The 227,034-nt window shown below is 59.3% G+C and carries 205 protein-coding genes and 1 tRNA gene (1 of these 206 running past the window's edge); 101 read left to right on the forward strand and 105 right to left on the reverse strand.

The genetic code is table 11. The annotated features are described in order from the left end of the window. On the reverse strand, nt 1-295 hold the 5' portion of the coding sequence (locus K0V07_RS05750; RefSeq protein ID WP_220623585.1) for a response regulator. Its footprint begins 71 nt before the window's first position; only the first 295 of its 366 coding nucleotides appear in the window; the start codon lies at nt 293-295; the stop codon falls past the left edge of the window. Nucleotide 296: 1 nt separating this feature from the next. After that, nucleotides 297-2,009 carry a SpoIIE family protein phosphatase gene (locus K0V07_RS05755; RefSeq protein ID WP_220623586.1) on the reverse strand — a complete coding sequence of 571 codons (1,713 nt, stop codon included), beginning with the start codon at nt 2,007-2,009 and terminating at the stop codon, nt 297-299. Nucleotides 2,010-2,136: 127 nt separating this feature from the next. Between K0V07_RS05755 and K0V07_RS05760 the strand changes: the two genes are divergently transcribed. From K0V07_RS05760 to K0V07_RS05770, 3 genes are all read left to right on the forward strand, one after another. Continuing rightward, a complete protein-coding gene (locus K0V07_RS05760; RefSeq protein ID WP_220623587.1) occupies nt 2,137-2,454 on the forward strand; it encodes an STAS domain-containing protein in 318 nt (105 codons plus the stop codon). An 87-nt stretch (nt 2,455-2,541) separates the two neighbouring features. Beyond that, on the forward strand, nt 2,542-3,873 hold the full coding sequence (gene mtaB / locus K0V07_RS05765; protein ID WP_220623588.1) for a tRNA (N(6)-L-threonylcarbamoyladenosine(37)-C(2))-methylthiotransferase MtaB: 1,332 nt from the start codon (nt 2,542-2,544) through the stop codon (nt 3,871-3,873). Between the two features lie 69 nt (nt 3,874-3,942). Beyond that, nucleotides 3,943-5,856 carry a hypothetical protein gene (locus K0V07_RS05770; protein ID WP_220623589.1) on the forward strand — a complete coding sequence of 638 codons (1,914 nt, stop codon included), beginning with the start codon at nt 3,943-3,945 and terminating at the stop codon, nt 5,854-5,856. Nucleotides 5,857-5,872: 16 nt separating this feature from the next. On the opposite strand, the gene pyk is transcribed toward K0V07_RS05770, so the two are convergent. Both pyk and K0V07_RS05780 read right to left on the reverse strand, forming a co-directional pair. Beyond that, nucleotides 5,873-7,306, reverse strand: coding sequence for a pyruvate kinase (gene pyk / locus K0V07_RS05775; RefSeq protein WP_220623590.1), 1,434 nt, complete (start codon nt 7,304-7,306; stop codon nt 5,873-5,875). Between the two features lie 86 nt (nt 7,307-7,392). Further along, complete coding sequence (locus tag K0V07_RS05780; RefSeq protein ID WP_220623591.1) at nt 7,393-8,202, reverse strand: MBL fold metallo-hydrolase; 810 nt, start codon at nt 8,200-8,202, stop codon at nt 7,393-7,395. 245 nt (nt 8,203-8,447) lie between these two features. On the opposite strand from K0V07_RS05780, the gene gdhA reads away from it, so the two are divergent. Further along, nucleotides 8,448-9,785 (forward strand): NADP-specific glutamate dehydrogenase, encoded by a 1,338-nt coding sequence (gdhA, locus tag K0V07_RS05785; RefSeq protein ID WP_220623592.1) that lies wholly within the window; start codon nt 8,448-8,450, stop codon nt 9,783-9,785. A 48-nt stretch (nt 9,786-9,833) separates the two neighbouring features. Here gdhA and K0V07_RS05790 read toward each other — a convergent pair whose 3' ends face one another. The 3 genes from K0V07_RS05790 to K0V07_RS05800 all read right to left on the reverse strand — a co-directional run bounded on the left by K0V07_RS05790 (nt 9,834) and on the right by K0V07_RS05800 (nt 12,734). Continuing rightward, nucleotides 9,834-10,595, reverse strand: a complete 762-nt coding sequence (locus K0V07_RS05790) for an SDR family oxidoreductase (protein ID WP_220623593.1) — start codon at nt 10,593-10,595, stop codon at nt 9,834-9,836. Between the two features lie 126 nt (nt 10,596-10,721). Continuing rightward, nucleotides 10,722-12,485 carry a hypothetical protein gene (locus K0V07_RS05795; RefSeq protein ID WP_220623594.1) on the reverse strand — a complete coding sequence of 588 codons (1,764 nt, stop codon included), beginning with the start codon at nt 12,483-12,485 and terminating at the stop codon, nt 10,722-10,724. Between the two features lie 99 nt (nt 12,486-12,584). Then, nucleotides 12,585-12,734, reverse strand: a complete 150-nt coding sequence (locus K0V07_RS05800; protein WP_220623595.1) for a hypothetical protein — start codon at nt 12,732-12,734, stop codon at nt 12,585-12,587. 13 nt (nt 12,735-12,747) lie between these two features. Between K0V07_RS05800 and K0V07_RS05805 the strand changes: the two genes are divergently transcribed. Then, nucleotides 12,748-13,392, forward strand: a complete 645-nt coding sequence (locus K0V07_RS05805; RefSeq protein WP_220623596.1) for a LysE family transporter — start codon at nt 12,748-12,750, stop codon at nt 13,390-13,392. A 118-nt stretch (nt 13,393-13,510) separates the two neighbouring features. Here K0V07_RS05805 and K0V07_RS05810 read toward each other — a convergent pair whose 3' ends face one another. Next, nucleotides 13,511-14,752, reverse strand: coding sequence for an LL-diaminopimelate aminotransferase (locus K0V07_RS05810; protein WP_220623597.1), 1,242 nt, complete (start codon nt 14,750-14,752; stop codon nt 13,511-13,513). A 115-nt stretch (nt 14,753-14,867) separates the two neighbouring features. On the opposite strand from K0V07_RS05810, the gene panC reads away from it, so the two are divergent. The 7 genes from panC (at nt 14,868) to K0V07_RS05845 (ending at nt 22,014) form a co-directional block, all read left to right on the forward strand. Continuing rightward, on the forward strand, nt 14,868-15,710 hold the full coding sequence (gene panC / locus K0V07_RS05815) for a pantoate--beta-alanine ligase (RefSeq protein ID WP_220623598.1): 843 nt from the start codon (nt 14,868-14,870) through the stop codon (nt 15,708-15,710). Between the two features lie 40 nt (nt 15,711-15,750). Beyond that, the gene (locus K0V07_RS05820) at nt 15,751-16,119 is read left to right on the forward strand and encodes a hypothetical protein (RefSeq protein WP_220623599.1); all 369 of its coding nucleotides are present in this window, start codon (nt 15,751-15,753) and stop codon (nt 16,117-16,119) included. A gap of 55 nt (nt 16,120-16,174) precedes the next feature. Further along, complete coding sequence (gene nadB, locus K0V07_RS05825) at nt 16,175-17,764, forward strand: L-aspartate oxidase (protein WP_220623600.1); 1,590 nt, start codon at nt 16,175-16,177, stop codon at nt 17,762-17,764. 258 nt (nt 17,765-18,022) lie between these two features. Next, the gene (locus K0V07_RS05830) at nt 18,023-19,183 is read left to right on the forward strand and encodes a mechanosensitive ion channel family protein (protein ID WP_220623601.1); all 1,161 of its coding nucleotides are present in this window, start codon (nt 18,023-18,025) and stop codon (nt 19,181-19,183) included. A gap of 120 nt (nt 19,184-19,303) precedes the next feature. Then, nucleotides 19,304-20,278, forward strand: a complete 975-nt coding sequence (locus K0V07_RS05835) for a 2-dehydropantoate 2-reductase (RefSeq protein ID WP_220623602.1) — start codon at nt 19,304-19,306, stop codon at nt 20,276-20,278. Nucleotides 20,279-20,290: 12 nt separating this feature from the next. Beyond that, complete coding sequence (gene trpA, locus K0V07_RS05840; protein ID WP_255568163.1) at nt 20,291-21,088, forward strand: tryptophan synthase subunit alpha; 798 nt, start codon at nt 20,291-20,293, stop codon at nt 21,086-21,088. 86 nt (nt 21,089-21,174) lie between these two features. Next, nucleotides 21,175-22,014: an aminotransferase class IV gene (locus K0V07_RS05845; RefSeq protein WP_220623603.1), complete on the forward strand. Its 840-nt coding sequence runs from the start codon at nt 21,175-21,177 to the stop codon at nt 22,012-22,014. On the opposite strand, the gene K0V07_RS05850 is transcribed toward K0V07_RS05845, so the two are convergent. From K0V07_RS05850 to aat, 5 genes are all read right to left on the reverse strand, one after another. Beyond that, entirely contained in the window at nt 22,015-22,539 is a 525-nt protein-coding gene (locus tag K0V07_RS05850; protein ID WP_220623604.1) for a hypothetical protein, read from the reverse strand. It abuts the gene before it with no gap. A gap of 74 nt (nt 22,540-22,613) precedes the next feature. Further along, on the reverse strand, nt 22,614-24,248 hold the full coding sequence (locus K0V07_RS05855) for a peptidyl-prolyl cis-trans isomerase (protein ID WP_220623605.1): 1,635 nt from the start codon (nt 24,246-24,248) through the stop codon (nt 22,614-22,616). Between the two features lie 282 nt (nt 24,249-24,530). Further along, on the reverse strand, nt 24,531-26,054 hold the full coding sequence (locus K0V07_RS05860) for a YihY/virulence factor BrkB family protein (protein WP_220623606.1): 1,524 nt from the start codon (nt 26,052-26,054) through the stop codon (nt 24,531-24,533). A gap of 30 nt (nt 26,055-26,084) precedes the next feature. Continuing rightward, complete coding sequence (locus K0V07_RS05865; RefSeq protein WP_220623607.1) at nt 26,085-26,852, reverse strand: DUF4339 domain-containing protein; 768 nt, start codon at nt 26,850-26,852, stop codon at nt 26,085-26,087. 106 nt (nt 26,853-26,958) lie between these two features. Further along, nucleotides 26,959-27,624 carry a leucyl/phenylalanyl-tRNA--protein transferase gene (gene aat, locus K0V07_RS05870; RefSeq protein WP_220623608.1) on the reverse strand — a complete coding sequence of 222 codons (666 nt, stop codon included), beginning with the start codon at nt 27,622-27,624 and terminating at the stop codon, nt 26,959-26,961. A gap of 32 nt (nt 27,625-27,656) precedes the next feature. Between aat and K0V07_RS05875 the strand changes: the two genes are divergently transcribed. Then, a complete protein-coding gene (locus tag K0V07_RS05875) occupies nt 27,657-28,034 on the forward strand; it encodes a tetratricopeptide repeat protein (RefSeq protein WP_220623609.1) in 378 nt (125 codons plus the stop codon). A gap of 74 nt (nt 28,035-28,108) precedes the next feature. After that, on the forward strand, nt 28,109-29,074 hold the full coding sequence (locus K0V07_RS05880) for an acetyl-CoA carboxylase carboxyltransferase subunit alpha (protein WP_220623610.1): 966 nt from the start codon (nt 28,109-28,111) through the stop codon (nt 29,072-29,074). Nucleotides 29,075-29,441: 367 nt separating this feature from the next. Here K0V07_RS05880 and K0V07_RS05885 read toward each other — a convergent pair whose 3' ends face one another. Further along, complete coding sequence (locus K0V07_RS05885) at nt 29,442-30,437, reverse strand: IPT/TIG domain-containing protein (RefSeq protein WP_220623611.1); 996 nt, start codon at nt 30,435-30,437, stop codon at nt 29,442-29,444. A gap of 29 nt (nt 30,438-30,466) precedes the next feature. On the opposite strand from K0V07_RS05885, the gene hemW reads away from it, so the two are divergent. Further along, on the forward strand, nt 30,467-31,630 hold the full coding sequence (gene hemW / locus K0V07_RS05890; protein WP_255568164.1) for a radical SAM family heme chaperone HemW: 1,164 nt from the start codon (nt 30,467-30,469) through the stop codon (nt 31,628-31,630). Between the two features lie 220 nt (nt 31,631-31,850). Here hemW and K0V07_RS05895 read toward each other — a convergent pair whose 3' ends face one another. The 3 genes from K0V07_RS05895 to K0V07_RS05905 all read right to left on the reverse strand — a co-directional run bounded on the left by K0V07_RS05895 (nt 31,851) and on the right by K0V07_RS05905 (nt 34,122). Next, nucleotides 31,851-32,498 carry a response regulator transcription factor gene (locus K0V07_RS05895; RefSeq protein WP_220623612.1) on the reverse strand — a complete coding sequence of 216 codons (648 nt, stop codon included), beginning with the start codon at nt 32,496-32,498 and terminating at the stop codon, nt 31,851-31,853. Between the two features lie 189 nt (nt 32,499-32,687). Further along, complete coding sequence (gene tal, locus K0V07_RS05900) at nt 32,688-33,659, reverse strand: transaldolase (protein WP_220623613.1); 972 nt, start codon at nt 33,657-33,659, stop codon at nt 32,688-32,690. 61 nt (nt 33,660-33,720) lie between these two features. Next, entirely contained in the window at nt 33,721-34,122 is a 402-nt protein-coding gene (locus K0V07_RS05905; protein ID WP_345778161.1) for a DUF423 domain-containing protein, read from the reverse strand. 208 nt (nt 34,123-34,330) lie between these two features. Between K0V07_RS05905 and K0V07_RS05910 the strand changes: the two genes are divergently transcribed. From K0V07_RS05910 to argF, 8 genes are all read left to right on the forward strand, one after another. After that, nucleotides 34,331-35,158 (forward strand): TorF family putative porin, encoded by an 828-nt coding sequence (locus tag K0V07_RS05910; protein ID WP_220623615.1) that lies wholly within the window; start codon nt 34,331-34,333, stop codon nt 35,156-35,158. Nucleotides 35,159-35,552: 394 nt separating this feature from the next. Continuing rightward, on the forward strand, nt 35,553-35,978 hold the full coding sequence (rplM, locus tag K0V07_RS05915; protein ID WP_220623616.1) for a 50S ribosomal protein L13: 426 nt from the start codon (nt 35,553-35,555) through the stop codon (nt 35,976-35,978). A 5-nt stretch (nt 35,979-35,983) separates the two neighbouring features. Next, on the forward strand, nt 35,984-36,388 hold the full coding sequence (gene rpsI, locus K0V07_RS05920; RefSeq protein WP_220623617.1) for a 30S ribosomal protein S9: 405 nt from the start codon (nt 35,984-35,986) through the stop codon (nt 36,386-36,388). Nucleotides 36,389-36,500: 112 nt separating this feature from the next. Beyond that, complete coding sequence (gene argC, locus K0V07_RS05925; RefSeq protein ID WP_220623618.1) at nt 36,501-37,529, forward strand: N-acetyl-gamma-glutamyl-phosphate reductase; 1,029 nt, start codon at nt 36,501-36,503, stop codon at nt 37,527-37,529. Nucleotides 37,530-37,541: 12 nt separating this feature from the next. Beyond that, nucleotides 37,542-38,771 (forward strand): bifunctional glutamate N-acetyltransferase/amino-acid acetyltransferase ArgJ, encoded by a 1,230-nt coding sequence (argJ, locus tag K0V07_RS05930; RefSeq protein WP_220623619.1) that lies wholly within the window; start codon nt 37,542-37,544, stop codon nt 38,769-38,771. After that, entirely contained in the window at nt 38,771-39,667 is an 897-nt protein-coding gene (argB, locus tag K0V07_RS05935; protein WP_220623620.1) for an acetylglutamate kinase, read from the forward strand. Before argJ ends, argB begins: the two co-directional genes overlap by 1 nt. Nucleotides 39,668-39,684: 17 nt before the next feature. After that, nucleotides 39,685-40,902, forward strand: a complete 1,218-nt coding sequence (locus K0V07_RS05940) for an aspartate aminotransferase family protein (protein ID WP_220623621.1) — start codon at nt 39,685-39,687, stop codon at nt 40,900-40,902. Between the two features lie 22 nt (nt 40,903-40,924). Beyond that, on the forward strand, nt 40,925-41,869 hold the full coding sequence (argF, locus tag K0V07_RS05945) for an ornithine carbamoyltransferase (protein WP_220623622.1): 945 nt from the start codon (nt 40,925-40,927) through the stop codon (nt 41,867-41,869). Nucleotides 41,870-42,108: 239 nt separating this feature from the next. On the opposite strand, the gene K0V07_RS05950 is transcribed toward argF, so the two are convergent. From K0V07_RS05950 to K0V07_RS05965, 4 genes are all read right to left on the reverse strand, one after another. Continuing rightward, nucleotides 42,109-42,702, reverse strand: a complete 594-nt coding sequence (locus K0V07_RS05950; protein ID WP_220623623.1) for a histidine phosphatase family protein — start codon at nt 42,700-42,702, stop codon at nt 42,109-42,111. 123 nt (nt 42,703-42,825) lie between these two features. Then, nucleotides 42,826-43,419, reverse strand: a complete 594-nt coding sequence (locus K0V07_RS05955; RefSeq protein ID WP_220623624.1) for a PEP-CTERM sorting domain-containing protein — start codon at nt 43,417-43,419, stop codon at nt 42,826-42,828. A gap of 219 nt (nt 43,420-43,638) precedes the next feature. Beyond that, nucleotides 43,639-44,628, reverse strand: a complete 990-nt coding sequence (locus K0V07_RS05960; protein WP_220623625.1) for a calcium/sodium antiporter — start codon at nt 44,626-44,628, stop codon at nt 43,639-43,641. Nucleotides 44,629-44,732: 104 nt separating this feature from the next. Continuing rightward, entirely contained in the window at nt 44,733-45,200 is a 468-nt protein-coding gene (locus K0V07_RS05965; RefSeq protein WP_220623626.1) for a S24/S26 family peptidase, read from the reverse strand. Between the two features lie 172 nt (nt 45,201-45,372). On the opposite strand from K0V07_RS05965, the gene K0V07_RS05970 reads away from it, so the two are divergent. Continuing rightward, nucleotides 45,373-45,855 (forward strand): S24/S26 family peptidase, encoded by a 483-nt coding sequence (locus K0V07_RS05970; RefSeq protein ID WP_220623627.1) that lies wholly within the window; start codon nt 45,373-45,375, stop codon nt 45,853-45,855. Between the two features lie 109 nt (nt 45,856-45,964). Here the strand turns inward: K0V07_RS05970 and K0V07_RS05975 are convergent, their stop codons facing one another. The 4 genes from K0V07_RS05975 to K0V07_RS05990 form a co-directional block, all read right to left on the reverse strand. Further along, nucleotides 45,965-46,639: a hypothetical protein gene (locus K0V07_RS05975; RefSeq protein WP_220623628.1), complete on the reverse strand. Its 675-nt coding sequence runs from the start codon at nt 46,637-46,639 to the stop codon at nt 45,965-45,967. Nucleotides 46,640-46,797: 158 nt separating this feature from the next. Then, nucleotides 46,798-47,949 carry a carboxynorspermidine decarboxylase gene (nspC, locus tag K0V07_RS05980; protein WP_220623629.1) on the reverse strand — a complete coding sequence of 384 codons (1,152 nt, stop codon included), beginning with the start codon at nt 47,947-47,949 and terminating at the stop codon, nt 46,798-46,800. 27 nt (nt 47,950-47,976) lie between these two features. Continuing rightward, nucleotides 47,977-49,188: a saccharopine dehydrogenase family protein gene (locus K0V07_RS05985; protein ID WP_220623630.1), complete on the reverse strand. Its 1,212-nt coding sequence runs from the start codon at nt 49,186-49,188 to the stop codon at nt 47,977-47,979. Nucleotides 49,189-49,404: 216 nt separating this feature from the next. Further along, entirely contained in the window at nt 49,405-50,673 is a 1,269-nt protein-coding gene (locus tag K0V07_RS05990; RefSeq protein ID WP_220623631.1) for a cysteine desulfurase, read from the reverse strand. 112 nt (nt 50,674-50,785) lie between these two features. Here K0V07_RS05990 and sufU point away from each other — a divergent pair, with 112 nt between their 5' ends. Beyond that, nucleotides 50,786-51,217: a Fe-S cluster assembly sulfur transfer protein SufU gene (gene sufU, locus K0V07_RS05995; RefSeq protein ID WP_220623632.1), complete on the forward strand. Its 432-nt coding sequence runs from the start codon at nt 50,786-50,788 to the stop codon at nt 51,215-51,217. Nucleotides 51,218-51,280: 63 nt separating this feature from the next. On the opposite strand, the gene K0V07_RS06000 is transcribed toward sufU, so the two are convergent. From K0V07_RS06000 to K0V07_RS06010, 3 genes are all read right to left on the reverse strand, one after another. Then, entirely contained in the window at nt 51,281-51,688 is a 408-nt protein-coding gene (locus tag K0V07_RS06000) for a hypothetical protein (RefSeq protein ID WP_220623633.1), read from the reverse strand. Between the two features lie 31 nt (nt 51,689-51,719). Further along, a complete protein-coding gene (gene hisF, locus K0V07_RS06005) occupies nt 51,720-52,514 on the reverse strand; it encodes an imidazole glycerol phosphate synthase subunit HisF (protein ID WP_255568165.1) in 795 nt (264 codons plus the stop codon). A 79-nt stretch (nt 52,515-52,593) separates the two neighbouring features. Continuing rightward, complete coding sequence (locus K0V07_RS06010; RefSeq protein ID WP_220623634.1) at nt 52,594-53,373, reverse strand: MBL fold metallo-hydrolase; 780 nt, start codon at nt 53,371-53,373, stop codon at nt 52,594-52,596. A gap of 164 nt (nt 53,374-53,537) precedes the next feature. Here K0V07_RS06010 and K0V07_RS06015 point away from each other — a divergent pair, with 164 nt between their 5' ends. Beyond that, complete coding sequence (locus K0V07_RS06015; protein WP_220623635.1) at nt 53,538-54,242, forward strand: SDR family oxidoreductase; 705 nt, start codon at nt 53,538-53,540, stop codon at nt 54,240-54,242. A 168-nt stretch (nt 54,243-54,410) separates the two neighbouring features. On the opposite strand, the gene K0V07_RS06020 is transcribed toward K0V07_RS06015, so the two are convergent. From K0V07_RS06020 to aspS, 3 genes are all read right to left on the reverse strand, one after another. Continuing rightward, nucleotides 54,411-54,749: a P-II family nitrogen regulator gene (locus K0V07_RS06020; protein ID WP_185677094.1), complete on the reverse strand. Its 339-nt coding sequence runs from the start codon at nt 54,747-54,749 to the stop codon at nt 54,411-54,413. A 64-nt stretch (nt 54,750-54,813) separates the two neighbouring features. Further along, a complete protein-coding gene (amt, locus tag K0V07_RS06025) occupies nt 54,814-56,064 on the reverse strand; it encodes an ammonium transporter (protein ID WP_345778172.1) in 1,251 nt (416 codons plus the stop codon). A 555-nt stretch (nt 56,065-56,619) separates the two neighbouring features. After that, on the reverse strand, nt 56,620-58,416 hold the full coding sequence (gene aspS / locus K0V07_RS06030; RefSeq protein WP_220623637.1) for an aspartate--tRNA ligase: 1,797 nt from the start codon (nt 58,414-58,416) through the stop codon (nt 56,620-56,622). Between the two features lie 272 nt (nt 58,417-58,688). On the opposite strand from aspS, the gene K0V07_RS06035 reads away from it, so the two are divergent. Next, on the forward strand, nt 58,689-59,438 hold the full coding sequence (locus tag K0V07_RS06035; RefSeq protein WP_220623638.1) for a PEP-CTERM sorting domain-containing protein: 750 nt from the start codon (nt 58,689-58,691) through the stop codon (nt 59,436-59,438). A 3-nt stretch (nt 59,439-59,441) separates the two neighbouring features. Here the strand turns inward: K0V07_RS06035 and K0V07_RS06040 are convergent, their stop codons facing one another. Further along, nucleotides 59,442-59,897 carry an SRPBCC family protein gene (locus tag K0V07_RS06040; RefSeq protein ID WP_220623639.1) on the reverse strand — a complete coding sequence of 152 codons (456 nt, stop codon included), beginning with the start codon at nt 59,895-59,897 and terminating at the stop codon, nt 59,442-59,444. Nucleotides 59,898-60,009: 112 nt separating this feature from the next. Between K0V07_RS06040 and K0V07_RS06045 the strand changes: the two genes are divergently transcribed. Then, on the forward strand, nt 60,010-60,705 hold the full coding sequence (locus tag K0V07_RS06045) for a metal-dependent hydrolase (RefSeq protein ID WP_220623640.1): 696 nt from the start codon (nt 60,010-60,012) through the stop codon (nt 60,703-60,705). A gap of 135 nt (nt 60,706-60,840) precedes the next feature. Here the strand turns inward: K0V07_RS06045 and K0V07_RS06050 are convergent, their stop codons facing one another. The 3 genes from K0V07_RS06050 to K0V07_RS06060 form a co-directional block, all read right to left on the reverse strand. Beyond that, a complete protein-coding gene (locus K0V07_RS06050) occupies nt 60,841-61,395 on the reverse strand; it encodes a hypothetical protein (protein WP_220623641.1) in 555 nt (184 codons plus the stop codon). 160 nt (nt 61,396-61,555) lie between these two features. Further along, nucleotides 61,556-63,772 carry a hypothetical protein gene (locus tag K0V07_RS06055; RefSeq protein ID WP_220623642.1) on the reverse strand — a complete coding sequence of 739 codons (2,217 nt, stop codon included), beginning with the start codon at nt 63,770-63,772 and terminating at the stop codon, nt 61,556-61,558. Between the two features lie 18 nt (nt 63,773-63,790). Then, nucleotides 63,791-65,578 carry a hypothetical protein gene (locus tag K0V07_RS06060; RefSeq protein WP_220623643.1) on the reverse strand — a complete coding sequence of 596 codons (1,788 nt, stop codon included), beginning with the start codon at nt 65,576-65,578 and terminating at the stop codon, nt 63,791-63,793. A gap of 258 nt (nt 65,579-65,836) precedes the next feature. Here K0V07_RS06060 and K0V07_RS06065 point away from each other — a divergent pair, with 258 nt between their 5' ends. Next, on the forward strand, nt 65,837-66,001 hold the full coding sequence (locus K0V07_RS06065; RefSeq protein ID WP_220623644.1) for a hypothetical protein: 165 nt from the start codon (nt 65,837-65,839) through the stop codon (nt 65,999-66,001). A gap of 63 nt (nt 66,002-66,064) precedes the next feature. On the opposite strand, the gene K0V07_RS06070 is transcribed toward K0V07_RS06065, so the two are convergent. The 3 genes from K0V07_RS06070 to gltS form a co-directional block, all read right to left on the reverse strand. Then, the gene (locus K0V07_RS06070) at nt 66,065-67,129 is read right to left on the reverse strand and encodes a hypothetical protein (protein WP_220623645.1); all 1,065 of its coding nucleotides are present in this window, start codon (nt 67,127-67,129) and stop codon (nt 66,065-66,067) included. Nucleotides 67,130-67,371: 242 nt separating this feature from the next. Beyond that, a complete protein-coding gene (locus K0V07_RS06075; protein WP_255568166.1) occupies nt 67,372-68,601 on the reverse strand; it encodes a pyrophosphate--fructose-6-phosphate 1-phosphotransferase in 1,230 nt (409 codons plus the stop codon). Between the two features lie 131 nt (nt 68,602-68,732). Next, a complete protein-coding gene (gltS, locus tag K0V07_RS06080) occupies nt 68,733-69,953 on the reverse strand; it encodes a sodium/glutamate symporter (RefSeq protein ID WP_220623647.1) in 1,221 nt (406 codons plus the stop codon). Between the two features lie 168 nt (nt 69,954-70,121). On the opposite strand from gltS, the gene K0V07_RS06085 reads away from it, so the two are divergent. Next, entirely contained in the window at nt 70,122-71,363 is a 1,242-nt protein-coding gene (locus tag K0V07_RS06085) for an argininosuccinate synthase (protein ID WP_220623648.1), read from the forward strand. Nucleotides 71,364-71,710: 347 nt separating this feature from the next. Here the strand turns inward: K0V07_RS06085 and K0V07_RS06090 are convergent, their stop codons facing one another. The 7 genes from K0V07_RS06090 to rho form a co-directional block, all read right to left on the reverse strand. Continuing rightward, nucleotides 71,711-72,631 (reverse strand): hypothetical protein, encoded by a 921-nt coding sequence (locus tag K0V07_RS06090; protein ID WP_220623649.1) that lies wholly within the window; start codon nt 72,629-72,631, stop codon nt 71,711-71,713. A 22-nt stretch (nt 72,632-72,653) separates the two neighbouring features. After that, a complete protein-coding gene (rsmI, locus tag K0V07_RS06095; protein WP_220623650.1) occupies nt 72,654-73,379 on the reverse strand; it encodes a 16S rRNA (cytidine(1402)-2'-O)-methyltransferase in 726 nt (241 codons plus the stop codon). 112 nt (nt 73,380-73,491) lie between these two features. Beyond that, nucleotides 73,492-73,662: a hypothetical protein gene (locus tag K0V07_RS06100; protein ID WP_220623651.1), complete on the reverse strand. Its 171-nt coding sequence runs from the start codon at nt 73,660-73,662 to the stop codon at nt 73,492-73,494. Nucleotides 73,663-73,667: 5 nt separating this feature from the next. Beyond that, nucleotides 73,668-74,597 carry a hypothetical protein gene (locus K0V07_RS06105; protein ID WP_220623652.1) on the reverse strand — a complete coding sequence of 310 codons (930 nt, stop codon included), beginning with the start codon at nt 74,595-74,597 and terminating at the stop codon, nt 73,668-73,670. 30 nt (nt 74,598-74,627) lie between these two features. Continuing rightward, nucleotides 74,628-76,205: a glucose-6-phosphate isomerase gene (locus K0V07_RS06110; protein ID WP_220623653.1), complete on the reverse strand. Its 1,578-nt coding sequence runs from the start codon at nt 76,203-76,205 to the stop codon at nt 74,628-74,630. Between the two features lie 481 nt (nt 76,206-76,686). Continuing rightward, complete coding sequence (locus K0V07_RS06115; protein ID WP_220623654.1) at nt 76,687-76,926, reverse strand: hypothetical protein; 240 nt, start codon at nt 76,924-76,926, stop codon at nt 76,687-76,689. A gap of 180 nt (nt 76,927-77,106) precedes the next feature. Beyond that, nucleotides 77,107-78,237 (reverse strand): transcription termination factor Rho, encoded by a 1,131-nt coding sequence (rho, locus tag K0V07_RS06120; RefSeq protein WP_220623655.1) that lies wholly within the window; start codon nt 78,235-78,237, stop codon nt 77,107-77,109. 342 nt (nt 78,238-78,579) lie between these two features. On the opposite strand from rho, the gene K0V07_RS06125 reads away from it, so the two are divergent. The 6 genes from K0V07_RS06125 to K0V07_RS06150 all read left to right on the forward strand — a co-directional run bounded on the left by K0V07_RS06125 (nt 78,580) and on the right by K0V07_RS06150 (nt 83,282). After that, nucleotides 78,580-79,212: a prepilin-type N-terminal cleavage/methylation domain-containing protein gene (locus tag K0V07_RS06125; RefSeq protein ID WP_220623656.1), complete on the forward strand. Its 633-nt coding sequence runs from the start codon at nt 78,580-78,582 to the stop codon at nt 79,210-79,212. A 19-nt stretch (nt 79,213-79,231) separates the two neighbouring features. After that, nucleotides 79,232-79,780, forward strand: coding sequence for a type II secretion system protein (locus K0V07_RS06130; protein ID WP_220623657.1), 549 nt, complete (start codon nt 79,232-79,234; stop codon nt 79,778-79,780). 3 nt (nt 79,781-79,783) lie between these two features. Next, a complete protein-coding gene (locus K0V07_RS06135) occupies nt 79,784-80,503 on the forward strand; it encodes a prepilin-type N-terminal cleavage/methylation domain-containing protein (protein ID WP_220623658.1) in 720 nt (239 codons plus the stop codon). A gap of 50 nt (nt 80,504-80,553) precedes the next feature. Then, nucleotides 80,554-81,177: a prepilin-type N-terminal cleavage/methylation domain-containing protein gene (locus K0V07_RS06140; protein ID WP_220623659.1), complete on the forward strand. Its 624-nt coding sequence runs from the start codon at nt 80,554-80,556 to the stop codon at nt 81,175-81,177. Between the two features lie 9 nt (nt 81,178-81,186). Next, nucleotides 81,187-82,155 carry a prepilin-type N-terminal cleavage/methylation domain-containing protein gene (locus K0V07_RS06145; RefSeq protein WP_220623660.1) on the forward strand — a complete coding sequence of 323 codons (969 nt, stop codon included), beginning with the start codon at nt 81,187-81,189 and terminating at the stop codon, nt 82,153-82,155. Between the two features lie 242 nt (nt 82,156-82,397). Beyond that, complete coding sequence (locus tag K0V07_RS06150; RefSeq protein WP_220623661.1) at nt 82,398-83,282, forward strand: 1,4-dihydroxy-2-naphthoate polyprenyltransferase; 885 nt, start codon at nt 82,398-82,400, stop codon at nt 83,280-83,282. A 235-nt stretch (nt 83,283-83,517) separates the two neighbouring features. On the opposite strand, the gene K0V07_RS06155 is transcribed toward K0V07_RS06150, so the two are convergent. After that, entirely contained in the window at nt 83,518-84,399 is an 882-nt protein-coding gene (locus K0V07_RS06155) for a glucose 1-dehydrogenase (RefSeq protein ID WP_220623662.1), read from the reverse strand. A gap of 71 nt (nt 84,400-84,470) precedes the next feature. Between K0V07_RS06155 and K0V07_RS06160 the strand changes: the two genes are divergently transcribed. Continuing rightward, entirely contained in the window at nt 84,471-85,079 is a 609-nt protein-coding gene (locus tag K0V07_RS06160; RefSeq protein WP_220623663.1) for a sigma-70 family RNA polymerase sigma factor, read from the forward strand. A gap of 55 nt (nt 85,080-85,134) precedes the next feature. Here K0V07_RS06160 and K0V07_RS06165 read toward each other — a convergent pair whose 3' ends face one another. The 3 genes from K0V07_RS06165 to K0V07_RS06175 form a co-directional block, all read right to left on the reverse strand. Further along, nucleotides 85,135-85,491, reverse strand: a complete 357-nt coding sequence (locus K0V07_RS06165; protein ID WP_220623664.1) for a DUF3147 family protein — start codon at nt 85,489-85,491, stop codon at nt 85,135-85,137. A 125-nt stretch (nt 85,492-85,616) separates the two neighbouring features. Continuing rightward, the gene (locus K0V07_RS06170) at nt 85,617-86,699 is read right to left on the reverse strand and encodes a hypothetical protein (RefSeq protein ID WP_220623665.1); all 1,083 of its coding nucleotides are present in this window, start codon (nt 86,697-86,699) and stop codon (nt 85,617-85,619) included. Between the two features lie 145 nt (nt 86,700-86,844). Beyond that, nucleotides 86,845-87,156 carry a hypothetical protein gene (locus K0V07_RS06175; RefSeq protein ID WP_220623666.1) on the reverse strand — a complete coding sequence of 104 codons (312 nt, stop codon included), beginning with the start codon at nt 87,154-87,156 and terminating at the stop codon, nt 86,845-86,847. Between the two features lie 78 nt (nt 87,157-87,234). Here K0V07_RS06175 and prmC point away from each other — a divergent pair, with 78 nt between their 5' ends. Continuing rightward, nucleotides 87,235-88,101 carry a peptide chain release factor N(5)-glutamine methyltransferase gene (gene prmC / locus K0V07_RS06180; protein WP_220623667.1) on the forward strand — a complete coding sequence of 289 codons (867 nt, stop codon included), beginning with the start codon at nt 87,235-87,237 and terminating at the stop codon, nt 88,099-88,101. A gap of 319 nt (nt 88,102-88,420) precedes the next feature. Here the strand turns inward: prmC and K0V07_RS06185 are convergent, their stop codons facing one another. The 6 genes from K0V07_RS06185 to K0V07_RS06210 form a co-directional block, all read right to left on the reverse strand. Then, the gene (locus K0V07_RS06185) at nt 88,421-90,121 is read right to left on the reverse strand and encodes a SulP family inorganic anion transporter (protein WP_220623668.1); all 1,701 of its coding nucleotides are present in this window, start codon (nt 90,119-90,121) and stop codon (nt 88,421-88,423) included. Nucleotides 90,122-90,409: 288 nt separating this feature from the next. Further along, nucleotides 90,410-90,718, reverse strand: coding sequence for an STAS domain-containing protein (locus K0V07_RS06190; protein WP_220623669.1), 309 nt, complete (start codon nt 90,716-90,718; stop codon nt 90,410-90,412). A gap of 60 nt (nt 90,719-90,778) precedes the next feature. Continuing rightward, a complete protein-coding gene (locus K0V07_RS06195; protein WP_220623670.1) occupies nt 90,779-91,426 on the reverse strand; it encodes a lysophospholipid acyltransferase family protein in 648 nt (215 codons plus the stop codon). Beyond that, on the reverse strand, nt 91,423-92,106 hold the full coding sequence (locus K0V07_RS06200) for a (d)CMP kinase (protein ID WP_220623671.1): 684 nt from the start codon (nt 92,104-92,106) through the stop codon (nt 91,423-91,425). Before K0V07_RS06200 ends, K0V07_RS06195 begins: the two co-directional genes overlap by 4 nt. Further along, complete coding sequence (gene aroA, locus K0V07_RS06205; protein ID WP_220623672.1) at nt 92,103-93,440, reverse strand: 3-phosphoshikimate 1-carboxyvinyltransferase; 1,338 nt, start codon at nt 93,438-93,440, stop codon at nt 92,103-92,105. Before aroA ends, K0V07_RS06200 begins: the two co-directional genes overlap by 4 nt. Before the next feature lie 700 nt (nt 93,441-94,140). Beyond that, nucleotides 94,141-94,992, reverse strand: a complete 852-nt coding sequence (locus K0V07_RS06210; RefSeq protein ID WP_220623673.1) for a prephenate dehydrogenase/arogenate dehydrogenase family protein — start codon at nt 94,990-94,992, stop codon at nt 94,141-94,143. 133 nt (nt 94,993-95,125) lie between these two features. Here K0V07_RS06210 and K0V07_RS06215 point away from each other — a divergent pair, with 133 nt between their 5' ends. The 5 genes from K0V07_RS06215 (at nt 95,126) to K0V07_RS06235 (ending at nt 102,175) form a co-directional block, all read left to right on the forward strand. Continuing rightward, the gene (locus K0V07_RS06215) at nt 95,126-96,919 is read left to right on the forward strand and encodes an SUMF1/EgtB/PvdO family nonheme iron enzyme (RefSeq protein WP_220623674.1); all 1,794 of its coding nucleotides are present in this window, start codon (nt 95,126-95,128) and stop codon (nt 96,917-96,919) included. A gap of 152 nt (nt 96,920-97,071) precedes the next feature. Continuing rightward, the gene (locus K0V07_RS06220; RefSeq protein ID WP_220623675.1) at nt 97,072-98,073 is read left to right on the forward strand and encodes a twitching motility protein PilT; all 1,002 of its coding nucleotides are present in this window, start codon (nt 97,072-97,074) and stop codon (nt 98,071-98,073) included. Between the two features lie 140 nt (nt 98,074-98,213). Beyond that, entirely contained in the window at nt 98,214-98,561 is a 348-nt protein-coding gene (locus K0V07_RS06225) for a prepilin-type N-terminal cleavage/methylation domain-containing protein (protein WP_220623676.1), read from the forward strand. Nucleotides 98,562-98,624: 63 nt separating this feature from the next. After that, on the forward strand, nt 98,625-100,436 hold the full coding sequence (locus K0V07_RS06230) for a glycosyltransferase family 39 protein (RefSeq protein WP_220623677.1): 1,812 nt from the start codon (nt 98,625-98,627) through the stop codon (nt 100,434-100,436). Beyond that, the gene (locus K0V07_RS06235; RefSeq protein WP_220623678.1) at nt 100,433-102,175 is read left to right on the forward strand and encodes a glycosyltransferase family 39 protein; all 1,743 of its coding nucleotides are present in this window, start codon (nt 100,433-100,435) and stop codon (nt 102,173-102,175) included. The genes K0V07_RS06230 and K0V07_RS06235 overlap by 4 nt, the downstream gene beginning before the upstream one ends. Nucleotides 102,176-102,193: 18 nt before the next feature. On the opposite strand, the gene K0V07_RS06240 is transcribed toward K0V07_RS06235, so the two are convergent. Beyond that, the gene (locus tag K0V07_RS06240) at nt 102,194-103,189 is read right to left on the reverse strand and encodes a glycosyltransferase family 2 protein (protein ID WP_220623679.1); all 996 of its coding nucleotides are present in this window, start codon (nt 103,187-103,189) and stop codon (nt 102,194-102,196) included. 75 nt (nt 103,190-103,264) lie between these two features. Continuing rightward, complete coding sequence (locus K0V07_RS06245; protein ID WP_220623680.1) at nt 103,265-105,157, reverse strand: glycosyltransferase family 39 protein; 1,893 nt, start codon at nt 105,155-105,157, stop codon at nt 103,265-103,267. Between the two features lie 37 nt (nt 105,158-105,194). On the opposite strand from K0V07_RS06245, the gene K0V07_RS06250 reads away from it, so the two are divergent. After that, nucleotides 105,195-105,908, forward strand: coding sequence for a VTT domain-containing protein (locus K0V07_RS06250; RefSeq protein ID WP_220623681.1), 714 nt, complete (start codon nt 105,195-105,197; stop codon nt 105,906-105,908). Then, nucleotides 105,877-107,226: an exodeoxyribonuclease VII large subunit gene (gene xseA / locus K0V07_RS06255; protein ID WP_220623682.1), complete on the forward strand. Its 1,350-nt coding sequence runs from the start codon at nt 105,877-105,879 to the stop codon at nt 107,224-107,226. Before K0V07_RS06250 ends, xseA begins: the two co-directional genes overlap by 32 nt. Before the next feature lie 25 nt (nt 107,227-107,251). Here the strand turns inward: xseA and K0V07_RS06260 are convergent, their stop codons facing one another. The 6 genes from K0V07_RS06260 to K0V07_RS06285 form a co-directional block, all read right to left on the reverse strand. Next, on the reverse strand, nt 107,252-107,557 hold the full coding sequence (locus K0V07_RS06260; protein WP_220623683.1) for a hypothetical protein: 306 nt from the start codon (nt 107,555-107,557) through the stop codon (nt 107,252-107,254). Between the two features lie 32 nt (nt 107,558-107,589). After that, nucleotides 107,590-107,793, reverse strand: coding sequence for a hypothetical protein (locus K0V07_RS06265; protein WP_220623684.1), 204 nt, complete (start codon nt 107,791-107,793; stop codon nt 107,590-107,592). A gap of 62 nt (nt 107,794-107,855) precedes the next feature. Next, a complete protein-coding gene (locus K0V07_RS06270; RefSeq protein WP_220623685.1) occupies nt 107,856-108,233 on the reverse strand; it encodes a phage holin family protein in 378 nt (125 codons plus the stop codon). A gap of 18 nt (nt 108,234-108,251) precedes the next feature. Then, nucleotides 108,252-108,581, reverse strand: a complete 330-nt coding sequence (locus K0V07_RS06275; protein ID WP_220623686.1) for a hypothetical protein — start codon at nt 108,579-108,581, stop codon at nt 108,252-108,254. A gap of 300 nt (nt 108,582-108,881) precedes the next feature. Then, a complete protein-coding gene (locus K0V07_RS06280; RefSeq protein WP_220623687.1) occupies nt 108,882-109,964 on the reverse strand; it encodes a Gfo/Idh/MocA family oxidoreductase in 1,083 nt (360 codons plus the stop codon). Nucleotides 109,965-110,006: 42 nt separating this feature from the next. Beyond that, a complete protein-coding gene (locus K0V07_RS06285) occupies nt 110,007-111,011 on the reverse strand; it encodes a sugar phosphate isomerase/epimerase (protein WP_220623688.1) in 1,005 nt (334 codons plus the stop codon). A 312-nt stretch (nt 111,012-111,323) separates the two neighbouring features. Between K0V07_RS06285 and K0V07_RS06290 the strand changes: the two genes are divergently transcribed. From K0V07_RS06290 to K0V07_RS06325, 8 genes are all read left to right on the forward strand, one after another. Beyond that, a complete protein-coding gene (locus K0V07_RS06290; RefSeq protein WP_220623689.1) occupies nt 111,324-113,009 on the forward strand; it encodes a hypothetical protein in 1,686 nt (561 codons plus the stop codon). Between the two features lie 181 nt (nt 113,010-113,190). Then, on the forward strand, nt 113,191-115,479 hold the full coding sequence (locus tag K0V07_RS06295; protein ID WP_220623690.1) for an AMP-binding protein: 2,289 nt from the start codon (nt 113,191-113,193) through the stop codon (nt 115,477-115,479). Between the two features lie 167 nt (nt 115,480-115,646). Then, nucleotides 115,647-116,333: a hypothetical protein gene (locus K0V07_RS06300; protein ID WP_220623691.1), complete on the forward strand. Its 687-nt coding sequence runs from the start codon at nt 115,647-115,649 to the stop codon at nt 116,331-116,333. A 221-nt stretch (nt 116,334-116,554) separates the two neighbouring features. Continuing rightward, nucleotides 116,555-117,856, forward strand: coding sequence for a tetraacyldisaccharide 4'-kinase (gene lpxK, locus K0V07_RS06305; RefSeq protein ID WP_220623692.1), 1,302 nt, complete (start codon nt 116,555-116,557; stop codon nt 117,854-117,856). A gap of 109 nt (nt 117,857-117,965) precedes the next feature. Then, nucleotides 117,966-119,186: a nucleoside monophosphate kinase gene (locus tag K0V07_RS06310; RefSeq protein WP_220623693.1), complete on the forward strand. Its 1,221-nt coding sequence runs from the start codon at nt 117,966-117,968 to the stop codon at nt 119,184-119,186. Nucleotides 119,187-119,567: 381 nt separating this feature from the next. Continuing rightward, nucleotides 119,568-120,683, forward strand: a complete 1,116-nt coding sequence (locus tag K0V07_RS06315; RefSeq protein WP_220623694.1) for an aminopeptidase — start codon at nt 119,568-119,570, stop codon at nt 120,681-120,683. Between the two features lie 72 nt (nt 120,684-120,755). Next, entirely contained in the window at nt 120,756-121,775 is a 1,020-nt protein-coding gene (locus K0V07_RS06320) for an adenosine deaminase family protein (protein WP_220623695.1), read from the forward strand. After that, nucleotides 121,768-122,694, forward strand: coding sequence for an RluA family pseudouridine synthase (locus K0V07_RS06325; RefSeq protein ID WP_220623696.1), 927 nt, complete (start codon nt 121,768-121,770; stop codon nt 122,692-122,694). The genes K0V07_RS06320 and K0V07_RS06325 overlap by 8 nt, the downstream gene beginning before the upstream one ends. A 121-nt stretch (nt 122,695-122,815) precedes the next feature. On the opposite strand, the gene moeB is transcribed toward K0V07_RS06325, so the two are convergent. Genes moeB through K0V07_RS06345 form a run of 4 tightly spaced genes read right to left on the reverse strand, consistent with a single transcriptional unit; the run spans nt 122,816 to nt 126,798 of the window. Continuing rightward, nucleotides 122,816-123,970: a molybdopterin-synthase adenylyltransferase MoeB gene (gene moeB, locus K0V07_RS06330; RefSeq protein WP_220623697.1), complete on the reverse strand. Its 1,155-nt coding sequence runs from the start codon at nt 123,968-123,970 to the stop codon at nt 122,816-122,818. Nucleotides 123,971-123,974: 4 nt separating this feature from the next. Further along, complete coding sequence (locus tag K0V07_RS06335) at nt 123,975-124,733, reverse strand: hypothetical protein (RefSeq protein ID WP_220623698.1); 759 nt, start codon at nt 124,731-124,733, stop codon at nt 123,975-123,977. 8 nt (nt 124,734-124,741) lie between these two features. Next, nucleotides 124,742-125,458 (reverse strand): hypothetical protein, encoded by a 717-nt coding sequence (locus K0V07_RS06340; protein ID WP_220623699.1) that lies wholly within the window; start codon nt 125,456-125,458, stop codon nt 124,742-124,744. Between the two features lie 17 nt (nt 125,459-125,475). After that, nucleotides 125,476-126,798, reverse strand: a complete 1,323-nt coding sequence (locus tag K0V07_RS06345; RefSeq protein WP_220623700.1) for a C39 family peptidase — start codon at nt 126,796-126,798, stop codon at nt 125,476-125,478. Between the two features lie 78 nt (nt 126,799-126,876). On the opposite strand from K0V07_RS06345, the gene K0V07_RS06350 reads away from it, so the two are divergent. From K0V07_RS06350 to truA, 4 genes are all read left to right on the forward strand, one after another. Next, nucleotides 126,877-127,965 carry a mannose-1-phosphate guanylyltransferase gene (locus K0V07_RS06350; RefSeq protein ID WP_220623701.1) on the forward strand — a complete coding sequence of 363 codons (1,089 nt, stop codon included), beginning with the start codon at nt 126,877-126,879 and terminating at the stop codon, nt 127,963-127,965. 78 nt (nt 127,966-128,043) lie between these two features. Further along, complete coding sequence (locus K0V07_RS06355) at nt 128,044-128,589, forward strand: hypothetical protein (RefSeq protein ID WP_220623702.1); 546 nt, start codon at nt 128,044-128,046, stop codon at nt 128,587-128,589. A gap of 89 nt (nt 128,590-128,678) precedes the next feature. Further along, on the forward strand, nt 128,679-129,155 hold the full coding sequence (gene ruvX, locus K0V07_RS06360) for a Holliday junction resolvase RuvX (protein ID WP_220623703.1): 477 nt from the start codon (nt 128,679-128,681) through the stop codon (nt 129,153-129,155). Beyond that, nucleotides 129,152-129,916, forward strand: coding sequence for a tRNA pseudouridine(38-40) synthase TruA (truA, locus tag K0V07_RS06365; RefSeq protein ID WP_220623704.1), 765 nt, complete (start codon nt 129,152-129,154; stop codon nt 129,914-129,916). The genes ruvX and truA overlap by 4 nt, the downstream gene beginning before the upstream one ends. A 226-nt stretch (nt 129,917-130,142) precedes the next feature. On the opposite strand, the gene K0V07_RS06370 is transcribed toward truA, so the two are convergent. After that, a complete protein-coding gene (locus tag K0V07_RS06370; protein ID WP_220623705.1) occupies nt 130,143-131,273 on the reverse strand; it encodes a transporter substrate-binding domain-containing protein in 1,131 nt (376 codons plus the stop codon). Nucleotides 131,274-131,400: 127 nt separating this feature from the next. Between K0V07_RS06370 and K0V07_RS06375 the strand changes: the two genes are divergently transcribed. From K0V07_RS06375 to K0V07_RS06385, 3 genes are all read left to right on the forward strand, one after another. Next, nucleotides 131,401-132,153 (forward strand): ComF family protein, encoded by a 753-nt coding sequence (locus K0V07_RS06375; RefSeq protein WP_220623706.1) that lies wholly within the window; start codon nt 131,401-131,403, stop codon nt 132,151-132,153. Between the two features lie 86 nt (nt 132,154-132,239). After that, nucleotides 132,240-133,091 (forward strand): acetyl-CoA carboxylase, carboxyltransferase subunit beta, encoded by an 852-nt coding sequence (accD, locus tag K0V07_RS06380; RefSeq protein WP_220623707.1) that lies wholly within the window; start codon nt 132,240-132,242, stop codon nt 133,089-133,091. Between the two features lie 41 nt (nt 133,092-133,132). Continuing rightward, entirely contained in the window at nt 133,133-134,416 is a 1,284-nt protein-coding gene (locus K0V07_RS06385; RefSeq protein ID WP_220623708.1) for a folylpolyglutamate synthase/dihydrofolate synthase family protein, read from the forward strand. 1,567 nt (nt 134,417-135,983) lie between these two features. Here K0V07_RS06385 and K0V07_RS06390 read toward each other — a convergent pair. The 5 genes from K0V07_RS06390 to K0V07_RS06410 form a co-directional block, all read right to left on the reverse strand. Then, the gene (locus K0V07_RS06390; RefSeq protein ID WP_220623709.1) at nt 135,984-136,703 is read right to left on the reverse strand and encodes an FKBP-type peptidyl-prolyl cis-trans isomerase; all 720 of its coding nucleotides are present in this window, start codon (nt 136,701-136,703) and stop codon (nt 135,984-135,986) included. Between the two features lie 38 nt (nt 136,704-136,741). Further along, nucleotides 136,742-137,221, reverse strand: coding sequence for a hypothetical protein (locus K0V07_RS06395; protein ID WP_220623710.1), 480 nt, complete (start codon nt 137,219-137,221; stop codon nt 136,742-136,744). Nucleotides 137,222-137,609: 388 nt separating this feature from the next. Continuing rightward, nucleotides 137,610-138,365 (reverse strand): DUF3106 domain-containing protein, encoded by a 756-nt coding sequence (locus K0V07_RS06400; RefSeq protein ID WP_220623711.1) that lies wholly within the window; start codon nt 138,363-138,365, stop codon nt 137,610-137,612. Between the two features lie 11 nt (nt 138,366-138,376). Next, nucleotides 138,377-138,961, reverse strand: coding sequence for a hypothetical protein (locus K0V07_RS06405; protein WP_220623712.1), 585 nt, complete (start codon nt 138,959-138,961; stop codon nt 138,377-138,379). Then, complete coding sequence (locus tag K0V07_RS06410; RefSeq protein WP_220623713.1) at nt 138,958-139,545, reverse strand: RNA polymerase sigma factor; 588 nt, start codon at nt 139,543-139,545, stop codon at nt 138,958-138,960. Before K0V07_RS06410 ends, K0V07_RS06405 begins: the two co-directional genes overlap by 4 nt. A 500-nt stretch (nt 139,546-140,045) precedes the next feature. Between K0V07_RS06410 and K0V07_RS06415 the strand changes: the two genes are divergently transcribed. Continuing rightward, nucleotides 140,046-141,137, forward strand: coding sequence for a ribonucleotide-diphosphate reductase subunit beta (locus K0V07_RS06415; protein ID WP_220623714.1), 1,092 nt, complete (start codon nt 140,046-140,048; stop codon nt 141,135-141,137). A gap of 267 nt (nt 141,138-141,404) precedes the next feature. On the opposite strand, the gene K0V07_RS06420 is transcribed toward K0V07_RS06415, so the two are convergent. Beyond that, nucleotides 141,405-142,088 carry a PEP-CTERM sorting domain-containing protein gene (locus K0V07_RS06420; RefSeq protein WP_220623715.1) on the reverse strand — a complete coding sequence of 228 codons (684 nt, stop codon included), beginning with the start codon at nt 142,086-142,088 and terminating at the stop codon, nt 141,405-141,407. A gap of 413 nt (nt 142,089-142,501) precedes the next feature. Here K0V07_RS06420 and K0V07_RS06425 point away from each other — a divergent pair, with 413 nt between their 5' ends. Further along, nucleotides 142,502-145,765, forward strand: coding sequence for a ribonucleoside-diphosphate reductase subunit alpha (locus K0V07_RS06425; RefSeq protein ID WP_220623716.1), 3,264 nt, complete (start codon nt 142,502-142,504; stop codon nt 145,763-145,765). A 249-nt stretch (nt 145,766-146,014) separates the two neighbouring features. Here K0V07_RS06425 and K0V07_RS06430 read toward each other — a convergent pair whose 3' ends face one another. Continuing rightward, nucleotides 146,015-146,464: a hypothetical protein gene (locus K0V07_RS06430; protein ID WP_220623717.1), complete on the reverse strand. Its 450-nt coding sequence runs from the start codon at nt 146,462-146,464 to the stop codon at nt 146,015-146,017. 129 nt (nt 146,465-146,593) lie between these two features. On the opposite strand from K0V07_RS06430, the gene K0V07_RS06435 reads away from it, so the two are divergent. Together K0V07_RS06435 and K0V07_RS06440 are read left to right on the forward strand one after the other, a co-directional pair. Then, a complete protein-coding gene (locus tag K0V07_RS06435; RefSeq protein WP_220623718.1) occupies nt 146,594-147,070 on the forward strand; it encodes a redoxin domain-containing protein in 477 nt (158 codons plus the stop codon). A gap of 63 nt (nt 147,071-147,133) precedes the next feature. Next, nucleotides 147,134-148,117: a 5'-methylthioadenosine/S-adenosylhomocysteine nucleosidase gene (locus tag K0V07_RS06440; RefSeq protein WP_220623719.1), complete on the forward strand. Its 984-nt coding sequence runs from the start codon at nt 147,134-147,136 to the stop codon at nt 148,115-148,117. Between the two features lie 38 nt (nt 148,118-148,155). Here K0V07_RS06440 and metH read toward each other — a convergent pair whose 3' ends face one another. Both metH and K0V07_RS06450 read right to left on the reverse strand, forming a co-directional pair. Beyond that, on the reverse strand, nt 148,156-150,810 hold the full coding sequence (metH, locus tag K0V07_RS06445) for a methionine synthase (RefSeq protein WP_345778173.1): 2,655 nt from the start codon (nt 150,808-150,810) through the stop codon (nt 148,156-148,158). Nucleotides 150,811-150,966: 156 nt separating this feature from the next. Beyond that, the gene (locus K0V07_RS06450) at nt 150,967-152,052 is read right to left on the reverse strand and encodes a homocysteine S-methyltransferase family protein (RefSeq protein ID WP_220623721.1); all 1,086 of its coding nucleotides are present in this window, start codon (nt 152,050-152,052) and stop codon (nt 150,967-150,969) included. A gap of 119 nt (nt 152,053-152,171) precedes the next feature. On the opposite strand from K0V07_RS06450, the gene K0V07_RS06455 reads away from it, so the two are divergent. Together K0V07_RS06455 and rsmG are read left to right on the forward strand one after the other, a co-directional pair. After that, nucleotides 152,172-153,848 (forward strand): hypothetical protein, encoded by a 1,677-nt coding sequence (locus tag K0V07_RS06455; RefSeq protein ID WP_220623722.1) that lies wholly within the window; start codon nt 152,172-152,174, stop codon nt 153,846-153,848. Nucleotides 153,849-153,859: 11 nt separating this feature from the next. Further along, nucleotides 153,860-154,531 carry a 16S rRNA (guanine(527)-N(7))-methyltransferase RsmG gene (rsmG, locus tag K0V07_RS06460; protein ID WP_255568167.1) on the forward strand — a complete coding sequence of 224 codons (672 nt, stop codon included), beginning with the start codon at nt 153,860-153,862 and terminating at the stop codon, nt 154,529-154,531. A 74-nt stretch (nt 154,532-154,605) separates the two neighbouring features. Here rsmG and K0V07_RS06465 read toward each other — a convergent pair whose 3' ends face one another. Beyond that, the gene (locus K0V07_RS06465; RefSeq protein ID WP_220623723.1) at nt 154,606-155,766 is read right to left on the reverse strand and encodes a type II secretion system F family protein; all 1,161 of its coding nucleotides are present in this window, start codon (nt 155,764-155,766) and stop codon (nt 154,606-154,608) included. 123 nt (nt 155,767-155,889) lie between these two features. Here K0V07_RS06465 and K0V07_RS06470 point away from each other — a divergent pair. Both K0V07_RS06470 and K0V07_RS06475 read left to right on the forward strand, forming a co-directional pair. Further along, nucleotides 155,890-155,963: transfer RNA gene (locus K0V07_RS06470), tRNA-Gly, on the forward strand. Nucleotides 155,964-156,611: 648 nt separating this feature from the next. Continuing rightward, nucleotides 156,612-159,125, forward strand: coding sequence for a DNA polymerase (locus K0V07_RS06475; RefSeq protein ID WP_220623724.1), 2,514 nt, complete (start codon nt 156,612-156,614; stop codon nt 159,123-159,125). Between the two features lie 146 nt (nt 159,126-159,271). On the opposite strand, the gene K0V07_RS06480 is transcribed toward K0V07_RS06475, so the two are convergent. Next, nucleotides 159,272-160,306, reverse strand: a complete 1,035-nt coding sequence (locus K0V07_RS06480) for a hypothetical protein (protein ID WP_220623725.1) — start codon at nt 160,304-160,306, stop codon at nt 159,272-159,274. Between the two features lie 13 nt (nt 160,307-160,319). Then, complete coding sequence (locus K0V07_RS06485; protein WP_220623726.1) at nt 160,320-160,643, reverse strand: hypothetical protein; 324 nt, start codon at nt 160,641-160,643, stop codon at nt 160,320-160,322. Nucleotides 160,644-160,743: 100 nt separating this feature from the next. On the opposite strand from K0V07_RS06485, the gene K0V07_RS06490 reads away from it, so the two are divergent. The 7 genes from K0V07_RS06490 to K0V07_RS06520 all read left to right on the forward strand — a co-directional run bounded on the left by K0V07_RS06490 (nt 160,744) and on the right by K0V07_RS06520 (nt 173,013). Beyond that, nucleotides 160,744-160,974: a helix-turn-helix transcriptional regulator gene (locus K0V07_RS06490; protein ID WP_220623727.1), complete on the forward strand. Its 231-nt coding sequence runs from the start codon at nt 160,744-160,746 to the stop codon at nt 160,972-160,974. A gap of 379 nt (nt 160,975-161,353) precedes the next feature. Next, complete coding sequence (locus tag K0V07_RS16655; RefSeq protein WP_345778174.1) at nt 161,354-161,545, forward strand: helix-turn-helix transcriptional regulator; 192 nt, start codon at nt 161,354-161,356, stop codon at nt 161,543-161,545. A gap of 13 nt (nt 161,546-161,558) precedes the next feature. After that, nucleotides 161,559-164,651 (forward strand): DEAD/DEAH box helicase family protein, encoded by a 3,093-nt coding sequence (locus K0V07_RS06500; RefSeq protein WP_220623729.1) that lies wholly within the window; start codon nt 161,559-161,561, stop codon nt 164,649-164,651. Next, entirely contained in the window at nt 164,644-166,200 is a 1,557-nt protein-coding gene (locus K0V07_RS06505; protein WP_220623730.1) for an ATP-binding protein, read from the forward strand. The genes K0V07_RS06500 and K0V07_RS06505 overlap by 8 nt, the downstream gene beginning before the upstream one ends. 154 nt (nt 166,201-166,354) lie before the next feature. Continuing rightward, on the forward strand, nt 166,355-169,141 hold the full coding sequence (locus K0V07_RS06510) for a site-specific DNA-methyltransferase (RefSeq protein WP_220623731.1): 2,787 nt from the start codon (nt 166,355-166,357) through the stop codon (nt 169,139-169,141). A gap of 14 nt (nt 169,142-169,155) precedes the next feature. Next, nucleotides 169,156-170,928, forward strand: a complete 1,773-nt coding sequence (locus tag K0V07_RS06515; protein ID WP_220623732.1) for an AAA family ATPase — start codon at nt 169,156-169,158, stop codon at nt 170,926-170,928. Continuing rightward, nucleotides 170,929-173,013, forward strand: a complete 2,085-nt coding sequence (locus K0V07_RS06520) for a 3'-5' exonuclease (RefSeq protein ID WP_220623733.1) — start codon at nt 170,929-170,931, stop codon at nt 173,011-173,013. A 299-nt stretch (nt 173,014-173,312) separates the two neighbouring features. Here K0V07_RS06520 and K0V07_RS06525 read toward each other — a convergent pair whose 3' ends face one another. The 6 genes from K0V07_RS06525 to K0V07_RS06550 form a co-directional block, all read right to left on the reverse strand. After that, entirely contained in the window at nt 173,313-174,083 is a 771-nt protein-coding gene (locus tag K0V07_RS06525) for a DUF932 domain-containing protein (protein WP_220623734.1), read from the reverse strand. Nucleotides 174,084-174,344: 261 nt separating this feature from the next. Further along, complete coding sequence (locus K0V07_RS06530) at nt 174,345-174,581, reverse strand: hypothetical protein (protein ID WP_220622020.1); 237 nt, start codon at nt 174,579-174,581, stop codon at nt 174,345-174,347. Next, on the reverse strand, nt 174,565-174,837 hold the full coding sequence (locus K0V07_RS06535) for a hypothetical protein (protein WP_220623735.1): 273 nt from the start codon (nt 174,835-174,837) through the stop codon (nt 174,565-174,567). The genes K0V07_RS06530 and K0V07_RS06535 overlap by 17 nt, the downstream gene beginning before the upstream one ends. Continuing rightward, nucleotides 174,834-175,655: a PD-(D/E)XK nuclease family protein gene (locus tag K0V07_RS06540; protein WP_220623736.1), complete on the reverse strand. Its 822-nt coding sequence runs from the start codon at nt 175,653-175,655 to the stop codon at nt 174,834-174,836. The genes K0V07_RS06535 and K0V07_RS06540 overlap by 4 nt, the downstream gene beginning before the upstream one ends. Then, complete coding sequence (locus tag K0V07_RS06545) at nt 175,652-176,128, reverse strand: hypothetical protein (RefSeq protein ID WP_220623352.1); 477 nt, start codon at nt 176,126-176,128, stop codon at nt 175,652-175,654. The genes K0V07_RS06540 and K0V07_RS06545 overlap by 4 nt, the downstream gene beginning before the upstream one ends. 142 nt (nt 176,129-176,270) lie before the next feature. Continuing rightward, the gene (locus K0V07_RS06550) at nt 176,271-177,440 is read right to left on the reverse strand and encodes a hypothetical protein (protein ID WP_220623737.1); all 1,170 of its coding nucleotides are present in this window, start codon (nt 177,438-177,440) and stop codon (nt 176,271-176,273) included. 472 nt (nt 177,441-177,912) lie between these two features. On the opposite strand from K0V07_RS06550, the gene K0V07_RS06555 reads away from it, so the two are divergent. From K0V07_RS06555 to K0V07_RS06600, 10 genes are all read left to right on the forward strand, one after another. Then, nucleotides 177,913-178,500 (forward strand): hypothetical protein, encoded by a 588-nt coding sequence (locus tag K0V07_RS06555; RefSeq protein WP_220623738.1) that lies wholly within the window; start codon nt 177,913-177,915, stop codon nt 178,498-178,500. Between the two features lie 309 nt (nt 178,501-178,809). Next, nucleotides 178,810-179,277 (forward strand): hypothetical protein, encoded by a 468-nt coding sequence (locus tag K0V07_RS06560; RefSeq protein ID WP_220623739.1) that lies wholly within the window; start codon nt 178,810-178,812, stop codon nt 179,275-179,277. A 363-nt stretch (nt 179,278-179,640) separates the two neighbouring features. Further along, nucleotides 179,641-180,063 carry a hypothetical protein gene (locus K0V07_RS06565; RefSeq protein ID WP_220623740.1) on the forward strand — a complete coding sequence of 141 codons (423 nt, stop codon included), beginning with the start codon at nt 179,641-179,643 and terminating at the stop codon, nt 180,061-180,063. 232 nt (nt 180,064-180,295) lie between these two features. Continuing rightward, nucleotides 180,296-180,643, forward strand: a complete 348-nt coding sequence (locus K0V07_RS06570) for a DUF1573 domain-containing protein (protein ID WP_255568185.1) — start codon at nt 180,296-180,298, stop codon at nt 180,641-180,643. A gap of 224 nt (nt 180,644-180,867) precedes the next feature. Continuing rightward, a complete protein-coding gene (locus tag K0V07_RS06575; RefSeq protein WP_220623742.1) occupies nt 180,868-181,602 on the forward strand; it encodes a PEP-CTERM sorting domain-containing protein in 735 nt (244 codons plus the stop codon). Between the two features lie 122 nt (nt 181,603-181,724). Continuing rightward, the gene (locus K0V07_RS06580) at nt 181,725-183,041 is read left to right on the forward strand and encodes a sulfatase (RefSeq protein ID WP_220623743.1); all 1,317 of its coding nucleotides are present in this window, start codon (nt 181,725-181,727) and stop codon (nt 183,039-183,041) included. A 119-nt stretch (nt 183,042-183,160) separates the two neighbouring features. Continuing rightward, nucleotides 183,161-184,138, forward strand: a complete 978-nt coding sequence (locus tag K0V07_RS06585; RefSeq protein ID WP_220623744.1) for a GDP-mannose 4,6-dehydratase — start codon at nt 183,161-183,163, stop codon at nt 184,136-184,138. A gap of 29 nt (nt 184,139-184,167) precedes the next feature. Beyond that, nucleotides 184,168-185,163 (forward strand): GDP-mannose 4,6-dehydratase, encoded by a 996-nt coding sequence (gene gmd, locus K0V07_RS06590; RefSeq protein WP_220623745.1) that lies wholly within the window; start codon nt 184,168-184,170, stop codon nt 185,161-185,163. Nucleotides 185,164-185,199: 36 nt separating this feature from the next. Further along, complete coding sequence (locus tag K0V07_RS06595) at nt 185,200-185,904, forward strand: hypothetical protein (protein WP_220623746.1); 705 nt, start codon at nt 185,200-185,202, stop codon at nt 185,902-185,904. Next, nucleotides 185,886-186,674, forward strand: a complete 789-nt coding sequence (locus K0V07_RS06600; protein ID WP_220623747.1) for an RsmE family RNA methyltransferase — start codon at nt 185,886-185,888, stop codon at nt 186,672-186,674. Before K0V07_RS06595 ends, K0V07_RS06600 begins: the two co-directional genes overlap by 19 nt. Nucleotides 186,675-186,980: 306 nt before the next feature. On the opposite strand, the gene K0V07_RS06605 is transcribed toward K0V07_RS06600, so the two are convergent. Then, nucleotides 186,981-187,544: an RsmD family RNA methyltransferase gene (locus K0V07_RS06605; protein ID WP_220623748.1), complete on the reverse strand. Its 564-nt coding sequence runs from the start codon at nt 187,542-187,544 to the stop codon at nt 186,981-186,983. A 34-nt stretch (nt 187,545-187,578) separates the two neighbouring features. Further along, on the reverse strand, nt 187,579-188,880 hold the full coding sequence (locus K0V07_RS06610) for a tetratricopeptide repeat protein (RefSeq protein WP_220623749.1): 1,302 nt from the start codon (nt 188,878-188,880) through the stop codon (nt 187,579-187,581). Nucleotides 188,881-189,117: 237 nt separating this feature from the next. Between K0V07_RS06610 and K0V07_RS06615 the strand changes: the two genes are divergently transcribed. The 5 genes from K0V07_RS06615 (at nt 189,118) to K0V07_RS06635 (ending at nt 194,283) form a co-directional block, all read left to right on the forward strand. Then, nucleotides 189,118-190,530, forward strand: a complete 1,413-nt coding sequence (locus K0V07_RS06615) for a hypothetical protein (RefSeq protein ID WP_220623750.1) — start codon at nt 189,118-189,120, stop codon at nt 190,528-190,530. Nucleotides 190,531-190,686: 156 nt separating this feature from the next. Beyond that, complete coding sequence (locus K0V07_RS06620) at nt 190,687-191,442, forward strand: ABC transporter permease (protein ID WP_220623751.1); 756 nt, start codon at nt 190,687-190,689, stop codon at nt 191,440-191,442. A 1-nt stretch (nt 191,443) separates the two neighbouring features. Further along, nucleotides 191,444-192,259 (forward strand): ATP-binding cassette domain-containing protein, encoded by an 816-nt coding sequence (locus K0V07_RS06625; RefSeq protein WP_220623752.1) that lies wholly within the window; start codon nt 191,444-191,446, stop codon nt 192,257-192,259. A gap of 62 nt (nt 192,260-192,321) precedes the next feature. Continuing rightward, nucleotides 192,322-193,299, forward strand: coding sequence for an MlaD family protein (locus tag K0V07_RS06630; protein ID WP_220623753.1), 978 nt, complete (start codon nt 192,322-192,324; stop codon nt 193,297-193,299). A 246-nt stretch (nt 193,300-193,545) separates the two neighbouring features. Further along, nucleotides 193,546-194,283, forward strand: a complete 738-nt coding sequence (locus K0V07_RS06635; RefSeq protein WP_220623754.1) for a 16S rRNA (uracil(1498)-N(3))-methyltransferase — start codon at nt 193,546-193,548, stop codon at nt 194,281-194,283. Between the two features lie 102 nt (nt 194,284-194,385). On the opposite strand, the gene K0V07_RS06640 is transcribed toward K0V07_RS06635, so the two are convergent. The 3 genes from K0V07_RS06640 to K0V07_RS06650 form a co-directional block, all read right to left on the reverse strand. Continuing rightward, a complete protein-coding gene (locus K0V07_RS06640) occupies nt 194,386-195,921 on the reverse strand; it encodes a sialate O-acetylesterase (RefSeq protein ID WP_220623755.1) in 1,536 nt (511 codons plus the stop codon). Nucleotides 195,922-196,099: 178 nt separating this feature from the next. Then, nucleotides 196,100-196,714 (reverse strand): nitroreductase family protein, encoded by a 615-nt coding sequence (locus K0V07_RS06645; protein WP_220623756.1) that lies wholly within the window; start codon nt 196,712-196,714, stop codon nt 196,100-196,102. 61 nt (nt 196,715-196,775) lie between these two features. Continuing rightward, on the reverse strand, nt 196,776-197,753 hold the full coding sequence (locus K0V07_RS06650; RefSeq protein WP_220623757.1) for an HAD family hydrolase: 978 nt from the start codon (nt 197,751-197,753) through the stop codon (nt 196,776-196,778). A gap of 177 nt (nt 197,754-197,930) precedes the next feature. Here K0V07_RS06650 and K0V07_RS06655 point away from each other — a divergent pair, with 177 nt between their 5' ends. Further along, nucleotides 197,931-198,617: a hypothetical protein gene (locus K0V07_RS06655; RefSeq protein WP_220623758.1), complete on the forward strand. Its 687-nt coding sequence runs from the start codon at nt 197,931-197,933 to the stop codon at nt 198,615-198,617. 18 nt (nt 198,618-198,635) lie between these two features. On the opposite strand, the gene ppk1 is transcribed toward K0V07_RS06655, so the two are convergent. The 4 genes from ppk1 to K0V07_RS06675 all read right to left on the reverse strand — a co-directional run bounded on the left by ppk1 (nt 198,636) and on the right by K0V07_RS06675 (nt 202,864). Next, nucleotides 198,636-200,825 (reverse strand): polyphosphate kinase 1, encoded by a 2,190-nt coding sequence (ppk1, locus tag K0V07_RS06660; RefSeq protein WP_220623759.1) that lies wholly within the window; start codon nt 200,823-200,825, stop codon nt 198,636-198,638. Between the two features lie 3 nt (nt 200,826-200,828). Further along, the gene (locus tag K0V07_RS06665) at nt 200,829-201,200 is read right to left on the reverse strand and encodes a YkvA family protein (protein ID WP_220623760.1); all 372 of its coding nucleotides are present in this window, start codon (nt 201,198-201,200) and stop codon (nt 200,829-200,831) included. Next, nucleotides 201,197-201,415 (reverse strand): hypothetical protein, encoded by a 219-nt coding sequence (locus K0V07_RS06670; protein ID WP_220623761.1) that lies wholly within the window; start codon nt 201,413-201,415, stop codon nt 201,197-201,199. The genes K0V07_RS06665 and K0V07_RS06670 overlap by 4 nt, the downstream gene beginning before the upstream one ends. An 81-nt stretch (nt 201,416-201,496) precedes the next feature. After that, nucleotides 201,497-202,864, reverse strand: a complete 1,368-nt coding sequence (locus K0V07_RS06675; RefSeq protein WP_220623762.1) for an NAD-dependent succinate-semialdehyde dehydrogenase — start codon at nt 202,862-202,864, stop codon at nt 201,497-201,499. A 126-nt stretch (nt 202,865-202,990) separates the two neighbouring features. On the opposite strand from K0V07_RS06675, the gene K0V07_RS06680 reads away from it, so the two are divergent. Beyond that, nucleotides 202,991-203,974 (forward strand): glycosyltransferase family 4 protein, encoded by a 984-nt coding sequence (locus K0V07_RS06680; RefSeq protein WP_220623763.1) that lies wholly within the window; start codon nt 202,991-202,993, stop codon nt 203,972-203,974. Between the two features lie 9 nt (nt 203,975-203,983). On the opposite strand, the gene K0V07_RS06685 is transcribed toward K0V07_RS06680, so the two are convergent. After that, a complete protein-coding gene (locus tag K0V07_RS06685; RefSeq protein ID WP_220623764.1) occupies nt 203,984-204,469 on the reverse strand; it encodes a hypothetical protein in 486 nt (161 codons plus the stop codon). 125 nt (nt 204,470-204,594) lie between these two features. Continuing rightward, nucleotides 204,595-206,472, reverse strand: a complete 1,878-nt coding sequence (gene htpG / locus K0V07_RS06690; protein WP_220623765.1) for a molecular chaperone HtpG — start codon at nt 206,470-206,472, stop codon at nt 204,595-204,597. Between the two features lie 149 nt (nt 206,473-206,621). On the opposite strand from htpG, the gene K0V07_RS06695 reads away from it, so the two are divergent. Beyond that, nucleotides 206,622-208,814: an ammonia-forming cytochrome c nitrite reductase subunit c552 gene (locus tag K0V07_RS06695; RefSeq protein ID WP_220623766.1), complete on the forward strand. Its 2,193-nt coding sequence runs from the start codon at nt 206,622-206,624 to the stop codon at nt 208,812-208,814. 258 nt (nt 208,815-209,072) lie between these two features. On the opposite strand, the gene carA is transcribed toward K0V07_RS06695, so the two are convergent. The 3 genes from carA to K0V07_RS06710 all read right to left on the reverse strand — a co-directional run bounded on the left by carA (nt 209,073) and on the right by K0V07_RS06710 (nt 211,368). Continuing rightward, nucleotides 209,073-210,230: a glutamine-hydrolyzing carbamoyl-phosphate synthase small subunit gene (gene carA, locus K0V07_RS06700; RefSeq protein ID WP_220623767.1), complete on the reverse strand. Its 1,158-nt coding sequence runs from the start codon at nt 210,228-210,230 to the stop codon at nt 209,073-209,075. 106 nt (nt 210,231-210,336) lie between these two features. Continuing rightward, a complete protein-coding gene (locus K0V07_RS06705; RefSeq protein ID WP_220623768.1) occupies nt 210,337-210,801 on the reverse strand; it encodes a response regulator in 465 nt (154 codons plus the stop codon). 234 nt (nt 210,802-211,035) lie between these two features. Then, nucleotides 211,036-211,368, reverse strand: coding sequence for a metalloregulator ArsR/SmtB family transcription factor (locus tag K0V07_RS06710; protein WP_220623769.1), 333 nt, complete (start codon nt 211,366-211,368; stop codon nt 211,036-211,038). A 132-nt stretch (nt 211,369-211,500) separates the two neighbouring features. On the opposite strand from K0V07_RS06710, the gene K0V07_RS06715 reads away from it, so the two are divergent. The 3 genes from K0V07_RS06715 (at nt 211,501) to K0V07_RS06725 (ending at nt 215,097) form a co-directional block, all read left to right on the forward strand. Then, a complete protein-coding gene (locus tag K0V07_RS06715; protein WP_220623770.1) occupies nt 211,501-212,691 on the forward strand; it encodes a KamA family radical SAM protein in 1,191 nt (396 codons plus the stop codon). Nucleotides 212,692-212,940: 249 nt separating this feature from the next. Beyond that, nucleotides 212,941-214,140, forward strand: coding sequence for an adenosyl-hopene transferase HpnH (gene hpnH, locus K0V07_RS06720; protein WP_220623771.1), 1,200 nt, complete (start codon nt 212,941-212,943; stop codon nt 214,138-214,140). A 162-nt stretch (nt 214,141-214,302) separates the two neighbouring features. Continuing rightward, nucleotides 214,303-215,097, forward strand: a complete 795-nt coding sequence (locus K0V07_RS06725; protein ID WP_220623772.1) for a hypothetical protein — start codon at nt 214,303-214,305, stop codon at nt 215,095-215,097. Nucleotides 215,098-215,376: 279 nt separating this feature from the next. Here K0V07_RS06725 and K0V07_RS06730 read toward each other — a convergent pair whose 3' ends face one another. The 3 genes from K0V07_RS06730 to hpnC all read right to left on the reverse strand — a co-directional run bounded on the left by K0V07_RS06730 (nt 215,377) and on the right by hpnC (nt 219,923). Beyond that, the gene (locus K0V07_RS06730) at nt 215,377-216,015 is read right to left on the reverse strand and encodes a hypothetical protein (protein WP_220623773.1); all 639 of its coding nucleotides are present in this window, start codon (nt 216,013-216,015) and stop codon (nt 215,377-215,379) included. A gap of 536 nt (nt 216,016-216,551) precedes the next feature. Next, on the reverse strand, nt 216,552-218,738 hold the full coding sequence (gene hpnE / locus K0V07_RS06735) for a hydroxysqualene dehydroxylase HpnE (protein ID WP_220623774.1): 2,187 nt from the start codon (nt 218,736-218,738) through the stop codon (nt 216,552-216,554). A 309-nt stretch (nt 218,739-219,047) separates the two neighbouring features. Beyond that, entirely contained in the window at nt 219,048-219,923 is an 876-nt protein-coding gene (gene hpnC, locus K0V07_RS06740) for a squalene synthase HpnC (RefSeq protein WP_220623775.1), read from the reverse strand. 225 nt (nt 219,924-220,148) lie between these two features. Between hpnC and K0V07_RS06745 the strand changes: the two genes are divergently transcribed. From K0V07_RS06745 to K0V07_RS06765, 5 genes are all read left to right on the forward strand, one after another. Beyond that, nucleotides 220,149-221,648 carry a PEP-CTERM sorting domain-containing protein gene (locus tag K0V07_RS06745; protein ID WP_220623776.1) on the forward strand — a complete coding sequence of 500 codons (1,500 nt, stop codon included), beginning with the start codon at nt 220,149-220,151 and terminating at the stop codon, nt 221,646-221,648. Nucleotides 221,649-221,801: 153 nt separating this feature from the next. Next, a complete protein-coding gene (locus K0V07_RS06750; protein ID WP_220623777.1) occupies nt 221,802-223,043 on the forward strand; it encodes an HlyD family efflux transporter periplasmic adaptor subunit in 1,242 nt (413 codons plus the stop codon). 14 nt (nt 223,044-223,057) lie between these two features. Further along, a complete protein-coding gene (gene devC / locus K0V07_RS06755) occupies nt 223,058-224,227 on the forward strand; it encodes an ABC transporter permease DevC (protein WP_220623778.1) in 1,170 nt (389 codons plus the stop codon). A gap of 4 nt (nt 224,228-224,231) precedes the next feature. Next, nucleotides 224,232-224,915 (forward strand): ATP-binding cassette domain-containing protein, encoded by a 684-nt coding sequence (locus tag K0V07_RS06760; RefSeq protein ID WP_220623779.1) that lies wholly within the window; start codon nt 224,232-224,234, stop codon nt 224,913-224,915. 224 nt (nt 224,916-225,139) lie between these two features. Further along, complete coding sequence (locus tag K0V07_RS06765; protein ID WP_220623780.1) at nt 225,140-225,517, forward strand: DUF1425 domain-containing protein; 378 nt, start codon at nt 225,140-225,142, stop codon at nt 225,515-225,517. 146 nt (nt 225,518-225,663) lie between these two features. On the opposite strand, the gene K0V07_RS06770 is transcribed toward K0V07_RS06765, so the two are convergent. Together K0V07_RS06770 and K0V07_RS06775 are read right to left on the reverse strand one after the other, a co-directional pair. Further along, the gene (locus tag K0V07_RS06770) at nt 225,664-226,335 is read right to left on the reverse strand and encodes a hypothetical protein (protein ID WP_220623781.1); all 672 of its coding nucleotides are present in this window, start codon (nt 226,333-226,335) and stop codon (nt 225,664-225,666) included. Nucleotides 226,336-226,362: 27 nt separating this feature from the next. Further along, a complete protein-coding gene (locus K0V07_RS06775; protein ID WP_220623782.1) occupies nt 226,363-227,028 on the reverse strand; it encodes a hypothetical protein in 666 nt (221 codons plus the stop codon). Nucleotides 227,029-227,034 lie beyond the last annotated feature (6 nt).

The raw sequence follows: 227,034 nt of genomic DNA on the forward strand, positions 1-227,034 counted from the left end.
TGGCCCCAGCCTTGAGCAGTTCATGGCGTGTGCTGCCCTTGCCTTGTCCTGTCACGACGATGATGGGGATGCCATCCAGAGTGTCGTCGTCCTTGAAGTCCTTGATCAGCTCCAGACCGGACCGGCCGGGAAGCATCAGGTCGAAAATCGCAAGGGCCGGGCTCACCTCATGAGCCTTGGCAGATACAGACAGCCCCTCGCGGCAGATTTCCACCCGGTAGCCCCCGCGCTTGAGATTAAACTCAAGCAACTTGACCATAACGGGGTCATCGTCGGCTATCAGGATTGTCTTCATATCAAGTAAGGGGATTTTCAGGGGGGGAATATTCCCAGATGAGTAGGGTCTGGTCGTCTCTTGTTGCTTCTATATCGGGACATTCCCGCTGCATTTTAGCCTGAAGTTTATCCCAAAACTCAAAAGGAGAGGATTTTGCCTCCTCGCGGACGAATTCGAGGAAGGCATCCCAACCCCAAACGTCCTCTTGCGTTTCCCATTCATACAGGCCATCCGTGATCATCATGAGCCTGTCACCGGCACTGATCTCAAAAGTGTCGCACTGGTAAAGAGCGTCAGAAAAAAGTCCGAAAGGTGGGCCAGATGGGTGGCATTCGCGCATATTTCCGGCCTTATCCTCCAGAAGCACCGGGCAGTGCCCGGCGTTAACGAGCTCGATCCGGTCCAGAGAGGCCGGGATGCGGGCGATCGCGCAGGTGGCAAACAGCGTCATGTCCCCGACCTGCTGGCACAGGATGCGGTTGAGCGTCTGGGCCAACCCGAGCAGGGTGTAGTCCATGTGCAGGATGATGTTGAAGGCCGTGCGGAACATCGCGGCCAGAAACGCGGCCGAAACGCCCTTACCCATCACATCGACCACGGCCAGGTAGGTGTCTCCGTTCTGGCTGCGCTGGACCTCCAGATAGTCACCGGCCACATCACGCGCAGAGCGGCGGGTGGCGAAGATCTGCCACTGGGGCGGGCACTCAATCGTCGGCAGGGGGAGGAGAGTTTTCTGGATTTCTGCGGCGATTTCCAGCTCCTGGAAGGCCCGTTGCTCCCGCGAGCGCACGATCGTGTTATCCGCATTGGCCAGTGCGATGCCGAAGAGGTCGGAAAAAGTCCGCACGTTGTTCATTTCACCCGCGTTGAAATAGGGCAACTGCTCACGCACGACGCAGAAGACCCCGTAGAGTTTTCCTCCCGCTTGAATCGGGCAGCAGATGCCACAGGCATAGGCGGAAAGGATCGGGTCGTCCTCGACCTCATCGGGTTCTTCCCACACCAGCTCGTCGCGGGATTCGACGACCTCGGCCAGTCTCCCCTCTAGCCGACTCCACATGTGGGCAAAGGGCTGGGCGGATATTTCCTCGTGGAGCGCGTCTTGCAGAGAGTCGCTGTAGTAGAGAGTCATGCGGGCGTCTCCGACGACTTTTTTCAGGTCGTCGATGGCCTGTGAAATAAAGTGGCTGACGCTCTCGGCGCGGACGAGCCCGTCCCCCAGACGGTAAAAGGCAGCCAGGCTCTCATAGCAGACCGACAGCTCGTTGAGCGCCTGCTCCAGCACGGTGTCGATCTCGTCGCCCTGGATTTCCTCGTGGTTTTTGAAGATGCGCAGGCAGTAGCCATGCGAGCTTTTCCAGTGCTCCAGGCGGTCGGCGAAATTCTCGATCAGGAAGACGCCGCGCCCATGCGCCTGAAAGGGGTCCTCGGGCAGTTCGGGGTTACGGATAACTTTTTCCGGTGGACCCGAGCCGGGGTCTTTGATTTCGAGGAGCACCTCGCGTCCATGGCTCATCCACTTGACCTCGACGTTGAGCTGCGAATCGCTCTTGCAGCCATGCACGATGGCATTGACGACCGCCTCGCTCAGTATGAGTTGCCAGAAGGCCAGGGACTTGTCGTCCACGCCTAGATCACGCAGGAAAAGCCCGAAGTCTTCCCGGAGGGTCTCGACGAGCTCGACCCGGGCGCTGAGTACGCGAAAATCACCTTTTACCGGTTCGTCGGCCATTGTGAGAAAGTGGGGACGTGGGGTTCAGCTTGCATATTTGTCGGCACCCTAGACCGATTCGGGCTGTAAAGCCAATCCGAAACGGCCTTGACACTGGGACACATGGAAGCTCTGCTCATGGTTACAAATGGCTGATTATTCGTTCAAACTGACAGAGGGCGGCACGCAGCTGCTCATCACCATCGGCGCGAGCAAGTTCGACGCCTCCTGCGTCAGTGAATTCAAGCAGCAGCTGAACGATACCTGGCAGGATACGATCATCAATGTAGATATCGACTTTGCCCAAGTGGACTTTATAGACAGTTCCGGTATTGGTGCTCTGCTGGGCGTGCAGAAAAAGCTGCGCGGTGATGGCCAGCCCATCCGCGTGCTCAATGCCAAGCCCAATGTCGTCAGCGTGATCGAGCTGCTCCGGCTGCATCGCGTTTTCTCCATCACCGAGTAGGACCTGCACCGTGTCGGCAAGTCGTGCCGGACGTGTTGTTTTTCGTTTCACATCTGCGGTGCGGTGGTTCACGCTTTGCGCTCTGTCATGAATCCTTCCTCCAGTCAGAGCCCCCGGCCGCGTGCCAGCCTGCACACCCTGGGTTGTCGTCTCAACCAGAGTGAGACGCATGCGCTGCGTGAGAAACTGACTGAGGCCGGGTACGAGATCGTGCCCTTTGGGCAGGAGGCCGAGCTCGGCATCATCAACACCTGTACCGTGACCGCGCAGGCGGACTCGAAGTGCCGGCAGACGATCCGAAACTTCGTCAAGCGCAACCCGGAAGCCTACACGGCGGTGGTTGGCTGCTACTCGCAGATGGGTGCAAAAGAGGTAGCCGACATCTCCGGCGTGGACCTGATCGTGGGAAACCAGGACAAGCTCGGCGTACTCGATTACATCGGCGACCGCACGAAGAACGAGCTGCCCGTCATCGTCCGTGAAAAAATCGACAAGCGAGACTTCACGATGAATTTCGCCGGGGAGCGGCCCTTTAATCAGCGGGCCAATCTCAAAGTGCAGGACGGCTGTGACTTTGTCTGCTCGTTCTGCATTATTCCCTTTGCCCGTGGGCGGGCGCGCAGCCGTGATTTGGCAGACCTTTTACGCGAGGTGGACAGCCAGGTCTCCCGTGGGGTACGCGAGCTCGTGCTCACGGGGGTTAACATCGGCACCTATGCCAACAGCGGACTCGATGTCCTCGGCTTGGTGGATGCCCTTGATCAGGTGGACGGCCTGGACCGCATCCGCATCAGCAGTATCGAGCCGACGACTGTGCCCTGGCAGCTTTTTGAGCGGATGGCCGACCCGGATCATACGCTACTGCCCTACCTGCACCTGCCACTGCAGAGTGGATCGGACCGTATCTTGAAGGAGATGCGTCGCCGCTATGATCGGACCGAGTGGGCGGACTTTGTGCAACGTGCCGCCGAGGCCGTACCGGATATCTTTGTGGGTACCGATGTGATGGTGGGATTTCCCGGTGAGACGGAGGAAGATTTTCAGGATACCTGCCAGCTGTTGCTCGATAACCCGGTGGCATGGGCCCACGTCTTTACCTACTCTGAGCGCGACGGCACGCTGGCCGCCCGGCGCGATGACCATGTCCCGATGACAGAGCGCCACCGGCGCTCCGCCCGCTTGCGGGCGCTGGCTGAGCGGCTCCGCCACCGTTGGCACAGTGAGCATCTGGGGCGCGAGATGCGCGTGCTCTTTGAAGATCCGCGCGAGGGCATCGCCCCCGGCCTGACGGATAACTACGTGCGAGTCGTTGTCCCGATGGATAACCCTCTCTCCGTGCGTAACCGTCTCGGCCGTGTTCGCCTCCAGCGAGTGAGCGCGGACTTCGTCGAAGGCGAACTGGTAGAAGTCCTCGGCTGATCTGGATCGCATTTTTATTTTTGGCAGAGGGGTCTTGCGCGGGTTGTATCAGAACGTCATGATCCGGGTATGAAAGTTGCCCTCTCTTCACTGTTCTGTCTTTTCACCCTCATCATGCTGTCGGCCTGTGCTCCCAAGGAGCCTGCGCAGGAAGACACCGCATCCGCCGACTCTTTCCCGCTCGTTCCCGAGGAAAATCGGGCCCCGAGCTTCGAGGCTGTAGCCCGTGATCTCGATCTGGGAGGTGACTCGTTTACATTTCGTGACCTTGGGGACACGTTTAAGAAGCTGGGAACCACGATCAACAAGATGGCAGCCAGCTTAGGGGCTCAGGACCCGAATAACATGCAGGTGGCGATGGCCTCCATGCTGCCGTACGAGCAGATCATAGAGGTGCTGGGGATTTCCGATTTATCGGCCATCGGGTCGAGCTCCTATCGGGATGGCTCGATGTTCCGCAACAAGAGCGTGATCTATCTGCCGAACGGTCCGCAGGGGATCTTCGCGCTCATGGGGAAGCAGCCGCACAGCTTTGACACAATTGCGATGGCCCCGGCCGGGACGGATGTTTTTATCACGCAGGATGTGCAGGGCAGCGTGATCGCCGAGGTCATCCGCTCCGGGACAAAGGCTATCTCCCCCGCTAACGGTGAGCAGATGGCCGCAGGAATTCTAGGGCGTCCGCTGGAGCCAGGAGTATCCCTCACTGTTGGCGAGGCCCTCGAAAAGGCCGACACGGTGCTGACCGCCGTGCTGCGCTTCGGCGAGATGAAGGACAGCTCCGTGCCGATGTTTGAGCAGACTATACCCCTTCCTCAGACGCAGTATCTGCTCCACCTGAAGGGGATGGGCTGGCTGGTGACCGAGGGGGTTATCCCTGTCGAGATGGATGTCAGTGAGGGCCGCATCACCCGTACGGAAAAAGACGGGCTCGTCATCTACGAGGAAAAGAACCAGTCCGATGATGGATTTCCGGTGAGCGCTCCCACTCTGGTGCTTGATTCGGCCACGGGCGACCTGATGGTTACGAATGACACAAGCTTTCTGGAGGAATGCCGCTCGGGTGAGGGTAAGCTCGCTGCCAGCCCGGCCTATCAGGCTGCGGTCAAGGACCTGCCCGCGCAGGGTAACGGTATGACCTACATTTCCCAAAAAGGCTTCGAGACTTTTATCGAGATGCGCGACAGTATCTTTTCCCAGTTCCCACAGGTCGGGGGTGCCTTTGCGATCTACGAGATGTACATCCCGCTGCTGGGGCTTGAGAAGGTTGATGCGGATGCGGCCTGCGTCACCGTGGTGCGCTCCGATTCGATTTTCAATGACAGTCGCTGGCCCACCAACAGCTCTGGCCTGAGCAGCAACACCTCGGGGCTTGCCATTACGGGCATAATGGCCGCGATGGCCATCCCGGCTTTTAATAAAGTCCGGGCAGAGAGCCGCCAGAAAGCAATTACGAACAACCTGCGCCAGATTGCCTCTGGCGGGCAGCGGTACATCCTGGAGTCGGGTGAGTCCGAGGTCGGCTACGACAAGTTGGTCGGAGAATACTTTCCCCCGATTCAACCGGTGGCGGGTGAAAGCTACAATGACCTGGTCGTTACGGCGGACGGGAACACTCTGCAAGTCATCACTGAAACAGGCCAAGTCGTGGAGTATAGTTATATGAGCCCCGAGGTGCGCTCTTCCCAGGCGGCTCCTCTCCCCCAGTCGACACCCGAAGCATCCAGCTCGGTCACGCATATCCGCGAGATGAGCCGTGGAAAAACCATCATGAACAACCTGCGCCAGATTGCCTCTGGCGGGCAGCAGTACATCCTGGAGTCGGGTGAGTCCGAGGTCGGCTACGACAAGTTGGCAGGCCGATACTTTGCCCCGATTATGCCCGTGGCGGGTGAAAGCTATGAAGACCTCGTCGTGAGCGAAAATGGAGGTACGCTCGAAGTCACGACATCATCCGGTCAGACCGTTAGCTACGAATACTAAGTGCGTAGCCGGACGGCTACTCGACCTGGCGCAGCTGGATGCTGTCGATGATGTGTTCTCCGACGAGGAGGTTTGTCACCACGACCATCCAGTCGCCGGGGCTGGCCCACTCGATGCGCCCGGAGTAGAGCTTGGCAAAGGCGGCCTTGATCGTCTCCTCGGAATCCTCGTGGAAATCGATGCGGAACGGCTCGACGCCCCACATCATGAGCATCTGCTTGAAGATCAACTCCTCATCTGTGAAAGCGAAGATCGGCACGCGGGTCGGCCGCAGGGCCGATAGGATGCCGGGTAGGTAGCCACTGCGGGTGAAGACGACGATCCCGGCCTTGTTCAGGTCCTGGGCGAGGTGGACAGCGGCCCGGAGCATCTTTGCCTTGGGCTTGTTGAGCGGGATGTTTTCGTAGTCCTTTGCGTCGCGGTTGCGCTCGACCTGGCGGGCGATGCGGTTCATGACCCGAGCGCATTCGATCGGGTACTTGCCGGTCGTGGTCTCGCCCGAGAGCATGACGCAGTCGGCTTTTTCAAAAACAGCATTGGCGATGTCCGTCACCTCGGCGCGCGTTGGGATCGGCTGCTCGATCATACTCTCCAGCATGTGAGTGGCGATGATGACGGGCTTCTTCTTTTGGATACAGGCTTTGACGGCGCGGCGCTGGATCAGCGGCAGCTCCTCATAGGGGCACTCGATGCCGAGGTCTCCGCGCGCGACCATGAGCGCATCGGAGGCGGTGATGATCTCGTCCAGATTGGAAATCGCGGACTGGTCCTCGATCTTGGCGATGATGCGCGCCTCTGAGTTGTTGGCCTTGAGGTGGCGGCGCATGATGTCGAGGTCGTTGGCCTCGCGGACGAAGGACAGCGCGAAAAATTCGATGTTGTGTTTAACGCCGACGGCGATGTCAGCCTTGTCCTTATCGGTCAGGGCGGGCAGGTTCACCTTCACGCCCGGCAGGTTAATGTGGCGGCGGTTGCCCATCGGGCCGGGGATGATGACCTTGCAGCGGACGCGGTCTTCCAGGATTTCCAGGATCTCCATGCGTACCAGGCCGCTGTCCACGAGCAGGGTGTCACCTACGCGCACATCCTGATGCAGGCGCGGGTAGTTCACGGTGACGCCGCGGATGCCACTCTCCAGTGCGGAGCGGTCACCGGTCACGAGAAAATCAAACGTCTCGCCGGCTTCCAGTTCAATCGGCTCGGGGAGGTCTCCGGTCCGGATTTCCGGTCCCTTGACGTCCATCATGATGGCGACATGCCGATCGACTTCGGAGCACACCTTGCGCACGCGCGTGATGACCTTCTCGGTCCACTCGTGGTTGGCGTGGGCCATGTTGAGGCGGCAGACGTCTACGCCGCCGGTCACGATCATCTCGCGCAGGGTGTCTTCTTCCTCGGTGGCGGGCCCGAGTGTGAAAATAATCTTGGTGTGTCTGTAGTCGAAATACATGCGTAAAAATAGGTCAGAAGTGCAGCCAATCGGCTTCAGTGGAAAAAACTGAATACGAGTTGATCAAAAAAACGGCGGTAAATGCGTTAGAGTGTAGCCAAATCGTAAGCAGGTCCAATGCCGTTTACCGGATCGATTACGCTCAGGCCAAAGCTGCGACCACGCTCCCGGAGGACCGAGAAATGCCGCTCGACCAGCCCCACGTCGTTACAGTCGCGGCTCAGGTGCGCGAGGCAGACGTGTTTCCAGCGCGGGGACTCGACCTCGCTGAGGAGGTCCAGGGCCGCGTCATTCGAGAGGTGGCCGTGACGGCCACGGATGCGTTGCTTGAGAGACCAGGGGCGGCGCTCATCTTTTTCGAGCATCTCGGTGTCGTGGTTGGCCTCCAGCACGAGCAGGTCCGCGTGGCGGATTTTTTCGCTCACGTTGGCCGGGATGTAGCCCAGGTCGGTTGCCCAGGCGACACTGCGCCGGGGCGAAAAGAGTGTGTCCTCGCCGCCCTCGAAGAGGTAGCCCACCGGGTCATAGGCATCGTGGGGGACGCTGAAAGCCGTCACCTCCAGATCGCAGAATGAGAAGCTGCGCCCGGTCTCGAAGACCTGCCAGTTGGGGCGGAAGGTCAGGCGCGATTGGACGGCCTGCATGGTCTCGCGGTTGGCAAAGACCTTGATGTGCGGATGGCGGCGCAGGCCCTTGATGCCGGCGGCGTGGTCGCTGTGCTCGTGCGTGAGGAAGATCGCGTCAACCTGAGCGAGGCTTTCGCCGCATTGCTCCAGCATCTGGCCGAGCTTGCGGGCGCTAAATCCTGCGTCGATGAGGATCTTGCAGCCTGCCGCAGTGAGCAGTGCGGCATTACCCGAACTGCTGCTGCCAAGTATGCGGAATTGCAGGCACATCGATGGAGAATATACACAGCACTGGCGGCTCTTACTGGCAAGGAAATTGGCCGCTGCTGGCTAAATTAATGTGTACGTACGTACATCATCTTGCGAGTATCGCATACACCTTTGTTGGAGCCTTTTACATCCGGCAATGTCTCATTGCTTAAATGCTTTTCGATTTGTTATAAGTCCGGCGGTGTTTATGCCGCTTAATAAGTTATACGCTTTCCCGTTCTCACTCTCCAACCCCTTAGACTCTCATGCATTCAGCCATTAAACGCACCCTCGAAGTCGTCGAACGTCGCAACCACAGCGAGCCGGTCTTTCTCCAGGCCGTGCACGAGGTGCTCGAAACCCTCGGCCCCGTGGTCGAGGAGCACCCCGAGATCGCGGACCTGAACCTGCTGGAGCGCCTCTGCGAGCCGGAGCGCCAGATCATCTTCCGTGTAGTCTGGAAGGACGACGCCGGTAACGTGCAGGTCAACCGCGGCTTTCGCACGGAGTTCAACAGCGTGCTCGGTCCCTACAAGGGCGGCCTGCGCTTTCACCCCACCGTCAACATGGGCGTGATCAAGTTCCTCGGCTTTGAGCAGATCTTTAAAAACTCCCTCACCGGCCTGAACATCGGCGGCGGTAAGGGTGGGGCCGACTTTGACCCCAAGGGCAAGAGCGACGACGAGGTCATGCGCTTCTGCCAGGCCTTCATGAGCGAGCTGTTCCGGCACATCGGCCATCGCCGTGACGTGCCCGCCGGGGACATCGGCGTGGGCGCTCGCGAGATCGGCTACCTTTTCGGCCAGTATAAGAAACTGACCAACAGCTACGAGCTGGGTGTGATCACCGGTAAGGGCGTCTCCTGGGGCGGCTCGCAGGGGCGCACCGAGGCGACGGGCTTCGGGGCGGTGTACTTTGCCGAGGAAATTATGCAGGCCGCCGGGGACTCGCTCGAAGGCAAGTCCTGCGTCATCTCCGGCTCGGGTAACGTCGCCCTCTACGCCCTGCGCAAGCTGAACGATCTCGGCGCCACCGTCGTGGCCTGCTCGGACTCCTCCGGAGCTATCTTCGATCCGAAGGGGATCGACTTCAGTGCGCTGCGCCTGATCAAGGAGGTCGAGCGTGAGCGAATCGAGAAGTACTGCGAGATTCACCCCAGCGCGTCATTCCGGCCCAAGGCCAAAGTCTGGGACATCCCCTGCGATGCGGCTTTCCCGTGCGCGACCCAGAACGAGCTGGAGGTCGACGACGCCCGCAAGCTTGTGCAGAACGGGTGCAAGCTCGTCTGCGAGGGCGCGAATATGCCCTGCACGCCCGAAGCGATTAAAGTTTTTCATCAGGCGAAAATCCCCTTCGGCCCCGGTAAGGCCGCCAATGCTGGCGGTGTCGCCGTTTCCGCTCTGGAGATGCAGCAAAACGCCGGACTGGAGCACTGGCCCTTTGACCGGGTGGACGAGGAACTGCGCAGAATCATGCGCGGCATCCACACCTCCTGCCTGCACTACGCCGACAAATATCAGGCTTCGGGCAACTACGTCGCCGGGGCCAATATCGGTGGCTTCCTGCGTGTGGCCGAGGCCATGATGTGCCACGGGCTGATTTAAGAGGCCGGGGCTTGCTCAGCCCCATAAATGCCAACGAGTGCAACCCGCTTAAGGATAGTCCTGGCGGGTGGGGCGGACGGTGAGGTCGCTGATGTGGATGTGCGGGGGCAGGGCGACGACGTGCTCGATGGCGGCGGCGATATCATCCCCGACCAGCAGCGGACCAAAGTTTTTATGGAAGTGGTTGACCGTCTCGTCGTTGTATCCGGCGGCGTCCTGGAAGCCACTCACCACGATGCCCGGAGCCACCAGCGTGACGCGCACGCCCTTGCCGCAGATTTCGCGGCGCAGCCCCTCGGCCAGTGAGTGGACGGCCCACTTGGTCGAGCCATAGACGGCACTGAAGGGCGAAATCTGTTTCCCCACGACCGAGCCGATGACGACGAGGTCGGCAGCCGACTTTGGGTAATCGGTCTCCTGCTTTTTCACCATGCGCAGGGCGGCCTCCTGCATGAGCGCGAGGGCTCCGGCCACATTGAGCTTGAGGATCGTCTCGTACTTCTCGAGGTCGGCTTGCGTGACAGAGCCACCCAGGCCGGTCCCGGCGTTGGCCACGACAATATCGGCCTCAGCCCCGAACGTTTCCACGGCGGCAGTAAAGAGCGAGTCGACGACGGGCTTCTCGGCGGCGCTACCGGCGACACCCTTGAAGAGCGGGCCGAGTTCCTTTTCGAGGGCGGCGAGCTTGTCGGCGCTGCGGGCGTTACCGATGACGCCGTAGCCTTGGGAGACGAAGCGGCGAACGGTGGCTTCACCGATCCCGGAGCTGGCTCCAGTCACGATGGCGATGCGGGAAGGGGAGTCTGACATGGAAGACATGGTATCTACAGACAGGCAGGCCCGCAAGCCGTTCCGGGGTTGATTTACCGGATTGAGACAAAAAATAAACCGGCTCCTTTCGGAACCGGTTTATAGTAAAGTTACTTGTCCTGGTGCTTAGGCGTCGGCGAAAGCGATGTCGGGCTCGAATTCGACCACGAGGCGGTACTTCATGCCGGGTCGCATGATGAGCGGATGGTCGCGCACGAGGTGCTGGAGGTAGTGGATGTTGCCCCAGTAAGTGCGGTAGTCCGGATCGTCGCTGACCACTTCGGTCTCGCCCCAGACAGCCTGGAAATCGTCCTTTACCACGACCGGGCGCAGACCGCCCTCGCCGATGGTGTAGGTCAGGCCGCTGTGGTAGCGGGTGTGCGGAGCGCCGATGGCGATGACGTAGCGCATGCTGTCGAGCTGGACCTGATTCTTCACGGTGAAGATGAACTCGCTGGTCATCTTACCGCCGAGGAAGGTCCAGTTGACCTTGCACGAGCCCAGGCCATTGACGGTCTTTTCCTCCGTGGTGATCAGCTCGGGCTGGTCGTAGCGGAAGAAGAAAGAGTTACGCAGCCCCAGGCCGGTGGTGCAGTTCTTGCCGTAGAAGGCCGGGATAATCTTCTTATCTCCGAAGGTCAGCTCGGGCAGGAGCACGGGGATCTGCTTGGCGACGGGCCAGTCGATCACGCCGGGGCAGTGCGGGAAGGAGAGCGAGGAGCTCGAAATACCCGCTTCGGAACCGGCGCTGACGAGCGGGATCTGCACGTGCAGGCCGCTTTCGGGGTCGAAGTAGTTGAAGAGGCCGTTTTCCTTGCGGTGGCTCTTGTCAAAGATCATGAAGCGGCCAGAGCGCTTGGCCGGGTTGGCCTTGGCGTCCATGCTGCCGCCAATGCTCTTGGCGAGGCGGGCCCACTGGCACAGGTAGCGCGCGGCGTCAAAGTTGGCCATGCGGGTGGTGTGCGTGTCAGCGGTCGTGCGCTCTTCGTCGCGGATGACGAGGAAGCCATGCTCGTGGTCCAGATACGTCGTGAAGAAGAACTGGAACAGGCGGCGCAGGATGTCGAAATACTTGGGCTTTTCGTCACTGGAGATCCAGCCGTCGCGCATGGCCTGCAGGATCAGGCTGATGCAGTGCATCTGGCCGTAGGCACCGATGCCGCGGCCGTAGGCCCAGCCGAGGCCGTCCTGGCGGACGATGTCGGGGAGCATCTTGATGTACTTGCCGGCATGCGTGCGCAGGCTGGGCAGCTTGCGGTCGCGCAGGTGGATGTTGGCGTGCAGCTGGAGAGCCTGACGGATAAAGACAAAGCTCAGGACGCCGTAAATGTCGAAGCAGCCGCCGAAGCCGTCGGGCTTGTCGTCGCAGTAGCCTGCGCTGCTGTTTTCCTTGATGCGCTCGACGAAGCGGTCGATCAGCTTACCGGTCTCGTCCTTTTTGGAGAGGCCCATGCTGAAGCGGGTGACGGCCTTGGCGATGTTGAACGCCTGAAGGTGGTTGTCGTAGTCGGTGCGCTGGAGCAGGCGATGGTCGAGGGTCTCGCGGGTCGGCTCAAGCAGGCGCTCCCAGACGGCGTTGCGCTCCTTGGACGGACCAAAGGCGAGCAGGCCGAGGGCTGAGTAGGCCAGGCCGTTCTCGGCTTCCTCCTCAATGAAGGCCTGAGCCGTAATGGTGCGGGCTACCAGGTCGACAAGGTCATGATCCCCAAAGCGGGTCTGCTGGGTCGCACGGTGGAATTCCCCAATTGCAAGGGCAGCGTGGCCAGGCTCGTCGAAGCGGCCCATCTCACCCTCCACAGGGGTGATGGAACCATCAGCGTTAATGGCGTTTAGATTCTGACCCAGAATTGACTGGGCCATGTCGAGGCATTGGTCGGCGAAATTCTCCATCGCGTGGTCTTACTGCAGCATAGCATCCTAGGCCGAGGCGGCTTAAACAGGACGCGGAAACCCGTCTTTGTGGATTTTTGTATGGGTGCTGTCAACAGGTTATTGGCGCATCTGCAGAAAAGATGTCGTTTCTTGCGCGCGAATAGGGGTGATGTGCTCCATCCGAACCATGATTGCCGCGCAGTCGCTGGTGGGGATGCTTTCCCGCTTGCCCTGCGGGGTGCGGGCGTGGCAGAACTGCAGGACCATCCCCGTTATTTAAGTGGAGACACTGCTTTTCAAAGGCTTCGTGCTGGGTTTTATTTTTTCCGTCATCATGGTGCCGGGAGCCTTCTGGTGCGTGCAGGTGACGCGGCAGCATGGTCTCAGGTCGGGACTGGCGGTCGTCTGGGGCATTACGCTTGGGCAGGCGGTGTGGATCGCCGTGGCCATCGCGTTGATGGGGGTGCTTTCCCTGCTGCCTTTAAGGATGCAGCTGGACTGGGTTTTTCGCACGGCTGCGGCTGCGTTGATGCTCTACATGAGCCTGATGCTCCTGCGTGCCCGTAAGGCCGAGAGCCTGGCCTGCCCGAGCTTGCCGGGCGGGAGACGGCGGATCTTTCGCGGTACGCTGGCGGTTTCGCTAGGCATGCCGATGCGTTTTTTCGGCTATATGGCCTTCTGTGTGGCGGCAAACCTCGGCGTCCACCCCGGCGGAGTCACGGGGAGCGTATTTGTGGTCGTGGGGGCGATTATCGGCACGCTGCTGTGGTGGCTCTATCTGGTCGGCCTGGCGGTGCTCTTTGGCAAGCGTGTCCCTGAGCGCATCACCCTGCGCTCCCTGAACAAGCTCAGCCGCCTCGGCTCCATCGTCCTCATCCTGGTCTGCGTCCTGACCGTCCTGCCCCTGCTGGCGCGGGGTGGGTGAGCGTACGGGCTATTGAGAAGCCTTAATAACAATAAAGGGCTCATGCTGTGCATGAACCCTTTATCGAAAGTGCAGCCTGAAAGTCTGGGCCAGACGGCCCGGTCGCGGCGTGCTCCGGCTAGAAGCTGAAGTTGACGCTGCCGAGGCGTTGCTTGATCTCGCCGATGACGCGCTGCTCGTCGTCCTTGCCCTTGGACTCGAAGGTGACCGAGAAGCGGACGAAGGCTCCGGCGTCGTCCCACGGGACGGTGCTGATGAGCAGCTCCTTGATCATGAACTGCGAGAAATCCTCGGCGCTCTTGAACGCGATCTTCTTGCCGTCCTTTTCCGCGGAGGTCGGGATGGCGGTATAGAGGAAGAACGAGCCCTTGGGCTTCTTGGCGTCAAAGCCGGAGGCGCGCAGGGCGTCCACCAGCAGGTCCATGCGGCGGGAGTACTTGGCGCTGATCTCCTCGGTGATCGAGGGATTGTCCAGGCCGACGGCGGCCGCCTTCTGGATGGCGAGGAACTGGCCCGAGTCGCAGTTATCCTTCACATCGGAGAAGGCCTTGACCACGAGCGGGTTCCCGCAGACCCAGCCGATGCGCCAGCCGGTCATGTTGTAGCTCTTGGAGAGGGAGTGCAGCTCCACGGCCACGTCCTTACCGCCGGGCACCTGGAGGATGGACAGCGGCTTGCCCTCGAAAATCAGGGAGGCGTAGGCGGCGTCCTGCACGATGACGATGTTGTTCTCCTTGGCGAAGGCGATGACCTTCTCGAAGAACTCGCGCGTGGCGGAGGCGCCGGTCGGGTTGTTCGGGTAGTTGATGACCATGACCTTGGCGCAGGCCTTGACGTGCTCGGGGATGGCGTCGAGGTCGGGCAGGAAGTCATTGTCGGCGGTCAGCGGGCAGTTGTAGACATCGCCGCCGACGTACTTGGCGTGGGTGCCAAAGATCGGGTAGCCCGGCACGGTCATGATGACCATGTCGCCGGGATTGATGAAGCACAGGGGCAGGATGCGCAGGGCTGCCTTCGAGCCGATGGAGTGGATGACCTCGGTCTGCGGGTCGAGCTCGACGCCGTAGACAGCCTTCATGTAGCGGGCGACGGCGTTGCGGAAGTCCGGGCCGCCGTTATCGGCGTAGCCGCGGTTTTCGGGCTTGGCGGCTTCCTTGCACAGGGCGTCGAGCACCTGCGGGTAGGCCATCTCGTCAGGTTCGCCCACGCCCATGTCGATCAGCTCGACACCGGGGTTGGCGGCACGCGCCGCGGTCTTGGCACGCTTGATCTTTTCAAACTTGTAGATAGCGGTGGACTTGCCGTAGTCGGCCCCACCGATGCGCTCGGCGAAAAGTTGCTGGATATAGGGATCGTTCATGGTCAAGGGACCAGCAAACCAATCGCGGGCAAAAAGGAAAATGTTTTTTTCCCTTTCCTGTTTATTAAATCTGCGTGATGATGGCGTTTTGAACCTCTTGAGGTAGAGTGCCGTTATGCAGGTCATTGAATCTCCGCAGGAAATGCAATCTTGGGCCATCCGCATGCGCGGAAAGGGTAAACTCCTGGCTCTGGTGCCGACGATGGGCGCCCTCCACGAGGGGCACCTCTCACTGATCGACATCGCCCGCCAGAAGGCGGACCTGACCGTGGTCTCGATCTTCGTCAACCCGACCCAGTTCGGCCCCAATGAGGACTACGGCAAGTATCCGCGCCAGCTGGAGGCCGACATCAAGGCCTGCGAAGAGCACGGGGCGGACGTCGTATTTGCGCCGCGCGCCGAGTCGATCTACCCCTCGGACTTCTCCACCTACGTGAACGAGGAGCACGTCAGCAAGCACCTGTGCGGGCAGACCCGACCGGGGCACTTCCGCGGCGTCACCACCGTGGTGACGATTCTTTTCAACCTCTGCCGCCCGGATGTCGCCGTCTTCGGGCAAAAGGATGCCCAGCAGTGTGCCATCCTGAAAAAGATGGCCCGCGACCTGTTTATGCCGGTCGAGATCGTGGCTGCTCCCATCGTGCGCGAGGAGAGCGGGCTGGCCCGCAGCTCTCGCAACCGCTACCTGGAGCCCTCCCGCCTGGCCGAGGCTGCCAAGATCCAGCAGGCCCTGCGCACCGGTCAGCAGCTGGTCAAGGGCGGCTCCACCAGCGTGGATCGCGTGAAGGCCGAGGTCACCCACCTGCTGGCGCAGAGCCGCATGCTGCGCATCATCTACATCGAGATCGTGGACCGCGAGACGATGCACCCGGTGCGCGAAGTCGTCCCCGGCAAGTGCCTGCTCGCCGTCGCCGTCTGGCTGGAGGAAACCCGCCTCATCGACAATATCGAGCTGTGATTTTTATATGCCTAAGCGAACCTCCACCTCTAGCTGTATTATGAAATGTATAGTAAAATTAATATTAAGTTTAAGTGTTGCGTTTGTCATTCTAGGTTGCTCATCCGTTGATGATGCAGGCGCATCTTCTAATGCGAAAACAGGGTTCTATACCGGCAACTCTCACGCTAATGATTTGCTGAAAAAAGACACCTTGGCTTTGATCTCAACCTACGTTCAAGCAAATGGTTGTAATGACATCAGTCATGTAGATGTTAAATCGTTGCACTACGAGCCAATGAATGGCCAAAAAGGGCACGTCTGGGCTAAAGAAGGATGGATGATTACAGGTTGCGGCAAACCCTATCCATTCGTTGTTACTTATACTGAAGATGGAGAAGGTGGGAGCTTTATTCAAATTGCTCAATAGCACCAGCTTGTTAGCCTGTTTCTCTCTGTGTTCTCTGTGGTTATTCTTTAAATAAGTGAAAACGTACGACGTCATTGTGGTCGGCAGCGGAATTGCCGGCCTGAGTTTCGCCCTGAAGGTGGCGGCGGCGGGTAAGCGCGTCGCCATCATCACCAAAAAGAACCGCGCGGAGTCGAGTACCAACCACGCGCAGGGGGGCATTGCCAGCGTCACCTCGCAGACGGATGACTTCGAGCTGCACGTGGGGGACACCCTGACCGCCGGGGACGGCCTGTGCCGCGAGGATGTGGTGCGCGAGGTCGTCAGCGCCGGCCCGGCTCGCATCGAGGAGTTGAAGCGCATTGGCGTCGAGTTTACCAATCTGGAGGACGGGCGCATTTCCCTGCATAAGGAGGGGGGGCACTCCAAGCGCCGCATCCTGCACGTCAAGGATCTGACCGGGGCCGCCATCGAGGCCGCGCTTCTGCACGCTGTGGCTGAGCACAAAAATATCGATGTGCTGGAGCACCATTTCGCGATCGACCTGATCACCCGCGGCAAGCTTCAGATGCCGGGCCCGGACGCCGTGCTCGGGCTTTACGTGCTCAACGTCCAGACCGGCACCGTACACACCTTTAGCGCGCCGGTCGTGCTGCTGGCCACCGGCGGAGTGGGGCAGGTTTACCAATACACGACGAACCCGGACATCGCGACCGGGGACGGTATTGCCATCGCCTACCGAGCGGGTGTCGAGGTCCGCAACATGGAGTTTATCCAGTTCCACCCGACCGCGTTGTTTGCCCGTAGTAAGGACCGCTTTTTGATTTCCGAAGCCGTGCGCGGCGAAGGCGCGATCTTGCGCAACTCTGCCGGAGAGGCCTTTATGCCGCGCTACGACAAGCGCGCCGACCTGGCCCCGCGCGACATCGTGGCCCGCGCCATCGACTCCGAGATGAAACGCTCCGGGGACGAACACGTCTGGCTCGACATTACCCATCAGGACGAGGCTTCGATCCGCGACCGCTTCCCCTCCATCTACGAGGGCTGCATGAAGGTCGGGATCAACATGGCCAAGGAAATGATCCCCGTCGTCCCGGCCTGCCACTATCTGTGCGGGGGTGTGACTACCGCCCTCGACGGCACCACCGGGCTCGACGGCCTGCTGGCCTGCGGTGAGGTGGCCTGCACCGGCCTGCACGGGGCGAATCGCCTCGCCAGCAACTCCCTGCTGGAGGCCTGCGTGCTCGCGCACAACGGTGCGCAGAGCGCCTTAACGTATTTGGAGACGCACGCCCCGGAGACCTCCGAGATGCCGCACTGGCGGGACGGGGATGTGCGCGACCCGGACGAGCGCGTGGTCCTGCACCACAACTGGGACGAGCTCAAACGCACCATGTGGGACTACGTGGCCATCGTGCGCACGGACAAGCGCCTGCAGCGCGCCCGCACCCGCATCCAGAATCTCCAGCGCGAGATCACCGAGTACTATTGGAACTTTAAGGTCGAGCCCGAGCTGCTTGAGCTGCGCAACCTGATCCAGGTGGCCGAGCTGATCATCGACTGCGCCCTGCAGCGCCGCGAGAGCCGCGGCCTGCACTACACCCTCGACCACACTGGTAAAGTCGAGGTCGCCCAGGACAGCGTCATGCAGCGCTTCCGGGGGTGAGGCTCCGAAGTTAACAGAGCCGAAGAGGTTTTTCACCGCAAAGAACGCTAAGCACGCAAAGAAAGAGGGGAGGGCTGGAAGCCTGAATATCTATGAAATTCCATTTCCCCTCATCTGTGCTATCCGTGTAATCAGTGGTTAAAAATCTTCTTTCTTTGCGTCCTTAGTGCCCTTTGCGGTTACGTATCATTTTCCTGTCTTTACCCCTCTTTACGCTGAGCGGTTGCGTCGTTAGGATTTTTGTCTATGGTGGGGCGCATGGACTGGATGTACGATGAATGGCAGGGGAACCCGGTGTGGCATTATCTGCTGGCGCTGGGGATTGTAGTGGTAGCGATGCTGCTGGGGTTAATCTTACGGTCGGTTTTCCGCCGCTGGTCGGATCATCAGCATAAAAGCGGGCACGCGATTGTGGCCTCGGGTCTGAAGGCCGTGGCCGAGTCGATGATCTTCCTGTGCTTTGCGATTGCCCAGAATATCGCGCTGGACCTGGTCGTTTTCTCGCACGGGTTGGAAAAATTTCAGGAGGTCAGCAGCGACCTGATCACGCTGCTGGCTTTTGCCCGGCTGGCCTGGCAGTTGATCCGTGTGCCGGAGGCCTGGCTGGGTGTTCTGGCACGCCGCGACGGCACCTCGCTCAACTCCATGATCTCGCCCATGGTGCGCAACTGCCTGCGCACGCTGGTTATCCTGCTGACCCTCCTGCAGGGCGTGCAGATCATCAGCAATCAGGACTTTACCACCATCCTCGCCGGTCTCGGTGTGGGGGCGGCGGCGCTGGCCCTGGCTTCTCAGCAGAGCGTGTCCAACTTTTTCGGGGCCATCGTGCTGTTCGTGAATCGGCCCTTCGACATGGGCGACCGCATCGTCTACAGCGGCTCCGACGGGACCGTGGAGGAGATCGGCATCATGTGCACCAAGCAGCGCACGCTGGAGGGGCATCTCGTGACAATCCCCAACGGCAAGCTCTCCGGCGACATGATCCGCAACATCAGCAAGCGTCCGAACCTGCGCCAGATCCACAACTTTACCATCACCTACGATACGCCGCCGGCGAAGATCCGCCGTGCGGTGGAGATCGTGCAGGAGCTGCTCAAAGATCACGAGGGGATGGACGAATCGCTGCCGCCAAAGGTGTACTTCAACGCCATGAACGCGGACAGCCTGAACATTTTCTGCATCTTCTGGTACCACCCGGTGGACTGGTGGGCGTTTAACGACTTTAACCAGAAGCTGCTGCTGTCCGTATTTGAGCAGTACGGAGAAGAGGGGATCGACTTCGCCTTCCCGAGCCAGACCGTTTACCTGGCCGGGGACGAACGCCGCCCGCTCAACTTCGGCGACCTCAACGTCAAGCTCCCGCCCGAGATCCGGGAGCAGATCGAGCGCGACGAGTCGGACGCCGCCAGCCAGTCCTGACGCTGCGTGGCGCCCGCCGAATGGAATTCAGAGGGAACACGCGCCCGGGTTTGGGACTCTCAGGAAGGATACCTTTTGCATTGCCCCCGGGGTTCCGGCGGCACGAAATAGTCTTTTCCCATGTTCAAGGACAAACCCAGAGTCGCGATTGTCGGGGCGGGGGCGATCGGTGCCTATTATGGCTGCCATCTGGCCCGCGTCGGCTGCGATGTACACTTCCTGCTGCGCAGTGACTACGAGGCTGTCATGCAGCGCGGATACATTATCCGCAAGGAGCAGGAGGAGTTTACCGTGCACCCGGTCCAGGGGTACACAGACCCGCGGAAGATCGGCCCGTGCGACCTCGTTATCGTTGCCCTCAAGTCTACCGCCAACCGGCATCTGAAAAAGCTGGTGGCGCCGCTGGTGGATGAGCACACGCTGGTGCTCACCCTGCAAAACGGCATGGGTAACACCGAAAAACTGGCGGAGTTTGTGCCCGCTGTGCAGATCCTCGCCGGGCTATGCTTCGTGTGCCTGAATCGCGTGGAGCCAGGCGTGATCGAGAACTACATGGCCGGGCGGATTTTTATCGGCGAGTTTATGGGCAGCTATCGCCAGCGTACGGTTGATCTGGTGGAGCTGTTTGAGCGGGCAGGGATCGACTGCTTTTTCTCGCGCTCGCTGGATGAGTCGCTCTGGCGCAAGCTCGTCTGGAACATCCCCTTTAACGGCCTCGCTATCGCTGCCGGTGGCGTGACTACGGACGAGATCATGGCCAGCGAGCATCTGACGCTGCTTGCCCGCGAGCTGATGAAAGAGGTGCAGGCCGCCGCTCGTGCCCATGGCCACGAGATCGAAGACGCATTCCTGGACTCGCAGATAGAGGAGACCCGAAAGATGGACGCCTACAAGCCCTCCAGCATGCTCGACTTTGTCGCCGGGCGGGAAGTCGAGGTGGAGGCGATCTTTGGTGAGCCGCTGCGTCGCGGCCAGTCGAAGAATGTTGTCATGCCGCGCCTGGAGACCTTGTATTACCTGTTGAAGGGGCTGTGTCCGGAGCCGGAGAGAAACGGCTCCCGTGCCAAAAATTCCAAGCCCCGTAAAAAAGCCTGACCTTTTCCTATCATGTCTGACCGCATTGCCGCCGCCTTTGCCCGTGCCAAATCCGAGGAGCGCACGCTCTTCGTCTCCTATCTGTGCGCGGGTGACCCTGACCCGGACACCTCCTTTGAGGCCTGCCGCACGCTGATTGACAGTGGCGTCGGCCTGCTTGAGCTTGGCGTGCCTTTTTCCGATCCGCTGGCCGACGGCAAGACTAACCAGCACGCCGCCGAGCGCGCCCTGGCCGCTGGCATGACGCAGGAGAAGGTCTTTAACCTCGTGCGCCGCATCCGTGAGATCAGTGACGTGCCGGTCGTCTTTTATACGTACTACAACCTCGTCTATGCCTACGGTGAGGACAAGTACGTGCAGCTGGCGAAAGAGGCTGGCGTGGATGGCATGCTCGTGCTCGACCTGCCCCCCGAGGAGGCTGGCAGCTGGATGCAGATATGCGAGGCCGCCGAGATGAAGACCGTCTTCATCATCGCGCCGACGACCCCGCCCGCGCGCGTGGAAAAAATCGCCAACGCCGCCACCGGATTCCTTTACTATGTGTCCCAGCTAGGCGTGACCGGCGTGCGTGATAGCCTCGCCTCCGACATGGGCGAGAAGGTGCAGGAGATTCGTCGCCACACCGACTTACCGGTCGTGGTCGGCTTTGGCATCTCCAAGCCGGAGCACGTCAAGGCCGTGGGCGAAGTCGCCGACGGGGCCGTGGTCGGCAGTGCGCTCGTCAACTGTCTCGCCGCCAACGCAGACAACCCCTCCGCCGCCCTCAAGGCTCTGGGTGAGACCGCCCGCGAGCTCGTCGCGGGTTGCTAGGGTGCGTTTGTTTTTTTGAGGCTCTGCCCTCAACGCCTGCACTTGCGATGCTGCGCATCGTCTAAAGCTCTTATTTGTTTGGGACCATGACCGTCTACTACTACAAGGACCGGTTTATCGAGTCGGGGCAGCAACTGCTGCCGATAGAGGAACGCGCCTATAACTTTGGCGACGGCATCTACGAGGTCGTGCGCTTCGAGCGGGGTGTGCCGGTCGGTCTGAGCGAACACCTGGAGCGCCTCGAAACGAGCGCCGCTGCCGTTCGCCTGCGCCTGCCCTATTCGCTGGAGGAGATTCGCGCGATCGTCGCCGAGGCCGCTGGGCGGGTGAAGTCCGAGGCGGTCGATGTTTATTTTCAGATCAGCCGGGGTGAGGCCCCGCGCGTGCACGCCTTTCCTGATGCCGAGCCGGTGCTCGCGCTTTTTGCGCGTCCGGGAAAGGTCCACACCGACGAATCTCGCCGGGTCGGCGTGTCGGTCATCACTGTACCGGACGAACGCTGGGCCAACTGCTATATCAAGTCGCTCAATCTGCTCCCGAACATCCTCGCCAAGCAGGCGGCGGTCGAGGCCGGTGCCTATGAAGCGGTTTTCGTGCGCGATGGCTTTGTCACCGAGGCCTCGGCCAGTAATGTCTTCGGGCTGCACGAGGGGGTGTTTTATACGGCCCCTGCCGAGCGCGGTATTCTGAACGGCATTACGCGCCGCTTCATCATCGCCGCGATCAGGGATCTGGGCTATGCCCTGAAAGAAGAGCGGATGAGCGCCGCATTTTTTGAGCAAGAGGTGGAGGCCGCGTTCATTTCCAGCACGACCATGGATATCATGCCGCTGTGCGCGATCAATAGCCGTAAGCTCCAGCCGCTGGAGGATACTTCACTGATCTGGCCAGTGCTCGGGCGCATGCGTGAGCTCAGCCGGGGGTAGTTATTCTATGGTTCCCGCAGAGCTGTTGGCTTCTGCACTTTTAATTTTGTCCATCAGGTCAGGATACTCTTCAGCGGCTTTTAGGATCGCTTCCCGTATCGCAGGAACAGAATTGTAAGGCTCCGGAATATTGGCTGCGTAGCCGGGAGCAGAAATCCTGGCGTAGTAAGTGGCCAGAAGTTCGACACAGGATGCTCGGGCCTGCGCTGTGTCATTTTCTGCAAGTGGTTTCAGCAGTACGAGGCAAACCAACGCACCTGCAGAAGCGTCATTTTCAAACTGCTTGATAACCGCTTCGTTGAGCTGCTGAATCTTTAGTTTATGGTCAGCGATTCCCTGTGGGCTAATATCCAGCTCTAATTTTTGCGCGAGAATGCGAAATTCTTCTATGTCTTTGTCTGACCAACCGAGTATTTCTCCTATGCGCGCCTCAGTGCTTGCTGCCTGCCAACTCATCCCAGCCCGAAAACTGATCGCTGCAAAAACGATAGCCGCGATAAGGTAGGCGGTCTTTTTGAGCAGCATTATTCGAGTGAGTGTCGTTGCGTTAGGAGGCTTGAAGATTCGTTGGGGTTATTTCTTCAGGCACCGCTGCCGCCTTAGAACTCCTCGGGGGTGGCCATCTTGTCACCGACCGCGACGAGATCACGGATGATGCTCTGGGCAGTGGCGCCTGCGAAGTAGTAGCCGATGGTGTCGGTGGCTTCCTTGAGGGCGTCAGGGTCGCTGGTCACGTCCGGGGTTTCCTTCTTTTTGACGTAGATGAAAACGCTCTCGGGGCCCACGCGCAGCATGGGAGATACCTGGCCCTGATCCATGTCCATGAAGGAGTAGAAGTAGTACTGGGGCAGGTCCTTAGGCGGGGACATGAGCGTGAAGTCTTCGTAGCTCTTGACCTCGAAGCCGTTCTTGCGGGCCACGGCGGTGAAGGAGTCGCCCTTGTCCACGGTCTGCTGAAGTTCGTTGTGGATCTTCTCGCCGAACGCGGTAAAGGCTTCGCTGGTCTTGGCGGTTTTGTAGTCGGCCACGACAGATTCGCGGACGTCCTCAAGCTTGGGCATCTTGGCCGGGATCAGCTCGCCGCGGAAGACGACATAGGCACCCTCGGGGCCGGGGATGGCGTCGCTGTAGAGGCGGCGGTCATTGAGGGACGCACCGGCCTGGACGGCTTTGAGGGGGAGGGGGAAGTCCTTGGGGAGCTCCTGGCCACCAAAGGCCGGAGTGGCCTTCACGATGTAGCCGCCATTTTTAACGAAATCGAGCAGAGCCTGCTCGCCAGAGGCGATCTTCTTGGCGGTGTAGGCTTTGTAAATATCAACAGTGAGCTGGCTGGCCGCTTCGGTGGCCATATTGACGGCCTGGGGCTGGCTCCAGGCTTTAGCCACGGCGTCGCTCACATCTTCGAAGGGCTTGGCAGCTCCATCTTCGGTTTTCTCCCACTGGGAGATGTTGCGGATATAGTAGGCCTCGAGCTGCTCTTCGGTCGGTTCGGGGACCTTGGCGGCATATTCACTGGCCGGGAAGAAAACGTAGTTCAGGGTCATCTGGGCGGGGAGCTTGTAGCGCTCACCGGCCTGCTCAAAGTAGGTCTGGAGTTCGTCGTCTTTGACATCAACGACGGTCTGGAAGCCCTCGGAGGACATGACGGCGGTTTCGACGGACCAGGAGGTGCGGGCCTGAGCCTCTTGCTGCTCCGCGAGGTAGGAAAGGACATAGCCGGGGCCGGAGACGGCTTCGGCGGCGCGCTGGATGCGCCAGTCCTGAGCGATGATGTCAGCCACGACCTGCTCGCTGTAGCGGGAGGAGTTGGAGACGTTATCCAGGAAGGTGGTGTAAACGTTGTTGCTGAACTGGCCGGTCTGCGGATCGGTGAAGGCCGGGAGGCTCTGGATGTACTGGGCCACCTGTTTGTCGCCGGGGGAGGGGATCTCCAAGGTGTTGGCTACGTAGAGCATGACGGCACGCTGCTTCATGGCATCTTCGAGGTTGACGCTCTGCGGGTTGCGGCCGGATAGGATGTAGCTCATCTCGACGCCACGGGCGAGGTCCTGATTGACTTGATCGGAGGAGAGGTTGAATCCCAGGAAGTCGCGGGGGTATTCGGAGCGGTTCGGGCTGCCGATACCGGGCACGGCCCCTACCGTAAAGACGAAGGCGACAATGATAACGATGAGCAGTGCGCCAAAGAACCATTTGTGGTGGCGCTGAATGATGGTCTGAATCCAGGAGATCATGGTGGGTGCTAAAAAGTAAAGTGATCGAAACGCGCCAGCGTGGCTGGCCGCTGCCCCCGTGTCAACGGCGAAGCGCCGGATGCAACCCGCACTCCGGCTGGAGCGGCATTGAGGCCTCCGCTTAGGCGGAGTCATGGCCGGGTTGCACCCGGGGGACTGGGGCCTTGACCTGGAGCGTCGGTCTGGGCAACGGCGGTTGACGCCCATTCACGCGAACTCCGCCTGCGCAGTAAAAACTCTCGGGGTAGGCACGCAGCGCCGTAGGGGCAGAGCCCCTCAGTGCTAGCGGGTGCCACCCGCGGCGAAAAGCTCTTTGAGGCTTTTGCTGCCGGACTCGGTGGAGGAGTAGTCCAGGAGCTTTTCCTCGTAAGCATTGAGCACGGAGTCGGAGTACTTGATCAGGTCCACGCCTTCATTGTTACCGCGGGTTTCCAGCCGGTTCTTAAAGTCGCCCAGAGTGATGCGCTCCAGCGGGCGGGCTGGCTGGTAGCGGGAGGATTCTTCGCGGGAGCCGGTCTCGTTTTCAACCGGGCTGAGGTAGCCGATGTCTACCAGTTGGGTCAGACACTCGTTGAGGATGTTACCGGGCACGCGGATTTTGTCCGCCAGTTCATCGGCGCTGTAGGCTTTTTGGCACTCGTCGAAGCGACGGGAGACCAGCAGCAGTGCGACGAGCGAAAGCGTTTCCCGGGTGCGCAGGCTGACGTTTTCCCACGCGCGCTGATTGGTCAGGTTATTGACGTTCTGGATGGCAAAGGAGAGCTGTCCGCCCAGCAGCAGAATGACCCAGAACAACCATAGCCCGAACAGGAAAATCGGCAGAAAGCTCACAACCCCCAGCAGGCTGCCCTGCCGGATGACGAAGCCCACGTAGACAAAGCTCAGCCATTTGCTGGCATTGAGCAGGAGGGTGACGACCAATGCCCCGAGGAAAGCGGGCTTCCAGCGCACGTGGGTATTCGGGATAAAGCGGTTAAAGATGGCTACGAGGGCGACGACGCTGATGAAGGTCCACAGGGGCGCGAGCCACAGAAACGAGTCCTTGAAAAGGTAGCCGAGCGGGATGTGGTCGAACTGCTGGGCGATGCGCCCGTACACACCGAGGCTGACCGAGGTAAAGCCCAGGACTGTGCCGAGGCTGATTAACGTCCAGTAAAAGACGATCCGCTGGACGATGCTGCGGGCCTGCCTCACCCCCCATATCTGGTTAAAGGTTTTCTCGATCGTGGAGAGCAGTTGGACGCTGAGCCAGATCAGCACAAGCGAGCCGACCAAACCGAGTGAGCCCGAGCGCGCATTGCGCACCACGCCCTTGAGGAACTCCACCACGCGGGGGTCTACGGATACTTTTTCCGAGTCTCCGTCCTCCTGCTTGAGCGCGATTTCCTTTCCGTCGGCCTCGGGTTCATAGGCATCGAGCTCCAGACGTGCTGCCTGTTCGGCCGGGGGAGCTACGAAATAAATGAGCTTGGTCAGATTATCGACAATGACATCTTCGGCGTCGTCGCCTTTGAGGACAAAGCCCGAGACCATGATGACGATGGCCAACAGGGGGCCGATTGCGATCAGTGTATAGTAGCTGAGTGCGCCTGCCTGACTGGGGATGAGGTTCCGCAAGACACCTTCCCAGGTGATGGAGAGGACCCGCAGCACGGCAAAGCCCGAGCCACGGAGGCTCTTGTCGTCGACTTTCTCGGCCTGCCAGATCTCGTTCCCGATCAGGTGCGGGACGGAGACGATCCAGTCTTTCGCCTTAGTGAAAGCCTGGGCGAGGCGTGAGGGCTTCTGAGGCTTGTCGTTCGACATCGGCAGGGCCTTTAAGGGCGTTAGCGCGGTTTAGAAGAAATTCATGATGGCCAGGGCGCCAAAGCTGGCGATCCCCAACGCTGCGAAGGCGACCATCGCGTACAGGTTCAGAGTGGCGGTACACACGTAGATCGAAAAAGATCCCAGCGCGACGGCGAGGCTCTGGGGAAGCTCGCCCCAAGACCAGAAAATATAGGTGAAAAATCCAAGCCCCAGCATGGCACGCACGCGCAGGAGCGGGAACACATCCGTGGCCGACAGGATGCAGCAGATGAAGAAAAATACATCCACCAGCCCTAGGATGAGCATCGGATACTCAAGCAGCAGGGCCCAGTCGCGTTCGCTGTATATGAGCTGGACCGTATCCCAGTACGGATAAATGTCGGTAAAAACACAGAGTAACATCATCACGGCCAGAGCGGGCAGTGAGAGCGAGGCGGCTATGTTCATGCGCTTTTGCCGGGCTCGGAGATAGCGTGTCTCCTTGGAGGTACCCTCGGCGGCGGCGAGCATATCATCGACGGTGACGGGGGGCGGCTCCTTGGCCGCAGAGGCAGGAGGGGGAGCGGACTGCGATGAGGTGTCGGTCCTGCGCAGTTGGATACGCTTTGCCTCCTTGTTCAGGATGGGGTGGAAGGCTTCGTTCTCGGACAGGGGGAACCAGTCGTCTTGCCCCTCGTCGTAGTAGAGGGTTTGCGGGCTGGCGCGCCCGGCCTCAATCAGGTCTCCGAGACGCTCGAGGGTAAAGGGCCCCCGGGCTTCTTCAGAATCAACTTCCCTGATGTAATATTCCGCCATGCAGAGTTAGTGTTAAACCACGCATCTTATTGCTGGGCAAGATCAAAGCCATGCGGGGACTCCCTATGCGCCCTCCGGGTTTTTCCTGAGATAGGGCGGTGTCGGGCTACCATTTGCCCATCCTTGTCGGGGCAGAGACGGCGTTGCCCAGTGTCCGCAGAAATAGCTCCCGGGGCCAGCAGGTCGCCCCAAAGCTGGCCAGGTAGCGCGTGGGCTGCTGGCAGTCGATGAGTTGAAACTCCCACTGCCGTAAACGCTCGACCAGCCCGACAAAGGCGACCTTGGAGGCATTGGGGACGCGGTGAAACATGCTCTCCCCAAAGAACGCGGCCCCGAGGCTGACTCCGTAGAGGCCGCCAGCCAGCTTCCCCTCGTGCCAGCACTCTACGCTGTGAGCGTAGCCGGCCGCATGCAGCTCATGGTAGGCTTTGATCATCTCGTCCACGATCCAGGTCCCGTCCTGACCGGGGCGGTTGGCATGAGCACAGCCGCGGATGACTTGCCCGAAGGCCTGGTCGAATGTGACCTCCCAGCAGTCTTTCTTCAGTTCCTTCTTCAGGGAGTGGGAGACCTTCAGCTCACGTGGCAGCAGCACAAAGCGCGGGTCAGGGCTCCACCACAGAATCGGCTCACCGGCATTGTACCACGGGAAAATGCCCCGGCTGTAGGCTTCGATGAGGCGCAGCACGGAGAGGTCCCCCCCGACGGCCAGGGGCGCGTCGGCGGGGGCATGTCGAGGATCGGGAAAAGCGTTTGTAAAACGCGGCTGCATGCGTCAATATACACTATTTCCAAGTTAAAGGTATGCCGCAACAACAGAACGAACCCTCCCGTGACCCGATCTCTCTCGTCGAAGAAGCCACCTTTGATTTTACACTGGGAGACAATGACGAAGCCCTGCGCAAGCTGCGCCGGGCTGTCGATGAAGCACCCGAATGCTTCGAGGCCTGGCACGCACTGACAGAGGTCCACGCCTCGCTGGAAGACTACGATCAGGCACTGGAGGCAGCCACTCGCGCCTTCGAGCTCAAGCCCGAGGACATCCACATCAACACCAGCCTCTCCCGCATCTGGATGCACAAGGGGGATAAAAAAATGGCCGAGCATTTCGCCGCCAAAGCCCGCACCCTGGGCTGGAAGGACGAGCTGAACTCGGACGGCGAAGACCCCGGATTGGCTTGATTTTTGTGTTTTAAAAACGCCCATTTCCTTTTCAGAATCATCCTTAAGCGTAAAGAAGCGCTCCTTTCTGCCTTATGAGTAAAGCCACTTTCACCCTGGACTTTGAAAAACCGATCCAGCTCCTCCGCGATCAGCTGGAGGAACTGCGTAAAAGCTCGACGGAGAGCCAGATGGACGTCTCGGCAGAGATCCGCGCCATTGAGGATAAAATCACCGAGACCAAGAAGCGCATCCATGCAGAGCTGACGCCCTGGCAGAAGGTCCAGCTCGCCCGCCATCCGCAGCGGCCCTACTCGCTGGACTACATCGGCCTGCTGTTTGAGGACTTTCAGGAGCTGCATGGGGACCGGCAGTTCCGCGACGACCGCGCGATCGTAGGTGGCACCGCCACCTTTGAGGGGCGCCCGGTAATGGTCATCGGCCAGCAAAAGGGCCGCACGACCAAGGAGAATCTCGCCCGTAACTTTGGCTGCCCGAATCCCGAAGGCTACCGCAAGGCCCTCCGCCTGATGAAGATGGCCGAAAAGTTTGGCATGCCCGTGTTCTGCCTGATCGACACCCCCGGAGCCTATCCGGGTGTCGGCGCTGAGGAGCGGCATGTGGCCGAAGCTATCGCCGTAAACATCCGCGAAATGAGCAACCTGCGGGTGCCGATCATCGCCACCGTTATCGGTGAGGGTGGCTCTGGCGGCGCGCTCGGTATCGCTGTGGCGGACCGCGTACTTATCCTCCAGAACGCCTACTACTCTGTTATTTCGCCCGAAGGCTGTGCGGCTATCCTCTGGAAGGACCGCTCCCACTCGGCCCGTGCGGCCGAAGCACTCAAGATCACGGCGGATAAGCTCCTGGAGCTCGGCATCGTGGACGAGATCGTCGAAGAACCGCTCGGCGGTGCTCATACGGATCCGGCATCTGCCGGCGAGAGCCTGCGTGCTGTGTTGGCCCGCCAGCTTGAGGAGGTCAGCGGTCTGTCGATGGACAAGATGCTCGACGGCCGCTACGGCAAGTTCCGCAAGATGGGCGTCTTCCAGGAAGCCTAAAGCCAGACTCCACCAGGACAAAGTCCTGGACCTGTGATGCTTACGCATCACTGATGCCTCCGCCAACGCGGAGGCATGGCCGGGTTACACCCGGTGGTACTCCTTCTGAAGGAGCATGGGCAACGGTAGTTGATGCCGATGCACACGAACTCCTCTTACCCAGCTGATGGCGCACGGGGCAGCGAACGCAGTGAGCGATGGGGCGGAGCCCCATGATTGTCCAGTGCGGTCACGCACGGGCGGAGTCCCATGAGTGTCGAGCGCGGTCACGCACCTCCCCAAATGCCAGCAGGTGTAACCTGTGGGGTAGGCACGCAGTGCCGTAGGGGCGAAGCCCCTCAATCGGATCAAACGTCGAGCGTTTGTGTTATTCGATCTCGATGACTTCCTGCTGCTCGTCAACAATGACGGGGCCATCGGCACCGGCAGGCTCGATGATGTCCACCGAGGTGCTTTCGATCACTGCGCCGAGCACGTTGACCGGGATCTTTGCCTCGGAGAAGCCAGGAGCGGAAATGTAGAGCATACCGGAGCCGGGCATACCGCCCTCGATCGGGATGCTGACGGTCTTGGCCCCGGCGGGGATTGCGACCTCAGGCATGATCACGCTCTCGGGCACATCGGTGGTGACTTCGATCGGCAGGCCACCCTGCGGGGCAGCGAAGCCGATACCGACGACGATGACGGCCTTCTGGCCGGTGGAGAGGGAGAGATTGTTGCGGCTGACAGTCAGCAGGGCCGGGTCGACCTGGAAGTTACCGACCGGCATCAGGCCGGTGCCACTGGCGAGCTCGACGCGGTAGGAGTCACCGGCGGGCAGCGGCGGAACGATAAAGCTCAGGGCGGTGGGGGAGTAGTAGGTCGTGTCTGCTTCGAAGCCGCCGATCACGATTTTGTCGAACTTGCTGAAGCCGCGGCCAACGACCGGGATGCTGGAGCCGACCGGACCACGGTAGGCCTCAAGCGTGATGACGTAGCGATTGGTCAGGGCGAGGGTGTAGACCTTGCCGCTTTGGACCTGCTTGTCCTTGATGTCGCCCTTGAAGTCCGTCTGGTAGTCCAGGATAAAATAGTAGCGGGCCGCATTGCGGTTCTCCGGCATGGGGTAGTTGTACTTGTAAATACCCTGGCCAACCTCGCTGCCGGTCATGGGACGGGCTTCGCCGTCGATGACCACGTAGGGCTTGAAGCTCTTTTTGATCAGCGAGTTGTCCATGTTTTCGACGGACATGCTAATCTCGTAAATACCCGACGGGTTTTGCGGGACCGGATTGCTGGTCAGGTTCGTGATGGTCGGGCCACACCCGACGAGGAACGCCGCAAGTGAGAGCAGCGGGAGGAAAAGAAACTTTGCCTTGCTCATGGAGAAGCGCTTAGCCAATAGAGCTTTTTGTGAGCCTGCAAGCAAAACCCTCGGGTCCTTTAACGCCCCTCGGCCTCTACGTCCACGTGCCTTTTTGCGCGCGGGCCTGTGATTTTTGTGCCTTTTATCAAGAGGCGCCTCGGCGTGGAGATATCGACCGCTACCTCGAAGGCGTGGCCAGTGAAGCCGCTGCCATGCTAACCGGACGCCCGGTCGAAACGATTTTCTGGGGCGGAGGTACGCCCGGCCTTCTCCCGGCGGAGGATCTGCGGCGGCTGGGGGAGACGCTGCTCAAGCAACTGCCGGGGCCGCCCAGGGAGTGGTCGGTTGAGATGGCCCCCTCCGCCGTCAAGCCCGACAAGGCCGCAGCCCTGCGCGAGATCGGTGTCAACCGCATCTCCATGGGCGTGCAGAGTTTTGACGACGCCCTGCTGGACAAGCTCGGACGCCAACACCGCGCTAACCAGATATACCGGGCCTGGGAAACGCTGCGCGAGGCGGGCTTTGACAATATCAACCTCGACCTGATGTTTGCGCTGCCGGGCCAGAGCCGCGAGCAGTGGCTGGCGGACCTGAACGAGGCGATCCGGCTCGCCCCAGAGCACATCTCGACCTATTGCCTGACCTTTGAGGAGGACACCGCACTGTGGGTCAAGCTCTCCGAGGGCAAACTCCGGCGCGATGTGCCTCAAGAGGCCGAGCTTTACCAGCTTAGCTGGGAAACACTGGAGGCCGCCGGCTACGCCCAGTACGAGGTGTCGAACTTCGCCCGCCCCGGCCACGCCTGTATCCATAATTTAAATACGTGGAAAATGACCGAGTGGGTCGGCCTGGGCCCGTCTGCAGCCTCGCAGCTCGGCGGGCGACGCTTCGCGAATGTCGCCAACCTCGACCAGTGGCTGGCCGGCATCGAAAAGGGCCTCCCTGCGCGTGTAGATGAGGTAGACTTAACGCCCTCCATTCTGGCTACCGATACGCTGATCTTTGGGCTGCGCATGAACGCCGGGGTAGACCTCGCCAAGCTCGAAGCCGACTGGCCGGATATTGACCTGTCAGCCGTTCGCCCCTGGGCACAGACGCTCGTGGCCGAGGGGCTAGCTCTGCTGGAAGGGAACTCTCTCCGCCTCACCCCCGAGGGCCGCCTGCTGGCTGACCGTGTCGGCGCGGATGCCCTGGAGTTGCTGGAGGAGTAAGAAGGACGCTGGGGGCTTCACGCCCCCAGACCCCGCGGCAGGCAAAGCCTGCACTTTCGGTTCAGTGCCCGAGCTTCGCTCAAGCACTGAACCGCTATTGAAGTCTCTCCTGACGCGACCCGCCCAAAGGGCTGCATGTGCCTTCAGTAAACGCCAACGTAATGCGCGGCATCGAAAGTGCAGGATACATGCTGGTCCAGTGGGACCAGCTGAGCCCTGACTACTCAAAGGTGGTGCTGCTGATGAGGCCGTTTTCGATGGCGTAGCGGGTGAGGCCGACAGCGTCGTGGATGTCGAGCTTGCGCATGATGTTGTTGCGGTGGGTCTCGGCAGTCTTGACGCTGATGTGCAGCTTGTCGGCGATCTCCTTGTTGGAGTTGCTCTCGGCGATCAGCTGCAGGATCTCCTTTTCGCGGCCGCTGAGCCCTGCCATGGAGTCGGCCTGGTCAGGGTTGAGCATGATGTGCTTGAGCATGCTGGAGACATTCGGGCTGTAGAAGGTCTGGCCGTTGGCGACCATATCGATGGCTTTTTCCAGCACTTCGAGCCCCTCTGACTTCTGCACGAGCCCATCGGCACCGGCCTCGATCATTTCTTTAACGATGCGGCGGTTGGGGAACGCTGAAAAGCCCAGTACGAGGATGTCCGGGTTGTCGCGCTTGAGGCGGCGCAGGATCTCGACGCCGTTGAGGCCGGGCAGGAAAACGTCGAGAATCACCAGCTCGGGTTGCAGGCGTTCATACGCCTTCCAGCCCTCCTGCCCGTCACCACAGGCTTCTGTGAGCTCAAGGGCGGGGTAATCTTGGAGGAGGCGGCAGATGAACTCTCGGAGGACGACCTGATCCTCGATGACCAAAACTTTCTTCATAGCTACAGGAGAATAGGGGGCAAGAGACCCGATTTTGAGCTTATGATGATCTGCTCAATTGTAAACTGCGAATTCATGATTTGTTCAGGGGTGGCTCTTGCGCTTGGCAGCACTCAAGGGCTTTGGCGCAAAAAAGCCCGCAGCTTTTAGGGCTGCGGGCTAGTGTAAAAAAGCGCTGTTTGCCTGAGCTTACAGGCTCTTGGCGATAATGGCTTCGAGCTTGTTGATGTCGGCGGCGAAGAGGCGGATGCCGTCGGCCAGCTTTTCGGTGGCCATGGCGTCTTCGTTCAGCATCCAGCGGAAGGTCTTCTCGTCCATGTCGATCTTTTCGACGTCGGCCTTGGCGGAGGCCTCGGGGCTGAGCTTGCGCTCGACCGGTGCGTCAGACTCGGAGAGGTCCTTCAGGAGATTCGGGCTGATGGTGAGCAGGTCGCAGCCGGCCAGCTCGGTGATTTCGTCCGTATTGCGGAAGCTGGCACCCATGACTTCGGTCTTGTAGCCGAACTTCTTGTAGTAGGTGTAAATGGCCTGGACGGACTTCACGCCGGGATCGTTCTCGCCGGTGTAGGTTTCGCCGGTTTTGGCCTTGTACCAGTCCATGATGCGGCCGACAAAGGGCGAGATGAGCTGGGCCTTTGCCTCGGCGCAGGCGATGGCCTGAGCCATGGAGAAGAGCAGGGTCATGTTACAGTGGATGCCGTCGGCCTTCACGATTTCGGCGGCCTTGATGCCCTCCCAGGTCGAGGCGATCTTGATCAGGATACGGTCACGGGAGATACCCTTGCCTTCGTAGAGCTTGATGATTTCGCGGGCCTTGGCGACGGTGGCGTCGGTATCAAAGGACAGACGGGCATCAACCTCGGTGGAGACGCGGCCGGGGACGATCTGCAGAATCTCGCAGCCAAAGAGCACCAGCAGGTGGTCAACGATCGTCTTTACCTCGGCGTCGCCGCTGAGGCCGAGCTCTTTAACCTCGGCGATAGCCTTTTTCAGCAGCGGTGCGTATTCGTCCATCTGGACGGCCTTGAAAATCAGGGACGGGTTGGTCGTGGCGTCCTGCGGCTTGTAAGCCTTCATGGAGGAAAAGTCGCCGGTATCGGCTACGACCTTCGTGAATTGCTTTAGCTGCTCGAGTTGGCTGGTAGCAGTCTTGGATTCCATAGATTAGGGTGTTGGTGATTAATTTGAGAGGTTGGTAAAGGCGTTGATGCTTTCTCAGTTACTATTTCGTGTTTGCCGGTTTTTTCAAATCTATAAACGCGGAAGCTCCCAAGGCGATCCAGCCCCCCAGCAGGCAAAGCCCGCCCAGAGGAGTGACCGGGCCCAGCCATTTCCAGCCCACCGTGGTGAGCAGGTAAAGGGAGCCGCTGAAAAGCAGCACGCCCGTGACCCACAGCCGGGCCGTCCAGCGGGCGGCTCCGCAGCACGAGCGCCCGGCGCGCAGCCAGCTGGCCAGCGCTAACAAGGAGACCGCGTGGACGAGCTGATATTTGACGGCAGTGTGCCAGTTGGCGGTCATCCCGCGCTCAGCGAGGAGGTCCTTGAGAGCATGGGCTCCAAAGGCTCCCAGGGCGACACCGGTAAAGCCTAAAAAGGCAGCCCAGAATAGCATTTTTAACAGCATTTTTTCATGCCGAGAGGGAGATGTGACTTCTGTAGGGGATTGCATGGCTTGTTAAGTCGTTTTTAGTAAGGTGTTTGTGGCTGATTATGGGGTGCTTTTCAGACTGATTTAAATGTAAAAAAACTGCTTGATTATTTGAACGAAATTTAGCGAGAATGGCCCCTGAGCTAATTTACTGCTCAAAAATAACCTAAACAAACTCAATACAATGAAGAAACTGATTGCAACTCTGGCGATCGTTGGGGCGATGGGTACGTCCGGTCTGTTTGCGCAGACGGGTGATTCCATCGAAGACCTTTCGATCACGAGCTCCTTCGCATATGAATCCCAGTACGTCTTCCGTGGCGTGAAGCTGGAATATGATTCCTTCCAGCCGAGCCTCGAATTCGGCTTCCCGGTTGTTGGCGGCGATCTGTACGCCGGTATCTGGACCAACCTCCCGATCACCAACAAGGGCCCGATGGGTAACGACAACGAAATCGACATCTATGCCGGTTACGCTTACCCGATCACCGACATGGTCACCCTCGACGCTGGTTTCATCTACTACTGGTACGCAAACGCTCCGGCCAACAACTCGACTGCTATGTCCTACGTTGAGCCCTACGTTGGTGCTTCGTTTGACGTTCTGCTCAGCCCGGCGATCTATGTGTACTACTCGATCGACCAGCTGTCCAAGAATGCTAACGGCCAGATGGACTCCGGTATCCTGACCATCGAAGCTTCGATCGGTTACAGCTTCGACCTGAGCGAGTACGTCTCCGTTGAAGGTTTCTCCTTCGACGTTGGTGCTTACCTCGGTATGGGCATCCCGAATGACAGCTCCGCCACGAATGGTACCTCCAGCTTCCTCTATGCTGGTGTGACCGGCGACCTCGTTTACGCCTTCAGCGAAAACGTCAGCGCCTCCATTGGTGTCCGCTACTCCAACTACTCGCAGTCCGGTACCGCCTACACTGGCACCACCGGTTATGCTCCGACCATTGGCAACCAGAACAACATCTGGATGGGTGCCTCCGTCGGCTTCGCTTACTAAGCGTAGTTTGAGCTCATAAAGCTTTCGAGCCCGCGGCTAGCGCCGCGGGCTTTTTTGTGCCTGGAGATCGAGATGGGGGAGTGGTTGCTTTGTCCTTATATCGGTATCTTCTATATAGAAGGGCGCGCGAGGTTATACCGCTGGAGGTTTGATCCCCGCTTTCGCTCGGTATTTGTTGGGATAGGTGCGCTTCGGGGCTTGCCATCGGTGGGCGAAGTGTTCTTGATGGGCCGCTTTCAGGATTCGCTCCTTCCCGAGTGAGTCTGCGCACCGGCCGACGGATACGGGTTTCCATGAGGATGGAGACTCTTGATTCGTCATCTATTTTTCAAAAAGCGCAGGAAAGTCATTGACAGGGGAGGGTGCTCGTCTATTTTTCCACGCTTTTCCCAACATGAAGACAACTCTTGCCAAACCCGATATCGACAGGAAGTGGTACGTGGTCGACGCCTCCGGGCAGACCCTGGGCCGTCTGGCGGTTAAAATCGCCAACCTCCTGCGCGGCCGGCACAAGCCGATCTACACTCCGCACATGGACGCGGGGGACTATGTCGTCGTGATTAATGCCGACAAGGTGAAGCTGACCGGTAAGAAAGAAGAGCAGAAGCTGTATATGTTCCACACGGGCTGGTTCGGTAACGAGTACTATCGTAGCGCCGCCGCCATGCGTGAGAAGAAGCCTGCCTTCATCATCGAGCACGCCGTCAAGGGCATGCTCCCCCGCAACAAGCTCGCCAACGCCATGATCAAGAAGCTGAAGGTCTATGCCGGTGAAGAACACCCGCACGAAGCCCAGCAGCCCATCACCTTTGAAGGTTAAGACCCATGAGTACCGCAACTGAAAGCGAAACCTTTACCGCCGTCGGTCGGCGTAAGACCTCTGTAGCCCGCATCCGCCTCCGTCGCGGCGAAGGTAAGCTGGTCGTCAACGGCCGTCCGCTCGAAGCCTATTTCCCGACTGAAATGCTGGCCAAGCGCGCCACCCGTCCGCTGGACGTGGCTGAACTGTCAGGTGAGATGGACTGCACATTCCTCGTCGAAGGCGGCGGTTGTGTCAGCCAGGCCGGGGCCGTTTCCCACGCCCTCGCCCGCGCCCTGCAAAAGTACAATCCGGAGCTGCGTCCGGCCCTCAAGAAGGTGGGCCTGATCACCCGTGACCCCCGCATGAAGGAACGCAAGAAGTCCGGTCAGCCGGGCGCCCGTAAGCGATTCCAGTTCTCCAAGCGGTAAGCGTACCGACTCGGCTTTCCTGCCCTCCGTGTGCGCTTGCCCGGAGGGCTTTTTGTTTCTCAGGCCAGAGATTAGCCTCGTTTATTTTCAACACTCTCAGCATTAATAAATTATGAAAACCGCGATCATTGGTGCATCCGGATATTCAGGCGAAGAACTCGTGCGGCTGCTTGCGCGGCATCCGCAGGTGGAGCTTGCACTGGTTTCCTCGCGCTCGCTCGTCGGTAAGCCCCTGGTCGAGGTCATGCCGAAGTTTCGGGGCCTGGTTCCGGCGGATCTGGTTTTCTCTGATTCGGACCCGGTGGCCCTTGCCGCGCGGGACGATATTGATGTTTTCTTCCTCGCCCTGCCGCACGGGGTAGCTGCTGAGTTTGCGGTGCCGCTGGTTAAGGCCGGGCACAAGGTGATCGACCTCTCCGCAGACTTCCGGCTCGGCTCGACCGCGCTCTACGAGGAGTTCTACGGGCAAAAGCACCCGGCTCCCGAGCTGCTGGAGCAGGCCGCCTATGTCATCCCCGAGGTCGCGCAGCCTGGCTGGGAAAAGGCCCCGCTCATCGCTAATCCCGGCTGCTACCCGACGAGCATTATCACTCCGCTCACGCCGCTGCTGCGGGAGGGGATCGTCTCGACGAAGGGCATCGTGGTCAACGCCATGAGTGGCGTCAGTGGCGGTGGCAAGAAGGTCGCGGAGATGTACCTTTACTGTGAGCGCAACGAAAGCGCCAAGGCCTACGGGCTTCCCAAGCACCGGCACCTTTCCGAGATCGAGGAGCAGCTCGGTGCCGCAGCCGGTGAGCCGGTCGTGATCCAGTTTAACCCGCACCTGGCACCGATGGCACGGGGCATCGCCACGACGATCACCGTCCCGGCTGCCAAGCCCGACCTCGCCGCGCTCTATGCCGCTTGGGAAAAGGCCTTTGCCGGTCGGCCCTTCATCGGCATCCTGCCCAGTGGCACCTGCCCGGACACGCTGCATGTGAGCGGTACGAACCGGGTCGATATGTCCGCCGTGTACGACGAGCGGACCGGAAATTTTGTTATCACCAGCGCCGAGGACAATGTGGTCAAAGGCGCCAGCGGCCAGGCGGTTCAAAACATGAACCTCTGGCTCGGCTTCAAGGAAACGGACGGACTTCTCTAAACCCTGACTACCATGAGCTTCGCAGTGACGTTGACGGATGATTCACCGGGCTTGGCCGATGTGCCAGGCTTTAAACTGGCGGGCGTCCACTGCGACGTGCGTGAGACGGGTGCTCAGCGGCGCGACCTCGCCGTGGTTTTTTCTGAGCAGCCCGCGGTGGCTGCCGGTGTCTTTACCACTAATGACGTGAAGGCCGCCCCGGTGAAGCACTGCCAGGCTGCGCTGGCCGCGCGGGAAGACTTTCACGCCATCGTGGCGAACAGCGGTAACGCTAACGCCTGCACCGGTGTGCAGGGCTGGAACGACTGTGAGGCCATGGCTGCCAAGGCCGCCGAGCTGCTGAAAATTTCTCCGGACCAGATCTTTGTCTGCTCCACGGGGCGGATTGGCCGGGCGCTGCCGATGGGTAAGATCTCTGCCGGGATCGCCGATGCGGTGTCCAAGCTCACGGCGGATTCGGCTCACTCCCTCGATGCCGCCTGGGCTATTCTGACCTCTGACACTAAGCCGAAGACTGTGACCGCTCGCTTCGAAGTCGACGGCCAGACCGTGACCGTTTCCGGTATGGCCAAGGGCGCTGGCATGATCGAGCCAAACATGGCTACGATGCTCGCCTTTGTCGCCACCGATGCGCAGATCTCTAAGGCCGCGCTACAGGATGCCTTGGCGGGCGCCGTGCGGACGAGTTTTAACTCCATCACGGTGGACGGCGACATGAGCACGAATGACACGGTGCTCGTACTGGCCAACGGTCAGAGCGGTGTGGCTGTAGATGCGGCTGACTCCGAGGCTGGTGTGGCTTTCCGCGACGCGCTGGGCCAGGTCTGCCGGTCACTGGCCGCAAAGATCGTCGGCGACGGCGAGCGGATCACCAAGGTCGTCACCCTCCACGTCAACGGTGCTCCCACCGAGGCTGCCGCCGAGAAGGTGGCACGGGCTATTGGTAACTCCTTGCTGGTCAAGACGTCGTGGTTCGGGAACGACCCCAACTGGGGGCGGGTGCTCGATGCCGCCGGGTATGCCCGGATCGGCCTCGTTGAGGAGAAGCTCGACATGTTCTACGACGAGATCCCGGTCATTGATCAGGGGACTCCGCTGCATGACAACCTGCCGCAGTGGAAAGAAGCCGTCTCGAAGAAACACTTTACCATCACTTTAAACCTGAATCTCGGGTCTGCGGCCTACCATCTGCTGAGTGCCGATCTGTCCGAGGGCTACGTGCAGTTTAACAAGAGCGAATAATGCCGAACGCGACCGACCATATCGACATCACGACCAAGGCCCAGGTGCTGCTGGAGGCCCTGCCGTACATCCTTCGCTTCCGGGGCTCGACCTTTGTCGTCAAGTACGGCGGCAGCTTCATGGACGACCCGGACCCGGCGGTGCGCATTCGCGTGGCCACGGATATTGTTTTTCTCGCGGCGGTGGGCATTCACGTCGTCGTCGTGCACGGTGGCGGCAAGGCGATCTCGCGGGGCATGGAGGAGGCTGGGCTGGAGCCGGTCTTCCGGAACGGCCTGCGCGTGACCGACGAGAAGACGATCGAGATCGTCGAAAAGACGCTCAATCAGGTCGTCAACCTCGACATCTGCGAGCTGATCCAGGCCCGGGGCGGCAAGCCGCTGGGCATGCACGGTAACAACGTGCTGGTCTGTGAAAAGCTCCTCTCCAAGGACCCCGAGGGGCAGCCAGTAGACCTGGGCTTCGTCGGGCAGATCCAGTACGTGAAGGCCAAGCTGATCAAAAAAGCCATCTCGGACGGCTACACTCCGATTATTTCGCCCATAGCGGTGGACGAGCTGGACCACCCTTACAACACCAATGCCGATGTGGCTGCCGCTGCGGTTGCCTCTGCCCTGCGGGCGCGGCGTCTGGTCTATCTTTCCGATGTCCCTGGCTTACTCCGTGACCCCAGCGACCCCTCCACGCTGATTTCCTCGCTCCATATCGACGAGGTCGAGGCCCTGACCAAGGACGGGACCATCTCGCGGGGCATGCTGCCCAAGGTCAACAGCGCGGTCGGTGCCCTGCACAACGGCGTGCACCGGGTGCACTTCGTCGATGGACGCCAGCCGCACAGCATCCTGCTGGAAATCTTTACCGATAAGGGTATCGGTACCGAAATCGTTAATCAGTAATCAAGAACCCTCCGACTATGAACGCAACCTCCCCGGACACCACCGCCGAGCTCTACACCTCGTATGTACTCGGTAACTATGGCACGCCCGCCTGCACGCTGACGCGCGGCGAAGGCGCCTACGTGTGGGACTCCGAGGGCCGTCGCCTGCTGGATTTCGGCTCGGGGATTGCGGTCACGGCTATCGGCCACAGCCATCCGCACTGGGTGGAGGCTGTGCAGAAGCAGGCCGCGACGCTGGTTCACGTGAGTAACCTGTACCGGCATCCGGGGCAGGGGCGGCTCGCTGAGCGGCTCTGCGGCTATGCCGGGCCGGGTAAGGTCCTCTTTTGTAACAGCGGAGCCGAGGCCAACGAGGCCCAGCTCAAGCTCGCCCGGCTCCACGGACGGGCCAAGTGCGGCGAAGAAGGCAAGCGCTACAAGGTGCTGGTCGCCGCTAAGGCCTTCCACGGGCGGACATTCGGGGCCATGGCAGCCACGCCGCAGGAAAAGATCCAGGGTGGGTTCCGGCCCATGCTGGACGGTTTCGCCGTCGGCACCTACAACGATTTGGCCAGCTTTGAGGCGCTGGTGGATGACTCCACCGCCGCCATTCTCGTCGAGTCCATCCAGGGCGAGGGCGGTGTCAACGCCGCCACTCCGGAGTTCCTTCAGGGGCTGCGGGCGCTCTGCGATAAGCACGGCCTGCTCATGCTCATGGACGAGGTCCAGTGCGGAGTGGGACGGACGGGCCGCTTCTTCGGCTTCGAAGAGGCCGGTATCGTGCCGGATGCTATCGCCATGGCCAAGGGCCTGGGCGGGGGTATCCCCATCGGCGCTGTCTGGATGCGCGACGAGCACGCACCGCTTTTCCACCCCGGTTCACACGGGACGACCTACGGGGGAAATCCCCTTGTCTGCGCTGGCGCCAATGCCGTGCTCGATGTGATCGAGTCGGACGGGCTGCTCGCCCAGGTCTCCGAATTTTCCCAAATCTGGATCGCCAAGCTCAAGGCGCTGGAGCAGCAGTTCCCCGCATTGGTGCAGGAAGTCCGGGGCCGGGGCTATCTCGTGGGCGTCGTGCTCAAGGTGAACCACCTTCCGATCATCGAATCTCTGCGGGAGAAGGGCATGCTCGCCATCCCGACCGCCGGGCAGGTGATCCGGCTTCTGCCGCCTTTGACCGCCACCATGGACGATCTCGACCGCTCCGTCGCTCTACTGACGGAGGCTTTATCTGACTATAACCCAGCTTAGTTTTCCACCAGCCATCCCGCACATGAAACACTTTCTGAAAGTGACCGATTTTTCGGCCGACGAGGCCGAAGTGATTTTCCAGAACGCCGCCGAGTTTAAGCGCCTGGGCCGTAACACGCCTGCCTTGCTCCAGCGCCAGTCCTGGGGGATGCTCTTCTATAAGAACAGCACGCGTACGCGTGTGTCCTTTGAGGTCGGGCTGAACGAGCTGGGTGCGCACGCCGTGATGCTCAGCGCCGGTAATACCCAGCTGAGCCGTGGCGAGACGGTGGCCGACACCGCGCGGGTGCTTTCACGCTACCTGTCCGGTATGATCATCCGCTGCTACGATCACAGCCTGGTCGAGGAGTTCGCAGCTGCCGGCACCATTCCTGTCGTCAACGCCCTCACGGACCTGACGCACCCCTGCCAGCTCTACGCGGATCTGTTTACGCTGGCCGAGCGCTGGACCCCCGGTGATGGCCAGGCTGACATTGAGTCGCTCAAGGGCCGCAAGGTCGCCTTCCTCGGGGATACCGCCTGCAACATGGCCAACTCGTGGATTCTCTCTGCTGCCCAGTTTGGGATGGAGATCACGCTGGCCGGACCTACGGAGTTTGCTCCCGGCAACCAAGTGCGCGAGCTGCTCAAGAAGGCTGATCTGCCCGAGACTTTCAAGTTTACCACGGACGCCCGCGAAGCTGCCCAGGGCGCTGATGTGGTCTACACCGATGTGTGGGTGAGCATGGGTAACGAGGCCGAGGAAGCCGCACGCCTCGCCCAGATGAAGCCCTTCTCCGTCACCTCAGCGGTGATGGCCGAGGCCGCCAAGGACGCGTACTTCATGCACTGTCTGCCCGCCCACGTCGGGCAGGAGGTCACGCAGGAAGTCCTCGACAGCCCCGCCTCCATCGTCTTCGACGAGGCAGAAAACCGCCTCCACATCCAGAAGGCCATTCTCGCCAGCCTGTCCGGTGAACCCCGCTAGACGGGTTGCACCCGCTGGCATTGACTTGGGGGCTGCGCTCGCCCAAACCGCGCGGCAGGCGAAGCCTGCACTTTCGGTCCAGTGTCCGAGCTTCGCTCAAACACTGGACCGCTATTGAGTTTTCCCCTGATGTGGGCCACCCAGTTTAGATGCTCTGCTCAGCGATTACTGGGGCGTCGCTTTTCTATTCGTAGGCTTGTTGCTGGGGTAGGCGCGCAGTGCCGTAGGGGCGGAGCCCCTCATTGCTGCTCTAGCCGGAGAGCGTTCCAGGTGAGGATGGCGCGGTTTTCGTGTTCGTAGCCGAGTCGGTTGAGGGAGCCGGTGTTAAGCACGAAGTGCGCGCCCTGCTCCGGGGCGAGCTTAAGCCAGCGGGCAGCGAATACCCGCAGGTAGTGCCCGTGGGCAAAAAGAGCGACATCGCCGGGTGTTTCCAGGATGCGGTTAATGGCACGGTCGCAGCGGGCGGCGACGTCACCGGGCGTTTCTCCGCCGGGTACGGGATGGCTGAAGATGCCCCATCCGGGCACCTGCTTGCGGATCTCCTCGGTGGTCATGCCTTCGTACTGGCCGTAGTTCCACTCCGTCAGATCGGGGTCGATTTCCATCACCTCGTCCAGTCCGGCGAGTTGGCAGGTTTCGCGGGCTCGCTTGAGCGGACTGCACAGCACGAGTGAAAATTTCCACTGCGCGACGATAGGGCGCAGGGCGACAGCGTCCTGGCGGCCCTTATCGGTCAGGTCTATGTCGGAGATAGAGGTATGCTTACCGTTCAGGCTCCACTCGGTCTGACCATGCCGGAACACCAGCACCTGTTTGCGCGTATCCTCAGGCATGGGCCGGAGATTGAGGGCAGGGCGGCGGCGGGTCAATGCCTGGGATGCGGTCTGGACAAGAAAATCTCAGCGCTGGCTCCGCGCGATGCCCCCGGCGTGCCGGGAGTGGGTCGCGCCGTGGGCCTAGGCCTTGGACTTCCGGCGCCAGGCGACGAGGCCGAGGCAAAGCACCCCGATCAGAGCGGCGTAGGTCGCGGGCTCGGGCACGATGGTGAGTTCTAGGTAGTCGGCGTTTTCTCCGCTGCCCCAGGTCCAGGTGTAGATGCCGGAGGTGAGGCCGAGGTTGCTGAGGGTGGCGTCCTCATACGTTGATGTGGCGCTCAGGGCCACGCCGGAGACGTAGTCCTCGGGCACGTAGAGAGTAGATGTTACCAGCGCGAAGCCAAATGTGTCCCCCGTGCCGGAGTTGACGCTGATGAAGGAGTTGCCATCCCCGAAGCTACTGGGCCCGCTGAAGATGCCATCATACACATCAATAGTGGTATACGCGGCGGGCCCGACATAGATGACGGATGTGGAGGCCTTCAGGGATGGCCAGAGGTTCGATTTCGGGATGTACGATTTGTACGACAGGTCGGCCAGGTTAAAGCTGCCGCTGCCGGTGACCACGACATTACCGTCGACCTCATTGATGACAAGTTTGACTTCCGCGCGAGTCGTATTGGCCCAAAAAGCCAAGCTGAGAATTGCCAGGAGGAATATGCGATAGGTTTTCATGCTGAACGTCTCGTCTATGTGTTGCGTATAGGTAACAAGGTTAAGAATAGGAAATAGCGCATCATTATGGGCCATAAAGGCAATGCGAATGAGGTGTTTATATTATCCGGCTGGGCCTGTTTCTGGATGATATAAGTTTGTTGGATTGTCAGAATAAGCCGACATATCCGTGCGCGGTCCGGCGATGGGACCGCTTTTCGTGTCCTCGGTGGGACAACGCTATTGCGCCATCGCTGAGAGCGTCAGGATGAGCGCATACAGCAGGATGAAGTACCCGCCCTCGCGTCGGCTCACCGTGCGGTTGGTGAAGAACGCCATCCACAGCAGGATCGTTACGATGATCATCGCGGGGTACTCCAGCAGGAAGAGGTGCCCCTCGATTTTAATCGGAAAGATCGTGGAAACGCCACCGCCGACCAGCAGCATGTTAAAGATATTCGATCCCACGATATTGCCTGCGATAATGTCACTCTGTCCACGGATGGCAGCGGCGACAGAGGCGGCAAGCTCGGGCAGACTGGTACCGATGGCGACGATCGTCAGGCCGATGAGGGCATTACTGATCTCCATGCGCTCGGCCAGCACCACGGCACTGCCGATGAGCAGCTCCGCGCCCAGCCACAGGGCGATCCCTCCGAGAGTGATCAGGCCTGCACAGCCCCAGAAGGACTTGACCGGCTCACCCGTTTCCTCCGCGTACTCCTCCTGGATGTTTTTCTGGGCACGGCGTGCCTGCAGGACGAGAAAGATCAGGTACGCTGCCGCACCGGCCAGCAGTATTCCACCCTCAAGACGGCCGAGGTGACCGTCGATGAGGTAACCGCTCAGGCACAGCAGTGTGAAAATCAGGGTGGCGACAAACAGGATGGGGACCTCCTGCCGGATGAGGCGCCACTGGATCTTGACCGGGTTGATAATCGCGGCCACGCCCAGAATGAGCCCGATGTTGCCCAGATTGCTGCCGATGATGTTACCGAGGGCGAGGTCGGAGTTTCCCTGACCGGTCGCCATCAGGGCGGTGATCAGCTCCGGCATGGAGGTGGCGATGGATACGATAGTCAGCCCGACCACCACGGGGTTGATATTCCACAGGAGTGCCAGTGAGGCCGCGCCGCGCGCCAGCCAGTCTCCCCCGAAACACAGACCGGCAAGACCGATCAGCAGCAGCAGGATGAGTAAAAGAGTAGAATAATCAGCGTAGGCAATCACAGGGCTATATTAGCGGTAAATCAGCCAGACAGGTCATGATGGCGGCCGATGAAAGGCAAGCGGAATTAGGTTTTTCCCGTATTGAGTGCGTTCAATCGAGCCATTTACCCGCGCCCGCCCACGCTGACGGCGGCGTCCCAGCTATGGAAGGTCGCGTACACGACGCCCTTGAGGTTACTCTCGGTGACCCGCTCGGGGTCGACATCGGGGTTATTGATGCCCTCGACCTCCCACGTGCGCCCGATCTTGCGTGAAAGCGCGTGGCAGATCAGCCGCCCGTCCCGTGCCTCATACAGCACGACCATCCCGGCTCGGAGGTCGTCGAAAGCGATCGGATCAAACACCACCACGGTATTGTCTCCGTATAGTGGGGCCATGGAGATGCCCTCGCCCTGGGCGGCCATGCGGCCATTGGCCAGGCGCTCGACCTTATAGGCGGCAGCGCGGGCACTGCTGGGGCTCACCGTCGAGCTCGGAGGCTGAGAGCCGGAATCCGTTACGCAACCAGCTAAAAACAGTGCTAAACCCGCATGAATACTGAGCCGGAGAGTCATGGCGACAAGATTAGTCATACGCCGTATTTTGGCAAGCCCACTCCTTAATACAGTAAACACCTGAGTGCCCCTACAGTACCCACCGGATCACCTCTACAGCGGGAATACTGTATGATTACCGTGAACCTGCGGTAAAGGATCAGCCCTAGGCCGAATGCCTGAAATCGCAGATAAATGAGATACTTCAGGCATGAAAACGAAAACACCTGTAACAACCTCGTTTTTCTTCGCCCTGATCGTTCTCTTCTCGGCTCTCACCGCCCGTGCTGAAGTTGAACTCGCCTCTGACGTCCGCGCCTCGGACGCCTACAATGACGCCCTGAGCGTCGCGGCCATGAATGCCAACTGGACGGCGATCCCCGCAGACGGGACCTCGATGCTCCCCTACTACGACAGCAAGAGCATCCTGATGATCGACCGCGCTTCCTTTAACCAGCTCCGCGCCGGGATGATGGTCGTCTACCGCGACAACGACGGTGACCTGGTCGGCCACCAGCTGATCCGCAAGACCGAAAATGGCTGGGTAGCTCGTGGGATCAACAACCGCGGCGAAGACCCTGAGCTGGTCACGGCTGCCAACTACCGCGGTGTGGTCTTCGGAGTTTTCCACTCCAACGGCGTGGACGCCGAAAAGCTCGCCGGTAAGGAACGCGTCATCGGCAAGAGCTTCTAAAACAATTTTCTAGGTATAGTACTTGGGTTTAAATCGCGGCTCCCGTTTGGGGCCGTGATTTTTTTGTGCCCATACCTGCGTGTCGGCGGAGTGCCCCCGACCTCACGGCTTAATCCGTGGATACCGTGCGCGTGGTCTGGCTGCTGGGGCGGTAGTTCGGGGACCAAACCCGATAGCCGGGGATCGTGATGGTGCCGCCCTCCTGCATGATCGTCTCCTCCAGTTGGATCTGGCGCTGGATCGAGTCCTGGCGCTGCTGTTTCAGAAGCTCGGTCTGTGCGGTCAGCTGCTCCAGCTCCAGCTTGCGACGTTCGATGTCTTTCAGGACGGCTTTCTGCTCCTCCGTCAGGCTGGAGCCAAGAGCGGCCTGCCGGGCGGCAATCTCGGCCTGCTGCTTGCGGGTGGCCTCCAGTTGATCCTGAAGCTTCTGCATCTTCGCGGCCAGTTCGGCAGCCTGCTTTTCTGCGGCCTCACGAGCGAGGGCTTCTTTATGCAGTTGATCGTTCAGGGCCTGAAAACGTGCCTGGCGCTCGGCGATTTCCTTTTCGGTTTTAGCCTCAGCCATGCGGGCAGCCTCTTCGGCGGCCTTGGCGCGTGACTCGGCGGCGATGCGTGCTTCTGCCTGGGCTTGGGCCTTACGGGCAGCCGCGGCCTCCAGCTCGGCCTGTTGCGTGGCCAGCTCGGAGACCTCTTCGGTGGCGGAGCGGTTGACGTTGAGCAGGACCAGTACGCCGACAAGGGCGGCCACGAGGGCAAGTGAGAGGATGACAATGGCTTGCTTCATGATTATCGCCTGGGTTGAAGGGTGCGTCTAAAGAAAGTGAAAACAATACAGCAGGGCGAAGCTTGGACGACTTCGCGAGAAGGGGGAGAGCAGACAGTATAAACACTAGCAGACTCCATGGGGCTGCGCCAAGAGTGTTTTAGCCTGCCGCCGAAGGCTTAGGACAGGCGGTTTCGGTAGTCTGAATAGCCGAACTTTTTTACGACTTCGATCTTGTCTGCGGCCGGGTCCCAGGTGCAGATCGAGGGCAGGGGGACGCCGTTGAAGGTCGTGGTCTTCACCATCGTGTAGTGCGACATGTCGAGGAAGACCAACCGCTGCCCGATGCGAAGTGGCTCTTTAAAGGAATAGCTGCCGGCGACATCGCCTGCGAGGCAGCTGGGGCCGCCGAGCCGGTAGGTGTGTGCGTGCTCATCGGGTAGCCCGCCGCCGACGATGTCCGCCCTGTAGGGCATTTCCAATACGTCGGGCATGTGGCAGGTGACGGAGGTGTCGAGGATGGCGACGGGTCCGGCATTGTCCACGATGTCGATCACCGTAGCGACGAGTACACCCGTACCGATGGCGATGGCCTCGCCGGGCTCCAGGTAGACCTGCACGCCGTATTTGTCATGGAAATCCGATACAAGCCTGCAGAGCAGGTCCACGTCGTAGTCGGCGCGGGTGATGTGGTGCCCGCCACCGAAGTTGACCCACTTCATCTGCGGGATGAGATGGCCGAATTTTTTCTCGAAGTGCGGCAGCGTGCGCTCCAGGACATCGGCGCCCTGCTCGCACATGGTGTGAAAGTGCAAGCCCTCCAGCCCTGACAGGTCTTCGCCCTCAAGCGAGGCGGCGGTGATCCCCAGGCGCGAGCCGGCGGCGCAGGGATTGTAAATCTCCACCTCGACCTCGGCGTACTCGGGGTTCACGCGCAGTCCGCAACTGGGCGGGTTTTTCGCGGCCTCGACGATGGGGCGCATCTGCCGCCACTGAGCGAGCGAGTTGAAGGAAAGCGAGTGCGTGAAACGCACGAGGTTGCGCATCTCGTCCTCTTTAAAGGCGGGGGAGTAGGCGTGGATTTCGCCCCCGAAAAACTCCTCGCCCAGCAGCGCTTCGTGCAGGCCGCTCGCAGTGACACCGGCCAGGTGTGGACGGATTACATCAAAGGTCGAAAAGGCAGCGTAGCCCTTGAGCGCGAGCAGGATCTTGCAGCCGGTGCGGCGCTGGACCTCGCCCAGCAGTTCACAGTTTTTCTCCAGCGCGCGCAGGTCCACCACGTAGCTGGGGGAGGGGGCGCGGGCCGGATCGAAGTGCGTGAAGTGCTGCATGAAAGCGCAGTTGGCTGAGTCAGAAAATTACTTGATTGCGCCAGCAGGGTCGAGCTCCTCGACGCCCCAGGTGATGCCGAGCTTAGGCATCAGCTCCAGGAACGGATCGGGGTCGCATTGCTCCATGTTGTAGACGCCGTCCTTGTGCCACTTACCGGTGGCGACCATGGCCGCGCCAGTCACGGCGGGGACGCCGGTGGAGTAGCTGATGGCCTGGCTGCGTGTGTCCTTGTAGGTGTCGACGTGGTCGAGGATACTACGCACGAAGTAGCGCTTTACCTGGCCGTCCTTGACGCCGGTGATGTCGCAGCCGATGCAGATCTTACCGGTGTAGCGCTCGGCGAGGCTGGCCGGGTCGGGCAGTACGGAGCGCAGGAAAGCGACCGGCGAGATGGCCTTACCTTCGAACATCACGGGCTCGTGCGCGGTCATGCCGACGTTTTGCAGCACGTTCAGGTGGTTGAGATAATTCTCCGAAAAGCCCATCCAGAAACGGATGCGCTTCAGGCCCTTGAGGTTGAGCGCGAGCGACTCCAGCTCCTCATGGTAGAGCAGGTAAAGCGGTTGCGATCCGATCCCGGCTGGGAAGGTGTAGTCGCACTTCACGGACATCGGGGAGACGGCCTTGAACTCGCCCTCTTCCCAGTAGCGGCCCTCCTGCGTGATCTCGCGGATGTTGATCTCGGGGTTAAAGTTCGTGGCAAAGGGCAGGCCGTGGTTACCGGCGTTGACGTCCACGATGTCCACGGTGTGGATCTCGTCAAAGAGGTGCTTTTGGGCGTAAGCGCAGAAGACATTTGTCACGCCGGGGTCGAAGCCCGAGCCGAGCAGAGCCATCAGGCCGGCCTCCTTGAAGCGCTCCTTGTAGGCCCACTGCCACTTGTACTCGAACTTAGGCGTATCGAGCGGCTCGTAGTTGGCGGTGTCGATGTAGTCGACGCCAGCGGCGAGGCAGGCGTCCATCAGGTTCAGGTCCTGATAGGGGAGGGCGACGTTGATCAGCAGGTCCGGCTTTTCCGATTCGAGCAGACGGGTGACTTGCGGTACGTTGTCGGCATCGAGTGCGCAGGTGCGGATGGTCTTGCCACGCATGCGCTGGATCTCCTCGGCGATGAGGTCGCACTTCTCCACCGTGCGCGAGGCCAGCAGAATATCCGTAAAGATGTTTTCAGCCTGGGCGCACTTGTGTGCGACCACTTTCCCGACACCACCGGCTCCGACAATAACGACTTTGCTCATGGCCAAAAGGAGTGCCCACGACCCGCCGTCGTTGCAAGCGCATTATTGCGGGGTGTGACCGCACACGACGCTGAGGTGCTCTGTCGCTGCGGCCCAGCGTGCCTACCACAAGGATTGCGCAAGCGATGCCAGACGAAGCTCGTTTGAATTGGCGTTAATCACCGTTGCCCATGGCTCCACCTTCGTGGAGCCATCAGTGCCAGCGGAGGTACTCCGCTAGCCGAGGAAGAGGCGGCGGATTTTATTCAGGCTGGTAATGAGTGCGTCGATTTCCTCGCGAGTATTATAAAAGGCGAAGGAGGCGCGGGTGGTGCCGGTCAGCCCGAAGCGCTCCCACAGCGGCATGGTGCAGTGGTGCCCGGTACGCACGGCGATGCCGTCCATATCGAGCATCGTGCCGATGTCGTTGGGGTGGAGCCCGTCGATCATAAAGGAAATGAGTGAGACCTTTTCGGCTGCGCGACCGTAAATGGTCAGCCCCTCTATCTGCTGAAGCTGGGCGGTGGCATAGGCGAGCAGGTCCTGCTCCTGGGCGGCGATGGCCTCATGGCCAATGCTGTCCAGGTAGTCAAAGGCGGCGGCCAGGCCGATGGCACCGGCGATGTTCGGAGTGCCTGCCTCGAAGCGCTCCGGCAGCCCGCGAAAGGTCGTCCCGGAGAAGCTCACCACGTCGATCATGTCACCACCGCCCTGATAGGGGGGCATGGCGCCGAGCAGGGCGGCCTTACCGTAGAGGACGCCGATCCCGGTGGGGCCGAAAATCTTGTGCCCGCTGCACACGAACCAGTCGCAGTCCAGATCGCGCACGTCGATCTTCATGTGGGCGCTGGACTGTGCCCCGTCCAGCAGGACTGGCACGCCCTTGGCGTGGGCTTTGGCGATCATGGCCTTGGCCGGATTGACCGTGCCGAGCGAGTTGGAGGCGTGGCAAAAGGCGGCCAGCTTCGTGCGCGGGCTGATGAGCTTTTCCCACTCTTCGACGAGTAGCTCGCCCTCATCTGAAATCGGGGCGACCACGAGCTTGATGCCGAGGCGCGTTTCGAGCATCTGCCACGGGACGATGTTGGCGTGGTGCTCCATCACGGTGAGCAGCACCTCGTCACCCGCCTGGAGGTTGGCCCCGCCCCACGAGCTGGCCACGAGGTTAATCGCCTCGGTGGCCCCGCGGGTGAAGATACATTCGCGGGCCTCGGCGGCATTGAGATAGCGGGCCACGGTCTCGCGGGCGGCTTCGTAGGCACCAGTGGCCTCCTGGCTGAGCACGTGCACACCGCGGTGGATGTTGGCGTGCTCGTGGGCGTAGTAGTGCTCCAGGCGGTTGATGACGGCGCGCGGTTTTTGCGAGGAAGCACCGTTGTCGAGATAGATCAAGGGCTTGCCGTTGACCTCACGTCCGAGAATGGGAAAGTCCTGACGCCACGCTGCGATCGTTTCCGGAGAAGGCCGATCTGCGAGCAGGGTTTCTGTCTGCTTATTTGGAATCATTCTTAGTTGAGAACCTAAATCAAAAACAGCATCCCGCAAGCCAAATGCCGGAATTAATCGCACCGGAGTCCGCGATTGATTCACGGCTGCGGGCGTGATTGAGTTTAAGCTTATGCCGCTGACTCCGGAGCTTTATCAGGAAATCCTGCTCGACCACAGCAAGCACCCGCGTGGGCAGGGGCTGCTGGCTGCGCCTGCCTACCGGGCCGAGGCTGAGAACCCGGAGGCCGGGGACAAGGTGCGGCTGACTCTGGAAACAGGTGCGGACGGTACCATCACTGCTGTGGGCTGGGAAGCGGCTGGAAGCGCCGTGCTGCGGGCCTCGTGCTCCCTCATGGGGGAGCGTATCCGTGGGCTGACGGTCCCCGAGGCACAGGCCTTGGCGGAGCGCTTTCGGAGCTTCCTGACCGGAGCTGAGCCGGACGAGGCGGAGACGGACTACTGGGAAGATGTGGCCGCGCTGGGAGGCATTCGCCACCTGCCGCCCCGCGTCAAGTGCGCCATGCTCCCGTGGCGGGCCCTGCTCGCCGTCGAGGGTGAGTGATGGCATTTTCTCCTGAAAATGCCTGGGTGACCCGTAGGATTACAGGTGCAGGACTCTGTCCTGCTACTTCGTGAAGAGCCTTGCGATGGAGGGCTTATTGAGCACGTACAGGGCCCAGGCGCTGGCTCCGATCCCCATCACGGTGACAAACCAGAAGTAGACCTGAAAGCCGACGGTCTGGCCGGGAGGATAGGGCTGGCTCCACCTGAGCAGGGCGAAGATCAGCGGCATCGCCGTAAAGACCAGGACGAAGACCGAGATGGTCAGAGTAAACAGGCGCCAGTAGGGCTTCAGTCGCAGGAGCCCGTAACCGGCCAGCAGCATCAGGATGAGGAAGTCGACATTGTGGCCACCCTGCATGGTTAGCGAAATGACGGTACGCACAAGCGCCAGCGCGCCCAGTGCGATCAGGATTCCGGCCAGGATGGTGAGCTCCTTGGGCAGATCAGAGGCGATTTTAGGGAATTTCATAGCTCAGAAACTAACGGGACTGGGCACGGGCTCAAGCCTCAAGCGGCAGTCGTACCGGAAGCCCGGCCGAGGCGATCTTTTCTTTAGCCTGCAGAATCGAGTACGTGCCAAAGTGGAAGATCGAGGCTGCGAGCACAGCACTGGCTTTGCCCTGCTGCAGCACATCAACGAGGTGGTCGAGGCTGCCCGCACCACCCGAGGCGATGACGGGGACTTCTACTGCCTCGCTCACGGCGCGCGTCAGCTCGATGTCGTAGCCGGCCTTGGTACCGTCCGCGTCCATGCTGGTGAGCAGGATTTCGCCAGCGCCGAGGCGCACGACTTCGCGCGCCCACTCGATGGCATCCCATTCCGTCTCGCGGCGTCCACCGTGAGTGAACACTTTCCATTTGCCGGGTGCTACATTCTTTGCGTCTACGGCGACGACGATGCACTGGTTACCGAAAATGTCCGAGGCCTCGCGGATGAGCTGCGGGTTTTGCACGGCAGCGGTGTTGAGGGAGACCTTGTCCGCTCCGGCATTCAGCATGGCGCGGATGTCGTCCACGGTGCGCAGGCCACCGCCCACGGTCACGGGCATGAAGCACTCCGAGGCGGTGCGCTCGACTACCTCGCGCATGATCGCGCGCTCGTCGCTGGAGGCGGTGATGTCCAGAAAGACCAGCTCGTCCGCGCCCTGAGCCTCATAGGCTTTGGCCTGCTCGACGGGGTCGCCCGCGTCGATCAGGTTAACGAAATTCACGCCCTTGACCACGCGCCCGGCGTGGACATCGAGGCACGGAATGATGCGGACGCTCACCTGCCCGCTGTTTGCCTTAGCATTCACGCCGCAAAGATTCGGCCCGTGCGCGTTCAGGCGCAAGCCGTAACTGACGCGCCGGGTGTCTTCGCGGGGCGAATCACGCTCAGAGCGTGAGCTTGAGCCCGTCGTAGGCCAGGTGGACGGTCTCGGGGAGCTTGGCCTCCCAGGTGGCGTGATCGACCTGGAAAGTCAGGTGCGTGAGCCAGCTCTGGGGGGCACCGATTTTGAGGGCGGCCTCGGTGGCCTCGTCGATGGTCATGTGGCTAGGGTGCTCGGTGGGGCGGAGCCCGTCCAGCACGACCGCTGCCGCGCCCTCGGCGAGTTCGTAGCCGCGCGGAGTGATCTCCTTGCAGTCGTTGTAGTAGACAAATTTGCTGCCGGTGGACTTTTCCACGAAGACCAGGCCCAGTGATTCAAAACCGCCGTGCGGGAGCAGGGTGGAGTAAATATCGCCGCCGGGGGTCTCCAGCTTTTCGGGCATGGGGATGGGGCGAAAGGCCGCGTAGCCCTTGCGGACGGGTTTGTCGCCGATGGCATAGGGGAACACCTGGCGCAGGCGGGTCAGGCCCTCCTCGGAGCTGTACACCTCCAGCGCGCTGAAGTTGCGCAGGTCGCAGAAGCGCCGCAGGTCGTCCATGCCCATGATGTGGTCGGCGTGCCCGTGGGTCAGGATAAAGGTATCGATCTGGCGTAGGTCATGGCGCAGGCACTGCAGCCGGAACTCCGGTCCGGCGTCGATCTGGACGTGCCAGCCGTCCATCACGATGTGCATGGCGCAGCGGGTGCGCCAGTTTTTCGTATTCGTCAGGTCGCAGCCCTCATTCTCGTGCGCGATCATGGGAACCCCCTGCGAGGTGCCCGTCCCTAAAAAAGTCACTTCCATATATCTAAGACTATCGAATACCTCCCCGGTGCCCAATAAAAGCAAAAAGCGTTCCGTGACGGACTCTTTACGCGCAGCGTGAGTTTGTCTCTTATTGGGGCTGTGGCTGTGTAAAAAACGGCTCAGCACTGGCCAGACGACGGAAAATAAGGCATCGTAGGGGCATGAGCACCGAATCTCCGCGCAAGATCGTCCTGACAGGTATTACCCGTGGCCTGGGCCGTGCCCTGGTGGAAAAGTTTACGCGTCTCGGCCATACGGTCATCGGCTGCGGGCGACGGTTTGAGGCGGTGGAGGAGGTGCGACGCGCGCTCGATCCTTATCCCTACCTGTCCGTGGTGGATGTGCTCGACACCGAGTCTGTGCAGGCCTGGGCGCTCGATGTGCAGGACCGTTTCGGGGCACCGGATCTATTGATCAACAACGCCGCAGTGGCGCATCCGGGAAAGGCCTTCTGGGAGCTGTCGCAGGAGGATTACGATTCCGTTATCGATACGAATGTGAAAGGCCCGGCCAATGTCATGCGGGCCTTCCTGCCGGGGATGATCGCCCGCGGGAGCGGGATCGTGGTCAATATTAGCTCCGGGGTGGGGCGCTTTGCGGTGAAGAATTTCTCCGCCTATGTCGCCTCCAAGCATGCCGTCGAGGGGCTGAGCAAAGCCGTGGCGCTGGATTTGCCCAAGGGGCTGGCCTGCGTGCCGCTTTCTCCCGGCGTGGTGGATACCGATATGCTCAAAGCCCACTGGGGAGAGGAGCGCTCGGGGCAGGAGATTGATCCCGCCTCGTGGGCGGAAATCGCTGCGCCCTTTATTCTCGGCCTCACGCCAGCCGACAATGGCAAATCTTTGAACACCTCCGAGGAGAGGTAAAATTTTATACACTGGGCGATAGCGTTACCTGGGCGGAGACTGTGCGCAGTATGGGCCTGTATCGGCCCTATGTCTCTCGCTGCGATGGATTTATCGCTGGTGGCATAAAAAAACCGGGGTCCTTGCGGACCCCGGCCTGTGAAATGACTCGCTAGAGAGGGAGGTGCCTTAGATGGCTCCGTCGCCCTTTTCGTCAGTGCGGATGCGGATCACTTCGTCCAGCGGGAGGACGAAGATCTTGCCGTCGCCGATCTTACCCGTCTTGGCGGCCTTGGAGACAGCCTCAACGGTCTTGGCTACGACGTCGTCCGACACGGCGATGTCCACCATGACCTTCGGGAGAAAGTCGACGGTGTATTCGCTGCCGCGGTAGATTTCGGTATGGCCTTTCTGGCGTCCGAAACCTTTGACCTCGGTGACGGTCATGCCTTCGATGCCGATTTCGGAGAGAGCTTCTTTAACTTCCTCCAGCTTGAAGGGCTTGATAATCGCTTTAATGAGCTTCATGGCAATTTTCCTTTTCTGTTAGCATTCAGATAGGTTACGTGGAATCAAGGTAAATTCCACCCGATTAACCCTTCGTGGCGGGAGCGAAGTCCGGATAGGATTCCTGACCGTGCTCGCCGATGTCGAGGCCTTCGCTCTCTTCTTCTTCGCTCACGCGGACGCCCATGATGGCCTTGACGATGCCGAAGATGATGAAGGAGCAAATGAATGCAAAGGCGGAAATGGCCACCGTACCGATGAGCTGCGACATGAAGAAGCCGCCGCCCCAGATACCAACGGCGATCGTGCCGAAGTTACCGCAGATGCCGTGGACGGAGATAGCACCAACCGGGTCGTCGATCTTGATCTTGTCGAAGAACAGAACGGCGATCACGACGATGACACCAGCGATGACGCCGACGAGAACGGCAGACCACGGCGGGATCGTGTCAGCACCAGCGGTGATACCGACGAGACCGGCGAGGATACCGTTGAGGCCCATGGAGAGGTCCGGCTTCTTGAGCAGGATCCAGGAGGTGAACATGGCACCGAGGCCACCAGCACAACCGGCGAGCGTGGTCGTCACGAAGACGAAGGACACGAGCTGCGGGTCAGCGCTGAGCACGGAACCACCGTTAAACCCGAACCAGCCGAAGAACAGCATGAACACACCGATGGCAGCCAGCGGCATGGAGTGGCCGAGGATCGGCTTGACCTTACCGTTGACGTACTTGCCCTTACGAGCGCCCAGCAGGATAACAGCAGCCAAGGCAGCGTAACCACCGAAGGCGTGCACCAGCGAGGAACCGGCGAAGTCCATGAATTCCTTTTCACCGCCGCTGAAGTTGTTCAGCCAGCCGCCGCCCCATTCCCAGGAGCCCGTGATCGGGTAGATGAAGCACACCAGGATCGTGGCGTAGACCATGAAGCTGGAGAGCTTGATGCGCTCGGCCACGGCACCGGAGACGATGGTCGCAGCGGTAGCGGCGAACATGGCCTGGAAGATGAAGTCGGCCCAGTAGGTGTAGTCAGCGTAGGCGCTGGTCATGTTGCCGAAGATGTCTTCATCGGCGAACATGCTCGGGATCGGGCTGCCAGCGGCGAAGAAGCCGTTGAAGTCGCCCGGGTACATCGCGTTGAAGCCCCACAGAGCATACACGATGACGCCCATGCAGACGATGAACACGTTCTTGAACAGAATGTTCACCGTGTTCTTGCTCTGGGTCAGACCGGTCTCCACGCAGGAGAAGCCGAGGTGCATGATGAAGACCAGCGCGGCGGAAATGAGGATCCACAGGTTGCTGACCGTGAAGTAGGCTGAAGCGGGGGTGCTCATGAAACCTTCGTAGGTTTCAAGGGCGGCGCCCTCGGTCAGTTTATCGACTTCCTGTGCCATGGAGGTGGAGCTGGCGATAAAGGCCAGGCCGAGTCCAAGCAGCAGAAACTTCCAGAATCTGAGTTTAGTTATCATGATATTGTTTAGGGTTTGTTTGAAATCAGAGCGTTTCTGGTTTCACGTTTGAGTTTAGGCGTAGGCGATATAGCAGCGTGCGTGCCAACACGCGCTCTCCACGGGGTAACGCCTAAAAAATGATCCCGATGTGCACCAATTTTACACAGCTTACTTTTTGTGCAAATGCGGTAAGTTGCTCGCTTTAAGCTCTTTTCGCATTCTGTCTTTTTCGCTCTGAGCGCCGGATAAAATTACGTTAAAAACGAAATCGGCGTCGAAAACAGGGCCTGAAACACTCCCTGCGAGAGGGGCCGGATATCGGTGTAATCGGGCACAAAAAAGCCCCGCTACAGCTTTTGCCGTGCGGGGCTTTGGATAAAAATGAAGAGTCCTTTAGCTCTACTGTCGCCTGAGGCTTAATCTTTGTAGGGCCGGAGCTTACTCGGGCAGGTCAACCGAAGCGACATGCACATCGCGGAGCTGCTTGGGCTGGACCGGACCGGGGACGGAGGCCATCAGGTCCTGCCCCTTCTGGGTCTTCGGGAAGGCGATGACGTCGCGGATGCTCTTGGTCTTGCCGAGGATCGCGCACATGCGGTCGAGGCCCAGGGCGATCCCGCCGTGCGGAGGGGCGCCGAAGTTGAAGGCCTTGAGCATGTACCCGAAGCGGCTTTCGACGATTTCCTCGCTCATGCCGAGCACGTCGCGCAGGACCTTGTTCTGAAGCTCGGGCTGGTGGATACGGATCGAGCCGCCGCCGAGTTCGGAGCCGTTGAGGACTACGTCGTAGGCCTGCGAGCGGATGTTCTTCGGGTCAGTATCGAGCTTTTCGATGTCTTCCGGAACGGGTGCGGTAAAGGGGTGGTGCGAGGCCACGTAGCGACCGGCTTCCTCATCAAAGAGCATGAGCGGGAAGTCCACGACCCAGAGGAAGTTGTACTGGTCGGAGGAAATCTCCATCTTGCCGCGCTTGACGAGCAGCTGGGCGGCCTCCAGGCGGATACGCCCGAGAATGGCGCAGGCCTGCTCCCAGCCGGTGGCTGCGAAGAAGATCAAGTCGCCGTCTTCGATGTTGAGGCGCTCGCGCAGGGCTTTGAGCTCTTCCTCAGAGATAAACTTGAGGATCGGGGAGCGCCAGTTGGCCGGGTCATCGCCGCGCACGACGATGTAGGCCAGGCCCTTGGCACCGAGGGTCTTGGCAATGTCTTCGAGGTTCTTTACCTCGCCCTGGGTGATGTCACCGAGGCCCTTGGCGTTAAAGGCCTTGAGGCAGCCGCCCTTGTCGATGGCACCCTTGAAGACCTTGAAGGAGGAGTTGGAAAACTCTTCGGTAAAGTCCTGGATTTCGAGCTCGAAGCGCGTGTCCGGCTTGTCGGAGCCGTAGCGGTTCATGGCGTCCGGGTAGGGCAGGCGCGGGAAAGGTGTGGGGATGTCGACATTGAGCACGTCCTTCCAGACCTTTTTGAGCATACCCTCGATCAGCCCGTACATGTCGTCGCGCTCGATGAAGGACATCTCCATGTCGATCTGGGTGAACTCCGGCTGGCGGTCAGCGCGCAGGTCCTCGTCGCGGAAGCAGCGGGCGATGCTGTAGTAGCGCTCGACACCGGCCACCATGAGCATCTGCTTGTACTGCTGGGGGGACTGGCTGAGGGCGTAGAAGTCACCGGGGTTGAGGCGGCTGGGCACGAGAAACTCGCGCGCGCCCTCGGGGGTGCTCTTGAAAAGGATGGGCACCTCGATGTCGAGGAAGCCGTTTTCGTCGAGATAGTCGCGAACGCTCTTGGAGGCCTTGCTGCGCAGCTTGAGCAGGTTGAGCATCTTCTGGCGGCGCAAGTCCAGGTAGCGGTAGGTCAGGCGCAGGTCTTCGTTAACCTTCTCGGCCTTCTCTTCCTCCAGCGGGAAGGGCAGCGTATCGCAGGCGTTGTGCACGAGCAGCGAGTCGGCGTAGACCTCGATCTCGCCGGTGGCCATCTTGGCGTTGACGGTCTCGGCGGAGCGGGCGCGGACCTTACCGGTGATCTGGATCACGGACTCGTCCTTGAGGTGCCCGGCGCGCTCGTGGATCTCCGGGAAGTCCGGGTCGAACACGACCTGGGTCATGCCCTCGCGGTCGCGCAGGTCCACGAAAAGGACGCCGCCGTGGTCGCGGACGGATTCAACCCAGCCGATCAAGGTCACGGCTGAGTCCACATCGGGCTTGGAAAGCTGGCTGCAGGTGTGCGTACGTTTCATGGCAGAAAAGCCACAGAGTCACGCAAAACCTGTCCCGTGAGGCAAGCGCGGAATTACGGAGGTGAAGGCAGGTGCCGGCCATGCGATCTTATCGGGCTTGAGTGAAGGCTCCCGGTATCCGGTTGTCGGAGTGCTCTGTTGGGGATATTCGAGAAAAGAGCTCGAAGGGTGTAACGTTATTTTGAAGAGCTTAATGGGGGCTGTTATCTATTGATAATACAGTTAGTTTTTGTAAGAATGGATTCTTACCCTAAACCCCAGCCAACGAGATTATGAACATCTTTACTGCGCTCGCAAGAGCCCTGTCATCTGCGCCGAAGCCCCTTCTGGCCCTGTGTGCCCTCGGCTCCCTCCTTGCTGTGCCCGCTGCTGACGCGGCGATCTCCATTACCTTCACCTATGATTCCACTGCCGGGACGATCGTGATCGCCTCTGCGGGCTCGGCCCCGACCTCGACTACGGGGGGCGGCTCCGTCCTGGGCGATACGAGCGACGTTTTTTCAGGAGGGCTCTGGATCGATATTACGGGAGTCGTTATTGCCTCCAAAGAGGACAATATTCAGGCGGACGGCCCATGGCATACCGGTTCGGCGCTCTATCTCTACTCGGAATCCACGCAGAGTGAGTTGTCGATCGATCTGTATTTATACCTGAGCTCGTGGGAGGACGCGGGGCTGGCTGTGGCGACCTCGACGGGCACAGACCTGATTTTGTCCTATGGCAGGACCGGGGATGCCGCTGATTTCCTGGTGAGGCACGACTCTGGCAGCGACAGCCTGACGCCTTGGGGTGACGGCACGATGACGCTGACGGAGACGACCGAGGGCGCGTTGGCTTCGCTCTGGGCTAACTTGTCAACGGTGGTCGGCGATGGGCTATATTACGCCACGGCCTCAGATGCCGAACACCTTATCGACGTCACCCTCGTGGACTCTAATGTCCCCGAGCCGAGCACCTATGCAGCGATCCTCGGCGGTGCCTGCCTCCTGGTGATCGGTCTCAAGCGGGTGCGCCGTCGGTAGGCGTTACGCCTCCGGCAGCAGCTTCGGGATCATTTCGTTGCGATAGCGGAAGATGGTCTCGACCTGGCGCTTGATGAACGGGTAGGCGAGGTCGCCCAAGGGGGTGAGGGGCAGCACATAGGTGACGTCGTCGAGGATGCGGGTGCGGCCGCTGTCGATCTCCTCGAAGCGGTGGCGATGGACCCAGCTGCGGTATGGGCCTTTGAGCTGCTCATCGACAAACTCATGTGGCGGGTCCCAGACCGGGATGTGGGTGCGCCAGCGCATGGGCAGGCCGGAGATCTTTATGCGGTAGTCGATCAGCGTGCCGACCTTCATCTTGATCGGCAGCGGCGTGAGTATCTCGAACCCGAGACTCGGCGGGGTGATGCGCTGGAGGTTCTCAGCCTTGGAGAAAAAGTCGAACACCTCCCCGATAGGCAGGGGCAGCTCCAGCTCGGCATGCAGATGGTGACGCATGCGAAGAATTATAGCCGCGCCGGCCCTTAAAATAAAGCGCTGCGGGCGGATTGTTGGTCTGAGGTGAAATTCATCCTTTTCGTGTGAGGGACGGCTTCTTACAATCGGACTTATGAAACTGACCTACTTTGGACATTCCGCCTGTTTGCTTGAAACCGAAGAGCACAAGCTGCTGTTCGACCCCTTCCTCTCCGACAACCCCCTCTGCCCCGTCAAGCCCGAGGACATCAAGTGCGACTACATCCTGCTGACGCACGGGCACGCTGACCACTACGGCGACACCGAGACGATTTCCAAGGCCAACGATGCGCCCGTCATCGCCACCTATGAGCTGGCCTCCTACTGCGGGCACAAGGGCCTGCGCACCGTTGCGATGAACCTCGGAGGTCCGTCGGCATTTCCCTTTGGCCATGTCAAGCTGACCACGGCGCACCACAGCTCCAGCTATCCGGGGCCGGACGGCCTGCCCATCTACATGGGGGAGCCGGCAGGCATCCTCGTCATGTCGCAGGGGCAGACCTTTTACCATGCTGGCGACACGGCGCTGACCATGGATATGAAGCTGACCGGCGAGCAGCACGATATCGACCTGGCAATGGTGCCCATCGGTGGGCATTTCACCATGGGGCCCTTCGAGGCGGTCAAGGCCGTGTCATTCTTAAAGGCCAAGCGTGTCGTGCCCTGCCACTACAATACCTTCCCGCCGATTGAGATCGATCCGATGTCGTTCGTCTCGAAGCTCTCGGGAGCCGAGGACATCGTCTGCGAAGGCCATGTGCTGGCCCCCGGCGAGTCGATGAGCTTCTAGGGGCGAGCGGCACATTTAACGTGTCCTGCGGGCGGAAACCGTTGGCACGCTACAGCATTGCATAAAAAAGCAGCGCGCTTGGACAAGCGCGCTGCTTTTTTATCCGTAAACTGCTAAGGTAAAGATCCTCAATGTCTATCGTCGCCCGCGTCCGCGGATGATTGCATATCCGATGGCAACCAAGCCGAGGCCAAAGGCGTAGGTTGAGGTCTCGGGGACCTGGACGGCTTCAAAGCTGACGGTATTGTTTCCACTCTGTGAGGTGTAGGTGTCGGTTTGGCCAAGGCTCAGTCCGAGGTCGGCCAGAGTGGTTTCTTCAAAAGTCAGGCTGCCATTAATATCGTCGCCGCTCACATAGCCCGAGGGGGCGTAGAGACGTTCGCTATCGAAGGCGAGGAAGTCGCCATCCTGGCTGTCGGCTGTCGCTTCGCCCCAGGCGAAAGTCACGCCTTCGAAATCATCGCCCGAAAGCATAAACCAACCATCAATGGCGTAAAACGCCGTCGGACTTATATCAATTTCTGAATATGAGGAGAAGTTATTGAAGGAGGCCACCCAGGAGCCTGAGTAGTAGGCAGTCGTTGTATTTGTGTTGGGATCGTAGCTGAAACTGATGTTGATGGCCCCGAAAGACGGTATAGCGCTGAGGGCGAGGATGGCGAGAGTAGCGAGTAGATTTGTTTTCATCATGTCCTTAATACTAGTGGGATGTTACTTCACCAGTATTAGCATTAAGGCTGGATGATTTGTCAAATATTTGTTAATTTATAAAATTAGAACGACTTATTGGGGTGTCCTCACGAATAGCCGGTAGGATTGTCTTGTGCTGGTTTGGGATGCTTGGAGCAGGCTAATTGCTCGATGAGTCTTCTGGCTGAGCCTCCACGGTGAAGGTTGTCTGGGCGACTCCGCGGTTGGCAGACTCGTCGAGCACCTCGACCACGATGCTGTGGGGGCCGGGCTTGGGGCTGTCGAGCTTGATGCGGAAGATTTCCTCCTGCGCGTCAAAGATCCCGTCCTCGGGCTGGAGGGTGACAGGTGCCCCGCCGTCGAGCACGTAGCTGGCGGCGGCGATGACGCTGCTCTTGTCCGTGGCGGTAAAGACGAGCACGGTGTTGTCGTCGTTGTGCTTCTGGGTTTCCAGGGTGACGACGGGCGCGGTGTTATCCACCAGAAAGGGCTGGCTGATCTTGGTGCCGGTGCGTGCCTCGTCGGGCGGGTTGTCGAGCTGATCGGAGGCGGTGACTTTTAGCCGGTAGTAGCCATCGTCCAAGCCGCGGGTATTGAAGGAGAAGACATTCACATCAAGGTCATCGGTCAGGGTGATCCACTCGCTGTCGCTGTCAGGCTTGATGGCGACGGCGTAGACGAGCTCGTCGCCGTTGGGGTCATAGGCGCGCCAGCCTGCCGAGAAAAACCCGCTCTCGCCTAGGGGGCGAATCTGCTGGATGGGCGGCGGCTCCTGCTCCAGCCCGGCCGGGTCGTTGCTGCCTGTCAGTTGGGCGACACTGATCGGGGAGGGCTTCGGAGGGATAGAGATGATGGTCAGGCCGCCGGGCAGGACGTTGATCCGGCTGACCAGGGGTGCTGAGTTGGGGGTGGTGTAAAAGAGTCGCACGCCGCGCAGGAGGGCCTCGGGCTGGTCAAAGGCGGCTTTGTACTGCAGGTAGCGTCCGGGAGGGCTGGCCACGGTGTGGTCCTTCAGGCCGGTCCAGGCACTCCAGGTCGCGTCGGGTTGGGGGGAGTTACCGGTGCGGGTCTCCCAGTTGATGCCGGGGACCTCCTGAGTGGCGCTGCCAAAGAGTCGCAGCGTCCCCCAGCGGGCAATGATCTCCGCATCGACCGGCTCGGAGGTAAAGCTCCCGCTCGCGGCAGGACGGCCCGAAAGTTTGTAGACGGCGCCGGGGTTACTGGTGAGGACGTAGACGGCTCCTTCCTCGCCGGGGACGGACACAAGATCAGTCACCTCACCTCCGCTCTCGGCACACTGCAGCAGACTCCACTGGGTGAGATCATTAACGCTGAAAAGGCTGCCATCCTCGCTGGCACCGATCAGAAAGCTGCCATCCGGGCGCGGCAGAAAGGTGCAGATGTTCATGTTGACCGGAGACCACAGCGGCTCGGCAAAGCCATCCGTACCGAGCGCGAAAAGGAGGCTCGGTGCCTTGGAGGCGGTGGGTTCATCGGGTTCGTCCTTGTCGCCGGGGCCGCCACGATTGCGGGTGCCCGTGCTGCGCTCAAGTCGCTCCAGGATGTCGGGCAGGTTCTGCGCGGAGCCGTTCTTGTCTTTCTTCGGTTCGTTACCGGAGACGTGCAGCGTGGAGAAGTATACGGTGCCGTCCTCGGCGGTGCTCACGCCTGAGATTTCATCCGTACCGGCATTGTAGATGACGGTTCCCGTGCCGTCGGGGGCGATACGGTAGAGATAGGCGCGGGGAGCCGTTCCGGCGAGCAGGTTACCCTCGGGGTCAAAGGTCAGGGTCGTGACGTGGGCGCGGTCGGTTTCGAACCACTTCACCGCCTCATCGCCGGGCTTGAAGTCGGGCTTGAGCTTGTAAATGGTCCCGGCGGCTCCGGTGGCGACGTAGAGATTGCCGTCCTTGTCAAAGATCATGTCCCAGATGTACTCGTCGGCGGGGTCGAAGTAGATCTCGGGCCGCTGGCCGGGCGGGATGCGGTATACGCGGCCTTGCGGTGAGGTGCCGACGTAGAGGTTGCCCTCGTCGTCGAGCACCAGTGCGCGGGTGAGGATTTCCTCCGGCGAGAAAACGGTCTCGATCTCGCCGGTGGGGGTCATCTTGTAGACGGTGCCCTCCTTGCCAGTGCCGAGGTAAAGATTCCCCTGCTTGTCAGCGACAGCCCGCCAGATGACCGGGTCGTCGAGGACGGTGAGCTGCTCCAGGGTGGGGGCTAGGCCGATCTCGCCCAGATTGGAGAGGGAGACGTCCTTGGGCTCGCCGCTGGCGAAGGCCGTGTAGTCTGCCTGGAGGACAGAAAAGGTCTGGACGGCGCTCAGGGACGCGGCTGCTCCCAGAGAGGCGAGGGTGGTCAGGAGAAGTTTTTTCATCGGTGCGGTCGAAAGGGGTTACTGGATGCGGGCGGGCAAGGTGTATTCACCGTTGAATACACCGGGGACTTCGAGGGAGGTCTCCCAGAGGGTAACGCTGTCGGTGTCAGTGACGGGAGTGGGGCTGCGGTCGGAGTCCAGCAGCGCCCGTACGGAGGCGGGCAGCTCTCCCAGACGCTGGCCGTTGACGTTCAGCCCTTTGGCTTTGCGGAGGACTTTGACGTAGAGTCGGTGGTTGCTGCGCTCGGCCCGTATGGCGTTCACGATACCCGCCAGCGAGTCGGCGGTGTTGAGCAGGCCACCATGATCCAGACTGTCCGCAGCCTCGGCATCGCCGACAAAGACGGTCAGCTCCTCGCCGGAGGTGCCCGCCGGGATCGGCACGCTGAAGTGATGCCGCGTCCGCTCCTCCAGATAGTTGTTGAGCGTGACGGCCAGCTCCAGCGACTCCCCGGGCTGTAGCTGCCCGCTGAGGATCTGGATCGAGTAAAGGGAGCTGTAGATCCACTCGTCCACGATCTTGATCTCCACCGAGATGGACTTCACCTCGGCCATCCCGAAGGGATTGTTCAGGAGCAGGTCGTAGTCGTTTAAAAACTGAAAGGCGGTGCGTACCGCTCCGGAGGGGCCTGTGGCGACGCGGTCAAAGACCAGCGGCTCAAACCCGGCCACATCCATGGTCACCTCAACGTAGAAGGTCTGCTCGGCGGATGCTTCCATCGTGTTGTTGAGCGTCTCAAGCAGCGCGATGGCACTGATCAGCGGCGACCACTGGCGGCTCTGGTAGAGCTGGCTGGAGAAGGATTTGTCGGCAGTGCCGGGACCGCTGATGTGGATGGATACATCCGTCATGGGCGGTGGGCTGCCTACCTCACCAGCGATTGCCGTGAGGCGGTCCTGATAAATCCTGCCGACGACGGGGCCGACATTGGCGAGCTTGAAGGAGCTGGGCAGGCTCTGGATGACGGTGATGATCTCGGCCGGGGCCATGGGCATGTTATCGTCGCCGCTCGCGAAGAAGGGGTGCCCGAAGGCCAGGACCTGGTCGCCCTCGCGCCAGGTAACCGTGCCTACTCCTGCGAACTGAAAGTCTCCCGTCATGAGCACACCCGCTACGGGGCTGGCGGTCTGAATGTCATCGGCTACCAGGTCGGAGGTTGTCCCGATGGGGGCCTGCATCGGGGTGACTCCACGCTTGGCGAACTCCCCGCCAAAGGCTTTCAGGGTTGTTTCGCTCACGCCGGAGATCATCAGCGGGCTGGGCAGGGGCTTGAGCTTGCTGTCCAGCGGCAGGCCGCTCATCTGATCGTGGCCGCTCTGGGGCTGCCAATGCGGGTTTTGCTGCTCATAGGCGGGGTATCCGGCCTGGCGGGCCTTGTCGGGGCGGCGCTCGGCCTCCTTCTCAAAGGTTTCCATCATGTCGGCGATGGGGGTGATGCCGATGATGGTCTGCTGCTTGGGCCAGGTGTAGCCGTAGGCGTAGGCGCCGACGAGCTTGCCGTCGATAAAGCAGGGGCTGCCACTCATCCCGGCGACCGGGCCGCTCACGATCTGGCTCTCATCCAGCGCGCGCGCGATGATGATGTCCCGCTGTGGGCCGCTGAAGTTCCGGGCCGTGCCCAGCACCTCAAAGCGAAAGGTCTCGATCTGCGAGCCGGAGATCACCGTGTTCCACTCGCCCTGCATGCCGGGCCGGATCTCGGACACGGGCAGGGTGGGGGTGGACAGAGGCGGCGGGGCTGCCGTCAGGCTGAGAGAGGAGAGGAGGCCCGAAAGGGCCAGGATAGGGAGAAGAAAGCGTTTCATGGCGTCTCGCACACGCGACACGCTGACGATGTCCATTGTTCCAGATGAGGCAATCTTGAAAAATCTGACGCCGGGAATTTGCATTTTAGTCTCTTGCAAAACCAACCAAATTTTGCATAGTCTCTATTTCGGTATGGGGTAACATCTTCACATGGGAGATGTGCTGAAGTATGTAGATTTATAAGTCTATACTACGGGCCAATGATGAGGGTATTCTGTAAATTTTTAGTTCTGTTGTCTTTTTCAGCCTCGCGCGGCATGGCTAGCGCGTCGGGGGAATCCACTGCGGTCGCTTCTGGCACCGGGTACGGTGGCATCATTTTCATGGTAGCTGGCTTCGCACTCGCTGTCTTCGTGGTGGTCTCCTTGCTCCGCCGCTACCGCCGCCGCAGCAAGCCCCAAGGGCTCTCCCATATGCTGTAAGACCGTTGTGTAACGGGATGCCTTATCGGATTTCCAGATCTCTGCGGAGGTTTTAGGAGAAGTTTATTTGGAATCTAGTGCGCCAGGTGTGCTCAGGGCCTGCGTGATCTCAGCGGCCTTGTCCTCCAGGTGTATGAGCCGATCCAGGCGCTGTCTGTAAATGGCCAGGGTGTCGTCATCATCAAAGAGGAGTGTCTCTGACTCAACATCGTATGCCCATTTCCCCCAGTTGTCTTCGAGCAGCTTTAGGAATTTGTCTGTGCTGGCTGCGTACTCGGTGTGGGTCCGGTAAAGCTGAATGATGAGGCGGTATCTGTTTTCTCCCATTTCCTGCATCGTGCTTTGCTGAATGCTTTGGATTTGGCTGGCGCTTAGGCCTCCCAGAGATAGTCGCTGCTCCAGATAGGAGGGGATATCTGTGTAGAATGTGGCAACCTCCCGCGCAGCCTGTTCATACGCTGGAATGAGTGAACGAGCCTCGGCGATTTGCTCAGAGGACTCATACTTTTTCGCATCAAAATATACCCCTTCAGTGAATCGTTCGTTGGCTGTGATAAATTCGTTCAGCTTAGCCTGCAGGTCGCGAAGAAACTTTCCCATCACTTTATAGGTGGTAGCTTCAGTTTCGCTCTTCGTCTCGGTACCGTATTGCTCTATATCCGAGGTGATCTCGTCCATGTTCGCCAGAATCTCTCTGGGATTGTTTTCCCCATTGCGGACAGCTTCCATTGTTGAGTCTCTGAAGCTTTGCGCTTTCTGGTAGATGGCGTCTGCCTTTTGTATCTGCTGACTGCGTGTCCAGTTGCCAAAGATAATGAGACTGTTACCGGCAATGAAGAGACCGCTGAGCAGGCACACGGCTAGATTACCCGCTCCAGCCCGTTTCTTGGATAGTCGCCATGCCAGCCAGCCCGGCATATAGATGAAAATAAATGCTCCAATTATTGCCCCTACTGTTTCTGCTGCTCCGAGTGGGGCATCCGTGTTCATTTTAGCAGCACCGGCTATTATTATGCTGATGGCCAGCAGCACGATCGACACCGGGTGGAGCTTGAAGCTCTTGGTGCGGGCCGGTTCGGGCTTATGCCGGGGTTCATTTATAGGGGGCAGCGGAGGCGGGAGATCCATGGGAGGTAACAGTTGAAGACGGTGTGAGCGGATGAACGGTGAGCCGAAAGGCCCTTCAGTCCGCAGATTGGATACAGCTTGGTGGGCAGCACGTGTCTCGGCAAGCCGTGATTATCTATCGCAGCTTTGATTGAGCTGTGTAGAACAGCTGCTGCCCGCGGGGGTGAGTAATGCTTATCGACAAAAAAAGCCCCCGCCGGTGAGGCGGAGGCTTTTTGTTAAAGGAAAACCGGAGGTCGGGCTTAGTGGCCGACTTCGAGCTTCTTGCCCTTGCTCTGGCCGATGGCGCTGAGCAGGTCGTCGAACCACGGCTGGTCGATGTCGAAGGGCTTGCCACCGGCAATACGCTCGAACTCGATGGCGCGCAGGACAAAGCCCTGGTCCTCGTCGTGCCCGATGACGCCGCTGTGCCCCTCGAAGGCGCACTGCACGGCCAGATCGGTGCAGGACTTGATCAGGCGCAGGTCGTCGGCGTTGGCCGGGGCGGCGCGGGAGAAGTAGCCGCTCTTCTGGACCATGGTCTTGTCGGCTTCGATCTTCTTGGCGAACTCCTTGGCGAAGTACTGGCCGGGGTTGATCGTGTCGAGCTTGACGTGGCCGAAGGGGTCACGCTGGACTTCCTGACCGGCAGCTTCCATCGCCTTGATGATGCTGTCCAGGCCGGCGCCTTCGCTGAGGAAAATGTTCACGCAGTCGACCTCGTCCATGACCTTCTTGAGGCGGGCGGCTTCGGCGTCGATGTCGATCTCCATTTCGGGAACGAACACGGCATGCACGTCGAGGTTGCTCTTGGCCAGGCCGATTTCCGGGAGGAAGCCACGGTCACCCAGGACGCTCTCGCGGTAGTACTTGGCGGTGGCGGCGGTGAGCCAGCCGCAGTTGCGGCCCATGACCTCGTGCACGATGAGCATGCGCGGGTTGGAGTTGTGCTCGGCCACGATGTTGCGGAAGTACTTGGCGCCCTCTTCGGCGGCGGTCCATGCACCGAGGCTTTGCTTGATCGGGAAGACGTCGTTGTCGATCGTCTTGGGCAGGCCGATGACGCGCAGCTCGTAGTTGTTTTCGGCCAGGAACTTGGCCAGGTCGGCAGCGGCGGTGTTCGTATCGTCACCCCCGATGGTGTGGAGGACGTCCACGCCGTCCTTGACGAGCTGGTCGGCGGCGACCTTCTGCGGGTCTTCGCCGTCCTTGACCAGGCCGCGCTTCACGCAGTCCTTGACGTTGGTCAGCTTCACGCGGCTGTTGCCGATCGGGCTGCCACCGTGGCGGTGCAGGATGGCGGCGTTTGCGCGGATCTCCGGCGTCACCGTGATGTAGTCGCCCAGCAGCAGGCCCTTGTAGCCGCTGCGGTAGCAGATGATTTCAACATCCGGAGCGATCTCGGTGTAGCGTTCGATCAGGCCGCCCACGGCGGACGACAGGCAAGGGGCGAGGCCCCCGGCGGTAAGGATTCCAACTTTCTTCGGCGTCATAGCGCGGGTCATTGTCCCGATTTCCGCCCGCTTGGAAACAGTAAAATGCGCTAATACGCGAAAACACGCTTATCAGATGGGCTTCGGAGGAAATGTCCGCAAACCACTGGTTGGCGCATCCGTGGTCTCGCTCAGCCGTACCAGTGCAAGAACAGCTTGATGACGGCGGCGTTGGTGATGTCGAGGATGAAGGCACTGACTAACGGCACGATGATAAACGCCTTGTGGGCGGCTCCGTAGCGTGCAGTCACGGCCTGCATGTTGGCGATGGCGATAGGGGTGGCCCCGAGACTGATCCCGCCGAACCCGGCTGAGACGACAGCTGCTTCGTAATCTCGACCCATCAGCGGGAAAACCACCGCCACTGCGATGATGATGGCCAGGATAAACTGCGCGAGCAGGATCAGCAGTACCGGGCCAGCCAGATCGACCATGGTCCATAGCCGCAGGCTCATCAGCGACATGACCAGGAAGCTGCCAAGCGAAATATCCGAGATGAGCCCAAGCGCTTCGCTCTCGCCGGGCCATTTGACGTTCATACGCATCCGGCGACAGAGCGGAGGGACGGTATTCGTCGCGATGATGGCGAGGGCCAGGCACGAGACAAAGGTTGGGAGCATGATGCCAAAGCTCTCCAGTATCTCGTCCAGCCCCGAGCCCAGCACGATGCAGATATTCATGATGAACCAGCAGCCGAGCAGGTCGAAGTAGTCGAGTTTGCGCTCCTCCTGCCGATCCTCGTACATGACGCCGAAGTCCAGGTGTCGGTCCTCGTTGGGCTTGAGCTTAAACACCCGGATAAGTCCGCGTGCGATGGGGCCGCCCATGAGGCTGGCGAGTACCAGTCCCGCTGTTGCGCTGGCGATGCCGATCTCCATGGCGTTGGTGATGCCGTACTGCTCGGTAAATGTCTGGGCCCAGGCGATGGTGGTGCCGTGGCCACCCACGAGCGAGACACTGCCGCAGAGAAGCCCTGCCGCATCGTTCATACCTGCGGTATCCGCGATACTGACGCTCACGTAATTCTGGACAAAGATGTAGGCGACGCAGATGACGGTCAGGATGGCGAGCCGTACCCCTCCTGCCCGCAGCTTGGATAGACTGGCATTGAGCCCGATGCCGGTGAAAAAGTACAGGATGAGCCCGTCTCGCGCATCCAGATCGAAATGAAACTCCAGGCCTGAAACCAGATAAATGCCCAGGCCGATGATGGCAGCTATCAGGCCGCCAGTGACGGGCTCGGGGATGTTGAACTCGCGCAGCAGGCGGAAGCGCCGGTTAACGGCCTTACCGATAAGTAAAAAGAGCACGCCGAGCGTGAAGGTGGTATATGCGTCAAATTCCGTGTCCATGCGATGAGCGTTGAGCCGCAGGTGCTTCGTTAAGCAGGCGCCGCACCAAGAGGTGGGTGGAGATGGGATCTGTCAAGGTGTTTACGGTCAGCGTGAAAGACTCCTCACTGATATCTGCTTCCGTCCAGCATTGACTTGCCCTGAAAAATCTAGTGTTTGTGGGGGCTTATGAAGATTGTCCTGGCATACTCAGGCGGGCTCGATACGTCCGTCCTGGTCAAGTGGTTGAAAGAAGAATACTCGGCCGAGATCGTGACCTTTGCCGCCGACGTCGGCCAGCAGGAAGAGCTGGACGGCCTCGAAGAAAAGGCCAAGGCCACCGGCGCGGTCGCCCACTACACGCTCGATCTGGTCGAGGAGTTCGCCAGTGATTTCATCTACCCGATGATGCGCGCCAACGCCATCTACGAGGGCCAGTACTACCTGGGCACCTCCATCGCGCGCCCGCTCATCAGCAAGCATCACATCGAGATCGCCCGCCAGGAAGGCGCCACGCACGTGGCCCACGGTGCGACCGGTAAGGGTAACGACCAGTGCCGTTTCGAGCTCGGCTATGCCGCGCTTGCTCCGGATCTGGAAATCATTTCGCCGTGGCGCATGGACAAGTTCCGCAAGGCCTTCCCGGGCCGTAAGGAAATGATCGACTGGTGCCGCGAACAGGGCGTCAACGTCGAGGCCAGCGCTTCCAAGCCGTACTCGATGGACCGCAACCTCCTGCACATTTCCTACGAGGCCGGTATCCTCGAAGACCCGTGGTTCGACCCGACCACACCGGAGAACAAGGCCATGTTCAAGCTGACGACCTCCCCCGAGGACGCGCCCGATCAGGCCGAGTACGTCGAGCTGGACTTTGAAAAGGGCGACTGCGTGGCCGTCAACGGCGAAGCTCTCTCGCCCGCGGGCGTCATGCTCAAGCTCAACGCCCTCGCCGGTAAGCACGGCATCGGCCGCATCGATATCGTCGAAAACCGTTTCGTGGGCATGAAGAGCCGCGGCGTCTATGAGACCCCCGGTGGCACCATCCTGCTGCACGGCCACAAGCAGGTCGAGTCCCTCACCATGGACCGCGATCTCGAGCACCTGCGCGACGGCCTCATCCCGAAGTACGCCGAGCTCGTCTACAATGGCTTTTGGTACGCTCCCGAGCGTGAAGCGCTCCAGGCCTTCATCGACGAGTCCCAGAAGAGCGTCACCGGCACCGTCCGCCTCAAGCTTTACAAGGGCAACATCATCACCGTCGGCCGTAAGTCCCCGGTCTCGCTCTACGACGAAAACATCGCCTCGATGGAAGGCGTCAAGAGCGACTACAACCCGGACGACGCCAGCGGGTTCATCCACCTGCAAGGTCTGCGCCTGCGCGCCCGCGCCAAGGCTCAGGGTGGTCCCCGCCTCGGCGACCTGCGCAAATAGGCGGAGTGCCTCCGCTGGCATTGATGGGGCTCTGCCCCATCGCTCACTGCGTTCGCTGCCCCCCGGGGAAAACCACAAAGAATGCTGGTCCAGCCCGGACCTTTCGATAAAGGCCGAGTGCTACGCACTCGGCCTTTATCGTCTTTGAGGTTCACCCTGACGCGTGCCACGCCCAATGAGCAGCACACATCTTCAGCCCAAAATGGAGCAACCTAGTTTTGATGTTTATATCTCAGCGATTACTTAAACCAGCCGCGCTGGTTTAAGTAATCGCTGACACGATGCGTAGCATCGAAAGTGCAGCCTGCTGCTGCTGCGGGTCTGGGCTGCACAAGCCCAGGAAAAACTCAGCCTTCGCATGCGGCGGCAGCGATGCCGTAGCGCAGGTTGTGCAGGGAGTGCACGAAGTGTCGGGCTCCGGCGATTTCGGCCACGGTGAGGAGGATGATGCAGGCCACGGGCATGATGTCGGCGCGGGCAGCGGGGAGCTGCGGGATGCGCTGGCGTTCTTCCAGCGTGGCGGCGGAGAGCTCCTCGGAGAGGTAGCGCAGGAAATTAACCGTGATCACGGACGGAACTTCGGCGTAGCTGCATCCCAACCAACCGGCACGCACGGCACGGGCCACGTTGACGGCTCCGCCGGTGGCAGCGAGAAAGGGCTGGCTCTGGATCGCTCCGAAGCCCGACTCGGCGATTTTTGTCCGCACGTAGTCGGCGATGCGTGCAGCGGTACGCTCGGGCAGGGGCTCGGTGGGGTCTTTGACAAAGCGTTCCATCAGGCGAACCGCGCCGAGCTGGAGGCTGGTTTTGTCGGTGATCGAGCCGCCCTCCAGCCGGATAAACTCCAGGCTGCCTCCGCCGAGGTCGCAGAGGGTAAAGGCCGGGTACTCTTTCAGCGCGGGGTCGGTGGTGATGGCTCGGCCGATGTAGGCGGCCTCTTCCTCGCCGGAGAGGACACGCAGGCGATGCCCGGTGGCGTCCTCGATACGCTGGATGAAGTCCTGGCGGTTGACGGCGTCGCGCACGGCACTGGTGGCGACGATGGCAAAGTTTTCCGGGGCGAAGCGGTCGGCCTCGGCGATGAGTTTGACCACAGCGGCAGTGGCGGCCTTCATCGAGGCTTGGCTGAGCACGGGCTCGTCGCGGTCGATACCCGCCCCTATGCGGGTCTCCAGCGTGGTCTGGTAGAGCGCGGCCAGCGTGGAGCCGGTCTCAGCCACGAGCAGCTTGATGGAATTGCTTCCGATATCGATGACGCCGATTCTCATGCAGGGTAGGGTGCGAAGTTGGTTAAAGCTCGTAGCTGGCGGGTGCGATCAGGACGGTGAATTCTCCTTTGAGATTATTACCGGTGAGCTGGGCGGCAACGCTTTCTGCGCTGCCGATGAGGAAGGTTTCGTGGAGCTTTGTGACCTCGCGGGCGAGGCACACCACACGCTCAGGCCCGAGCACCTCGACCATCTCGACGGCAAACTTGCCGATGCGGTGGGAGGATTCGTACAGCGCCAGAGTATAGGCGAAGTCCTTGTGCTCCTCCAGGAAGCGGCGGCGGGCTGCGCTCTTGGGCGCGAGGAAGCCGACGTAGAGAAAGCCATTCGTCGGAAGGCCGGAGGCGCACAGGGCGGCGATGACCGCGCTCGGGCCGGGGATCGGTACGACCTTCAGGCCCCGGCGGCGGCACTCGCGCACGACCCGGAATCCGGGATCGGAAATGGCCGGGGTGCCCGCATCGGAGACGAGGGCGACAGATTGTCCGGAGGCGATCTTGTCCGCCAGTTCGCTGGCCCGGTCCTTCTCGTTATGCTCGTGGCAGGAAAGGGTGGGGCGGGTGCTCTCGATACGCTTGAGGAGCTGGCCGGTCTTACGGGTATCTTCGCAGGCGATCCAGTCGCAGCTGCATAGCAGGTCGGTGGCCCGTTGGCTCAGGTCGGAGAGGTTGCCAATGGGGGTGCCGACCACGTACAACGCCGCCTCAGGGCTTGCGGATGGCGTTTCCTCGGAAGTGGACTTGCTCATTGTTGGTGTGAGAAAGGGATCAGTTCTGGCTGCTACGGCGCGCGGTAGACGAAAACGCTCAGGGCCGATAGGCACTGAGCGCTGTGAAGTGAAGCATGTAAGGTATTGTTGCTTAGTAGCGTTCCTTGCCGGGCAGGGAATCGCCGTAACCGGCCGGGCCACCTTCCCAGGAGGCCGGGCGGCCCCAGGGGATGTTAGACTCATCCGGGTCGGCGCTTTCGCAGCCGCTAATGGCGAGTGCTGCCAGCACGAGGGCACTTAGGCACAACAATTTCTTCCACATGGTACTTACTGGATAATGGAGACCTTATCGCCTTCCTTGTAGGCCCGGGCACTGTTGTCGCCGGGGACAATGTTGGCGATGATGTAGGTCGGTTCAACGCGGGTTGCTTTTAAACGGACGGGCTTTTCAAAGCCTTTGACGACGCCGAACTCCATCTGGCGCTCAAGTCCACCCTGCTGCGGGCGGCTGATGATGACGATGCCCGTCTTGTGGTCCACCTTGAGGATCTGGGCTTCGCTGATGGCACCTGTCGCGACCGGAGTGGCAGCCTTGGGGGCGCTCGTGGTCGCAGCCGCAGTAGTGGCTGTGGCCGGAGCGCTGGTCGTGTTATCAACGGTCGTTGCGGCCGGGGCGATGTTGGTCGGCGTGTAAGTGGAGCTGCCGTAGGTCGGATCGACACGAGCCGTCGTTGTCGGGGCTGCGGTCGGAGCGGTCTTGGCCTGCTGCTGAGCCTGAGCGAGCTGGGCGGTCAGCGTCTGGACCTGAGCTTCGAGGCTATCAATCTTGGACTGATACTCGGCCGTGGTAGTGCTGCTCGCAGCGGCGGCGGGGACGCCAGTGCGCTGATCGATCAACTCACGCTTGAGGCTCTCGTTCTTGCTCTTGAGGGAGGTGATCTCCTGCTGGGCAGACTTGAGGTCGTTCTGCAGGCCGGTGATGTCACGGCTGGCCTTGGCATACTGGGAGCGGGCCTTGGCCTCGCGGTCCTTGAACGCACCCAGATCGGAGTCGAGGCTGCGGACTTGGCCCTGCAGGCCGGACAGCTGGTCTTGAGCTTCGCTGGCCTGCTGCTGGGCGGTCTGTACCTGTTGGTCCTTTTGGGCAAGCTTTTCGTTGGCTTCATTGACCTTGCCCTGGGTGAGAACCCAGCCGGCAACGGCGGCGCAGGCGCCGAGGATGGCAATGACGCGGAGTAGGATAGAAACCATTTTCATAGAGCGGGTAACTGAACTGATTACGTAGGGCTAAGCGCAGGAATATTGATTGTCGTAGAAAGCTTGGCCAGCACTTTTTTGAACGCCCTTGGCGGGGTTGGCGGCCAGGTTTTCAAGAATTTTGTATATCAGTTCCGCCTGCTCTTCGCGCGATAGTTTTTGAGCGAGGGCCTCAGCGGTGAAGCTTTCGCCCTTGGCGGAACGGAGGGTGTCGAGGATGGCCTGGCGAAGATCGAGGGTGCCGGCGGCAGCCTTTTTACCGGCTTCGACGCCGGGCTGATGGTAGGCGTTGATGTTCACCAGCGAGCCGTAGTAGCCGACTGCGCGCTCGTACAGGGCGATCAGCATGCCGACGGTAAACGGAGTGACTTCCTCCACGGTGATGGTGATGGAGTTGCGGCCATTCTCGTAAAGGGCGTCGCGGGTACCGAGCAGGAAGCCCTGCAGGAAGTCTCCGGCGGTGTGCTCACCCTCGACCAGGATGGAGTCGCCGTCGCGGGACTTGAGCACTTCGATAAAGGTGGCGTAAAAATTCGGGACACCGTCGCGCAGCTGCTGCACGTAGGCGTGCTGATCGGTCGAGCCCTTGTTACCGTAAACGGCTATCCCCTGGTGGACGACGTTACCGTCGAGGTCCTTTTCCTTACCCAGAGACTCCATGACGAGCTGCTGGAGGTACTTGGCAAAGAGGGAGAGGCGCTCCTTGTAGGGCAGGATAACCATGTCCTTGGCGCCCTTGCCACCGGTCAGGTGGTACCACATGAGGGCGAGGAGGGCGGCGGGGTTCTTGCGCGGATCAGTGTTGCGGGTGGCTTCGTCCATCGCTGCGGCGCCGTCCAGCATGCCGTCGATGTCATAGCCGGAAAGGGCTGCCGGGACGAGACCCACGGCGGCAAGCTCACTGGTGCGGCCGCCGACCCAGTCCCACATCGGGAAGCGTTCGATCCAGCCTTCGGAGACAGCGACCTTGTCCATCTTGCTGTCCACGCCGGTGATGGCCACCGCGTGCTTGGAGAAGTCCAGGCCAGCGGCCTTCCAGGCGGCTTCAGCCTCGACCATGCCGTTACGGGTCTCGGGGGTACCGCCGGACTTGGTGGTGACGACGGCCAGCGTCTCACCGAGCTTGCCTTCGAGCTGCTTGAGGACGACGTCGAAGCCGTCCGGGTCGGTGTTATCAAAGAAATAGACCTTTACCGGGTCGGAGGCGGGGTTACCGAGGGCCTGGGCGACAAATTGCGGGCCCAGAGCGGAGCCACCGATGCCGATGCAGAGGATGTTTTTGAAGGGGCCGCTTTGTCCGGCAATTTCACCTGAGAGCACCTTGGCGGCAAAGTCCTTGATCTTGGCGCGGGTGGCGGTGATTTCGTCGCCGATGGCTTTGTCCGGGGCGATCGCGGCGTTGCGGAGCCAGTAGTGGCCGACCATGCGGTTTTCGTCCGGGTTGGCGATGGCGCCGCCTTCGAGGGCCGCCATGTCTTCGATCGCCTTGGCGATCTTGGGCTGCATCTCTGCGAAATAGGTATCCGGGAAATCGACGCGACTGATGTCCAGCAGCAGATCGAGGGAGGGGACGTGCAGGCAGTATTCTTTGAAGCGGCTCCAGCTCATGGCAATAATTGTCTAAAGGGTTAATCCAAAACGACGTGGCGTTACGATTGAGCCACGCAGCTTAGCGACAATTACCGCTACGTCCATACGAAAGGCGCGCAGGGCTGATTTTTTCGGGGTAAACCGAGGGTGTCAGCCGGTGTCCGTATGGGGCTTGAGACCCCATTCAGGGTCTGCTGGCTGTCAAGTCCTGATCAGGCAAGTGTCTTGCCTGCAAAAGGACGGGAGGGAACAGGCGCTTTTACCGGCCTTCCAGGATGGCCGTAGCAATACTCCGCAAGGCACGCAGATCCGGATAATTCGGATCTTCCAATAGTCTGCGACCCTGCAGAACCTTTTCCCGGCGAGACCGTCCGGAGGGGGCTTGATACTGCCCGGTACGCGGCGGAATGGGGAGGCTTACGTCGGAATATTCGTGTTGCGGCACCATGTGTTAGTTCTCCTTATCGGCGAGGCTCTTAGCCTCTTAAGAGAAAAACGCTTACAATGCTTTTTCCTTGGGGATATCTGTCTCCTGCAGGCAGGAGCCGTGTATGGTTTCGATATGTTTACTCAGGATTTCCGCGTGTGTGATGATCTCTTTCAGGCTTTTCCTGGCCGGAGAGTCTTCCGGTAGTCCGATTAGCGCCATATCGGCGTTTCCCCGGATCAGGAATATCTCTCCGTTAATGTCATGGAACAGCTTGCGTAGATCGCTGTGTTCGCGAGAACCCGTTTTCATGTTTGTCCCTACTTTATCGCCCTGAGTGGCGATTGATTAATGCCGCAATGAGCGTTTTTATATAAAAACGCTTATCGAATAAGGAAATGTTATTCTGCGCGCAGAGACAAGGCCACGCTACATTCTGCCGGACGCAGGGCTCAACCTGTTCGCCAGCTATAAGCCTGCGCAGAGCGATAATCAGCCCTCCAGCAGGCGCAACAGCTCGGCGTTGTCCTTGGTCTTGCTCATGCGCTCGATCAGGGTTTCGCAGCCATCCTCGATCTTCATCGGGGCGAGTGCGCGGCGGAAGAAGCCGACCTTGTCGAGGGTTTTGGCGTCGAGCAGGAGTTCTTCCTTACGGGTGCCGGAGGAGTTGATGTTAATGGCGGGCCACAGGCGCAGCTCGGCGCACTTGCGGTCGAGGACCATTTCCATGTTACCGGTGCCCTTGAACTCCTCAAAAATCAGATCGTCCATCTTGCTGCCCGTCTGGATCAGCGCGGAGGCGATAATCGTAAGGCTGCCGGCCTCCTCGGTGTTACGGGCGGAAGAGAACAGCTGGCGCGGTTTTTCCAGTGCGCGCACATCGAGGCCACCGGTCATGGTCCGGCCGGAGGCTTTGCGGGCATTGTGGGCGCGGGAAAGGCGGGTGATGGAGTCCAGCAGCAGGACGACATCCTTGCCGACTTCCATCTGGCGCTTGGCGCGGTCGATGGCGATGTCGGCGATACGGATGTGGCTGTCCAGCTCCTCGTCATTGGAGGAGGCGAAAATCTCGGCGGTGGGCAGCTCGCGGCGGAAGTCGGTGACCTCCTCGGGGCGTTCGTCCACCAGCAGGATCATGACGGCGCACTCGGGGTGGTTCTCGATCACCCCTTCGGCGATGTCCTTGAGCAGGGTGGTCTTACCGGTGCGGGGCGGGGCCACGATGAGGCCGCGCTGGCCTTTACCGATGGGGCAGAACAGGTCAATCACGCGGGTGGTGAGGCGCTCGTCCTTGCTTTCCAGCTTCAGGTGCTGATTGGGGGCGATCGTCGTGAGCTGGGAAAACTCGTAGCACTTGCGGCGATCCTCGACGCTGAGCCCGTCGATGGACTCGATGTAGCGCACTTTTGGGTTCGGGAAACGGTTGTCGTGGAGGGCGTTAGCGCATATCCACTGGCCGCGTTTGAGCTTGAAACGGCGGACCAGCTCACGCGGGATAAAGGGGTCGGAATGGCGTTGGCGGCCATTTTTCGTGGGGTCCAGCAGCTGCCCCGTCTTGTTGTTGGACGGCTCGAAGATGCCTTCTACAGTGATCTGTTGCTCGGGCGAGTGGTTTTCGCTCATAAATAATAAGGTTCGCGCAGCGCAACCGCAGGCCGGTGCTTGCGCAAAGAAGAAGAGAGGGGTGTCTGCCGCAACCAGGCGACGACGGGCCGGAATGGCCTCCGGGCGGGTAGTACACGTTTGCCCCGGATGGCGTAAGGCTCTCAGGGCGGTGTCAGGGAATCAAGCCCAAATTTTCAACCCCGTTCGGCTCAGTGTTTCATGGGGCCTCGCACAGGCCGGTATCTTTTTGGCAGGGCAGGGGGATGCAAATCGGAGCCGGACGGGGTATACTATATATTAGCCACATGGGATAGCCATTGACAGACCCCGTGTGCTAGCCAGACTTTTATTCCTTACCCTATGAAGCATACCCCTATGCAGACGCCCAAGAGGCGGCCCGCTTTCACCCTGATCGAACTGCTTGTCGTTATGGGCGTGATTCTGGTTTTGGCCGGGATCGTCGTCGGCGTCCAGCGTGGTGTCTACCACCAACAGGCCCAGGCCCGCGCAAAGGCGGACCTGCACACCATCGCGAACGCCATGGAGACCTTTAAGCTCAAGTATGGCGACTACCCTTGGATACGCGATGACGAGGGAGATCTTTTCAAGGTCCTGACCGGGCAGCTCGTGCTGCGTCGCGGGGGCGCAAATCAAACCGGTGATTATGGCATGTACGCCCCGGTCGGAGATGTTGAGCCGCTGCTGGATGAGACCTTGATTGATACGGCAGAGAATGCTGCCGGAGAAACGTATTTCGTCGATCCATGGGGGACCGAATACCGCTATTACTATAAGACCGAGGCGAGGCCAACCAATCCCTGGGCATCTGCCGGTTTCATCCTGATCTCCCTGGGGCCGGGCGGCACAACCAGCCCTGAGCCTAATATATATAATGGCTTTGAGAGTGGCTCTTTACCAGGGCCTTCCGTCTACTATGCTGACCCGGAAGATGACGAATTTGACGACGTTGTGTACGGGCTCGACCCGCTTTAATGCTGACTCACTTTTCTCTATGAAACACACACACCCCGCTTCCCGCCGCGCCTTTACCCTGATCGAACTGCTGACCGTGATCGCGGTCATCGGTATCCTGGCGTCCATCCTGATCCCAACTGTCGGTGCGGCCCGCACCGCCGCCAACAAGGCCAAGACGCGAACTCAATTCGCTGGCTACATTAATGCCCTTCAGCAGTTCAAAAGCACGTATGGCTACTGGCCGACTGTTTTTAATGCCAATGGCAATGACGATGAGATCGGTATCAATGACAGCACAGACGATTTTGTGGCAGCTCTTTCCGGGCGCGATGAGGATGGTAACCGGACGGTCGCTGGCGGAAACCGCCGGGCGGCGCCTTTCTATTCCTTTGCGGATGACGAGTATGACGACAGCGGCAACCTGGTAGACGCTTTTGGTAATGAGCTGATCCGGATCCGGGTCGACGGAGATGGTGACGGCCAGATTACCGTGCCTGACGAGAACGATCCGATCAAGGCGAAGGTAGTCATCTGGAGTGAGGCAAATGAGACCGAGAATCTTCCGGCTGTTTATTCTTGGGACTAAGCGATGAGGAAATTTCATGCATCAGCACGCCGCCGTGGCTTTACCCTGGTAGAGCTACTGGCTGTTATTGGTATCATTGGCATCATGGCGGCGATCATTGGGACCGCCTTCGGGGGTGGTAACGCCAGTGTCAGCCTGGGGAGCAGCCAGCGTATCGCTGCCGGTGTCTTCCAGTCCGCCCGAAACCTCTCGGTGCTCAAGCATACCAAAACCAAGATTCTGATCCACAAAGACCCTTCAGATCCCGGCAAATACCTGCGCTACATGATGGTGATCTATGAGTACACGGATGAGGATGCGGGGGCAACCCACTGGGTGGCCGCAAATGCCGGCACCTATCTGCCGCCCGGTGCCTATTATCTACCGGCCGATTTGGATGCGTTGGGAAATATCGACGTAGATGGTGCGATGATCTTGAGTGACGCTGTTACTGACAACAATTTCACCGATAACGTTTGCCCGAATGAAGATGCGTTGACTGCGGACATTGGGTTCGCGGCTTACGCCTACAGCTATGATAGCCGTGGTCTTCTGGAAGGGGATGATGCGGGTGATGCTGTTGTTTTCGGTGCAGGTAGCCTCTCTGCCCCGCCCGCCGGCACGACCGGTATACCTACTCTGCTCTTTGATAACCCCTACGCGGTTACAGGCTTTTTCCTGAGGCGAACCGGTGGTGTCAGCCTGGCCAACTCAGATGAGCTTGCACATGTATTGGGGCCTTAACGCTAATAGTTAGAATGAGAATTAATCGGCGACATTTTGGCTGGCTACAGATGGTAAGTCCGGCGTCAGTTTCTGAAGGCCGCTCCCGTCTGCGCGGTAGCGAGCGCTCCTCAAAGGGCTTTTCCCTGATCGAGGTTGTCTTGGCTATTGGCGTGCTCTCGCTCGCTGTGGTCGCGATGCTCGGGCTGCTGGCCCCCACGATGAACTCTGTCAAGGAGGTCGTGGACAACAACAAGACCACCGCTATGATTGGAGCGGTCAATGCTCAGGTCAACGATCGCATCGCGTACGAAGATGTCGAGGCGCTGGCAACTACTCCTGACCTCTATTTCTATGCCTGGGAGCGGCAGGCTGCAAATGGCAACGTCGAGATTGTCATGCTTGACCCTGATGACGCTTTTGCAAACTCACCCAACGGTACTTGGGTCACACAGGGACCCGACATCGAAGCCATTGGTGCCGACATTATTCTTGGGCCGCTCTTTGTCGTGAGAATCAGTCAACTCGACTTGGATGGATACACCTACAATCAGGCCACCTTCGACGATAATGCCTATATCCCTTTCCTGGTCCGCATTTATCCGGTAGATGCCACTAGCTATCCCATCAGCGAATTTGCTGTCATGGACGATAAGATGCCGATGGCATCCTTCCCCTCAGCTATCCTCAGGTAATATTTTTCTATGATCATGCACACCCCGTACGCGGGCTCATCGTCCGCCAACCCTGAAGTCGAAAAGTACGATGCCGTTTGCTCACGGCACCGGGGGTTCACGCTGGTGGAGATCATGGCCGCGACAGGCATCATGCTCGCCCTGATCATGCTGGTCATGACGCTCACAGGCCGAGTGCTGAACGCATGGAGCTTTTCTTCGGGCCGTCTTGAGCAGAACTACGAGGCGCGCATCGCCATGAGCTTTTTGGCGGAGGATTTAGAGTCGGCCGTATTCCGCAATAACGGTGATGCCTGGCTGGAGGTGGTGTACTCGAATGTCGGTCAGGCTACGTACACCGCTCAAAATCAGACCGAGTTGTATTTTTTCAGTCAGGTCACGGACCGTCCATCGGACGAGCTGGGAGGTGTCTCTGCGGTTGCCTATCTGACCGAGTTTCAGAATCCCTTTACCGAGGAAGTTTCCACGGACCCGGGCAATCCGCCCCCGCCGGTCTTCGGACTGTACCGCTGTGTGATCGATGCGCCCACGACTTTTAACAATGTCATTGGGACTGTCGGTACCGATCTGGCGAATAACACGTTCGGAACGGGTCTGAACGCCACGGATAGTGAGTACTATCTGAGTGCCAATGTCGTCGATTTTCAGGTCATCTTTTACGCGGTCTTTGATTCTGACCAGACGAATGATGGCGGTGACGTGATTGCCACGGCGGGTGATGTTGTCCCGATCACGACGGACTACTCAATCAATTCCAGCCCCCAGGATTTCTACGTCGCGGACGGACAAATCCATGTCGGAGGTGCGCCTCAAAGCGGACATCTCGTCTACGCTGATGTCAAGCTGACCGTCCTCGGTGCAGAAGGGGGTAAAATCGTGGGGACAGGCTCGACCGATGGGCTTGCCTGGGATGATTTCAAAGATACCTACGGCGAAACCTTTACGCGCCGTATCTACATCATGAGCAAGACGCTCTGAGGGTAGCGCTGATCAGACAAGCATTTGGGTGGGTCAGGCCGTGTAGGCTCCGTCTTGGATGGCTTTGTTTTTCAACCCAAGAGGCACCTGTCTTCACGTTCTCCAGCAGGGAGATGTTGCTGCGCGAGAACACTTGAGTTTTAGCGCAGGCGAGCGTAAGTATTGATCTTTGGACAGAGATGGCGGCCTGCTGCATAGGGTAGTTGTGCCGCTTTCGCCCTTGAACTGAACCCGCTCCTATCTTGAAAACCACCAACTGGAAAGTCTGGCTTCTGGCCGCGCGTCCCAAGACGCTGCCTGCTGCGATTGTGCCCGTTCTGCTTGGTACAGCAGTGGCCGTACACGAGGGTGGATTCCATTTGATCCCGGCTGCTATTTGCCTGGTTTTCGCGTTGCTGATCCAGATTGGCTCTAACTACGCCAACGACTACTTTGATTTTCAGAAAGGCGCGGATACGGATAAGCGGGTGGGACCGGTCAGGGCTGTAGCCTCCGGGTTGGTCAGCCCGCAGCAGATGTGGCGGGCTACGTTGATCGTTCTGGGGCTCGCCTTCGTCGTCGGCCTGTCGCTTGTCTTTTACGGGGGATGGTGGCTGGTTGCCGTCGGTGTGCTCAGTGTGCTGTGCGCGCTCGCTTATACCGGTGGGCCGTACCCGCTGGGTTATAACGGTCTGGCAGACATCTTTGTCTTCGTTTTCTTCGGCCTGGTGGCGGTTATGTTCACCGCCTATGTGCAGACTGGGGTATTTACATGGGCCGGCTTCTGGGCCGGGTGCGGTTGTGGCTTGCTCTCCATGAACCTGCTGGTCGTCAACAATGCTCGCGATATCGAGACGGACCGTGAAGCCGGGAAGCGTACGCTCCCCGTGCGCTTCGGCTATCGCTATGCGGTGATCCAGTACTGCCTCAGTGCGCTTCTGGCCTTTGCGGTGCCGGACATGCTCATGCGCCTCGGGTACGGCGGCTGGGTTTACCTGACGTTACTTTTGTTGCCAGTGGCAGTGATCCTGTGCCTGCGCCTGACACGTGCCCATCGCCCCCGTGATTTTCATCTGCTCCTCATGTACACGGGGCAGCTTCTGCTCGCCTACGGTGTGCTGCTCTCGCTTGGCATCGTCCTGAGCTGATGGGGGTAACTGTTTTTTTCTTGGCTTATGCAGCCCAGACCCGCAGCAGGCGGAGCCTGCACTTTCGATGCGTCGCATCGTGTCAGCGAACGGCAGGGCGCGGTCCTGCACCTGTGATGCTCACGCATCACTCAATGCCACCGCCAACGCGCCGGCATCGGCATCGGCAACTATCGCCGACTCAAACGAACTCCGCTCGCGCAATACACGGGGTAAAGCCCCATCAATACTACGCTCAACCGCCGGTTTCGAAGCCGGGATAAAGCGTCATGCCGCCGTCCACGTAGAGATTCGTACCGGTGACGTAGTCGCTCTCGTCGCTGGCCAGCCAGACGGCGGCGCGGCCGATGTCCTCGGGCTCGCCGATACGCTTGTACGGTACGAGCTTCATGAGGGAGTCGTAGGCTTCGCGGGTGGACCACGCCTCGTGGTTGATCGGTGTGCGAATGGCGCCGGGGCAAATGGCGTTGGCGCGGATGCGGAAGGGGGCGACCTCCTGGGCGATGCTTTTCATCATCATGGAGATACCACCCTTGGAGGAGGCGTAGTTGACGTGTCCGGCCCACGGGATGACGTCGTGCACGCTGCTCATGCAGATGATCTTACCGGCCGAGCAGGAAACCTCCGGCACGACACCGCGGCGCTTAAATTCCTTAATAGCTTCGCGGCAGCAGAGGAACTGGCCGCGCAAATTGATGCCCATGAGCTTGTCCCAGTGCTCGACGGTCATTTCGTCGATCGGGTGGTCGATCTGCACCCCGGCGTTGGGGACGACAATGTCGATGGTGCCAAATGCGTCGATGGCCTTCTTGAACATCGCCTGGACCTGGTCTTCCTGGCTGACGTCGGCTTGAGCGATGATGGCCTTGGAGCCGCACTCGGCAGCCTTGTCGGCGACTTGCTGGGCCACCTCAGGGCGGGTGACGTAGTTGATGCATACGTCGGCCCCGGCCTTGGCCAGAGCGATGGCAACGGCTTCGCCGATTCCGGAGTTAGCCCCGGTGACGAGCGCCTTCTGCCCGGCCAGCTTGCGGTCGATCGGGCAAGCCGGCAGATGAGGGTGGGGGAGGTTATTTTGCTCGTAGTACTCCTTCATGCCGCTTTGAATATCAGGCAAATGGGCGGAGGTTAATCCTAACCTGTGCTGTAACGTAATTATCACCCATCCTGTTTCAGGTACCCGATTCCATGTCTGCGGATAATAGTCCATCCCCCGAGCCCGACCCGAGTGTATGGGTCGATGAATACGGTGATGCCTTGTTTCGCTTCGCGCTGTTTCGGGTGAATAATCAGGCCTTGGCTGAAGATCTGGTGCAGGACACCTTTCTGGCAGCGATGAAGGCCAAGAAAAACTTTTCCGGGCGCTCCTCGGTCAAGACCTGGCTGACCGGCATCCTGAAAAACAAGATCATCGACTACTACCGTAAGAAGAACCGCACCCAGTCGATGAGCGAGCTGGCGGGCTTTTTCGAGAAGGAGGAAGGCGAGCTCTTCAGCGAGGATGGGGCCTGGAATCTCGCCAGCGGGAACGCGCCGGGTGACTGGACACCGGAGGCCGTGGAGAAGCTGGACCGGGCCGAGTTCATGCAGCACTTTCACGCCTGCGCCTCCAAGCTGCCCGACAAGATCCGTCAGGTCTTTATCATGCGCGAGATCGACGGTACGCCCAGCCCCGAGATTTGCGAGCAGATGGACATCACCCCGCAGAATCTGTGGACCATCCTCCACCGTGCCCGCATGGCCCTGCGCAAGTGCCTGGAAAAGAATTTCCTGGAAGGACGCAGTCCTTCACCTTAGATGCTGCGCATCTGGATGGCATTTCTTAGGGAAATGCCATGGCGGTGTGACCTGATTATGGAAACAAGCTCAGGCCGAACTTCTGCGCAAGCAGCGCGCTGAGCCAGAAGCAGACGAAGGTCAGGGCGGCGCAGGCAACGAGCGAGAGCCAGAAGTTGACCCCGTGCATGAGCAGCGCGGGCAGTAGTAAAAACATGGGCAGGCTCGGCAGGACGAACCAGAAGGTATAGCGCGCGTATTCGGCGATCTTGGGAGTATCCTTTGTCTCCAGGTATAGCCAGATCATGACCATGATGCTGACCAGCGGTAGCGCGCCGATGAGTGCCCCGATCCGGTCCGTGCGCTTGGCGATCTCGGAGACCGCGACGATGACGGCTGCGGTCACGGCGTATTTGACGATGAGCATCAGCATAGCGAAAGCGTATTGTCGATAGACTTAGCCAGCGCGCCCGTTCTGGGCAAACCCGAATCACGCTGCCGCCCGAAGGGGGCGGAGCCTTATCTTTGCTTTTTGTGCGGGTGTAACTCGCCGACCGCCTATTGGTTTTTGCAGCAGGTTTCGTCGTCCTTGCAGTCGGGGCAGCGGTCCAGGCTGCCTCCGCAGCCACCGCCTCCACAACCGCCCCCGCCGCAGCAGCCTTCGGCGTCGCCCTTGTCGGCGGCATCGCCTTCGCAGCCATTGCAGGAGCCGCAGGACTCGCGGATGACGTGTTCGCGCTCAAAGGTTTCCACCTTCACGCTTTTCAGGTCAAAGTCGTACTCCTGCGCGGCCACGATGTGCACCGTGTCCGTGCCAAAGTCGATCTGCATCGGTACGGTGCGCATGGCTGTCATTTCGATCAGGCTGGCTGCCTCCAGCGGCTCGATCCGCAGCTCGGGCTCGCCGGGCTTAACCACGCGGATGCCGGTGTGGATGGTTTTGACGGAGGAGAGCAGGCCATCGGGGCTGAACTGCACCGAGTTTTGGTCGGCGTTCATCCCGACCATTTCCGGGTCAAAGGCTTTTACCAGGCCGATGGGCGTGGCCAGCTCGACGGGGCTGGCGGGCTCCACGGAGCGGACCTGCCCGTCCTCGTAGAGCGAGAAGCCGGTGCGCACGCGCATCGCGCCTACCGGGGTCTCCAGCAGGATACGCTGACCCGGCCAGAGAGTGAGGGAGCGCAGGCTGCCGCCGGGGTAGAACCCGACACTGATCACCTTTGCGCTAAACTTGCCGACGGGCAGGTCAAAGTCCTGCACCTCGGCCATTTCGGCCTCCATCTGCTCAGTCCAGAAGCCGTCGACTTGCCCGTTGAGGGGAAAGAGGCGGTTGAGCGAGCCGTCTTCGTAAAAGGTGATGTACTCGGCCTCAAGCGGACCGATGGGGGTCTGTACGACCGATGAGCTGTCGAGCGAAACGCTCTTGAGCTGGCCACCCGGATAAAAGGCCAGGGAGCCGCGTTGTTTTTTCTGGCGCTCGCCATACTCCGCCATCTTGTACTGCGGGATGACTTCGCCGACCGGCGTCTGCACGCGGTTTTCGGCGTTGAGCATGCACGACTTGAGGGAGCCGTCTTTGTAGGTGAGAGTGCTCGTGATGCCTTCGAGCTTTCCGTAAGCGGTATCCAGCGTGTGTGTCATGCCTGCAATCGACGCATAAATCACACCGTTTTTTGCGCCCGCGAAATTTTTATAGACGCTATTAAGCGAATTTATTGTGACGCCCCCGTCACCTTATGTGACTCTTCGTCTCTCCAGCCTGCGGTAAGCCGCCTGGAGTGGGGAGCTATTCCTCGCGCATGCGGGCCTTGATGCGGGCGCGGGATTCTTCACACAGCCCGGTCTCGGGCAGGGCATCTTCGCAGCAATCGGGGTGCTGGTGGACCTCGGAGCAGACGGCGTCGATTTGCTGGCGGTAGCGGTCGGTGTAGCAGCAGCAGCGGCACAGCAGCTTCAGCTTGATCTTTTCCAGCAGGGTTAGCGGGCGCTCGCGCGATTCAGAAATCAGCCGGGTGGCGTCGCGGCAGCTTAGCCCGAACTTGATGAAGAACTTGAAGAAGGGGCTGGGTTTGTGGTTCTCTTGATTTGCGCGCGGCATGGTCTTTCTGAAAAAAGGTGCAGCTTTCTATGTCGTCAGGAGCAGGTTATCCTTACAAACTTGTTCCGGATTCATAATATGCAACCGCTGCTCGACATACTTCAGAAAACGACCGCGTTTTTCCAGCAAAAAGGCGTGCCGCAGGCGCGACTCGATGCCGAGTTGATCATCGCCCACGCGCTGGGCTGCCGCCGACTGGACCTGTATCTGCAATTTGACCGCCTCTTGACGGAATCGGAGCTGGCCGCCATGCGCCCGCTGGTGGCGCGCCGTGGCAAGCGTGAGCCGCTCCAGCACCTGCTGGGCGAGGCGCATTTTCACGGCCTCGTCCTCAAGGCTGATGCCCGTGCGCTCATCCCGCGCCCCGAGACAGAGGAACTGGTCGAGCTGCTGGTCGAGCGCCTGGGGGCTAGCCCTCCGGCTACGGTCTGCGACCTGGGGACGGGCACCGGAGCCATCGCCCTCGCGCTGGCCGCAGCCTTCCCTCAAGCTCAGATCGCGGCGGTCGATGCGTCCGCTGCCGCCCTCACCCTGGCAGCCGAGAACGCCGCTACCGCCGGGCTGACCGAGCGGGTGCGCTTCGTCGAGTCGGACTGGCTCGCAGCGCTGGACGGGGAACGCTTTTCGCTCATCGTTTCAAATCCTCCCTACCTGACCGAGGAGGAGTGGGAGCAGGTCGAGCCCGAGGTTCGCGACTGGGAGCCGAAGTCTGCGCTCACGGCCGGGCCGGACGGCCTCGATGATTACCGGAAAATCTTCGCTGCCGCCCCCGCGCATCTGGAGCCGGGTGGTTGGCTGGCGCTGGAAACCGGCATCTCCCAGCATGCGGCCCTGGCGGAAATCGCGCAGGAAGCGGGCTTCGCCACCACCGAGAGCCTTAATGATCTCAGTGGCCGCGAACGTTTCTTTTTGGCGCAGCAGGCAGGTTGCACCTGCGGGCAATGATGGGGCTCTGCCCCATCGCTCTCTGCGTTCGCTGCCCCGGGAACTCATCAAAGAATGCTGGTCCAGCCGGACCCTGCACTTTCGATGCTGCGCATCGCCGAGATACGAACCTCAAAACTGGGGTGTCACCCATTTGTATGGAGTTCGTTTGATATGGACTAATCGCCGTTGCCCATGCCGCCGCGTTGGCGGAGGCATCAGTGGTGCGCAGCACCACAGGTGCAGGGCTGTGTCCTGCCGCTCACTGCGTTCGCTGCCCCGGCAGGACATGGTCCTGCACCTGTGATGCCCACGCATCAATGCCAGCGGGTGCACCCCGTCAACCGAGCCGCTCGGTGGCGACGTGGTACTGCGGGTCTTCGGAGAGGTTGACCTCGACGCTGTCTCCGGCCTTGTCGAGCAGCTTGCGGCACTCGGGCGAGAGGTGGGTCAGGTGCAGGCGCTTGCCGAGGCTCTGATATTTTTCGGTCAGGGTATTGATCGCTTCGAGGCCCGACTGGTCGTACACGCGCGTGAAGTAAAAATCGACGATCACTTCGTCCGGATCTTCATGCGGTTTAAACAGCTCCTTGAACGACGCCACCGACGCGAAAAACAGCGGCCCGTGCAGTTGGTAGACGCGGGCACCTTTTTCGTTGGCGTAGACCTCTGCGCCCAGGTGCGTGGCGTGGCGCCAGGCGAAGACCAGAGCCGAGATGATCACGCCGATCACGACCGCCGTGGCCAGATCGTGCATCACGACCGTGTAGGCTGCCACCACGACCATCACGATCACGTCGCTGAACGGGATCTTTCTGAACGTGCGCAGGCTGGCCCACTCGAAAGTCCCGATCACCACCATAAACATGACGCCGACCAGTGCGGCCATCGGGATCATTTCGATCCACGGTGCCAGCACCAGCACGAAGGACAGCAGGCACAGCGCGGCGGTGATGCCGCTGGCGCGACCCCGTCCACCGGAGTTTACGTTGATAAGAGACTGGCCGATCATGGCGCAGCCGCCCATCCCTCCAAACATCCCGCTGACGATATTGGCCAGACCCTGCCCAAGGCATTCGCGGTTACCGCGCCCGCGGGTCTCGGTGATCTCGTCGATCAGGCTCAGGGTCATCAGCGACTCGATCAGGCCGACGGCGGCCATGGTCAGGGCAAAGGGAAAGATGATCCAGAGCGTATGCAGGTTCATCGGGGGCAGAAAATCATACTGCTCATCGAGGAAAAACAGCTTGGGCAGTCCGGCGGAGATGCCCCCCTCGGCCTCCACAGTCGTGGCCACCTGCGTAGCAATCGCCTCCGGGCTGGCCTCGGGGCCGAGCTCGGCCTTGGCCTCCGTGGTGGCGCGTGCGGTGGTGTTGGCGCGCAGCATGTCGCCCACGGTGAGCAGGGTATGGGACTGGCCCTGTGCCTCCCAGGATGCCGGGGCGGCTTTGTTGATGGCGATGGAGAGCCCGGTGACGATGAGGATCGCGGCCAGCGATGCCGGAACGGCGCGCGTCAGCTTAGGCAGCAGCCATATGATGAGCATGGTCAGCCCGACCAGTGCGAGCATCAGCACGAGTGCCGGCCCGTGCAGCAGGACCAGCTCACCCGCAGCGTTGACGGTTTTGAAGCTGCCAAATTGCGCCATGAAAATCACGATGGCCAGGCCGTTGACGAAGCCCAGCATGACCGAGTACGGCACCATGCGGATGAACTGCCCCAGCTTGCCCATGCCCGCCAGTACCTGGATGATCCCGCACAGGACCACGGTGGGGAACATGTACTCGACCCCGTACTTGGCCACGAGGGTGACGAGTACGACGGCGACTGCGCCGGTGGCCCCGGAGATCATCCCCGGTCGTCCGCCAAAAACAGCGGTGATCAGCCCCATGAAGAAAGCCGAGTACAGCCCGATGATGGGGGAGACTCCGGCGACGAAGGCAAAAGCAATGGCCTCGGGAACGAGGGCGAGGGCGACGGTCAGGCCCGACAGCAGGTCGTCCTTGAGGTTCGCGGTCCGTTTGCGGAAGAAATTGAGCATACCTTTTGTTTTCTAGAAGCCTTTCCCACCGAATGATGGAGCTTAACAAACAAAAGGGTAAGCGCGGAAAGTGCAGCGCAGGCCGTGCCATGTAAAGCCTTTACCCGGATTTTTTGGGTTCTGGGCTACTCCACGGGGCGATTATAAGCGGCTGGGGTGCGCGTGACTACGAGGGCTGATGGCAAACCGGTGCCGGGGTCCTGCTCGCTTTCGGTGAATTCTAAACTCTGCACCGGGGCAGCGAACGATGAGGCAGGGCCCCATCCATGCCAGCGGAGGCACTCCGCTTTACTTGCCCATGCCGAGGGCGTCCCAGAGGCCGGACATCTTGAAGACCTTTTTGACCTGCGGATCGACGTTGGTGATCTTCAGACGCTGCTTGCCGACGCGCTTGTTCACGGTCAGCACGATGCGCAGGAACGACGAGGAGGCGAAGGTCACTTCCTTCATGTCAAAGTTGACCACATCGTCGGTGGCTTCGATCTTCTTGATCAGGTCCTCCTGGACTTGCTGGCAGCGCTCGGCGTTGAGCGGGCCGACAAAGGCGCACACGAATTCTTTTTCACCGTCGGAGAACTGTACGATATCGGAGGACATGCTGCCCACTTTTGCGCACCCTCGGCTCAAGTCAAGCGCGGGTTGGCTGCCACCTTGCCCTCAAACCTCCACTCGCGGTGGCGGGTTGAGCTGGCCGATGGCCTCCAGCACGCGCTCGCTGATGGTGAGGAAACGCTTCGGGGCGGTGTCGCCGGGGTCGAGGTCGGCCACATCGAGGGCCGGGCCGTAGACGACGCTGATCTGGTTTTTCAGGTCGGGCAGTTTCTGGTGGCGGCTGAAGACCCGGAAGCTGCCGTGAATGCGGGCCGGGATGATCGGGACCTTGGCGCGTACGGCGATCATGCCCACGCCGGGCCGGGCCTCGCGGAGGTTGCCGTCGTCGGAGCGGGTGCCCTCGGGGAACACCAGCAGCCCGCCGCCGCTGCGCAGGACTTTGAACACCTCGCGAAAGGCTTGCAGGTCGTTACCGCCGTCTCGGTCCACAGGGATGGCGTGGCACTGGCGGATCAGATTCCCAAACTTACCCACGAACAACGTGCTACGGGCGAAGTAGTGCAGCTCGCGTGGGCAGGCGGCCCCGAAGGCGGGCGGGTCGAAGAAGCTGGCGTGGTTGCCGGCCAGCAGGAACGGCCCCTCCTTGGGGATGTTTTCGGTGCCGTAAACTTCCCAGCGGGTAAAGAAGTCGAAAATAAAGTGCGAGAGCGCCCAGCCCCCGCGGTAGACGGGATTCGTGCCGGGGTTTTTCATGCCTGTACGGGCGCGAGGCCGGTCGCGTCCTCAATGTGTCCGGCCAGCAGGTCCACGACCTGCTCAAGCGTGAGGTGGGAGGTGTCGATCCGCTCAGCGCCTACGGGACAGAGCAGGGGAGCAGTCTTGCGGGAGGAGTCGATGCGGTCGCGCTCGGCGATGGAGTCCGTCTGACCCTCCTTGGCGCGGCGGGCCGCGCGGGTGGCCTCATCGGCTTCCAGGAAAAAGCGTAGCACGGCATCCGGGAAAATGACGGAGCCGATGTCGCGGCCCTCCATGATCAGGCCGTTAAAGCCTGAGCGCTCAGCCACAGTGGCCTGCGAGCGCTGGTACTCGAAGAGAAACTTACGCACGTCGGGCACGGCGGCAAAGGGCGATACGCTGGCGTTGACGGCGTCCGAGCGGATGTCTTCCTCGCGGGGGACTTTTCCGCCGATGCTGATGCGGGCGCTCTGGCCGTCGATTTCCTCGCCCAGTTGGAGCTTGGCCAACTGCGTTTCAATCGCAGCGGTGTCCTCGGGGCTGACCCCGGCCTGTACGAGCGCGAAGGTTACGGCGCGGTAGTGCGAGCCGGTATCGACATGCATCAGGTTAAAGCGGGCGGCCAGGGCGCGCGAGGTGGAGGACTTGCCGCTGGCGGCGCCGCCGTCCACGGCGATAACGGGGAAAATAGTGTTCATGACGGGCGGAGGTCTTCGAGGACCTCGAAAAAGTTCGGGAAGGTTTTTGCGCAGCAGCCGGGGTTGTTAATGGTGATCCAGGGGCGACCGTCGCCGTGCAGGTCGCGGCAGCCGAGGATGCCGAAGCTCATAGCCACGCGGTGGTCGTGGTAGGTATCGATGGCGACCGGTGCATCTGCGGTGGCTTTTTTCATCGCGGCCAGATCCGGGGTGACGGTGAGCGAGTCCTCGGTTTCATCCACCTTTTGGCCAAGCTTGCGCAACTCGGTGGCCATGGCGTTCACGCGATCGGTTTCCTGTTTGCGGGTGTGGGCGATACCGGTGATGGTGAGCGGCTTTTCCAGCAGGGGAGTGAGCGCGGCCAATGTCAGGAAGGTGTCCGAAATGGCGTTAAAGTCGAAGCTGTCGGGAATGTCCGCCGTCCCGGTGGGGCTGACGGCGAGGTTCTCACCCTCGGAGGCGGTTTCTACGCCGAGAGCTGCCATCACCTCGGTGAACCCGATGTCGCCCTGCAGGGCGATGCGGCCCATGCGGCGCAGGTTCAGGCTGCCGCCGGTCACCCACGGCAGCGCCAGAAAGTAGCTCGCGGCGGTGGCGTCGGGCTCGATGACGTAGGCGGGGCGGTTGTAGTAGTAGCTTTGCTCGCCGTTGAAGGCATATTGACCGCCCTCAGCGCTCTGCGGCTCGATCCCGAACTGCGCCATCATGGTCAGCGTCATCTCGACGAAGGGCTTGGAGACGGTCTCTCCGGCCAGTTCGACGGTGAGCGGAGCCTCTGCCAGTGGCGCAGCCATGAGCAGGGCGGAAAGAATCTGGCTCGATGCTGAGGCATCGACGCTGAGCGCACCCCCGGCGAAGCCCTTGGTCGTGAGTACAAACGGGAAAAAGCCCGGCTCGCCCGCGAAGTCAGCCTCAGCCGCTCCGGCAGCAGCGAGGGCGTCGAGGAGGCCCTTGATGGGGCGCTTGCGCATGGCTTCGGAGCCGTCGAGCTGATAGCGCCCGCCTCTTCTCAGTGCGAGCATCGCAGTCAGGAAGCGAGCGGCAGTCCCGGCGTTACCGATGTTGAGTTCAGCCTCTGCCTGCGGGATGTCTCCGCCGCGTCCGATGATAAAGATCGACTTGCCTGCCGGGTCGGTCGAGACCGTGAAACCCAGCGTCTTGAGCGCGGCTGCCATGATCTGCGTGTCCTCGCTGAAGAGCGCACCCTCCAGGGTGAGGGACTCGCGGGAAAGCGCAGCCAGCACCAGAGCGCGGTTGGTGATGCTCTTGGAGCCGGGCAGGCTCACGGTGCCGGTGACCGGTTTGCTAAAGGGGCTGAGGGTCAGTTGCTCCATGGGAATGGCTTGGACAAGGAAGGACGGTTGCAATGATACGCAGATTAACTTTTACCGCAGAGGCACAAAGACGCAATGGATGGGTTTTTCAGTGTTTTGTATGACCACTTTTTCGAGTTTGCTACGTTTTTCCAACATAATCCTACCTTCCACGGGTTCTACCGCTACGCGGTTTGATATTGGCATTGAGGCAAGTCACTTCTACGCCTAATAAACGGGATATCCCAACGTTCACGAGGCCCGTGCCGTAATAAGTGTAACCCTCGATGAATGATTTTATTCCTACTAGCGTATAATAAGTACGCTCAATATATATAGAAGTAGGCATCGTATGCATGCATTTCTTAGACGTCTATCCTTGTTCCAAAATAGCACTGAAATTATTGATATAAAGATGTTTCCAATGAGCAAAAACCATGCGATGCATTGCTCAAAAAAGAAATTAATATAATTAAAAAAAAGATTAGAAATGGCAACGATAAGCCCCACGATTAACGAATAAATAATCGTATATGTGAATTTCATTCAATTATTTGATTTAGGCATTCTAGAGGCAAACTATCTGTATATTGATGTCTTCTAAGTCTTAGTGGATGAATACGAGATGCGCTTAGGTTTTCAGTATTAGAAGTTGCCACTGGGCCTGCAGCATGTGCCCACACATGCAAGTCGAGTCTGTGTGGTCATCATGGTTCAATCTTTAGTCGTTACGGACGGCGTCGCGGTAGGTTTTGCCCTTTTCGAGCAGGTTGGCGATGGCGAAGGGGTCGTTGTTGGCGATGGCGGCGCGCATGGCCTGCCAGTGCTCTTCAAAGCCTTGCATGGCGCGCAGGATCTCCTCGCGGTTTTCCAGGATAATGGCTTTCCACAGCTGGGGGTCTCCGGCCGCGATGCGGGTGGTGTCGCGCAGGCCGCCTCCGGCGTAGTTACGCCAATCCGGGTTTTTGGTGCCCAGCGTGTCACAGAGGACCGAGGCGAGAATGTGCGGCAGGTGGCTGATGTGGGCGACGATCTCGTCGTGCGCCTCGGGGCTGGCGGTTGCGACCTCCATCCCCAGCTCACGCCAGAAGTGTACGATCTGCTCCACCGCTGGCTCGGGGGTATCCGTCAGGGGGGTGACGAAGCAGGCGCGTTTTTCGAAAAGATCTTCACGGGCGAAATCCAGCCCGGTTTTTTCTGAGCCAGCCATCGGATGAGAGCCGACAAAGGTAGCCTGCGGGGGCATGGCGGCGGTGCCATGGCGGCAGATCAGGCTTTTGGTGCTGCCGACATCGGTGACGAGCGCCCCGTCCTTGAGGCTGGGGGAGATTTCCTTGATCAGGGGGACGATGTTGACGACCGGCACCGCCAGGACGACCAGATCGGCGTCGGCCACTGATTCGGCTGCGGTGGGGTAGACGCCGTCACACCAGCTCTGTTGCTCACACTTTTGGCGGGTTTCGGGGCGGCGCGACCAGGCCAGGGCGCGCTGGCACAGCCCCCTGGCTTTAGCGGCCTGCATGAGAGAGGCGCCGAGCAGGCCCGTACCGAGTACCGTCATATTTCCGAACATCGTAGCTCTTTTTCATGCACCGGGCATGGAACAGGCGAGCCAAAATGTTTTCTTTTCCTATCTGTGGGCTCCTTGGGGTGTTTGCCTTTTGGCTGGCATTTCCATATCTGGAGCCTTTATTAAGTTTCTCTTTATGCCTCGTCATCGCAAAGAACGGAGTTTCTGGTACCGCTATCGCGTCTTGCTGCGTGTTCTGTTTATCAGCCTGATCATCGCAATCGGTCTAGGCGGCGCCTATGCGCTTTCCCTGCTTGGCCCTCAAAAGGTAGACCCTTCCTCGCTGAGCAGTCGTGTCGTCAACAAGGAGGAGGCCCTCAAGCTCCTGGAGGCCAGCCAGACGCTGGAGGCCAAGTTTGTCGAAATTTCGGCCCTGCGTGAGCCGACTGCAGAAGATATTGATGTGCTGGAACAGGCCATCGCCAAGCAGGAGGAATATCAAAAGGCTCTGGGTGGCTATAATAGTGAGGCCGGGAAGCGTCTGGAGAGTCTGCAAATCCTCTATCAGGATACCATGGCTGCCCAGGACTACCGGAAGAGCCTCTCCGCGGAGCGCCAGGGCGTGAACTACGACTCGCAGGATGACGCCGAGATGGCCTTGCGGAATTACCGGGAAGCTGCCGCGCTCCAGCGCAAGATCAATGACGACTACCCCCTGAGCAACCGCCGGGATGTGGGGCGTCTCACGCAGCTGGAGCGTAAGGTCAACGAACTGCGGGCCGAGCCCCTCTGGAATGCCTCCAATGAGGCCGAACGCCGCTCCAAGGAAGCTGCGGAAAAGGATAACTGGGCTCTGGCAAAGAAAGAACTGGCCGAGTCCATTCATTTGCAGAAGGAGCTCAACATGGAGTTTCGCGGCCTGCACTATGCAGATGTTACCCGCCTGAGCCGTCTGCAGGTGGATCTGGCCTCGATGGAGTCGAGCGATATTTATGAGCAGATTGTGGAGATGGAGACCAAAGGGCGTGAAGCACTCGAAAATAAGCAATACTCTGTCGCTGCCGAAAATCTGAATGCAGCCTCCCGCCTGCAAATCCGCCTCAATCAGGAGCATCCCCAGAGCCGCTTTGCTTCAAACAAGCGGGCGGATGAGCTTCGGGATTTGGGCACGGATGCTCTCAGCCGGGAAGTCGGTGAGGAGATCCTCGCCGATCTGGATGAGCTCGACCAGAGTCTCCGCACCCGCCAGATTTGGCAGGCCGGAGAGATCATCCCGGGCCTTTTCGATAAGGTTGAAGCCTTCCGGACTTCTTACCCGCGCAGCACGCTTTTGACCGAAGACACGGTGATCAAGCTGCGCTTCCTCAAGTTTATCAAGGATGACATCGCACTGCTCCAGGACCGTATCTATGGCCAGCTACTGCCCATCCCGGAGTCTGATGGCTGGCACATGACCCGCTACGAAGTCTCTCAGGCACTTTACCGCAGCATCATGCTGAACAACCCCAGCCGCCATGTCGGCGAGACGCTTCCGGTTGATTCGGTGAACTGGGATGAGGCCTCCGAGTTCTGCACGAAGGTTTCCTGGATCCTCGGGCTGCCCGCCCGCCTGCCGACCAAGCAGGAGTTTGATACGGCCATTGGAAGCCTCCGCTATGTGAACCTGAACGATATTTCCTGGAATGCCAGTAACTCTGGAGACGAAACCCACGAAGTCGGCACCAAGGAGCCGAACAAAGCTGGCTATTTTGACCTGCTTGGGAACGTTGAAGAGTGGCTCGTGTCCACTGATATTCTCTCAAACGATCAGGCCTATGTGGCCGGGGGCTCTGCTCAGGATACCGTAGACCAACTGGCGGATGTCCCCTTTGAACTGGATAACCCTCGTCGTCGTGACCGCATGGGCGGCTTCAGACTGACGGTGAATCTTAACCCCTCTTCTAACGATGCCAATGCAGACTCCGCCCCCGTCTCGGGAACCCAGCCCTGAGGAACAGGCACGCGCCGATCGTGCCCAGTGGATCCTCTACGGAGTGATGGCGTTATTTGTCTTTGCGCCGTTTATCGTCTGGCTTATTATTAAAAAGTAAGCTTCTCTCTCTCTTGTGGTGACTGGCCGTGCTGTCGGCTGGTACGGGCCTCATGAAACGAACGATTTTCATCATCCGGATTTTCTTCTTCGTTCTGTGCGTGATCGGAGCTTGGCTGATCCGCTACGCGGCCGGCTATGAGGGGACGGAGAAACTAGGCTCCTACCTGCTTTTCGGGTCACTCCTGGGTGCGCTGACGATCCTGGTTGATATCTTTCTAAAAGGCTTCTCCCTGCGCGGCCTGACGGCGCTGACCTTTGGCTTGGGCATGGGTGCCTTGATCGCCTTGCTCATATCGATTTCGCCTCTTTTTGAGCAGGGGGACCCTGAGACTATTTTTCTGGTTCGGCTCAGCCTGTATATCATCAGCATGTACTTGGGCGCGGTGATCGCCTTGCGCGGCCGCGATGAGTTTAACCTCGTCATTCCCTATGTCCGTTTCGTCCCCCAATCCGTAGACGTGGGCGTAGTTGTCGTTGATACCAGTGCGCTGATCGATGGTCGCCTCGTGGGCATCTGCAAGAGCGGTTTTCTCTCCTCAGAGGTCGTTGTGCCTCGTTTCGTGATGGATGAGCTGCAGCGCATCGCAGATGCGCGTGATCCCCAGCGCCAGGCCAAGGGGCGTAAGGGACTACAAGTCCTGAGTGAGCTCAGGAAGATTCCGCACGTGACCGTCTCTATTCACGAGAGCGAGGTGGGGTCGCACCAGAGCGTGGAAGACAAGTTGATCTTCGTGACGAAGAACCTGAAGGCCAAGCTGCTGACCACGGATTATAACCTGGCCAAAGTCGCAGAGTTTCAGGGGATTCGCTGGCTCAACATTAACGACCTGGTACGCGCTCTGAGCACAGAGGTATCGGTCGGAGATAAGTTTGACCTGGATTTGATCAAACCGGGGAAGGAGAGCGACCAGGCCGTCGGATATATCTCGGATGGTTCGATGGTGGTGGTGAATAACGCCTCCGACATGATCGGCCAGAGTGTCCATGTCGAGGTTGTCAGTGTGATGCCCTCGGCGGGTGGAAAGCTTATCTTCGCACGTTTGATTCACTAGCTAAACCGCTATTAGTAAAAATCATGCTAATTTTGCGGGCGTCGGTTTTGAGCTTGTAAGATAACGCTGTATCACTAACTTGTTCAATGATGGGTTATTGCCCATATGTCTATAATATCATATAAAAACAGGAGAATATCATGAACAAGAAATCCAAGAAGGGTTTTACCCTCGTCGAAATTATGATTGTCGTGGTCATCATCGGCCTCCTCGCCGCTATGGCCGTTCCCGCCTTTAACAAGGTGCGCCAGGAATCCCGCAAGAAGACCATCACCAACAACCTCCGCCAGGTGGCTTCCGCTGGCCAGCGGTACCTGCTTGAAGATGGTAGCGTCACCACCGTTAACTACACCAGCCTTGCTGGCGTGTACTTCGGTGAAATCGCAACCGTTGCTGGTGAAAACTACCAGACCCTCACGGTGGATGAAGGCAGCGGCAAGCTCGTGGTCGAAATGGCCGACGGCGATAAGGTGACTTATTCCTACTAAGTCATTGACCGTTTAATTTTCAGCCGCTCATAGTTTCTATGAGCGGCTTTTTTATTTCTACTTATGCAAAACGTCAGGCGCCTACTCCTGTTTCTCCTCGTTGGCCTTTTTGCGTTTCAATTGGGCTACTTCTCGTTTGGTGACTGGCAGGCCGTTACTTTTTTCCAGTACATCGGGTATTGGGTCGTTGTCGGGTCTCTTTTCTTGTTCGGCTATCTGCTCTGGCGTGCATACCGAAAGGAATTACCCAGGATCGCTGCTTATATGCGCTCACGTGTCGGGCTGCTGGGGGTGCTTGTGGCGCTGTTGGGGACCGCTTTTCTGTTCCGCGCGGAGCCACCGGGGTTTCGCACGATCATGGATGAGCACGTGCTGGCCTCTACTTCGATGGCGCTGCATGAGATCCGCCAGCCCTGTAGCTATGGCAGGATCGTCTCGGTCTATGCCGAGCCGATGCGCTTAAAGGCCGTGATCGATAAGCGTCCTATCCTACAACCCACACTGGTCTCCATGGTGCATGATCTGACGGGGTATCGGGCGTACAACGGGGTGTACCTGAACTGGGCCATCATGCCCCTGATGTTATTCGGCTTGTATGTGCTGGCCGAGAGGATGGGTGGCCTGAAGACCGGGGTGGGGGCCGTCGCCCTGCTTATTACCTTGCCCTTGCTGGGGTATATTGGGGCGGGCGGAGGATTGGAGCCTCTAAACCTGTTCTTCATTGTGCTGACCTGTCTGCTGGGGGCGTTTTACCTCCAGGCGCCGGATGGTTGGCGACTGGGGGCATTTGCATTCAGCGGGATCCTGCTGTCGCAATGCCGTTACGAGTCGGGTATCTTTATTGTTCCTGTTGGTTTGATCATTATCTGGTCCTGGATCAGAGACAGGCGTTTGCTGGTGCCCTGGGCGCTGATTGTGTGTCCCTTGTTCCTGGTGCCGCTACTGTGGCATCAACGGATTTTTCGTGTCAGCGAGGCGCTTTGGCAGATGGGGAGCGGAGGGCACGAGATGGAGCCCTTTGGTTTGAAATACGTCTACGACAACTTCGGGCGGGCGGTTGGCTTTTTCTTCGATGGCAGCTATGGCGTCCCTAACTCCTGGCTGCTGGTGGGCTTGGGTTTTGTCGCCTTGTTGCTGCTTTTGGTTTCAGGGGCCAGGCAGTGGCAGGATTTTCGTAAGCTCAATGGCGCCTTGCAGGCGGGTGTTCTTTTTCTGCCGGGCTTTCTGATTCTGTTTGTGTTGCTGCTGGGCTACGGTTGGGAGTTCGACAACCAGATCATTCAGCGCCTGAGTTTGCCCTTGCACCTGCCGCTGGCGGTAGCGGGGGCTTACCTGGTTTTCAGTTACGTGAGCAATCGTTTGTTTCAGCGAGTGGCGGTGGCTGTTCTCATTTTCTACTTCCTGGCTTACGCCTATCCGGCGACGACTCAGCGTTTGTATGCGAAAACCTACCAGGCCGGTTATGATTTCCGACTGGCCGAGAAGTTTATGCATCAGCACGAGGGCGAGCGGATGATGTTTGTCGCGGAGAATGTGCCCTTCTTCTCGCTTTTCGGGGCGGATATACTGCCGACCGCTGATGCGAACAGACGCAAGCGCGCTTTCAAGTTTTTCCTGACCCAGCCGAACACGCAGCCAATTTACTACTTCCGCCGTATGTCCTATGACCCTACGACGAAGACGTTCAAGTCGGCGACGCACTCTAATCTGGACGAGGATTTCGTGACCGAGCTGGTCTGGGAGGAAGCCTACTCCCAGCTCTATAAGGTACAGGTGATGCGCATTACGGATGTCGAAGGCGTCGAGTCCGAAGAACCCGAAACGTACAAGGACATGGCCGAGTACCTGAAAATACTGGGTCGAAACGTACCATGAGCAGTGAGCCTGGGAGTATCTCCGGAGTGGAGCCCGGCCAGATGCGCGCGGCGCGTTACTATCGCTGGGCATCGTTGTTGTTGTTTGCGGTGGTTGGCATGCTTGCCCTGCACACGCTTCCAGACTACGGGGTGAGCTGGGATGAGTACTTCCGCTGGAAGGGCGGTCAGCAAAAGCTTCTCTATTACCAGACGCTCTTTGCCGGGGGTGATGCGCGGAGCGTGTTACCGGCTGAGGATTTTTATCCCGGCTTTTTCGACCTCAATGTCGCTATGCTCAACGAGGTGCTGCCCTTCGGGCTGGTGGCACTGGGACACGGTATGAGTTTGGCCTTTGGTCTGGCAACGGTGGTCGCTGTCTGGGCGATTGGCCGGATGCTGGGAGGAGAGCGGTTGGGGTTCTGGTGTGCCGTCTTTCTGCTGATGATCCCCCGATTTTACGGGCACATGTTTTTCAACCCCAAGGACATCCCCTTTGCGGCAATGATGGCCTGGTCGCTGTACTTCCTGCTTCGGTGGGGGCGGTGGCTGCCGAAGCCGCGTCTGGGGGCGACGCTCGCCCTGGGGGTTGTCGTCGGTCTGACCTTGGCGACCCGGATCGGAGGGATGGTCGTTTTGGCCTACATTGCCGGATACGCGGGGTTAATCCTGCTGCGGGAATTAATGTGCGGGGGAGGCTTTAGCCGCCAGTGGTGGCTGGGAGTTTTACGGGTCGCGATGCACGGGCTCGTGATCGGTGGAGTGGCGCTGCTGGTTTTGATCCCGTGGTGGCCGATGATCCACGACAACCCATTGTTCCGGATCGTGGAAGCGTTTCAGGTGGTCTCAAAATATCCCTGGAACGGCATGGTCTTGTTCGGTGGCGATATGATTCTGGCGAGCGATTTACCCTGGACGTACCTGCCTGTGTGGCTCGGGATTTCACTGCCGGACTTCCTGCTGTTGGCTTTGGCCGGGGGGTTGGTCTTGCTGCTTTTGCGTTGGCGTAACGCTGCCCGCACACTGGTTTCGCCCGAAGGGCTGCCGTGGGCCATGGTCACGGTGGCAACGGCTTTCCCACTGGTCTATATTTTGGTTCGCCACTCAGTTGTTTATGACGGGATTCGCCATGTCCTGTTTATCCTTCCGCCGCTGGCCTGTCTGGGAGCCCTGGCCTGGGTCAAGGTGTTGGATGCGCTTGCCGTTGGGGCATTGCTGTGGCGTCGGTTGGCTGTCGCGGTGACAGCGGTTTTAATGCTTATCCAGCTTGGGGTGCTCTATGCGCTGCATCCCTACGAATACGTTTACTTCAACCAACTGAGCGGTGGGCTGGAGAATAAGCACGGCCGATACGAGACGGAGTATTGGGCTACCTCTACGAAGGAGATGCTCGACTGGTTAAACCTTAATGCGCCCGAGGGGCAAACTCGCGTGATGGTCGGTCGGGTTTTTTCGCCTGCCGCTGTGCTGTTTCGTCCTGAGCGGCTGGAGCTCGTCACCACAGCCACTGGATCAGACTTTTTTATGGGGCTGACCCGAGGTGGTCAGGATGCCGCGCAAGACGGTGAGCCCGTCTACGTCGTCGAGCGTTTTGGAGTGCCCTTTGGAGTGATCAAGGACATACGGGGCTACACGCCGTCGAGTCCTGATGGTGAGGGAGCCGGGCCGGGGACGTCGGCTACGGTCGAGGCTGTACCGCCTGAGAACGCAACTGCTGCGAAAGAGCGACAGGCGCAAGGCCAGCCTGACTCGGAGCAGTGATATCTTCCGTCAATGCGTCTAACTCGCCGATGATGCAGGCTCCACCGTATGGGTCGATTTGTCGTCGGTTCGCTCAATGATTTTCGCGCTGCCATCATGGCGCTGAAAGCGAATGATGAGCTCGCCGATCACGCCGAGTGAAATCAACTGCATGCCCAGCAGCATCAGCAGGATGCCCAGGAAGAACAGGGGGCGTCCGGCGATAGCGACTCCGGCGATAAGCTTCATGCACGAGATGTAGAACAGAATCAGGAAGCCGAGGCTGCTGGAGGCTAGGCCCAGCCCACCGAAAAGGTGTCCGGGGCGGTCCAGAAATCGGGTGGTCGCCAGCACGGTGAGCAGATCGAGCATCCCCTTGATGTAGCGCTTCCAGCCGTACTTGGAGACGCCGTGCTCGCGGGGGTGGTGCTTGACGGGGATCTCCGTCACGCTGAAGCCCTCGGCATGGGCGAGCACCGGCACATAGCGGTGCAGCTCGCCGTAGAGGTTCAGATGCGGGAGCACCTCGCGGCGGTAGGCTTTGAACCCGCAGTTCATGTCGTGGAGCTTAACCCCGCCTGCGCGGCAGGCCACGGCATTATATAGCTTCGAGGGCAGGCGTTTTTCCAGCGGGTCTTGGCGGTCTTTTTTCCAGCCACTGACCAGATCGTAGCCCTCGTCGAGTTTCTTCAGGAAGTGCGGAATCTCCTCCGGGTCGTCTTGCAGGTCGGCATCGAGTGTGAAAACAATTTTCCCCCGCGCCTCCTGAAAGCCTGCCGCCAGTGCGGCTGCCTTACCGAAGTTGCGCCGGAAGCGCAGGCCGCGCACTTCCTCGTGGGCTTCGGCCAGCTCATCGATACGCTGCCATGAGGTATCTGTGCTGCCGTCGTCGACAAATATCACCTCAAAGCCCCCGAGCTGCTCCTCCTGAATGACGGCAGTAATCTTGTTGAACAGCGTTTCGATCGTTTCGCCCTCGTTCAGTACGGGGATGATAAACGATAGGGGTAAAGTGGGGGCATCAGCGGCGTCCATAGCGTATTCGTGGTGACTTTACTTTGACGTGCAGGCGCTCGATGGCAAGACCCTGCTGCCTGCATGGGGTACGCTTTACGGCTTATTCACATCAGTGATAGGTGCGGTTAAAAACTGGAGGTACTGCTGCTCCTGTTTGCTGAGAGAGGTGGGATCGGCTTGTGCGCGTGAAGTGATATCCAAAAGTGGAGAGGGGGATATCAGGGGGCGCGTCTGGCGAGTGTCGCCCAGATTCGTGATCTGGAGCATGGCGGTGGCATCGCTGGCTGCGGTGTCTGCCAGTGGCTGTCCCTCCGGGGGGAGAAGGCTCTGCCAGGTGCGCCGGGCGGCTTCCTGCTGACCGAGTTTATACTGGATCACTCCCAGAACCCAGCGGGCCTGCCGCGAGTTTTGGGCAGCGGCTTGCGCGATGGATAGAAAGCTTTCTGCCGTAGCAGTATCGGGCGGTGGCATCGCACCGCTGAGCCAGAGGTTAAACTGCGCCAGCACGATCAGCTCGGAGGCTTCAGGAGATGGGCGCAGGGCTTGGCTTTCGTTTGCCCAGTGCAGGGTGTCCGCATCCCATGCCAGCTCATTGGAGGCTTGGGCCAGCAGCAGGTAGTCCTCGCTGGTCGTGTCTGTATCCGGCTTCACAAACGCGTTTAGTGCGCTCAGACCGAAAATGATCACCCCGAACGCCACGCCGGCTATCGCCCATTTGCTACGCGTGAGCAGGAGGGAGCATGCCGGGACACAGCCACCGGCGAGTACGGCCAGTAGGGGAACCAGCGGCAGCCGGAAGCGTGCGCTCACGTAGTACAGTAAGACTCCGGCCGAGTAGGCCAGCCCCCAAAGCAACACGAGGCGCACTCCGCTCTTTCTCCAGAAAATAAAGGCCCCTGCGAGCCCCAGCCCCAGCAGCAGCGCCCACCCCAGTGGGTTCCATCGTAGCCAGGGGGACAGCTCCTTGTGAAAGGAGTAAGTCTTGTTGTTATAGGGCTCGTAATTATCCAGCAGCAGCCCGGTCTTACGGGCCATCAGACCGAGCCAGTCCATGGGTTGATCGATGATGGTCTTGAGCGCACGGCCCCGCCAGTAGGAGCTTTCCGCCGCAGGGTTTTCTCCGGCGGGTTGGCTGGTCGCCTGCATGTAGAGGATGGCTGATTCCTGCCGGGCCGGGTTCAGGTAGCCGCCGTTGAGTGAGGACACGTTGATGCTCTGGGCGTAGTAGGCGCCGTTGGCTCCGGGCTTGTTCGCAGCCCACAAGTTGTAGCCACCCTGTGTCGGCAGGGGGCTGAAGCTCCCGCTGCGTGCGAGATTGATGCCGCCGTAGATTATCACGCCGGCGACGAGCGGCACGCCTGCGGCCAGTGCCAGACGCCACGAGCGCGGCCAGAGTACAAACGGCGTGACGATCGCCACGGGCAACAAGTGCGGGCGTGTGTAGACACCCAGAATCAGGAATACCCCGGCGAGCACGGCTTGGCGTAGTCGTCCCGATCGGTGTGCCCTAAGAGCCTGCTCGCAGCCCAGCAGCAGCCACGTGATGCCCAGTGTGATATCCAGCGGGTCGGCGGCGAAGTGCAGCAGCACGGGATTGAACCCCACGAGCAGACCGCTCAGTACGGCTGCTCTCGTCGAGCCCCACAGCCGCTGGCTCATGCGCAGAACCAGCACGACATTGATCAGGTGAAAGAGACCGTTGAGCAGGCGCGCCAGGGCAGGCATCCACTCGGCGGGAAACCCTAACCGCAGCGGCAGGGAAAGGAGAAAAGGGTAGAGGGGAGCCCGGTAAAAAGGCTCGCTGGCCAGATTGCCGCTGGCCATTTGGGCGGCCAGTTGTAGGTTTTCGCGTCCATCGAGGACGGGGGTCATGCCCAGGGCTGTGCCGCTGTACCACACCAGAAACCCGACCGTATACAGCGCGCTGAGGCAGAGCACCCAGATGGGCCAGCGGGGACGTTCGGGGTGCAGGGCAGAACTTTGCATGGGGTCGGCAGTAAAGCGTTGTCGGGGTTTAGGTACAATGCCTAAGCTACCGCCCATGCTCAAGCTCTTGCTGCGCCACCGGATCAAGGTCGTCCTGGCTCTCCTGCTCGGGGTGGCTGCCGTGGCCGGAGTCCTGATCTGGGGGGTGCCCTTCGGGCTGGATGAGGTGATGCGCGCCAAGGACGCGATACTGGCTTGGCTGGAGGATACGCATCCTGCGCTGATGGTTTGTGCCATCGGCTTTTTGCCCCTGATCGGGTTTCCCGTGAGCCCCATGCTCATCCTGGCAGGCATCGCCTACGGGGGTGCCGTGGGCTTGGCCGTTGGGGTGGGGGGCATTGCCCTGAACAACGCCCTGGGATTCGGGATCGCCGCCTGGCTGCGTGAGCCGGTGCGGGCCTGGCTGGAGAGGCGTGGCGTGCGCGTGCCTGAGGTGGAGCCGAGGGATTTTGTAAAGGTCGTGCTGCTGTTCCGGATTGTGCCAGGCTTTCCCGCTACCTTTCAGAACTATATCCTGGGCCTGACGCGGATTCCGTTTTTCACCTATTTCTGGGTTTCACTGATCCCGCAGGTCATCGTGGTGGCTGGCTTCGTGCTGACCGGAGGGGCGCTCTTTGAGGGGCGCTGGGGAGTCGTACTGCTCGGCGTCAGCTTGTTGCTTGTTTTCGGGATTGTCGGACGGCTCATGCAGGAGCACCGTAAAAAGAATACACTGAACAATGGCGCTGGACCTGACAACACCCCACGATGACGCGATCCTCTCGGTCGGTGACTTCACCCGCCAGGTGAAGGAGCTGCTGGAGTCGAACCTGCCTCCGTGCTGGGTGCGGGGGGAAATCTCCAACCTGCGCCGCCAGCAAAGCGGGCACGTTTATTTCACCCTCAAGGATAGCCGCAGCCAGCTCTCGTGCGTGCTGTTTCGTGGAGACGCCATGCGCCAGCGCGCCGAGCTGCGCGACGGGCTCCAGGTCGTCGTCTACGGGCAAGTCAGCGTCTACGAGCCACGCGGCACGCACCAGCTCATCTGCCGCGTGGTGATGGAGGATGGGGCCGGGCGGCTTCAGCAGGAGTTTGAGCGGCTCAAGCAGAAGCTCTCCGCCGAAGGGCTCTTTGATGCGGAGCGTAAGCGTCCGCTGCCGTCTCTACCGCGCGCGGTGGGCTTTGTCACATCGCCGACAGGGGCAGCCATTCGCGACTTTCTCAGCATCCTTGCCCGTCGTGGTTGGCGAGGGCGCATCGTCGTCATCCCTGCTCAGGTGCAGGGTAATGGCGCGGCTGAGCAGATCGTGGCTGGTATCGAGGCCGCACAGAGGGTGGACGGCCTCGACCTGCTCGTCGTGGGCAGGGGAGGTGGCAGCCTTGAAGACTTGTGGTGCTTCAACGAGGAGATTGTGGCTCGCGCGGTTGCCGCGTGTTCTCTGCCGGTTATTTCTGCCGTCGGCCACGAGATTGATTTTACGCTGAGTGACTTCGCCGCGGATAAACGCGCAGAGACACCCTCCGCCGCTGCCGAGCTGATCAGCAGTGGTTACCTGGAGATGCTGGACCGGCTCGATCTGGCTCGCGACGGCCTGCATGAGCTGGCAGCCCGTACGCTGGAGCGCCTCGGTCACCGACTGGATGCGGCTGGCTCCGGTCTGGAGCGCCGCCACCCGCAGCCCCGGCTGGAGCAGGCAAGCCTGCGGCTGGATGATTTAAACAACCGCCTTCGCTCAGGCCTGCGGCACATCCTGTCGGATCGCCGGAGTGTATTGAAAGATTCGATACATAAGCTGGCCGCCTACACGCCCGAGTCGGTGCTGCGAGTGGCGGGCGTGGAGCTAAAGGCCGCCCGTGAGCGGACGGAGCGCGCCTCGTCGGTCCAACTGCGTCAAAAGCGAGAGTACTTGAAGCAGCTTCGTACGCGTCTGGAGAACGCCAGCCTGAAAAAGGCGCTCGATCGTGGCTTTGCTGTGGCGCGTGACGAGCGCGGCGAGTTGGTCTGTGCGAAATCCGGGCTCAAGCCCGGTCAGCGGTTGGCGCTCGACTTCAGGGACGGTGAGATCCTCGTCCGTGTCGAGGATATGTAGTTAGATCTAACTACGAAAATAGGGCTTAGCTGGCCACTTTCATCGCATCCCGGACTGCGTCGCGAAGCGTTTCGATACAGTGGGCTTTCTTGCGATAGACCGGGCTCCCCCAGTTGTTGGTTTTTGCTACGACGATCCCGAAGAATCCCTCCGGGGAATATGAGGGATACCAGCCAATGTCCAGCAGGTGCTCGTGCGGGCATTTGATCTGGGCCAGGTCCTCCTTGAGAGCCTCGGTTTGCTTGGACAGAGGCACGTCGTCGTCCAAGTGAAGCCCCCAGTAAATAATGTTTTCCGGTGTGATTCCAAGGGAGTCAGGTGTGACTTTCATAGGTGTGCCGCAGTCAAACAGATGCGTGGGGGTTAGTCTTCGTCGTCAGGGCCGAAGAGCTTCCACGCTCCCAGACCGGCAGCGACGAGGCCACCGATCTTGAGGATGCGCTTACCGCTACGACCGGAAAGTGTCTTGTGCAAAAGGCCGAACGCCAGCGGCTTCAGCAAGGGTAAAGCCTTACGGGCGCCCCAGGCAACTGATCCCGCGACCGCAGCCTTGCGGACCTGCGGCATGATCGTGCGCAAGTGGTATCCAGCCGCCTGCCTTTCGGCACGGAGCCGTTCTTTAAGCACACTTATTCTTTGCTCCTGGCGGCGGATACCAAACATTGCACGTCTTCTTTAAGTTCCTGGCGCGTTTCGTGAAAGGGCATCTCGCTGCGGCGGAATATCCGGCTGAGCCCGAGCGCACAGCCCCCTGCCATGAGCAGGTAGATGAGCATGCACACTCCGAGTGCCAGCAGTCGATAGTCCTGAGGGACGGCCCACACGAGCCCTGCGGTGAAGGCTACTCCTGCCAGTAGCAGGCTGCCACTGCCGACCACCACGAGGGTGAGCACCAGCGCAAGCCGTGCCCGCTCCAGGCGAAATTCCACCGCAAAAAGCTCAAGGCGGGACTCGAGCATATGCAGCAGGGTTTCGGCCAGAGAACTGGCAGCTTGTAGCGATTTCATGGGCAGGGGAAAGGGGTGTTAGTCCCGGAGCAGGCGATCGATGACAACCCCTGCGAGTACGGCGACGCCGAGCGATTTCCACGGATTGTCCTTGATCAGCTTTTCCATGGTTTCGACGGTTTCCTGGCCCTTTTCCTTGGCGGTCTGCCCGTGGGCCTTGAGCTTTTCCAGGCCTTCCTTGAGCTGTGCCTGTACCTGCGCGGCCTTTTCACTGAAAGCTTCCTGGGAAACTTCAGCAGTGTCGGAGGTGAGGGTCTTGGCGTCGTTGATCAGCGTCTTAAGATCGGAGACGAGCTTGTCGCGATCAGCGGCGAGGTCGGTGTCTTTGGCGGCTGTTTTAGTCGGCATGGTTTTATCCGTTTCTAGTTTGAGTTAGTGAGAGAGGGAGGGTGGCGCAGGCGAGCCCGCGGCATCCGCAGAAGAAAGGAAGAGAGAAATCAGATGGCTATCCGTCCCGGTGCAGGCGGCTTACGTGTCAGCAAGATTTCGGTGCTTACAGACATGGGAATAAGTATAGCGGCGTTCGTTTGGGCTGTCAAGGGACCCGCCAAATGATCTGTACCCATTGGCAATTTCTTCCGTGATAGAAACATAAAAAAACTCCCGACCTGAGGCCGGGAGTTTTGAAAGGTGAGCGGATGGATACGCTTAGAGTTCGACGGCTTTGCCAGACTTGGCCGAGGCGTACACGGCGTCGATGATCTTCATCAGCTTGAGGGCCTGATCCGGGGTGTTGATCGGGTCCTCTTTACCCTCAATGGCGAGGACAAAGTTTTCCGCCGAGCGGATGCGGCCCATGTCTTCGCAGACGGGGGTGATGATGTCGCGGTTGACCGAGTTGCCGTTCTCCTGCACGTAGAGTTCGCAGGTGTCGATCGAGGTTTCGTCGACGCCGTCCACGCCGAAGAGGCGCTCAATCTTACCGCCAGCCTGAGAGCCCTGGAAGGTCACGGAGACCTCCTCGCGCTTGATCATCTCAGCCCACGAGACCTGGAGCGTGAGCACCTGGCCGGTCTTAAAGGTGACCATGCCGTGCGCGGCAGCCTCGACATCGTTGACGACGCCTTCGCGGTCCGGGATGCCCCACGGTCCCTTGAAGCCCTTGTCATTGATGAAGTCATCAAAGGTGCGGGCGAGGACGACGGCCGGCTCGGGGAAGCCCATGAAGTACAGGGCCAGGTCGATCATGTGCAGCAGGTCGATCAGAGGGCCGCCGCCGGAGAGTTCGCGCTGGGTGAACCAGCCTCCGAAGCCGGGGATGCCGGTGCGGCGCACCCACTTGGCCTGGGCAGAGTTGATCGTGCCGATGGTGCCGCTGTCGATGTAGCCGCGCAGCGCGAAGGACTCGGGCCGGGCGCGGTTGTTAAAGTTAAACATCAGGCGCTTGCCAGTCTTATCGGCGGCGGCGATCATCTGCTCCACCTCGCCCGCGTTAAGTGCGGGGGGCTTTTCGCAGAAGACGTGCTTACCGGCCTCCAGCATCTGGATGGCCAGCGGCGCGTGAAACTTGTTCGGGACGATGACAGCCACGCCCTCGATCTCGGGGCAGGCTTCAATCATCGCCTCGGGTGAACCGTAGGCGGCGGGGATGGCCCACTCGGCGGCAGCGGCCTTGGCCGCTGCTTCGTTTAGGTCAGCGATGGCGACGATGTCCGCGCCCGCCGCGCGGAAGCCCGCGGCGTGGTACTGGAGCATGCCACCGGCTCCGATGATTCCAATTTTAGTCGGCATGGGTGGTGGGGATGGAGGTTATAAAAGGACTAACAATAAACGTTAGCGGTTCTTGCTGTCGAAGGCGGCGTCAAAGGCCACGCCCGAGGGCTTGAAGTCGATGCGCTTGACGAACTCGCAGGATTCCCTGGCGCCGTGGAGACGGTCCATGCGGATGTCTTCCCACTCGACCGAGAGCGGGCCCTGGTAGTTGATGTCGTTGAGCGCGACGATGATTTCCTCGAAGTTGATGTCCCCGTGGCCGAGGGAGCGGAAGTCCCAGTAACGGCGCGGATCGCCAAACTCGGTGTGCCCGCCGAAGACACCGACGGTGCCGTCGCCGTGGCCCCACCAGGCGTCCTTCATGTGGACGTGGTAGATGCGGTCCTTAAAGCGGCGGATGAACTTCACGTAGTCCACGCCCTGATAGCCGAGGTGGGAGGGGTCGAAGTTAAAGCCGAAGGTCTCGCGGTTATCGAGGGCGGCCAGGGCGCGCTCGGAGGAGACGATGTCAAAGGCGATTTCGGTGGGGTGCACTTCCAGGGCAAACTTGACCTTGCACTTGTCGAACTCGTCGAGGATGGGGTTCCACATGTGGGCGAAGTACTTGTAGCCCTCGTCAATCATGCTGGCGGAGACCGGCGGGAAGGAGTACAGCAGGTGCCAGATGGAGGAGCCCACGAAGCCGTTCACGACCTCGACGCCCATGTTCTTGGCGGCCTTGGCAGTGGCCTTCATCGCGCTGACGGCCCACTCGCGCTTCTTCTCGGCATTACCGGCGCACTTGGCGGGGGCGAAGCCATCGGAGCGGGCGTCGTCGTTGAGGTCGCACACGAGCTGCCCGGCCAGGTGGTTGGAGATCGCAAAGCAATCCAGCTTGTTGCGCTTGAGCATGGCGCGCTTCTGGGCGCAGTACTTTTTGTCCTTGGCGGCCTTGAATACGTCGAAGTGGTCGCCCCAGCAGGCCAGCTCCAGGCCGTTGTAGCCCATCTCGCTGGCGGCTTTGGCAAGCTTGGTTAAGGGAAGGTCGGCCCACTGGCCGGTGAAAAGGGTGACGGGTCGGGACATGCTCAGGGTGTGTTTAGCGGGTTACTGATGGGTAATTAAGGCATTTTTTGTGAAACAGGAGAAGGGGGGATGGCAAACGATTTTACAGCTGGTACGCAGAAATATGCTCTTGAGGCATGATTTTTTGTCTGCGCAGTTCCCTTTTTAATAGCCCTTACGAGTAGAGCGTGAAGTCGTTTTGCCCTTCGGGAAATGACCATGCGGCCGATAGTAGATGTATATGAGCTACCGACGCCTGTATTTACATGCGGCAGTTGGCGGTTGCCATGTGAGGAGTGCTCTAGTTGAGTGCCCCTCTCCTCAATCCCGGATATGACCCCCGAATCCAAAAAACGCCTGATATGGATCCTGCTGGCCATGGCCATGGTGGTGATCGTCGCAGTGGCTGCGGCGGGCCCGCTGCTGCGTGTTTACCGTGAGTATCAGGCGAGGGAGAGTGTTGCTGAGGCAAACACCCTGCTGGCGGACAACGACCTTGAAGAGGCTCTCGAGGCGGCCCGCGAAGCCTATGTCGCCGACCCGGACAGCCCGGATGTCGTGCGCACGGTCGCGATGGTGTATAACAAGCTGGACCCTCGCCAGGCCGAGGCGTTCTGGCGCAAGTGCTTCGAGCTCACCGACGACAACACCGATCTGGGGAATTGGGTTTCCGCTGCTATCAAGGCGGGTGAGTTTGATTCCGCCCGCTTGGGGCTGGAAAAAATGAAGCAGCGTGGGCTGACCGGCTCGGCCTATCATCTCTATCTCGGGCAGGTGCTTCTGCATGATCAGGACTTGAACGGTGCCCTGATGGAGGGTCGCCAGGCGCTGGCGGCAGACTTGCCCGATGAGCGGGCGCATTTCTTCTTCGTCCAGCTGACGCAGCTTTCGGATGATCCGGAGTTGCGACAGGAGGGGCTAGACTATCTTTGGGGGCTGGCACGCCAGCGAGATCGCCTTGGGCTGCATGCCCTGCGTAACCTCGCCAACTCCGGGCTCATTGATAACGATGACCGGCTGGAGCTCATCCGTCTCTTGGAGGCGCACCCGCTAGCTGATCGCGAAGACCGGCTGCTCTGTTTACAACTGGGGTACGAGGTCTCAGATGCTAATGCGGAGCGAAACCTCGACCGGGCCGAGGAGTTCTTTGATCTGGATAATCCGCTGGATTTGATCCGGCTCGGTCGTTGGCTCAACCGCCAGGGGCGCTACACCCAGACGCTTGAGGTGATCCCTGCCGAGGAGGCATTTTCCCGCAAGGACCTGTTTTTGATCCGCATGGACGCGATGGCGCAGTTGGGGCAGTGGCGGCAGTTGGAGGACCAGCTTCGACGTTCCGGTGCCCCCCTCGACGAGTTTTTGCGTCAGCTCTTTCTCGCGCGTGCGTACTTTGAGACCGGTAGTGACAGCTCTGGAGAGATTGCCTGGGACCGGGCTGTGCTTGAGGCTTCACGGGATGCGCAGAAGCTCTGGTACCTCGTCCAGTACGCCCGCCAGCTCAACTTCGACGATGAAGCAGCCGCCGCCCTGTGGAAGCTGACTGACTATCCGGCGCATCGGCAGCGAGCCTGTGAGGAGCTGGTTCAGCTCTACCAGCTCGAGTATGATGCGCGGGGTATGCAGAAAGTGCTCCGCCTCATGGTAAATAGCTATCCGGATAACCTGTCGGCGTTGAACGACTGGGCCTACGTTAATCTGTTGCTGCAGGAGCAGGAGCCGGCTGCGCTCCGGGCAGCGCAAAAGGTGGTGCTCGAAAGTCGTCACCCCTACCTCTCGCACTACGTCACGCTCGCTCTGGCCTACTACCGGATGGGGGACTTTCAGAAGGCGTTCGAGACCCTGGAGCCGTTGCAGGTTAACTGGCTGACCGCTCCGCCCAAGTGGCGTGTCGTCTATGCGGCGATTCTCCGTGCCAATGGAGACATCGCATCGGCTCGTCAGCTCCTGCAGGGGGTTGATCCAGCTGACCTGCTCCCGGAGGAGATTGCGCTGGTGCAGGGAGAGGATGCCAAGTCCTAGGCGTTTTTTGTCGGGTTGCCGGCATATAATGTCGAACTGGGTTAGGTTATTCTTCGGGTATAGATTTGTTTTTTATTGTTTAAGTCGTTTCAGGTGAATGGCTTGATGTGTTTTTGGGTTGTCCGTTTTGTCGCTTGGCATGCGGCGGGCAATGAACGGTGGCATGGAATGCTTATCCGTTATGAACCGCCCTGTTGAGAGCCTCTTGCTGGGCGCACTGATCCTGCTCGGACTGGTCTGGCTGCCGTTGGCGGTCTACGCCTGGGGCGGCGGAGTTGTACGCCAGGGGATTCTCTGGGGTATGCGCCGCATCTATCGCCTGCGTATCCGCGGGCTGGAGAACCTGCCGCGTGAGGGTGGGGCACTGGTCGTGTGTAACCACGTGAGCTATGTGGACGCGCTCTTGCTGGCTGCTGTCAGCCCGCGTCCGATTCGTTTCCTGAGTGCGGAGTATCTGCAGAAAGTGCCGCTGCTGGGATTGTTCCTGCGGTGGGCTCAGGCGATTCCGGTCTCACCCGAACGCTCGAAAGAGGCCATCCGCACCGCGGCCGAGTGCCTGCGCCGCGGGGAGCTCGTGGGTATCTTTCCGGAGGGTAAGCTCAGCCGTGATGGCCGGGTGGGTACTTTTAAGCCCGGCTTCGAGTTGATCGCCCGTCGGGGTGGGGCCCCGGTTGTGCCGGTCAGCCTTGGTGGTCTGTGGGGGTCGATTTTCAGCTTTGCAGGCGGGCGTTTTTTCTGGAAACTTCCCCGCAAGATCCCCTATCCCGTCCACATCTCGGTGGGCGAACCCACCGATCCCCGTACGATGACAGCAGACCAGGCCCGACAGACCATCCTCGACCTCGGCGTTGAGGCATTCGAACAAAAGCCCGAGCTTAAGCAGCACCTGGGATGGCGCATGCTGGTTGGCCTCAAGCAGCACGTGGACAAGGAACTGGTCGTGGACCGTGCGCTGGGCCGCAAGGCCTTCAAGGGGGGCGTCCTCCTCGCACTCTCGCTGGGGCTGGCCAAGCGTCTGCGCCGGGACTGCCCGGAAAAGCGTATCGGCCTGGTCCTGCCTCCGGGCATTGCCGGAGTGGTGGGTAATCTCGCCGTTGTGCTGGCCGGTAAGACCCCGGTTAACCTGAACTTTACCCTCGGGCGCGACGCGGTTGCCGCCTGTGTCGAGCGGGCTGGCATCAAGACCATCCTGACCGTCGGTGCGATCAAGGAGAAGATCGACGAGAAGTGCCCGGAGTTCCCCTGGACCGATCACATGATCGACCTGAAGGACGCGCTCACCGGCATGTCAAAGCTCGGGATCGCGCTGCGGCTGGCCGCAGTCAAGCTCCTGCCTGCCGGGTGGCTGGCCAAGCTCTTCCGTGTGCCGACTCAGGGTGGGCGCGAGGAGGCTGCGATCCTCTTTACCAGTGGTAGTGATGGCGCTCCCAAGGGGGTGGTGCTCTCGCACCGCAACATTATCGCCAACTGTATTCAGGCGTCCATGTGCCGGGCTTTGCCCATGCAGGAGTCGATGCTGGCGAACCTGCCCATTTTTCACAGCTTTGGTTTCACCGTCACGCTGTGGTTGCCGTTGATGTTCGGCATGCGTGTGGTCTATACGCCCTCGCCGTTGGACTTCAAACTCGCCGCCCGCGCCATTCGCGAGGAAAAGTGCGGCATCCTGCTGGGCACGCCGACCTTCTTCCGTCCCTACCTCAAGCGGGTCGAGCCCTCCGATCTGGCGACGCTCAAGATCGCCATCGCCGGAGCCGAAAAGACTCCCAAGGGCTTTCACCAGGCCTGGGAGGAGCGCTTCCCGAGCTGCTTCTATCTGGAGGGCTACGGCCTGACCGAGACCACGCCTGTGGTCGGTGTCAATGAGCCGGACATCCTCTCGGACAACCCGGACGACTGCGTGATCGGCACCCGGGCCGGTTCCATCGGGCGACTTTTCCCCGGAATGGCTGCCCGTATCCGCAGTCTTGAGACGGACGAGATCCAGCCCATGACCCAGACGGGGATCGTCGAGTTTAAAGGGCCGAATATCTTCGAGGGCTACCTCGACGAGCCGGAGAAGACCGCTGCTGTCCTGCGTGACGGGTGGCTGGCCACTGGCGACCTTGGACGGCTCGATCCAGATGGCTTCCTCTACATCGAGGGGCGCATCTCCCGGTTTTCCAAAATCGGGGGCGAGATGGTGCCGCATGGCACGGTCGAGACCGCCGTGGCCAAGGCCCTCGGCCTGGACGACAGCGAGGTTCCGCTCATCGCCGTCTCGGCCCGGCAGGACCCCGCCAAGGGCGAGGCGCTCGTGCTCCTGAGCACAAGTGCTGTCGACCGCGAGGAGCTCGCTCGCAAGCTGGCTGAGGCCGGTCTGGCCAACCTGTGGATCCCGCGCGAGATTCGGATTGTCGAGGCCATCCCGACCCTCGGCTCCGGCAAGCTCGATATCAAAGCCCTCAAGGACCTCGCCAGCAGCCGGACATAGTCCTGCACCTGTGACCCTGCGGATCACTCGACATTTTCAGGAAGAAAATGCCAGGGCGCATCCGTTCTTAACTCAGGCCCATCCCTAATGTGCTGGTCCCTTCAGCCCTGTCGCGCGCTTAGCAGGCCCACAGTCCCAAGTTCTTCCTTCTCCAATAAACTTTTCCCATGATCGGTCCCCGGAAAATTCGTCATCACAGTCTGCCGCGCGAGGGCGCGCCGCTGGTCGTGGTGCTCGGTGGCATCGGCCCCAATCCCGGACTGCCGGGACGAATGGGGCGTGCGCTACACGGGGCAGGCTTCGCGGTTGAGACGATTCACTATCCCTCCACGCGCTACCGCATCGGCGAACTGGTGGCGGACCACGTGGGCCCGGCGCTGGCGCGGATCAATACCGACGCTTCCCGGCCGCTGCATTTCGTTACCTTTTCGATGGGCGGAATCATCTTCCGCGAGCTGATGCGGACGACCCCGCCGGAAAACTTCGCCCGCGCTGTCCTCGTGGCACCCCCGAACAACGGCAGCGAGGTGTCGCAGTTTTTGAAAGGCTGGGGGCCGTACCGGTGGATGTTTGGCCCCGCCGGGGGCGAGCTCGTGCTCGACGAGTCGCAGTCGATCCCCAAGGGACTTGGTCCGCTACCCGAGGGGGTGGGGGTGATCGCCGGGACGCGCTCGCTCGACCCGTGGTTCAACTGGCTCTTTAAGCGGCCACACGACGGCAAGGTCGCAGTCGAGAGCGCCCGGCAGCCGGGCATGGCGGACTTCACGACCGTCCCCGCCAGCCACTACTTTATCCTCCAGCGCAGCCAAACCATCCGCCACACGCTGCACTTTTTACGAGAGGGAAAATTCTGAGCTAGCATCAAAACTGGTACCCCAGGACAAGTCCTGGACCTGTGATGCTTACGCATCACTGATGCCCCCGCTAAGGCGAAGGCATAGATAAATCTGTAAGTGACAGCGTTGTCTGTTACCGGGGCAGCGAGCCTTAGCGAGCGATGGGGCAGAGCCCCATGAATGCTGCTCCAGCCGGAGCTTGCGTTCTTTAGGGGAATCCCCTTGGATGGTACAGATACATGCGGGAGAGCCTTCGCAATCGTATCCAGCGGCGCTTAAATGACATCGAGCAATTCACGATCGATGTCATCTATGACCGTCGCCATGGTCTGGCAGAAACCCTTTACGGCGGCTTTCTGCGGGGACTTTCGTGGATATTCGGGTCTATCGTGCAGGCGCGTGGTTGGCTGTACCGCAACCGGATTTTCCGGGACCAGCCGCTGGGCTGCCTCGTTGTGGTGGTGGGCAACCTCACCGTCGGCGGCACCGGTAAGACCCCGGTGGTGGAGAAGTTCGCGCGCTCGCTGCAGGAGCGTGGCCGCAAGGTGGCGATCCTCTCGCGCGGCTACCGCAGTAAGCCCGAGCGCAAGTACCAGAAGTTCTGGCGCTGGCTGACGCATAATGAGCCGCCCCCGCCCAAGGTCGTCAGTGACGGTAAGAATGTCCTGCTCGGCTCATGGGAGGCCGGGGACGAGCCCTTTATGCTCGCCTGTAACCTGCCCGGCGTGGTCGTGGTGGTGGATAAAAACCGCGTCAAGGCCGGTGAATACGCGATCCGCAAGTTTGGCTGCGATACGCTGATCCTTGACGACGGCTTCCAGTACCTGCCGCTGCGCGGCCAGCTCAACCTGCTGCTGGTGGACAAGAGCAACCCCTTCGGTAACCAGTGCATGCTCCCGCGCGGTATTCTGCGCGAGCCGGTCTCGCACATCCGCCGTGCGAGCTACGTCTTTCTAACCAAGTCCGACGGCGAACCCGACCACGAGCTGGAGCAGCTGATCCGTCAGCACAAGCCTGATGTGGACCTGATCGAGTGCAGCCACCAGCCGCAGTACCTGAAGGAAGTCTTCGGGGAAAAGACGCGCACGCTGGCCTCGCTCCAGGGGGTCAAGGTGGCCACCTTTAGCGGGATTGCCGTGCCCGAGAGCTTCGAGACCTTCATCCGCCAGCTGGGGGCCAGCATCGTCCACAATCAGCGCTTTCTCGACCACCACCGCTTCACGCCCTACGAGCTGGACCATTTCTTCCGGCAGGCTCAGGAGGCCGGTGCCGAGCTGATCGTGACCACGGAGAAAGACGCCGTACGGCTCGACCGTGACCACATCCCGCAGGATGTGCCCTTTTATTACCTGCGCCTGGAGGTCGATATCCTCAAGGGTGGGGAGGACTTCGACGCCGCTGTGGCGCGCATCTGCTTCCCCAAGAGCGAGGTCAAGGCCACCCGTTCGCCGTTTCTCTCCCAGAAGCGAAACGTCGGCCCCACCACTGATGCGGCCTCCGCCAAGACTCAGAGCGACGAGGTCCAGACGCGGGCGGGGTAGGCTCCGGTAGGGCTCCCCCCCATTGTTCAGTACGGCCCTGCACTTTGCGCTCGCCTGATAGGAGGATGGTCGTTAATAAGTGCGCCTGCTTCTTTACGAGACTTGGACTATGACCGCTGACACGCAAGACAACGCTGCCCCCGCTGCCGAGAGCACCGCTCCGGTCCGCGACCTCGAAATCAAAGACACCCAGATTATCTTCAATAGTGTCTGGAGTGACCTGGAGAAGGACTATTCTGTCGAGGAACTCTGTTTCCCGAAGGAAATCTTCTGGCTCAACGGCGCCCCCGGCGCTGGTAAGGGGACCCACACCCGCACGGCGATGCGCTTCCGCGACTTCACCGAGCCGCCCATCGTTGTCAGCGACCTGCTCAAGAGCCCCGAGGCCCGCAAGCGCATCGACGCCGGGCTGCTGGTGGGCGACCGCGAAGTGACCGAGCTGGTCTTCCGCGCCCTGCTCAAGCCCAACTACCAGAGCGGCGCCGTCGTGGATGGCTTCCCCCGCACCAAGGTCCAGGTCGAGTGCCTGAAGATGCTCTACGCCAAGCTCAACGAGCTGCGCGGCAAGCACCTGAACACTCCGCTGGCCCACAAGTTTCCCAAGCCGCATTTCCACATCCTGGTGCTCTTCATCGAGGAGGAGGAAAGCGTCCGCCGCCAGATCCAGCGCGGCGAGCAGGCTATCGCCCACAACCGTGAGGTCGAGGCATCCGGCGTTGGCAAAAAGGAAGAGGTCCGCAAAACCGACCTCGATCCCGAGGCCGCCCGCCACCGCTACCGCATCTTCAAGGAGCAAACCTACGACGCGCTTCAGTCACTGCGGGACGTTTTCTACTACCACTATATCAACACCAACGATACGATCGAAAAGGTCAGTAAGCGTATCGTGAACGAGCTCAAGTACCAGAGCTCGCTGGAGTTGGAAGAGGCGACCTTTGACCGCATCTCGACGATCCCGCTGGCCATCTCGATCATCCAGCATGCCCGCCAGGAACTGGTGACGCGTCTGGACGGCTACGAGCAGAACGAGCGCGAAATCTTCGCCCGCGTGGTCAACCTCGTGCGCGACAAGTTTATGCCGATCATCATCCGGCATGCCATCTCGGGCCGCGCCATCGTGAACAGCGAGGACGAGGTCTTCGATCATCCGCTGGCCTCGGCCATGCTGATCGACATCTTCTCCGAGCGCGGTTTCCACGCGACGGTAGACATCCAGCGCGAGGACGTGCCCGCCTGTGTCGATCGCGAGACCTTCGAGATCAAGACCTACACCAAGCGCGTCGTGCGCGTGCACATCAGCTTTGCCGGCAGCGAAATCCGCCGCGGCTAGGTGCGTGACCGCACGGGACATTGATGGGGCTACCCAGCGGTTTTCACCCGCTGGCATACATGGAGCTTTGCCCCATCGCTCGCTAAGGCTCGCTGTCCCTTTCGCTTTCAGTTGGGTAAGAGAAACTCGTATCAGTCGGCGTCAGTCGCCGTGGCCCAGGCGGTGGCCTCAGTGATCCGCAGGATCGCAGGAGCAGGACTTTGTCCTGCTTAATGCCACCGGGTGTAACCCGGCTCCGGCCTTGCCATGTGGCCGGGGGAGGGTAGATTGATGGTTTCTGGTTTTGGTCCAGTGCTGCCGGTGATCGGAGGGAATATTCTCCGATGCGGGCGGCTCGGACTCATGGCCTCTGGATTTTTAGAACGCTCAACCCTATTTGTCATGGATTCCCGATACGAAGAACTCGCCGCCGTGCTCACCGGTTTTTCCTGCGCCTTGAAGCGCGGGGAAAACGTCCTCATCGATGCCTTTGATATTCCGGCCGAGATGGTCGTGGCGCTGATCCGCGCCGCCCGTAAGCGCGGGGCCGTCCCCCACGTGCTTGAGCACAATGCCCGCATCCAGCGCGAACTGGTGATGAAGGGCACGCCCGCGCAGTTCGAGGGGCTGGCCAAGGTCGAGCTGGCGCGCATGAAGAACATGGCCGCCTACATCGCCGTGCGCGGGTCTAATAATATCTTCGAGTCCAGCGATGTGCCCGCCAAGCAGATGGCCGCCTACATGCAGGCCATGAAGCCCGTGCTCGACCACCGCGTGAACCACACGAAGTGGGTCGTGCTGCGCTGGCCCACGCCCGCCATGGCCCAGCAGGCCATGATGAGCACCGAGGCATTCGAGGACTTTTACTTCCGCGTCTGCACGCTCGACTACGCCCGCATGAAGCCCGGCATGGCCGCCCTGAAAAAACTCATGGAGGCCACCGACCAGGTGCAGCTCAAGGGCCCGGGCACGGACCTGCGCTTTTCCATCAAGGGCATCTCGGCCATCCCCTGCGGCGGCCAGTACAACATCCCCGACGGCGAGGTCTTCACCGCGCCGGTGCGCGACAGCGTGGAGGGCGTCATCAGCTACAACGCGCCGACCGTTTACCAGGGCGTGTCGTTTGACAATGTGAAGCTGGAGTTCTCCAAGGGCAAGATCGTCAAGGCCACCTCCTCGAACACGAAGAAGCTCAACCAGATACTCGACTCCGACGAGGGCGCGCGCTACATCGGCGAGTTTGCCATCGGCTTCAACCCGTACGTGACCGAGCCCATGCGCGACATCCTCTTCGACGAGAAGATCGCTGGCTCCTTCCACTTCACGCCCGGCCAGGCCTACGAGGACGCCGACAACGGTAACCGCTCGCAAGTCCACTGGGACCTCGTCAACATCCAGCGCAAGGACTGGGGCGGCGGCGAAATCATCTTCGACGGCAAGGTCATCCGCAAGGACGGCGTCTTCCTCCCGAAGGCCCTCCACAAGCTCAACCCCGAGTATTTGATGGGCAGGGCATAGCCCTGCACCCGTGATCCTTCGGATCACCGATGCCTTCGCCTGGGGCGAAGGCGTGCCCGGAAAACTTGTACCATGCCAGAAACCACCCAAAGCCTGCGCGCTTTCATCGACGCGCTCCCTAAGACCGAGACCCATCTGCACATCGAGGGGGCGCTGCCGTGGCGGCTGCTGCAGGAGCTGGACGGGATCAAGTACGCGGCCACGCCGCCGTCCTGGGAGGGGCATTTCAAGTTCCGCGACTTCGCGCACTTCGACGAGACGCTGCTCGGCCATGCGCTGCAGTGGTACGTCTCGCCCGAGCGTTATCATCAGGCCGCGGTCGAAGTTTTTAAAGAACTGCAGGCGCAGAACGTTCGCTACGTGGAGACGAGTTTCGCCAGCGGCGTGATCGAGTTTCTCGGTGTGGATGGAAAGGGTATCCTCGATGGGATCCTCTCTGCTGCCCCCGAGGGGCTGGAGGTGCGCGTCTTCATGGGCATCCATCATGGCGGCATGAACGCAAAGATGCTGCCGATCATCGAGGAGGCGCTGACCTGGGACGGCCTCGCTGGTATCGACCTGCACGGTACCGAGACGATCCCCGTTGACGAGGCTGCACCGCGCATCTGGCGCGAAGCCCGCGAGGCTGGTAAGTTTACCAAGGCGCACGCGGGTGAGTTCTGCGGGGCGGACTTTGTGAAGTATGTGATCGAGGAGCTGGGCGCACAGCGTATCGAGCACGGGGTACGAGCGATCGAAGACCCGGCGGTAGTCGAGTTGATTCGTGAGCGCGATCTGACGCTCGATATCTGCCCGATCAGTAACGTCAAACTCATGCCCGATGTGACCCGCGAGAATCACCCCATCCGCGAGCTGTTCGACGCCGGGGTGCGCTGCACCGTGAGCACAGACGATCCGCTCGTCTTCGGGAACACCCTCGCCGATGAGTACGAGCTACTCCACGAGTACCGTGGGTTTACTCGTGCGGAGTTGGCGCAGGTGGTTCGTAATGGCTTTGAGGCCGCGCTCGTGTGCGAGGAGCATCGGCAGGCGCTGCTGGCAGAGTTTGACCGGGCAGTCGCTGACTTAAAGGAGCCGTCCACCGATGCCTGATCCGATCGCATTTATGGTGCCTGAGGGCGTCGAGCGCGAACGCGCCGACCGCATCCTGGCGGAAAATTTCCCCAACTTCAGCCGCTCGCGGTTGCAGAAGTCCTTCGATCGCGGTGAGGTCTTGCTGAAGGGCGAACCGATCAAAAAGAAGCATCCGCTGGAGGCCGGGGACGTGCTCAGCCTCGTGTTGCCCGAGCCTCCGCCCACCAGCGTCGAGCCGGTGGACCTCGGCATCGAGCTGCTCTATGACGACGAGCACATCGCCGTCGCCTTAAAGCCCTGCGGCGTCATCACCCACGGCGGGCCGGGTATCGAGGAGCCGACGCTTTGCCACGGCATGATGCACGCCTGTGGCGGTAAGCTTAGCCGCGCCTCCGGGGACTTGCGCCCGGGGATCGTTCACCGGCTGGACAAGGAGACGACCGGCGCGATTGTTTTCGCCAAGACCGACGAGGCGTTTTTCAAAATGGTTGAGGCTTTCTCGGGACGCGAAATCCGTAAGGAGTACCTCGCCATCGTCACACGCAACCCGGCCCATGAATCGGGTACGATCAAGCTGCCCATCGACCGCCATCCCGGCAACCGTACGCGTATGGCCGTGGTTGAGGGGGGGCGTCCTGCGCATACGGACTGGAAAGTCGAGGAGCACTTCGGGCATCACCATACCCTGATCCGCTGTTTCCTGCACACCGGGCGCACACATCAGATCCGCGTGCATCTGAGTCACATGGGCCATCCGATCCTCGGGGATGCGACTTATGGTTATCAGCCCCGGCCCGGCGAAAAGGCTCCACCGCACTTTTTCCTGCACGCGCAGATCCTCGGCTTTGCACATCCGATCACCGGTGAGCCGCTCCTCTTTGAGGCCCCGCTGCCCGAGGCCTTCCAGGCGCAGCTCGAGCGCCTGCGCGGGATGTGATTTTTTGCAGGGCTTGCGCAGCCCTGCACCCCGCGGTGCGTGACCGCACGGGACAATAAGAGGCGGAGCCCCACATTGCTGCTCGAGCCGGAGTCGGATCAAACACCGAGCGTTTGCTGCGCTAGTAGCGGGTCATGGAGGGGTCGATTTCCAAGGCCCAGGCGTCGATGCCACCGGCCATGCTGACGGCCTTGTCGAAGCCCACATCTCGCAGGTACTTGGCGGCGCGCAGGCTGCGGGCCCCGTGGTGGCAGTACACGATGATCTCCGCATCCTTGGGGAGGGCGGAGGCCTGAGCGGGAAGCTGTCCGAGGGGGATGTGCTGGGAGTCGGGAAGCTGGCAGATTTCGCGTTCGAAGCCCTCGCGCACATCGAGCAGGATGGGCGATTCGGTAGCGGCGCGGGTCTTGGTCGTTTGAACGTCGATTTCCATGATTGATTCCTCGGTCTGCGGTTCAGGTTCGGTCTCGCAGGAAAACTCATAGTTGTCCGGCTGCAAGTCCGTAATGTCCGGTGAATGACCGCAGAGCGGACAGTCCGGGTCTTTTTTCAAATTCAGGGTGGTGATTCGGGAGCTGAGCGCATCAATCATGAGCAGGCGGCCGCGCAGGCTCTCGCCGATACCGAGCAGGTATTTGATCGCCTCCATTGCCTGATAGCTGCCGACGATCCCGCACAGGGCCCCAAAGACCCCGGCCTGTTCGCAGTTCGGGACGGTGCCGGGCTCGGGCATCTGTGGGAACAGGCACCGGTAGCAGGGGCCCCCGGCGTTCGGATCAAAGACGGAGACCTGCCCCTCGAACTGGAAAATGCTCCCGTAAACGAGCGGGCGTTTTGCAAAGAAGGCCGCGTCGTTGACCAGGTAGCGGGTGGGGAAGTTGTCCGACCCATCAATGACGAGGTCGTATTGCGAGATGAGGTCGACGGCGTTATCGAGTGTGATGCCTCCGGCGTGCAGTTCCAGCTTGCAGCCGCGGTTGATGGCGCGCAGCCGCTCGGCAGCGGAGTCGAGCTTGGGGCGACCGACGGCAGCCTGCGTATGCAGCACCTGGCGCTGGAGGTTGTGCTCCTCCACCTTATCGAAGTCGGCCAACCCGAGTGTACCGACACCGCCAGCGGCCAGATAGAGCGAAACGGGGCTGCCAAGCCCGCCCATGCCGATGACCAGTACGCGTGCTTCGCGCAGTTTTGCCTGCCCCTCGACACCGACCTGTGGCAGCCGGATATGACGGGAGTAGCGGGAGAGCTCCGCAGGAGAAAGTGACTCGTGGCCCATCTGCCTATTGTTGCTCCTGGGCGGGCGCTGTCGAGGCCTTGTCGGCTGCTTTTAAAAATTCCGGCATCGCCGGATCGAGGATAAAGGTGCCCGCAGGTTGCCCCTGAAAGGTGAGGGAAGCCTGGAGGGGCTGTGGCTGATCGGCCACCGGCTTGTCTCCGCCATCTGGCCAGGTCCAGCCGTCCTCCAGTACGATTGCGCTCAGAGGAAGCTTTTCTGTGAAGGTGAGGCTCTTGCCGGGCTCAATTTGGGTGATGCGGTACTCCGTGCGCTGGCTTACGGGTGGAGTCGCGGCTGTTTCCTCGCGGGGCTGGACGATGCGACCGGGGTTTGAGGCGTAGCTGAGGTTTAGCTTAATGCCCGCGAGCTCGTAGGGGGATGCGTTTTCCACCTTACACTCGTAAACACACGTCCACGTATAGGTGATGAGGCCCTCCTCGCGCTGGGTTTTCAGGTCGGTGATTTTGCTTTCACCGGACAGCTTGAAGAGTTTTCCGTTGGCGAGTTTGTCAGCGATGCTCCACTCGCGCACGTAGTCCTGATCCGATAGGCTCAAGGCATCGATCGGAAGGGTGAAGGTCAGCTTGTCGGTACGCTCGAGGACGACTTGTCCATCACTGGCAGAGTGGATACGGGCATTGATTGAGTGCCCGTCCTTTAGCTCAAATGTGCGTAGCTGCTGCTCCTGCGCCCTGGCTGGCAGACTGCCCAGCAGGCACAAGGCGAGAAAAGCGGTGAAAGCTCTGGCGTACGAGATAAACAAAGGCGCGGTTACTTCGGTTTTACCCACTTGTATTTTTCTTTCAGGCTGGACGGATTCGACCAGTCCTCAATGAGTTCACCCTGATAGTAGACGCGGATCCAGATACCTTCAAGCTTGTCCTCGCTTTCGTCTTTGCCGCCCCCGAGCCATGACCAGCCGCTTCTGAGATCAAAGGAACGCATTGAGACCTTGGCGCTGTCGCATTCAAAGTCGTTACGGGACTTCAGCATGGGGATCGTGAGTGAGCCAGTGGTTATCTCGGTATCTCCATCTCTGCGGCTTTGGGCTGCCAAATCCATGTGGAAGGTCCAGAAATTATACTCGATCCTTACGTCGCGCAGGCTGATGTCGCTGTCGTTCTCGATCTTCATCTTGTAGTAGCCGTCCCAGGTTTTCCACTTGGCAGATCCGTCGTCGTGTTTTTTCGAATTGGTCTGGGATGAACGGGCCTCCACGTGGAGCAGAGAGTCGCGCTCGTTGAGGGTATGGATCATCCACATGTGGATGTAGTCCTGGTCCTCCTGAGAGAAAATGGCCGGAGATACGGTAAAGGCGGCTCCGTCTTCGCGCTTGAGGCGGACTTTGTTACCGATGACGTTGATGAGCTCGGCTTTCATCGTACGCCCCTGAGTGTCGGTGAACTCATGGAACTCAGCTTGTAGTGCACTACTGGAGAGTAGGAAGACAAGGAGGGGGACGGTGGATATGGCGGATAGGATTTTCATGATAGTTGAGTTGGCGGTTACTCTTTTGGATCGAGGACAAACATGTAGCGATTGAGGGAAAGGTAGTCCGAGTAGGGCATCGTCTTAAAGGCGTGGTCAGGCCCCCACGAATCCGAATAAACAACGGTGCCCTCCTCCGGATGGATGCCGATAATCAGCCGACAATGCCCGGGGATTAGCCAAATGATGGGGAGCCCCTTGTCGATGATTGAATGGATGACGACAATATCCTCCCGTTCGATTTCTTTCAGGCGGTAGGGAGTGGCTGATGATATACGCCGCATGGCCGAGACCATGTCTGGGAGGGAGGTGCCGTAGCGCTCCGTCTCCGCCAGGCTGGCTACGGCATGCATGTTCGTATGGTAGCCGTAGTAGTTGAGCACGCGTGTTAGCGTGGCTGCGACACAGTAGCCCTTGTCCCCCTGATTAACCATAGGGATACCCGAGATGTAGCGTTCGCCCTCTTGGGTGGTCCTGATGTTATCGGTGAAGATCAGGGTATCCTCCTCTTCGGCATTGCTGATGGCTACCAGCGGCGATAGCTCGAGAGTCAGGTACTCTCGGGGGTCGTAGCGGAGGTCGGCCCGGATATTGTTGGGCAGGTAAAAGGTTTCTGCACCGTCTCGCAGGGCTGTGATGCCTGAGCCTGAGGAGGAGTCTGCCGCCAGACTCGGGCGGGTCCCAAAGGCATTCTGGATTTTCTCCAGATGGTCTTTTAACTCTGGATAGGCGCGGCGGGGATCGACGACGCTGTCGCGGTCGCCCTTGTTCCAGTAGTTGATGACGATACGTGGCTGGCCTGCCCGAGGCTGCTCCAGGCGCAGCTCCAGAGGCATCTGGTCCCAGGCGAAGCCGTCCCGGGTAGGGTCGGCGGAAGCCAGGGCACGGGGGTGCTCTGAGGTGCCGTCACGCAGGATGGCCTCGCGCTCTCCGAGTAGTCGTGATTTGAGCTCGGCCAATGGGACACTCCAGGGGTGGTCCGCTTCGAGCTGTTTACGTAGCAGGGGAAAGGCGGCGATGTCCTCGCGGACGTACTGGTAGGCGCGTGGCTTAACCTTGGACAGATCCGGGATCGCAATCAGGGCGCGAATGGGGGCCGCTCCGTAGCGAGGGTACTCGACCAGCCAGGTGCCACCGTTCCAGTCCATTTCGATGACCTCTACCTTTACGTCCGTCTGGAAGTCTCCGAGGGCCTCACCGGTCTCGGGAGAGTAGGCTGGCGTGGGCTCGGTAAAGGTCCAGCTCTCCACCAGTGCCGAAGGGGCATAGCGTGCCTGTGCTGCCGCGAAGATCAGCGGCAGTCCCACGCACAGAGGCAGCAGGCGGACGGCAAAAGTCACAGTAGATGGGGTGTTAAAATCGGGAGACGGTGAGATTCACTATTGAGTTTAGGCGCTAAAAATCAAACAGTTTCACCTATGCCGGAAAAATACGTTGTCATTATGGCCGGTGGTCGCGGCGAGCGCTTTTGGCCGCAGAGCCGCCTTCGCAAGCCCAAGCACCTCCTGCCGATCGTCGGTGAAACCTCCATGCTCGGTCAGACGATCGACCGTCTGGAGGGTCTGCTCCCCACTGAAAATATCTTTGTTATCACGAATGCCGAACAGCGCGATGCCGTGCTGGAGGTCTGCCCCGGTCTTTCCCCGGAAAATGTCGTGGGCGAGCCTGTCGGGCGTGATACCGCCCCGGCTGTTGGCCTGGCCGCCCTGCTGGTCAAGCGTCGTGACCCGGAGGGTGTCTTCGCGATCCTGCCGGCCGACCACGTCATTCACGACAAGGACGGTTTCCAGCGTGCGATGCAGGCCGGCTTTGAGGCTGCCTCGGCCGAGCCGGTGCTCGTGACCGTCGGCATCCAGCCGACCTACCCGGCTACCGGCTACGGCTACATCCACAAGGGTGAGCAGTACGGCAGCTACGAAGACCTGCCGACCTATCGCGTGCAGCGCTTCGTTGAAAAGCCCGACCTCGAGACTGCGAAGAGCTACCTCGACAGCGGCGAGTATTTCTGGAACGCCGGGATGTTCATCTGGACGGTTCCCACCATGGCCGCCGCCTTTGACAAGCACGTGCCGGCGCTCGCTCAGGACTTTCTCGCCATGAGCAAAACACTGGACAGCGGCACCTCGCTGGAGGAGGCCATGGCGAGCTTTTACCCGAAGATGGAAAAAATCTCGGTGGACTTTGCCCTGATGGAAAAGGCGGACAACGTCGTCACGCTGCCCTCATGCTTTGACTGGGACGATGTGGGCGAGTGGCCCGCTATCGCTCGCCACCACGACCCGGACGCCGACGGTAACGTCCTCAAGGGCTCGGCCATGGTCGAGGCCGGGGCGAACAACATCATCGTCAGCCCCAAGGGGCACCTGACCGCCGTGGTCGGTGCGGACGACTTGATCGTGGTCCATACCGAGGACGCCACCCTGGTCTGCCCGAAGTCCCGCGCCCAGGAGATCAAGGCCCTCGTCAAACGCATCGGCGCCGACGAAGCCCTCAAGCATTTGACGTAAGCGGCGGCGTTGCCGCCGCTGCGGTTGGCCGGTTGCCGGTTTGCTGTTTTTCAGTTATCGGTAGAAACACTCCATCTGATGAAGGCTCTTTTTTCGGTTCTGTTCCTGTGCGTCTTAAGTAACGTTGCTGCCTTCGGAAGCGACGACACGGAATATGCACAGCGAGTGGAGCGGATCTCCGATATCCGTTCACAGGTCGGCAAGTTTTGCGTTCCTCAGCGGTGCTATTTTTTTCATAGCACCTGTATCCGTGCCGAGCTAAAGCGTATTCTTGGTGATGACTTCGAGGAATATCTCCGGCATTTAGCCCATTCGGGATCGAGTATGCTTACGCTGGAGGGGGATACGGTTTCTGTTGATGTCTCTCAGCTCCATGTCGGTGGGTTTACCTCGTTGCTGTACTTCGACCTACAGAAAGAAACCATTGTCTTGTTTTGGATGCGGGCCGGTGTGCTGGAGCAAGACCATGCTGTCTATGGTGATAAGCCCGTTCGGGCTGACATCCTGGATTCGATGGTGTCGAGCTTGAACAGTACGTGGGGGCATGTGGCCGAATTCTCGCGAGACGGGCAGGAAATTAGCATTATAAAAACGACAAAGAAAATCGACTGGTTAGCTGACTGACTGCTACGGGAGGAAAATAAGCCTTGTCGCTCTGTGGCCTCCGTGTCACTGGGAGATCAACAACTGAACAACCGATAACCGATAATTCCATGAACTATCTCGGCATTGATTACGGCGAGAAGCGGGTCGGCCTCAGCTATGGGGACGAGATCGGCGTGGCTGTGCCGATCCCGGCCGCGGTGGACTCCACCAAAAAGGCCCGTATGGCCCGTATCGGCGAGGAGATCAAGCGCCGCCGCATCGGCGCGCTGGTGGTTGGCTACCCGTACAACATGGACGGCTCAGTCGGCTTCAAAGCCAAGGAGGTGGACGCCTTTATCGCCGAGCTGGAGGAAAAGTTCGAGCTGCCTGTGTACCGCACGGACGAGCGCCTGACCTCGCAGCAGGTCGAGCGCGGCATGGCCGCCATGCCGGGGCGTAAGCGCCTCAGCCCGCAGGCCCAGCGCGCGGCCCGCGCCAGTGGCGAGGTGGACTCCCGCGCCGCCGCCCTCATCCTGCAGGACTACCTGGACAGCCAGGTCGTGGGGCAGGGGGACTTTCTGCCGGAGGAGGACTTCCCCGAGTGAGTGCCGCGTCCGCGCTGCGCAAGTTTAAGGCTGTCTGCGCCTACGACGGGACGGATCTCTACGGCTGGCAGAGTCAGGCCGGGGGGAACACCGTGCAGGACTTTATCGAGGCGCGCCTGGCGGTGATTTTTAAAGGCCCCGTACGCATCCACGGCAGCGGGCGGACGGACTCTGGGGTCCACTCGAAGGGGCAGGTCTTTCACTTTGAGGCGGAGTGGCCGCACCCGCCTGCCACGCTCCTGCGGGCCCTGCGTTGCGGTTTGCCCGCAGGCATCCAGGTCACGCGCCTGAGCCGCGCGAAGGCGGACTTTCACGCGCGCTTTTCGGCCACCGGTAAGCGTTACTGCTACCGGCTCTACGAGGGCTTCGCGCCGCCGTGGGATAACCGCTACTGCTGGTCACTGGGTAACCGCCGACTCGACACCGCCGCCATGACTGAGGCCGCCCGACACTTTATCGGACAGCAGGATTTCACAGCCTTCGGGGCCAACCGCGGGGACGGCTCGGCGGATAATCCGGTCAAGGACATGCGCTGGGTGGATGTCTCACGACGCGGCCACAAGGTTACGCTGACCTTTGAGGCGAGCGGCTTTCTCTATAAGATGGCCCGTAGCATGACCGGCACGCTGGTCGAGGTCGGTCTGGGCAAGATAAGCCCCGACGAGCTGGCCACTATCCTCCATGGCCGTGTGCGCACCGAGCAGGTCGCGACCGCCCCGGCCAAGGGCCTGTGGATGGAGCGTGTGTTTTACGGCGCGTGATCACAGCTGGACCTTTCCCTGCGGCTTTCACGAAAAGAGAGTGCGAGGTCACGCGAAGCGCCAAGCCGCCTCTGGTTTGAATCAGGTATTTTTCTTTTAACCACGGATGACACCGATAGCTCGGATAAAGAAAAACATCTGTGCTATCGGTGTCATCCGTGGTTAATGGGTAAATCAGAGCCTGCGGACAGAAGTGTTCTATCTCGGCATCCCTCCCCCTGGAGCGTTACTGCCCGGAGGTAGCGTTGTATTTCTTCAGAATGCTGTTCCAGGCGGGACTCTGGATGTACTCCAGCATGGCTACGTCGATGTCATGCTCGTACTGGGAGTCGTGAGGGACGGCCAGCGCGAGGTAGCCGGGATTAAAGGTCTGCGCGGATACCTCGATGCGTTCGGGGTAGTCCCGCGCGGCCCAGTACTTGAGAATCGGTTGGTCATGGATGAAGGCCTTGATCTTGCCCTGATTGACCGCCTCGAGCCCCTCACTCACGCTGGCGTAAACCGCCGGGTGCATGCCCCGGCTCTCCAGAAATGCCTGTGCCGCGGAGTCGTCCAGTACACCGGTTTTGACCTTGGGCAGGGTGGCGAGGGTGATCTGGTTAGAGGTGATCTGCCCCATGGTCAGGGCGGTGGCGATGGCACCGGTGAAGCCCGAAATGATCAGGATGGAGGTAAACATCCAGGCAAAGCCGATGGCGCGGCCCCAGAAGGTGACGGGAGCCCGGTCGCCGTAGCCGACCGTCGTCATCGTCACGGCGGACCACCAGAATCCGTTGCCCAGCCCCGAGAGCGGCCGTCCGCCGAACTGCTCGGCGTTGCGCTTGCGCTCAACGAGCCAGATGAGGAACCCGGCCGCGAGGATGACAGCCAGCAGTGCTACCAGCGCCTTGAAGAAATTCAGCGTGAAGATACGTTTAAATAAATCCGTAATCAGGTTGTCCTTTTCGCTGCTGCTGGCGATGCCCAGTCCGGTCCCGTAGTAGGTGTGCGTGAAGTCCATATCGATCACCCGCTCGGCGGTGACGGTGATCGCGGCCGCCCCGACCTGCACTTCGTCCTTGGCGACCTTGTCCAGCATATCGCCCAGCGCGTACTCTTGGTATTCGTAGTCGTAGCCCAGTTCCTTGGCGACGGCCTCCCACAGCTCGATCGTGATGCCCGTCCACTCGCCGCTCTCGGTCTTAAAGGAAAAGGGTGGGGCCTCGCGGGTGGCGACGATGAGCTTGGCCGGTTTTTTCGGCGTAGCGGTTTGCTTCACGGCGTGCGGAGCTCCGGAGGTGTTGGGAGCCTTGTCCGCCGCCTGCAGGGGCAGCCAGACGGTCAGTAGACAGAATACGAGGAATACGTGAGAGCGCATGCCATGCATGCTGATGGATCGGGATACGTATGGCAATGAAACACATGAGCCGGATAATGACTGCGAAAGAATGTGTATCCATTTCGGGATGTTCTTTTCTCCACGTGGGTACTAGAAAGCGTTTCGTATGGCCGAGATTGTCCGCCCTCCGTCCCTGCTGCGCACGCTGGCCCGTGCGGGACTGGACCTGGTGTTTCCCCGTGACTGTGTGGCCACAGGGGAGCCGGTGGAGGACGACTCGCCCTGCCGCTATCTCTCGAAAAAAGGATTGGAACGGATTTTCTTTGTCAAAGACCCCTGCTGTCCGGTGTGCGGCTTTCCGTTTTTCGGGGAAATGCTGGCCAGCCGCATTTGCCCCCACTGCCGGGAGCTGGAGCCGGTATTCGGGAGGGGGCGTCCGCTCATGCTGGCCCGTGATGCCGGGCGTGATCTCGTCCACGCGTTAAAATACCACCACGGGCGCTACCTGCTGCCCGACATCGAGACGCTCATGGCGGGCTCAACGCCCTTTCGGGCGCATCTGGCCGGGGCGGTGCTGGTGCCGGTCCCGCTCTTCCCGAGCCGGGAGCGTAAGCGCGGCTATAACCAGAGCCGTCTGTTGACGGAGGTCTTTGCCCGAGTAGAGGAGGGCTGTGAAGTGGTTGATCTGCTCGTGCGGACTCGTGACACCCCCTCGCAGACCCGGCTCGACCGCAAGCAGCGCGAGGCCAACATGCGCGGCGCTTTCGCCCTCAAACCAGGCGTGAAGCTGGACTCCGAGCGCCGCTATGTGGTGGTGGACGATGTTTTTACCACCGGGGCCACCCTCAATGCCTGTGCCCGTGTCCTGAGCCGCGCCGGGGCCAAAAACCTCGATGTGGCCATGCTCGCGCACGGGTAGGGGAGCAAAAGGCCTGCTCATGGACTGAATTATAGGTGGTTTTTTCCTCTTTATTTTCCCGCCCCCTTGCTCCACACTTCCACGCTATGTCGATTTTCGGTAAGCCGAAATACTCTACCGTCCGCGTAAAAAAGAAGGACATTCCGACCGGTCTCTGGACGAAATGCCCGGAGAGCGGCGAGATTATTTTTAACAAGGAGCTGGAGCAGAACTGGATGGTCGTGCCCAAGAGCGGCTACCATTTCCCGCTCAAGGCGCGTCGCCGTGTCGAGTTGCTGATCGACGAGGGCACCTTTGAGGAGTTCGACGCCGACCTGGTCTCGGGCGACCCGCTCGAGTTCAAGGACAGCAAGCCCTACCCGCAGCGCCTCACGCAGGCGCAGCAGAAGACCGGCGAAAAGGACGCCGTCATCTGTGGGATGGGTGAGCTGGAGGGGCTGCCCGTCAGCCTCGCAGTGATGGACTTCAGCTTTATCGGGGCGAGCATGGGCTCGGTCGTGGGTGAGAAGATCACCCGCGCCATCGAGCGAGGTCTCCAGAACAAGTGCCCCGTCATCGTGGTGTGCGCTTCTGGTGGTGCCCGCATGCAGGAGGGCATCCTAAGCCTGATGCAGATGGCCAAGACCAGTGCCGCCCTCAAGCGTCTTTCCGACGCCGGGCTGCCCTACATCGCCGTGCTGACAAACCCGACCATGGCCGGGGTCATGGCCAGCTTTGCCTCGCTCGGAGATGTGATCATGGCCGAGCCCAAGGCGTTGATCGGCTTTGCCGGGCCACGCGTGATCAAGGAAACGACCCAGCAGGACCTGCCTCCGGGCTTCCAGACTTCGGAGTTTCTGATCGAGCACGGGCTGATCGACCAGATCGTGCACCGTCACGACATGAAGCCCCGCATCGCTACGCTCCTGCGCGCCTTCGGCGGTCACGGGGCTGAGTAGCTGCGCAGTTATTACGCCGGGGGCGTCGTGCTCTGTGTGCCATGACTGAGACGGAACGTTATCTCTATGGGCTGCGCAATCGCGGCTCCAAGTACGGGCTGGAGCGCATGGCGATATTCGCCGAAGCGCTCGGGCATCCCGAGCGGCAGTACCCGGTCATCCACGTGGCCGGGACTAACGGCAAGGGCTCGGTTTGCGCCATGCTGGAGGCCATATACCGCCGGGCGGGCTACCGGACAGGACTCTTTACCTCGCCGCATCTGGTCCGCCTCGGCGAGCGTGTACAGGTGGACCGCCACCCCATCTCAGACGCCCAGATCGAGGACTATGTGGCGCAGATGCGCGCTGTAGGTGAACAGCTTGCCGCGCGTGATCCGCTGGACCACCCGACGTTTTTCGAGTTCATGGCCGGGATGGGGATGCTGCACTTCGCCCAGGAAAAGGTGGATGTCGCGATTCTTGAGACCGGGCTCGGTGGTCGCCTTGACGCCACCAATGTGGTTGACCCCGAGGTCTCCGTCATCACCTCGGTCGGACTCGATCACACCGATATTTTAGGTAAAGACCTGGCCACGATTGCCGGGGAAAAGGCGGGCATTATCAAGCCGGGGCGTCCGGTCGTGATCGGCTGCCTGCCGCCGGAGGCCGAGGCGGTGATCCGTCAGGTTGCGGCTGAGCGCGGCTGCGTCGTGCACAGCGTGCGCGAGCTTTTCGGCGCAGAAGAGAACTTTCCCGAGACGAATCTCGAAGGCGGCTTCCAGCGGCGAAACGCTGCGGTGGCCTCGCTCGTGGTACGGTTGCTCCAGGGGCGTTTCCCGGTCGCTCAGGCTGTGGCTGAGGCTGCCCTGCTGGAGGTTTCCTGGGCAGGGCGCTGGCAGCGGGTCACGCTCGCCGATGGCCGACTGCTGATCCTCGACAGCTCGCACAATCCAGAGGGGGCGACCGCCTTGGAGGATAATCTCACGCGCCTGGTCGCGCAGACTGGTCGCCGTCCGGTGCTGCTGACCGGCATCCTCGGGGAGGAGCGGGCTGCCGCGCTGATCCCGACCATGGCCCGGTATGCGAGCGGTTTTATTTTGCTCAAGCCCGACCAGCCGCGAGCACTGGATCCCGAGCAGCTGCGGGGCTATATCCCGGCTGATTTTGCGGGTGAAATTCGGGAGGGGACGGTGGAGGAGCTATTCCCGGCACCGGGACAATGCGCTGCCGGTTCGGCCGACGACGTCCTCGTGGTGGCGGGGTCGATTTATCTGGTGGGAGAGATTTGTGCCCGGTTGCTTCCGTCGGGTGTGCCGGGGGGAAGCTCCTTTCAGGACGCGCTCTAGGCGGTCGGTTATCCGGCGGCGGACCTCAAGCCTCTGCGATGGCAAGGCGTCCGTTTTTGCTGCATGGCCCATTTTTTTAGAAAAAAATGGGCTCCCGCCGACGGTGATAGGCGAGTTACGAACTTATTCACCGAGGTCGTTTTTGCGGTCCGAAAGATGTTCACTGCTGTTGCGTTTGTAATATAGTTTCCTTCATGTAGTTACAAACTTGTTAACACGACTTGACTTTTTAGGTTTTGTTATTATTCACAAAGCGTTGATTTTTAATGGCTTACGAGTCTGATTGGCTTGACTTTATCCGGATGTTACAGTTATGTTTTCCTCGTTCTTTGACAGAACGGGAAACGTTCTCCGATTCGCGCCCCAGGTTTACCTGAGGCGATGGTAGGAGAACCAAAAATCCCCAGGATAATCCCGGGTAACCGGGCAAAGGTCGGAAACTGAACTGGCGGTTCCGGCCCCTGATGGTCCGTCCTTGCGGCGGGTTGTCAGGCAGATGTCACCCCTTCCGCCCGCGGGTGTCGTGACCACGCGGGTGCAACCACGAAAAAAGGAAGGAGGCGAGGAGCAACCAAACGGATGAGGTATGCGACTCGAGTCAGGCCTTGGATTATATCCGAGTCCTTGGCAGATACGCGGCGACCCCTGCGCCAACCAATGAGGGTCAATGAGAAGCTGCCGCGAGCCAGTCCCCCACAGTGTTAACGACCGGCGACGGCACGTCGCCACAAGGTTCCTCTCCGGGAACGCGAAAAGGTCGGCTGACGGGGCGCGGGACGGCGGGTGCCGGGCAAGGTGCCCGCGCTGGTTCCGATCAACATGGAAAACGCCGGCGGAGCGAAAAACCGCTTCGACGGCGCTGTCTGGTGCGAAATGCTTCCTGAGGGATGTCCCCGGACGACTCCGTAAAACGAGCCGGACCGGTGGCGGCAAGTGGCCTCGTACAGGCCATGGACCCGCCAGGCCGTAGGGCAGGACCTAAGAGGCAAGACCCGTAACCGTGGGGCCAACGCTCCGATCCACTGCGATCGGAGGCCGACCCCCCGGATGCAAGGCCAAGGCGGCGAGACAGCGTCACCTCGGCCTGGTGCGGCGAGCGATGCGCCCCGACGGGGGACAATGCCGAACCGCGCTGAAAGGCCTCACCCGAAAATCTCAGAGAGGGTAACTTCTCTGACGGGCCTGCTATGAGCCCGCCGACCCGGAGATGCCGCCGGGAATAGCGTCGGGGAGACGACAGCCTGCCCGCTTGCCGGGCAAGAGCGCCTAATGTCGTCGATCGGGGAAGAGCGCGTGGCGAACGCCCACTCCCACTTTTCAAGGGCCCTCATGGTTTCGACCATGGGGGCCTTTGTGTTTTTAGGCATTCGCACGGATGCGACGAACTTTTCGGGGGAGGAGATGAACGACAAAGTACCCAGATAGCTCGATGAACCGTTCCGAGCTTCACTTCGGCCCTATTAAAAAACATCGAGCAGACGCGATGTGTGCCGGAGGCATTGCACAAAAAAACCGGAGCCGTGGTGGCTCCGGTTTTGAAAGTATCAGGGTTTACCTGCTGGTCCGCCTACTTGATGGCAGGGGCCGGGGCGGGCGGATTTACGTCCACCATTTCGACCTCAAAGACGAGGGTCGAGCCGGGAGGGATCGGGCTGCCGGGCATGGCGGCATCGCCGTAGGCCAGGTCGGAGGGGATGTACAGCTTGACCTTGCCGCCCTTACCGATGAGCTGCACGCCTTCACCGAAGCCGGGGACAACGTTAGCGACCGGGAAGATGGCGGGCTTGCCGCGCTTGTACGAGCTGTCAAACTCCGTGCCGTCGACCAGCGTACCGGCGTAGTTGACCTCGACCGTATCGGTTTCGGTGGGCTTGGGGCCGGTGCCTTCTTCGATGATCTCGTAGTAGAGGCCGCTGTCGGACTTCTTGATGTCCGGGTTAGCCTTCAGCTGCTCGGCGATGTACTCCTGGCCCTTCTTCTTGTTCATGGAAACAAGGCGCTGGGTGAGGTACTGCTGGAGCTGCTGCCAGGTGGCCTGTGGGTCGTCCGGGCCAGCTTCACCGTTGAGGTGAGCCTGCACGCCGGCCAGAAAAGCTGCCTTTTCCTCATCGGTGATGCCGAGATGGTCCGGATCGGGGGTCGCGAGCCAGCCGTAGTCCTTGAGCAGCTGAGTCCCGGAGGGCATTTCAGCCGGGGTGCCGGGCTGAGTGGGTTGTGCGCTTGCGCTCAGAGCGATCAGGCTGCTGGCGGCCAGTGCGAGGAGGGTTTTTCCTGTATTCAATCTCATAACGTAAGAATGTGTTATCGAGGGTGTGGGTGAGAAACTTAACGGTTTGGTGGGCCGGGGCGAAGAAAATTCCCTGCTGGATCGGCCTTTAGACGTTCGACCAGCGTTTCGACGAGTTGTTCGATTTGGGGCAGAGCTTCTTCGGGCTTAGCTCCGTCGATGTCATGGACTTCCCAGTATTCGACCTCAGTGGCCTGCTCGGGGAATACCTTTCGCATCATGGGCTCGTGCTCGGTCTTTTTCAGTAAAATCGTGTGTGCGGCCCGCTTGAGGTCGTCGACGGTGAGCTGGGTGCGCTTTTCCCCGGTATGGTGCAGCGGGATGTTGCGAAGCGTCAGGGCGCTGCGGGTATGGGGGGAGAGGTCGTTGTCGTCATCCACCCAGCCCGGAAAGAGTCCGCGTGAAAATGCCCGCCAAGGCAGCCCCTCTGCTTCTGCACGGTGGTTGAAGACCGCTTCAGCAAAGCGGCTCCGGTAGTAGTTACCGGTACAGACGAACAGGAGATATTGCTCGGGCATGGGTAAACGGGACGGCGGCGGGGTCCGTGAGAGTGGAATGGCACAATCACCTCTGCGTGAGTCTGCGTCGATCCTTAAAATCCAGGCCCCTAAAGTAAAACCACCTTCCCGGGGGGACGGGAAGGTGGCTCCACTAATATGACAGAATCTCTGCTATCGAATCTGTCTCGCTACTTCGGTTGCTATGCTACGCTACTATCTGCCATTTTTCCGATATGGATCAGGCAAAAGTCTTGTTCTTAGTTAGACGGGGAAAAGCTGGTTTTGTTTCAGATTTTTTTCGGGGGTACTGAAATATTATATGTGTAATATAGCGTATCTTTCGTAAAAATCCAATGTATTCATAAAAAAAGACGCATTTTTTTCCAGCTTGTAGGCGTTGGCTCCTTTATTGATCAGCTTGCGGGCCGGGTGGTGGCGGCAGTTGCTCATCGTTGCCGGGCGCTGGGGAGTTCTGACCGGGGTTTTCACGGTTTGTGCCGTCTTTCTGTCGATCTCTGTCGAAGGAGCCGCGCTCCGGGCGCGGGGGCAGGGTGGACTCATCGAAGCCGGCCTCCTTGGCCTTGAGTAGCATTTCCTGATGCCGGGCGAGGCGTTCCTCCGGGCTGAGGCCTTTCATCTCACGCCAGAGGGCTTTGCGCTCCTCATCCGGCAGGCTGCGCCAGTACTGGTGGAGGATCATGCGCTCCTCCCACGGGATCTTGCGGTGCTCTTCCATTAATTGCTGGCGGCGGGCGGAGTCCATGTCGCGTATCTTGCGGATGCGTGCGCGCATTTCCTCTTTCTCCTCTTCGCTCATCTGCTCGATGCGGCCAATCAGGTTCCGAATCATGGCCAGTTGTTCGGGCGACATGTCCAGGAACTTCTCAACGGCAGCCAGCTCTTCGCTCATGCCCTTGGGGCGGCGTTCGCGGGGGGAGATTCTGTCATGGCTCTTGCGGGCGTCATCGAGCTCATCCTGTGGCGGCGGAGGTGGTGGCGGCGGGCCCGGCTCGACTTCAGGGGCGGGTGCTGCCGGTGGGGCCATGTCCGAGTGAGGAGCCGTGGCATCATCGGCGGCCAGAAGGGCAGGGCAGCTGATCCATAGCGGGGCAAGGGCCAGCAGGGTTGTGCGTAAAAGAGAGGTGAGAGCTGTAGGCTTCATGAAGGGTTGGGTTAGTTAACCAGTAAATCGAGAGCTTCGATCGTGTCTTGATTGCTGAGGGCGGCGACCTCGACGAGTGCGTCCTGCATCATGATCAGATCGGAAAGGTCATCGGTGCGTGCACTCCGTGTGGTCGCGAAAAGAAAATCCGGTGTGTCACCAAGCTCTGAGTCACCCTCTTCATCTGCGGCGAGCATGGCTGCCTGAGGGGCGGCAAGCGGCTGGGCACTCGTAGATGCATAGGCATCGTATCTGGGCGTAGGCTCATCGCGCGTGATCATAATCGCGCTGAAAATACCGACTGCGACCATGGCCGCCATGCCCACTGCGGTCCACATCCAGCCCTGCTGGCGGTGTGCCTGTGGGGTGCCCGTGGTGGTGTCCACGGTGTTTTGGGCAAATTCGGCAGATGGGCGCAGGGGCTGAGCGGAGAGCCAGGCATCCAGCTGCCGGTCAAGCTCGTCCTCGCTCATCGGCTTCTTTGCCTCGGCGTGGATGCGGGACAGCGTCTTGTCCGTAAAGTCCTTCGAGGGGCGTACGGGCTGGCCGCTCAGGAGCCGCTCGAGCGGGTCTTTGCCTGTGGAGTCGGTGCTCATGATGCGTTGGTGTAAAAGTCTTTCAGTTCGGTTTTCAGCTTCTGCCGTGCGCGGTGGATCCAGCTTTTGACGGAAGTTTCGCTGGCGTCCATGGCCTGAGCGATTTCCTCGTAGCTGAGCTCCTGTTGTTTGAGCAGCAGGATGGCCGTGCGCTGATTTTCGGGTAAAGTCTCCAGAGCCTTTTCAAAGGCTTCTTCGATTTCCATTAGCGCGAGTTTGTCGCGTCCGGGTGTCTCAGCTCCGAGCTCGGCAGGGTCAACTGCTTCGAGTGGCTTACGGGATTGCCGGCGGTACTCGTTGATAAGCAGGCGGCGCGCGATGTGAAAAAGGTAGGTGGAGAACTTCGCCTTGGGCTCGTACTTGGCGGCGGCCTGATACACGCGGATGAAGACCATTTGTGCCAGGTCTTCGGATTGTTCGACGGAGCCGAGCGAGCGGTAGAAGAAATTGATCAGCGGTGTCTGCCATTTCTCCACCAGCATGCGCAGGGCCTGTTCGCTCCCGCCGGCGGCTTCCAGCATGAGCGCGGCATCCGGATCCTCGCAGTGCTCGTTTGCGGCGGGCATGGTGGATAGACTAGGCATGGACTGGGCAGGCAGCCAAGCCGGAAGCGGGCTGGCGATGATATTGTTCACAGCCCATAAAACCCCTGCCTCCCCCAAAAGTTGCAGCGGGGTGCCCCCGCTGGCAATGAGGGGCTGTGCCCTTAGTACCTGTCTTATACCGTAGTCGTGTTTGCCATCCCACCGCGTTGGCGGTGGGATCAGTGCTGCTCCAGCCGGAGTGTGAATAAGTCGTGGATAAGAAAGAACAATTGACCGTTGCGCTGGCGTGGGGCCGGTTTTTCAATCCTCATACCGTGGCCGTGTTGAGGCTGCGCTGCCTATGAGTATTTGCTGAGTTAGGCTATATCTAGTATTCTTTTTCTTATATTCGTCTAGATATAGGGGGTTGGGTTGACAGGATGGTCATCTGATTCCAAGGTAAGGGCTCTAGGCTCACCACGGTGGTGTTACGGCTTTGTGGCTGCTGCGAATAACACCGCTTCTCTCACCCGCTAACCCTGATTTCTCTAACTATACACATGGAAACCACGACGATCACGATTGGGAACAAGACCTTCATCCTCGATAAGGACAAAGCCGAAAAGGCGCTCGCCTCCAAGGCGGTCATCAATGGCCGCGACACCATGTTCTTCAATATTCTGCCGCTGAAGTACCAGTGGGCCTACGATCTGTACAAGAACATGAAGGCGAACCACTGGGAGCCCGAGGACGTCCCCATGCAGAAGGACTGCGAACAGTGGCGTGACACATCCGGGGCTATTTCCGACATCGACCGCTGGATTATTAAAATGGCCGTGGGTTACTTCTCGGCCGCAGAGGGTATTGTCGGGGATAACATCATCCATGTGGTGCGCGAGCTGGTCACGGCCTCCGAGCTGAAGCTCGTCCTCGGCCGCCACGCGCACGAGGAAAACATCCACGCCGACTCACTGGTCTATATGATCAGCTCGCTCGGCATCAACCCGCACGAGTGCGAGGCGATGTTTGAGGACATCCCCACCATCGACAAGAAGACTCACTTCGTGGTCTCCAACTCACGCGCCATGCGCCGTGACATTGATCTGACCATCACCCGTAACAAGCAGGACCTGGCCAAGAACATGTTCCTCTTTGGCCAATGTATGGAGGGGACGCAGTTCTACGGGCTGTTCGGGATGGTGCTCTCGCTTTACCGCCAGAACAAGTTCCCCGGCATCGGCCAGATGTTCCGCTACACGCTGCGCGACGAGTCCAACCACATCGAGCTCCTGCGTAACCTGCTCATGGCACTCGTCCATGAAAACCCGGACATGTGGACCGCGGAGTTCCGCCAGGAACTGGTCGATATGATGAAGGAAGCCATCGCCCTGGAAAAGGAGTTCATCCGCGACTGCCTCCCGGTCAACGCGCTGGGCCTCTCCGCCGATGAGTTTGTGCAGTACATCGACTATATCGCCGACCGTCGCCTGGAAGGCTGTGGACTGCCGATCCTCAACCCCGGCATCTCGAATCCCTTCCCGTGGCTGTCCGAGGCGATCGACATGAAGAAGGAGCAGAACTTCTTTGAGGGTCGCGTGACCGAGTACCAGAAGGCCTCCGCTCTGGAGTCTGTTGACGACGACGACCTCTGATCTTTGGTAAAACTGGCAGGGTACGAATTCTCTTTTGCCAACGCCCGATGGAAGCGGTAATTAAATAATAAAGCTTTCTCTGGCGCCGGAGCCTGATCGATCCGGTGTTTCTTAGCTAAACATAGAGCAGGCCGGGAGTCTTCCCGGCCTGTCTTGTTTTATGAAGTTCTCAGTCGTGCCCATCGCACTGCGGTGTCCGGCATCGACACAAAAAAGGCCGAAGCAAAATGCTCCGGCCTTTTCAATAAAGTGTGTTGTCCGCGTTCTTTATGCGCGCTTGCGGCGGCGGATGATCAGCAGCCCGACCACTCCGAGTCCGGCCAGTAGCGCCCAGGTGCCCGGCTCGGGGACGGCGGTGACCTGGATGTTATCGAAGGCGAGTGAGGAGGCCAGCGTGACCCAGCTCGATACCCGGATGCGGATGGCGACATTGCTTTGGCCCTCAACGGCCTCGGGGAGGACAAAACTCTCCAGCTCCCATGCTTTAGTATCAACGGCACCGCTTTCCGCCCAGTCCACCCAGTTGTTCGCGCCGATCTTGTAGTCGATGTGGATTTCCTGGTTCCAGGTGAAGGTTCGGTCAGCGATGGCAGCAAAGGAGATCGTGACGTCAGTCATGTTGCTGAAATTGAAGCCCGACATCTCCAGGCGGCCTGATTCACCCAGGTCGATAATCGAGTTAAACTGCAGCGCGTTGTTCGAAGGGGTGACGGTCCCTTCGGGATAAATGTTTTCCGTCGTGCCGGTCGTATTGCTCAGGTAGTCGAAGATGTGCTCATTCGGCTCCGCGGTCATGGTGACACTACCGGCCTGGTTACCGTTGTTGGCGGTAAACTTGGCGCTGATCGACGAGTCCGCGTCCATGTTCCAGTACGCGAGCAGATCCTGTGCGTGGACATGGGCGGTCAATCCGCAGGTGATGAGCGCAATCAAGGTAGCTAATTTCCCCATAGGGCAGGACTTATAGGGACTTCCCTTCGGGTGTCGAGCTGTAACCCCTCAGGGCTGTGTTAAAACTTCATTAATGCCGGAGCTTTCGGGGTATTAGCGTTTGTGAACAGAAAGTTAAGAATTTTTGACTAAAAACCGTTTGACAGATCGGCTTACTAGATATTGTGTGTTCGACGTTGGTCCGTTAGCATATCTAGTGTACGCTCTCACGAACAGGCATGGGAATAAGAAGCAACAACTTGCCGTTGTTTCGTTCCGATTTTTCGCCATAATACAGGTTTGCTGGCCAGGCGCGATGCCCCGGACCGGTTCTCAACCATCTATTCTCGGGAGCACTGCTCCCTTCCTATTCTCCTGCGGTTGATGCCGCTTTCACCTCTTCCGACTCACCACACTTCTCTGAATACTGCCTTATGATCCGTAACTTCTCCTTCGATGAAGACCTCGCCCTGAAGCGTTTCGCCGCCACCCCGGCTGAGCAGAAACCGCGCTTCAACTGGCGCGAGGTTATGGCCGACGCCTCCGTTAAGCAGCCCGCCGTCAAGATCGAGTCGGGCGGTGAGGAGCGTGACTTCGATGTGGCCGAGGTAGCGGAAATCATCGGTAACGCCCTGACCGACCTCATGCTCTCACGCGAAGAGCAGGAGGAAAAAATCTTTACCGAGCAGAACCGCAGCTTTGTCGCTGCTGTCGCCCGTGCCGTCACCGAGCGCCTGACCCGTCAGATCAATGACGAGACCGGCGTCAGCCTGACTCAGCGCGAGGTTCACCTGATCATCGAGACCGCCCTCGTGCAGCACGACGCGCATGACGTGGCTCGCAGCCTTGTCGCCGCGTATTCCCATCATGGCCATAACGGTGCCGACGAAGACGAGCCGGAGATGACGGTGCGCCTCATCCGCCGTAACCGCCAGGTCGTCCCCTGGGACCCGAACAAGATCGAGGTCGCCGTCCGCAAGGCCTTCCTCGCCCAGCAGATGGACTCCGGCCCTGCCGTGGAGGTCGCCCGTGAGGTCACATCCCGCGTGCGTCAGCTTGGCCAGGCCTTTGTCCACATCGAGGAGGTGCAGGACTTTGTGCAGGAAGCACTGATGAAGTGCGGCCACTACAAGATCGCCGAGTCGTATATCCTTTACCGTGCCCACCGCCGCCGCCTGCGTGAGCTTGAGGCTCTCGACGGTGAGGGCGACGACGAGCGCCAGGACGCCATGATCATGGTCAAGGGCGAGGACGGCTCCTCCTACTTCTGGGACCCGGCCGAGCTGCGCAAGCGCATCGAGTTCGCCTCCATCGGGCTGGACCTCTGTCTGGACCGCGAGCACATCGAGGCCGAGCTGCGCCGCTCCCTCTATGCTGAGATGACGCGCGAAGACCTTAAGCGCACGATCATTCTCAACTCCAAGGCCCTGATGGAGAAGGACGCCGACTTCGCGCGCTTCGCTGGTCGTATCCTCCTCTCCTATATCTATGAAGAGGTACTCGGCTGGGACATCCTGCAGGATGGTATCGAGGGGCTCCAGCGCTCCCACCAGCAGTACTTTAAGAGCTACCTCCAGCGCGCTGTGGAGATCGAGCGTCTTGCGCCGGATCTGCTTGAGTACGATCTCGACCGTCTCGCAGCTGCCATTGATCCGAGTGCCGATCTGGACTTTGACTACCTCGGCATCTCCACGATGTATGACCGCTATCTGCTGGTGGATAAGACCTGCAAGCCGGCCCGCCGCATGGAGACACCGCAGCTGTTCTGGATGCGCGTGAGCATGGGGCTCTTCCGCGAAGAGCAGGACGACCGCGAGCACTGGGTCCTGCAACTTTACAACCTGTACAAGAGCCGCCGCTTCTGCTCCTCCACGCCGACGCTTTTCAACTCCGGCACGCTGCACTCGCAGCTCTCGTCCTGCTACCTGTATCAGGTCAGCGACAGCATCGAGAGCATCATGCACCGTGGCATCGCCGAGAACGCCTTCCTCTCGAAGTGGGCGGGCGGCCTTGGTGGCTCGTGGACAAGTGTCCGCGGCACCGGCAGCTACATCAAGGGCACCAACGGCGAGTCGCAGGGCGTCATCCCCTTCCTCAAGCTGCACAATGACCAGCTCGTGGCCGTCAACCAGGGTGGCAAGCGTCGCGGCTCCGGCTGCGCCTACCTTGAAACCTGGCACAACGACATCATGGACTTCCTGGAGCTGCGCCGTAACACCGGGGACGACCGCCGGCGCACCCACGACATGAACACCTCCAACTGGATTCCGGACCTGTTCATGAAGCGCATGGAAGCCCGTGAGGACTGGACGCTCTTCCGCGCCAACGAGGTCCCCGAGCTTCACGAGACCTACGGCAGCAAGTTCGAGCAGCTCTACCTCGACTACGAGGCCAAGTCCGAGCGCGGCGAGATCTGGGGCCAGAAGGTCAAGGCCATCGACCTGTGGAAGGCCATGCTCCGCATGCTCTTTGAAACGGGCCACCCGTGGATCACCTTTAAGGACCCGTGTAATGTCCGCAGCCCGCAGGACCACGCCGGGGTCATTCACAGCTCGAACCTCTGCACCGAGATTACCCTGAACACCGGCCCGGACGAGACCGCCGTGTGTAACCTCGGCTCAGTCATCCTCGACCAGCACCTCGACCGAGATGGCCAGCTCGATCTCGAAAAGCTTCGCGAGACGGTCCGCATCGCCGTGCGTGCGCTCGACAACGTGATCGACATCAACTTTTACCCGACCGACCCGGCCAAGAACGCCAACTCACGGCACCGCCCGGTTGGCCTCGGTGTGATGGGGCTGCAAAACGCGCTCTACAAGCGCGGCGTGCCCTTCGCCAGCGAGGAGGCGGTCGAGTTCAACGACGAGTTTATGGAGGCCGTCGCCTACTACGCCTACGAAGCCTCCAGCGACCTTGCTGCTGAGCGTGGCAGCTACTCCTCCTTTAAGGGCTCGAAGTGGGACCGTGGCCTCATGCCGCAGGACACCCTCGACCTGCTCGAAAAGGAGCGCGGCGTCGCCATCGACGTGCCCCGCACCGCTCGCCTGGACTGGGACGCGCTGCGCACGAAGATCAAGAAGCAGGGCATGCGCAACAGTAACGTGCTCGCTATCGCCCCGACGGCGACGATCTCGAACATCATGGGCACCAGCCCCTGCATCGAGCCCTACTACAAGAACCTCTACGTCAAGAGCAACCTGGGCGGCGACTTCATCGTCCTGAACCCGGCGCTGGTCAAGGACCTCAAGGCCCTCAACCTGTGGAATCAGGAAATGGTCGACCAGTTGAAGTACTTCGACGGCGAGCTGGAAAATATCGACGGCATTCCGGCCGATATCCGCGCCAAGTATTCCACGGCCTTTGACATCGACTACCAGTGGTTTGTGGATGCCGCCGCGCGCCGCCAGAAGTGGATCGACCAGTCCCAGAGTGTTAATCTCTTCCTCAGCAAGCCCGACCTGAAGACCCTTTCGCACATGTACCGCGATGCCTGGCGCAAGGGCCTGAAGACCACCTACTACCTGCGCACACAGCAGGCCTCCAATATCGAGAAGTCCACCGTCTCGGTGAAAAAGGAAGTCCGCGGCATGAGCGGGGAGGCTGGCTCCGAGTCCAAGCGCACCTACACCGAGGAGGAGAAGCGTGCCTGCTCGATCGAGGCTATGCGCAATGGCGAGGAGTGCGAGGCCTGCCAGTAGGCCTCAGGAAGCGCTTTTTCCAAGCAGTGGTAACAGAATACTGACAGACTGAACTCATGGGCGGCCCCTTCAGCAAGGGCCGCCTTTTTTTGTGTGCGACCCTAACGCAGATCCGGGACGCGGAGTCCCGGAAGCTAATTTCGGAGACACTCCCTGAGGCGAGGTTCCACTGAGTCGATATCGACCGCCGTTGTCCATGGCGAAGCCATCAGTGATCCGAAGGATCACAGGTGCAGGACGCGTCCTGCCTTACCCCTGGAAGCCGTACTCGTCGAGCATGTCGGCGGCGAGGTCTTTGAGGGGTGGCTTTTCGGCGAGAGAGGGGAGGCTCTCCACGCTGCACCCGAGGAAGCCGAGCATGGTCTGGAACGCGCCGCGCCGCTGATGCTGCTCCAGCCAGTCGTAGAAATACTCCAGAGCCTCCACCCATTCGCCCAGGTCGTAGGGCGAGTCGTTCACCTGCTCGGCCAGCAGGGCGAAGCCATTGGGCTTGTCCGGCTGCTCCTTACAGTGCTCCTCAAGCGCCTCTACGATCATGGCGAACTGCCGGGGGCTCTCGCAGGCCTCCGCCAACTGCCGAAAGGAACGCTCTCCGAGGCGTGCCTCACCCTGGAGGGTACGGCCCTCCGAGAGGGCATCGAGCCACATCATGTAGGCGTGGTTGGTGGCTTTTGCGCGGGCTTGAGCGAGGTTTTTCATGGGTAGGATGAGCGGGCTTGCCCGGATGGGGCGCGTGTGTTTGTTTCTTGGGGAAACGCTACGGGAAACTCTATGCCTCCAGGCCAAAGTTTCAAACCTTCAAACACCTAACTTTCAAACGCCACTCCCATGATTAAGCCCGGTGATAAACTCGATACGAACCTCTCCCTCAAAGCCGTTGTCAATGGAGAGCAGACCGACTGTGCGCTGGCGGATCTGCTGAAGCGCCGCACTATTCTCTCCATTTATATGAAGAACAATACGCGCGGCTGCGACCTGCAGACGCACGCACTGGCAGAGGCTGCGGGCGACTTTGATAAGCTCGGCTGGGACATCATCGCCGTGAGTAAGGACACCTGCGGCTCTCATCTGAAGTATGCGCAGAAGCAGGGCATCGGCTTTACGCTTGTATCCGATCCTGAATACAAAATCACGGGGGCCGCCGATGCGGTGATCGAGAAGTCCATGTATGGCCGTAAATACATGGGGCCGGCGCGCTGCGCGATCCTCGTCGAGGCCGATGGCACCGTGCTCGGTGTGATCGAAAAGATCGACACCAAGGCCCACGACGAGGAACTGAAGACTTTGATCAACGAGATTGGCTGAGGTCAGTTTCGCTGCGAGCGTTATCGCTTGGCAGCCCTTGAGCTGGGCGTTAGATCGGTACTCATGATCCAGCGTTTTTTCATCGCCTGTGCCTGCCTCCTTGTGTCCGCTGCCTGTGCGCAGTCCTATGGGCCGCGCGCCTTTGATGGGCGGACGATGACGGCGCTTGTCACCGCCTTTGACCCGGAGGTGGATGCGGTTTTGGCTTATTTAAAGGCATCTCCAGATGCCGAGCTGGAAGAGGTGAAAAGCTTCCATGGTGTGCGCTACTATCTGGGGACTTATCGCGGCGAGCCGATCATCGTCTTTGCCACGGGAATCAGTATCACCAATGCTGCCATGACTACGCAGATGGCGCTGGATTACTTCCCCATCGAGCGCGTGCTCTTTATGGGGATCGCCGGCGGGATCAACCCGCAGTGGAAGCCGGGCGACGTCGTCGTGCCGCAGTATTGGTACTATCATGACGAAAACCTCTACGCGAATCCCGACCCTGATCACCCCGGTGAGTATATCATCCCACCGCACCAGGCCGCCTACTACGCCGGGATGCCCGAGCGTATCTCCGCCGACCCGTTGATGCCGCATTATAGAAACGATGGCATGATCTTTTCGCGCGAGGTGGCCATCGTCAAAGACGGGCAACCGGAGCCGAAGCTGACGCCGTACTTCACCGTGGCCCCGGAGCTCTACGCAGCGGCGCAGGACGCGGTGGCCGGGATGGAACTGCCGAAGCTCGGCCAACGGACCGTGAAGCTCCAGGTCGGCGGGCGAGGGGTGAGCGGGTCTGTCTTTCTGGATAACCGCGACTACCGTGAATGGGTCTGGGAGGTCTACCAGGCCGAGGTTACGGACATGGAGTCCGCTGCCGTCGGGCAGGTATGCACGGTCAATGGCGTGGACTGGATCGTCATCCGTGCGGTGAGTGATCTGGCGGGTGGCCAGCACAAGCAGAACGAGCTGGATCTGTACAGCGTTCCGGCTTCGCGCTTTGGCACGCAGCTGCTCTTCGCTGTCCTCGATGAGCTGACTGAGGCCGGGCAGTAACTTAGTGGCGCTTCCGCCCTGTGTCGCAGCGTGGTCCCTTACCCCGCCAGCACGTAGTCGAGCCACTTGGCCATCACTTCGACGGGGCGACCCTTGCGGGCGGCGTAGTCTTCGAGTTGGTCGCGGCCGATGGGGCCGGCGTTGAAGTAGCGCGCCTTCGGGTGCGAGAAGTATAGCCCGCTGACCGAGCTGGGCGGGTTCATGGCCTTGTTCTCCGTCAGTGAAATGCCCGTGCGTTGCTCGGCCTCAAGGATTTTCCAGATGGTGTCCTTTTCGGTATGGTCCGGACACGAGGGGTAGCCAGCGGCCGGGCGGATGCCCCGGTACTGCTCCTTGATCATCCAGGCGGTATGCGGGTTGACCTCGCCAGCGGCGGCGGGCAGGGGGTCTGAGGCCGTGAAGCCTTCCTCTGCGCCGTAGCCGAGCTCGTCGCGCACGATCTTGTGCAGATACTCGGCGGCTGCCTCGGCGAAGCGGTCGCCAATCGCCTTGATCATGATAGCAGTGTAGTCGTCCTTTTTCTCTTCGAAGGTCTTGGCGTACCGCTCGACCTCGAAGCCCGCCGTGACGGCAAAGGCGCCAATGCTGTCGATGCGGCTGGAGTTCTGCGGAGCGACAAAGTCGGCCATGCACAGGCAGGTCTGGTCCTCGCCGACTTTTTCCTTTTGCTGGCGCAGGAAATGGAGCGTCGCCAGCGGGTCGGCCGCGTTGGTGTCATTGAAAATAACTACATCGTCGCCATTGCTCTGGGCGGGCCAGAAGCCGGTGACGCCTCGGCAGTGGAAGCGCTTGTTGGCGATGATGTCGGCGATGAGTGCCTGCGCCTCGTCATAGAGGATGCGGGCCTGCTCGCCGTAAGTCTTATGGTCGAGGATCGCGGGGAAGACGCCCTTCAGCTGCCAGGACCAGAAGAACGGCGACCAGTCGATATACTCGGCTACGCGCTCCAGCGGTAGCTCGTGCTCGGTGATGCCGATGCGGGGCAGGGTGGGGATGTCCACCGTGGCCCAGTCCGTCTGCTCGGGGCAGGATCGGGCCTCCTCGATGGAGAGGAGCTTGGTGCGGCCCGTGCTCTTGGCGTGGCGCTCGCGGTGTTTCTCGTGCTCGGCGTTGAGCTCGGTGACGAACTCCGCGCGCGTCTTCGGGTTTTTCAGGCGGTTGCAGATACCGACCACGAGCGAAGCGTCCGGCACCTGCGCGATGGGCTGGTCGTAGTGCGGGGCGATCTTGATCGCGGTGTGGGCCTTGCTGGTGGTGGCGCCGCCGACGAGCAGCGGCACCGTAAAGCCCTGGCGCTGCATCTCCTGCGCGTTGTGGATCATCTCGTCGAGCGAGGGCGTGATCAGTCCGGACATGCCGACGATGTCCGCCTTCTCCTTCTTGGCGGCTTCGAGAATTTTGTCACAGGAAACCATGACGCCGAGGTCAACGACCTTCCAGCTGTTACACCCGAGCACGACGCTGACGATGTTTTTACCGATGTCGTGTACGTCGCCCTTGACGGTAGCGATGACAAAAGTCCCCGCGCTGCTCGACTCGCCGTCGGCCTTTTCGGCCTCCATGTACGGGGTCAGGTAGGCGACAGCACGCTTCATCACGCGGGCGCTTTTAACCACCTGCGGCAGGAACATCTTACCGGCGCCAAAGAGCTCGCCGACGACCTTCATGCCATCCATGAGCGGTCCTTCGATGACGTACAGAGGGCGCCCGTACTTCTGGCGGGCCTCTTCGGTGTCCTCCTCGACATGGTCGCCGATGCCCTTGACCAGGGCGTGGGAGAGGCGCTCCTCGACGGTGCCGTCCCGCCAGGCCTGATGGGCTCCGGCGTCGTCCTTGCCCTTCTGCCCCTTGAACTGCTCAGCGTACTCGATGAGGCGCTCGGTGGCGTCTTCGCGGCGGTTGAGCAGGACGTCCTCGACGTAGGTGAGCAGCTCCTTGTCGACCTCGTCATAGACTTCGATCATGCCGGCGTTGACGATGCCCATGTCGAGCCCGGCCTCGATGGCGTAGTAGAGGAAGGCCGCGTGCATGGCCTCGCGGACGCGGTTGTTACCGCGGAAGGAGAAGGAAATGTTACTGACGCCGCCGCTGGTTTTGGCGAGCGGGCAGGTGGCCTTGATTTCGCGTACGGCCTCGATGAAGTCGACCGCGTAGTTGTTGTGCTCCTCCATGCCGGTAGCGACGGTGAGGATGTTCGGGTCGAAGATAATGTCCTCGGCGGGGAAGCCGACCTCCTCGGTGAGGATCTTGTACGCGCGCTGGCAGATGCGGACCTTGTCGGCACGGGTGGCGGCCTGTCCCTGCTCGTCAAAGGCCATCACGACGATGGCGGCTCCGTACCGGTGGCAGAGCCGGGCGCGCTCCTTAAAGGTTTCTTCGCCCTCCTTCAGGCTGATGGAGTTGACGATGCCCTTGCCCTGGATGCACTTGAGCCCCGCCTCGATGACAGACCACTTGGAGGAGTCGATCATGATCGGGATGCGCGAGATGTCGGGCTCCCCGGCCAGGAGGTTGAGAAAGCGCGTCATGCAGGCCTCGCTGTCGAGAAGGCCTTCGTCGAAGTTTACGTCGAGGATATTGGCGCCATTGTCGACCTGCTGGCGGGCGACTTCGATGGCTTCGTCGAACTTGTCCTCTTTGATTAATTTACGGAAGCGCGGCGAGCCGGTGACGTTCGTGCGCTCGCCGACGATGAAAAATCGTTGGGCGTTGTTGCTGCTCATGAGGCGGTGGAGGGAATATTGCTTTCGGGCCTAATCGTCCTGCGGAGGGAAACGCGAGTTGGACGGAGGGACCGAAGTGATTTGGAAACGTATCTGGAAATTAAAACTGCGTGGTGACGGGCAGGCTCAGCCGATAGTGAGCCCTTCGAGTCCGGACAGGCGCAGACGGGGTGCGAACTCCGGGACCTGGCGGGGCGGGTATTTCGAGGCTTCCTTGACGACGGCACCGACGTGCGCGGGAGTCGTCCCGCAGCAGCCGCCCACGATGTTGATGAAGCCGCTCTGGGCATACTCGCCGAGGGCGGCGGAGATGCTCTCGGGGGTCTCATCGTAGCCGGTCGGGGCGAGCGGGTTGGGGAGCCCGGCGTTCGGGTAGCAGGAGGTGTAGCAGTCGGCGATTTTGGAGAGCTCCTCCATGTAGGGGCGCATCAGATCGGCGCCGAGCGCGCAGTTGATCCCGACTGAGAGGGGATTGGCGTGGCGGATGGAGTGCCAGAAGGCCTCGACGGTCTGCCCGGAGAGCGTGCGCCCGGACTGGTCGGTGATCGTGACCGAGATCATGACCGGCAGGCGCTCCTCGCGGGTGTCGAAGAACTGCTCGATGGCGAAAAGCGCGGCCTTGGCGTTGAGCGTGTCGAAGATCGTCTCCACCAGCAGGACGTCCGCGCCGCCATCGACGAGGCCGCGCAGCTGTTCGGTGTAGGCCTCGACGAGCTGGTCAAAGGTGACGTTGCGGTACTCGGGGCGCTCGACATCGGGGGAGAGTGAGCAGGTTCGGTTGGTGGGGCCGATGGAGCCCGCCACGTAGCAGGTGCGGCCGGGGTGGGTGGCCTCGAACTCGTCGATGCTTTTGCGGGCCAGCTCGACGGCGGTCTTGTTGAGCTCGTAGACGATGTCTTCGAGCCCGTAGTCGGCCTGGGCGATGGAGGTACCGGAGAAGGTGTTGGACTCGATGATGTCTGAGCCGGCCTCCATAAAGGACTTGTGGATACCCGCGATGACATCGGGCCGGGTAAAGACGAGCAGGTCATTGTTACCCTTGAGGGGCTTCTCGACGTCTTTGAACTTTTCCCCACGGAAGTCCTCCTCCTGCAGCTTGTGCTGTTGGATCATCGTGCCCATGGCACCGTCGAGGAAGACGATACGCTCTTGCAGCAGCTGTACTATTTGTTGTCCGCGGGTGGAGAGCGGTTTATCGGAAGAGGTTTTCATGAGAATGTACGCATCAACATATCTGGATGGGTTGATGCGTCAACGGGTTATTTGAAGTTTTTCAACAAGTGTCGAGTGGGCTTGAAGTGTGCGGGTGGAGTGCTCATGTTCAAGGCCGGATGCGTATCAAGCTGATTATCATTGCTGTCGTTACGGCCATCTTCATCGGTGTGCTGTGGTGGCTGCTGGCGATGTGGGGCCAGACTCAGCTGGAAACGGAGCTGGAGGAGGCCCAGAAAGCCTACGAGGCCGGGTACAATGACCGGATGATCGAGCAGCTCGAGATGGCCGTGGCCAGGGACCCCGATAGCATCAGCACGCTGCAGGTTCAGGCGCGTCTGCTGGATGGGATTGAGAATGCCGGATGCTTGCCTGTGTACGAGCGCCTGAGTGGACTACAGCCTGATGACATCACAGCGTTTCGAGACTGGATGGGAGCGCTGGTCCGCTATGGTCGACTTGATGAGGCCCGCAGTATCTATGAGAAGTTTGAGGCCGCCGGGCCACCGCTGGGCGGGACGGCATCGTTTTCTCGTCTGGGTGCGGATCTGGCCGGGACTGCTCAGGATGAGAACGCTCGTCTGGCATACCTGCGTGAGGCCTATGAGCGTGCGCCTGACGATGCTGAAGTCGGCGTAGAACTCTCCCGTGCCGAGACGCAAGTCCTCCCGGCGGCAGACCTGAGTGCCACGGTTCGGCGCCTCGATAGTTTGTTGGGCCGGGATCAGGTTCGGGTCGAGGCGGCGGCTTTGTTACTCCAGATCGAGACCGCGCTCGGTGATAAGCAGAGGCTGCAATCCGCCGCTCAGCGAGTCTGGGATGCCGGAGCGGGGGACGTGTCGATGCGCCTGCTGGCTTTAGAGGCTTTTTATGATCTCAATCGCGAAGACTTTGAGCAGCGGCTAAAGGAGCTGATCATCGAAGAGCAGCGCAATGTGCCCGCGCTCACGTCTATCTTCAACTGGCTGCTGGCCCGCGGTGAGAATGAACTCATTATCGAGCTGGCGATGGAGGATAAGGCGGTCATGAACATTAACCGTCCGCCCGTGGCCAATCGTGTGGCCGAGGCGATGGTCCAGACCGACCAGCTCAAGGCCTTACGGGCTTACAACTCGCGCGTCGACTGGACGGGAGCCGAGGGCTTTGCCTCTCTATTACCGCCGCTGACGCTTACGCTCGATCGCGAAGAGGCTCGGGATGTCCCAAATCCTGCCTTCACCCGCTGGCTATCTTCCGCCGCCTTACCGCAACTGCGAGAGGTGCTGCCTGTGACGGCGCGGCTGGGCTTTGAGCGCGAAGAGGTGGCGATCCTGCAGGAGATTATTCGTGACGATCCCTGGGATCGCTCCGCCTATGACCAGCTCTACGCATTGTTTAAAGGCAGAAGCGACACCCTGGCTATGCTCCGGCTTTTGCAGGAGGAGCGTGAGAATTTCCCCCAGGATCGTGACCTGTCGAGTGAGTATGCCTGGATCGCCATGGTCCTGGACGTGGACCGTCGGGGGGCCGAGCGTATTGCACAGCTCAACTACAGCTATGACCCCGAGAACCCCGCGTATCAGATCTGCTGGGCATTCGCTCTGTGCAAGTCTCGGGAGCCTGCTAAGGCATTGGAGGTCCTTGGCCGGGTAGACCCGCTGGGTGTCCGTGGTCAACTGGTAAAGGCCTATGCCTGCCGACTTCTCGATGACAAGGAGGGCTACGAACAGGCCTTGCAGGGTGTCGATATGGACGCTCTGTTGCCGGAGGAACGCAAGTTCGTGCAGAGCGCGCGTCCCTTACCGAAAGACGACTGATTGCTATTTATATGACAAACGCTTTGGAATCTTTGCGGGCACACCTGCCTGCCGTGTCGGATGCCGCCTGGGAGCAACTGGCCCTCTGGGCAGAGCTCATGCGCGAATGGAACGAGCGGGTTAACCTCGTCTCGCGTAAGGATATCGACCAGCTTGAGCGCCATCACCTGGCCCCATGCCTGGCTGTCACGGGCATGCTCAAGCTCATGCATGGTGCACGCGTGATTGATGTGGGCACCGGGGGTGGGCTGCCCGGCGTGCCGATGGCGATCTGCTACCCGCAGGCACGCTTTACCCTGGTTGATTCCGTGGGGAAAAAGATTCGAGTCGTCGAGGATATCGTGAAGCGGCTCGGCCTGAAAAATGTAGAAGTCCGTAACTGCCGGGTTGAGACGATCAAAACGAAATACGATTTCGTCACCGGTCGGGCCGTCACGGATCTGGCTGCGTTTATTAACTGGATTCGCCCCCTGTGTCGCAAGGGGAAGACCCACTCCCTGCCCAACGGGCTGCTGTATTGGCGCGGTGGAGACGTCCAGGCCGAGGCGGCTGGCTTGCATTCACGGCTTACCCGGTCCCTCGGGCTTGAGGAGGTTCTGGCAGACACCTACTTCAAGGATAAGTACATCCTGCAATTCAAGGCTGAGGACCTGCGCCGGGAAGAGCCCGCTACCCGCGCATAGCGGTAGCGTTCCTTGCCGCCCGAAGTGCCCCGGGCATCGTTCTTCTACGCGCGGGCTACTGGGGCTCCGTTTTATTAGTTGGAGATGACCGAGGACATCTGGAAGATCGGCAGGAACATAGCGATGACGATACCCCCGATAATCACACCCAATACGCAGATCAGGATCGGCTCCATCAGAGAGGTGAGGGCGCCCACGATGTTATCAACCTCGGTGTCGTAAAAGTCCGCGATTTTGTTCATCATGCCGTCTACGTTACCGGTCTGCTCGCCGGCGCGTGCCATGTGCTTGACCATGGGCGGAAAGTACGGAGTGACGGCGACGACGTCCGAGAGCTGTCCACCCTGGCTGATGTGGCGACTGATGCCGGTACAGGCCTTTTCGATGAAAACGTTCCCCGAGGCATTAGAGCAAATCTCCAGTGCACGCAGGATGGGCACACCACTGCGCAGCAGAATGGCATAGGTCCGGCAAAAGCGTGAGACGTTGATCTTGCGGGTCAGGTTCCCGATGATCGGCAGACGCAGAAAGACGGAGTCGCGCACCTCGCGGCCGCGCGGCGTTTTGGTGGCTTTCTTGTAGAGAAAAAACAAGCCCACCCCGCCAGCGATGATAAACAGGATGTAATCCTGCATGAAATTACTCAGGTCGATCAGCATCTGGGTTGGCTTAGGCAGCTCGGCCCCAAAGTCCTTAAACATACCGGCGAAGACCGGAATGACCTTGATCAGGAGCACGTTCACGATCACGACCGCCAGGGTGATGACTGCGACCGGGTAGGCCATCGCGCTCTTTACCTTTTTCATCAGGCCGAGCGATTCTTCGAAGTAGACGGCCACCTTGGCCATAATGTCTGCCAGCGCACCAGAGGCTTCACCCGCCTCCACCATGCTCACGAAAAGGTTGGGAAATGCTTTCGGGAATTTGCGAACCGCGTCGGAGAAGGATGTCCCGCTGGAGATGTCATTGCGGACTTCCCGGATGATGATGCGGAAAACCGGGTTCTCGGTCTGCTCCTGCAGGGCGTCGAGTGCTGAGACTAGCGGGAGCCCGGCTTCCAGCATGGACGCTATCTGCTGGGTGAAGACGGTCAGCTCCTGAAGCTTGATCTTCTTGCGGCGGGCCTGTTTCTCATACGCGCGTTGTTTGGCCAAACGCTGTTTGTCGGCGAAACTGAGCTTCTTTTTTCTACCACCCGCCTGGTTGGCGGCTGCGCTCTGTGATAACATGGCCATGGGCTCTACCTGGGGTAAAGGGTTTGCGCTCCTGTGTCGTTCCGTCCGACATGAGGCATAATTGTGGTATTAGCTTGACCGCTAAGGGCTTCGGGGTCAAGTCTGCTGCCCTACGTCATTTATGCGGGCGTAGTTTAGTGGTAAAACCTCAGTCTTCCAAACTGATGATGTCGGTTCGATTCCGTCCGCCCGCACCAATTGTCGAGATATGGCCAGGCTGCCATTTCCGTGACGGTTAGCGATTTATAGGATCAATCCTAGGCCAAAAGCTACCTTGGGGTCAAATCACAAAATAATCGTGAAGTGATCGAAAAATGCGCAAAAAGCCGCTATTCTGACATGACACTGACATGACACACAGGGGGGCTGGCGTACCTGGATCATACAGGGAATAGGGAACTACCCAGCAGGTTATTCTTTCGCCATCTTCCACCCCATTTGGCGGTCATTTTTCAGGCATGCGGGCGTAAATCACGCCGAAAACAAAAACGAACGTGTACCTGGAATATCCTGAAATCCGGGGGGAGAAGCTTTTGGCGCGTTTTTGAGGGTGCTAAAAAATGGCGATATTTCTGTAAGTGGTTTAATATAAACGGTTAGTGGAAATATTGGCGAGATGCTGGTCTTTCGGAGTGAAATTTGAATTACTAAATATTAGTAAAAAATTTCACGTAAAACAGTAATAAAGGAATATTAAGTATAGAAAATGACTAGTTAATTGGTCCTTATTGTCAATAACAAGGCCCCCAAATGCGCCCTCGTGGCGCTTATTGCTACTTAGCAGATGGCTCGTGAAATGTTTTGTTCGACCATGGGTGGTAGCGTAGTTATGGATCGTTTTCGTCATGCCTCAGAAGAAAACCGCCCGTAAATCCGCCAAAATGGCGAAAAAGAAAGTACGCGCGCCGGGCCGTCTGTTTATCCTTGGGTTTGATGCGGAGTGGGTGCGGGACACTGCGGACACGAACGACAATCAGATACTGAGCTACCAGTGGTATGTGATCAATGGGGACAAGCGTGGCGGAGGGCTGTTTTTGACCAAAGATACCGGACGTCTGAGCCTGGAGGCTTTTTTGTCTCGCAGTCTGGAATCCGCCAAACGCAGAAAGCTCTTCTCGCATTACCCGAAGTCAGTCGTACTTGTTTCCCATTTTACGCGAGCTGATCTGAGCTCGTTCAGCGACTACCATGACGTTCTCAAGTGCTCCTTTGATAATGTTCGCAAAAGCTACACCAGCCTGGGAGTTCCTTATAAAGTTACCCTGACGGACAGCAACCATAACCAACGTACGGTGGCTGTAACGCTGAGGGATACCATGCACATCGCTCCGGCTGGCAGTTCGCTGGAAGCGCTTGGTGACCTGAATGGTATTGGGAAGGTAAACCTTCCGGCTGGAATGATTGCTCACATGGATCAGTTGCTTGAGCAGGATCCCGGCTTGTTCGAAACGTACGCGGTCAGGGATGCTGAAATCGCCGCCGTGCACGCGCTAAAGATGGCAGAGACATCCGAGGACATGTTTGGCGAGCGTGAAGTCCCCATCACCCTCGGGGGCATGGGGGTGAAGTACTGTCTGGACCTTTGGCGCAAGGAAGGGGTTAGCTCGTTGGCTGTGCTTGGGCAGCATGAGGTTGAAAAGACCGTGTATGATCCGAAGACCGGTCGTCAGAAAAAGATAAAAGAGGTGAAGCTGTTGCCCGAGCTTTCGGATAGCGAAAACCTTGTGATCGACTCGTATCATGGTGGTCGTAACGAGTCTTTCTACTTTGGAGCGACTCAGGAGGATGACTGGCGGGACATCGACCTGAAGGGGGCCTACTCGACAGCGATGGCGACGATCCCTCAACCTGTCTGGAAGAGAATCGAGCACACGACAGACATTGATCGTTACACGCTGGATGCGATGGGCTTTGCTAATATTCAGTTCGTATTCCCACACACTATTCGTTTTCCTGGCTTGGCTGTCCGGCATGATGGGAGTCTGTTCTTTCCCAGGGAAGGTGATACTTATGCAACGGCCCCGGAAATAGCGCTGGCCCGTGCCCAGGGTGCACGCGTTGAAATCAGGAGCGGCGTGATTGTACCTCTGAATCGCCAGCAATATCCGATTCGTGACATCGTGCTGAAGGCTACGCAGTCCCGTAACAACGCCAAGACGACACTGGAAAACAAACTCTACAAGGAGCTGATCAATTCCTTTTACGGCAAGTTCGCACAAGGTCTCAGGAACCGCCGTGGGCTCAATACGCGCACGGGTGAGGTCGAGGACTTGCCTCCGTCCCAGATTACCCAGGCCTACTTCGCGGCTCACATCACGGGGCTGGTCCGTGGTGTACTTAGCGAGATCATGAATCGCATACCGGAGCCATACGAGGTGATCAGCGTGACGACCGACGGGTTTATTACCAATGCACCGGAGTCGATGACTGATGAGGCTTCCGGTGGTCCTCTATGCGATATGTTCCGGGATGCCCGTAAGGTGCTTACAGAGGGTGACGATACTATTCTCGAAGATAAGCATCAGGTGCGTCAGGTCTTGTCGTGGACCACACGTGGCCAGGCAACTCTTAAGGGGGCTGGTGGGCATAAGCCCATTCTGGCAAAGGCAGGCATCAAGGCCCCGAGGGGATATGATGAGGCTCAGCAGAATCAGTGGATCGTGAATCTGTTCAAGGACCGGGACGAGAACAGCAAGCTGGTGGTATCTCAGCTCAAGGGCATGAGCGCCATGTACCATGAAGCGTCGGGTGGTTTGGTGGAACAGCTTAAAGACCGCTCCCTGCGTATGGACTTTGATTTTAAGCGGCAGGTTGATCTGCACAAGAAGGGCATGCTGCCCATTGACGGGCTGGATCACCTATGGTTCAAGACGCTTCCCTGGCAGCGTATGGAGGACTGCAAAAGGGCTCGTGACACTATCCAGCGGTTTCGCAGTGAAGAGAAGCGGTGCTTAAAGACTCTCGATGATCTGGACCATTTTCAGCGTTGTTATCAGGCTGCTGCATTGCCCAAGGGGATGCGACGAACGGCGGGAGGAACGATGGTCGATGATGCTGTTCGTGTGCTTATCCGAGCGATGATAAAGGAGCAATGGGGCTTGGGGCTCATGGACCGAAGCTATGCGAAATGGTGTGGGTGGTTCGGCGAGCATGGCTACTCGGTGACGCTTGACCAGTTCAAGAGCGCGGTAAGAGCCGATGTGCCCATGAATGCTATCGAGCTAACCCCGGAGGTGTTTGGCCTGATTCGCAGGGTTAAGACGGAGTTTCCGGATTTCGATCATAATGCGCTGCTTACGGCCTTGCCTTCTGCTGATGACGAGGGCGATGAATGGCCGGAGGAAATCTACGAAGAGTAGGAGTTTTTCGTAGATTTCTGAAATCCTTATCTGACCGCTATGCCTCTTCGGTAAAGGCCTTGAGGCCAGCGGTGTCGTAACCGGGTATGGGAATACCCAGACCACGCTATGACACCGGAGTCGTCCGATGTTTTGTGATGCCCGGATTAATTCCAGTTCTTCCCGATGTTGTAGGCGATGATGCGGGCCAGCCGATCCGGCATATACATACGGCTGTAGCTCAGGCGCCTACCATCTGAGCTGTTGAAATAAATCTGGGTCTGGTGGACGGTGGTGCTGGTCTTGTTGATGTCCCGTGGGCGAGCGTTGTTCATGGTCACGCCCGTGGGATTGGTTGGCTGGATTCTGACTTTCGCCTGCGCGGCAAACTTCTTCTTGAGTCCGAAGAAATCGACCGTGTTGGCATCGAATAAATTCCAGTGGCTGGTCGGTATTTCTGAAAGCTGGCTGGTACGTATGCACTGTACGGCAACGATCTGTTCGCTGCGATCTACGAGCAGTCCGAGCGTGTTGTAGCCGCTCAACTGTTCCAAATCATCATATCCTTGTGCGTAGCGATACTCGGCCCGTACCGGAAACAGCCACAGGCGAAAGGAGTTTTCGGGGAAGCCGTCTGTAATGACGACTTGGGATTTCCCGATCTCCAGAGCATCATACAGTCGGTCTCTGACGACCTGCAGGGGCTCCAGGTAATGAATGCCCTGATAGATCACGGATGCCTGGTCCAAGAGATCCCCATACAGCCAGGTCTGATCGAACTCCATCACCGAGAGGAAACTCATGGTCAGTTGTTGCTTCAGCAGATGTGTCAGGTCGTTAATCGTGGTATTGTCCAGTCCGGCATGAGCGTTTTCGCGGTCCCAGTTCTTGTCGAGGTGAAGGAATGCAGTGGGGCAATTGCTTATGATCGCTTGCTGCGTTTCGAGCGATAAGTTTTCGAGGGGAACGGTGTATTCGCGGTCGACATGCTCGGGGATGAGTCGGACCTCTTTACCATCATGGCCGATAATGTGGGCCGTGATTTTGCGTCCGTCAGCCGCGACGATCTCAGCGTGGTAAGGATCGAAAACTGTGGTGCTGTTTGCTTCAGGTGTCTGCTCTGTTGGCTGGGTGGCACTGAGGGGCCCGGCCAAGGCTATGCAGAGCAGGGCTGAAAGCGTGAGATACTGTGAGCTCATCATCCACTCCAGAGATTCAAGAGTCTCTCACAAAACCGACAGTTCTCTTCGGACGGGATCGCCGGAATAAATAGAAGGATAGTCCACCGGTTGCCAGCGTGGCAAAGATCAGTGCCCGGTTCAGATAGGCGAGCTTCTGACTCGTCTTCACGAGCTCGTCGGCGGGGTCATCGCCGGTAAACATCCAGTTTAAAAGCCTAAACGCCGAGGCACTAGTTGACTCATCCTGTAGTTCCATAAATTCATCGTCTACACTCGTCTTGGCAGGCCCTGATATAAAGACGATCGTGAAGGCAAGCCCGAGGGCAGCAAACAGGAGAACAACGGCGGCGATTCGCATTGAAACACCATATGATCGTGAGGTTATCGGTCAAGCCTTATGAGCGTATGGTGTAAGGGTGGGTAATTCACTGACTGAACTAGGTGCTCGATTACGGCTCTTGAGGGCCAAGCATAACCTGACGCAGGAGGAGTTCGCGCAACTGGCGGGCATCGGCTATAAGTTCTATCAGCAGATCGAAGGAGCCCGAAAGAAAGAGATCTGGCTATCTACCGTGGAACGTCTCGCCGCCCCCTATGGGCTTCGTGCCTGGCAACTCTTGGCCCCCACCATGCCCGAGGGCTCCAAGCTGATCCGCAAAGCACCCAGTAGTCGGGTGCATCGACGGTGAGTGGATAGGGGGATCATGTTCAGGGGCTCAAGTTCGCAACTATATTGACGGGGTGATTATACGCAAGCTGTCCTCATCTACTCGGCTTTCGATATAGGCAATGTTCTGTTTCATTGACTAGCTGTCATTTCGGAAGGAGAGATTTTTCGTGATTTTGCGCTGAGCCTTGTTAGGTAGAGCCGATCACATTTTTGATGTGCTCGGAATTACTTCAATCGAGTCATTGAAGAGCTATGGATTCTATACTAGGCACGGCCATGCTAAATCCAGTGCTTCAAAAAAGTTTTGAATCATCAAGATATATCTTGCAGCTGCTATGTCATCACCTTGTACTACAGCGATGCCTGATGCCGAAAGCTTACCCGCTCTTGTTAAGTCCATGCGAAAACAGCTCGGACTGAGTCAGGAGGGTCTCGCGAGAGAGATTGGTGTCAGCTTTTCAAGCATTAGCAGGTGGGAAAGCGGCAAAACCGTACCTATGCCCCTGCAACGCAGTCAGCTGAATCGGTTCTGCACCAAAATGTGCAAAAAAGGACTGCTGGATCTGTCTGCTTTCAATTTCGATTCGTAACAGTACTTCTGTCATGTCAGAGCCCTTTTTCGAGCATCCCATTCTCAACTCCCCCTACGGATATCCCTCCCGCCATTGGGAGTTGGATTCGGAAGGACAGCCCACTCAGAGGATAATCGATAGCCGTCGTATCGCGGACTTCATGACTCCCATCCCCAAGGCTAAGAAGCGAAAGGGGAAATCTGAGCAGCGAGAACTCGTCATGGATGAAGGCGAGGGTATTTCCACCGTTGAACAGCAGTACACGAAAACAAACATCAATTCACTGCGTAAACGCGTAAATGAGTGGCGTAGAATCGCTGACCCCGCCCAATGGAAAGTAACACCTGAAACCGCTCGGCTTCTCCAGCACTGGCGGCATCACGCCTTCAACGACATCCGCCCTTTCTTTTGTCAGGTCGAGGCGGTCGAAACTCTAATCTGGTTAACTGAGGTCGCCCCCAAGGAGGGAAACATCGGCAAGGGCTTTCTCGACCACCTAAATCGAGCCAACCAAAATGCGAACCCTGAACTGCTGCGCACAGCCCTGAAACTCGCTACCGGTGCAGGCAAGACGACTGTCATGGCGATGATTATCGCCTGGCAGACCATCAATGCCGTTCGTCGTCCAACCAGTAAACACTATACACGGGGATTTTTAGTCGTGGCACCGGGCATCACCATTCGGGACCGACTGCGTGTACTGCTCCCCAATGACACCGAGAGCTATTACAAGAACCGGGAGTTGGTCCCGCCCGATATGCTCAAGGAACTCGGTAAGGCCAAGATCGTCATCACAAATTATCACTCCTTTAAATTGCGTGAACGTATGGAGTTGTCGAAAGGCAACCGGGCTTTACTCCAGGGACATGGTGATGCGCTGAACACATTGGAGACGGAGGGGCAGATGCTCCAGCGAGTCATGCCCGATCTGATGGGCATGAAGAATGTGATGGTACTCAACGATGAAGCTCACCATTGCTATCGCGAAAAGCCAGGAGAGGATGACACTTCAGACTTGAAGGGCGAGGAAAAGAAAGAAGCGGAGAAAAACAACGAGGCTGCACGTCTATGGATCAGTGGGCTTGAAACCGTGAAGCGCAAGCTTGGGCTCAATCGGGTTGTTGACCTTTCTGCGACTCCCTTTTTTCTGCGTGGTTCGGGTTATGCCGAGGGCACACTGTTCCCATGGACGGTTTCTGACTTTTCCCTCATGGATGCCATTGAGTGTGGTATCGTCAAGCTGCCCCGTGTTCCCATTGCCGATAACATCCCCGGTGGCGACATGCCCATGTTCCGTAATCTGTGGGAACACATCAAAAAGAAGATGCCGAAGAAGGGTCGGGGCACGGGTGCCACCCTCGACCCAGAAAGCCTGCCTACGCCCCTTAAAACAGCCCTCGAAGCGCTCTACGGTCACTACGAGCAGACCTTTGAACTATGGGAGAAAAAGAAGCTGGGGGTACCTCCCTGCTTCATTGTTGTCTGTAACAACACCGCGACCTCCAAGCTCGTTTACGACTATATCTCAGGTTACGAGCCTGAGGAAGATTCAACCAAGCCGACAATCCGAGGCAGGCTGCCTCTATTTGACAACTTCAACGAGCACGGGGAGCCCCTGTCTCGCCCCAACACGCTCCTCATCGATAGCGAACAGCTGGAGTCCGGAGATGCGCTTGACGATAACTTCAGAAAAGTGGCGTCTACTGAGATCGAACGCTTTAGGTATGAAATTGTTGAACGAACTGGCAATCAGGATGCTGCCAACAATTTGACGGATCAGGACCTCCTGCGTGAGGTTATGAACACCGTTGGAAAGCCGGGGAAACTGGGAGCGTCGATTCGCTGTGTCGTTTCCGTATCCATGCTGACGGAAGGTTGGGATGCAAATACCGTTACCCACGTACTCGGTGTCCGCGCCTTTGGTACGCAATTGCTTTGCGAGCAGGTGATTGGTCGCGCATTGCGTCGCCAATCCTACAACCTCAACGAGAAGGGACTTTTCGATGTCGAGTATGCGGATGTTTTGGGCATTCCCTTTGACTTTACGGCAAAGCCCGTGGTTGCTCCACCGCAACCCCCACGTAAAACGACACATGTCCATGCGGTCCGCCCGGATCGGGATGCTTTGAAGATCAGCTTCCCCAGGGTATCTGGCTACCGCGTAGAGCTACCTTCGGAACGCTTGAGCGCGGATTTTAATGAAGGCTCGACGCTGGAGCTTACACCGGACCTCGTCGGGGCAACGAGAACCGAGTCTCGTGGTATTATCGGCGAAGGGGTTGACCTCAATCTCGTGCATACTGGTGATCTGCGCAGGTCCACTTTGCTGCTGAATCTTACCCAGCGACTCCTCTACACCAAATACCGCGATCCCGGCGATGAGCCCAAGCTGCACCTATTTGGTCAATTAAAGCGAGTCACACGTGAATGGCTAGACGAATATCTGGATTGCAAGGGCGGTACCTATCCAGCCCAGCTCATGTATCAGGAGATAGCAGATATGGCCTGTGAGCGTATCGCGGCAGCGATATCCCGAGCAGGCATGAAGTCGCAGGGAGAGCGCATCATCAAAGCGCTACTGGACCCCTACAATCCCACTGGATCGACATCACAGGTCAGCTTCAGAACATCCAAAGAAGACCTCTACCAGACAGCGGTAAACCGGTGTCACGTGAACTGGGTCGTACTCGACAGCGATTGGGAGGCTGAGTTCTGCCGGGTCGCAGAGAACCACCCACAGGTGCTGGCTTACGTGAAAAATCACAATCTAGGCCTTGAGGTCCCGTACCGCTTCCATGCTGAGAACCGTAAATACATCCCGGACTTCATCGTTCTTGTCGATGATGGGCACGGCCCGGAAAACCCGCTCCACCTGATTGTCGAGATCAAGGGTTACCGCCGTGAGGACGCCAAGGAAAAGAAATCCACCATGGACAGCTACTGGGTCCCTGGCGTTAACAATCACGGTATCTATGGCCGCTGGGCATTCGCTGAATTTACCGACGTCTGGGAAATGCAGGACGATTTTGAGAAAAAGGTATCGGGATTTTTTGACGAGATGATAAAACACGCCACCTCGGATGGGCCAAACAGTACGCCAATCGAAACGCATCAAAATGCCTGATACCCCCGCCAACTTAAAGCTTCGGATCTTTATCAGCTCTGTCCAGAAGGAGCTGACGGAGGAGCGTATGCAGTTGAAGGTGCTCCTCGGCTCAGATCCGTTTTTGCTCCGGCATACCGTTCCTATGCTTTTTGAGAAGTATCCGGCTGCCCTCAGACCAGACGATCAGGCTTACCTCAAGCTGCTGGCAAAGTGTCAGATTTACGTCCTCATTATCGGAAAAGAATATGGTACCGTAGCCAAAGGTGGGCTCTCGGCAACTCATCTTGAGTATGACTTTGCGCAACAGCGTCAGATGCCGACTCTAGTCTGTGTCAAAGGTGATCGTAGCTTCCATCGAGAGAAGAAGGAGGATGATTTCTTTGATAAGGTCTGCCATGATGCCCACACCTACAGTCGTTTCAACAATATCAACGAATTGCAGGACGTCGTCCGGGAAAGGCTCATTGAGCACATAAATGAAAACTACGAGCTAACGCCTTCCAGAGACGACAAGGCAATTGCCGAGGCTACCTTATCAGTGGCATCGCTCTTTGATCGGCAGCGCGTGCTCCGCCCGCTGAAAGACCTCAAGACTGCCCATCTGACATCACTTGCTCAGGCACTTGATCCCGAGTCACGCAAGACGCTGAAGCCTGCTGAACGCGAACAGTTGCTCTTGAGCCGTGGATATATATGGTTCGACAACAAAGAAGGGGCATCGCACCCGACCGCTGCCGGGATGATGTTATCAGCCAAGGACCCGACCGCAGAGTTCCCGCAAGCACGCGTTCAGCTTGATATCTATAAGGGCAAAACCCGCAATGATGAGGCGGTAATCGCACAACCCATTCACCAGAACATCCCTGACGCTATTGATACGATAGTCGCAACCATTTATCAGAATACTCGAAAGACGCCGCGAGTCGTGGGGCTGAAAAGGCTGGAACTTCCTGAATACCCGGAGGTCGCCCTACGCGAAGCACTCGTGAATGCGTTGGCACACCGTGACTACGAGGATCAGTCTCAACGTGTCTTCGTCGAAGTCTTCTTTGATCGGATTGTGGTGACAAACCCGGGCAAGCCAGTTGGTCACCCTTCAATGAAGAAGCTCGAGGAAGGTAAGGCTCGTTCACGGTCTCGCAACCCCCTGATTTCTCAAGGCTTGGTGTTCTTGAAACGAATGGAAGAACGCGGTACCGGCATCCGTCGTATGCGGGGGGCGATGCTGGATTATGGGCTCGACGCGCCACATGTCGAACTCGATGAAGATCGCTTTGTGCTGACGCTGCCTGGCCCCGCAGAACACCTCGACCGCATTAAGGCACCTGTTGCGGAAACCGAAGCGCTGCCCGCATCCGTTACCGATGAGCTGAACAAACGTCAGCAAGGGATTCTCGAACTAGCCATACGGAGTGGCGAGGTGACCAATCGTCAGGTTCAGGAGAGTTTTGAGGTAGCTCGGGATACTGCCCACCGTGATCTGACCATTTTGTGCGAACTCAACCTATTACTGAAAGAAGGAAGTGGGCGCTCAACTCATTATACTCCCGTAAGCCGTGAAAGCTAATCATCCGATAATCATCCGATTTCCTCTAACTAATCATCCGATTTTCGACCGATTTTCTCTAGCGAATCGACCGATGCAATCGCCGGGTATGGTCAGTTTTTCATCCGATTTTTAACGGCTAATCATCCGATCCAAATACATTTCACATTTCCCCATGCCACGCAAGAAAGCCAGCAAGACAGTCACTAAGAAGCAAGTGGAGGCGCTCACGCACGAGGATGCCAGCCGCAAAAACATTCCCACGGCGGAGTATGAGTCGGTCATGGAGGCTGCGCAGGCGGCACCGAAGGAGCTGCGCTACCCGCGCAATACGGACCTCGACCCGCAGCTCGTATGGCGGGGTAAGGATGAGCAGGACTGGTCCGACCTCGTTGTGCAGGCACCGCCGCTTTACATCCAGGAGAAGGTACACCCCAAGGTGCTCATCGAGGATCTGATGCGCAAGACCGAGCGCGAGGAGACGGGCTACGATCCGCAGATGGACTTCTTTGGCGACTTCAATGGTATCCCCGAGGGCGCGGACAAGACCGAGTTCTACCAGCACGACGCCAACTGGACCAACCGCATGATCCTCGGCGACAGCCTGCAAGTCATGGCGTCACTGGCCGAGCGTGAGGGGCTGCGCGGGCAGGTGCAGTGCATCTACCTCGACCCACCGTACGGCATCAAGTTCAACAGCAACTTTCAGTGGTCCACGACCTCTCGCGATGTCAAGGACGGCAAGCAGGAGCACATCACCCGTGAGCCCGAGATGGTCAAAGCCTTCCGCGATACCTGGCGCGACGGCATACATACTTACCTCACCTACCTGCGCGACCGCCTGACCGTCTGTCGCGATCTGCTTAGCGAATCCGGCTCTATCTTCGTACAGATCGGCGATGAAAATGTTCACCGAGTGCGGGCTTTGCTTGATGAGGTCTTTGGAGATGAAAACCATGTAGCGGACATTGTTTGCCTAAAAACGAGCTCCCAGACATCCGGACATTTAGCCGGCATAGCAGACTATGTTCTCTTTTACGCTAAAAAGAAAGATGCTCTAAAATACCGACAACTAAATCAAAAGAAGGTATTAGGAGAAAAGGGAACCACTCAGTATGTCTGGCAACTTTCTGATAACCTTGAGGAATCGCGCATTCAAAAGGGAGAAGAACCAGATGGAGCAGTATTTGCTGCAGACAATCTAGCTAGCCAGTCCGGAGGACAGACGACTCGCTTTGAATATCAAGTAAATGGTAAAAAGTTCCGTGTCACTCGGGGAGGTTGGAAAACTAATCTCCAAGGCATGCAAAGGCTAGACAAGTCCTTCCGGTTAAAGCCAATCGGAAATACTTTGATGTATAGGCGCATACTTTCGGATTATGGAGTATATCCTATCGCAAATGTTTGGGATGACGTTCTCGCCACAGGATTCTCAGAACAGAAAATCTATGTAGTGCAAAGCTCTCAAAAGTTGATAGAACGCTGCATCCTCATGGCCACCGATGCCGGTGACCTTGTCCTCGATCCAACCTGCGGCTCTGGAACGACCGCCTACGTTGCTGAGCAATGGGGGCGACGCTGGATCACGATTGACACCTCACGCGTTGCCCTGGCCTTGGCGCGGGCACGCATCATGGGAGCGAAGTACCCGTACTACCTGCTAAAGGACTCCGATGAAGGCCAGCAGAAGGAAGCCGAGCTGACCCGCAGCGCGAAGTCAGAGGTCGCCACTTACGGGAACGTCCGCCAGGGCTTCGTTTACGAGCGTGTGCCACACATCACGCTGAAGGCCATCGCCAACAACGCCGAAATCGACGTCATCTGGGAAGATTACCAGACGCGCCTCGAACCGCTTCGCGAGCAGCTAAATCAGTCACTTGGTAAGAACTGGCAGGAATGGGAAATCCCCCGCGAGGCGGAGAAGGGTTGGCCAGCCGAAGCGAAGAAGCTCCATGAACAATGGTGGGAGCAGCGCATCGCCCGGCAGCGTGAGATCGACGCCTCCATCGCCGCCAAAGCCGACTACGAGTACCTCTACGACAAGCCCTACGAAGACAGAAAAAAGGTGCGTGTGGCCGGTCCGTTTACCGTCGAAAGCCTCTCGCCGCACCGCGTACTGGGCGTCGATGAGGATGATGAGCTGATCGACCCGCTGGAAGTCAAGGAGCCCGGCGATCAGTTCAGCCAGCAAAAGTCTTTCGCCGAGATCATTCTGGAAAACCTCAAGACGGCGGGCGTCCAGCAGGCCCACAAGGAAGACAAGATCAACTTCACCACCCTACAGGCCTGGCCGGGAGACCTAGTCTGCGCCGAGGGTACCTACTCCGAAGGCGAAGACGGTGTGGAAAAACGCGCAGCCATCTTCATCGGCCCGGAGTTTGGGACCGTCGCCCGTGCCGACCTCGTCCAAGCTGCCCGAGAAGCCGGTGACGCCGGGTTCGATGTCCTGATCGCCTGTGCCTTTAACTATGAGGCCCGCACGACGGACTTTGACAAGCTCGGACGCCTCCCCGTGCTCAAGGCCCGGATGAATGCCGACCTCCACATGGCCGACTCCCTCAAGAACACGGGCAGCGGCAACCTGTTCGTCATCTTCGGCGAGCCCGACATCGAGCTACTGCCCGACCACCACGACATGGTGCGCGTCAAGGTCAACGGCGTGGATGTCTTTAAACCCCAACTGGGCAAGGTCGAATCCTGCGACGCAGACGAGATCGCCTGCTGGTTCATCGACACCGACTACAACGAGGAGAGCTTCTTCGTCCGGCACGCGTACTTCCTCGGGGCCAGCGACCCCTACAAGAGCCTCAAGACCACCCTCAAAGCCGAAATCAACGCCGACGCCTGGGACTCGCTCTACAGCGACACCAGCCGCCCCTTCCCCAAACCCAGCAGCGGCCGCATCGCCGTCAAAGTCATCAACCACCTCGGCGACGAGGTCATGAAGGTGTTTAGAGTGTAACCCCAGCCCTAGCCATGAAAATTAAGTCCATTAACATCAAAAACTTTCGCAGTATCCAGTCTGCATCTCTGACCCTAAGTAATTTAAATGTCTTTGTTGGGAAGAACGATTCTGGAAAGTCAAATCTCCTCAGGGCGCTAAATCTCTTCTTTAATGATGGCAACGGATATGAACTCGATTGGGATCGTGACTTCTGTAGTTTCGCTCAAGTGGCAAAACGAAAAGCGCCAGAGATTCAAATGACACTCGTTATAGAGCCTTCCGCTGGCTTTAATGACCGAAAGCGTGTCAAGTGGGATAAGTATTGGAGACGGGGTGGACTCCATTACCAAGACGTTAAATATATCGACAATAAAGCCCTCTCGGGTAAAAGCAAAATTCCAGCATTGATACATTCTGCACGGTTAGACTATGTGCCCGCAACCAAAGGTGATGACTACTTCTCGGAGTTACTCGCATCGATACATGACATGCTGGAGAAGACGGTTGAGGTAGACATTCGGAAAGCTGCTGAAAATTTTACGAAAGCAATCAATAGCCACACAACGCCTATCGTTGCGGATATTTTTGAGAAGCTTTCAATGACTTCCAGTATTGGCCTCCCCTCAAACTTACGTGACTTGTTTTCACGCTTGCAGTTTTCATCGGAAGATAATGGCCAGCGTTTTTCTCTGGAGCAGCGAGGCGATGGGATCAAAGCCAGGCACATTCCCATAATACTACGCTGGCTTGCGAAACAAGCCGAGACATTAAGCGCCCCAGGTCGTCCCAAGGTTGTCTCCCTTTGGGCATACGAAGAGCCTGAAAACAATCTAGAAATGTCAAGTTGTCTTGAGCTTGCGAATGAAATGCTTGCTGACAGCAGGCATATTCAAACATTTGTCACCACTCATGCGCCTGCCTATTACTCAGTAGCGACTGGCGCTGCACAAGGAGACGTCTCGATTTTTGGGGTTACGAAAGATTCTTCTAGTGGAAAGACCTCCATTGAGCAGTTGGATCGGACGGAACTACAAGACATCGACCAATCCATGGGACTCATGCCACTTGTTGAGCCCTACCTAAGCAATGCCTTAGATAGGATTCATGAACTGGAACAGATCAAGGTACAACTTTCCTCCTATGACAAGCCAACAGTATTCGTCGAGGGTCCAAGCGATAAGGCTCTGCTAGAGATTGCGATAAAGCTGTTTTTCTCATGGGCGAAAGACCAGCTAAGGATTGAATGCTCTCAGGAAAATGGAGGGGGACATACATGGGTGTCTGAGCGAATAATTGCATGGGGGCATATGCGATCAAAGTATAAAGCCATCGGATTATTTGATAGGGATGCTGATGCTATTGAATCTCGAAAAGAAGCTACAGGGGTGCTTAAGCATAGGAATGGTCACAACACCAGTTACGTACACATAGAGCCAAACGATTACCTGAAACCTATTTTGGCAAAGAAAATCAATGTTCCATACTCCGTGGATGAGTTATTTCGGGAAGTTGACTGGGATCATGCTGAGCAGCAGGGATGGCTTGTTGAGCGATCAGACAAAATTGCACTACTCTACAATTATGGAGATCCCAACCAGTCGTTTAACGAATTCTTAGAGGAAAAGCTGCCCTGCCCCAAAGCCCGCAGAATTGTCACAAAGAAAATACATAAGCATAAAAAAGAAGCGTTCTGCAAGTATCTGTGTGCTCTTCCTGAGGGGCAGAGTAAAGAGGCCTTTGAGGGCCTTAAAGCAACTGTCGATAAGGTTTTAGATAAATTAGGTATAAATATATACGGATTCTGAATGAACTTCCTGATATCCAGTACCTTCAACGACAGCCTCACCAAGCTTACGGGCGAGGAGCAGAAGGCCGTCAAGACGACTGCCTTTGATCTGCAAATGAACCCGGCGAATCCGGGGATGAAGTTTCATCGCGTTGATCGGGCCAAAGACAAGAATTTCTGGTCCGTACGGGTGAGCGGTGACATCCGCTTGATTGTCCACAAAACCGGGGACAGCTTGCTGCTTTGCTATACCGATCACCATGACAATGCCTACCACTGGGCGGAGCGCCGAAAGCTGGAGACGCACCCCAAAACCGGGGCCGCTCAGATTGTCGAAATCCGCGAGACAGTGCAGGAAGTCTTTGTGCCTCAGTACGTCGAGGCAGCGGAACCTCAGCCCGAGTTTAAGAAATCAGCACTCTTTGCAACGCATAGTGAGGACGAACTGCTCGGGTATGGAGTTCCCCCCGAATGGCTCGCTGATGTGAAGCAGGCCGATGAGGACTCACTACTGGCCTTGGCAGATCACCTGCCCGAAGAGGCGTCTGAAGCCTTACTGGAGTTGGCCACTGGCGGCACCCCTGTGGTTGCTTCCTCAGTGACCGACGAAGCCGCTACCGACCCGTTTGAGCATCCGGATGCCCGCCGCCGCTTCCGCGTGATGACCAATGTCGAGGAGTTGGAGCAGGCCTTGGAATATCCATGGGAGAAATGGACCGTCTTCCTACACCCAACCCAGCGCGAAGTCGTCGAGCGCGATTACTCCGGGCCCGTTCGTGTCTCCGGTACAGCAGGGACGGGAAAGACCATCGTAGCACTGCACCGTGCCGTTTACCTGGCTCGCAAGCACCCTGACGCCCGTGTCCTGCTGACGACCTTTTCCGAGGCACTCGCCCAATCGCTTCGTGTGAAGCTGAGGCGCTTACTCGTCAGTCAGCCTTCTCTGGGGGAGCGTATTGACGTCGAGTACATGGATGCCGTTGGTAAACGCCTGTATGAGCGTAATGTCGGTAAGCTGCGCCTGGTTGATGCTGAGACGGTTTGCACTCTGTTGAAGGAGGAAGCCGAACGAAACGGTCTGGAGGGTTATAGTCTCTCGTTTTTGAACTCAGAATGGGAACAGATCGTGGACGCTTGGCAGTTGGACTCATGGGAAGCGTATCGTGACGTCAAACGCCTTGGACGAAAATCTAGGTTGAACGAGGCCAAACGCGAACAGCTCTGGGCAGTATTCTCGTCTGTGCAGCAACGCTTGAGTGATGATTCAGTGTTAAGCAAGTGCGGCATGTTTTCTCAGTTGGCTCACCAGTTGGGGAAATCGAGTCGTACGCCTTACGACTTCACGGTTGTTGACGAAGCACAAGACATCAGCATTTCACAGCTACGTTTTTTGGCAGCACTGGGAAGCCACCGGGCTGATGCACTGTTTTTCACCGGCGATCTTGGTCAACGCATTTTCCAGCAGCCATTTTCGTGGAGCAGCCTAGGAATAAATATCCGGGGAAGGTCCAAGACGCTGAGGGTGAATTACCGCACCTCACACCAGATCCGTGCCCAGGCTGACCGGTTACTTGACCCGGAAATATCAGACATGGATGGGAACGTGGAGAAACGTACGGACACCATTTCGGTATTTAATGGTCCAGCTCCGGCTCTATCGACTTTCGATTCTCAACAGGATGAAATTGACGCTGTTGCCTCAAAGCTAAAGGAGTGGGTTGCTGATGGTGTCTTCCCACATGAAATCGGTATTTTCGTGCGCTCAGAGAACGAAATTCCGCGAGCACTGAGTGCGATAGAAACCTCAGGGCTGATGCACCAGCTACTTTCAGATTCCTTTGAATCAAGGTCGGGCAAAGTAGCTGTCAGCACCATGCACTTGGCGAAGGGTTTGGAGTACCGTGCAGTCATCGTCATGGCCTGTGATGACGAAGTGATGCCAAGCCAGGAACGAATTGAAGCAATCGGTGACACAGCAGACTTAGAGGATGTCTACAATACAGAGCGCTACCTGCTGTATGTTGCCTGCACTCGTGCCCGGGATTATTTGATGGTTACAAGTGTTGAACCCGCCTCTGAGTTCCTCGATGATCTTTTGCTGTAGTGTGCATCTGGCTAGTTAGTATGCTTCTGAGGTACGGCCTCAGAACAGTAATTTATGACCGAGGCAACATTCAAAAGGTGATTGTAGTGCCTGAGTAAGCGGCTATCCATACGCTATTGAGTCATCGCTATGAATAAGCTCTCCCAGCTAAAAGAAAAGCCCCCGTGCGCCCCGTCTTGTGAGGCGCAATAGGGCAGGGGCTTTTCTTAGTGTAAACCATGGTTTACATGGTGGGTGATTGCACTGCTGAGAGCGCCCCTACCTGCGCAGGATGGGTGGCAGTCCCTCTCATCCCCCGCTCAATTCAAACCCAGTGCATTATCGAGGAGTTGGTGGAGGCGGTGGGTGCGTGTGGGCAGGAGGTTGAGGTTGCCTTTGAGGGCCTCGGTGAAGGCGTTCTGGAGGCTCCAGGCGGTCCGGGGCTGGAAGGCCTCGTGCCGGGGTTGACGCCATTCGCGCAGGACCTTGGGGATGGTGCTGTTGGCCATGACACCGGCATCGACGGCGCGTACAATCAGGTCGTGAGCGGTACGATTCTGAAGCGTGATGCGACGGTAGTAATTTACCCGGCGGTCATGTTTATCCCAGTGGTGCTTGAGGCCTGACACCGCCTGCTTGGCAAGGCCAGGCAGATCGTGCAGGATACGCGGAGTGTGCTTGCGGGCCAGTTGGATTTCTCCGGAGAACGAGAGATTATCGCAAACTAAAACCTGGCTCCCGGCTACGATCCCCGCCGAGAAGCGTTGGTCGTGGCTGTTGCGGACGCCCACCACATAGGTGTATTCAAGTCCGGATACGGGGGCGTCCACTTCGATCAGTCCGAAGTAGCGGGCATTGTCATGGGTGAGCCCGTGAGCCTGCCCGGCAACGGTGAAGCCCTGTTCGAGTAGGGCACGTTCGACGACTTGTAACAACCGGATGTGCGGGATCGGTCTCCAGGTGGAGGTTGCCCGGGGAGTCTTGATCTGGGCAAGGTCGCACCGGCTGACGGCATGGCTGCCGCAGTGCAGGAGCAGGTTGCAGCGTTGGGGAGCTGCGGGTGAGACGGGTTCAATCGTGTCTGTTATCATGGTGTTGATGCGTTGATGTTGTGGTGTGAAAACTACGAAAAACGTCCTGCTTTCGTAGCTTTTGGGAAAATGCTGATTCGCCTGTATGTTCGATAAATACTGGCCTGGGAGTCAGTGGTGTCGTAACCGGGTATGGGAGTGCCCAGTCCCTGTTACCGCACCGAAGGGGCAGATGGGGTGGCCTCCGATGTTTGGAAAGGTAAAAGCCCCGCCTCGTGCGAGCGAAGCGGGGCTGTATTGGCCGGGCATGACGCGATAGGCTTAGCGGTAGCGCTCACGGTCCCGTTCGTACTCGGGGTATTCCGGGACGAAGGGCGATCGTCTCACCGCCCCAACGGCATAACCGATAGACCCGATGAGGACGGCCACGGAGATGACCAGGAACGGACTGAGCGTTTCCTTGGCCTCATTGACCGCCCCGATGGCGACCGGCCCCACCAGCGTGCCGACGCTGTAGGCAGTCAGCGCGACGAGCACGAGCTTAAGGACGGCATTCATGATGAGGCTGACTGTTATGTTTACGTTTTATCCGGCGCTGCGGGTTCAGGTGCTTATACCTGGCCGCCCGCACGATGCTGCAGCCCCAGATGAGGGAACAGGCGACCGAGCATCCCCCGACCCAGTAGAGGGCATGGGCCAGTGGCAGGAGGACGGGTTGCTCGACCGGAGGAGGTGAGGGTGGCTCGTCGTGGTCGTTGAGCATAAAAATGCCCGCGCCCACGCTGATCACGGTGATGAGGATGGCCTGGATCATCGCGCCCCTCCCGTCCATTTTGCGCACTGCGAGCGGTAGCTGCACCAGGCACAGTGCATGCCTGGCTGTGGATGAAACCGCTCATGGTAAATGCCGTCCACCGCCGCACAGGCAATGTCCAGCACGCGCTGTTTCTCTCGTTCGCTCGCCGGTGCCAGCCGGTGTACGATAATCTTCGGGACCTTGGTTTTTACGATGAAAACCAGTTCGCGGCCCTCGACCTTTTCGCCCGTGGCCGACTCGATCAACAGTTGGTAGAGCGTGAGCTGTACCTCGTGCTGGAAGGCTTCGAGCTGGACGTTTGGGGTGCTCGCACAGGTCTTGTAATCGACCGGCACGTTGCCCACCCGAACCAGGTCAATGTAGCCCAAAACCGGGCTGGGAAGCACCGGCAGGTCCTCCTCCAGTTGGACTTCGACACCGAGCGGAAGCTCTGTCATCTGCCCGTGCTCGGAGTCCAGGTAGGCCTCGACCATCTTGATGCCTTTGTCGTGATTGGTCTGACGCGTATCTATATCCGGATACACAAGGGGCTCCTCAGGTGCATTAAACGCCTGTGTGAAGGCCTCGATCACCGTCGTCCGCTCATGGCACTCCCCACGCCAGCGAGCGCGGTGGAAGTGCTGCAAGGCGGCGTGGACAGCCTTACCCAGGTGCAGGCTGGGGGAGACAGGCTCGGACAACTTAAGGACCTTCTTGTACCAGAACTTCAGCGGACAGGTCAGGTAGAGTTTGACCGTGCTGGCCGAGATGTGATCAAGCAGGCCATCGGTGGAGGGATGCTGGCCGTTGTGGTCGTGTTCCAGTGGCTGGATCATGACCGGTTCCTCCCCTTGGCAGAGCCGTAGGTGCCGATCAGTTCGTCGATCAGTCCGGAGGCCTGCATCTTGTTGAGGCGGGTGAGGGGCGTCTGGAAGCGGCTTTGGGCTAACTCTTCCAGCGCATCAGTCGTGAGGCCGTGCTCCTTCATCATCCGCTCGATCAGGGCCTGCTGTTTAGGAGAACAAGTCCATCCGCTCGATGCCTGTTGGTTGAAGGCCGGGCGGTTGGGGTCTGCCCGTAGCGGTGTGCGTGCGGGCTCGTGTAGCGATGAACCGGATACAGGCAAAAAGCCCGTCTCCTGAATGTCCCGGTCCACCGCCTCCTGCAGTTGGCGGTACAGGTGCGTGCTGGCCTGCTGGATGTGGGCGAGGTCGTTAACCTCCGTGCGGACCGTGATGGAATACTGGTGCGAAGAGAACTGCGGCAGGCCCAGCTTCTTCGAGTAGTTGGCTTCGAGGGTGATAGCCATGAGGAATCCTTTCGAATGCGACCGTGTGGGTACGAAAAAAGCCCGGCGACGGGTCGGTGTCTGCCGGGCTTCTGATAGCAAGAACGTCCCGCTATCACGGATATATAACGCAGGTCATATGGTTTTTGCGCAGGGGAGGGGGCTACGTCGCTGTAGTCGTGACTGCAGATGGACGAATATCCCAGAACGCCTTGGCTTCAGCTTCACTAACTTGTTCGTGGTAGTGCTTCTTGACGATGGATTCACTGTTCCCGGCTTCGATCGCAGCACGTCCCATAGACCCGAAAGCGGCCACGTGCATGGATATAAAGGTGTGCCGACAGATGTCATGTGTGAGCTTGAATTGTTTACGGATGGGGCGAACATCATTGGAGAGATTGGCCGGGATAATTGGGCTGGGGTAGGCTTGCAGCCAGGCAGCGAGATTTGGACGAATCGTTATGCGCCGGTAGTGGAGGGTTTTGGTCAGCTCAGGCTCCATGTGTATGACACTGTTCTCATCGTCGATATAACGTGCCTCCCCGTTGCTCCGTATCGCCTGGTCGAGCTTGTAAATCTCTCCATCCACACCTGGCCGGATGCCCGCGAATATGGTCAGAGCGTAGTAGCGTACCATACGCCCCTCCTTTATGCCCTCCAGGTGACGGAGGAGGTCTTCTGTGGACTTTGTTGAAAGTATGCCCGGGCGGCGGCGGGCAACCTTCATCGGAGTAATGTTCGTGATGGGATTCTGAGCGATCCATTTCCGGCTCAGGCAGAAGTTAAAGAAGTTGTGCAGGTCTGAGCGGTAATTGTTGCGGGTCTGAGGGTGGCTGGATACTGCTGCCAGGAATTGCTCGCAGTCCGACTGATTCACATCGTGGACGGGACGCTCGGGATCGATAGTTTTGGCCATACGGCGAGTGACGCAGGCCAATTGCCGAGTTTTGACCCCTTGCCGGTCCTTGTGCTCGATGAAGGCCTCGCGAGCATTGGCAAGCGTGACTATCACGGTGGGCTCGTGGTGTCTCTTTATGAAAAAATCCAAAACCTGATCCAGCGTCCATCGGTCGTTGAGCCGGTGAAAGGCGTATTCAGCCTGTTTGAGCTGATCTTTGCTCAGGCGGGTAGCCAGTGGGCGTACCTCCATGTCGCTATTGAGAAGCTTGATGTCCAGTTCGCTGGCGATGGCGTAGGCCTCGGTCTTGCTTTGGCGCTGGATGCGTATACGACGGCCCAGATGGTCGAAACCCTCGACATACCAGGTTTTCCAGCGGTAGGAACCTTTTTTTAGGGTTCTATGAACGACTTTTACTTTCTGAAATTTGGCCACATCCCATTACGGTTATGTCAACGGTGGCTGTCATGACTTGGCCTCTATCCCTTTATTGGTGTGGTAAAACCTCAGTCTTCCAAACTGATGATGTCGGTTCGATTCCGTCCGCCCGCACCAATATGAGCGGCCTGGGTTTTGTGCCTGGGGCTCAACGGTGAGTCCGCTTGGAGAAATGACCAGAGGCGTTCAGGTTGATGTTTCGATAATTTGCCTGCTGGCTTGTTGTCTGATTCAGCCGTATCAGTGGAACGATTGGTCGTATATCGACCCGATGGGCAAATGGGGAAGATGAAGGGCCAGGGCAATGATTATAATATTCTACATACGGACACTGGCGCAGGAAGGGATTCAGTATACTGGGGCGTAACAATGTTTAAATCATTGTCATTACCCCTTTTATGTCACACAATAGCGCCGACGCCTTGGAGGGATTTGGTAAGCTTTATCCGAGTTCTAATGTTACGACACCATGAATCAGTATGAATTAAACCAATCTTGGGAGGATGTTTCCTCAGATTTTGAGGGGGTTTCATTCTGTCGTATAAAATGTAAATCAACAGAAGAGAAAAAAATATACCTGTATCTTGAGAAAATACATTCTGGATCAGGGGTGATATTTGTTGGCCCCGATGACCCCCCGATGTTGGATCCCGTATTATCTGATCGAATCGGGAGAGATATGTTTATAAATTCCGGAATATCAAATATCTACAACTCAAACGCAAAATTGGGTGATGTTCTTGGTGTGACGCTGAAGTCGCTTATGCATGCTGATTTATATCAATCCGGATTTTGCCAACATGTATGTTCTTTGATAGAAAAATATGGATATGACAGATTTACGCTTAAGTCATTAGATGAGAGAAGTCTTACGTTTTCAACTACTAATGGACAGGGGAGTGAGTGGCTACGCGAGGCATGGGTAGAATCTTTGGACTTTTCTAACTTTATATCCAGCATGATCCGAGATTGTGGAGGAAACCCGAACTCATACATTAATCATTTTACAGATAAAATCGGGGATTTGATTGTAGCTGGTTATAAAATGGAAAAGTAAGAACGCGGGAAGTCTGAATGGGTAGGAAAATCCAGAGATGCCGGGGTGATAATTAAATGTCCCTAGCCCCTTTGCTCGGCCTCCCTCCCGGCCAACCCAGAGAATTTTATTTACGACGCGGACGGCAATCTTAAGCTAGATGGACGTTGGTCCTGCTCCTGGGACGCCGAAAACCGCCTCATCGCCATGCAACCAACCACGAGGAAGCCAGAAGGAGGGGGGGAGCCCTAATTTAAATGTTTTACATATATGGACACTCACGAAGGAAGGGGTTAATATATGGGACGTTACAATATTTAAATTATTGATATGACCCCTTTGGCTTGTTTCATAAAAATGTCGAATTTAACCAAAATTATAATTTTATGCGCGTTATTATTGGTGTGCTGTTTATTGGGTGTATTCATTTTTTTTGAAAGCACACTGGGGCAAGGGAAGGTGTATTCATTTGATTCTGAAAAAGATATATACGAATTGAGGCGTTATGCATACTTAGCTTATCCAGCCATTGTAGCATTAAACAATTATCATCAAAATAATGGTGAATATCCCATGTCTTTGGATGACACCGATTTATCTCCAGAATATATTTCGAATGTGTTTAGCTTTAGTGATCTAGGTGAAGGATTTTTTTATTATCATTACCGCGTCGCGGATGATCAGCAGCAGTTTGAAATATATATGAAAACGACCATGGGGCATACATTGTGGTATTGGGGTGATTCTGGCAGGTGGACTTATAATTTTGAAGATACTGAATTAGAGCTCCAAATTTAGATAGGGGAGTCGACGTAGGGGGCAGGTCAATATGTTAAATGTCCCTATGCCCCTTTGCTCGGTCTTCCTCCCGGCCAACCCAGAGAATTTTGTTTACGACGCGGACGGCAATCTTAAGCTAGATGGACGTTGGTCCTACTCCTGGGACGCCAAAACCGCCTCATCGCCATGCAACCAACCACGAGGAAGCCAGGAGGAGGGGGGGGGGAGACCTAATTTAAATGTTTTACATATATGGACACTCACGAAGGAAGGGGTTAATATATGGGACGTTACAATATTTAAATTATTGACATGACCCCTTTAGATTGCCCCCGTCCTTGTCCCTGGTGGTTAATTAAAAATTAAAATAAACATTAATTTATGGACATTAATTTATATGAAGTTAGGTTTTATGCTATGAAAGCGTTTTGGGCGCGTGCTCTCGAATTTGTTTTTTCAGAGGATAAAAGTTGGAGGGCTTGGTTGCATTCCGAATATTCGGACTGTGGATCTGAGCATGAGTCGGAGGTAGTTCTTAGTCTTAAGTCCGATAGGCAGAACAAAGGGTTAACAATTATCTCGAATATTAGTAGTAGCGGGTTTATTGGTTTTGATGCTTACGCTAAAATATTTGGAAATGGATTTGGTTATGAGACGCCAATGCTGGCGATAGAAACGTCATCAATGGAAGATGACCTTCCTCACGTAGTAAAGTTAGTTAGATTTTGGGGAGATGAAATGCACGGTATTGAAGATATGGAAATGTTTATTGAATCAGTGAGAACCCCCAAGGGGGAAGATTAATGATTTAGATGATTACAGAATCCTTGTGCCCCCGACCCCTGAGGATTTTGTTTGCGATGCGAACTGAATCTGGCTGGATTTCCTTTGAGGAGCTGGCGATTGTTTTTGTGATTATCATAGTGTCGTTTTTGTGATGTTAAGATGTCGGTGTGTTGTTGCACATGCGTTAATTGTGCTTTTTTTCTCATCGCTCGCTTGCGCTGGTCTTCGGTGGGAGCATACGCGTTTGACTGTGCCGGTGGAGGCGGGGCAGGAGCAGGCTGTCGGGGTGTATGCCTTTACGAATACCGGCAATGAGCCGGTGACGATTCTGGATATCCACTCCAACTGCGGCTGCACGGTGCCTGAGCTGGAAAAAAAGACTTACGAGCCGGGCGAATCCGGCGAGATCAAGGCCATCTTTACCCTCGGTGACCGTACCGGACCACAACGTAAGGTGCTGACGGTGAACACAGATATGCCTGGGCGCCCGATCACCCGCCTTGTCCTGGAGGCCAATATCCCCAAGTTGATGACCATCACGCCCAGAATTCTCATCTGTGAACAGGGGTCGCCAGTGAGAATAAAGAGATCTATGTAACGACGGATCCGGCGAATAGCATCTCGATCGAAAAAAGATGCCGATGGGCAAATGGGTGGTTCAAGGGGTAGCGGGTCCGGGATAAATCTTTGTTGAACAGGTTCAACGAAAAGTTTTTTGAGTCCTGTCTTCGGATATCTAGGGTGAGGTTGTTTTTTTAGTGCGCTCACTGGCTTTGGTGTCTCTGCGCACCAAGAACATAATTTTCCAACGTAAGCTTACCCATGAAGACCTTTTTTACCCTTCCTATCGCGGTTGCCAGCCTGTTAACCCTGGCCACCACGGCTTCTGCTGCAACTCTGGCGACATGGACGGCACCGGAGAGCACAACGCCTGCGAGCCCCGGGTACACGATCAACGACGGTGTGCTCCCGGCGAACTCGCCTTTTACGTATTCGACCAACACCAGTACCTGGTTTGCGCGTGGTGACTCCAGTGATCTGGTGAATGTGTATAATCAGGGATGGACGGTGGCGCAGCAGCAGGATGCGGCTATCGCTGCGGAGTCCTACATCGAGTTTTCCCTGACTGCCGATGAGAACTACCAGTTTGATGTCACTGATATTTCGGCGAATATTGCTGCCCAGAGTCTGGCTTATACGGCGACAGAGGCGATGGATGTCTATGCGTTTATCCGGACGAGTGTGGATGATTATGCGACGACCGTGGGCGATGCTACGCTCAACCTTCCGGCTTCACCTCAGGATAGCACCGCCACTCGCTCCGGGACGGTCACTGCTACCTCTCTCGACCCCGAGTACAGCTCGATTACCGGGACCGTGACCTATCGCATCTACTATTACATCGATACGGCCGCTGTTAGCACTAACCAGGTCTTGCGTTTGTACTCCACGACGATCGAAGGAACGACATCGGTTATTCCCGAGCCGGCCACGATGGGGCTGTTTGGCGGGGCCTTTGCCCTGGCAATGATGCTTTGGGTGCGCCGTCGCCGCTAGTCGATCCTGTCCCTTTTCTTTTGAGCGCCTCATCGTAACTGATGGGGCGTTTTTTGTGGGTGCTTCCATAAAAGAACTTTTGCGTGTCGCACGGATTCAGCTCAGGATGGGGCTGTTGCTGTATGCCTATTCGTAACGTCATCTATATCCACGCGCATGACATGGGGCGGTATATTTCCCCTTACGGTTATGCGATTCCCACTCCGCATCTGGAGGCCTTTTCCCGGCAGGCGACTCTTTTTCGTCAGGCCTATTGCTGTGGGCCGACTTGCTCGCCCAGCCGAGCGGGACTCTTGACGGGGGTGACCCCTCACGAGTCTGGCATGCTCGGGCTGGCCCACCGCGGTTTCAACTTCACTCATCCAGAGTACCATCTGGGGCACTACCTGAAAGGGCGGGGCTTTGAGACGGCGTTGTGCGGCATCCAGCACGAGTTCCACGATCACATGGAGCAGATGCCGTACGAGCATGTCCGCACGGAGAGTGCCGGGAGAGACCATGAGGGGATGGACCGCACCTGGATGCGGGCAGCGAAAGATTTCCTCGGGCAGTCGCACGAGCGGCCCTTTTTCCTCTCCTATGGCGTTTTTTATCCCCATCGGCCATTCGCGCGTGGTGATGACGCCTTTTCTGATGCTGATGGCCTTCAGCCTCCAGCGCCTCTCCCCGATGTGGAAGCGGTCCGTAGCGATATGGCGGACTACCACCGTACGGTAAATCTCGCCGATGCCTGCATGGGGGAGGTCTTTGAAGCGATCCGCAGCCACGGCCACGACAAGGACTCGCTTATCATCGTTACGACCGATCACGGTATCGCCTTCCCGAAGATGAAGTGCAACCTGACCGCGCACGGGACAGGGGTGACGCTGATGATGAGCTATCCCGGCAACCCCTGTGCCGGTCGCTCGGTCAATGCGCTGACCTCGCACCTCGACGTCTACCCGACGATATGCGATCTGCTGGGGCTTGAGCCTCCGGGGCACCTCCAGGGGCACTCGCTGCGGCCCGTGCTGGAGGGCACGCAGGGGGAAGTTCGCAGTGAGGTCTTCTCCGAGGTCACTTTCCATGCTGCCTATGAGCCGATGCGCTCGATCCGGACGGCTCGGCATAATCTCATCTGTCACTACGAGTCGAAGTACCCGCTCTCGAATTGCGATGACTCCCCGAGTAAGGACTACATGCTGGAGTATGGCTGGGGGCAGCAGCGCGTCAAAGCGGTCGAGCTTTACGATCTTGTGAATGACCCGAACGAGGCAAATGATGTTTCCGACTCTGTCGAGTACCGGCTAGTGCGTGATGAGCTGATGCAGCGTTTGCAGGCCTGGATGACGCAGACGAGTGATCCGCTGCTGGACGGGCCGGTCCCGGCTCCACCGGGCAGCACGGTCAACACCCCCGAATCTGTCACCCCGTCTGCGGGACCCTTTTTGCAGACTTGAGGCGTTGGTTCTGCCTTTGGCCTCCATCTTTTAGGGCTGAATGGCCTTGGGTGAGGGTGAGGCAGGGTGTCTTTTGGGGTTGAAACCCTTGCCGAGGCTCGTCTTGACTAAACAGTAACATGCCGGTCGCTTTTATTACGGGAATCACTGGACAGGACGGATCGTACCTGTGCGAGTTACTGTTGGAGAACGGTTACACGGTTCACGGACTGGTTCACCGCCCGGATACGCTGGTTAACAGTAACATCGGCCATCTCGTGCGGGATGACACTATCTGCGGCAAGCGTCTCCACCTGCACAACGGAGCCTTTGAAGATGCTACCCATCTGCGCCGCATCATTAATAAGGCCCGTCCGGATGAGTTCTACCACCTGGCTGGCCAGTCCAGCCCGCGTTTGAGCCTGGAACTGCCGGAGACGACGGTGGACAGCATCGGCATGGCAACGCTGCGGCTGTTGGAAATTATTCGTGACCTGGATCATGCTCCGAAGTTCCTCTACGCCTCCAGTGCAGAGGTTTTTGGCTCACCGGCTCACTCACCACAGGATGAAGCGACCCCCTTGCGTCCTACTACGCCGTACGGGGCGGCTAAGATGCTTTCCCAGGAACTGTGCCGGATCTATCGTACGGCCTATAAGCTGCCTACCTGTGCGGCGATCCTTTATAACCACGAGTCCCCCCGCCGCCGCAGCACCTTTGTGACGATGAAGGTCGCGCAGGCCGTCGCCCAGATCAAGCTTGGGCATCAGAAGGAGCTGACGCTGGGCAGCCTGGCCGGTAAGCGTGACTGGGGATGGGCGCCGGACTATGTGCGCGGCATGTGGATGATGCTTCAGGCCGACCCGGTGGATGATTTTGTGCTCGCGACCGGGGTCCTGCACAGCGTCGAGGAGCTGGTGGATTCAGCCTTTCAATGCGTAGATTTAAACTGGCGCGACTATGTCCGCCACGATCCGTCTCTCGTGACGGCGGTCGAGCCCTACGCCCCTTGCGGTAATCCTGCCAAGGCCCGCCGCTTGCTGGGCTGGAAAAACTCTGTCCCCATGGAAGAAATGATGGAGCGGCTGGTTGCGTATTGCATGGACAAGCTAAAATAACACGCTAAAGTCCCGATTTTCAAAAAAATATGAAAAAAGCACTCATTACCGGCATTACGGGACAGGATGGTTCCTACTTGGCCGAACTTCTTTTGGAAAAGGGCTACGAGGTCCACGGGATTGTTCGTCGTTCCAGCTCGATGAACCGGGGCCGTATCGACCACCTGCAGTCGTATGAAGAGGGCGAGGGCAAGCGCTTGTTCCTGCATTATGGTGACTTGGCCGACTCTGTCGCCTTGGTGAAGCTGCTCTATAACGTGCAGCCGGATGAAATTTACAACCTGGCCGCCCAGAGCCATGTGCGTGTCAGTTTCGATATCCCCGAGTATACGGTTGATGCCGTCGGGACGGGAGCTGTCCGCATTTTGGAGGCCATCCGTGAGGCCGGTCTGGGGAAGCATGTGCGCTACTACCAGGCATCGTCCTCGGAAATGTTCGGTAAGGTCCAGGAAGTGCCGCAGACAGAGCGCACGCCGCTCTACCCGCGCTCGCCTTATTCCTGCGCGAAGGTCATGGCCCACTACCTGACCATCAATTACCGCGAGTCCTACGGTCTGTTCGCCTGCAGCGGTATTCTCTTTAATCACGAGAGCCCGCGTCGTGGTGAGACCTTTGTCACGCGTAAGATTACCCGTGCGGTTGCCCGCATCAAAGCCGGTCTCCAGGACAAGCTTTACCTGGGGAATCTGGATGCGCGTCGCGACTGGGGCTACGCCAAGGAATACGTCGAGGCCATGTGGCTGATGCTGCAGCAGGACGAGCCGGATGATTATGTGGTGGCTACCAACGAGACCCACAGCATCCGTGATTTTCTGGAAGCCTCCTTCAACAGCGTGGATCTGGACTGGAAAGAATTTGTGGAGTTCGACAAGCGTTTCCTGCGCCCGGCAGAAGTGGACCTGCTCATCGGTGACTACACCAAGGCCAAGACCAAGCTGGGCTGGGAGCCGCGCACGCGCATGAAGGGGCTGGCTGAGCTGATGGTGCAGGCAGATGTGGATCTGCTCAAAAAAGAACGCGCCTAGGCCTGAGCCCATCATTGCGATTTCTCTGTGTGATCTATGACCGAAAGGGAGATTCGTCTATGGATGCTTGAGGAGTCCGCTCAGGACTCCTGGTGGATCAGCGTGGACGGTGAAACCGGTGAAGACGCGGTCTCGCTGGCCAAGGCGGCGGACTACGCCTCCGCCCATGAGGATAGCCAAGTCCAACTCCTGCACTCTGAACAAGGCGAGGTCAAAAACCCGCCCTGGATCATTCTGGAGCCCCATCCGGTGATGACCGCAGAGGAGCGGGAAAACCTCAGCCGCCCGAAGTCCTGGGTGGGCCTGTGTATCCAGCTCGCCATCCTGGCCGGAGTGATTGGGGGTATTATCTATGCCTTCATGCCTGAGCCTGTCCGAGACCCCTTGGAGCAGAAGCTGCGGGCAAACATCGGGAAGCAGGAAATGCTTCAGCGGCTAAGCCGCGTGGAGGAGCTTGGCGAGGAGTCAGAGCCGGGGATCGACGCACTGCTTGCCCGGAGTGGTCGCATCTTTTTTATCACGAATCGCAACAAGACGACCTGGCCGTCTCTTAAGGTTTCTCTCGGGGATGGCTACCTGTGCGACTGGAAAGAGCCTGTGCCGCCAGGTGCTACCATGCAGATCCCGTTTCGCATGTTTGTCGGAGAGGATGGGGCAACGCTTGAAGACGGTAAGGATGTCGACCTTTACCGCATTGTCCTGGAGGTTCCGGGACTGCAGAAATGGGAGAAAATCCTTTGAACCTGATCCTGCTCCACAGCCGTGAAGAGGCTGCCCATCTACACGCGGATGACCCGCGTGTGCGCCATGTGCGGGAGGTCCTCCGGATGGGGCCGGGCGATGTCTTTTTTGTCGGTCTGCCCAATGGTCCGCGTGGTCGTGCTAAAATCCTGGCCGACGAGGGGAAGGATGGTCTTTGGCTGAGTGTCGAGTGGGAGCCTTCGGCTCCGGTTGCGCAACCGCTTGTGCTGCTAGTGGGGTTACCTCGGCCTCAGACTGCGCGGCGCATCCTGCATGACGCCGCGTCGCTGGGCGTGCGGGCCATACACTTTTTCCAGGCTCAAAAAGGTGAACCCTCCTATGCGGAAAGTCGCCTGTGGCAGTCTGACGAGTGGACCCGGCGACTACATGAGGGTGCTGCACAGGCCTTTAGCACAGTGATTCCTGACGTGACCCATGCGACCGGTCTGGCTGAGTGTATCGACGGCATGGAGGCAATCGTGCGTGGGCGTTATGCGCTGGATGTCTACGAATCTACGTCGCCGCTGGCGGGTATTAAACCCACGGTGACATTCTCGGCAGGGGGGCGGACTCCCTGCCTGGCGCTGGCCATCGGCCCGGAAAGAGGCTGGTCGGATCAGGAACGTGAGGTCTTGCGTAGTGCAGACTTTGAGCTGGTGCATTTGGGCGAGCGCGTGCTGAGGGCCGAGACCGCCGTGGTAGCGGGAGCGACCCTGGCCCTGGCCACTCTCGGTGCACTCGATCAGCCCTATCTCAGCGAGGATATTTAAATCGCCGACACAAGGACGCAGTCCCTGACCGGCAGGACACGGTCCTGCACCTGTGATACTCACGGATCACTGATGCCACCGTCAATGCGGCGGCATGGGCAGAGGCGGTTATTGCCTACTCAAACGAACCTCGTTTGCTATTACTTGTGCAACCCACCGGGCAGCGAACGCAGTGAGCGATGAGGCAGAGCCCCATCATTGTCCAGTGCGGTCACGCACGGGCGGAGCCCCATGGGTGTCGAGTGCGGTCACGCACCGATGGGGCGAAGCCTTTGAATCGGATCAAGCGTCGAGCGTTTGCACGCACTAGGCCCGGTATTCAAAGACCCATGCGGCGGGCTGTGTTTTGCCTTTACCGATGCGCTTGCGTAGGGTGAAGCCCGGGCCCGGCTCCGGCTCCTCGGCACCGGGTGCCTCAAGGATGAACGTAGCCTCGGGGTTAAACGAAGCGAGGGCCCGCAGCAGCCCGGCCAGGGCCGCGGTCTGCTCGTGCCACAGGGCATAGGGCGGATCGACGAAGATCAGGTCAAAGGCTTCGGAGGGCGTCCACTGCAGGACGTTGCGGGCGTCGATGCGGGCGACGCTACTGTCGGTCCCGAGGGACTTGGTTGTCGCGGCGAGGTTAGCCTGGAGGCAGGCCACGCATGGCCGGTCTTTTTCGACAAAGACCGCGCTGCTGGCTCCGCGGCTGAGAGCCTCCAGCCCGTAGGCGCCGCTGCCGGCAAACAGGTCCAGCACGCGGGTGTCGGGCACCTCTGCGGCCAGGGAGGAAAAGACCGCCTGCCGCAGATAGTCGGTGGCGGGGCGGATCTCGCCCTGCTTGGGAGTTTTGAGGGGGATGCCCCGAGCCTGTCCGCCGGTGATGCGCATGATCCCACCAGCAAAGACAGCTCAAGCGCGGGTTTCAATCCTGCTCTTCGCCCCAGTGCAGAGCACGAAAGTCTTTGGCGATCTGCTCGGCCTGCTGAAGTTGCTCGGGCAGGAGCTCGCCGCGTAATTCTTCGGCATTATTGCGGCCCCGTTTATCAAGTGTGTCTCCGGCTAGCAGGTAGTAGGCGTAGGCCTGTGTTTTATCGACTTCCGATCCCTCTCCCTCCCAGGCCATCCAGGCCAGGTAGTCTCCGGCGAAACGGTTTTTGAGCTTCAAGGCGTGGAGGAAATGCTCAATGGCTTGGGGGTAATCTTTTTCGACGACCTCTCCGCGGTAGTAGAATAACCCCATCATATAAATCGCATACTTGTTGTCCTCATCCTGATCGAGAGTCTTCCGGTACCAGAAAAGTGCGGCTTCCCGGTCCTTTTCTGTGCCGATGCCGTTATAGAGCTTGTGGCCGCTCTTGATCATGCCGTCGGTGATGCCACCTTCTGCGGATTTCAGGAAATGCTTGAACGACTCCTTCTCGGCGTACTCGCCATCTTCCCTGTCATAATAATATCCGAGCAGATAGGCTGCGCTTGCGTTTCCGGTCTCCTCCAGCAGTTCGAGCGTGCGCAGGGCTTGCTCGATGGCGACGGGGTCGGTTTCATCGCTTTCAAAGATGGTCCATTTGGCTAAATCCTTGAGGTAGTCGCTGGAGAAGTAATCCCACTGGAGCAGGGCAAGGCGCTGGTAGTGGAGGGCGCGGTTGATGTCAGCGGGGATTCCCATCTCGCCGTCGCGGTAGATATTGGCGAGATTACCTGAGGCCATGGAAAAGCCCATGTCAGAGGATTTCTGGTAATACTCGATGGCTCGCTCGATGTTGGGCTCGCGGCCCTGACCGGTGTTTTCCATGTAGCCCAGGTTGTTATAGGCGCGGAACGACCCGTTGGCACCGGCTACCTGGTACCAGTGGTAGGCTTTCTCAAAGTCCTGGTAGGTGTAGTGACCATACTGATACATGCGGGCCAGGTAAAACTGTGCCTCGGCGTGCCCGGCTTCAGCGGCTTGTCCAAAGCGCTCGAAGGCGTCTTTCCAGTCTTTGTTGTCTCCCCGCCCGTGTCGATAGAGTCGTGTCGCAGCCTGATAGTCCTGAGTGGCTTTAGCGTATTCGAGGATGGAAACAGGCTGGAGGGTTAACTCTCCGTCCTGATCGTATAGATAGCGATCGACGGTGTAGTTGTTGCTGCCTGTTTTTTCGTCCGAAAAAGTTATATCGCTGTCGGCGCGAAGGATGGGGGCGTATGCCAGGCAGGCTACGATAAGGGGCAGGAGGAGGCGTTTCATGGAATGGGGCGGAATGATGTTGGGCGTCTTGTGACAAGTTATCATGGAGTCCGAGGGCGCTGGCTGTCAATGGCCGGTACGTTAGGTTTGGGATAAGGGCGCTGCGGTACGGCGTGAGAGGGTAGATCGGCAGCAGTAGGGCCGCGCGTGTCGAAAATATAGCCTCGCCTTTGCCCGGGATGTGGGTGAAAGGGTAGGGGCTTGTTTTTAAGGATACATACAGCGCGTCGACTGCTCGTGTCATTGCTGACGCTGATCGGGACTTCCGCTCTGCTGGTGCATGAGGCGGCAGGAGAAAACCTGGCTCCCCTGTGGCGCGAGAGCCAGACGGCCGACGATGGACGACGTGTGCAGATGCTGGGGCCGATCTTCGAGAGCCAGCAGCACGGAGACCGCCTCTGGGAGGCGTTTCGGCCGTTCACCATCAAGTTTACGGATACCGAGACGCAGACCGTCGACTCGTACTTCCTGCCTCCGGTCTTCCTCTGGCATGACACCCCGCGCTCGACCACGTGGCGGCTCTTCGGGTTGATCTCCGGCACGGAGGAGCGACGCGACGGCGAGCTGGAGGAGACGACCTTTTCGGTGTTTCCGCTGGTTTTTCGGGACCGTGACACCGTTAACCCGGACGACGACGCTTTCGCGGTTTTCCCCCTCTACGGTACGATCAACAGCAGCTTGGTCTTCGGGGATGTGTCCTTTGTGCTTTTCCCTTTCTATGTGAATATGCACCGGCCCGAGGGTGAACGCTATGGCGCGCCCTGGCCCTTTGTGCAGTGGCAGGAGGGGCCGAATGCCGAGGGCGGCGCTTTCTGGCCGCTGGGCGGGCACTTCTCGGCCGAGGGCAAGTATGACCACCAGTATTATTTCTGGCCGTTCATTTACCGTTCGGTGGATCAGATGGACCAGCCCGTGCCGCGTGTGCGTGAGGGATTTCTGCCCTTTTACGCGATCGAGCGTTCCAGCAAGGTTGAGGATGTATCCATCGGCTGGCCCTTTGGGGGATGGCGCGAGGAGTACGATACCGGCTATCGGGAGACGCGGTATTTCTGGCCGCTGTGGATGCAGGGCTATGGCCCGGACGAATCCACCGAGCGTTGGCTGCCCTTTTACATGGATGACCAGACCGATGACCGCCGGAGCCGCTGGTTTATGTGGCCGCTGGTGGCCCTCTCAGAGGGGCATGACGATGCGTATGCCTTTGAGCGGACGCAGTTTCTGTACATCCTCTACTGGCACAAGGAGGTGCGCAGCCTGGCCGACCCGGAAGCCCCGCCCTCGACCTTGACTCACCTCTGGCCCTTCTACTCCGAGTACGACGACGGCCATGGGCGTACCCAGGCCCAGCTTTTCAGCCCCTTTGCGGTCTTTTTCCCGAACAGTGAGCCGGTGAAAAAGCTCTACACGCCGATGTTTGCGTTTTTCCGGATGGAGCGTGATGCCAATACCGGCGTGACCGAGCAGGGGGTGCTCTGGGATTTTGTGCACGAGACGAAGACCGAAGACAGCACGCACTTCACCGTGGGCCCGCTGCTGGAGCACGATGTCGGGCCCGGTCGTGCGAAGTTTGAACTGCTCAGTGGCCTGCTGGGAGTGGAGAAGAAAGACGGCGATTATGCTTTCCGCTTCCTGTGGTTCACGATTGAATAAAACCGTGTAAAATCAGCTCTCACCCTAGTAAAAGACGGTAAATAATGCTTTTTTCCAGTCGATAGGAACCCGTGTCACGCCTCACCCGATGATTCAACGTTTACCCATGAAACCCGCCCTCTTTTCGCTCCCGGGCACCTGCTGCCTCGGTTGATTATGCAGTCTATCCGTAATTTTCTGGATTATGTCGGCGAGTGCGTGCTGGTGTTCCTGCGTTCGCTCTACTACCTGCCGACAGTGCCGCGGCAGTTCGACCGGGTTGTCTTTCATTGCTACCATATCGGTTATCGGACGATGCCGATGGTGCTGATCATGACGTTTTTCCTCGGCGCGGTGCTGGCGCTCCAGACCGGCTACAGCCTGCAGGATATTCCGGGGATGAACGTTTACCAGGGGTCGATCTCGGGGCAGGGGATGTCTCGCGAGCTGGCCCCGCTGATCACGGCGTTGCTTCTGGCCGGGCGTGTCGGCTCCTCGACCACGGCGGAGATTGCCTCCATGAAGGTTTACCACGAGGTGGACGCGCTGCGTACGATGAATATCCCGCCCGAGCGCCTGCTGGTGATGCCGCGTCTGGTAGCGATCATCGTGATGATGCCGCTCATGGTCGGCTTCGGGATTTTCGTCGGCTGGTACGGGGGCGCACTGGCCGCGAGTAAGGTGCCCTTTATCAACCTGAGCACGGAGATGTACTGGGCGAACCTGAAGGACGTAGTCAGCTTTCAGGACATTATCGACGGCCAGATCAAGGGCATGGTCTTTGGGGTGGCCGTCATCCTCGTCGCCTGCACACGTGGTCTGCGGACCAGGGGCGGGCCGCGTGAGATCGGTATGTCCGTGACCTCGGCGGTGGTTGCCTCGATGGTGATCATCCTGCTGCTGGACTTTATTTTAACCCTCCTGCTGATGTAAGATGAGCCGCAAGAAACACAACTATCTGGCAGAGGGCGAACGCCGCGCGGTCGGCGTGAATATCCAGCACGTCAACAAACGCTTTCACGACCAGGTCGTGCTCAAGGACGTGCACTTCAACATCGAGCCGGGCGAGACCTTTGTCCTCATGGGGCCCAGTGGTGCCGGTAAGAGCACGCTGATGCGCGCTATCGTGAACCTCGAAGGCGTGGACTCCGGCGATATCCTGATCAATGGCGAGTCGGCCTTTCGGCAGCAGACGCATGTGCGAATGCACACCGCGATCGTTTTCCAGGCGGGGGGGCTTTTTAACTCCCTCACCGTCTACGACAACCTCGCCTTTTACCCGCGTGAGCACCGTCTCTACGACCGTAAGACGCTCCAGGACAAGGTCCACTACACCCTGCAGATCCTTAATCTCGAAGGCTGCGCGGACAAGTACCCTTCCGAGCTCTCCGGCGGCATGCGCAAGCGCGTGGCCATCGCCCGCTCACTCCTGATCGAGCCGCGCCTGCTGCTCTACGATGAGCCCACCTCGGAGCTCGATCCACTCTCGGCTGCGAACATCGCGGAGGTCATCGGCACGCTCAGGGAGGAGTTTGACCTGACGAGCATCATTGTCTCCCACGACCGCGATCTGGCCATGAATATCGGTGAACGCGTCGCCCTGATGGAAAGAGGCCGTGTCGTGACGATTGACACGCCCGAGGGGCTCTGTGCCTCCACCGACCCGATCGTATGCGAATTTCTCCAACCCAGTATCAACTGCCAGAAGCCGCGCTTCCGGCAGGCCGCCGGTTCCCCGACCCCGTATTAACTCATTTCGCCGCTCTCTCTACAGCCTTGAGCCACTCTCAATAACCTTTTATACCAGCTATTATGAACCAAAGCTCGCAATCCATCCGCGTAGGCCTGTTTTTCCTCCTCGGCGTCGGCATGCTGTGGCTCATGTATAAGACCCTTTCGAATCCAGCTGTACGCACGGACGACAGCTTTCGCATCGTCGCAGCCTTTAACGATCTGCGTGAGCTGAAAGTCTCGGACGAGGTCCGCATGTCCGGTGTCCGCGTGGGCAGCGTGCTGGAGACAGACCTGATCGACGGTAAGGCTGTGGCCGTGCTGGCCATCCGCTCAAAGTACCCCATCCCGGATAACTCCCGCGCCACCATCCAGGCTGCGGGGATCATTGGTACGAACTACGTCAGCATCACCTATGGCGATTCCTCGGCGATGCTGGAGACGGGGAGCGATATTGAGACGTTTGAAACACCGGGCTTTGCCCAGGTGGTCTCCGAGATCGGTAAGCTTGGGGAGCAGATGGATCAGGCCTTCAGCCAGCTCCATGAGTCGCTGAGCGTTTTCGCCGGGGACAACGGAGAGGACTCGCTCTTCGCGAACCTCAACCACCTGCTCTCTGAGAACAAGGACCGCCTCAGCAAGACCATGGCAAACATGGAGCAGATCAGCGGCGACCTGGCCAACTACCGTGGCTCGCTCGGTAAGCTTATCGAGGACGAGGAGGCCTACGACCGCCTCATCACCATGACGGAGAATCTCAATGCGGCCACCGAGCAGGCCAACGCCTTCCTGCTCCAGCTCCAGGCCACCGACACGGCACTGGGGGCGATGGTCTACGACGAGACGCTCGGGGCCAAGGTCCGCACCTCTTTTGACAATATCGAGGAGTTCACCATCAAGCTGAACTCCCCCAGTAATACGCTCGGCCGCATCCTCGCCAATGACGAGCTCTACCTGCAAACGCAGGAGACGCTCAAGGAGGTGGATGACGCCGTCGAGCAGTTCAGCGGGGGTAGTGTTGGCTCCGCCGCTGGCGCACTTTCTAATGGCTTATTCTAATGACTGATAGGGGGTTACGATTTTCTTATAAAAAAGTTCGTTTTTTTTGAACGAAAATCTCCCCAACCCCGTCTTACTTATTGCAACCCCTCAAGATTTGAAGTTGCAGCGTATAGTTTCAGTCTAGTTTGTAGTTTGCATTTAGGTTAAAGAGACACCGTCCGGCTGGGCGGTGTTTCTTTTTTATAAAATTCCGGTTTGAGCCGAGGTTTGCCAAGGCCGGAAGGAGCCGTTTAGCTACGGGATATGAGCGGATTTCGTGTCTATTTACCCGAGGGAGCTCCGGATCAGGGGGCGGTCGATCTGCCTGCCTCCGAGGCGCATCATCTGGTGCGTGTGCTGCGGGCTCGGGTAGGGGACGCCGTCACGCTTTTTGACGGAATGGGGACGGCCTGGCAGGCCAGTCTGTCCGCCGTGGAATCCCGTCGCGCCACTGCGCAAGTCCATGCCCGCGAGGATGTTCCCATGCCCGCGCGGACATTGGTTCTGACCCTGGCTCTGGTCAAGGGGAAGGCCTTTGATGAGATTGTCCGGCAGGCGACGCAGCTGGGGGTGTCAGCCATTCGCCCTGTGGCCACCGAGCACTGCGAGGTGAAGCTCAAAGGTGGGCGGGTGGAGTCCAAGCTCGAGCACTGGCGGGCTGTGGCAGTGGAAGCCTGCAAGCAGTCGGGTAACCTGCGGCTGCCAGAGCTGGCTGAGCCGGTGTCGCTGTCGGAGGCTGTTAACTTACCCGCGGGGACGCGGCTGGTGGCTTCGCTGGAAGAGGGGACCGTTCCCCTCGCTCAAGCCTTAAGGAATGCCGGGGAAGTGTCCGGGCCGTGGGAGATTGCCATCGGCCCGGAGGGAGATTTTTCGCCCGGCGAGTATACCCTTTTACGGGAGGCAGGCTATCGGCCTGTCTCGCTCGCTCGACATGTCCTCAGGGCCGAGACTGCCGCCCTCTACGCTCTGAGTGTGATGGACGCGGCTGCGGATTGCGCCTGAGGCGGATTTCTCTCATTTCGTGGCTGCTTCTCGGTCTGCCCATGGCACAAAAAAGCCGGGCATGATGCCCGGCCTTGGAAAGGGTGTGTATGTGCGTGCCGACTACTTTTGGCTGGTGATCTTCCAGTCGTCAGTCCGGAAGGGTGTCAGCGGCAGGCCGTTGCGGTCTTGCACATTGCAGACTGGGTTGTTGGCCCAGGCATAGCGTACGGCGACGGGGTTGGGGACGTCTTTGCTCCAGACCTCGATGGTGTCCTTGCCGGTGATCTTGGCATCGGCCCAGACGAACTTCTGGTCCTCGCCGGCGATAGCGAACCCGATCGGCTCGTTCACGTCGAAGGTGTATAGCCCCTGGTCGATGTTGTCGAAGGTGAGGACGACCTTGTTGCCCTTGACCTCCATGGAATCATAGAGCGGGCTCTCGGCTGCGAAGTCATACCCGTAATCCTTGGTCAGTGCGAGCAGCGCAAGGCGGTTGGCGACGACCTGCTTGTTACGCGGGTGGATGTCGCGCCCTTCGCCGACGTCAACGATGACAGCCTGCCCGGTGTTGGGGAGGGAGAGGGTAAGGGTTTGGGCTTCGCGCAGTTCAGCCCAGCCGCTGCTACCGGGTTCGTCGGACTCGTCTTTGTAGTCAGCGAGCTGCACCCAGTAGAAGGGGAAGTCCCCCTGGCCCCAGGCATCGCGCCAGGTCTCAATCATGAGCGGGAATGAAGTGCGATACTGGTAGCCGCGGCTGCCATTGGTTTCCCCTTGGTACCAGATGACGCCGCGAATCCCGTAGCCGAGGATGGGGGCGATACGGCCGTTGTAGAGGTTGGCTGGGCGGTGCTGGTTGTAGCGAGGGTCACTCGGCTTGCGGGGAGCACGGCCCTTGGAGCCATTGGCCTTCCATTCAGCGGTTTCGTCTTCCCACTTGGCGAGATCCTGCTTGCGGTTTTCGTCGGTGTAGTTCGCGACCTTCTCGTCGTAATTCTTCAGGAACTGGGTGTGGAACTCGTCCACATCGAATTTCTCACGCGGGAGCCAGGCTTCCAGAGCGGAGCCGCCCCAGGCATTGTCGATCAGTCCGACCGGCACGTGCAGGGTGTTGTAGAGGCGCTTGCCGAACAGATAGCCCACCGCCGAGAAAGACTTCACGCTCTCGGGGGTGCAGACCTGCCATTCGTTGTTAAAGGTAAACTGCGGCTTCTGTGTGGCCGGGCTGTTTACGGTCATCAGGCGAATCTGCGGGTAGTTGGCGGAGGCGAGCTCCAGCTCGGCGAAGTCGGTGCGCTCGAGCGGCCACTGCATGTTTGACTGGCCGGAGCAGACCCAGACTTCACCGCTGAGTACGTCGGTGAAGGTGAGGGTGTTGTTGCCCTTGATGGTCAGCTCGTAGGGGCCGCCGGTGGGCAGTGCGTCGATCTTCACCATCCAGTCGCCGTCTGCGTCGGCCTCGGTGGTCTTTGTCTGACCGTTAATGGAAACGGCGATTTTCTCACCGGGATCGGCTTTACCCCAGACAGGGTTGGCCTGCTCGCGCTGGAAGACCATATGGTCGCCGAACATCGCGGAGACGCTGACATCGGCCTGGGCACTGAGTGTACCAGCGGCGAGCGTTAGTAAAAGGAGGGTACGGGTTTTTAAGCAGGACATAAGACCTGATTTTCTCAAGTCCTGCCGCAGGCGTAAATCCTTAAAATAACACAAGCGGTTATTCCTCGGCCTTGCCTGGTACCGCTACGTCCTCTGTCCGGTGCGCGGCCGGTTGTGCTAACCGACCGCGGCATCCGGCAAAGCGTGCGTAGTGCTTAACTGCCTGAACGGCTTCCGGTCAGAGAGAGGGCGAGCTTTGGCCCCAACTCGTTCCGAATACCCACTCCTCAAGCGGCTTGCGCTCGCGGGGGCCCTGATCGCGCTCGGCGAGTTCCGGGTCGCCATTCTCGGGCTTGTCGGCATAGCCAAGAGCGATGGCCGTGTGCGGCTCATAGTCTTCCGGCACTTCGTAACGGGTGCGGATGGCATCGGCGTCAATGCCGGCCATCATGTGCACGTGCAGCCCCAGTGACTGGGCCTGCAGCGTGAAATTGGCGCCAGCGAGCCCGAGATCGTGGAAATAAGTCGGGTTGGGCGAACCGTTATACGTAAATGTCTTCTTCGCGCAGGCGAGGATCAGGACACCGGCATTCTTTGCCCAGGCCTGGTTGGCCTCGACCAGGCAGGAGAGAGCCTTCTTCCAGGCTTCGGTATCGCCACGATCCGCGACAATGTAGCGCCAAGGCTGCTCGTTGAAGCCGGAAGCAGCCCAGCGGGCAGCCTCAAGGCAGGAGAGTAGCTTGTCCTTTTCAACGGGGTCTCCGCTGAAAATATACGGGCTATAGCGTTCCTTGACGACATCGAGGACCGGGTGGCCAGGATTTGCCGTACGTTCAGGATTCACAGTGTTCATCCTGAAAATTTATCCCTCCCGCCGCCGGAGTAAAGCGGGGGGCGCAGTTTTTTACCGGGTGCTACTCGCCCAAGATACTGGTCCAGTCGTCTTTGATGCTGACGACCGTCCAGTCGAATTTCTTCGCCAGGTCCATCAGTTCCTTGTCCTGATAGGTGTACTCGCGGCTGTCGTCATCGTGGTTGATGATGAGGCAGAGATTGTGATGGGGCGAGTGGTCGGCGTAGATCAGCATCTCGTAGTCGGCCATGGAATTACCGGCGACGAAGACCGGGCCTTTGCCCAGATACTCGCGGATGTTCTCAGCCTTGCCGGTCAGCCAGTTGTCAGGCTCGCGGAAGTACGTACCCTGAATAAAGTGCGGCCCCTCAGCATCGAAATCGATAGCCACCCGGCTGCCGATGATCTCGCGAGGCTGAATATTGCGCAGGGTTTGGGCCTGCAGGGCGCGGATGAACTCTGTCTGGGTGCCGGAGACCAGATACACCATAAAGCCGTGCTCACGCAGGGCATCAACCAGCTCCAGCATGGGTTTGTAGAGGAGGTCCTTGTAGGGGATGCCGTAGCGGGGGTGCCGTCCGGCTTTCAGAAATTCAGCGGCTGATTGGCGAAACTCCTCCAGGCTCATGCCCTCCACGGACTTGAGGAGAATCTCCGATTTGTTCTCGCGAATGTAGGTCTGGTCATTTTCGAGAGCCGCCTTCCAGGGCTGCTTCTCTTTGAGGGAAGGATCCTCCTCTGCCTGCCTGCGCAGCTCGGTCAGCGCGAACTCCACCTGGGTCGGCTGAACCTTCTCGACCATCAGTGTGCCGTCCAGATCAAGAGCAGCAATCCGGTCCTCCAGCGGGATAAACCCGGGGTTTGTCGGGTTGTCCGCGTTCTTCAGAAAATCGAGGATGAGGGTCTTGGTGGCGTTGTCTTTCCAGCTGGGGAGCGGGTCCAGGCTCTGGCGTGAGAGATTGCGAAAGCCGTACAAGTGCCCGGCACCCGAGAGAAAGACGACCAGAGTGACCGTGACTGCTAACCGGAGATGATGCATGGGGAGCATGTGCAGCATAAAGTAGGCCGTCCGGGCTGGTGAGAGAAGCCTAAATTTAGGCGGGTGGGCAAAACGCGCTTGGCGAGCCTATGGGCATGCGCTAGTTTCTGTATCCAGTTCATGCATACCAGATACCCCTGTTTCCTGTTATTGATCGTATGTTTATGTGCGCCTCTCATGGCGAATACGGAGAATGTCAGCCTGACTAGCATCCTTCGTAAACACAGACGTGCCCAGGCCGATATCGCAAAAATATACAGCGCCGATACGCTGCGCCTGAAGGGGGAGACCGAGCAGCAGGGGCAGACCTACCGCTTTACGCTCTATAAAAAATCTCCAGATCTGCTCCGCTACGAAATCGACTACAAGGAGCGCAGCTTTGTCATCATCTATGACGGCTCGCATGGCTACTTCTGGTCACCGGATGAGGCAGACCGCCCGGTAGAGGTCGCAGGCGGTACACAGGAGCTGCTCCTGCAGCATGAAGCCTCCTTTGACGGTGTTCTGCTCGGGGCATCTGCATTGGGGTACCGGACGGAATTACAGGGACTGATAGACTTACCTGACCAGCCCAATCCGGTTTTTCATATCCTGTTGTATGGAGCCGAGCATGGTGGGCTGATCGATGTCTACATCGACAGCTCGACCTATCTGGAGGTGCAGAGGTCTTTTCGCCCGAGCGAAAATGATCCGCCTCTGGTGACGACCTTTGGAGACTATCGTCGCGTGGAGGGGTTTATGATCCCCTTTAAAATCGAGAACACCTACGAGGGAAAGCTTCTGTCCCAGACCCGTGTCCTCGAGGCTGACCTCAACGCCGGGATATTGGGTTTCTTCTTCGAGCTGCCCAAAGCCAAGCGCTAGGGGTACCTCGTCTATCCGCTAGTCGGTCTGGTGCTGGCTGTTCTCGCGCTGAATCCTCTCGTTGTGTGAACGTCGCTCGTCGGCCTGGAGCATAAAGTCCTGCTGGGAGGAATAGGCGGGGGCGTTTTTCGAGCCGGGCTGCGGGCGGTAGGCACCATTGGCCTGGAGGAGGGTGGCCGTGCTGTCCTTGAGGAAAGCCGTCAGGATATCCTCGGTGATTTCGCGCCGCAGTTCGTCGTCCTCGACGGGGAATACACACTCGATGCGGCGGAAGAAATTGCGGGGCATCCAGTCGGCACTGCCGAGGAATATCTCCGGCTTGCCGCCTGCGTTTTCAAAGTAATAGATGCGGCTATGCTCCAGATAGCGCCCGAGGATGCTGCGTACGGTGATGTTTTCACTCAAGCCTTTGACGCCGGGGACGAGGCCACAGATGCCGCGCACGATCAGCTCGATCTTTACCCCTGCCTGCGAGGCGGCGTAGAGGTTGTCGATGGTTTCCTTTTCGATCAGGCTGTTGGTCTTGGCGATGATGCGGGCGGGCTTGCCGGCCTTGGCGTTGCGGGTTTCGCGCTGGATGAGCGCCTGCATGCCTGAGTGCAGGTTAAAGGGGGCGACCAAAAGGTTCTTGAAGTGCGGCGACCGGGAGAAGCCCGTCAAGGTGTTAAAGAGGTCGGCCACCTCGGAGGTGATGTGCTCCTTGGCGGTGAAGTAGCTCAGGTCGGTGTAAAGGCGGGCGGTCTTCGGGTTGTAGTTGCCGGTGCCCAGGTGCACGTAGCGGCGGAGCCCGTCGGCTTCACGGCGCACGACCAGGCAGCACTTGCAGTGGGTTTTCAGGCCGACCAGTCCATAGACGACATGGACGCCGACCTCCTCCAGCTCGCGTGCCCACTGGATGTTGTTGGCCTCGTCGAAGCGTGCCTTGAGCTCGACCAGAGCGGTGACTTGCTTGCCGTTTTCCGAGGCCTGCTTGAGCGCCTCGATGATGGGGGAGTCCCCGCTCGTGCGGTAAAGGGTCTGCTTGATGGCGAAGACCTGCGGGTCGCGCCCGGCTTCACGCAGAAAGTCCACCACCGGGTTAAAGGAGTCGTACGGGTGGTGCAGGAGAAAGTCAGCCTGCCGGATATTCGCGAAGAGTTTATCGGGCTGCGAGAGGTCGGCCGGGATGTTCGGCTGGAAGGAGGCGTCCTTGAGGTCGGGGCGCTCGATCATGCCATAGACGCTCATCAGGCGCATCAGGTTGATCGGCCCGTCGATGCGTACGATAAAATCCGAGGGCAGGTCAATGGCCTTCGTGAGCTGGTGGAGCATGGCGTCGTCCACCTCGTTCTCGATCTCAAGGCGTACCGGGTCGCCCTTGCGGAGCTTGTGGAGTTCCTCCTCGATTTGCTTGAGCAGGTTTTCGACTTCTTCCTCGTCGATGTAGAGGTCGCTGTTGCGGGTGATGCGGAAGGCCCACGCGCCGAGCACCTTGAAGCCGGGAAAGAGCTGGTCGTAGTGGAGCTTTATGACGTCGCTGAGGAAGATGTAGGTCTGCGGGCCCTTGTCCTTGGGGTCGATGTGCACCACGCGAGGCAGGATGCGCGGGACCGGCACGATCGCCATCTTGGGCGGGTGTCGGCGGGTGCGCGGCTCCTTCAGGCTGACGAGGATGTTGAGGGATTTGTTAACGAGCTGCGGGAAGGGGTGGGCCGGGTCAATCGCCATCGGCGTGAGCACCGGGTACACCTCCTGCTCGAAGTACTTGGCCAGCCACAGCTTTTCCTTGCGGGTTAGCTCGTCGCGCGTCTTGAAGACGATGCCCTCCTTTTTCATCTCGGGCACGAGCTGCTGGTGCCAGCAGGCGTACTGGTCGGAGACGAGGCTGCCGGTGATGCTGTGGATGCGCCGGAGCTGTTCCTTCGGGCCGAGCCCGTCGAGCCCGACCTCGATCACGCCGCTCTCGACCTGCTGCACGAGCCCGGCTACGCGGATCTCGAAAAACTCGTCCAGGTTCGAGCTGACAATGGACAGGAACTTTAACCGCTCCAGCAGGGGCTGAGTCGGTGAGGCAGCCAGATCGAGCACCCGGCGGTTAAAGGCCAGCCAGCTCAGCTCACGGTTGAAATACGGGTACTTGGCCTTGCCTTTGGGAGTGCGCGGAGCCTTCGAGGTGGCGGTGGCGGTTTTGCGGGCGGGTCGTTTACGCGGAGGAGTCGGTGCGGCCATGGGTCAGGTGTTTTCGTCGGGGGGATTGGAAGTGGAGGTGGCTTTAAACCAGGTTTTGATCTTCTGTTTCGCCTGCTGGCGGTGTTTCTCGGAAATGCAGCTGGCCACGCTGGCGGCCGCGGCCAGCAGGGCGGCGGTGTCGTCGGCGAAGCCCACGCCCGGCGTGATGTCCGGGATCGTGTCTAGGGGGAGAATGAGGTATCCGAGCGCCGTGAACAAGACCGTCTTGGCCCATTTGGGCGTTTTCTCGTCGATGCCGGTGTAGTAGAGCACGAGCGCCTTTTCCAAGACCTCACGCCCGATCTGCTTCGAGAACTTCTGGACCTTGTCCCAGAAACCGCTCTCGGAATAGTGCTGCTGGAAATCGTCGGTCATTTCTGGGCGGTGTCGCGGATGGCCTTCTTGAAATAGCTGTAGTTAATAATGGAAACGAACAGGACGGCCACCGCACCGATGAACATCGGCATGAAGGTTGGCTTTGTCACCTCTTCGGGGATCACGAAAACGGGGAGCATGAAAAACAGTGCCAGCGGAATGGGCGCTACGATGGCCCGCTTGAGGAGTTTAACAGAAGGATGGTTGGGGTCCATGGGTTTTGAATAAGAAGTACGTGTGATGCTGCTAGACAAGTGCTCTGTGTCCTCTGTGCCTCTGTGGCAAAATTTTATTCCTTACTTCACCACCACGGTCTTGATGTTCACAAACTCGTGGATGCCGAAGTTTGCCAGCTCGCGGCCGTAGCCGCTGGCCTTGATGCCGCCGAAGGGCAGGCGCGGGTCGCTGCGGACGAAGTCGTTGACCGCCACTGCGCCCGCGTGCAGCTCCTCGCGGGCGATCTTGCGGCCCTCCACGATGTCTTGCGTGAAGACCGCCGCGCCGAGCCCGAAGCGGGTGTCGTTGGCCACGGCGATGCCCTCGGCCTCGTCCTTGACCGGGATGATCGCGGCCGCCGGGCCGAAGAGCTCGTCCGAGTAGGCGGGCATGCCGGGCTTCACGTCCGTGAGGACGGTGGCCGGGTACCACGCGCCGGGCTTGTCGGGGACTTCGCCGCCGAGCAGGAGGGTGGCCCCCTCGTTCAGGCAACGCTGGACTTGCCCGTGCAGCTCGTCGCGCAGGTCCGTGCGAGCCATCGGGCCGAGCTTGGTATCCGGTTGCTTGGGGTCCCCCATCGCGTAGTCGCGCATGGCCTCGACGACGGCTTTTTCAAACTCCGCCCGCACCCGCTCGACGACAATGAAGCGCTTGGCGCTGATGCAGGTCTGGCCGCCGTTGATCATGCGGGAGGCTGCGCAGGTCTTCGCGGCCAGCTCCAGATCGGCGTCGGCGAGCACGAGGTAGGCGTCCGACCCGCCCAGCTCCAGGACGGTTTTCTTCAGCTGCGTACCGGCCTGTGCGGCAATCTTTTTTCCCGCCTCCTCGGAGCCGGTCAGCGTGACGCCCTGTACATAGGGGTGGGCGACGATCACCGCGGCGTTGGCGGAGGTGACCATCAGGGTGCGGAAAATATTTAGCGGAAAGCCAGCCCGCTGGAAAATCGCCTCGATGGTCAGGGCACACTCGGGGACGTTGGAGGCGTGCTTGAGGACGACGGCGTTACCCGCGATCAGCGCCGGGACGGCGGCGCGAAAGACCTGCCAGAAGGGGAAGTTCCAAGGCATGACGGCGAGCACGATCCCCAGTGGCTGAAAGGTGACGAAGCTCTCCGAGGCCTCGGTCTCGATCGACTGGTCAGCGAGGAACTCCGGGCCTTTCTCGACGTAGTATTCGCACAACCAGGCGCATTTCTCGATCTCGGAGACAGCCTCCTTTATCGGCTTGCCCATCTCCTTCGTCATCACGGCAGCGAAGGCCTTCTTCTCCGTACGCAGGATCTCGGCCACGCGCTTGAAGCGTGCGGCACGTTTCGCCACGGGTCGCCTGCTCCACGGGCCAAAGTCCTCCTGGACCTTTTCGAGGATGGAGAGGATCTCGGGCAGTTCCATCTCCGGGTATTCGCGTAAAAGTTCGCCGGTTGCGGGGTTGAGCGTTTGCAGAGGCATGGTAGGAGTCGGGGAGGTTGCAGGTTGCGAGGGTATCTATCATGCCGTAACCCGGCGCAAAGATCAAGTACGTCCCGGTAAATGCGGATTGACTCGATCTCACGCACATGAGGCAATGACTCTACGATGCGCATCCTCGTCGGCTCCCATGTCTTTCATCCCTGCGTGGGCGGGATCGAGGCCGTTTCGGCCATGCTGGCGGAGGCTTTTCTAAAGCTCGGTCACGAGGTGAAGCTCGTCACGCTGACACCCTCAGGTGCGCCGGATGAGTTTCCCTATGCCGTCCACCGTCAGCCCGACCGAGCGGAGCTTAAGTCGCTGCTGGGGTGGTGCGATGTTTTCTGGCAAAACAACATCAGCCTGAAAACACTCGGCTCGGCTCTGCTCAAAGGCACGCCGACGGTGGTCACGCACCAGACCTGGCTCATGCGTCCGTCAGGGCGCATCGGGTGGCAGGATGTTATAAAAAAGCTCGCCTCCACGCGGGTCCATAATGTCGCCATCAGCCGCGCTATCGCCGAGGCCCTGCCCGGCAAATCGATCATTATCGGGAATCCGTACCGGGACGAGTTGTTCCGCCGCGACGAGGATATCCCGAAGGAGCGCGACGTGGTCTTTCTCGGGCGGCTCGTCTCGGATAAAGGGGCGGACCTGCTCATCGACGCGCTGGAGGGATTGGACGTAAGCTGCACCATCATCGGTGATGGGCCTGCCCGCGCCACGCTCGAAGCCCGCGCAGAGGGGCGTGATATTATTTTTACCGGGATGAAGTCCGGCCCTGAGCTGGTTACGCTATTGAACCAGCACAAACTCCTCGCCGTGCCCTCGCGCTGGAACGAGCCCTTCGGGATCGTCGCACTGGAGGGGATCGCCTGCGGCTGCGTGCCCGTGGTCTCGGCCGGGGGCGGGCTGCCCGATGCAGCCGGGCCGTGCGGAGTGACCTTCCCGAATAACAACGCCGGTGCCATGCGCCCGCTGCTGCGCGACCTGCTCGCCAACCCGGCCCGCCGCCAGAGCCTCCTCGCTCACGCTCCCGATCATCTCGCCAAGCATACCGCCGAGGCTATCGCCCGCCGCTATGTGGAAGTGTTTGAGGGAATCGCGAAGTAGTCGGTCGCGTCAGTACTCCACGTTCTCGCTGAGTGGTGGCAGGATTTTGTCCGGGTCGCGGGAAAAGGCGCAGTCGACGAGGTAGTCGTCATTATCCGAGCGGTAAAAGTCGTAGCGGGCGAACAGCACGCCGTCACGGTAGCCATATAGGACGTAGTATTGGCGGTAGCTTACCGAGATGTGGCGGACGAAAATAGGCTCCACCTTGAGGAGAATTCCAAAGAGTTTTTCCGCCACACTGAATTCCGACCTCATCGTCGCTGCGAAATTCTTTTTGTTGCTTACGATGGGCGTGGCATTGGTCAGGACGGTGATGGCCGATCCGCTTCCACCGCGTGTGTAGGCGTTGATGCTTTGGCTTAATGCGTCCGGCAGTCGGTTGGTGGCCAGCTGATTGGGGGGCGTCGAGACGTCCTGCACCTCAATGATTTCTCCGTAGCCGGTCAGAGGGGAGAGGGCGTACAGGGCGAGGATGGCGGCAGCGATGTATCTCATGGGGATAGGATAACGTATTTATCGCAGGGGGAAAGCCTGAATAAATAGCCGGGACCCGGCGCATAAAAAAAGCCCGCGCAGGAGGGCTTCCTGCGCGGGCTTGAGTGGTAAATGCGTTGCGGCTTTTACGCCTTAGAGCCGACCTTTTCCAGAAGCTGGTGGAGGCGGTTGATCATGGCGCGCGGGTCCTCCAGCATACCGGCGGAGATGAGCGCATTGTCGTAGACCTGCTCGGCTACCAGTTTCGCGGTGTCGGCGTCCTTGTCCTTGAGTTCGGCGAGGTGCTTGATCAGGCCGTGGCGCGGGTTGAGCTCGAGGTTGACGAGGGTGGGCATGTCCGCACCAGCGTCCTCGCCGCGAGCCTGAGCCATGGCCTTCATCATGCGGCGCATGTGCGAGGTCATCATCTTGTCGGCGTTGAGGGCGAGGGCGGGGCTGTCCACGAGGCGCTTGCCCGCGCTGACTTCCTTCACGCGGTCTTCACCGAGGGTTTCTTTCAACCATGCGCAGAGGGCGTCGAGCTGTTCTTTGGCCAGTTCTTCGCCTTCGGCTTCCTTGGTGGTGTCGCCGAGGTCGAGCTCATCCTGGTCGGCGCTGGTCAGCTCCTTTTCCTTGAACACGCGCAGGTGCTGCATGACGAAGTCGTCGATCGGCTCCAGGCAGTAAATGACCTCCAGCGAGCGGGCCTTGAAAGCCTCCAGGTACGGGCCGGATTCGATGGCCTTGCGGCTGGGACCGGCGAGGAAGTAGATCGCCTTCTGGTCTTCCTTCATGCGGTCCACATAGGCCTGCAGGCTGGTGAGCTTACCCGGCTCGGTCTCGGAGGACTCGAAGCGCAGCAGCTCGGAGAGCTTGTCGCGGTGCGTCATGTCCGTGGCGACACCTTCCTTGATAAACACGCCAAAGGTGCGCCAGATCTTTTCGAACTTCTCGGCGTCCTTGCGGGAAACCTCCCCGAGGTGCTTGATGAAGCGCTTGGTGATGACTTCGCCCAGGCGCTTGACCAGCGAGCTGTCCTGCATGGACTCGCGGGAAATATTCAGCGGCAAATCGGCGGAGTCGACTACGCCCTTGAGGAAGCGCAGCCACTCGGGCAGGAGCTCCGGCGGCTCGGGATCGATGAGGATCTTACGGCAGTGCAGGGCCACGGCGGGCTCGGTGCGCCCGAAGCCGAGCAGCTCGGGGTTTGAGCCGGGGACGTAGATCAGCGCGTTGACGGCCAGCGGCGCGTCCGCCGAAAAGTGCATCCAGTCCATCGGCTCGTCAAAGGCCTTGGCCTGAAACTTGTAGAACTCCTTGTATTCGTCTTCGGATACATCGTTCTTGTTCTTGAGCCAGACGGCCTGCGTGGTGTTGACCTTCTCGCCGTTGAGGTTGACCGGGAACTCGATGAAGCTGGAGTAGCGCTCGAGGATATCCTTCACGCGGTCGTTCTGGGCGAACTCCTTGTACTCTTCCTGAAGGGTGATGACGATCTTCGTGCCGCGGCGCTGCCCCTCGGAGGGCTCGATGGTGTACTTACCGGAGCCGTCGGAGGTCCAGCACAGGCCCTCGCCGTCTTTCTTCCAGGTGTGCGTGAAGACCTTTACCTCCTTGGCGACCATGAAGACGCTGTAGAAGCCGACGCCGAACTGACCGATCAGGTTCTCGTTCATGCCGCCGTTTTCCTTGATGGCCTGGAGGAATGCCTTGGAGCCGGAGTGGGCGATGGTGCCGAGGTTTTCGACCAGCTCTTCGCGGGTCATGCCGATACCGAAGTCCTGGATCGTAAGGGTCCCGGCGGCATCGTCGGTGGTGAGGTTGACTTCGAGCCCGAGGTTATCGTCGTAGATGTCTTTCTCGGTCAACTGAGTGTGGCGCAGCTTTTCCAGCGCATCAGAGGCGTTGGAGACGAGTTCGCGGACGAAGATATCCTTGTCCGTGTAGAGCGAGTGGACGACGATATCGAGGACTTGCTTGACCTCGGCCTGGAATTCGTGGGTTTCGGGAGCTTGGTTGGACATGACTGGTACTTCGTTAAAAGGAAAAACCTTAAAGATGTGGGGGAACCCCGGCGCGGGTCAAGCCGGAGTTGTCGCTGACTGTCTCACATCCCAGGCCTGAGATGAACGGTCCTTGACTCACGGGTGCGGATCATAAGCATGTTTGTTCATTGAAGGACTCGACTCGACTTCTGCTAATCGGACTGGGGGCGCTTGCTGTGGTCGGTGCTGGCTGGGGCATTTTCTCCCGCCTGCACCGCGAGGAGGCACCGCCGGTATTGACGACGGCGACAGGGGTTGAGGGGACGGCGGCTTTTCCGATCACGTTTTTTCCGGAGCGCCATGAGCAGTTCAGCGCGCAGGCGTGCCGGGCCTGCCATGAGGATGCTTTTCAGGATTGGCTGCCGAGCGACCACGCGCACGCGAACCGCCCGGTCTCGGTCGCGCTGGATGCCCCTGCCTTTGACCCGCCGCGCGAGATTGCCGTGCCGGGCGAGACCTTTGGATTTACGCTGGCTGATGGGAAATTCTGGATGAAGGTCCAGCCGGATGACGGCGGTGACGCTGAGCGCTATGCGCTGGAGGGTGTGATCGCGGTCATCCCGCTGCGCCAGTACCTGGCCCGTCTGCCCGGTGGGCGCTGGCAGAGTACGAGCGTCGCCTATGATCCGGCTGCCGACGAGTGGTTTGATGTGTTTAAAGGGGACGAGCGCCACAGTGGTGAGTGGGGCCACTGGGCGGGGCAGGGGATGAACTGGAACGCCAACTGTGCCTGGTGCCACATGACCGAGTACCAGAAAAACTTTGATTGGCAAAGCGACAGCTACCACACGACATGGCTGGAGCAGGGCGTATCCTGCATGCAGTGCCATACGGGGATGGAGGAGCACGTGGCCGCTGCTGGCCCGGACTACGCTCCACCGGTCAAGACCCTCAGCGCGCGCCGGGCGATGGAGAACTGCGCCTCGTGCCACTCGCGCAGAGATCAGTTGACACCCGACACCTTTAAGCCGGGCGATATTTACCACCAGCACTTCGCGCTGGCGCTGCCGGATCAACCGGGCCTCTATCACCCGGATGGGCAGATTCTCGACGAGGACTACGTTTACGCGTCCTTCCTGATGAGCCCGATGGGCCACGCCGGGGTCACCTGTCTGGACTGCCACAACCCGCACTCCGGCAAGACGATTCTGCCCATCGCGGACAATAGCCTGTGTATGCGCTGCCATAGTACCGGGCTGGACGGGGCGAAGATCATCGACACGGTCGCGCACGGTCACCATGCCCCCGGCAGCATGGGTAACAGTTGCGTCGAGTGCCACATGCCGCAGACGACCTACATGCAGCGCGACCCACGCCGCGACCACGGCTTTCTCTCGCCCGATCCGCTCATGACCGCTGAGCTGGGCATCCCCAATGCCTGCCAGCGCTGCCACACCGAAGAATCGACCGAGTGGGCCGTCGAATGGGCTGAAAAATGGTACGGGGATAAACTTGCAAACAAGCTGCAGCGCCAGCGCGCCCGCACACTGGCTGCCGCGTACGCCGGTGAGCCCGCCGCAGCCCAGTCGCTGCTACAGCTCGCAGCGGACGAGCCCAACCACGCCTGGCGAGCCACCTACACCGGGCTGCTTGGCTACTACGTGCCGCAAGCTGATGTGCTGGCCTATCTGGAAAAAGCGTTGGAGGATGACAGCTCGATGGTTCGCGCGCGGGCCGTGGGTGGTCTCTCCCGTTTGCCCCAGGCGGAGCCTGTGATCGCCCCGCGCCTGAAGGACCCGTCCCGTAACGTTCGCATCGCCGCCGAGCAGGCTTACGCAGGCTGGGGGCAATCCGTTCCTGATGCCGAGGCGGCACAGGAGTGGCAGGCTTATCTGGAGTTTCAGTCTGATCGCGTGATGGGGGCCTTTATGCTGGCCGACCAGAAAATCCGCGAGGGTGACACCGCGCAGGCCAAGCAACTCATCCGGCAGGCGGTGGCGCTCGACTCTGCCTCCCCGGAAATCCTGCGTCAGGGAGCGGTCATGTACAGTATGATGGGCGATAATGCCGCTGCCGAGCAACTGCTGCAGCAGGCGCTTGATAAAGCACCCGAAGTCGCGCTACTGCACTACTCGCTGGCGCTGCTCTATGCAGGACAGGGGCAGCTCGAAGAGGCGATTCCGCTGCTGGAGAACGCCGTTTCCCTCGACCCGCACTTTTACCGCGCCTGGTATAACCTCGCCCTGGCCCGCACCAAGATTGGCCAGTGGCAGAAAGCCGCCTACGCGCTGGAAAAGGCCGCTCCCGCCTACGCTAACGACCCCGGCTGGCAGCAGACCCGCGCCATCGTCGAGCGTCAGCTCGCAAATGGCGGAAGGTAGATGGGGAGAGAGCGGGGCTACGCACCCCGCACCCGCGGCAGCCAAAGCCTGCACTTTCGATGCTGCGCATCGTGTCAGCGATTACCGCAATGAGTTTCGCTCATTGCGGTAATCGCTGAGATGACAAACATCATAACTGGGTCGCCACCCTTTGGAGACCCATTAGCTGTCCCGGTACGTATGCACTGCGCATGGCATTTTCTCCTGAAAATGCCAAAGTGATCGAAGGATCACAGGTCAAGGACTCTGTCCTTGGGCCTAGGCCTTGACCTTGGCGACCATCTCGTAGAACTGCGTGAAGAGCGGGTCGGCGTCGTTGGGGCCGGGGGCGGCCTCCGGGTGGTACTGTACGCTGAAGATCGGCAGCTCCTTGTGGCGCAGGCCCTCGACGGTGTCGTCATTGAGGTTAAGCTCGGTCACGACGCCGCCGCACTTTTCGATTTCGGCACGCGTCGAGGCAAAGCCGTGGTTCTGCGAAGTGATGGAGACCTGGCCGGTTTCGATGTTCTTGACCGGTTGGTTTCCGCCACGATGGCCGAACTTCAGCTTGAAGGTCTTGGCGCCGAGAGCGTGAGTGATGATCTGGTGGCCGAGGCAGATCCCGAAGGTCGGGTAATCCTGCATCAGCTTGGAAATGCTCTGGTGGGCGTAGGTGACAGCGGAGGGGTCACCGGGTCCATTACTGAGGAAGAGGGCGTCGGGGGCCAGCTCACGAACCTGCTCCGGGCTGGCGGTGGCGGGCACCACGTACACATCGAAGCCGTGGTTGTGCAGACGCTTGAAGATCGAGTGCTTGGCCCCGAAGTCGAAGGCCGCGACCTTGAAGGTCTTTTCCGGGCGCGTAAAGTGGTTGAGCGTGGTGCCGGTGATTTTAAAAGGTTCGCTCAGGGAGCCGTCCGGGTCGAAGTCGTAGGGGTCCTTGCAGGTGACTTCCTTGACATAGTCCACGCCGACCAGGCCGGGCCATTCCTTGGCGCGGCGCACGGCTTCCTCGTCGGAGAGTTCTTCCGTGCTCAGGCAGGCCTTCATGGCACCGGCTACACGCAGGCGCTTGGTGATGGCCCGCGTGTCGACGCCCGACAGACCGGGGATAAGGTTCTTTTCCAGGTACTCGGGCAGGGACAGGGTGCTGCGCCAGTTGCTGGAGACAGGGGAGAGGTCGCGCACGACAAAGCCGGAAACCTTCGGGCCGTCGGACTCCTCGTCCTCGGGGTTGATCCCGTAGTTACCGATCTGCGAGGCCGTCATGGTGACGATCTGCGCATAGTAGGAGGGATCGGTGAGGATCTCCTGATAACCCGTCATCGACGTGTTAAAGACCGCTTCGCCGACGACGGTCTTGGCCGCGCCAAATGCTTTACCCCGGAAGACGCTGCCATCTTCCAAGGCGAGAATACCGCTACGTGAGGTGCCCATTAGCGGACCAAAGAAATGCCAGCCTCACCTGGGGGCAAATAAAAAAACACTTTTCCGCCCGCAATCGGCGATTGCGGAGTCCTGTACCGGCTCTTTCGATGGGGTGTCAAACGGCGGCGGGGGTGTCTTTCAGGCAGTCGGCGATGAGAGCGAGCAGCTCCTGTTCCGGGAGTTTACAGGAGATGCACGCATCCATATCTCCTTGTTCTTTGATCGTCTGGTAGTCTTCCGGGAAGGGCGAACGCGAGCGCCCGACAAGGCGCGGGGCGTGGTCCCTCCAGTTCATGCGGATAGTTCGGGCTGCGATAACCCCATTGAGGTCAGGCAGTTCGACATCCATCAGGACGAGGTCGTAATCGTGGTCACGCACGGCGTTCATCACCTCGACGCCGCTGTGAGCCAGTTCGATTTCGTATCCTGCCTGGCTTAGTCGCTGGATCGCCCGGTGCTGTCCGATAAAGCCGTCCTGGGCTATCAGAATACGCGGGCGGGTGCGGCCCTCTGGGCGAGCCGCGTGTGTTTTCTTCGCTCTGGTGGGAGCAGAGCGAGGCCTAGCGAACAGTGCTTCCATGGCTAACGGGAGTCTAAAGCGGCATCCGGGGAAAGTCCATCCGCTGCGCACTGTATTTTGATTATTTATGACAATCATTCATGCAGCTCAGGGGGCGATAGCCCGGAGCGGCCCAAGGGTAACGCCTTAGTTAGGACGGCTAGGCGGTGAATAACTTTTTGCCGATCGCCTGGTTACCGCCGAACGGCCCTATAAAACTGGAAGTGCGGCCCCGCCTGGGCAACTGCCAGTCCGCTACTTTTCCGAGGGGAGTTCGCCGTCCTCAATGAGGACGCGGCGTAGGGATTCGGCCAAGGCGTGCGCCTCGTCGGCATTTTTCCAGTAGTACACGTCGCGGCACATCTTGCGGTACTCGACGATGCCCGCCTGCCGCAGGACGCGCAGGTGGTGCGAGACGGTGGGCTGGGAGAGGTTGAGCTTTTCGGCCAGCTGCGAGACGTTGCTGACGTGCTTGCAGTCCGGGCTCATGGGTAGCAGGTCCAGGATTTGCAGGCGCACGATATCCCCCACCGCCCACAGTTGTCGGGCGAGTTCTTCCTGGGTCTTAATCGTAGGGAGCGTGCTCATGGCCTGTATGAAACATTGAATTCAAGCGTCGGTTTTATACAAGGCAAATATATTGAAGTTTTTAAATATTTAAAATGGTGGTTGCATTTTTTGGGAAGATGAGTTTATATGATCCTCCTCTCACGTTAATACATGTACCCTCAGGACAAAACCCAACAGTGGTTCCAAGGCCAGGGGCTTTGGAGTCATGTCCCCGCCAGTGACTGGAAAAACTGGAAGTGGCAACTGAAGAACCGCCTCACGACGGTCGAGCAGGTCGAGCAGTACCTGGAGCTCTCGCCGCAGGAGCGCGCGGGTTGTTACTTCTCGGGGCGTAAGCTCGCCCTGGCCATCACGCCTTACTTTTTCAACCTCATCGACCGGGATGACCCGGACTGCCCGATCCGCCGCCAGATCATCCCCCGCGAGGAGGAGATGGAGACCTCGGCCGAGGAGCTGCTCGACCCCGTCGGCGAGGAGGGGAGCATGGCCGTCAAGGGCATCGTGCACCGCTATCCGGACCGCGTGCTGTTTCTGGTTACGGACCGCTGCGCCTCTTATTGCCGCTACTGCACGCGCTCGCGGCTGGTTTCCAACGCGCAGGACTACAATTTCCACCCGGAGTTCGAGTCCGGGCTCAAGTACATCGAGGATCACCCCGAGGTGCGCGACGTGCTCCTCTCCGGAGGGGACCCGCTGCTCCTCTCCGAGCGGAAACTCGACTACCTGCTGGGCCGCCTGCGGGCCATCCCGCATGTGGAGTTCATCCGCATCGGCTCACGCATCCCGGTCTTTTTGCCGCAGCGCATCACGCCCGAGCTTTGTGAAACTCTGAAAAAGCACGGGCCGATCTGGATGAGTATCCACGTCAACCACCCGCGCGAGTGCACCGAGGAGTTGCGTCAGGCGACGGAGCGGCTGGCCTACGCCGGTGTGCCAATCGGCAACCAGAGCGTCCTGCTCAAGGGGGTAAACGACAACCTGGAGACGATGAAGAGCCTCGTGCACCGCCTGCTCATGATGCGCGTGCGCCCGTATTACCTTTACCAGTGCGACCTGATCACGGGCAGCGCTCACCTGCGTACCGACGTCCGCAAGGGCATTGAGCTGATCCAGCAACTGCGTGGCCACACTACCGGCTACGCGGTGCCTCAGTACGTGATCGACGCCCCCGGCGGCGGCGGCAAGGTCCCGGTCAACCCCGAGTATGTGCAGAAGATCACCGACTCGGAGGTCGTCCTGCGCAACTTCCAGGGCAAGACCTACAAGTACCCGCTGGTCAACGGCGTCCCCGTGGCCTCCGGCTCCTACCCGGACGAGGTCGGCTACGGCTGCGAAGGGTGAGTGACCGCGCACGGGGTAGGCACGCAGTGCCGTAGGGGCAAGCCCCTTAATGCCTGCGGGTGCAACCCGCCTGGCCTCTCAAGTTTGTGTTTGCGTCTGGCCACTTGTTGCGCATTGTTCTCACCTTAACCTGATTGCATATGGCCCGTTGTGCGGGCCTTTCTGACCTAAACCAGACATTTTGAGCCCCTGCAAGGCGTCCTAATCGCACTTGACAGCAGCTCTGATCGACGACACCTTCACCCGCTTATGGCAGTTCCGTTTTCACAAGCCTGGACCGTGGCCACTTATGTGCTCGGCCAGAAAATGCGTGGTCGCAAACGCTACCCGCTGGTCCTCATGCTCGAACCGCTGTTCCGCTGCAACCTCGCCTGCGAGGGCTGCGGTAAGATCCAGTTCCCGGAGCACATTCTGAAGAAGCGCGTTTCCGCCGAAAAGGCCTTGGCTGCGGCTGAGGAGTGTGGCGCGCCGATCGTCTCCATCGCCGGGGGCGAGCCGCTCATCCATCCGGAGATGGACCAGATCGTCGAGGGCCTGATTAAGCAGGGCCGCTACATTTACCTCTGCACGAACGCCCTCCTGCTGGAGCGCGCGCTCAAGAAGTTCAAGCCGCACAAGCAGCTCACCTTCTCCGTGCACATGGACGGGCTGAAGGAAGAGCACGACCGCTCTGTCAGCCGCGACGGCACCTTTGACACCGCCCTGAAGGCGATCAAGAAGGCCGTGGACATGGGCTTCCGCGTGACCACGAACACCACGCTGTTCAACAACGCCAACCCCGAGCGCGTCCACGAATTTTTCGACCTCATGATGGAGGTCGGCGTCGAGAGCATGATGACCTCGCCCGGTTACCCCTACGAAAAGGCCCCGGATCAGGAAATCTTCCTCGAGCGCGACCGCACCAAGGTCCTCTTCAAGAAGATCCTCGGCGGTGCCAAGAAGGAATGGCGCTTTAACCACAGCCCGAACTTCCTGGCCTTCCTCAAGGGTGACATCGATTACGACTGCACCCCCTGGGGTAACCCGACGTACAACGTCTTCGGCTGGCAGAAGCCCTGCTACCTGCTCGGCGACGGCTACACCAAGACCTTTAAGCAGCTGATGGAAACGACCGAGTGGAAGCGCTTCGGTCAGCACGGCACGGACGAGCGCTGTAAGGACTGCATGGTCCACTGTGGCTACGAAGCCAGCGCCGTGGACGACAGCTTCTCCCTCGGTGGTGCGATCCGCATGTGGAAGGCCAACAAGGGCATGCACAAGCCGGTTACCTTCACCGACGACGAGGAACGCCTCTACGCACAGCTGCGTGCTGACGCCAAGAAGCGTGAGGAGTCCTGCGGGGCCAGCTCCTGCTGCTCCTCCTCTAAGGAGCCCGCCACCGTGCGTGACGAGCTGCTGGAGAATGTCGCCGCCAACCGCGCTACCCGTCAGGTGCAGCGCGAAGTGTAAGCTATCCGCTTCATACATCTTTTCAGAGCCGGGCCTCGTGCCCGGCTTTTTTTGTGCCCCAAGTCAGGGGGCAAATCAGTTCTTCCCCATCGGGCAGCGGGATAGGCCCCAGTTACGAGTCCACACTCGACTTACGGACGGTTATAACGTGTAGTTAGGGCCATGAAATCTCTCCTCTCGCTCTCTCTCATCGCACTTCTCGCCTCGTCGGCGTCAGCGGACATGCTCCAGCTGCGCGACGGCACGGTTCACAACGGCACCTACGCCGGTGGCACCATCGCCAGCGTACGCTTTGAAATCGGTTCGGACATCAAGACCTTCCCGGTCTCGCAGGTTGCGGCCATCACCTTTGGTGGAAGCGGGCCTGTGACTACGAGCAGTGCCGTTGCTGCGGATTCGGCTGTGCCGGTGAGCGAGAGCACCAGCGTGGATACTTCGTCATCCAGCTCGGCTGCCTCGGGCACGATTCAGGCGGGTACGCCGCTGGTGGTTTCCCTCGGTCAGGAGCTGGACTCGAAAAACGCGCAGGAGGGGCAGGTCTTTACGGGTACGCTGGTATCCCCGCTCACCATCGGCGACAAAGTCGTCGCCCCGGCAGGCTCCAAGGTGGAGGGCAAGGTGGTCGAGGTGCGACAGGCTCGCCGCGTGCTGGGCCGTAACGCCTCGCTGAGCTTTACACTGACCCGCATCACCGTGGGCAGCCAGCAGTATGCGATCAGCACCAGTGCTCAGTCGGAGAGCCGGCGCGGGCAGGGGATGATCGGCGAGGCCGCCAAGGGCGCTGCCACCGGGGCGACTTGGGGCGCGATTGCCGATGATGACAATGTTGGCAATGACGCCTTGGCCGGGATGGCCACCAGCGCCGTCAGCGGTGTGCTCCGCAAACCCGAGCAGGTCGTCTACCAGCAGGGCGCTATCCTGTCCTTTGACCTGACCTCCCCGCTCGAGTTGAAGTAGCAGGCCCGGGCGGAGTCTTTTTCTGGGGCTCCGCGCCCCAGACCCGCGGCAGGCAAAGCCTGCACTTTCGATTAAAGACTCATGCTGCGCACGAGTCTTTAATCGTCATTGAGGTTCATCCTGTCACGAGCCCGCCCAAATGTCTTTGTGGTTTAGATGTGTTCATTGGTCCACGACTTGTCCTGGTGGCGCCCCATTTTTTGATGAGTTGTCGGGGCAGCGACTGAAAGGAGCGATGGGGCAGAGCCCCATCAATGCCAGCGGAGGTACTCAGCCCCGCTACTGGGCTAGCTCGGCGGCAATGGCCTCGGCGAGGGCGTGGCGGACGGGGTCCCAAGTGCGCAGCAGGCGACGCAGGCGGAAGATGTCGCCGGGGTGGGTGAGCAGGTGCGCGGCCATGCGCAGCGGGGTTTCCTTGCCGCGTGCGCGGTCGAATCCCTTGTCGAGAAAAGCGGGCATCTCCTCTGTGGCGGTGTCGCTGATGGCGCGGATGACGGTCAGCGGCACGCCTGCGGCGGTGGTGGCTTCGGCTACGGGAGCGGACTCCATATCGACGACCGGGCAGCCGGTTTTTTCAAAGATGGCGGCCTTCTCGGCAGGGGTGGAGACGACGTCGGCGGCGGTATGGATTTTTCCCTCGCCGCGGTCGATCACGATGTCCCCGCGCTGGAGCGAAGGACCGAGTGCGCCTCCGAACCCGGCCAGGATGACCCGCTTGGGTTTGACCAGGCGGATGGCCTCGACGGCGGGCTCGACACAGTGGACCGGCCCCATCCCGATGAGCGAGACGTGCACGGTCTGCTTCCCGATTTCGCCGACCCACGCCGGGCGGCGCCCCATCTGGTAGGAAGCGGCATGCCCGAGTTTATGCACGAACGGCGCAGCCTCAAAAGCGGTAGGTATCAGAATCAGGGACATGGGTGGATTGAGTAAGAAATGACGTAATGAAAAATCTTATTGGTTGGCTAACGTAAAGACTGCTTGCAACAGGGTGATGGTAGAACTTTCTTGGTAACGTTACTGCTCCCTGCTGGCGATGATAGTTCGAATACAGCGTGTGATATTGTTGTGCTGCCTTATAGCTTTAACTCCAATGGCGTTGCTGGCTGCCTTAGGAGGCGTTGGGCTTGCGAGTGAGGCGATGACAACTGGAGTTAACTCGTACTGGGAGTTGTTGGGGATTGTGTGGCTTTTCCTTGCGATAGTTTTGCCGGTTGGCGCAATGCTATTACTGGCCAAGCTTGCAGATGAGGGATATGGAAAGAGGCTTCGGCACAGGTTACTAGGATACTATTTATTCTCGTTTGTCTATTGTGGTACCTGGGCTTACTCCGTTATCGGAGTCGGTGGTTTATCGTCCATGATTAAATCTTCAGTGATTGGACTGATACTGGTTGAGGCGGTTTTATTGCTTCCGGCCTTAATCACATTATTTTCCCATCCTCAAAATATACCTACCGGTCCAGAGCCTCGCTGATGGCGAAGCCGCTGAGGGCGGCGCCTTCGAGGGTGGCGGGCAGGCCGGTGGCGGTCCAGTCGCCGGCCAGCAGAAGGTTGGGCCAGGGGGCGGCAGTCGGGCTGGGACGGTGAAGCTCGGTCACCGGTTGCGCGGCAAAGGTGGCGTCGCGACTCTTGTAAACGAGCGAGCGGCTGATCTCCATCTCTTTGGCGGCGGGGAAAAACCTCTCCAGCTCGGTGCGCAGGGTGGCGACGATCTCGTCGCTTTTCATGTCCAGCCACTGCTGGGCGGCGCTGGCGATGACGGCGTAGAGGTGCTTGCCGTTGTGCTCGGGCGGGAGCGTGTGGGTGCGGTCAAAGACCCAGTGTACGGGCGAGTCGAGCAGCCCGACGAAGTCCGCCCCGTTGGTGTAGAGCGGGCGATCCGTCACCAGATGGATACCCATGATGGGCGCCGAGCCGATGGCCTCGACGTGGGCGCGCAGGGGTGAGTCCTCGGGTAGTAGGCCGCGCAGGGCGGTCCAGGGCAGGGCGCTGACGAACAGCTCCGCCTCGATGCGCTCGCCGCGCGGGGTCAGGGCAGCGCTGACGCGCTCGCCGGTGATTTCGAGGGCGGCGATTTTAGAGGAAAGATGGACGCCTCCGCCGATGCTTTTCAGGAAGAGCTCGGCCTCGGGCTGGAACAGCTCGCTGAGGCCGACCTTGCTCACGATGATGTCGGCGGCGTCGGACTTGCCGAAGAGCGAGCGGCGCAGCGTCTCGTGCAGCAGGCGGGCGCTGGCAGTGGCGAGCGTCTCATTTAGCGCGGCCACGCAGAACGGCTCCCACAGGGCGCGGATGGCTCCGGCGGTTTGCCCGTGGCGGGCCATCCAGTCACCAGCGGTCTCATCGGCAGCCGGGGCAGCCTCCAAGCGCATGACGACGCCCATGCGCAGGATGCCCAGCCGGTCGGCGGTGCTGAGTTCGGAAAATTTAAACAGGCCCCCAAGCAGCGCGAGGGAGCCGGGTAGGGGCTGGGAGGCCAGCTCGGACCAGCGTCCGCCGGGGCTGACGTAGGGGACCTTCAGGCGCGGCTGGCGCTCGAGTTTATCGCCGATGCCGAGCAGCTCCACCAGTTGCAGAAATCCCGTGTAGCAGCCCATGACGATGTGCTGGCCGTTGTCGATGGTCAGGCCGGTAGCGGCATCGGTCAGGCTGTGGGCGCGGCCACCCAGATAGGTGCGTGCCTCGTAGAGGTGCGGCGTAAAGCCCTGGATGCCCAGCTCAAGCGCGGCAGTGATCCCGGCCACGCCGCCACCGAGCACAGCGGCCCTCCCGGGCAGACTGCGGGCCTGCGGCTCGCCCTTGATCTGGCGCAGCGTACGCAGCATCAGGCGCAGTTTGCGGCCCTTGGAGAGGCGGGTGCGCTCGACCGTGATCGCGAAGTCGTTGGCCGCGATTTTGTCCAGGATGTCCTCGTAGATAGCGCCCATGACGAGGGCGGCTTTGAGGTGCTGGCGCTCGGAGTCGGGCAGGAGCCGCCGGGCTTTGTTAAAGAAGTGTTTGCAGCGGTAGTAGCAGAGCCGGAAGAGCTTCTGGCAGGCGGGGTTGCGGGTGGGGTCGGCGAGGTCGTCCTCGCTGATTCCGAGCGCGGCCAGCTCGTCCTGCGGCAGGTAGACGCGGCCCATCTTGACCTTGTCCTCGACCACGTCGCGCAGGATGTTGGTAAATTGCAGGGCGTAGCCGAGTGTCTCCGCAAACTCCGGGGTGCGCGGGTGGGTGCAGCCGAAAATCTTGATCGAGACCAGGCCGACGGCCGAGGCGACTCCGTAGCAGTATTTTTTCAGGTCCACGAAGCTGGCGAAGCGTGCCCCTCCGATGTCCATGGAGACCCCGTCGATGATGGCGAGCAGGTCGGCCTTTTCCACCCCGAAGCGGTCGATGACGGGCTTGAGCTCGTGCATGAGCTTCAGTTCGCCGGGCTCGGGCTGGTAACAGGCCTCGATCTCCTCGCGCCAGGCGGCAAACTCCGTGCGTTTTTCTTCGTCGGTGCGTCCGGGTTCGTCGGCGATGTCGTCGGCCACGCGGCAGAAATCGTAAAACACCGCCATCGCTTCGCGGCGCTCGGGATCGAGCGACATAAAGGTGTAGGCGAGATTGGATTTCTTGCGGGCTTTGACCGCCTCTTTCGACTCGGAGGACATGGGTACTTCGGGGAAGCCGCTAGTTGTCAGGATAATACGGCGCTATGGCAAGGCTCTATTGGCAGGACAGTGTCCTGCACCTGTGATCCTGCGGATCACCTTGGCATTTTCAGGAGAAAATGCCATAGCGCCACTTTTATGGGTACCGAGCTCAAGGACATCAATGAGGTGCCCGAGTTTTGATACTCTGCTCAGCGATTAGTGAAAACAGCTTAGCTGTTTTCACTAATCGCTGACACGATGCGCAGCATCGAAGTGCAGCCTGCGGCTGCCGCGGGTGCGGGGCGCGCAGCCCCGCGAAAACACAGCTTAGCGCGTGAAGGCGGCTTTTTGCAGGAGCTTGACCTTGTCGAAGGCGTTGATCTTGGGGCGGGCGCTGACGGTGTCGTAGTTGGCGGCGATGATCTTGTCCAGGATCGTCTGCCCGCCGAGCCAGGTGATGCGGATCTCCATGCTCAGCGGGAAGGGCAGATGGCGGCTCAGGACGCGGCCCTCCTTGAACATCGCATAGGTGCGCTCGACCTGGAACTGCATGCAGCGGCGAAATTGCTCCGTAGCGGGCGGGCTGGAGAACATCTCCTCGGTCACGCCGTAGGTGGCCCAGTCCTCCAGCGGGATGTAGACGCGGCCGTCCTTTTTGATATCGATGCTGACGTCCTGCCAGAAGTTGGCCAGCTGGAGCGCAGAGCAGATCTGGTCCGACCAGGCGAACTTCTGCTCGTCGGCGTGGCCGTGGAGGATGAGCACGAGGCGGCCGACCGGGTTGGCGCTACGGCGGCAGTAGTCGAGCACCTCGTCAAAGGTCTCGTAGCGCAGTTTTACGCAGTCCTGCTTAAAAGCGCTCAAGAGGTCGCGAAAGAGCTGAAGCGGGGCACCGGTCTTTTTCATGGTGTCGGCGACGGCGAGAAATATCCACGCGTACTCGTCGCAGACGGCGCGGCCCTCTGCGGCGTTGACGAGCTGCTCCTCGTAGGCGTCGAGGGCGGTCACACGCTCCTGCGGGGTGGGGCTGGCGCTCTGGCCCCAGCCCTCGTCGGCGAGGTCGTCCGCCGTGCGCGCAAAGGCGTAGACCGCACTCACGTAGGGGCGGATCGCCTTGGGGACGAGCCGGGCCACGGGGAAGTTCTCGTAGTGCTCGCGGGTCAGATCGTGGCAGCGCGCGTAGGATTCGTCGACGGTCATCATGGAAACGCCCCAGCAAAGCCACACCGGGGCACCGGGGCAAGTCTGCTCTTGGCCGGAGTTGTACTGCTGCCGCTATTCAGATCCGGCAAGGGGCCTTATGGTGTCGGGCTGAACTAGACAGCTTTTCTGCTATCATCTACAGGGTCGCCGACGGAGATTGACAGGCGAATGCCTTATTATAAGATGTGATGCACGTCATTAAAACGACAAATCCTTTCAGCGCGCATGAAAATTAAATCCCCCTTTACTCTTTCACTTGGAGCAGCCTTGCTCCTTCCCGCTGCGAGTCTCGTGGCGGAAAGCGTCACCTACCAGTTTACGAACACGCGTTCCGAAGACGTGTATCTGTACTTCGATGGTGGTTTTTCTTTTACGGCCGGTCAGTCGGTGACACCGACGAACGGGATGCTCGTCTCCGGGAACGGTGGCGTCGCTAATATCCAGATCGACAGCGTCAACTCGGGACGTATCGGCTACTCAATCGGCCAGACCCTGGATGATGCTACGCTCGGCGGCTTTAACAACACCAGCAGCACGGACTACTACAAGCGCTTCGACAAGGTGGAACTGACCGTGAATGCGGCTGGGCTCAATGGCGGTAATGCCGACATCACCGCCACCGACTGGACCTCGGTCCCTGTGTCCCTGAGCAAGTACTCCAACAGCAGCACCTACACGGGCTACACCAAGACCTACAACGCTTTCTATAACAGCCTGCTAGAGAGTGCCATCGCCAATGCTGCGACTCCCAGCACGCCGTCCAATCCCTACAACGGGGCCGGATTTGTCCTGGGGAACAACGGTTATGGTGTGAATACCTCTTCATATTCCGATGTGGTGCGCTTTATTGCCCCCTCTACGGTTGCTCCGCTGCCTGCGGGTAAGACAGAGCCCTACGTATCTTTTTCCGGTTATGTGAACACCCTGCGACAGAACGCCACGACGATGTCGATGAACCGTACCGCAGCCGGGGTTAGCTGGACTTTTAATAACGGATCGATCTCTGGCACAGAGTCCGACCCGACCGCTACCTTTTCCGGTGGCTCTCTATCCACAGGCTCTAATGACTACACGGGGCTGACGCTGACCATCGGCAGTGACGGTTTGGAGTCAGAGACGATTTACAAGGCACCCTCCTATGCGTCCACTGAGCTTGAATACGATGCGGAGACCCAGACGATTAAGCTCAAGGAGCAAAATGGCGAGACGAGCAATGCCATCAGCATCTCTGGACCTGGGCTGGATGGTATCGACCTGAACGATCCTGGTAACCCTGAAACGGCAGCCATTATGCAGGCGATTAACGGTGCGGTTGAAGACTTTTATGTGGGCTTCCTGCTCGGAGCCTGGGGCAGCATCACACCGGTAGATGAGGGATCGATTCAGGGGCTCCTCGGCGATCTGAACTCCGGTCAGATCCTCGAACTGGGCGAAGCCACCGGCATTGAGTATTTCTTTGATGGGGCTCAGCCGAGTGACCCGGACTACTACAGCGTGTATGCGCTCATCGTTGCCGAAAACTCAGACAACACGGTCTACGGCTTCCCGTACTCGGACTTCATCCAGAAGGATGGGGAGAATCCGCTGATCACTGTCGCTAACGGCGAGATCATCTACATCAATATCCTGAGTGATGATGTCGTAGTGCCGGAGCCGAGCACCTACGCCATGCTCTTCGGAGTGGGGGTGCTAATGGTGGTGCTTTATCGCCGCCGCCGCAAATAGACCCCGTAACGGTCTAACTCTTTTGAGCTCCATCTGCCTAGGCGGGTGGAGCTTTTTTGTGCCGATTGAGCAATTGGATGAAGGCGTTTAACGGGAAAACTGTCCGGTGAAACGTGTTGAAGTCTGGGCAGGGATGGGCATATTTGCCTCCCTATGATGCGAATTTCCCCTTGGTGCAAGCCGCTGGCCCTGCGCGTTTTTACGCTATTGCTCCCGCTGGCTGCCGTATCCCTGGCACATGGGCAAAGCGAGTCCCGCCTCGTCGCCGCTCTGGGCAAGATCGTCCCCGGCGAGGGTAGTGTGCAGGTGGCCGCTCCTGCCGGCGAGACCGGCCAGGCCATCGTCGCAGATCTGAAAACCACTCCCGGTGCCACGGTGAAGAAAGGCGACCCGCTGGCGGTGCTGACCACGCAGCCGCTGCTGCAGGCCTCCGTGACTGCTGCGGAGAAGGACGTCGCGGTGGCGCAATCCCGCTCTGTCGCCGTCTCATCCTCAGTGGATATTGCCGGGAAGCAGGTCGCGATCTACGACAGCCAGCTTCAGTCGCTGGATGCGCGCGTCTCCGCCGCCCAGAAGGAAGCCTCTGCCGCACAAACGGGTGTCGATCAGGCGCAGAAAGCTATCGCTCGTGCCGAGGCCGAGCATCAGGCTGCTGTTGACCGCATCCAGGGCGAGATCGACGAGTACACGCGTCTGATCAAGGAGTGGGACCCCGGTACGAAGGACCGCGTGCAGCTCCAGTCCAAGCAGCGCATCCTCGCGCTTGAGATCAAGAAGCTCGGGGCGACCAAAATTTCGCAGGACAACGAACTGAAGTCCGCCTACACCGCCGCGCAGTCCAAGGCTGATGCCGCCGCCGCTCAGGTGGATGTGATCGCCTCGGAGCGTGCGTCCATCCTTGGCCAGAAGGCCATCGCCGAGGCCCAGCAGGCGCAGGCAAGCGCCGAAGCCGAAGCTGCTGCTGCCCAGATCGCCGCCGCACAGGCCGCTGTCGATCAGGCCAAGGCCCGTCTCGCACAGGCGACTGTGACAGCGCCGATGGACGGGGTCGTGCTCGCGGTCAACGTCTGGCCCGGAGAGGCCGTCATCCCGCCCGCCGGACTGGTCACGCTTGCCGATACCACGGATATGTTTGTGGAGGCCGAGGTGTACGTGGACGATGTTTCGCGGGTCAAAGCCGGGCAGAGCGCCACGATTTCAGGGCAGCCGCTTAGCGGTGAACTGAGCGGCAAGGTCGACCGCGTGGGCATGCAGATCGCCGCCAACGCCATCTTTAGCCGGGACCCGACCGCCTACGCCGACCAGCGCGTGGTTCAGGTCCGCATCAAGCTGGACGACCCGGCCGCCGTGCGCAGCCTCATCGGCGCGCAGGTCACCGTGAAGATCAAGCCCTAGTCCCCGGTCCGATCATGTTAAACAAACTCATGCCGCTGGGCATCCCGCTGGCTTGGCTGAACCTCATCAAGGAGAAGAAGCGCTTCTTCGCGGCGGTGGCGGGGATCACTTTTGCCGTGACGATGATGATGTTCCAGATGGGGCTCAACTCCGCACTGTTCAAGCAGGTGGTCGGCCCCCATGCCCGCATGGCCGCAGACATCTTCATGGTCAGCAGCCAGTACGAGTATCTGGGCGTGAGCAAGGGCTTCCCGTTGCGCCGTCTGATCCAGGCTGAGGGCGAGCCCGAGGTCGAGCAGACGGTGCCGCTCTATGTCGGCAGCCTCCCCATGCTCAATACCGCCAAGCGCACCACGCGCGAAGTTTTTATCATGGCCTGGGACCCGGCGGTGCAGGCTTGGGATGACCCGGAGATCGAGTCCCAGCGCTGGAAGCTGAAGCGCGACGGCGTCGCCCTCTACGACCGCCTCTCGCGCCCCGAGCTGGGGCCGTTTGTGCAGGAGGTGGACGAGACCGGCGAGGCCGTGACCGAGGTCGCCAACAAGCGTATGACCATCGAAGGCCTGTTTTCGATTTCCCCCACCTTCGTCGCTGATGGCAACATGCTCGCGAGCCGGGATACCTTTCTGCCGCTATGGCCGGGCGGTGACCCCTCCGTGGTCAGCCTTGGGATGATCCGCCTCAAGCCCGGCTCCGACGTCGATGCCGTGGCCAAGGCCATGAGCGACTACCTGCCCGACGATGTGCGCGTCTACACCCGGCAGGCTTTCCTCGACTACGAGATGCAGTACTGGCGCGAACGCACGCCGATCGGCTTCGTCATCACCGCGTCAATGGCTGTGGCACTGATTGTGGGCGCGGTCATCGTGTATCAGATTCTCTATACAGATGTGAACGACCACCTCGAAGAATACGCGACGCTCAAGTCCATCGGCTTCCGCGACAGCTACTTTACGAGCGTCATCCTGCAGGAGTCCGTTATCCTCAGTGTGTTCGGGTTTATCCCGGGGACGCTCTTCACCTGGGGGCTGTTTTACTTTACCCGGCACATCGCGCATATGGCCACGTATCTCAGCCTGACCAACTGCGCCATCATCTTCGGCCTCACGCTCTTTATGTGTCTGACCGCCGGTGCCCTGGCTACCCGCAAGCTCCGCCATGCCAACCCGGCTGAAATCTTCTAGCACCATGAGCCGCCAACCCATTATCCGCGTCAAAGACCTGCACTACTCCTTCCGTGAAGGGGAGGGGATGAAGGAGGTGCTGCACGGCGTTTCGGCGGACTTTTACCCCGGCGAAATCGTCATCATCATGGGCCCGTCGGGCTCGGGTAAGACCACCTTCCTGAAGCTCCTTGGCGGCCTGCGCACGGTGCAAAAGGGGAGCATCGAGATTGACGGGCAGCACCTGGAAAAAGGCCGCAAGGAGGACCTCGTGCAGGTGCGCCGCAAGATCGGCTTCATTTTCCAGAACCACCACTTGATCGCCTCGCTCGACGTGTGCCAGAACGTCATGATGCCCCTGTCCTTTAACCCGAAGGAGACGGCCCGCAGTGCCCGCCCGCAGGCGCTCGACATCTTGAAACAGGTCGGGCTGGAGGAGCATGTAAACAAGAAGCCCTCGCAGCTCTCCGGCGGGCAGAAGCAGCGCGTCGCTATCGCCCGTGCGCTCGTTCACGATCCGCGCATCGTGCTGGCGGATGAGCCGACCGCCTCGCTCGACGGCAAGACCGGCCGCGAGGTGGTGGACCACATTCAGCGCTTGGCCAAGCAGTCCGGCGCGACGATCCTGCTCGTCACCCACGACAGCCGCATCCTCGACGTGGCCGACCGCATCATCGAGCTGGAAGACGGCATCCTGACCAAGTCATAAGGCAGGGCAACGCCCTGCACCCGTGATGCTTCCTCATCACTGATTCCGCCGCCAGCGCGACGGAATTTGTAACGGCGGTTATCGTGCGAGGTTGACTGGGTTTACTTCGGCTGAGGGGACTCCTGCTGGATTTATCTCTGCGTCTTTTTACAGAATTGCCTGTAAAAGGCGTAAAAAATGAATAGGGTTAAGCTTTCCTTAACCTATAACGCCAACAGAGATTTATGAAAAAGACATTCGGATTTGCCCTGTTTTCTCTCATCGCGGTGTTCTTCCTGGCCGGCTGTGGTACGACCAGCTCGAACGTCGATTACAAGACCCAGCGTATCGCCTACGCCGACCCGGTCCTGCAAAAGCAGATCAAGGTCGATCTGGTGGACGGCGAGATTAAGAACAACAAGGTCCTGCAGGCCAATATCACCAACGAGACCGACAAACCGATCACGATCAACTATCGGGTTGAGTGGTTTAACCTCAATGGCCTGCTGATCAACGATCCCGAAACCAAGAAGCTGCAGATCGCGCCCGGCGACTTCGGGTTCGTGAAGGCCGAGCAGCCTGATCCGCTCGCGGTCTACCCGCGCATCGTACTGGGTAAGTAAGCCCGTGGCTGAACTTTCCGGCAGCGCGCCTGCCGTTATAAAAAATCCTCCCGGCCTGCGCCGCGGAGGATTTTTTGTGTAGTCGTCGAGTGGATACGGATGCCGGTGGTTCCCACTCGGTTGCACGTGTTTAAAACGAAAGTGCTCTAGTCGTAGGCGTTGCCGCCGTTGTAGTGGTTGTAGGCGAAGCCTTCGTTCTCGATCATGATATCTTCGATGATCGAGCTCAGAAAACTCCACTCATCCTGCATCGAGTCGAGCTGCCCGGCGTGGTTGAGCTGCTTCTGGCGGATGGCGAAAATGCCCCGTCCGATCAGCGTACCGACATAGCTGCCGGTGGCCCCGCCCAGTGCTACGGCTCCCGCTACAATTACCATCATTGCCTTGGCGGTGGCCGGGTGGTTGAACCGGGTGGTAACGACGAGCATCGGTACGGCGAAGAGCACTCCGACGCCACAACGCAGGCACCACACGAGCACATCATTGACCTCGGCGGTATTGTCGAGGGCGGTGTTGCGGTGGCTGGCCTCAAGGTTGAGGGTGTAGAAATTGCGGGGGCCGCCGGGGCCGTAGGTGGTGTTGAGCCCGAAGTTCGTCTCCACGGTCAGCTCGCCGGAGCCCTTGCGGATGGCGTAGGTGTGGTTGCCGGGGCTGCTGCTCTCGTGCTCCACGGTGTAGCCGGGCTTGACCGTAAACTCCTGCCGGATGTAGTCATCGAGCAGCTCGCAGTGGAACTGTGCCTGCCGCAGCGCGGCCTCGCGCTGGTCCGTCTTGAAGTCCAGACTGCGGATGATCTTCTCTTCGGTCGCGGAGGGCATGGTGGGCGGCAACGCGGAGGTGGCTGTTTACTTCTCGACCGTCAGCTCATCCCCGGTGTAGGGGTTGAAGTTGTAATTACCCGGAAAGGTCTCGTCGGTCTTGGGGTCGATTTTGGGCGGTAAGAGACTGCCCAGTGGCAAGCGCCAGCGAAAGGTTTCATCTCCGAGTTTAAGCGTTATTGAACCAGGGAGGCGACTATCTATGCGAGTATCTTCAGTATTTGAGTAGACCAGGAATTGTGCGCCTTCGCCTAGTCTACCTAGTAAGTTTTTTAGGAATGGCCGAAAAACTTTGAGCATTTTACGCATGTCCTCTGATAATTTTGTGGTTGGGATGGGTGATGTCAGATTGCCATTCACTGTTAACTCACTTTTCGCCCATATCTCCGAAAGTGAACTGCAGTTTGTTGTGCCGTCATCGTTAATCTTGGCGTCGATGACAATGATGAGCAGGTAGGGATCAAAAATACGTAGAACCTCGTTGATCTCCCGTTCAGTTAACTCACTTTCTTGACGCAGTGAGAGCTCCCAATAGGCACTTGGAATCCACCATACGGAGTGTGACCTATGAAGGTAGGTTGATGTGAAATGCGTTTCATCCATCAAGGCCTGAGGGTCTTGTGCATGCAGTTTGACTTGAAATATCGAGAGGGAAACGGACAGAAATAAAAACAATAGTGTGGGCTTAGGCATGGCGAA

The organism is Ruficoccus sp. ZRK36 (genome assembly GCF_019603315.1).
Classification (GTDB): domain Bacteria; phylum Verrucomicrobiota; class Verrucomicrobiia; order Opitutales; family Cerasicoccaceae; genus Ruficoccus.

What these genes read in the sequence shown, in the direction of transcription:
- K0V07_RS06670 (WP_220623761.1), bottom strand. Translation starts at nt 201,415, where the DNA reads ATGGACCCCAACCATCCTTCTGTTAAACTCCTCAAGCGGGCCATCGTA.
- xseA (WP_220623682.1), top strand. Translation starts at nt 105,877, where the DNA reads ATGGCGCTGGACCTGACAACACCCCACGATGACGCGATCCTCTCGGTC.
- K0V07_RS05800 (WP_220623595.1), bottom strand. Translation starts at nt 12,734, where the DNA reads ATGGTCCTGCAGTTCTGCCACGCCCGCACCCCGCAGGGCAAGCGGGAA.
- pyk (WP_220623590.1), bottom strand. Translation starts at nt 7,306, where the DNA reads ATGTATTTCGACTACAGACACACCAAGATTATTTTCACACTCGGGCCC.
- rsmG (WP_255568167.1), top strand. Translation starts at nt 153,860, where the DNA reads ATGACAAACGCTTTGGAATCTTTGCGGGCACACCTGCCTGCCGTGTCG.
- K0V07_RS05850 (WP_220623604.1), bottom strand. Translation starts at nt 22,539, where the DNA reads ATGCTGCTCAAAAAGACCGCCTACCTTATCGCGGCTATCGTTTTTGCA.
- K0V07_RS05885 (WP_220623611.1), bottom strand. Translation starts at nt 30,437, where the DNA reads ATGAGCAAGGCAAAGTTTCTTTTCCTCCCGCTGCTCTCACTTGCGGCG.
- K0V07_RS06055 (WP_220623642.1), bottom strand. Translation starts at nt 63,772, where the DNA reads ATGAAAAAACTTCTCCTGACCACCCTCGCCTCTCTGGGAGCAGCCGCG.
- accD (WP_220623707.1), top strand. Translation starts at nt 132,240, where the DNA reads ATGTCGATTTTCGGTAAGCCGAAATACTCTACCGTCCGCGTAAAAAAG.
- K0V07_RS06575 (WP_220623742.1), top strand. Translation starts at nt 180,868, where the DNA reads ATGAAGACCTTTTTTACCCTTCCTATCGCGGTTGCCAGCCTGTTAACC.
- K0V07_RS06000 (WP_220623633.1), bottom strand. Translation starts at nt 51,688, where the DNA reads ATGAAATTCCCTAAAATCGCCTCTGATCTGCCCAAGGAGCTCACCATC.
- K0V07_RS06770 (WP_220623781.1), bottom strand. Translation starts at nt 226,335, where the DNA reads ATGCCCTCCGCGACCGAAGAGAAGATCATCCGCAGTCTGGACTTCAAG.
- K0V07_RS06375 (WP_220623706.1), top strand. Translation starts at nt 131,401, where the DNA reads ATGGCCGAGATTGTCCGCCCTCCGTCCCTGCTGCGCACGCTGGCCCGT.
- K0V07_RS05820 (WP_220623599.1), top strand. Translation starts at nt 15,751, where the DNA reads ATGAAATGTATAGTAAAATTAATATTAAGTTTAAGTGTTGCGTTTGTC.
- tal (WP_220623613.1), bottom strand. Translation starts at nt 33,659, where the DNA reads ATGGAATCCAAGACTGCTACCAGCCAACTCGAGCAGCTAAAGCAATTC.
- K0V07_RS05965 (WP_220623626.1), bottom strand. Translation starts at nt 45,200, where the DNA reads ATGACTAATCTTGTCGCCATGACTCTCCGGCTCAGTATTCATGCGGGT.
- nspC (WP_220623629.1), bottom strand. Translation starts at nt 47,949, where the DNA reads ATGCAGCACTTCACGCACTTCGATCCGGCCCGCGCCCCCTCCCCCAGC.
- moeB (WP_220623697.1), bottom strand. Translation starts at nt 123,970, where the DNA reads ATGGGCCACGAGTCACTTTCTCCTGCGGAGCTCTCCCGCTACTCCCGT.
- K0V07_RS06745 (WP_220623776.1), top strand. Translation starts at nt 220,149, where the DNA reads ATGAAAATTAAATCCCCCTTTACTCTTTCACTTGGAGCAGCCTTGCTC.
- K0V07_RS06510 (WP_220623731.1), top strand. Translation starts at nt 166,355, where the DNA reads ATGCCACGCAAGAAAGCCAGCAAGACAGTCACTAAGAAGCAAGTGGAG.
- K0V07_RS06280 (WP_220623687.1), bottom strand. Translation starts at nt 109,964, where the DNA reads ATGCCGACTAAAATTGGAATCATCGGAGCCGGTGGCATGCTCCAGTAC.
- K0V07_RS06310 (WP_220623693.1), top strand. Translation starts at nt 117,966, where the DNA reads ATGACCGCTGACACGCAAGACAACGCTGCCCCCGCTGCCGAGAGCACC.
- K0V07_RS06175 (WP_220623666.1), bottom strand. Translation starts at nt 87,156, where the DNA reads ATGCCGCGCGCAAATCAAGAGAACCACAAACCCAGCCCCTTCTTCAAG.
- K0V07_RS06195 (WP_220623670.1), bottom strand. Translation starts at nt 91,426, where the DNA reads ATGAAAAACCCCGGCACGAATCCCGTCTACCGCGGGGGCTGGGCGCTC.
- K0V07_RS06585 (WP_220623744.1), top strand. Translation starts at nt 183,161, where the DNA reads ATGCCGGTCGCTTTTATTACGGGAATCACTGGACAGGACGGATCGTAC.
- rplM (WP_220623616.1), top strand. Translation starts at nt 35,553, where the DNA reads ATGAAGACAACTCTTGCCAAACCCGATATCGACAGGAAGTGGTACGTG.
- hpnE (WP_220623774.1), bottom strand. Translation starts at nt 218,738, where the DNA reads ATGTCCTCCGAGTCGAAAGAGGCGGTCAAAGCCCGCAAGAAATCCAAT.
- K0V07_RS06100 (WP_220623651.1), bottom strand. Translation starts at nt 73,662, where the DNA reads ATGTGGAAGAAATTGTTGTGCCTAAGTGCCCTCGTGCTGGCAGCACTC.
- K0V07_RS05855 (WP_220623605.1), bottom strand. Translation starts at nt 24,248, where the DNA reads ATGATCTCCTGGATTCAGACCATCATTCAGCGCCACCACAAATGGTTC.
- K0V07_RS06625 (WP_220623752.1), top strand. Translation starts at nt 191,444, where the DNA reads ATGAGCCGCAAGAAACACAACTATCTGGCAGAGGGCGAACGCCGCGCG.
- K0V07_RS06605 (WP_220623748.1), bottom strand. Translation starts at nt 187,544, where the DNA reads ATGCGCATCACCGGCGGACAGGCTCGGGGCATCCCCCTCAAAACTCCC.
- rho (WP_220623655.1), bottom strand. Translation starts at nt 78,237, where the DNA reads ATGAGCGAAAACCACTCGCCCGAGCAACAGATCACTGTAGAAGGCATC.
- K0V07_RS05790 (WP_220623593.1), bottom strand. Translation starts at nt 10,595, where the DNA reads ATGTCAGACTCCCCTTCCCGCATCGCCATCGTGACTGGAGCCAGCTCC.
- K0V07_RS06265 (WP_220623684.1), bottom strand. Translation starts at nt 107,793, where the DNA reads ATGCCGCAGGTCCGCAAGGCTGCGGTCGCGGGATCAGTTGCCTGGGGC.
- K0V07_RS05835 (WP_220623602.1), top strand. Translation starts at nt 19,304, where the DNA reads ATGTTCAAGGACAAACCCAGAGTCGCGATTGTCGGGGCGGGGGCGATC.
- K0V07_RS06065 (WP_220623644.1), top strand. Translation starts at nt 65,837, where the DNA reads ATGGCTAGCGCGTCGGGGGAATCCACTGCGGTCGCTTCTGGCACCGGG.
- rsmI (WP_220623650.1), bottom strand. Translation starts at nt 73,379, where the DNA reads ATGAGCAAGTCCACTTCCGAGGAAACGCCATCCGCAAGCCCTGAGGCG.
- K0V07_RS06075 (WP_255568166.1), bottom strand. Translation starts at nt 68,601, where the DNA reads ATGACGCCGAAGAAAGTTGGAATCCTTACCGCCGGGGGCCTCGCCCCT.
- argC (WP_220623618.1), top strand. Translation starts at nt 36,501, where the DNA reads ATGAAAACCGCGATCATTGGTGCATCCGGATATTCAGGCGAAGAACTC.
- K0V07_RS06230 (WP_220623677.1), top strand. Translation starts at nt 98,625, where the DNA reads ATGCAAAACGTCAGGCGCCTACTCCTGTTTCTCCTCGTTGGCCTTTTT.
- K0V07_RS16655 (WP_345778174.1), top strand. Translation starts at nt 161,354, where the DNA reads ATGCGAAAACAGCTCGGACTGAGTCAGGAGGGTCTCGCGAGAGAGATT.
- K0V07_RS06045 (WP_220623640.1), top strand. Translation starts at nt 60,010, where the DNA reads ATGAAACTGACCTACTTTGGACATTCCGCCTGTTTGCTTGAAACCGAA.
- amt (WP_345778172.1), bottom strand. Translation starts at nt 56,064, where the DNA reads ATGAGCACCCCCGCTTCAGCCTACTTCACGGTCAGCAACCTGTGGATC.
- K0V07_RS06140 (WP_220623659.1), top strand. Translation starts at nt 80,554, where the DNA reads ATGGTAAGTCCGGCGTCAGTTTCTGAAGGCCGCTCCCGTCTGCGCGGT.
- K0V07_RS05810 (WP_220623597.1), bottom strand. Translation starts at nt 14,752, where the DNA reads ATGAACGATCCCTATATCCAGCAACTTTTCGCCGAGCGCATCGGTGGG.
- K0V07_RS06630 (WP_220623753.1), top strand. Translation starts at nt 192,322, where the DNA reads ATGAACCAAAGCTCGCAATCCATCCGCGTAGGCCTGTTTTTCCTCCTC.
- K0V07_RS06270 (WP_220623685.1), bottom strand. Translation starts at nt 108,233, where the DNA reads ATGAAATCGCTACAAGCTGCCAGTTCTCTGGCCGAAACCCTGCTGCAT.
- K0V07_RS06405 (WP_220623712.1), bottom strand. Translation starts at nt 138,961, where the DNA reads ATGAGCACCGACTCCACAGGCAAAGACCCGCTCGAGCGGCTCCTGAGC.
- K0V07_RS06130 (WP_220623657.1), top strand. Translation starts at nt 79,232, where the DNA reads ATGAAACACACACACCCCGCTTCCCGCCGCGCCTTTACCCTGATCGAA.
- argJ (WP_220623619.1), top strand. Translation starts at nt 37,542, where the DNA reads ATGAGCTTCGCAGTGACGTTGACGGATGATTCACCGGGCTTGGCCGAT.
- K0V07_RS06105 (WP_220623652.1), bottom strand. Translation starts at nt 74,597, where the DNA reads ATGAAAATGGTTTCTATCCTACTCCGCGTCATTGCCATCCTCGGCGCC.
- hpnH (WP_220623771.1), top strand. Translation starts at nt 212,941, where the DNA reads ATGGCAGTTCCGTTTTCACAAGCCTGGACCGTGGCCACTTATGTGCTC.
- K0V07_RS06685 (WP_220623764.1), bottom strand. Translation starts at nt 204,469, where the DNA reads ATGAGATACATCGCTGCCGCCATCCTCGCCCTGTACGCCCTCTCCCCT.
- gmd (WP_220623745.1), top strand. Translation starts at nt 184,168, where the DNA reads ATGAAAAAAGCACTCATTACCGGCATTACGGGACAGGATGGTTCCTAC.
- K0V07_RS06415 (WP_220623714.1), top strand. Translation starts at nt 140,046, where the DNA reads ATGGAAACCACGACGATCACGATTGGGAACAAGACCTTCATCCTCGAT.
- aroA (WP_220623672.1), bottom strand. Translation starts at nt 93,440, where the DNA reads ATGGAGCAACTGACCCTCAGCCCCTTTAGCAAACCGGTCACCGGCACC.
- K0V07_RS06655 (WP_220623758.1), top strand. Translation starts at nt 197,931, where the DNA reads ATGGCGAATACGGAGAATGTCAGCCTGACTAGCATCCTTCGTAAACAC.
- K0V07_RS06325 (WP_220623696.1), top strand. Translation starts at nt 121,768, where the DNA reads ATGCCTGATCCGATCGCATTTATGGTGCCTGAGGGCGTCGAGCGCGAA.
- K0V07_RS06775 (WP_220623782.1), bottom strand. Translation starts at nt 227,028, where the DNA reads ATGCCTAAGCCCACACTATTGTTTTTATTTCTGTCCGTTTCCCTCTCG.
- K0V07_RS06730 (WP_220623773.1), bottom strand. Translation starts at nt 216,015, where the DNA reads ATGTCCCTGATTCTGATACCTACCGCTTTTGAGGCTGCGCCGTTCGTG.
- K0V07_RS06555 (WP_220623738.1), top strand. Translation starts at nt 177,913, where the DNA reads ATGAATCAGTATGAATTAAACCAATCTTGGGAGGATGTTTCCTCAGAT.
- K0V07_RS06145 (WP_220623660.1), top strand. Translation starts at nt 81,187, where the DNA reads ATGATCATGCACACCCCGTACGCGGGCTCATCGTCCGCCAACCCTGAA.
- gltS (WP_220623647.1), bottom strand. Translation starts at nt 69,953, where the DNA reads ATGGACACGGAATTTGACGCATATACCACCTTCACGCTCGGCGTGCTC.
- panC (WP_220623598.1), top strand. Translation starts at nt 14,868, where the DNA reads ATGCAGGTCATTGAATCTCCGCAGGAAATGCAATCTTGGGCCATCCGC.
- K0V07_RS06450 (WP_220623721.1), bottom strand. Translation starts at nt 152,052, where the DNA reads ATGAAAACCTCTTCCGATAAACCGCTCTCCACCCGCGGACAACAAATA.
- K0V07_RS05755 (WP_220623586.1), bottom strand. Translation starts at nt 2,009, where the DNA reads ATGGCCGACGAACCGGTAAAAGGTGATTTTCGCGTACTCAGCGCCCGG.
- trpA (WP_255568163.1), top strand. Translation starts at nt 20,291, where the DNA reads ATGTCTGACCGCATTGCCGCCGCCTTTGCCCGTGCCAAATCCGAGGAG.
- K0V07_RS05940 (WP_220623621.1), top strand. Translation starts at nt 39,685, where the DNA reads ATGAACGCAACCTCCCCGGACACCACCGCCGAGCTCTACACCTCGTAT.
- devC (WP_220623778.1), top strand. Translation starts at nt 223,058, where the DNA reads ATGTTAAACAAACTCATGCCGCTGGGCATCCCGCTGGCTTGGCTGAAC.
- K0V07_RS06170 (WP_220623665.1), bottom strand. Translation starts at nt 86,699, where the DNA reads ATGACACACACGCTGGATACCGCTTACGGAAAGCTCGAAGGCATCACG.
- K0V07_RS06125 (WP_220623656.1), top strand. Translation starts at nt 78,580, where the DNA reads ATGAAGCATACCCCTATGCAGACGCCCAAGAGGCGGCCCGCTTTCACC.
- gdhA (WP_220623592.1), top strand. Translation starts at nt 8,448, where the DNA reads ATGCATTCAGCCATTAAACGCACCCTCGAAGTCGTCGAACGTCGCAAC.
- K0V07_RS06115 (WP_220623654.1), bottom strand. Translation starts at nt 76,926, where the DNA reads ATGAAAACGGGTTCTCGCGAACACAGCGATCTACGCAAGCTGTTCCAT.
- K0V07_RS06050 (WP_220623641.1), bottom strand. Translation starts at nt 61,395, where the DNA reads ATGATGAAAACAAATCTACTCGCTACTCTCGCCATCCTCGCCCTCAGC.
- K0V07_RS05830 (WP_220623601.1), top strand. Translation starts at nt 18,023, where the DNA reads ATGGACTGGATGTACGATGAATGGCAGGGGAACCCGGTGTGGCATTAT.
- K0V07_RS06760 (WP_220623779.1), top strand. Translation starts at nt 224,232, where the DNA reads ATGAGCCGCCAACCCATTATCCGCGTCAAAGACCTGCACTACTCCTTC.
- K0V07_RS06635 (WP_220623754.1), top strand. Translation starts at nt 193,546, where the DNA reads ATGAGCGGATTTCGTGTCTATTTACCCGAGGGAGCTCCGGATCAGGGG.
- K0V07_RS06410 (WP_220623713.1), bottom strand. Translation starts at nt 139,545, where the DNA reads ATGCCTAGTCTATCCACCATGCCCGCCGCAAACGAGCACTGCGAGGAT.
- K0V07_RS06295 (WP_220623690.1), top strand. Translation starts at nt 113,191, where the DNA reads ATGAACCGCCCTGTTGAGAGCCTCTTGCTGGGCGCACTGATCCTGCTC.
- sufU (WP_220623632.1), top strand. Translation starts at nt 50,786, where the DNA reads ATGCCGCTGACTCCGGAGCTTTATCAGGAAATCCTGCTCGACCACAGC.
- K0V07_RS06595 (WP_220623746.1), top strand. Translation starts at nt 185,200, where the DNA reads ATGACCGAAAGGGAGATTCGTCTATGGATGCTTGAGGAGTCCGCTCAG.
- K0V07_RS06640 (WP_220623755.1), bottom strand. Translation starts at nt 195,921, where the DNA reads ATGTCCTGCTTAAAAACCCGTACCCTCCTTTTACTAACGCTCGCCGCT.
- K0V07_RS06565 (WP_220623740.1), top strand. Translation starts at nt 179,641, where the DNA reads ATGGACATTAATTTATATGAAGTTAGGTTTTATGCTATGAAAGCGTTT.
- K0V07_RS06245 (WP_220623680.1), bottom strand. Translation starts at nt 105,157, where the DNA reads ATGCAAAGTTCTGCCCTGCACCCCGAACGTCCCCGCTGGCCCATCTGG.
- K0V07_RS06515 (WP_220623732.1), top strand. Translation starts at nt 169,156, where the DNA reads ATGAAAATTAAGTCCATTAACATCAAAAACTTTCGCAGTATCCAGTCT.
- K0V07_RS06580 (WP_220623743.1), top strand. Translation starts at nt 181,725, where the DNA reads ATGCCTATTCGTAACGTCATCTATATCCACGCGCATGACATGGGGCGG.
- K0V07_RS06250 (WP_220623681.1), top strand. Translation starts at nt 105,195, where the DNA reads ATGCCTAAGCTACCGCCCATGCTCAAGCTCTTGCTGCGCCACCGGATC.
- K0V07_RS06560 (WP_220623739.1), top strand. Translation starts at nt 178,810, where the DNA reads ATGACCCCTTTGGCTTGTTTCATAAAAATGTCGAATTTAACCAAAATT.
- K0V07_RS06620 (WP_220623751.1), top strand. Translation starts at nt 190,687, where the DNA reads ATGCAGTCTATCCGTAATTTTCTGGATTATGTCGGCGAGTGCGTGCTG.
- K0V07_RS06135 (WP_220623658.1), top strand. Translation starts at nt 79,784, where the DNA reads ATGAGGAAATTTCATGCATCAGCACGCCGCCGTGGCTTTACCCTGGTA.
- K0V07_RS06320 (WP_220623695.1), top strand. Translation starts at nt 120,756, where the DNA reads ATGCCAGAAACCACCCAAAGCCTGCGCGCTTTCATCGACGCGCTCCCT.
- aspS (WP_220623637.1), bottom strand. Translation starts at nt 58,416, where the DNA reads ATGAAACGTACGCACACCTGCAGCCAGCTTTCCAAGCCCGATGTGGAC.
- K0V07_RS06425 (WP_220623716.1), top strand. Translation starts at nt 142,502, where the DNA reads ATGATCCGTAACTTCTCCTTCGATGAAGACCTCGCCCTGAAGCGTTTC.
- K0V07_RS06530 (WP_220622020.1), bottom strand. Translation starts at nt 174,581, where the DNA reads ATGAATGCCGTCCTTAAGCTCGTGCTCGTCGCGCTGACTGCCTACAGC.
- K0V07_RS05780 (WP_220623591.1), bottom strand. Translation starts at nt 8,202, where the DNA reads ATGTGCCTGCAATTCCGCATACTTGGCAGCAGCAGTTCGGGTAATGCC.
- K0V07_RS05865 (WP_220623607.1), bottom strand. Translation starts at nt 26,852, where the DNA reads ATGGCGGAATATTACATCAGGGAAGTTGATTCTGAAGAAGCCCGGGGG.
- K0V07_RS06465 (WP_220623723.1), bottom strand. Translation starts at nt 155,766, where the DNA reads ATGGCCATGTTATCACAGAGCGCAGCCGCCAACCAGGCGGGTGGTAGA.
- K0V07_RS05845 (WP_220623603.1), top strand. Translation starts at nt 21,175, where the DNA reads ATGACCGTCTACTACTACAAGGACCGGTTTATCGAGTCGGGGCAGCAA.
- argF (WP_220623622.1), top strand. Translation starts at nt 40,925, where the DNA reads ATGAAACACTTTCTGAAAGTGACCGATTTTTCGGCCGACGAGGCCGAA.
- K0V07_RS06750 (WP_220623777.1), top strand. Translation starts at nt 221,802, where the DNA reads ATGATGCGAATTTCCCCTTGGTGCAAGCCGCTGGCCCTGCGCGTTTTT.
- K0V07_RS06165 (WP_220623664.1), bottom strand. Translation starts at nt 85,491, where the DNA reads ATGCTGATGCTCATCGTCAAATACGCCGTGACCGCAGCCGTCATCGTC.
- K0V07_RS06275 (WP_220623686.1), bottom strand. Translation starts at nt 108,581, where the DNA reads ATGCCGACTAAAACAGCCGCCAAAGACACCGACCTCGCCGCTGATCGC.
- K0V07_RS05950 (WP_220623623.1), bottom strand. Translation starts at nt 42,702, where the DNA reads ATGCCTGAGGATACGCGCAAACAGGTGCTGGTGTTCCGGCATGGTCAG.
- K0V07_RS06440 (WP_220623719.1), top strand. Translation starts at nt 147,134, where the DNA reads ATGATCCAGCGTTTTTTCATCGCCTGTGCCTGCCTCCTTGTGTCCGCT.
- K0V07_RS06430 (WP_220623717.1), bottom strand. Translation starts at nt 146,464, where the DNA reads ATGAAAAACCTCGCTCAAGCCCGCGCAAAAGCCACCAACCACGCCTAC.
- K0V07_RS05875 (WP_220623609.1), top strand. Translation starts at nt 27,657, where the DNA reads ATGCCGCAACAACAGAACGAACCCTCCCGTGACCCGATCTCTCTCGTC.
- K0V07_RS06085 (WP_220623648.1), top strand. Translation starts at nt 70,122, where the DNA reads ATGAAGATTGTCCTGGCATACTCAGGCGGGCTCGATACGTCCGTCCTG.
- K0V07_RS06675 (WP_220623762.1), bottom strand. Translation starts at nt 202,864, where the DNA reads ATGCCTCTGCAAACGCTCAACCCCGCAACCGGCGAACTTTTACGCGAA.
- K0V07_RS05990 (WP_220623631.1), bottom strand. Translation starts at nt 50,673, where the DNA reads ATGATTCCAAATAAGCAGACAGAAACCCTGCTCGCAGATCGGCCTTCT.
- htpG (WP_220623765.1), bottom strand. Translation starts at nt 206,472, where the DNA reads ATGTCCAACCAAGCTCCCGAAACCCACGAATTCCAGGCCGAGGTCAAG.
- lpxK (WP_220623692.1), top strand. Translation starts at nt 116,555, where the DNA reads ATGCGGGAGAGCCTTCGCAATCGTATCCAGCGGCGCTTAAATGACATC.
- K0V07_RS06225 (WP_220623676.1), top strand. Translation starts at nt 98,214, where the DNA reads ATGAACAAGAAATCCAAGAAGGGTTTTACCCTCGTCGAAATTATGATT.
- K0V07_RS06680 (WP_220623763.1), top strand. Translation starts at nt 202,991, where the DNA reads ATGCGCATCCTCGTCGGCTCCCATGTCTTTCATCCCTGCGTGGGCGGG.
- K0V07_RS05905 (WP_345778161.1), bottom strand. Translation starts at nt 34,122, where the DNA reads ATGCTGTTAAAAATGCTATTCTGGGCTGCCTTTTTAGGCTTTACCGGT.
- mtaB (WP_220623588.1), top strand. Translation starts at nt 2,542, where the DNA reads ATGAATCCTTCCTCCAGTCAGAGCCCCCGGCCGCGTGCCAGCCTGCAC.
- K0V07_RS06600 (WP_220623747.1), top strand. Translation starts at nt 185,886, where the DNA reads ATGGGAGAAAATCCTTTGAACCTGATCCTGCTCCACAGCCGTGAAGAG.
- K0V07_RS06665 (WP_220623760.1), bottom strand. Translation starts at nt 201,200, where the DNA reads ATGACCGACGATTTCCAGCAGCACTATTCCGAGAGCGGTTTCTGGGAC.
- K0V07_RS06315 (WP_220623694.1), top strand. Translation starts at nt 119,568, where the DNA reads ATGGATTCCCGATACGAAGAACTCGCCGCCGTGCTCACCGGTTTTTCC.
- K0V07_RS06160 (WP_220623663.1), top strand. Translation starts at nt 84,471, where the DNA reads ATGTCTGCGGATAATAGTCCATCCCCCGAGCCCGACCCGAGTGTATGG.
- K0V07_RS05955 (WP_220623624.1), bottom strand. Translation starts at nt 43,419, where the DNA reads ATGAAAACCTATCGCATATTCCTCCTGGCAATTCTCAGCTTGGCTTTT.
- K0V07_RS06725 (WP_220623772.1), top strand. Translation starts at nt 214,303, where the DNA reads ATGAAATCTCTCCTCTCGCTCTCTCTCATCGCACTTCTCGCCTCGTCG.
- K0V07_RS05910 (WP_220623615.1), top strand. Translation starts at nt 34,331, where the DNA reads ATGAAGAAACTGATTGCAACTCTGGCGATCGTTGGGGCGATGGGTACG.
- carA (WP_220623767.1), bottom strand. Translation starts at nt 210,230, where the DNA reads ATGGGCACCTCACGTAGCGGTATTCTCGCCTTGGAAGATGGCAGCGTC.
- K0V07_RS05760 (WP_220623587.1), top strand. Translation starts at nt 2,137, where the DNA reads ATGGCTGATTATTCGTTCAAACTGACAGAGGGCGGCACGCAGCTGCTC.
- K0V07_RS06650 (WP_220623757.1), bottom strand. Translation starts at nt 197,753, where the DNA reads ATGCATCATCTCCGGTTAGCAGTCACGGTCACTCTGGTCGTCTTTCTC.
- K0V07_RS06710 (WP_220623769.1), bottom strand. Translation starts at nt 211,368, where the DNA reads ATGAGCACGCTCCCTACGATTAAGACCCAGGAAGAACTCGCCCGACAA.
- K0V07_RS06355 (WP_220623702.1), top strand. Translation starts at nt 128,044, where the DNA reads ATGAAGGCTCTTTTTTCGGTTCTGTTCCTGTGCGTCTTAAGTAACGTT.
- prmC (WP_220623667.1), top strand. Translation starts at nt 87,235, where the DNA reads ATGCAACCGCTGCTCGACATACTTCAGAAAACGACCGCGTTTTTCCAG.
- K0V07_RS06480 (WP_220623725.1), bottom strand. Translation starts at nt 160,306, where the DNA reads ATGATGAGCTCACAGTATCTCACGCTTTCAGCCCTGCTCTGCATAGCC.
- K0V07_RS06545 (WP_220623352.1), bottom strand. Translation starts at nt 176,128, where the DNA reads ATGGCTATCACCCTCGAAGCCAACTACTCGAAGAAGCTGGGCCTGCCG.
- K0V07_RS06715 (WP_220623770.1), top strand. Translation starts at nt 211,501, where the DNA reads ATGTACCCTCAGGACAAAACCCAACAGTGGTTCCAAGGCCAGGGGCTT.
- K0V07_RS06290 (WP_220623689.1), top strand. Translation starts at nt 111,324, where the DNA reads ATGACCCCCGAATCCAAAAAACGCCTGATATGGATCCTGCTGGCCATG.
- K0V07_RS06260 (WP_220623683.1), bottom strand. Translation starts at nt 107,557, where the DNA reads ATGAAAGTCACACCTGACTCCCTTGGAATCACACCGGAAAACATTATT.
- rpsI (WP_220623617.1), top strand. Translation starts at nt 35,984, where the DNA reads ATGAGTACCGCAACTGAAAGCGAAACCTTTACCGCCGTCGGTCGGCGT.
- K0V07_RS06475 (WP_220623724.1), top strand. Translation starts at nt 156,612, where the DNA reads ATGCCTCAGAAGAAAACCGCCCGTAAATCCGCCAAAATGGCGAAAAAG.
- K0V07_RS06400 (WP_220623711.1), bottom strand. Translation starts at nt 138,365, where the DNA reads ATGAAGCCTACAGCTCTCACCTCTCTTTTACGCACAACCCTGCTGGCC.
- K0V07_RS06540 (WP_220623736.1), bottom strand. Translation starts at nt 175,655, where the DNA reads ATGATCCAGCCACTGGAACACGACCACAACGGCCAGCATCCCTCCACC.
- K0V07_RS06390 (WP_220623709.1), bottom strand. Translation starts at nt 136,703, where the DNA reads ATGAGATTGAATACAGGAAAAACCCTCCTCGCACTGGCCGCCAGCAGC.
- K0V07_RS06350 (WP_220623701.1), top strand. Translation starts at nt 126,877, where the DNA reads ATGCCGGAAAAATACGTTGTCATTATGGCCGGTGGTCGCGGCGAGCGC.
- K0V07_RS06485 (WP_220623726.1), bottom strand. Translation starts at nt 160,643, where the DNA reads ATGCGAATCGCCGCCGTTGTTCTCCTGTTTGCTGCCCTCGGGCTTGCC.
- K0V07_RS06705 (WP_220623768.1), bottom strand. Translation starts at nt 210,801, where the DNA reads ATGGAAGCACTGTTCGCTAGGCCTCGCTCTGCTCCCACCAGAGCGAAG.
- K0V07_RS06060 (WP_220623643.1), bottom strand. Translation starts at nt 65,578, where the DNA reads ATGAAACGCTTTCTTCTCCCTATCCTGGCCCTTTCGGGCCTCCTCTCC.
- K0V07_RS06395 (WP_220623710.1), bottom strand. Translation starts at nt 137,221, where the DNA reads ATGCCCGAGCAATATCTCCTGTTCGTCTGTACCGGTAACTACTACCGG.
- ruvX (WP_220623703.1), top strand. Translation starts at nt 128,679, where the DNA reads ATGAACTATCTCGGCATTGATTACGGCGAGAAGCGGGTCGGCCTCAGC.
- K0V07_RS05795 (WP_220623594.1), bottom strand. Translation starts at nt 12,485, where the DNA reads ATGGAGAATTTCGCCGACCAATGCCTCGACATGGCCCAGTCAATTCTG.
- argB (WP_220623620.1), top strand. Translation starts at nt 38,771, where the DNA reads ATGCCGAACGCGACCGACCATATCGACATCACGACCAAGGCCCAGGTG.
- K0V07_RS05895 (WP_220623612.1), bottom strand. Translation starts at nt 32,498, where the DNA reads ATGAAGAAAGTTTTGGTCATCGAGGATCAGGTCGTCCTCCGAGAGTTC.
- K0V07_RS06520 (WP_220623733.1), top strand. Translation starts at nt 170,929, where the DNA reads ATGAACTTCCTGATATCCAGTACCTTCAACGACAGCCTCACCAAGCTT.
- K0V07_RS06210 (WP_220623673.1), bottom strand. Translation starts at nt 94,992, where the DNA reads ATGTTCGGAAATATGACGGTACTCGGTACGGGCCTGCTCGGCGCCTCT.
- K0V07_RS06525 (WP_220623734.1), bottom strand. Translation starts at nt 174,083, where the DNA reads ATGATAACAGACACGATTGAACCCGTCTCACCCGCAGCTCCCCAACGC.
- hpnC (WP_220623775.1), bottom strand. Translation starts at nt 219,923, where the DNA reads ATGATGACCGTCGACGAATCCTACGCGCGCTGCCACGATCTGACCCGC.
- K0V07_RS06040 (WP_220623639.1), bottom strand. Translation starts at nt 59,897, where the DNA reads ATGCGTCACCATCTGCATGCCGAGCTGGAGCTGCCCCTGCCTATCGGG.
- K0V07_RS06070 (WP_220623645.1), bottom strand. Translation starts at nt 67,129, where the DNA reads ATGGATCTCCCGCCTCCGCTGCCCCCTATAAATGAACCCCGGCATAAG.
- ppk1 (WP_220623759.1), bottom strand. Translation starts at nt 200,825, where the DNA reads ATGGCCGCACCGACTCCTCCGCGTAAACGACCCGCCCGCAAAACCGCC.
- K0V07_RS06385 (WP_220623708.1), top strand. Translation starts at nt 133,133, where the DNA reads ATGACTGAGACGGAACGTTATCTCTATGGGCTGCGCAATCGCGGCTCC.
- K0V07_RS06340 (WP_220623699.1), bottom strand. Translation starts at nt 125,458, where the DNA reads ATGAAAATCCTATCCGCCATATCCACCGTCCCCCTCCTTGTCTTCCTA.
- K0V07_RS06110 (WP_220623653.1), bottom strand. Translation starts at nt 76,205, where the DNA reads ATGAGCTGGAGCCGCTTCAAAGAATACTGCCTGCACGTCCCCTCCCTC.
- K0V07_RS05880 (WP_220623610.1), top strand. Translation starts at nt 28,109, where the DNA reads ATGAGTAAAGCCACTTTCACCCTGGACTTTGAAAAACCGATCCAGCTC.
- K0V07_RS06505 (WP_220623730.1), top strand. Translation starts at nt 164,644, where the DNA reads ATGCCTGATACCCCCGCCAACTTAAAGCTTCGGATCTTTATCAGCTCT.
- K0V07_RS06500 (WP_220623729.1), top strand. Translation starts at nt 161,559, where the DNA reads ATGTCAGAGCCCTTTTTCGAGCATCCCATTCTCAACTCCCCCTACGGA.
- K0V07_RS06035 (WP_220623638.1), top strand. Translation starts at nt 58,689, where the DNA reads ATGAACATCTTTACTGCGCTCGCAAGAGCCCTGTCATCTGCGCCGAAG.
- K0V07_RS05970 (WP_220623627.1), top strand. Translation starts at nt 45,373, where the DNA reads ATGAAAACGAAAACACCTGTAACAACCTCGTTTTTCTTCGCCCTGATC.
- K0V07_RS05975 (WP_220623628.1), bottom strand. Translation starts at nt 46,639, where the DNA reads ATGAAGCAAGCCATTGTCATCCTCTCACTTGCCCTCGTGGCCGCCCTT.
- K0V07_RS06190 (WP_220623669.1), bottom strand. Translation starts at nt 90,718, where the DNA reads ATGTCCTCCGATATCGTACAGTTCTCCGACGGTGAAAAAGAATTCGTG.
- K0V07_RS05985 (WP_220623630.1), bottom strand. Translation starts at nt 49,188, where the DNA reads ATGAGCAAAGTCGTTATTGTCGGAGCCGGTGGTGTCGGGAAAGTGGTC.
- K0V07_RS06235 (WP_220623678.1), top strand. Translation starts at nt 100,433, where the DNA reads ATGAGCAGTGAGCCTGGGAGTATCTCCGGAGTGGAGCCCGGCCAGATG.
- K0V07_RS06240 (WP_220623679.1), bottom strand. Translation starts at nt 103,189, where the DNA reads ATGGACGCCGCTGATGCCCCCACTTTACCCCTATCGTTTATCATCCCC.
- K0V07_RS06455 (WP_220623722.1), top strand. Translation starts at nt 152,172, where the DNA reads ATGCGTATCAAGCTGATTATCATTGCTGTCGTTACGGCCATCTTCATC.
- K0V07_RS06435 (WP_220623718.1), top strand. Translation starts at nt 146,594, where the DNA reads ATGATTAAGCCCGGTGATAAACTCGATACGAACCTCTCCCTCAAAGCC.
- K0V07_RS05770 (WP_220623589.1), top strand. Translation starts at nt 3,943, where the DNA reads ATGAAAGTTGCCCTCTCTTCACTGTTCTGTCTTTTCACCCTCATCATG.
- K0V07_RS06200 (WP_220623671.1), bottom strand. Translation starts at nt 92,106, where the DNA reads ATGAACACTATTTTCCCCGTTATCGCCGTGGACGGCGGCGCCGCCAGC.
- K0V07_RS05860 (WP_220623606.1), bottom strand. Translation starts at nt 26,054, where the DNA reads ATGTCGAACGACAAGCCTCAGAAGCCCTCACGCCTCGCCCAGGCTTTC.
- K0V07_RS06370 (WP_220623705.1), bottom strand. Translation starts at nt 131,273, where the DNA reads ATGCGCTCTCACGTATTCCTCGTATTCTGTCTACTGACCGTCTGGCTG.
- aat (WP_220623608.1), bottom strand. Translation starts at nt 27,624, where the DNA reads ATGCAGCCGCGTTTTACAAACGCTTTTCCCGATCCTCGACATGCCCCC.
- K0V07_RS06285 (WP_220623688.1), bottom strand. Translation starts at nt 111,011, where the DNA reads ATGTCCCGACCCGTCACCCTTTTCACCGGCCAGTGGGCCGACCTTCCC.
- K0V07_RS06420 (WP_220623715.1), bottom strand. Translation starts at nt 142,088, where the DNA reads ATGGGGAAATTAGCTACCTTGATTGCGCTCATCACCTGCGGATTGACC.
- K0V07_RS06765 (WP_220623780.1), top strand. Translation starts at nt 225,140, where the DNA reads ATGAAAAAGACATTCGGATTTGCCCTGTTTTCTCTCATCGCGGTGTTC.
- K0V07_RS06220 (WP_220623675.1), top strand. Translation starts at nt 97,072, where the DNA reads ATGAAACGAACGATTTTCATCATCCGGATTTTCTTCTTCGTTCTGTGC.
- K0V07_RS06610 (WP_220623749.1), bottom strand. Translation starts at nt 188,880, where the DNA reads ATGAAACGCCTCCTCCTGCCCCTTATCGTAGCCTGCCTGGCATACGCC.
- K0V07_RS06020 (WP_185677094.1), bottom strand. Translation starts at nt 54,749, where the DNA reads ATGAAGCTCATTAAAGCGATTATCAAGCCCTTCAAGCTGGAGGAAGTT.
- K0V07_RS06300 (WP_220623691.1), top strand. Translation starts at nt 115,647, where the DNA reads ATGATCGGTCCCCGGAAAATTCGTCATCACAGTCTGCCGCGCGAGGGC.
- K0V07_RS06535 (WP_220623735.1), bottom strand. Translation starts at nt 174,837, where the DNA reads ATGATCCAGGCCATCCTCATCACCGTGATCAGCGTGGGCGCGGGCATT.
- K0V07_RS06015 (WP_220623635.1), top strand. Translation starts at nt 53,538, where the DNA reads ATGAGCACCGAATCTCCGCGCAAGATCGTCCTGACAGGTATTACCCGT.
- K0V07_RS06010 (WP_220623634.1), bottom strand. Translation starts at nt 53,373, where the DNA reads ATGGAAGTGACTTTTTTAGGGACGGGCACCTCGCAGGGGGTTCCCATG.
- K0V07_RS06215 (WP_220623674.1), top strand. Translation starts at nt 95,126, where the DNA reads ATGCCTCGTCATCGCAAAGAACGGAGTTTCTGGTACCGCTATCGCGTC.
- K0V07_RS06185 (WP_220623668.1), bottom strand. Translation starts at nt 90,121, where the DNA reads ATGCTCAATTTCTTCCGCAAACGGACCGCGAACCTCAAGGACGACCTG.
- K0V07_RS06090 (WP_220623649.1), bottom strand. Translation starts at nt 72,631, where the DNA reads ATGAGAATCGGCGTCATCGATATCGGAAGCAATTCCATCAAGCTGCTC.
- K0V07_RS06645 (WP_220623756.1), bottom strand. Translation starts at nt 196,714, where the DNA reads ATGAACACTGTGAATCCTGAACGTACGGCAAATCCTGGCCACCCGGTC.